We start from the raw sequence: 230686 nt of genomic DNA, 5'->3' as shown, positions 1-230686 counted from the left end.
TATTTACTATTTTCTTTACTGGAAGTTTAATCTATTTTATATGGATAATGCTTTTCTTAAAAAAAAGAAAAGACTTAGATTATAAGCTTTTTTCTCAAATGAGTGGAGAACAAAGTAAAGTAATGGAGCTGATTAATGGAATACAAGAAATAAAATTACACAATGCGGAAAGAGAAAAACGATGGAGCTGGGAATACATTCAGACACGCATATTTAAAATTGAAATTAAGAGTTTAGCACTCGAACAGACTCAAGAGGTAGGTTCTAATTTTATCAATGAAATTAAAAACATTTTAATTACTATTTTTTCAGCAAAATTAGTCATAGATGGCCAATTGACTTTAGGTATGATGTTGTCTATCTCTTACATTATTGGCCAATTAAATAACCCAATTATGCAATTAATAGGGTTTGTGCACTCCGCCCAAGATGCTAAAATAGCACTAGAAAGATTGGCAGAAATACACAATAAAGAAGATGAAGAAAGTTTTGAAGAAGAAAAAAATTATGATGTTCCCTTAAATGCAGACTTTAACCTTAAAGATATTCGATTTCGTTATACTGGTAATATAGATGAGGTAATTAAAGGATTAGATTTAACAATACCCGTAAATAAAGTAACAGCCATAGTTGGAGCAAGTGGAAGTGGTAAAACAACCTTAATAAAATTATTACTAAAATTTTATGAGCCTACTGGAGGAGATATTTATTTAGGAAATCAAAATATGATAGCCATATCACATCGTGCTTGGCGAGAACAGTTAGGAGTAGTGATGCAAGACGGTTATATTTTTAATGATACCATTGCTAATAACATTGCCATAGGAGTAACTACAATTGATAAAGAAAGATTAAGAAAATCAGTTGAGATTGCCAATATCAAAGAATACATAGAAGATTTGCCTTTAGGGTATAATACAAAAATAGGAATGGAAGGAGTTGGTATGAGTGGTGGTCAAAAGCAACGCTTATTTATAGCAAGAGCAGTATATAAAAATCCAAAATTTATTTTCTTCGATGAGGCAACAAGTGCTTTAGATGCCAACAATGAAAAAATTATAATGGAAAATTTAAATCAATTTTTTAAAGAACGCACAGCAGTTGTAATCGCTCACCGATTAAGTACAGTTAAAAATGCCGATCAAATAGTTGTTTTAGATAAAGGAGTTATTATAGAAAAAGGAAATCACGAAGAATTAGTTAAAGCAGAAGGTCACTATTATAATTTAGTGAAAAATCAATTAGAATTAGAAAGATTAAATAATAAGTAATTAAATTTTAAAAGTGCCAGAAAATAAAAAAATAGAAATACGGAGTGATGAAGTCCAAGAAATGCTTTCTCATGTTCCTAATTGGATGATTCGATGGGGGATTTCTCTAATTTTTGGTTTAATTTTTATGCTTGTTTTTATAGCTTGGTTTATTAAGTATCCTGATGTTATAACAGGAGAAATAACACTTACAACAGAGCAGCCACCAATAAAATTAATTAATAAAACAGATGGATACATAGAACAGCTTTACATTGCAGATAACGTTAGTATAAAAAAGGGAACAACGATTGCGGAGCTAACGAACCCTATAAAAAAAGAAACAGTAGATCATTTAAACCGCCTTATTAATGAATTTCAATTTAAAGAAGTAGGCAAAACATTACTGTCAATGCAACAACTTGGTACATTGGGAGAAATACAAACCGAATATAATAATTTCAATAATGCTTTAAAGGAGTATCATGCACTCATCAATAACGATTATTCTCTTAAAACATTAAAAAATATTAACTTACAGATAAAATATAATGATCGATTAGCAAGTATAACTAAAGGAGAACTAGAATTATTGATACAAGAGCTAAAAAATGCAAAAGAGAAATTTAGAGCAGATAGTTTATTATTTCAAAAAGGGATAATCGCAAAAAATGAATTTTTTAAGAATAAAACTGAATATATTGGGAAAAAGCAGCAACTCATTAATGTAAAAAAGAACTATGTTCAGAATAAGATTACCGTAGCAAACTACTTAACACAAAAGAATGAATTAAAAAAGAATGATGATAGCAAGAGAATGGCGCTAGAAACAAGCATTAATGCATCTATTAACTCTATAAAAAACTACATTCAGACATGGCAACAAAACTACGCTGTAATCGCGCCAATAGACGGTAAGTTATCTTATTTAAATAAAATAACAACCAATCAATACATTTCCGCACAAACTCCTTTATTTGCTATTATTCCCAACAATCAAGAATACATTGGCTATATTCAAATTCCTTCCCAAGGGTATGGTAAAATTCAAAAAGACCAAAAAGTAAAAATTAAATTAGATAATTTTCCTTATCAAGAATATGGGCAATTGATTGGCCAAGTTGAAGAAATTTCTTTGCTACCTTACGAAGTAAAGACTCCCGAATCAATGCAAAATATGTACTTAATAACAGTTTCCCTTAAAGACGGATTAAAAACCACCTATAAAAAAGAGCTTAAGTACACACCAAACATGTTTGGATCTGCAGAAATTATTACCGAAGACCTCAGGCTCTTAGAAAGAGTTTTTAATCAGTTTAAAAAGCTCTGAGACAAGTAAAAAATTCTTCAAAAAGGGCTAAATAAAATAGTATAATAGAGGGGCCAATTTTCTGTACACTAATTTTTAGTATTTACTGGTTTTGTTATTTGTGTTAAGCATTGTTTTTCAAACAGTTAACCTCTTTTTTTGATCTTTTATAAAGCGCCAGATACTTTACTTGTTTTGGCTCATAATGATGTAGATATTTAGTTAAATAAATTAAAAAATATAATTATGGAAATTTTTAAATTAAAAGACACAATGGTAGTTAATCAAAAAAGTATTAACGAGTTAGGATTTACAAAATTAGATGACAATGCCTCTTCTGAGTTAAAGGGTGGGAATTGCCAAAAAAAATCGAAGAAATGTAGACCAAGAAAAAGACCAAGACGAAGACGAAGACCATGAAGATAGCTTTAGAAACTCTAATAAAAAAGTAAACAACAGTATACTTTTTATACAATCCATTAATTTTAAAGAAACCCTTGCAGTGTAACTGCAGGGGTTTCTTTAATAAAGAGATTTAAATAGAAAGCGGAGATGAGTTAAACACCTATTTTTAAAATTTAATAAATAAGTTGAATGATGGGCTTTTTTAAAGGTTAACCTCTTTTGGAATTCTCTAATCAAACAGGTTAGGGTCTACAGAAATTATTACTGAAGCCAGGCGCTTAGAAAGAGTTTTTAATCAGTTTAAAGAGCTCTCAGACAAGTAAAAATTCTTCAAAAAGGGCTAAATAAAATAGTATAATAGAGGGGCCAATTTTCTGTACACTAATTTTTAGTATTTACTGATTTTGTTATTTGTGTTAAGCTTTGTTTTCCAAACAGTTAACCTCTTTTTTTGATCTTTTATAAAGCGCCATATACTTTACTTGTTTTGGCTCATAATGATGTAGATATTTAGTTAAATAAATTAAAAAATATAATTATGGAAATTTTTAAATTAAAAGACACAATGGTAGTTAATCAAAAAAGCATTAACGAGCTAGGATTTACAAAATTAGATGACAATGCCTCTTCTGAGTTAAAGGGTGGGAAGTGCCATCAGAGGCCTGGGACATGTAAGAAGAGACCTAAAAATAAAAGACCAAGAAGACCAAGAAGAAGAAGAGGATAAAATTATTGTCAAAAAAAAGTAAACAACAGTATACTTTTTATACAATCCATTAATTTTAAAGAAACCCTTGCAGTGTAACTGCAGGGGTTTTTTAATGAAGAGATTTAAATAGAAAGAGGAGATAAGTTAAACACTTATTTTTAAATTTAATAAATAAGCTGAATGATGGACTTTTTTAAAGGTTAACCTCTTTTGATCTGCAGAAATTATTACTGAAGCCAGGTGCTTAGAAAGAGTTTTTAATCAGTTTAAAGAGCTCTCAGACAAGTAAAAAATTCTTTAAAAGGGCTTAATAAAATAGTATAATAGAGGGCCAATTTTCTGTACATTAATTTTTAGTATTTATTGGTTTTGTTATTTGTGTTAAGCATTGTTCTTCAAACAGTTAACCTCTTTTTTTGATCTTTTATAAAGCGCCAGATACTTTACTTGTTTTGGCTCATAATGATGTAGATATTTGGTTAAATAAATTAAAAAATATAATTATGGAAATTTTTAAATTAAAAGACACAATGGTAGTTAATCAAAAAAGCATTAACGAGCTAGGATTTACAAAATTAGATGACAATGCCTCTTCTGAGTTAAAGGGAGGGAAGTGCCAAAATCGGATTGCGAGGTGTACAAACAAAAGCTGGTGGTCCTAATAAAAAGTAAACAACAGTATACTTTTTATACAATCCATTAATTTTAAAGAAACCCTTGCAGTGTAACTGCAGGGGTTTTTTAATGAAGAGATTTAAATAGAAAGCGGAGATGAGTTAAACACCTATTTTTAAAATTTAATAAATAAGCTGAGTGATGGGCTTTTTTAAAGGTTAACCTCTTTTGGAATTCTCTAATCAAACAGGTTAGGGTCTACAGAAATTATTACTGAAGCCAGGCGCTTAGAAAGAGTTTTTAATCAGTTTAAAGAGCTCTGAGACGAGTAAAAAATTCTTCAAAAAGAGCTAAATAAAATAGTATAATAGAGGGCCAATTTTCTGTACACTAATTTTTAGTATTTACTGGTTTTGTTATTTGTATTAAGCTTTGTTTTTCAAACAGTTAACTTCTTTTTTTGACCTTTTATAAAGCGCCATATACTTTACTTGTTTTGGCTCATAATGATGTAGATATTTGGTTAAATAAATTAAAAAATATAATTATGGAAATTTTTAAATTAAAAGACACAATGGTAGTTAATCAAAAAAGCATTAACGAGCTAGGATTTACAAAATTAGATGACAATGCCTCTTCTGAGTTAAAGGGAGGGTGTCGCTTTGAAAATAGGAGATGTAGAATACGTAGGAGAAGAAGAGGTAGAGGATAGAATTATTGTCAAAAAAAGAGTAAACAATAGGATACTTTTTTTACAATCCATTAATTTTAAAGAAACCCTTGCAGCGTAACTGTAGGGGTTTTTTAATGAAGAGATTTAAATAGAAAAAGGAGATGAGTTAAACACCTATTTTTAAAATTTAATAAATAAGTTGAATGATGGGCTTTTTTAAAGGTTAACCTCTTTTGGAATTCTCTAATCAAACAGGTTAGGATCTGCAGAAATTATTACCGAAGACCTCAGGCTCTTAGAAAGAGTTTTTAATCAGTTTAAAGAGCTCTCAGACAAGTAAAAAATTCTTCAAAAAGGGCTAAATAAAATAGTATAATAGAGGGCCAATTTTCTGTACACTAATTTTTAGTATTTACTGATTTTGTTATTTGTGTTAAGCTTTGTTTTCCAAACAGTTAACCTCTTTTTTTGATCTTTTATAAAGCGCCATATACTTTACTTGTTTTGGCTCATAATGATGTAGATATTTAGTTAAATAAATTAAAAAATATAATTATGGAAATTTTTAAATTAAAAGACACAATGGTAGTTAATCAAAAAAGCATTAATGAGCTAGGATTTACAAAATTAGATGACAATGCCTCTTCTGAGTTAAAGGGAGGGGATTGTAGATTTAATGTTCGCAAACCAACATGTAGGAGAAGACGAAGACCATGAAGATAGCTTAAGAAACTCTAATAAAAAGTAAACAATAGTATACTTTTTATACAATCCATTAATTTTAAAGAAACCCTTGCAGTGTAACTGCAGGGTTTTTTTAATGAAGAGATTTAAATAGAAAGCGGTGATGAGTTAAACACCTATTTTTAAATTTAATAAATAAGTTGAATGATGGGCTTTTTTAAAGGTTAACCTCTTTTGATCTGCAGAAATTATTATTGAAGCCAGGCGCTTAGAAAGAGTTTTTAATCAGTTTAAAAAGCTCTGAGACAAGTAAAAAATTCTTCAAAAAGGGCTTAATAAAATAGTATAATTGAGGACCAATTTTCTGTACACTAATTTTTAGTATTTACTGGTTTTGTTATTTGTATTAAGCATTGTTTTTCAAACAGTTAACTTTTTTTTGACCTTTTATAAAGCGCCATATACTTTACTTGTTTTGGCTCATAATGATGTAGATATTTAGTTAAATAAATTAAAAAATATAATTATGGAAATTTTTAAATTAAAAGACACAATGGTAGTTAATCAAAAAAGTATTAACGAGTTAGGATTTACAAAATTAGATAACAATGCCTCTTCTGAGTTAAAGGGAGGATTTTGTAACCCACAGACGGGGAAATGTAAGAAGAGAAGAAGACGAAGAAGATAGGTTAAGAAACTCTAATAAAAAGTAAACAACAGTATACTTTTTATACAATCCATTAATTTTAAAGAAACCCTTGCAGTGTAACTGCAGGGGTTTTTTAATGAAGAGATTTAAATAGAAAGAGGAGATAAGTTAAACACTTATTTTTAAATTTAATAAATAAGCTGAATGATGGACTTTTTTAAAGGTTAACCTCTTTTGATCTGCAGAAATTATTACTGAAGCCAGGCGCTTAGAAAGAGTTTTTAATCAGTTTAAAGAGCTCTCAGACAAGTAAAAATTCTTCAAAAAGGGCTAAATAAAATAGTATAATAGAGGGCCAATTTTCTGTACACTAATTTTTAGTATTTACTGGTTTTGTTATTTGTGTTAAGCTTTGTTTTTCAAATAGTTAACTTCTTTTTTTGACCTTTTATAAAGCGCCATATACTTTACTTGTTTTGGCTCATAATGATGTAGATATTTAGTTAAATAAATTAAAAAATATAATTATGGAAATTTTTAAATTAAAAGACACAATGGTAGTTAATCAAAAAAGTATTAACGAGTTAGGATTTACAAAATTAGATAACAATGCCTCTTCTGAGTTAAAGGGTGGGAATTGCCAAAAAAAATCGAAGAAATGTAGACCAAGAAAAAGACCAAGACGAAGACGAAGACCATGAAGATAGCTTTAGAAACTCTAATAAAAAAGTAAACAACAGTATACTTTTTATACAATCCATTAATTTTAAAGAAACCCTTGCAGTGTAACTGCAGGGGTTTTTTAATGAAGAGATTTAAATAGAAAGCGGAGATGAGTTAAACACCTATTTTTAAAATTTAATAAATAAGCTGAGTGATGGGCTTTTTTAAAGGTTAACCTCTTTTGGAATTCTCTAATCAAACAGGTTAGGGTCTACAGAAATTATTACTGAAGCCAGGCGCTTAGAAAGAGTTTTTAATCAGTTTAAAGAGCTCTGAGACGAGTAAAAAATTCTTCAAAAAGAGCTAAATAAAATAGTATAATAGAGGGCCAATTTTCTGTACACTAATTTTTAGTATTTACTGGTTTTGTTATTTGTATTAAGCATTGTTTTTCAAACAGTTAACTTCTTTTTTTGACCTTTTATAAAGCGCCATATACTTTACTTGTTTTGGCTCATAATGATGTAGATATTTGGTTAAATAAATTAAAAAATATAATTATGGAAATTTTTAAATTAAAAGACACAATGGTAGTTAATCAAAAAAGTATTAACGAGCTAGGATTTACAAAATTAGATGACAATGCCTCTTCTGAGTTAAAGGGAGGAGATTGCGACTGGGTGCATGGGTGTAGAAGAAGAAGATGGTGGTAGCTTAAGAAACCCTAATAAAAAGTAAACAATAGTATACTTTTTATACAATCCATTAATTTTAAAGAAACCCTTGCAGTGTAACTGCAGGGGTTTTTTAATGAAGAGATTTAAATAGAAAGCGGAGATGAGTTAAACAGATATTTTTAAAATTTAATAAATAAGTTGAGTGATGGACTTTTTTAAAGGTTAACATTTTTTGATCTGCAGAAATTATTACCGAAGCCCTCAGGCGCTTAGAAAGAGTTTTTAATCAGTTTAAAGAGCTCTCAGACAAGTAAAAATTCTTCAAAAAGGGCTAAATAAAATAGTATAATAGAGGGCCAATTTTCTGTACACTAATTTTTAGTATTTACTGGTTTTGTTATTTGTATTAAGCTTTGTTTTTCAAACAGTTAACCTCTTTTTTTGATCTTTTATAAAGCGCCATATACTTTACTTGTTTTGGCTCATAATGATGTAGATATTTGGTTAAATAAATTAAAAAATATAATTATGGAAATTTTTAAATTAAAAGACACAATGGTAGTTAATCAAAAAAGTATTAACGAGCTAGGATTTACAAAATTAGATGACAATGCTTCTTCTGAGTTAAAGGGAGGGGATTGCAAATTTCATGTTCGCAAACGAAGATGCACGAGAAAACCAAGAGGATAGCTTAAGAAACTCTAATAAAAAGTAAACAACAGTATACTTTTTATACAATCCATTAATTTTAAAGAAACCCTTGCAGTGTAACTGCAGGGTTTTTTTAATGAAGAGATTTAAATAGAAAGCGGAGATGAGTTAAACACCTATTTTTAAAATTTAATAAATAAGTTGAATGATGGACTTTTTTAAGGGTTAATATCTTTTGATCTGCTGAAGCCCTCAGGTTCTTAGAAAGAGCTTTTAATCAGTTTAAAGAGCTCTGAGACAAGTAAAAAATTCTTCAAAAAGGGCTAAATAAAATAGTATAATAGAGGGCCAATTTTCTGTACACTAATTTTTAGTATTTACTGGTTTTGTTATTTGTATTAAGCTTTGTTTTTCAAACAGTTAACCTCTTTTTTTGATCTTTTATAAAGCGCCATATACTTTACTTGTTTTGGTTTATAATGATGTAGATATTTGGTTAAATAAATTAAAAAATATAATTATGGAAATTTTTAAATTAAAAGACACAATGGTAGTTAATCAAAAAAGCATTAACGAGTTAGGATTTACAAAATTAGATAACAATGCCTCTTCTGAGTTAAAGGGAGGATTTTGTAACCCACAGACGGGGAAATGTAAGAAGAGAAGAAGACGAAGACCATGAAGATAGGTTAAGAAACTCTAATAAAAAGTAAACAACAGTATACTTTTTATACAATCCATTAATTTTAAAGAAACCCTTGCAGTGTAACTGCAGGGGTTTTTTTAATGAAGAGATTTAAATAGAAAGCGGAGATGAGTTAAACACCTATTTTTAAAATTTAATAAATAAGTTGAATGATGGACTTTTTTAAGGGTTAATATCTTTTGATCTGCTGAAGCCCTCAGGTTCTTAGAAAGAGCTTTTAATCAGTTTAAAGAGCTCTGAGACAAGTAAAAAATTCTTTAAAATAGGGCTAAATAAAATAGTATAATAGAGGGCCAATTTTCTGTACACTAATTTTTAGTATTTACTGGTCTTGTTATTTGTGTTAAGATTTGTTTTTCAAACAGTTAACTTCTTTTTTTGACCTTTTATAAAGCGCCAGATACTTTACTTGTTTTGGCTCATAATGATGTAGATATTTGGTTAAATAAATTAAAAAATATAATTATGGAAATTTTTAAATTAAAAGACACAATGGTAGTTAATCAAAAAAGTATTAACGAGCTAGGATTTACAAAATTAGATGACAACGCTTCTTCTGAGTTAAAGGGAGGGAAGAGGTGCCAAAAAAAATCGGGAAAATGTAGTGTAAGACCTAGAAAAAAAAGACGAAGACCAAGAGGATAGCTTAAGAAACTCTAATAAAAAAGTAAACAATAGTATACTTTTTATACAATCCATTAATTTTAAAGAAACCCTTGCAGTTACACTGCAGGGTTTTTTTTAATGAAGAGATTTAAATAGAAAGCGGAGATGAGTTTCAATTAGATTTCTACTACAAGGTATATTTGGCAGAAAGCGCTATATCTGTAGCCATATAGAATGGGCAACAATAGATACGCTTTTCCATAGGGTAAAATGTGGAGTACTTAAGGCTTTTTTCAGTTGTTTTGATATGGCAAAAAAAATAAAAGTCTATCCGCCTATATGCTGTTACCATAAGCAATTACTAAGGCCACTGCTCAGCTTTTCATGCACAAAATAATGAAGCTTTTTAATGCATAATTTAGGTTGAAAAATAACAAGTGTGACTATAAATATAGTTTTATGACTATTTTTATAGTTATATAATAAAAATAGTATATATTTGGCCTATGAAAGAGCTCACAAAAGCAGAAGAACAGGTTATGAAATATATCTGGAATTTAGAAAAAGCATTTCTAAAAGATATTGTAGAGCAGTTTCCTGAGCCCAAACCAGCATACACCACCATATCTACCGTAATACGGGTATTAACTAGGAAAAAATTCATCCATTATACCACCTATGGTAAGGTTCATGAATATTACCCATTGGTTTCTAAAGAGCATTATTTTAAAGACCACTTTAAAGCAGTTATTGGTAATTTTTTTAGCGGTTCTGTCAGTAATTTTGCCACTTTTTTTACGGATAGCGAAGCGGTAAACCTTACGGAATTAGAGAAAATGAAATTAATGATTGATGAAAAAATTGAATTTCTAAAAAAGAAGAATGAGTAGTTTATTGATATACCTTTTACAAGCAAGTATTGTGTTTACAATTGCATATGCTCTCTATTCGGTATGCTTAAGAAAGTTGACTTTTCATCGTCTTAATAGAATTGTATTATTGCTTATTATGGGCTTGTCTTTAAGTGCTCCTATTGTGCATAAATATATACCAACAATAGCAACAACAGCCATAGAAATTCCTGTTTTTAACGAAACGCTTTTTCCGCAGATCCAAGCACCAGTTTTAGTACAAGAATTAGATTTAAAAACAACAAATAGTCTTTCTTTTTATATGGTTATTTTATATGCAGCAGGGCTCACAATTGGCATAGTAAGATTGCTCTTAAGCATTGTAAAAGTTTTTAATTTGAAAAGAAAATCAGTAGCATTTTCACAAAACGGATATGTATATGTGCTTTTGGACAGTACCGCTATTTTTTCTTGTTTTCATTGGATTTTTATTCCTAAAATCTCTGTAAATACGCTTGGAACGGGTTCACAAGGTATTTCCTTGAAAACAAATCCTTTTCTTCATCAAAACCCTATACTAGAGCACGAAAAAGTTCATGTACAAAAGCGTCATACTATAGACTTAATTTTAATAGAAATATACATTGCCTTATTTTGGTTTAACCCTTTTGTATATTTTTTTAGAAAATCTATGAAGGCCGTACATGAGTTTCAGGCAGATCACAGTGTATTAAAAAATAAGATCAAAAAATCTACCTATTTAGCACTTTTATTAGAAAATCTAAGTAGTGATACAACAACTAAATTATACAGTTATTTTAATTATCAAATCATCAAAAAACGAATAGACATGATCACTAAAAGTAAATCACAAAGCAGAACATTAATTAGGTATGTATTTTTAATCCCCATAATGGGACTCTTGCTTATGGCTTTTAAAACAAATCACGCAACAGTTTTTCCTATTGTAAAAAACCATTTTATTGAAAATGATTCCCCACCATCAATACCACCAATTGCAGCAGTAAAAAGCGAAAATATTACAGCACATTTTGGGATGATGTATAACCCCATTCATAAGAAAAAAATGATGCATAATGGGGTTGATATTAGAGCAAAAATAGGAACGCCAGTAGTTGCTACTGCAGACGGAATTATTATTTTCGCGAAGCGAAAAGGAGATTGGGGTAATCTAATTATTATTTCTCATGCAGATGGCTACGAGACCTATTATTCGCATTTAAGTACATTTGAGGTCAAAGAAAATCAGAAAGTTAAAAAAGGAGAACTTATTGGAAACACAGGGAATACAGGTAAATCTACAGGGCCACATTTGCATTATGAAGTGCATCATAATGGAGAAAAACAAAATCCAGAAAATTTCTTTGGAGTATAATTATAGAGCCAGTTATATTTTATGAAAAAAATAGTTTTTAGCTGCTGTTTGCTACTTATAAGTTATAGTGGGTATAGTCAACACATCAACCTATCTAAATTGGAGTTTCTTGCAAAAGATATTATTTCATTGCAAAGTGAAATTAAAACGAATACTGAAACCGTAACATTTCAAGAAAATTACTTTGAAGCCTATTGGGATACACTATTATTTAACCCATATCAGCATCAAACTAAAAAAGCGCTGTTTCAGATAACATTTAAAGACAGTACTTATGCATCACCCATACAACGTAAAAAAGTAATTACATCTCGTTATGGCTGGCGTTGGGGCAGATCACATCAAGGAATTGATATTGACCTGATTACAGGAGATACTGTAGCTACTATTTTAGGGGGTAGGGTGCGTTATGTAAATTACCATGCTAAACACGGAAAAACAGTTATAGTACGCCATAATAATGGTTTAGAAACAACCTACGCCCATTTGTCTAAACAATTGGTAAACGTAAATGACACAGTAGTAAAAGGCCAAGCAATCGGCTTAGGAGGTGTAACAGGTAATTCTAGAGGCAGTCATTTGCATTTAGAAGTAAGCTATAATGGAGTGCGCATTCATCCAGAATACCTTTTTGATTTTGGAGAAGCTAATACAATAAGAAGTAAAGATATTTGGGTACCAATTAGGTGGATAACACCAGAAATACATAGTTCTAGAAGGCAAAGTAAAATAACTGTTTGTACAAGCTTAGAAGCGGCAGAAAAAGACCAGCAAGAACAAAAAAAACTATACATCATTAAAAAAGGAGATACCCTTTCTAAAATTGCGAATAAGTATCATATTCCAGTTTCTAGAATTTGTAAAACAAACGCTATTAAAAAAACTAGCAAACTTAGAATAGGGCAAAAATTACTTATCGGTTTTTAAGGTATAGTTTGAGTTTAAAAAGGATTATAGGTTTTAGGTTTTAAAATAGAATCCGTAAGATTTATATAATGGTAGTGTACCTTATCTATTTTTGTAAAGGTTCCATTATTATCTACATCTTCTGTAGTTCTGTAATATAACCTATTAATAGCATGTATTATTTTATAATCTAATAGGGTTTGATGGTCTGGCGTTAGTTTTATAAAGCTACTACCATCTAAACGGCTTAGGTATAAGCTTTGTACATCCTTATAGTCTAACACACCATCTGCATTAGTATCTGCATCTATAATATGATAAAAAAGAAGTTGTGTACCCGTATTTCTATAAATTTCATTTAAAAATTGTACTGAAGTAATCCTTAGATTTTTATCAGTTAAAGGTTTTAATGCATCGGAATTGATCTGCTGAAATTTTAAATTATGCATCTGTCCAGAAAATGAAAAATTTTGATAATTTGAAACATAAAAGCTCCCAACGGATTCCTCTTTGTAACTACTCCAACTAAGCATTTTTCTTCCGCCTCTATAAAATTGTAACTCGCCAATAGGGTGTATAAGAGTCTCGGTACTATCCATTAAAATAGGCATATCGGCTAATATAATTAAAGTAGTATCTTTTTGCTGCGCTTCTGTGCTAGTATTACTACGATTTGTAGATGAGGATTTAGGATTTGTGCAAGCCAGCAGTATTACAATACCTAGTAGGCTATATAGTCTTTTTTTCATCTGCTGAAGTTAAAAAATTAATATGATAACAAATATGCAGCTTGTTTTATATTTTATATACCCAGTTTACAGTGAAAAGTAAGCTTACCTGTTTTGTATTTTGAACAAAAACTTGTCAGTTCGAGTGATTTTTAGAAATGAAATGAAGAAAAATTGTATCGAGAATCAGGGTTTTAGTTCCAAAACAGTTCTCGATACACTTTTTCGTACCTCAAAAGTACTCGAACAGACATTTTAGAACTATTAATATCCCTAAATGCACAGCAGGTAAGCTTATATTTTAGTTCTGAAAAGTACTGAGGTTGATACTTTTTTATTATTGAATATTTCCCCCAACGGGAAGTCCGCTTGGAACAGCGAGCGGAATTTCTTTATCAAAATGATCATCGTTCAAAGTGTTTAAAAACGATATAATTTGGGACATTTCTTTAACACTAAGCTGTAGTTGTGGTATAAAAGGATCAAACTTATCTTTAGGCACTAAATGGTTTTTAACATTACCAAAGGCAATGTCTTCGTAAAATTCTAAAACTTCTAAGAGTGTATTAAAGCTTCCGTTGTGCATATAGGGCGCGGTAAAACGCAGGTTTCGTAAAGAGGGCGTTCTAAAGGCAAACGTATCCTTTATTCCCCTGTCTGGACTAGTTAGTTTTTTATTTTCTGGTACTCCTAAAACATGTGCTTTAAAATCGGAAAACATAGGCCCTTTGTGGCAATTGGCACACCCTACTTTTTTAAATTGTTCAAAACCTTCTTTTTCTGCAATAGAAATAGCATTTGTATCCCCACGCATGTACAAGTCAAAACGAGCATTATTGCTTAGTAAAGTACGCTCAAAAGCTGCGATAGCTTTAGCAATATTTGTTATGCTAATTTCTTCATTAAAAGCCGCTTTAAATAAAGTTTGGTATTCAGGAATTTCTTGTAGCCGCTTTAATACCTCATCTAATATACTTTCTTCTGTATAGGTAGAACCCCGCATTTCTTCAAAGGTTTTTATGGGGAGTATGGCTTGGGCTTCTAAACTCTCCGCTCTTAGGTCCCAGAACATTGGTGCATTTTCTGGGCGGTACTTACCTTCGGTATCAATACCATTAAAAGCGGCATTTAAAACACTATGCGCATTTCTTTTTAGCCTGGGAATGGTATTTGGAGATCTAAAATGCCTTTCATTGCTTAATCCTACACCGTTTACGCCTATAGACAAGTCTAAAAGTTCTGCATATCCATTTGCTGGGTGATGGCATGTAGCACAAGAAACATCTTTATTTCCAGAGAGAATAGGATCGTAAAAAAGTAATTTTCCTAAGGCTATTTTTTCTTGTGTCGTTGGATTATCTAGCGGAGCTTTAACTGTTTTTGGTAATGCAGAGAAATCAGTGGAAGCAAGCTTTTTTAAGGAAGCATCTGTTTTTTGTTCTTTGCAATTAAGGCACAAGAAAAAGAATATTAGTAGTGATGAACATACAGCGCTGTTTCTCATACCATAAGATTACTACATCATTTAAAAATGGAGTATAATGAAAACTATTTTTTTAGGTACAAAAGCGACATTCTCGATAATGGAGCTTTAAGTGCTTCAAGTCTTACCCAGAAATGCTTATTTAAAATTCGTCAATTCGAGTATTTCGACCGAAGGAAGAAATGTATCGAGAATAGGATTTTGGATCTAAAACAGTTCTCGATATAAATTTTCTTCATTTCATTCCAAAAATTCACTCGAACAGACGTTTTATTCAATTATTTACTTGATAAGCGGGCTATAAAGGCTTCAAGTCTTACCCAGAAATGCTTATTTAAAATTCGTCAATTCGAGTATTTCAACCAGAGGGAGAAATGTATCGAGAATAGGGTTTTGGATCTAAAACAGTTCTCGATATAAATTTTCTTCATTTCATTCCAAAAATTCACTCGAACAGACGCTTTATTCAATTATTTACTTGATAAGCGAGCTATAAAGGCTTTAAGTCTTACCCAGAAATGCTTATTTAAAATTCGTCAATTCGAGTATTTTGACCGAAGGAAGAAATGTATCGAGAATAGGATTTTGGATCTAAAACAGTTCTCGATATAAATTTTCTTCATTTCATTCCAAAAATTCACTCGAACAGACGCTTTATTTTAAAATACTCGTATATTTTGCTTGGTCTTGTAATAACGCCGTGGCTGTTAAAATCGCTTCATCATTTTTAAGATAATAGTCATACAAACCATCTTTATAGAAATAACGGGTAACAATTTCGTCTTCTATTTCTTTGATGATTTCTTTTTTAGAACGATCTAAACCAGCAATTTTATTCGCATTTATTTCAGACAATAAGCTTTTGTATTTCTCTTGAACACTATCATCAAAAAATTCGGAGTCTTTAGCCGTCATTGCTTTTTGTAAAGCTTTTTCTGTTTCTGTTTCAAAAGAAAATCCGCTTGTTTTTATTTTAGTTTTAAAATCTTCGAAATCAGCATCTGTAAAATTAAAATCAGAAATATTGGTGAGCGAATGCTTATAGTAATAATCCGTTGCAAAGTCAAAAATAGCGTTTTCACTAATCAGAGCTTTGGTAAGGCTATTGTTTTTTAAGGCCATTATTTCTACATCTGGTAAAACCCCACCGCCATCTTGCACTTTTCTTCCATTACGGGTTTTAAAGTCATTAAATTCTTTAGTTCTCACAGCATTGCCTTGTTTATCTCTATTCCAATAATCAAGAGATTGGATGCATCGTCCAGAAGGGGTATAATATCTAGAGATGGTTACTTTTAATTGTGTACCATAGGTGAGTCTTAATGGACGTTGTACCAAACCTTTTCCAAAACTACGGGCACCTACTACTACTGCTCTGTCTAAATCTTGCAGCCCTCCAGAAACAATCTCACTGGCCGAAGCACTACGTCCGTTGACTAAAACCACCAATGGAATTTCAGTATCAACTGGTTTGTTTTTAGTCTTATATTCCGAATTAAACTTTTTTACTTTAGATTTTGTAGTAACGATAAGTTCTCCTTTATCTACAAACAGATTACAAACATTAATTGCCTCGGTTAATAAACCACCAGGATTGCCTCTAAGGTCTAAAATAATTTTTTCGGCGCCTTTACCTTTTAAATCCAATAAAGCACTTTTGGTTTGTTCAGATGCTTTTCTGTTGAATTTTGCTAGAACAATATAGCCTGTTTTGTCGTCTACCATATTAAAATAGGGCACTGCATCTACTTCTATTGCCTCTCTAGTAATGGTAGTTGTTTTGGTTTCTCCTTGTCTGTTAAACGTAACGGTAACACTTGCTCCATTTGCTCCTTTTAAAAGCTCATTGGCATTATCTTCATAATCTTTTACTACAATATCACCTATTTTTACAATTTCATCACCCGCTTTTAAACCTGCTTTATCTGCTGGGTAATCTTTATAAGGTTCTATAATCACCAGTTTCTCTTTGTACGAACGCACTACAGCACCAATACCAGAATATTCTCCTGCATTGTTAATTTTATAGGCTTCAACATCTTGTTCGTTTAAAAAACGAGTGTAGGGATCCAAATCGTCTAGCATATTTTTAATGGCGGTATCCATCAATTCTGCCGGATTGGTATCATCCACATAATTCATATTCAACTCCTTAAAAAGCGTGGTAAAAATTTCGATTTGCTTTGCAATTTCAAAAAAATCGGATTTAAAACTACTCCCTACAATTAAAAATGTAAGGGCTATAACTGGGATGATGACTTTCTTTTGAAGTACTTTTTTCATTTTGGATCTTTTTAAAGATAAAATTGAAGTTATCTTTTATTTTTTTGAATAAACTTTTCTAGAACATGCACCATGCTTTTTTCAATGATATGCAACTGTGGCAGTTCTTTTCCAAGGTATAAAAATAACAACGAAAAATTGCTGATACTATTGTTAAAAAGCAGGTTTTTATGCAATCGATAACTTTCTCGTAAAAGCCTTTTGATTCTATTTCTATCTACAGCACTTTTAAAATTGCGTTTGGAAACGCTTACACCTGTTTGTATTGGTACACCTGCTGGCATTTCTGTTTCCACATACATAAGCCGTATGGGATAATTACTAAGGCTTTTTCCTTCGGAAAAGAGTTTTTCAAAGCTTTTTTTACGCTTTAATTTTTCTTTTTTAGGGAATGTATAATTGGGCTTTTTTTCTTCAGTCATTCAAGCTTTTTGCTATAGTAGAACTATTGTTGTGTGTAAAGATACAATTTAGGTCTTTTTTCTTCAATTTAAAAGGAGTGCTATATATGTAAAGATCAAACTTTAACCCATATGAATGTATATTTTAGGGCTTATTGGGCTTGCTTTTCTTGAGCATTATGGATAAGTTAAACGCTGCTTTTACATGCCCTCTATCAATTGCCATACGGTATAATCTTATAGCTTCATCTGGTTGCTTCTCCTCTAATAGTATGGCTAAGTTATTCATAGCATTTACATGCCCCTTATCAATTGCCATATAGAATAATTTTATTGCTTCCTCTGGTTGCTTTTCCTGTAGCATTATGGCTAAGTTAAAAGTAGCACTTATATCTCCTCTATCAATTGCCGTACGGAATAATTTTATAGCTTCCTCTGGTTGCTTGTCTTTTAGCATTAGGGCTAAGTTGTATCCAGCATATAGATGTCCCATATCAATTGCCATACGGTATAACTTTATAGCTTCCTCTGGTTGCTTTTCCTGTAACATAATGGCTAAGTTGTTCATGCTATTTACATGCCCTTTATCAACTGCCATACGGAATAATTTTATGGTTTCTTCTGGTTGCTTGTCTTTGAGCATTATAGCTAAGTTGATAATAGCATTTACATGTCCCTTATCAATTGCCATACGGTATAATTTTATGGCTTCTTCTGGTTGCTTTTTTTTAATAAAATTGGCCAAGTTAAACATCGCAGCTACATGCCCCTTATTAATTGCCATATGGTATAATTTTATGGCTTCTTCTGGTTGCTTTTCTTTGAGCATTACGGCTAAGTTAAACATCGCACCTACATATCCTTTATCAATTGCCATACGGTACAATTTTATAGCTTCTTCTGGTTCCTTTTCTTTGAGCATTATGGCTAAGTTGTACATGGCAGCAACATGCCCTTTTTTAATTGCCATACGGTACAATTTTATGGCTTCTTCAGGTTCCTTTTCTTTGAGCAGATTAGCTAAGTTATACATCGCATCTATATGCCCCTTATTAATTGCCATACGGTATAATTTTATGGCTTCTTCTGGTTCCTTTTCTTTAAGCAATATGGCTAAGTTGAACATCGCATCTACATGTTCTTTATCAATTGCCATACGGTATAATCTTATAGCTTCTTCTGGTTCTTTTTCTTTAATCATTTCGGCTAAGTTAAACATCGCAGGTACTTCTCCTTTACGTATTGAAAGTTCATACCGTTCCTGAGCTATTTCAGGATTACTTTCATGAAGCGAAGCACCTAGATTAATCGTTGATTTTGATAGCTCTTTATTCTTTTTTTTCGCCATATTTTTCTCTAACCTATATTTAAAAATGTTCTTTTTTTTCACAGTGGTATGATATTTCTTTAAAGTTAAAAAAAGCAACTCACCTCACTAAGCGACTTCAAAACATACTTGCCGATAACTATTTACCAATATACACCTCTGTTTATTATAGTGTAAAATACTTTAAAAAACAAAACCCACCTAGAATATATCCAAATGGGTTTTATCAAAATAAATATTTTAAAACTTAATTTGTTGCTAACCAAGTATTATTTTCTGGTTGTACATCTGCCATCAACTGAGAAGGGTCTATCATAATTCCTTTTATTTCACTCATCGGTTTAGATAGCGTAAAGTTAAAAGTTGGAAAAGCCCAAGGCCAATCTTCTAATACCGTTCTCTTAAGTTGTGGATACGGATTTTCTTTTTCACCACGCATCATTCTAAGTGGCGCATAGAAGGTTTCTTGTGTACCATCATTATAAACTACTAAAATATCTACAGGCATGGGCATAAGACCAATACGCTCTAGGGTAACTTTAGTTCCACTACCATCTGCGGTAACTTCTTTTATGCCATAATCTATAGTATTAGTGGTTTGTGTCCAATCTGTTAAATACCAATCTAATTCTAAACCAGAAATTTTCTCTGCCGTTCTTTTAATATCGTTAGGAATTGGGTGTTTAAATTTAAAATCTTCATAATATTTACGAAGGCTTTCCATTAGTTTATCTTGCCCTATTACATAACCTAATTGAGAAAGGAAAACAGCGCCTTTACTGTAGGCAGCTATACCATAAGGCCTATTGGTATCATAACGATCTGCATGGGTAGTTTGCGGTTGTTCTTTTCCAGATTTTACCAAAGAATAATACCCATTATAACTTCCTGTAAAAGGGTTTTCTTTTTTCTGGTCCATAATTGCATTCATACATAGCGAAGAAATAAAAGTGGTAAAACCTTCATCCATCCATTCGTGCTTGGCTTCGTTTGTTGCAAGGATATGCTGAAACCAGGAGTGTGCTAACTCATGCGCCATAACCCCTACAAGGCTACCAAATTTACGTTCGCCCGTTATTAAGGTGCTCATAGCATATTCCATACCACCGTCTCCACCTTGGATCACAGAATACTGATCATAAGGATATTTCCCTACATTCTCACTAAAAAACTGCATGGCTGCTGCCGTTTTAGGCTGTAAATTTTTCCAGTTTTCTATAATATTTTTATCATTCTGATAAAAGAAATGTAATAAAGGACCATTCTCTACTTGTAAGGTATCATGGATATAATCTGGATCTGCTGCCCAAGTAAAATCGTGCACGTTAGGGGCTTTAAAATGCCATGTTAGTGTTTTTCCTTTGTGTTTTTTTACTTTAGTTCCAGGCGTTTCATAGCCATAACCAATCTCATTAGGGTTTTGGAGGTAACCGCTACCACCCACAATGTATTTTTTATCAAGTGTTAATTTCACATCAAAATCGCCCCAAACACCATGAAATTCACGTGCTATATAAGGGTCTGCATGCCAACCTTCAAAATCGTACTCTGCCAATTTAGGATACCATTGCGACATGGAAAGGGAGATCCCTTCTTTATTATCACGGCCAGAACGGCGAATTTGTAGCGGCACTTGCCCTTTAAAAACCATATCAAAAGTAGCTTTTCCACCAGCGGGGATTGCCTCATTTAACTTCACCACTAAAATAGTTCCTTCTACGGTATACGAAACGTCGTTTCCATTATGTTGTAAAGAGGAAATTTTTAAATAACCGATTTCTTCAGGCGATAAGGCTGCTATTCTACTCTTATTATTCGCCATCATTCTACCATCTGGGTCTTCTATATTTTGTAATCTAATATCCATTTCACTCCCTGGCTGAAATGCATTAAAGTATAAATGATAGTATACTTTGTTTAATGCATCAGGAGAATTATTGGTATATATTAATTTTTGAGTTCCTGTATATTGGAAGTTTTCTACATCCATTTCTACATCCATCGTATAGTCTACATGCTGTTGCCAATACGAAGTATTTTGAGCAATAGCTACAGTACCAGATAGTACTAATACGAAAGCAATTAATTTTTTCATTTTTAAGAGTTGTTTATAGTTTTACGTTACCTGAGGCAACTTTAGAAGCTAAAATAAGTGCATTGTATGCATTTACTATTTTTCCAGATTTTGATAAGGTATTAAATTTTGTAGAACCACTATTTCCGGGCTTTACAACACTTGTAGCAGGAGAAAGTCCAGATTGTAAAATAATCTTCTTTACCTGCGATGCGCTTAATTTTGGATATTGAGAACGGATTAATGCAGCTACTCCAGCAACACCTGGAGCTGCCATAGAAGTTCCACTATTAAAATCGTACTTATTACCTGGTACAGTAGAATATACCTCACTTCCTGGAGCAAATACATCTACATTTATATTACCATAATTAGAGAAAGAAGAAACCATCTCTGAACCATATGTATTGGTTAATGCACCAACAGTTATTACATTATCTGCTATTTCTGCGCCATTTGCTATTTGGTCGTTAGGGAAATTAGCATTTGCAACATCATCTAAAAAAGCCCCATCATTACCAGCTGCATGCACAAATAATACATCTTTAGAAGCCGCATATTTAATAGCATCATAAACCCATTCTGCTTTTGGAGAGAAAGATTTACCAAAACTTCCATTAATTATTTTAGCACCATTATCTACAGCATAACGAATACCTAAGGCAATATCTTTATCATATTCATCGCCATTTGGGACGGCTCTAATACTCATTAAAGCGACATTGTTGGCAACGCCATCTACTCCTTTTCCATTACCGCGTTCTGCGGCTATAATACCAGCAACATGTGTTCCATGGCTTTCATCATCGTATCTATTTTGTGGGTTGCCATCACCATAATTGGTATCTGTAATATCATATGGGTCATCACCAACTACTTTACGACCATTAAAATCTTTATTTAAGTTATAGTTCAACTGTTCGGCATAGTAATTAACTCCTTCTTGTAGACCCTCTAATACTTCTGCAACACTTTCTCCAAAAGAAAATACTTGCATCATAATCCCTACATTTTGTTGCATAGCTTGGTCTGTAGGTTTTAGCGCTGCAACTTCTTCTTTAGTATAGATTTTTTTTCCTAAAGCCTGTTGCACTCCTTTGTCTGCATTAGTAACAAATTGTAAATTTTGTTCTATTTGTTGCTTCCCTTTTAAAGCCTCATTATATTTTTTTTCAAATTTTGTATTCGCTTCATACTGGGTAGTAGCATCTCCTAAACCTAAACGTACAATCCGAGCCATTTCTAACTGCTCATTATACGAGTCGCCTAAAAAATTATATCCATGAATATCATCTACATACCCATTTTTATCATCATCTTTATTATTTCCTGAAATTTCTTTTTTATTGGTCCAAAGCACATTTTTTAAATCTTCGTGCTCTAAATCCATTCCAGAATCGATAACGGCTACAATAACTTTTTTCCCTTTCTTATCCTTAATAATTTCTGAATAGGCCGTTTGTACAGACATTCCCGGAACGGTATCTTTAGTAAGGTCTAAATGCCCCCAATTTTGCTTTTGCGTATCAGATAAGGCTGTTACTTTTAAAGGAACAGTATCTATATTTTCTACTGGAGTAGAAATTAAAGCACTAGTAGCTCCGCAACCTGCTAATAGTAATGAACTAAAGGTTAAACCTAAAACTGGTTTTATCATATTAAATGTCATAGTAATTATTATTTAAATAATGCTAAACGCATAAAAGTACAAATTTCTATATGGATTAGTTAAAAATCTCATCAAAAGTATAGGTGGCTTTTAAACGAACTCCTTTCTCTGTTTCTTGGAGGGTGCAAATTTCATTGTGGGCATCATGTTCTAGAAATAAATAATAATTGTTTTGCGCTGCTTTTATTAAAAACTGCTCTTTTTCTGCTAGGGTAAGCAAGGGTCTTGTATCATAACCCATTACATAGGGTAATGGAATATGACCAACGGTGGGTAATAAATCTGCCATAAAAACAAGTGTTTTCTCTTGGTATTGTATGTGCGGAATCATCTGTTTGTCTGTATGCCCATCTGCAAATAAAATATTAAAGTTCAGTGCTGAATTTTCCAAAAAATGAGAGCCTTCGGCTCTTGTTATAAATTTTAGTTGTCCGCTTGCCTCCATAGGCAATAAATTTTCTTTTAAGAAAGATGCTTTTTCTCTCTTATTGGGCTTAATTGCCCATTGCCAATGTTCTTTATTGGTCCAAAAATGTGCATTTTTAAAAGCAGGCTCATAACCCGTTCGGTTTTTATTCCATTGTATGCTTCCTCCACAATGATCAAAATGCAAATGCGTCATAAAAACATCTGTAATATCATCCTTATGAAAACCATATTTTGCTAAGGATTTTTCTATAGAATGATCTCCCCACATATCATAATATCCAAAAAACTTATCAGACTGTTTGTTACCCATACCCGTATCTATAAGTATTAGCTTGTTGCCATCTTCTATTAGAAGACTCCGAGCTGCCAAATCTATTCTATTTTGTGCATCTGCAGGGTTGGTTTTATGCCAAAGTGCTTTGGGGACTACCCCAAACATAGCACCACCATCTAGTTTAAAATTACCAGTTTCAATGGGGTATAATTTCATTATAAATTCTACTTTAAGTGCAATGTAAGAAATATGAGATAGATTTATTACAGTTGAAATGAAATTTAAAGAGTAATTTAACGCAAGATTTATTCAATCATTGAAATATAAATATGCTAAAGTAGTTTATAGGATATAAATTAATTTTTAAATGCTATGTTAAAAAAGAAGCTTCGATTTTTTGTAATGAGTTACTTGTTATTTTTAGGAATAAGTATTTTCTCATGTGCAAATGAATGTGACGGTTTTCATGGAAACGGTAGTGTTCCTATTGTAAGTAATGTGACTGCTGATACTTTTAACTATAGCATTCCTACAGAAGATTTTGTTGCTATTGAATTAGATGAAATTTTAGCGGATACCACAACATATGATCGTTTTGCAATACAAATTGAAACCACATTTGAAAGTTTTGAACTAGCGCACCAACATTATTTCTCAGGATTTTTACAAGGGGCTTATGCATGTGACCTTCCTATTCCAGCTGAAACTAGAGATAGAATTACTAGTTTGGAAATTAAAAGTGATATTCCTTTTACAGAAAATGTAGCTATAGATGCTAATTTAGCTTCATTTTTTGACGTTATTGCGTATACCGATTTTACTTCGAGAAGATACATACGGGAGGACTTACAATCATTTTTAGAAAGTAAACCAAGGGTTCCTTATCGTATGATTTTGGTTTTAAAAGATGCACAAGAAAGTTCAAAAGAGGTTTCTTTTGATATAAAAATAAACTTTGATTCTCCTGATATCAAGGAAGTTGAATTTATGACCAATAGTGTTGAATTAACCAGAGCTTAATTTCAACTAAGAAAATGAATATTACAGGCTTTTGTATCCTTGGTTAAGTAAAGTTTTTATCTTGTTCTGATTCCAATTCCTGCCCACTTTTCAATATTGTTTTTGGCTTTTTCAAAGTAATTTTTAAAATCATTTTCAAATTTCGATTGGGTTAACTCACCAAGTTTATTGGCATATTTTAAACAATCTTGAAATAGTTTTAATTCCTCTTTAAGTGCTGGCTCAAAATTATTCCATTCTTGATATTGTTTGTCAAATTGTGCATCCCAAGCCCTAAAGATTAGGTTATATTGATGATTTTCATCATCCTCATCATAGTTCTCTTCATGATCTATATCCAAGGGTTTTCTCCCTCCAAAAGTTGGAATAGGTGAGCGAAGTGCTGTACAATTTATGGTCTCTTTTTCACTCAGTTCCAAAATAATTAGCCCAGGTTCCCATTCAATAACCCAATACAACTTCTTATTAAATAAGATATAGCTCCATTTTGCGAGGGTATGCAATATAGCTGAGAAACCTTCTATATATTCTATTTTAGTTATGGGTTTTAAGTTGGGTAAAATATAGTCTTTAAAATATTTGCTATCCAACTTAGAAACTTGAGCTGTTAATGGATTCTTACCTTCATCCCAAATAATATATTTCATTTCTATTTGCTCTTTTTAATATTGTCTAATGCGCTGGGTGTATGTTCTGTAAGACACAGCTTGCCAAGCATAGGGTTGATGCAACTTATTAATTGGGCCACTTAGTAAACCTTATATTTTCCCGTTCAATGATTTTAATCTATCTAATGAGTCAAATTCTGCAACAATGATTTTGTCATTTTTTAATCCTTCAATTTTACTTTTTGAAATGGACAAATTAAACTCTCTATCGATCAAATAATTTTTAAAAGCGTTCTTATGATTAAGTTCAATACCACTAATTAATTGAGGGAAACAGCTCATTATTTTTTCAAACTTGCTTTTATCTATTTCAGGAATCTTATCATCCTGAATTGTTACAACAAGTGTTCCTTGTCCATAATTAGCACAATAGTAACTATTTGAATTAAATAAACCACAAGCCATCATTCCAATTTTATGTTCAAATCCATTATCAACATTGAAATGCCCTTCGATTAATTCTTTTATATTTTTCTTTTCTCCAATTTCTTTAAGCTGTTTTGATTGTATTAATAAGTTTTCAGGTATTCCACTTTGTGTATTTGCCCAACCCCACATCCATGAATTAGTGTTAAAAGCAAGTGAGCCAATTATTTGTATTGGAAATTCTAGCGTTCCAAACATAATTTTCCCTTTTTGCATATCAAGTTCCCAAGCATTTGAGCCAATAACATCTCCAAAAATCATTTGTTTCTCAAAAGAAAGTCCAGCATTTTGCTCAATTAATTCTTGAAGAGTATTATAATTTTGCTTTTCTGTTTTGATAAATTTTGAGTTATCAACTTTAGTTTTTGACGCTGTTTTTCCTATACCAAAGATGTTCTTAAATATTCCCATTGTTTTTTTAATATTTGCTTAGGTTCTGGGTATGTCTTCTACAAGGCATCCTACTGATTAATAGTATGGACAACTTCTAGAATATATTCCCTATTTGTAGTTATCTAATGTATTGACAAAAGCTAACAAGTACAAAAATACTTATAGTAAAGTTGTGGAATACCCAACCCGCCTAGAGAGAATGCGTATTGCAGAAATCTCCAAAAAGCGGCTTTTTAGGCACTTCATTTTTTTTTGCCACGGAGCAATGGCCTTTAGGTCATTACCCTCAACCATAGTCTGTCTCAAAGCTAAATCCATACCATTGCGACTTTATAAATATAAACAAGCCGTTAGATTTAACTGTGGCCTTTTTGAATAATGTTTCAAATTTAATGAAGAAAAAGGTTGTTTTTACCTCAGTTCTTTGTTGCCGGTAGTCTTTTATTCTGCTATATATATTTCAAATTCCGATTTTTCTACTTTCTCAATTATAGTTGGTTTTTCCGCTTTTAATTTTCCACTTTCAGTTACGGAAACATTTTTAGTATTCTTTTTTTCAATAAAATATTCAAAAGTATTAGTTCTGTAGTTGTATTTGGACCAAGCAAATGTTCCTTTTCTATTTTCTTTTTGATAATAATCTGTTTCAGATTTTGCACTTAAAAGTCCATATTTGATTACTTTTTTAAAATGCCCATTTCTTGGTTCAGGTTTCCACCAATACGTAGTATATTTTTCAGATTGTGTTTTGTCTTTTTTCCAATCAGTTTCTAATTTTGGTATTCCAAGTTTTTCGCGTTCAATATTAAATTCAAATCCATGATTCGTATTTAAAGGGATAAAAAATTCTGAAATTATAATCCCTAAAAAAATACCAAAATAAACTTTATTCTTTTTCCAAATTTTTTTGGATAACTCACTTATTGTAGCCTGTCGATTTTTATTCCAGTTCCAAATTAAGAAAATTGGCATTGAAATTAGAAAAATAATTAATATTCCAAAAAAAAAGTAATGTCCGCTCATTTTTTAATTATTCATAACCATTTTTAGTAGCTATATTATTTTCTTTTTAAATCAGTTATCAATAATGGATTTTCTTTTTTTAATCTGTTCAACAAAACCCTAGTTTCGGATGTCTTAGGGTTCTGTTTCAATTGATTGTATTCTTCCGTTGTAATTCCTACCATCTGTAAAAACTGAACATTCCCATTGGGTGTCTTAATTGTTCCCAATTCAGGGTCTTTAATAAAAGTGATTGCAGTAATATCAGTTTTTGTGTTTAATCTAATAGGCCCGTTTGCAGGAATAAAATGGTATTCTTCAAACCATTTTTTGCTATTGAAAACATATTTAGCAAGATTTTGCATTAAAGAAATCACCCATTTAGGTTCTTTAGTATCTTCCTCAAATGGGATTAGTCTAAATGTAAATTCAAATCCCCATCCACTATACTCTTCTTCACAGTTTTCCAAATCATAATATAAGTTAGACATACCATAAGATAAAAAATGATAATGGTCATTCTGGTTTTTACTTTCATAAATACTAACTCCATCTAAAGGGTCTTCGCCACCGAGCATATATTTTATAGCAGTTCCATAATGTTTAGGTTCTTGGTTTGGATACAATTTCTCAGTCAATTTATCCATACTTAACCAACCAACAGCCTCGTCTTCTTTAAATTTACTTTTATATTCTTTTTTAGTCATTTTTTTATTATAACTGCCAACACATATATAGTTAATGTATTTGATCTCTAAATTACACAATTTCAGAAAAACAAAACAAAGACAGCGGTTACTGATAGCTATCGTATTGTACATTTTTTATATCACAACTATTTTTTGAGTAATAGTATTCTAAAAGATAGGAAATCTTAGGGCAAAATCTGCACCCGATATAAGGAATCAAACCACAGGTAGAGGTTATTAACTATTCAATAAAAGCCAAAGCATCAGGTACTTTGCCAGTACCAATAGTACTTACAATTTTAAAAGTTTTCATATCTATAACTTCAATTTTACGGGCATTGGAATTGGCAATAAAAGCATATAAACCGTTAGGATGCATCAGTATATTTACAGGGCGTGGGGTGTGGTACAAAACTCTTTCTAGCCATTTATTTCTACCAGGAATGTGTATCGTCTTTATTTGCTCTTTAGCATAGCGGTCATACACAGAAATACTGCCATCGCTAGCATTGGATACCAAACCATAATGCCCATCTATAGAAAACTTTATTTTTAAAGGTTCGTTCCCCGTAGGTAAAGTATCTAAAACTTCGTTTGTTACGGTATTGATAACAGTAATTGTATTTCCTTTTTTATTGGTTGCCCAAACTTCTGAACCGTCTGGTGTAATAGCAATACTCTCCGTTGTTAAGCCACAGGGAATAATTTTTATGACTTTATTGGTTGTAAGGTTAATAACACTGACTGAGTTAGATTGCATATTGGTTACATAGGCTTTTGGCTTATTAGGATGTAGCACCACCAAATGACTTTTCTGCTGTTGGGTATGCACTTGCTTTTCAATACAATCTGTTTCTATATTAAATATGGATAAATTATTACTCACATAATCTACTAGTCCAATTTTATGAGGTTCAACCAAAGTAACCAAACCATTTACATGTATACCTCCTTTGATTTCTACTGTTTTTGATATTTTATTGGTTTTTGTATTGATGACTTTAATAATATTTCCCTTATTATTTGTATTCCCAAAATTGGTAATTATAATACTATTGGCATCCTTTGTAGCAATAACTTCATGCGATTGCATGTCTGTAGAAATCTCTGCTATTTCTTTTCCACTGTATAAATCAATAACTTGTATATCTCTACTTAGCTTGTTCACAATATACAGCGTTCCTGTGGTATGTATGGTGTAAGAAGGTAATCTAACAATACATATGGTTATGAGAAACACTATAAATAGTGGTGCTACTATTAACAAAGCATATTTTATTTGTTTTTTAAGCATGTTGTAAACCATTACTGAAAGAAGATTAAGCCGTATTAGCCGTTAAATATGGCTTGTTTTATGCTGTAAATTCCAAAAAATAGCTTTCCAAAAAGCCGCTAGGTGTTTAAATTGTCTTTTAAAGAGAAATGTTATGGTATTCTTAGGAATCGTTATCAATACTTGAAAAAAGAGGCTCACTAATAAGTGTACATGATTAAAATTTCTTCTCGCAAAAACGATTCTATTACGAGCAATATAATAGGTTTTTAAAGGGCTAAATTTTCCTGTAGAAAGAGATTCTTTGTGCAGAATATAGGATTTAGGTTGGTAATAAATTTTAAAGCCAGCCCGTTTTATCATCTCAGCCCAATCGTGCTCTTCGTAGTATAAAAAGTAAATCTCTGTCATCATTCCTACTTTTTCTACTATAGCTTTAGGAATCATCATAGCGGCACCATGTATGGATGCGGTTTCTCCTTCTTGATCAAAGCTTCCATCATCTTTTTGATGGTAACCAATACTATTGTTTCGTATCGTCCAATGGTTCATTGGTGTATAGCCAGCATATTGAATTAATGTAGCATCCCAATGAAATTTTATTTTAGGACTCACCATCCCTATGGAAGCATCGTTTTCTAAGGTTTTAACTAATGGCTCCATAAAACCAGAAGGCACAATAGTATCGTTATTTATAAAAAGCAAATAATCTCCTTTAGCCACTTTAACGCCTAGATTATTACCCCCAGCAAAGCCCAAATTTTTATCACTTTTTATTAATGTAATAGTTGGATATGTTTCTTTAATGATATCTGGTTTATTTGTAGGAGAGGCATTATCTACTATAATAACTTCATAATTGGTATAGCTTAGATTTTGGAGTGATTGTAACATATCCATTGTTACGCTTGCATCGTTATAATTTATTGAAATAATAGAAACTAGGGGTTGAATAGCACTCATGGTTATAGCTTAAGATTGATTTTGTTCTATTTCTTTTTTTCTTTTTTCCATAATTTGTTGGTCCATTTTAGGGGCTAAAAACATAAAAACCATTCCTGTATACATCAAAATACAAGTAGGGAATTGCCCAAACACTCCATTACCATAGGATGCTGCCATAATACCAAACATTCCGCAGACCAAGGCTGCAATCTGGCCTTTAAGCCAATCGTCTTTTAATTTAAACATTACATTATATGCGCCCGTAATCAAAATAAAAAAGAGAATAAACAGATGCAGGTAAAGCCCAACAACACCGGTATCTGCCCAAATAGCTACAAACCAGCTATCTGTAGCGGTATTGGCTAAAAAAGTATCTGGTGTAAAGCGTTGCCCCCAATTTCCGGTAGAACCTATTCCCCCACCAAAGGGGCGCGAATCTAAATAGTTTGATAGTTTTCTTTGATTGGCTAAACGAACTTGTAATGAAGGATCGTTAGGATCAAAAGCGGTTCGCATTCGTCTTATTTGGGCATTATTGTTTAAAATTGTGGTATGCGCAAAAAATACATATACCCCAATACCCATAACAGCGCCCAAGATTAAAATAGGAATATTTTTACGTAGTATAAGGAACATAATTCCTCCTGCTGCTGGCACAGCAATTGCACCTCTGGTTCCAGAGATTAACATTCCATACAGCCCGCTTATTGCAACAATAATGCAGAAAATTCTAAATTTTTTACTCTTTGCAAACAAAGCCAATACTCCAAATACAACACCCGCATGTCCTTGAGAAGCACCAAACTGCCCTGCATCCGAATAAAATGAAAATATACGCAGTTTTCCAAAAAGTACATGTGTTATTGCACCGCCGTTATCTAGCCATTTTTGCTCAAAAGGATCTACTCCAAAAAATAATTGTTGACAGCCTTTTAGGGTACCCAAAAAAGATAAAACGCCCCAAATAATTAAGAAAAATTTTAAATCTTTTTGTTTATTGAATAATATAAAAAGTAAGGGTACAATGAGCCATTGATAAAGAGCAATACCGCGCATGGCATAAAACCAGGCTTCAAAACTAACTGCTTCTGGGTTTACAGATTGGAACAAAGCATAACCAAACCAAATGGTAGCTATAAGGGTGAGCTGCGATTTTGCTCTATTCCAAGGGATCTTTATTTTAAATGCTTTAAAAAATAGTGCTAAGTACATTAAAAACAGTATCCCATCTATTAACAACCCCCAAGGGGCAGACACATATCTGCCAAGACCTAAAATAGTAAAGTTTAATACTAATATGGTAAAGATTCCTAGTTTTGGTTTTGCCATTAGTATGCCTATGTATAAAAAGGCAATCGGTAAAACTATAATTGCAATTCCTGCAATTAAGCCCATGGTTGCAGTTAAATGCCCACAAGCGAAAAGAACAGAAAATAAAAGCAATAAAGGCAATGGCCTTTTTAGTATTTCTGTTCCATATACCTTATCAAACGTATTAATCATTTTAGATAGGTATTTAAATTCCTAAAAAAATAAAGCCCTTCGGGAAGTATATACTTTCCTTGTATTTGTATTTCTTTTTTTAAAAAATAAAAGCCCAAGAAAATACCTAATAGGGTAAATAAAACAGTACCTACAGCTACAAGTACTAAGCTCTGAAATACTAAAACTGCAATTAGATCTATGACGATATTTGCCGTAGTCATAAAGAGTACTTTGTATAGATTAAGATGAGGTTTATTAATACTATCTAACAAAACACCCGTAAACCTATCTAAGGGAAGCAATAGGCTGTATACTGTAAATACTCTAAATACTAGGGTTAACAAGCTCATTGAATCTTGATATACCGCTCCTCCTAAAAAAAGAATCAGCTGTTCTGCAAAAATAAAACAGCATAATGCAATAGGAACAAACAACAAGGTAATGGCACCAGTATAACTATAAAAAACTTTTCTTAATCCGCTAAAGTCTCCATTTTTACATAATGCAGACATTCTTGGGTAAGCCGTCATGGTAAAACTCCGTAGTGGAATACCTAATAAATCGGTTAGTTTTAAGGGAATGGCATACATGGCTATTCCTGCAGAACCTAAAACAGGACTCAGCCCAATAATTAGGGTATCTGCACTTTTTAAAAGGCTAGAACCTATTAAGGTCCCCATAGAAAACTTACCAAAATGGATCAGTTCTTTTTCTGTACTTCTATCTGCAAATTTTACATATCCCAGACCGTCCCAATTCTTAAAGGTACACCAGCAGCTAGAAATTAGATTCACTGCTAAAAAAACCCAAAGAATTGGGATTAATCCTAATTTTAAATACCACCAGTTTACAAATAAGAAAAGGACAAAAATGCCTATATTAGAAAGTTTTACATACATCAATCGCATAAAATTTTGCTCTGCCTGAAAAAGAGCCGAAGCATTGTTCCATCCTAAATTAAAAACAGCCAAAACCGGATACCAAGTAACAAATAACAGATACCCATTAGGGAGTTTTATTTCTAATACGCTTACAATCCATAAAATAAAATAGCAAACCAGTATTATAGGCAGTAGTAGCCTTAGATTAATTAGATAACTAGAGCCAAGTAATCTTTTGTATTCTTCTTTTTTTACGCCAGCCAAAAGCCTAACGACAGAGGTTCTGGTTAGTCCAAACCGTAATAAATCTAAAAAAGTAGCTAGTGTTACAAATAAAACCCAATCCCCAAACAATTCTTTTGGTAGCTGCCTCGTCAGTAACATAAAACTTACTAGACCCAAAAAAGCAGTAATTATATTGGTTGCCAATGAAGACACATTTTTTTCGCGCGCTATATTTTGGATTTTTTTTAGCATTAAGAGATCCTTTTTGTATTGAACAATTTAAACTGAACAAGCTGTTTTATCCATCTTCTTATTTTACTTCTTTTCTTAGGAAGGTCCCCAATTACAGTCTCCATTTCTTGGACTTTTACCCCATTAAGAATAATTGTTGGTTCTGGGCCTGTTGTTGCCTCATTAAATAGTTTCAATGCATTTTGATCGGCATCACTCCAAGTTCTATTGGAACGGGTAATTAAAAAGGTATAATCCATATTTGCTGCAAGTTTTACAGGAAATGGATTTTTTATAATTCCAGGAATCTCTAACACCACAAAGTCAAACTTAGAGAAATCCTTTACATGATTATCTACATCAAACTCCTGTATTGTAGCTACTTTGTAGAGTTGGTCACTTAACGGATAATGTAGTTTTTGATAACATCGTGTCTCTAATCCTAAATCTGCTGCATCATAGGTTATGTGCAAGGTTTTATATCCTAGCTCACATAATTTAGATAATAAATATTGGCAAATAAATGTTTTTCCTTCCCCTTCTTGTGTAGAGAAAAACATATTGACTATAGGTTCTTTGCTATCTGATTTTTTAAACTGATTTAAAAGAATATTTCTAGAAATAGCATTAACGGCTTTATTTCTTAAATAATTATAATCTATTTGCCCAGAATTTTCACTAATTACTGGGAATATAGAAGATACTTTAAGGTCTATTTTAGCAGATGCTCTATCAGCAGTTTTTATATTTCCATCTAAAAATTCTAAAATTAAAATTGTAAAAACAACAATTAAAAACCCCATTAAGCCTGCTACAATTATTAAAAGCATTCGTTTGCTTGGGTTTGCATTTATGGGATAAAAAGGACTTTCTATAAGTTTTAAATTAGATTTAAGTTCCATGTTTTGTTGTTTAAGCTTCGCTAAACCTAAACTATGAAGTAAACTTAGGTACTCCCGCTCGGCAATATCTATTTTACGTTCTAACCTTTTCATTGTTGCTCCTAATGGAGAAAACACGCGATATAATTTTTCGAACTCCAGCCTTTTTTGATCCATAACTTTTAACTGTGCCTTGGTCCCTTCATACAATATGGTATTTTCTAACCAATCTGCGAGAATACTTGTGGTACCTAAAGATTTTTCATCATAGTCTGATATATACAACTGATCTACCTTATCCTTAAGCTTTACCTTAAGTATTTCAGTTTGTTTTGCTAGGTTAACTGATTCTTTTGCATTTTGAACTCTTTTTACGGAATCGGCTTCTATGCCTAAGCTTTTCATGGAAATTTCAAAATTTATCCGTGCTAATTCGTTTCTAAGTTCCATAATACCCTCACTAGACAAACGTTTTAACTCGTGTGTCTCTAACTTAGTGACTAAAGTTTCTAAGACTGCCTTTGCAGCAAAATGCTTTATATGTACTTTTTGGTACTCTAGCTCAAAATGTTCTTTTTCTGAGGCAAGGTGTTTTGTTTGCTCATAGTAATTAATAATGTTATGCGTTTTATTAAAATTTAGAAGCTCTTCTTCTGCAGATCTAAGTTGCACTATAGCTGCTTTTAATTGCTTTTGAAAATAGCTAACTACTGCATCAGACTGGTTTGCTTTTATATCTGCGTTTAGCTTTACAAAAACATCTGTTAAAATGAGTAGTGTACTTTGAGATATTCCGGGATCTTCGGACTCAAATTCGATATCAATAAAATCACTACTTAGTACTCTTTTTACATTTATCTTCTTAATTATTTCCTCTATACTATAGTCTGGGTGTTTAAAATTTAGAAGTTCGTAGGCAAAATTACTATGATTGGATTCTTTTAACTTTAATAAGTTATTGTACGTTTCTTCCGTATTTCCTTTTACTACTATTTTCTTAACTGCATCAGGAACTATTTCTAAGAGTTTGGTATACTTCTCTTTAGATATTATTTTAAGATCTAGGCTATCCATTGCTACATGCTGCGCAAAGAGTTTTAGCCCTACAATTTCTACAGTACTTCTTGCTCTTATAAGGTTTAAAAGATTATCATAAGCGGTATTAGTAGCTCTATAGTCTATTTTGGTATTGTCTAGTTCTATGGTAGAGCCAGACGCTATACCTGTATATAGTCTAGCCTTTGAAACATAAACTTTTGGCTGATCTTGTGTTAAGAAAAAAACTAAAGAAGCTAAAATAATAGGTGCTGCAATAAGCAAAATAAGATGCTTTAACAGTAAGCGGACAAAAAAAAGGAGATTAAACTTCATAATTAAAATTTAATTTTTATGCCAACCGTTCCTTCTAAAGACTTTAGGGCAATTAAAAATTCTGATCGTTGTGATTCATAAGCACTAATAGCTTTGTTTAGCATTTGCTGTAATCTTGTATATTCGGTAACATCTATAATACCATTTGTAAAATCTTTTTCTGCTCTAACAGATTGTACTTTATAGGTCTCTAAAATAGAATTGGAAATAAAAAGCAATCGGTGTGCTTTAATTAGTTCGTTATACTGCCTTACAATAAGTTGTTCTAGTTCCCAAATGGCATACTCTTTTTGATATTTAGATTTGTCTGCTTCTGCACGTGCGTTTTTAATTTTTCTATTTCTATTAAAAATCCTATCTAGAGGAATTTTTATGGAAGCTCCAATAGTATAGAGACTTTGCTCGGTACTAAATAAGACTTGCCCAGCAGTTAAATCACCTGCCAATTGCTGGTTCCTTAAATTATCATAAATACCGTATCCATATCTTGCCTCCAAATTAATATGATTAAGCCACTCTCTTTTTTCTAATTCTACATTACCATCCCAATATTCATAATCGGCATCAAAGAATTTTAACCGTGGAGAGTTTAATTTTGCTTTTTCTATTAAACTATCTAAAGGTGGGAGTAGTTTAGAAATATCATTCTCTTCCAGACCCTTGTTTACAAAATCGTTTATAGATTGTGAGGTTCCTGTTTTAAAGGAAATGAGAAGAATAAAAAGTAGTAAAAGCTTATTTTTCATAACTATACATTCTCCTTTTGAAAAACGGCTTTAAATGTTCGTATAATAATCCACATATCTAACCAAAAAGCATACTTACTATTTGCCATTTCCACATACTTATTATCTAGCTCCTTACGCTCTTGGGTAGACATTTTAGCGCTTCTGCCTCTAGCTTCTACTTGCCAAAGACCTGTTATACCAGCTGGGCCATTAAAACGTGTAGTCCACTCATCTGTAGTTAATAATTCTGCTTCATATACTGGTAATGGCCGGTTGCCTACAATAGACATATCGCCTTTTAATACATTAATAAGCTGTGGTAGTTCATCTATACTTAGTTTTCTTATAATATGCCCTACTTTTGTAATTCTTGGATCGTTATCAAATTTTATAAAAGTGCTTTCAGAATCATCTTTCTTAACTTTATTAAATTCCGATTCATTAATTTTTCCATCATCACCTATAAGATATGCTTCCGAAGAAGGTTTTGGAGTGATTATTTCTGTAGTTTTACTCGTAGATCCTGCTATATCGTCAGATCCAGTATATTGATTTAAGTGTTCAAATTCCTTCATACGCTTATCCGCATCTGGATACATAGATCTGAGTTTAAAAAAATTAAAAATGCGGTATCCAGTACCTACTCGTTTAGAAATATAATACACTTTGCCCTTAGACTCTAAACGAATGGCTATCATAAACAAAATCAAAAATGGAGCTGCACATAGGAGTGCAACACTAGCTACTACAATATCAAATACTCGTTTTAAAAAGCCAATTTTATATGGTTTTACAGTATCTTCTACTGTGGTTATATTATGTTTATTTAAGTTATCTTTAAGCGACTTGAGAAAAATAATCCGTTCATATAGGCCTTGAAATGATATGGGTTTCACATAAAAATCATCAATACCAAGTTTTAATGCTACCTTACGCAATTCACTATCCTTTTCATGATGTATAAGGATAAAAGGTATTTTACGTTTTGCTACACGTTTTGCTAAGGTTTCAAAGAAGGCAATACCATTTTGTCTAGGAAGTTTATACTCGCAAACAATAGCATCAATTGTACTATCACTATCTATAAGCGTTGTAGCTTCTAGCGAATTTCCGCACAATTTAATACGACTGTTGGGATGCTGTACTGCAAACTCGTTTATGTAATCGGAATCGTCACCAACATAAACAACAAGTAGCGCATCATTACAAATTTCTAACATAGTAGGTATTTATTTTAGTATTTGGTTTATAATGCAAATAAGTAGTCCTATTTACATTATAAATGTAAGTATTAAGCTACTTTTAAAGAATTTGTTGTTGCGTACGCCTTTAAATATGTTGTGAAACATATCTTGTGTACATTAAAGAAAAACAGATCTAGCACATAAAAGGTATTCAACTCAAGGACAGAGGATATCAAACAAAGATCCCGCTAAAAAAGTAGTATGAATTTAAACTTACAATTTTGAGGAGTTTGTAAGACCTACTCAAAATTTAATTTCTCTAAAAGGTATTTAACCTCAGGGCAAGCCTTAGACCCGATAAAAGGAATCAACCCAAGGGTCAAGGATATGTAACAAAGATCCCATTGAAAAGGCGGGATTAGTTCAACTATCTATTTTATATGCGTCTTACAGACTTTACAAAATAGTGTTTCACTAATAAAAGACCTATAGTTATTGAGGTACAACTATAGGTCTTAAGATTTGCTGTCTAGTTTGCTGTACTCTCTAGAATATTATCTATTCGGATAGAAAGCTCCTCTGGATTAAAGGGTTTTACCATAAAATCGTTAGCACCAAGTTTTAAACATTTTATTCTATCGGCGCTACTATCACGGCAACTAAGCACAATAATAGGAATGTCCGAAAAGTAACCACTAGAACGTATTTTAGTTATTAATTGATATCCATCTAACTCTGGCATTTCCAAATCGGAAATAATTAAATCAGGAATATCTCCTTCTTGGAGCCATTGTAATGCTTCAAGGCCATTTTTTTTGGTATTAACGTGGTGTTTTTGTCCTAGAAATTGAGCTAATAAATCACTCAAATTCTGCTTGTCATCTACTACTAAAATTTTCATGTTTGTTATTTGTAGGTTAATTAAATGAATAAGATTGGGGTATGTATTTAGTTTTTACGAACGGAATGGTTTATTCCAATTTTTTAAAATCTATTGTATTAATTATTTTGAATGGTATTCAGATATAGCTTTTCAATAGTTTCTGAAGCTATTTCATCCATAAAAAGAGTACTTTCTAAACAAAACCCTTTTTTCATTAAAGGTTGATGAATATGGGTATTCATTAATAGTGTCGTTTCAAAATTTAATAACTCAAGTATTTTTAAAATTCTTTGTGTTTCCTTAATTTGTATTGCCATAATTGTAACTTCAGATAGGTTTATACTTTAAAAACATCTATACATACATAACGTTTTTTACTTATTTTATTGTAGTATTTTTCTTAATTAATGAAATTTATATTGTTTATATGTATTCCTTACTGCTCTTTTTTATTTTATTAGGTTGATTAAATTCCTATCTAGAACTGGCAAAAAATAAGATAAATTGCTTGTAAGCTATTGCTGTCTACACGCGTAGAATACGTATAAGATACTGTGATCAAATAAAAAATAATTTATTAAAAAATCTTTTTAATAAATGTAATAATATTCTTACACATAAGTTATATATATAACTATTTTTTAAAAAAAATGAGAATTAAAGAATTAGACGGATTGAGAGGTATTTTTTCTTTCATGATTATCATCTATCACCTTCCAGACACATTTAATCTAAACTTCGATGATAATATGCTATTGCATAACTCGTATATTTTTGTTGATTTTTTTTTCTGTTTAAGTGGTTTTATTATTACCATGACCTATTCAGACAACATAAAAAGTACAGGTGATTTAAAAACATTTTACTTAAAAAGGCTCATCAGAATATATCCACTTCATTTTTTTGTTTTACTCCTTTATTTTATTGGATTTTTAATAGTAGGTTATGATAAAGGCAACTTTTTTTTAAAATTGATAAACAGTTTATTTCTAACAAATTCAACTCCTATCATAACGCCTACTGATGGAATTAATACGGTTTCATGGTCTGTATCGAGCGAAGTTTTTTCCTATATCATAATTGGCTTCGTTTTTTTAGTCTCGAAACAATCTAAAGTTATTTCTAGCTATTTATTATTATTCCTAATTCTAATTTCAACAATAGTACTAGTAAAATATGAAATACCCTTTTTTTCAACTAGTAATTTTGGATTTTTAAGAGGTTTAATTGGGTTTGGGTTTGGTGCATTTACCTACTATTTATATGATACGTTAAACTTAAAGTGTTATAAAAATATTGATTTGCTAGTCCCTATATTATGCACTTTTTTATTTGTAATAATAGATATGTATACAGGACGCTATCCTAATAATGTATACTACAACCTAATAAATATTTTTCTAACTCCAATAATAATGTCTTCAACAATTTTATTGATTTTAATTTCAAAAAAAGGAATTATTTCTAGAATTTTAAATACCAAAATAATACAAGAGCTAGGTTTAATTTCTTATTCTATTTACCTTACCCACCCTTTTGTATTTAATATTTTTGAATTACCCATGATTCATAAATTTTCTTCGAATTATTTATTTTATTTGGTGCTTATTTTAGCTGTTTTAATTTTTTCAAAAATCGCATATGAACTAATTGAATTTAAATTAAGCAAATATTTAAGAGCAAAATTGAATAAAGAGTATTTTTCATTTAAAAAGTTGATACGCTGATTACTTTTTAAGTATATATCAGTATTAAATAAAAAACCCCAACGTAAATCGGGGTTTTAACAGAAGAAAGGTTTAATAAATGCTTGATGTTTATTTGCTGACTAATTCATACATCCAAAAAATCTGAAGCTTCTTTTCTATCATCTCTTGTAGGTTTTGTATTACCATCTAGAATACCCATTTTTGCGTAAAAGCCTTCTATTATTTCAGCACTATATTTCCCTCCAGATTTTGCTAATGCTTCTCCTAAGGTATTTCTGCTCATAACATTTCTTGCTGCATAGATAACCGATTGCGATTCTTTAAATACATCTTTATTGATATCATCAGAAATAAAAATTTGGAAGGGTTGCGGCGTTAAATTCTCAGCATTATCTGCTATATATTTTTTAACTTTTTCTGCAGCTTCCAATATCTTAGTATAGTTTTCAAAACTAAATTCACCTGGCCCTGGGAGTACTTTTAAAATATTAGGAGAACTTATTCCTATTCCATTTATTTCGTATTCTACTTTTGCAAGTCCTAACTCTGCTGCCGCTGCTATTGCTCCAAAATTAAAGCTAGCGTTTGCTTTAATATCACTAACTTTTAAAATAACCCGTAGCCCAGCTCCCCAACGTGTTCCATAAATTTTACCCCCAATAGGATTTGTTACAATTTTCTCTGTAAATAACATTGCTTCATAACTTAAAACAAAAGACTTAAAACTCCCAGTAACAGAACCAATACCTACACCAAGATCTGATGCTGTTTGGATATTTAATGAATTCTGAATTATTTTAAACTGTGCAAATGGATTTTCTGCAGCATCTAAAGGGACAGGTTTTAATGCCTCAGCATTATCCATTAAAGATAAGGAGTAAAAAGAGCCATCTTCTTTTCGTAAAGGGTTAATTGGAAACCAGTTTAAATTTGCCATAATTTATTTGCTTAATACTTTATTAAAATAATGTTGTCTTTACTTGTAGTATTGCATCTATATGATATTTTATAATCTTTTCCCTTCCTTGTTTCGTCATCAATATGGTTTTACATTCTTCTTCATTATCCATAAAAAAGTTTTCTGTAAGAAGGGCAGGCATTCTTGTTTTGGTTAATACATAAAAACGTTGTTCTTTATCCAAATCTCCATCTGTAAAATCTGTTCTTAATATTCTATTTGGAAACTCTTTTTTGTAGGTGTTGCCAAAAATAGTGGCTATTTTATCACTTTTAGTATCTCCTGGCGCTGTAAAAAATTCTGAGCCTTTACCGCCACCCGCATTAGCATGCACACTTAAATAAAAACAATTTTTTGAACCATAGACATTAGCTCTCTTAATTCTTGTTTCCAAGCGCACATCTCTATATTCTGGCACTATATTTACATATGGAATCTTTAGCCTTGTTAATGCTTCTATAATACCATTTACTATGGCTCTATTAAATTCACCTTCAAATAGTTGAGAACCATCACTCCAAATAGGACTTCTTTTCCCATAAGTTTGGTATTTACCGTTTATGAGACCTCCATGTCCATTATCTAAAAGTACAATCATTTTGCTATTTCTTTAAACAATTATTGCAAAAATCGTACCTTTTATAAATAAAAAACTCACAAACAACTATAAATTAGTTTATTATGAGTTTTATTATAATTTTGTACAGGCTTTCTTCAACTCCGTTCAAGATACACTATCGATTGTTTGAATTGATAAACTCTTGAAACAGATTCAAAATTTAATTTCTTCATCTCCTTCAAACTGTTTATGAAGATTGTAAATAACTTGTTTATAGGTATACCAAACAGCTGTTCCGAAAGATTCTATTATAATAAGAGGTACAACCAAGAGAGAGAAACTAATTACACTCCTCTTTGCAAGGAAAGAAGTAGCGCAAATAAATAGTTTAATTGGCGGACAAGTATATACTGATCTAGAAGCTTCTGAGGCAAATTTCAAGAAAGTAGTTCAAAATACCCGTATGGTTCATGTAGCTGCCCAAGCTGTTGCAGAAAGTGAAGATCCATTATTTTCAAAAATATTTTTCACCAACCTAGAAAACGAAAAAGAGGATGGAGAAACTTATGTTTATGAAATTTATAATATGGATATAAATGCTGATTTGATAGTATTGAGCGCATGTAATACCGGAATAAGTTCTTACAAAAAAGGAGAGGGAATCATTAGTTTGGGAAATAGTTTTATGTATGCTGGAGCTAAAAATTTAGTAACCAGTCTTTGGTCTGTACCAGATCAGTCAACTGCAGAAATTATGCTTTCTTTTTATAAATATCTAGATAAAGGTCTCTCTAAAAAAGCATCCCTTAGAAAAGCAAAACTAGACTATCTAGATCAAGCAGATGAAAATACCGCTAATCCATATTATTGGGCTGGTTTTGTTTTAGTTGGTGAAGGGGAACTAAACGATCATTCTGGATCCATACATAGACTAATTGCAATGATCGCAGTAGCTATAATTATTGTATTGATAGGATATTTAGGTTGGTTTAACGTGAATAAAAAAGGTAAAAAAACTGCCGTTCTTTAAATATTTTTAATTAAGACAAAAAAGCATCTACAAATTTATGTAGATGCTTTTTATAAGTGGTCCCACATGTACTTAGTTAATGTTTCATTCTGAAACTTATTTAATGATAAATGCTAATAACTGTTACTGTCAGTAATAAATTGACTGTCTGTCATTAAATAAATTTTAAAATAATTCAGAATTATTCAATCCAAAAACACCCTTTCAAGCACACCTTTTTGGTATATAATTCGCTTTATGTTAAGAGTAAAACATTAATAGAGAAGTATGAGTTTAGCAGTAAAAAGTACACACGGAGTTATTAGATTTAGTTTAAAAGAATCTGTTAAGAGTTTAGAATTAACCCCTAAAAAAGAAATTATTAATTTTCTAAACCCCAAATTTAATAGAATAAGTAAGCACAAAGAATTTCTTATTGAAAAAAGATTTTTTAGCAACTCAATGGTATGATTATGATGATAAAGAAAAAGCTATATCTAAAATAAATGGTAATTAATTTAAATACGCTATTGTTTTTAAAAGGTATAGCGCTAAATAACCCTTCAAGAACTAATTATCTTATGAATCAATTTCTATTCTTTGGATCTGAGTGTTTTCTAGAACAATTAAATGATAAAGTTGACCTCGCAAAAAGATAGGATAAAGAACTGGTAAGATTTGGGATGCGTGCTAAGCTATGTACCTACAAAAAAAACAGCTTTTTTAACAAAATTGGTTAATAGATGACTATCTTATTTTTGCCCAAATAAATATAAGCAGTCCAAATCTATATCTGATAATTCAAAGTAAACATAATAATCCTTGGAAGAATAAAAGTACTTTGATCAGAAATCAAAAAATCTGAGAAAGAACTACGTCTTTTGAATTGAGTGTTTAATAAATTGGTAGCATTTACTTTAAAGCTCCAAGGGCTATCCTCTTTTTGATATGATAAAGAGGCATTAGCTAAGTCAAAAATATCTTGACTGTTGTTTTGATTATTTCGAAAGTCTATGCGTGAATAATCTGCCTTTAATTGTAAATTCTTTAGAAATAGGTAATCAAGATTTATAGAGGGTTCAATATTTTGAAACGTATTCGTTTCTGCGGCTGTTTGGAAAACAGAAGGATTATATTTAAACTTTAATTCAAGATTCGGCCATTTATCAAAAGTCGTCTCCATTGTTCCAGTTGCAACAAAATTTTTAGATATATTGAGTGCAATATTATTATTAACTAATTGAAAAAATTCATTGTAACCAGCCTGACCTTGTAAGTTAAATTTTAAATTATAAATTTTTTTTCCACACAGAAAATTTAGGTTAACACTGTTTTCTGGTCTATTGAAAAACGTATAAGTTGTGAATTGTTCAATACCCTCAAGGGCTGTTGTCCTTTTAACACTTTGCGTTTTTTTATTGTAATTAATACTAAAAAACAAATGTGCGTTTCGAAATAAGTCGAATTTAGAATAATTTAAAGAATACTCATTAAAACGCTCATTTGACAAATTGGGATTACCACGTTCTACCGTATTGAAAGAATTTAGTAAAAAATTACTAAAAACTCTGTTAGAGCCAGGCAAACTTACATTAGCCTGATATTGCAGACGTAAATTTTCGCTACTATTAAACTCCAACACTGCACTAATCTTAGGTAATAATACATCCGTCTTATTTATTGTTGAATTACCTAATTGCTGATTCTCCCAAGAATAACGATGATAGAATAAGCTAGATTTTGCGGTTAATATACCTTTAAGGAATTTGTATTCTAAACCACTGAAATAATTGTTTATATTATAGTCTAAATCGTTTCCAAAACCATTAGATGAAAAATTATTTATATCTCCATTACCTAGCAGTTGGTTTTCAGAAGAAGTGAAGCTTTCACTTTTAAGGTCAACACCAAATGTTGTATAGATATGATTGTAATTATTTAATACCCAATAATCTTTAACTATAAAATCTAAGTTAAAACGTTGATTTTCTTTATTCTGGATTATATTAAAAGACTCTTCTTCTTGTAATGGTAGTATATCTTCCAGAAATATGCTATCACTAATCCATTGATTTAACACATCACTTTTTGATAGGTTAATGGCTCCTTCTGCACTCAACGTCTGAGCTTTTGAGAATCTTTTATTGTAGCTGCCATTTTGTTTGAAAGTTACACTTTCCAATACATTAGATGTGTTAAAAACATTATCCAGTAATATAGTATTACTTGTTAGCGTTCCATTTTTAGTATTATTAGTAACTTTTATAAAGGAATTAAATGAAAGTTTAGCAGATGTTGCGAGTTTACTATCCAAACTTAGTTTTCCTATCAAAAATGAGTTACTAAGGAGGTTATTATTTCTTCTTGTCTCCTCAAAGTTTCTATCATTATTAATGAATGTATTAAGATTAAGCTGTTCGATTTCTGAATCTTCATTACTCCAAATTACATAGGTAGCTAAGCTCGTTTTTTTTGAAAATGACTTTCGAAAATTTAGCGCTCCAAACTGACTTTGATTTTCTCTATAATCTTGATTCACTAAAAATTGAGCAAGCTCATCACTAATTAAAGCTTTATAACCTTTAATATCTCCAATTAATTTTCCGAAACCACCTTCAAACTCCACATAATCTTTCAACGTAAATGATTTTACTCCTGTATTGTTAATGTCCCCAATAAGACTAAGATCCATTTTAGGGCTATAATAAAACAAGGAAGGATGAAGCAAATACCGATTTTGAATACCTCCTCCTGTATTCACATCTCCAAAGATGAATTTCTTTTTATTTTCTTTCAATAAAATATTTAAAGCAATATCATCGCTTTCCTGTAATCCTTTTAAAAAACTAACTTCGTTATAATCTTCTAATATTTCAATTTGATTAACTGCATCAGCAGGTATATTGTTTACTGCAAGTTTAGTATTACCAGTAAAAAACACTCTACCATCAACAAGCACCTGAGTTACCTTCTTTCCTTTAGATGTTACGTTTCCTTCGCGATCAACTTCAATACCTGGTAATTTTTTAAGCACTTCTCGTAGTTTTCGTTCTTTACCATTTACGAAGGCATCTATATCATAAATCGTTGTATCCTTTTTTATTTTAATAGGTGGTGTGTATTCTATAATCACTTCATCGAGTCTTTCTAAGAGTGGTTTAAGGATAATGTCTAGTTTTAGATTTTGCGACGTAAAAATTTCAAACTTTTCTACTTTAAATCCTAAATGACTTATAATGACCTGATATTTTTTATCTATAGGTAAAAGAGTGCGAAAAATACCTAAAGAATCTGTTAATTGATGGGTAATAAAAGCATTTTCTGCTTCTGGGATTATAGTAATATTGGCGTTTATAATAGCATTTGAAAGTGAATCTACAATTCGCCCTTCTATTTTTACTTGTTGCGAATTAGAAAAAAAAAATGATAAAAAAAACAGTACAAATAGCAGAAAAATTCTTTTACTCTCCATTTAAAAAGACTTATACAAAGTATTTAATTTTTCTTGTTAGTTTCAACACGTTTTTTTATCATATCATCGAATTCCTGTTTAGTTATTACTTTACTATCTTTTGGGTTATCTATTACTACTTCCTTCTTGAAGTCAATTTTGTTTACTACTAAGCTTTGTCCTATTAAATCAAATTGTAACACTAACCCTGGTAAACCAACTGCCTCAAAAGGGCCTAGATTTATTGGTATTTCAGGACTATACCAAGCATATACATTATATTTTTTTGTTTTAAAGTTTCTGTCTCTTGAGTATCGAAAACCAATAGCCTTAAAACAAGTGTAACCTGAAATGGTTTTAGATTCTTTAGTAAGAATCCATTTCATATCATCAAACTTTGTCTTGACATTAAAACTTCTCCCTAAAAATTCTTTTTCTTCAATTAGGAATTTGTCATTCAAACTCGTAAAAAATCGACTGCTTCGACCGTAAAGTCGAACTGCCATTTTAACCTTAAAATCACTATCGTTTAAAAACAAATTTTTAATCAAATTGAATTGAGATTCCGTATTATTAAAACTTAATTTAAAACGAAAATCTTTTGCAATTTCATCAAGTTCCTCTTTAAAGGTCTTCACTCCTAGTTTATCAAGTAAACTATCATTTTCAGAATTAAATTTGATACTATAAATCACTTCTCCCGACTGTCCTTGTATGCTTGAATGGGCTAAAAATAAAAATATAATTACAACAATGCTTTTCATAGAGATAATTCGCTATTAATTAATAATATTTAAAACATATTCTAGTAAAAATTAATCTAAACTTCATAAGTAACAATTTTCTCGATAAAACAAATCCACTTAAATAATACTGAATTTAAAGAAAGTTTAAAGTGGACTTTTAAATTTTATAGGCCAAAAGTCCACTATACTGTCATTTAGAAATCTATACCAGTACAAATTCCATAGGCCCAGAACCATTCTGTCCAATAATCATAACCAGCAGCCTCAAGAACGGCTGCTGCAAATCCCGCCTGATCTCCACAAGATGTGTACTCTTCAAAGTTTAATTCGTAAGATGCATGTTCAAAAGTAGAGTATTCTTCTGCCGATATTAATATTTGATTAAAATCTGCTTTTTGACTATCAACAACAAAATTTTTAAAGATTAATTCTTTTTCAGGAGACTTCAAAATTTCAGGAGCATCTAGCTCTTTTTCACTAGCGATAGCGAAATTACATAAAAACACAACTACTAAGCTTAAAATTAATTTTTTCATTTTTTAAAAGGTTTTAGATTATTAATTTAAAGAATCATTTGCGCAACGACTTCTTAACACAAGTTCTATAATTTAATTAAAATTTTGTGGTAATAAAATGTACAAAATATACAGTATTTTTCATTTAAATAAAACCCAGTTTTTTAGCCTTAAAAACAAGAGCCAAAACACTTTTCTCTTCCACTTCTAATTTTTCACGAAGAAGCTTTTTTTTCTTTTCGATCTTTGATATTGACCAAGGTAAGATTTGAGAAATCCTTTTTGAACAATATCCTTTTGATAATAACTTCAAGAACTTTTGTTCTATAGGATAAAGTATAACACCTGAAACCTGTCTATTTTTTAGTAGCTTTAATATATCTGGCGAATAAAAAAGCTCGTTTTCTATAGAGCGATTAACAGCATCAACTATTCTTGATTCATTTATTTCATGCTTGTTCAAGAAGCCTATTGGATTTAAATTCTTTATTATGCCCAATAAACGTTGATTATCTGATAGAGAAGTAATTACTATAATTTTCAAACTTGGATTAATCTTCTTCAGTACAATTCCTAAGTCTTCCCCATTGTATAAATCTTTACAATTGCCTTGTGGAAGCCTAATATCTAAGAAAATTAGATCGTAAATTTTATCGTCTCCACTTCTTTCATTAAAAATATCAAGAACACTTTCTATAGAATGTACGTAATCAATTTTACTTTTTGGTAGAGTACCATCTTTTGAAGCATTTTCTAAAATTAATTTGCAACCTAGACATGTTAGTTTATGATCATCAACAATTAAAATTTTTAGCTCCTTAGATACTTGATTATCTCTTTCAATTAAAACATCCTTTTTTTGAAGCATTATTTAAAATTTATTTTGATGATTTAATGCAATTTAATGAATAATAACACATAAGGTTTTTCTTTCAAAGCAGGTAGATAAAAGATAGTAAGCTCAATTTTTTTATTTCCTTTACTGAAAACAATAAAAAGCATTGCGTTTACATCATTATATAGGCTAATGCACAACTTATTTATTAACTACCTTAATTAAACTCTAAAAGCATTTCTTTATCAAAGTGAATTAAACATAATTAACGTGAGTTCGATATAACTATATGGTTAAATAGAGCTGTTTAGTGTTCACGAATTTGTTTTTAAGAGAAGGTTTTTTGTCTTTGAAATTATAGGCGATTAAAGCTGTAAATATATTATTGAAATAATTGGCTTGACTTCTATGTCTTGAATGTTCTACTTGGCAGAAGTTCTTAAGTTGGTCGAATATAGTTTCTATGATGGCACATTTCCTCAAATGATAAGCATCTGCTATAGGGATAAGGAGTTTAGTTTTCATATTCTTTCTCAACTTGGTTACCAAATGAACACCGTTTGTGAAGAGTTGGGAGAAAAGTTCTTTTGAGATATATCCTTTATCCCCAAAGAGTTTTCCATATAGTTTTTTGATAAAGGCTTTAAAACGTAATGGACTCCGATCGTCCACATTACCCTTAGTGAGCATAAAGTCAATGATACCGCCTCTATCATTAGTAACAATATGTAACTTGAAACCATAGAACCAACCTAAAAACATTGCCCCCTTTGCGCAAGACCTTTGAAGGTTCTGTGTTGGTTTATTCTTCTCTTATCGCATACTCGAAGTGGTGTTGAATCTATAAAACTAATACCTGTACATTGGGACAGACCAAAAGTTTTCAAATAAATCGCTAAAGGCATAAAATTTTCTCTTTTAAGTTCTACCATACGATTATAGGATACTAGATTCGGAAATTCGTCCTGTAAATGTTTACATACATACCCCCTATAGAATTCTTTAAATGTTCTATAGCCTGATAGATGGAATAACACCTGAATGGTCATCACCTCGGAAAGTGACATCTTAGATTTTCTTAAGCGTTTTTTACCATCAGAGATTAAGCTTTTTTGCCAAAAGGGAACAAAATCTTTACAAAAATCATCAATGGAACAGAAAATTTCAGTAATTTTATCGATAGATATCTTAAGCAGAAAATTTTATAATAAATTGAAATTCAACACTTTAATTTACTAAATATTCTGCTTTTTTCTATGTAAAACACAAACTTTTTACGTCGAACTCACGTTATTTAATAATATACACCTATAAATAGAACGCCCCTGTTAATTAACCCCTATCTAATTAGTCATTAGGTGTATCCCCCCTGTTTAAAAATATATGTAAATTATTTAAAAATTTGACTGTACTCAGATTTTAATATTTTATTTGTCTTCTTTAGTCCATTTCTTGTAGACTCAAGTCTAAGATTTATTTCAGTTTTTTGAATAATCAACGTATTATTTTGCTGTTTTATAAGTGTTGGACTCACCGTTTTGTTATCATAAAAATCAGAAATAGTATTCCCTGCCGAAATAAATAATTCCAGAGTCGCCAACAAAGAGTTATTTGCTTGTATTTTTTTTCCAATTGCTATGGCTTCTCTTGCAAGATTTTCAGATTTATTTTGAAGTATTTCAAATTTTTGATTAAGTTCCTGGATTCTTTCAGTTTTATTTTTCTTGTCTATTTCTTGTTTAAAAGTTAAATACCTTTCATGCCAATATTGTGACTTCTTGATTTCTGTTGGGACTATTTCATCAGCAGTTTCTAAAGGATAATATCTTTTATCATAAAAACTGTCCATTTCAACTTTTTGTCTTGCCAAGATATTCCCCTTGCGATACAAATCAGTTTTCAACTCCTTGGGGATAACACCACCTTTCAAGTTGTCATCTTCTTTGTAAAGCCAAATAAAATAACTTTCATCAATAAACTGTGCAGGACTTAAAGGTGGCGTACTTATAGCAGGTGTATTAAGATTTTCTGCCATAGCATCAATAGGGTTTATCCCTGTTTGCATAGGTATTAGAACATTATTCTTGGTTTTAATATTTCCTAATCCATCGGAATAAATCTCTACTCTAGCAAGCATTCCAATATTGTTAGGCAGCTCCTCGTTTAGTTTGTATTGTAATTTATAAAGCTCTTGAGCATACTTATATTCCACAGATACTTCATTAAGCTTTTGAATTACCATTAATACAAAGTTTGCCCTTATTTCGCTTGCTCTAGCCTGAATTGGTAATTTGCTTAAGTCTATTTCTAATAATGGGTTACTGACATCAAAAAAAGCAGGTATTTCTACTTTTTGATTCGTTTGGCAAAAGCAGCCCAATAAAAACATCAGTTGTACAATAAGAAATAGTAGTGTCCTTCTCATAGCTTTGAATTTCGGATAAAAATTAAAGCATGGTTCGCCGTATCCAATAGCGAAGAATAATAATAAAGTCTTTCAGTAACTTCTGAAAGTGATTTTGCCTTATTCTCAAAATCCTGATGTAAAGTATTGAACTTTTTCAGCTTTCCTTTCCAAATTTGAACAACATGCATAAAAGTAGCTTGCAAGTTTACTTCTCCCAAATTAATACGCTGTATAATATTCTTAATATTGCTCTCATCATTCATATATGAAAGCTGATTAAATTCGTAAAAGTTGTCTTCTTTCTCGATTAAGCCCTTGTAATACAGTTCATCTAGTTCACTACTTTCAATTATTATTTTTTCATAACTATACCCAAATTTAAAATATGTAACCTTTCCCTTGGTATGGCTATCGGAATAGGATAGATTTAAGTCATTTGTTAATGACCTTTTTTCCTCAAATGTTCGATTGTATTCATCGTTTAATCCTTCTTTTTCTCTATAAAGTACCTTCTCAAAATATTTTTCAAACGAATCTAACTCGACATTTATCTCATCTGGTCCAAGTTTCAGCAAGTTCATTATTCCCCACTCAAGATTCAGAGATATGGAAATGGGAATTATATTAAAGAAAGTATTATACGTCATTAAAATTTGACGGTGTTTACGCAAATCCTCTAATGAATTTGACAAGCTATTAATTGTAATTGTTGAATAGAATTCATTCAACTTGTCTCCCTTCTTTTTAAGCGTATATAGGTTTAATTTTGTTTGATAATCAATAACCTTACTATAAATTAATCTTTCACTTATCTTGTTAACAACTGCGTTAGGGAGTTTTTCAATTTTCTCATTTATATCTTGCAATAAATCAATAACTATATCCAGTTTTTGCTCAATTATATTTAATTGCTTTGAAATATTTTCCAACAATTGAATTGTATATCCTGTCATATTTCCACCACCTCCAAACATTGTCCCACCTACTTTTAAAGCCAAATTAGCTACTGCCAAAGTAGTTGCTATTTCATAATAAGGACTATTGCTAGTCTTTTTAAGAAGCATAAAATTGGGAGGTAGTAATGGTAATAAGCCTATTACACTGGCAGATTTAACAAACTTTCTTCTTTCCAAAAATTTTCTTTTGTCTTTTGATTAAGCAGTTATTTTTTAGGCCAACTAATATTTAGTGAAACCCTAAGTTTGCATAGTATTGATAGTTTTCAGATTGGAATCGGATTTCCTTAACCAAAAAGTCATCGTACAATCCTGGAGCAACAGTTGTATCTACTTCAATTTTAATACTTAAAAATATCTTATCTCCAGCTATACTAGTTTTAACTATCTTATCAGAATTGCTATCCATAATATAGTCCTCAAATAAGACAATTTCTTTGTAATCGTATAGATTAGAACTAGAATTGTCAAGAGCAAATTGAGTTATTGTCACCAAATGACCCTTATATCCTGCAAAAACTTTGATAAGTTCTGTATTTATAATAATTGAAACCTCTTGTGAAGTATTAGATTGGCTTTTTATTGTTAGAGGTAATTCAAATGATAACCCACTGTAATGTGCATTTGAAAAGATGCCTAGTTCATCCCCATATGGACTTTTCCAGACCAGATTAATTCGGAATTTTTAGATTTCATAATTTAAATACTTATCATTTAAGTTAAAGCTAAAAAAATGTATGAACTTTCCTATAAAAAATATTTTTATATTTTAGGCTTTATAAGTAGCAAAACCAAGGTCGGTCAATCTATAAAACACCCTTGCAAACACCCTATTTAAATAAAAAATCCATAACTCACTAATTAATAGTTTGTTATGGATTTATAATGTGGTCCCACATGGGCTCGAACCATGGACCCCCTGATTATGAGTCAGGTGCTCTAACCAACTGAGCTATAGGACCCGCAAATTGCGACCGCAAAACTACTATTTATTTTGATACGTTGCAAACATTACATACAACAAAAGCAGGTTTTTATTCTGCTAGTATTTCCTGGCATAATTCTACCAATACGCCACTTGTACTTTTAGGATGTACAAAAGCTACTAATTTATGATCTGCTCCTTTTTTAGGCACTTCATTAAGAATTGTAAAGCCCTCTTTTTTTAAACGAGCTAACTCTGCATAAATATCGGCTACCTCAAAAGCAATATGATGTACTCCTTCTCCTTTTTTTTCTAAAAACTTTGTAATAGGACTATCTAAAGCGGTGCCTTCTAACAATTCTATCTTATTAGGGCCAGCTTTAAAAAAGGATGTTTTTACTTTCTCAGACGGTACCTCTTCTTCTTTATAAGGCGCTACTCCCAGCAGTTTTTCATAGAGCTTATTTGCTTTTTCTAAATCTTTAACTGCTATACCGATATGTTCTATTTTTTTCATTTGTACAAACTTATATATGATATCTAATGATGTAAATATGTATAGTGAATAACCTCGGAGCAAACCCTCGAAGCATTAAAAGGAAAATTCACATTGATTTCGACGCAAGCGTCGGAGCCATTTTAAATCCCGATTATCGAGTAAAAATACAACTTTGGAACAACTAAGACCGCATGAACCAAATACCTTAGCAATGGTATATATTATGTACTTTTGTAGCATGGAAACACAGAGACAAAAAAAGATAGGTGGTGTAATACAAAAAGATATTGCTGATGTGCTGCAAAGAGCTGCTACAGATGGCGGACTAAAAGGTACTTTAATTTCTGTTTCTAAAGTAAGTGTTACTACAGACCTTTCTATTGCTAAGGTATATGTAAGTATTTTTCCTAATGCTAAAGCACAAGAATTGTTAGACGGTATAAAATCTAACCAGCCTTTAATAAAACATGAATTGGCGCAACGGACAAAAAACCAACTAAGACGAATGCCAGAGTTACTGTTTTTTTTAGACGACTCTTTAGAATATATTGATGGGATAGAAAAATCACTAAAAGGAAATGATAACCCTATTGAAAATCCTGATCTGTTAGAGAAAAGAAAAAAATCTTAAGTATTTTGAACTTCCCTTTTTACATTGCTAAACGTTATATGCGTTCTAAAAGTAAGCAGAACGCTGTTAATATTATTAATGCGGTTACTTTTTTAGTAGTAGTTATTGGGGCAGCTGCATTGTTTATTGTACTTTCTGCTTTTGCGGGTTTAAAAACCTTTAGTTTACAATACACCAATAGTTTTGATCCAGATTTAAAGGCTTTGCCGCTTACAGGAAAAAACTTTATCATCTCTGAAGCGCAGGAGCAAAAATTAACCCAAATAGAAGGGCTTGTTGCCTATGCAAAAGAAATAGAAGACCGCGTATATCTTACTCATAAACAAAAAAGCCGTTTAGCAATACTAAAAGGAGTAGATAAAAATTATACCAATGTTATTGGTATGGATAGCACCTTATATCTAGGCAATTGGTTTAATGAGCAACAGACAGTAGCCGGATTAGGTATCGCTAATATGTTGGGATTGCCCATTAATAATTACCTAAACCCTATGCAAGTGATGGTAATGAAACCGGGAGCTGGCGCTTTATCCCAAAAAGATCTTAGAGCAGATGCTTTGGTACTCAGTGGAATTTATAGTGTTGAAGCAGAATTAGATGATAAATATATTTTTGCTGATTTAGACTTTACGCAAAATTTATTTGGTAAAAAACCAAATGAAATTTCTGGTATAAATTTTAAACTTGCTGACACTGCTGATCCGGAAAAAGTACGTGCTGCTATTCTTATGCTATTTGAAAATACTATTATTCTAAGAAATAGAAAAGAGTTGAATAGTACCTTATACAGAATGTTGAATACGGAAAATATTGCTACTTACCTTATTTTTACTTTAGTCCTTATTATTGCTTTATTTAATGTAGTTGGTGCATTTATTATGATGATTTTAGATCAGCAAGGAAATTCTAAAACCTTATATAGCTTAGGAACTACTATTAAAAAATTAAGGCAAATCTATTTTGTACAAGGGGTACTTGTTACGTTTATAGGTGGCGTATTTGGTGTTTTTCTTGGCTCATTATTGATCTGGTCTCAACTCATTTTTGGTTGGTTAACAATAGATTATAATATGGCCTATCCTGTTGCTTATGAATGGATAAATATTGTTATTGTATTAGGAACCATAACTGTTTTAGGAGTTATTGCTGCTAAAATAGCAAGTAGTAGAATTACCAAAAAACTAATTCGTTAGGCTTCCTTAAGTTTAAAGAAGAATTGTTATTCGAATATCTTTCTATTTTCAACAAATATGAAGTATCGGAAATCACTTTACGATGTTACATTTTTTAACATTTTGTAATAACACCCCTAAAGTCCCCTCAAGGGGACAATTCATAAATTATTTGATTCTAAGGAGTTACAAATAAATAACTGTTATTTCTATCTTTCTGCGTTTTTAACAAATATGCAGCATCAAATATAATTTTATGATGTTTCTTTGCTTTCATTATTTTGAAATAATACTCCTGAAAATCTCCTCAAAGGGGATAATTGTTTAGTTGTTCAATGCTAAGGAGTCACAAATTCATAATCCCCAAATTTTTGCAATACCTCATCAAACGCTGCAAAAACATCTACAGCATCATCACTAGTCACCATTTTCATGCGGTATGTTTTAAAATTAGGAATTCCTTTAAAGTAATTGGTATAATGCCTTCGCGTTTCAAAAACCCCTAATTTCTCCCCTTTCCAATCTATCGCCATTTGCAAATGCCTACGGGCAACTTCTACACGTTCCGCTAGGCTAGGTGGGGTTAAATGGGTACCTGTTTTAAAAAAATGCTTTACTTCTTTAAAAAACCAAGGATAACCAATACTAGCCCTTCCAATCATAGCACCATCTAAGCCATATTCGTCTCGCATTTCTACCGCTCTTTCTGGAGTATTTACATCACCATTTCCAAAAACAGGAATATGCATCCTTGGGTTATTTTTTACTGCTGCAATTGGTTTCCAATCCGCATCTCCTTTATACATCTGTGCCCGTGTTCTACCATGTATGGAAATCGCTTTACAACCAACATCTTGCAAGCGTTCTGCTACCTCAACAATTTTTATAGAGCTTTCATCCCAACCCAGCCTTGTTTTTACGGTAACAGGTAATTTCGTATGTTCTACCATTGCCTTGGTTAAGGAAACCATCAAATCAATATCTTTTAAAATACCTGCGCCAGCACCTTTACTCACTACTTTTTTTACTGGACAGCCAAAATTAATATCAATAATATCTGGCCCCGATTTTTCTACGATCTCCACAGATTTTAACATCGAATCTAAATTGGCACCAAAAATCTGAATCCCTACCGGGCGTTCTTTTTCATAAATATCTAATTTCATAACGCTTTTGGCAGCGTCACGGATCAATCCTTCCGAAGAAATAAACTCCGTATACACCAAATCTGCACCTTGTTCTTTGCATAAAGCACGGAAAGGTGGGTCGCTTACATCTTCCATAGGTGCAAGCAATAAAGGAAAATCTGGTAATTCTATATCTCCAATTTTAGGCATAGCGCAAATTTACAATTTCTAAAGAAGTTGCTAAAACTTCAAATGATCTTATATTGTACCCTAATTATGAGTTTTACCATTCCTTTTGAGCCTCTAGTATTCGGTATAAAATTAAATATGCATTTAATTTTAGAATACCTCGCTTTTTTTATTGCGTTTCGGTATTATGTTTTTTTACGAAAAAAGATCAAGGATAGCATCTCTTCTAACAATAGACTCTCCATTATTATTGGCGCTATTGTTGGTGCTTTAATATGCTCTCGGTTCATTGCTTTTTTAGAAAACCCTATGTTTCATTCTCAAGAATATTGGTTTGCTATACTAAACAACAAAACCATTATGGGCGGACTTTTTGGTGGACTACTAGGCGTAGAACTGTCCAAAAAAATAATAGGAGAAAAAAAATCTTCTGGTGATTTATTTGTGCTCCCTATTATTTTAGGAATTAGTATTGGTCGAATCGGTTGTTTTTTAGCAGGCATTACAGAGTTTACTTATGGTATTGAAACGGCATCTGTTTTTGGTATTGATTTGGGTGATGGTGTACCAAGACACCCTATTGCTTTATATGAAGTTGTGTTTTTGAGTATTCTTTTTATCGCTCTAAAAAAAGGGATGAAAAAACCTTCAAAGTTTGAAAATGGCGCCTATTTTAAATTCTTTATGGTTTGCTATTTTGGACTCCGATTTCTTATTGAATTTATAAAACCGAATACATTTTTTGTGCTTAGCCTCAGTAGTATTCAATATTTATCCCTAATTTGTTTCTTGTATTACCATAAATTCATCCGAAAAGGAATTGTATATGCCTACCAGAAACTACACCTATTATGATTTTACTTTAAGTCTATGCCCTGATTGTTTACGAAGGGTAGATGCCAAAATTATTTTTGAGAATGATAAGGTTTATATGCTTAAAAACTGCAAAGAGCATGGTAAAAGCAAAGTATTAATTGCTGATGATATTGAATATTACAAGAACATCAGAAATTATAACAAAGCATCTGAATACCCTAAAACCTTTAATACCAAAACGCATTATGGTTGCCCGTATGACTGTGGTCTTTGCCCAGACCATGAGCAGCATTCTTGCTTAACCGTAGTTGAGGTTACAGACCGTTGTAATTTAACCTGCCCTACGTGTTATGCGGGCTCCTCGCCAACTTATGGCAGGCACCGTACTTTGGAAGAGATTAAAAAAATGCTAGATGTTATTGTTAAAAATGAAGGGGAACCAGATGTGGTACAAATTAGTGGTGGCGAACCCACCATTCACCCGCAGTTTTTTGAAATTCTAGACTATGCCAAAACACTACCCATTCGGCATTTAATGGTAAATACCAATGGAATAAAAATTGCTAAAGATTATGCTTTCGCTGAAAGACTAGCTACTTATGCGCCAGATTTTGAAATCTATTTGCAATTTGATTCTTTAGACAATACTGTTTTACAAACTTTACGTGGAGCAGATTTAGCTGAAACAAGGCTAAAAGCTATCGAAAATCTTAATAAACTTAACTTATCTACAACACTCGTAGTTACTTTACAAAAAGGCTTAAACGATCATGAAATGGGTGAAACTATTACATTTGCTACCAAACAAAAATGCGTTCGTGGAGTTACTTTTCAACCCACCCAAATAGCAGGAAGGTTGGAAAATTTTGAAGTAGATGAAAATAGAATTACCCTAACAGAAGTACGAAGAAATATTCTAGAGCAATCGCCTATTTTTGAACCCGACGATCTAATTCCGGTTCCTTGTAATCCTGATGCTTTAGTAATGGGTTATGCTTTAAAATTAGGAGATGAAATTACCCCGTTAACACGTTATATTAACCCCGATGATTTGTTGAATGAAGGGAAAAATACTATTATTTACGAACAGGATGAAGAACTTCATGGTAAAATGATTGAACTGTTTAGCACGGGAAATTCTGTAGAAAAAGCATCTGAAAATTTAAAGAGTATTATGTGCTGTTTACCAGAAATTGATGCGCCAGATATGGGCTATGACAATCTGTTCCGAATCATAATTATGCAATTTATTGATGCTCATAATTTTGATGTACGGGCCATTAAAAAGTCATGCGTACATATTGTAAACAAAGACTATAAAATTATTCCTTTTGAAACCATGAACTTATTTTATAGAGACGATAAAATTGCTCGATTAGAAGAGTTAAAAGCAGAATATGAATAACTTATACCTAATAAAATGAATATAATTTTTCCTTTAGAAGTAGGCAATTTAGACGGTTTAGTCTTCTTTTTTGCCGCTATTATGTTTGGGCCAGCAATAGTATTAGCTATTATTGGCGGATTGCTTATGGCAAAAAATAAAAAGAAAGCTGGGAAAATATTTTTTATCCTCTCTGGAGTGTATTTATTAATAAGCCTTGGAACCTGTGGAGCTCTTATGACAATGAATTAAATAACATTTATGAAAAAGCCATATTTAATGGCTTATAAATAAAGTATATTTGTAATAGTTTTTACCCTTTTTAGTGTAGAGAAATAGAAATTAGAATTGAATGAAGAAGATTAGAAACTTTTGTATCATAGCCCATATAGACCATGGAAAAAGTACACTTGCAGATCGCCTATTAGATTTTACAGGTTCCGTAACTGATAGAGAAAAACAAGATCAGCTTTTGGACAATATGGATTTGGAGCGTGAGCGTGGCATTACCATTAAAAGTCATGCCATACAAATGGAATATACCTATAAAGGAGAAGAATATGTTTTAAATCTTATTGACACACCTGGCCATGTAGATTTTTCGTATGAGGTTTCTAGATCTATTGCTGCTTGCGAAGGGGCTCTTTTAGTAGTTGATGCAGCACAAAGTATCCAAGCCCAAACGATAAGTAATTTGTATTTGGCCTTAGAAAACGATTTAGAAATTATTCCTGTTTTAAATAAAGTAGATTTACCTAGTGCAAACCCAGAAGAGGTGACAGACGATATTGTAGATCTTTTAGGTTGTGATGCAGAAGAAGTAATCCCTGCCAGTGCTAAAACAGGCATAGGAATAGAGGCTATTTTAAACGCTATTATAGAACGTGTTCCTGCTCCAAAAGGCAACCCAGACGAATCCTTACAAGCTTTGGTTTTCGATTCTGTATACAACCCTTTTCGCGGAGTAGAAACCTACTTTAGAGTGATTAATGGCGAAATAAAAAAAGGTCAAAAAATAAAATTTGTTGCCACCGATAAAGATTATTTTGCTGATGAAATTGGTACTCTAAAACTTACGCAAGAGCCCAAAAAGATTATTAAGGCTGGTGATGTAGGTTACCTTATAACAGGTATAAAAGATGCCCGTGAAGTAAAGGTAGGAGATACCATCACAGATGCTGCCAAACCTACCGAAAATGCTATTGATGGTTTTGAAGATGTAAAACCTATGGTTTTTGCTGGCATTTATCCTGTAGATACTGAAGATTTTGAGGAACTCCGTGCATCAATGGAAAAATTGCAACTCAACGATGCTTCGCTCGTTTTTTCTCCAGAAAGTAGTGCCGCATTAGGTTTCGGTTTCCGCTGTGGTTTCTTAGGAATGTTACACATGGAAATTATTCAGGAACGTTTAGAGCGCGAGTTTAATATGACGGTGATTACTACGGTACCAAATGTTAGCTACTATGCCTACACTCGTAAAAACCCTGATGAAGCTATTATCGTAAATAACCCTACAGACTTGCCAGACCCATCTAGTATAGATCGTGTAGAAGAACCTTATATAAAAGCAACAATCATTACAAAATCTGACTTTGTAGGGAATGTAATGAGTCTTTGTATTGAAAAAAGAGGGCAAATTACCAACCAGACCTATTTAACCACAGAACGTGTAGAGCTTAATTTTGATATGCCCCTAGCGGAAATTGTATTTGATTTTTATGATCGTTTAAAAACAGTTTCTAAAGGCTATGCTTCTTTTGATTATGCGCCAATTGGTATGAAAACCTCTAAATTAGTACGTGTAGATATTTTATTGAATGCACAACCTGTAGATGCGCTCTCTGCATTAATCCATGCAGATAATGCGGTGACTATTGGTAAAAAGATGTGTGAGAAGTTAAAAGAACTCATCCCAAGGCAACAGTTTGATATTCCGATACAGGCTGCTATTGGTGCCAAAATTATTTCTAGAGAAACTACAAAAGCTTTACGTAAAGATGTAACTGCCAAATGTTATGGGGGTGATATTTCTCGTAAGCGTAAACTATTAGAAAAGCAGAAAAAAGGTAAAAAACGAATGCGCCAAGTAGGTAATGTAGAAGTACCACAAGAAGCTTTTATGGCAGTGTTAAAGTTGAATGATTAGTAAATACTACACTAGTATTGTTTTCTATACTTAAGAGCTTAATCAGGAAAGGTTATTTTATTACATGATTTTTGATGAAGTCTAGTGCATAAAGTTTATAGGTGCTGAGCAAATAAATCACTAACTAAAATTAGTGAGCTGCATCAAACATTTTACCTAAATACACAAGCTTGTATCCTTCTGTGATTCCTGTAAACTCTTTACTAAAAGAGCATATAATTTTTAAATCGCCATCCGGAGCTTTTAAAAATATCGGTATAATCTTATCGTCAGTTTTCGAAATTTCAATTAAATCATGATACTCTTTTTGTGATTTTAATGCTATTTCATGTATTGTAGGAAACTCCCGAACTGTTTCTGTGATTTTAATAAAATCGTCTGTATGCGAAAACAGCCCTTCTTTAGGATTGTTTTCTGGGTCACTTTTTTCATCTCCGTTCACTAAACGAAAAGCACCATTCTCACCAAATTGATTTTTAAATTTATTAATGGCAAAGGTATTAATGTCGGCATTGCCCGTCAACGCCATTAAATAACCAATATCACTTAATTCTATATTATCTGTAACGGCATCAGAATAGATATTTGCAACGATCGCTTCTAGTCCAATTTTTTTTGCTTTTTCTATATTATTACGATTGTTATCAATAATCACTACATGCCTATTGTTCTTTTTTAAATAATCTCCTATGAGTCTTGAAACTTTAGATCCACCAATAATCAGAATTCCTTCAGAATTCTTTAAAAAGACTCCTATTGCTTTTGCAAAAAGCCTTGCCGTAGTTGCATTTAACAGTACTGTTCCTAATACAATCATAAATACTAAAGGGGTAATGTATTCTGCCCCCATTTCTCCTTTTGCCAATAGTTTAGAGCCAAAGAGCGATGCAATACCCGCAGCAACAATTCCACGTGGTCCTACCCAACTGATAAATAACTTTTCATTAAATTTTAAAGCAGAACCTTTTGTACTTAAAAAAACACCTAGGGGCCTAATTACAAATACAATTGCAGCAAATAACAAGGCCGTTTTCCAATTATATATTAATGCTAAGTCGCTAATATTAATATTAGCGGCTAACAGAATAAAAAGAATAGATATTAATAATACACTTAAAGACTCCTTAAAATACAAGAGTTCTTTTATATTAGGTAAATTAATATTTCCTAGAACCATACCCATTACAACAACCGCTAGAAGACCCGATTCGTGTGCAAAATTATCTGACATTACAAAAACAAGTAATACAACGGAAAGCGAAACAACATTCATTAAATAATGAGGAATTAGCTTCTTTTTTATCACAAATGTTAAGGCGTGCGCAAAAGTAAAACCAAAAGTAGTTCCAAATAATACAATTTTCCCAAACTCTATAAGTGCTGTAATAGTATACGCTCCACCACCGCCAACGCTAATAAATTCAAATACTAAAACGGCAGCTAAAGCCCCTATTGGGTCTATTAAAATACCTTCCCATTTTAAAACAGTAGAAACATCTTTTTTTAAAGGAATATTTCTTAAGATCGGGGTAATTACAGTAGGTCCGGTTACAATAATAAGTGCAGAAAATAAAAAGGATACTTCCCAATTTAAATCAAAAATATAATGTGCTGCTAATCCTGCGCCAAAAAAAGTAACAACACTTCCCAGTGTAATTAGTTTTGTTATTACAGGTCCTACAGTTTTAATTTCTGATCGTTTAAGCGTCAATCCTCCTTCAAAAAGGATAATACTAATTGCCAAAGAAACAAAGTAGTACAAACTTTCTCCTGGAAAAAGTCCTTTTTCGCCATTCCATATAGGTTCAATTAATTTACCGCCATCATCCGTATACCATGTTGCTATTGGGCCTACCAGTAAACCAATTAAGATTAAAGGTAAAATAGCAGGAAGTTTTAAGCGCCAGGCCACCCATTGCGCTATAATCCCTAATATAATAATTCCAGCAAGTTCTATCATGCTACTATTTTTTAATATTATTTACGCTTTTAACCTCAAATTATGGAACGCTAAGAACGTAGTGCTTTTTAGCATCCCTATTCGTCTTATTCCAATTCTCTTTTTTAAAATACCCACAAGATAATTTTTATCTTTTTAAAAGCATTTATATCAATTTGCATTTTCTCCCAAGCTAAACATAAATATAATTGAAACGAATAGAATTGCTTATTTTTTTAATGCAAAATTAATAGTATACATATTGAAGAAATGGAAACTGAAAATTAGTTTACTCGATCATAGAGATGTAAATGTTCCAAGGGTTTATTCTAACCACTATAAATCAAGTAACTGTTATGCTATTTATAGCACTCCACTAAGCAAACAGGTATCATTCTAATAATACTTTTTTACATTTTTTATGGTTTTGAAAATGAATCTTTTTTATTATAGAAATAACCAAAAAAATAGCTGCAATTTATATTCATCATTTTATATATCATTTTTGTAAAAATGCAATTTTGATATATTAAATGCCCTATATAAAATAGTTTTATAGCTACCGTCTTTGCTTAGGTTATACAAAATACGTACTTTGTAAATAAACTAAAATTAACTGCACATATATATGTGTTGAGGGTAATGACCTAAAGGCCGTATTGCTTCGCTGCAAAAAAACAAGAAGCTCCTAAATAGTTGTTTTTTCACGACTCCCGCAATACGCATTCACCCTCAACGCTCTGGGTATGCCACGACTTTACCATAAGTATTTTTGTACTTGTTGACTTTTCTAACTACTTTAGATAACTACACACAACAAGGCATATATTCAAGAAGTCGCAGCAATCTTCCTACTCGGTAGGCTGCGCCTCCCGGAAGATATACCCAGAGCGTTGTGCATAATTAGAAGAAATGAAAAAAGAGGAAGTTCAAAAACACTATAAAGAAAATAAAAGTTTGTATTCTCGTTTAGCTGAAAACACAAAACAAGCTTTATTAACTTTTCTTCAAGACGAAGGAATTTCTTATCATTCTATTTCTTCCAGAATTAAAGAATTTGACTCTTATTTTGAAAAAATCGAAAGAAAAGGATACTCGAAGCCTCTTGAGCAAATTGAAGATTTTTGTGGTATAAGAATAATTTGTTTCTATCCTGCCGATTTAGAAAAAATCACAAAAATTATCTCGAAAGAATTTGATGTAATAGAATCAATTGATAAATCTGCAAATTTAGAACCTGACAGATTTGGATACAGGTCAAATCATTTTATTGTGAAAATTAAAAAAGAATGGCTTAATGCACCTAATTATCGCGGATTAGAAGATTTAAAATCAGAAATTCAAGTTAGAACTATATTAATGCACTCTTGGGCAGACATTGAACATAAACTTGCGTACAAAAAGAACGAAGATGTACCAATAGAATTCAGAAGAAAATTGTATCAATTAAGTGCATTGTTAGAAATAGCAGATTCGCAATTTCAAGATTTAAAAAACGAAAAAGAATCGTTAAAAAAGTCATTAATTATAACTAAAAAGGGCGTATCACATTTTGATGTTAATCACAATACAAATCTTGATTCTCTACAATCTTATTTAGACTTCACTTTCCCGAATAGATTCAAAGGTGATACTGAAACAAGTGATTTGTTACAAGAACTTACAGATTTAAACATAACTATTTCCGATATCGAATTATATAGAAAAGAATTAGAAAATATTTTGCCTGATATTGAAAATGAAATGAATAAAAATAAATGGGCACAAGTAGGTATCGTAAGGGCTATATTAGATTTGAAATCCGATAAATATTGGAATAACCGTGACAAAGAATGGAAAGATGGGAAATGGGGGAAAAGTATTGTGAAATGGAGAAGTAAATTAAAAAAATAACTATGCACAACAATGGTTATAAGTAATTGCTTGTTCTCGCCTACTTCTGAAAATCCTAGCGAATTTTCAGTTTGGTGTGTACTTGCAAAGTTTCGTGCCAGCCCACGCAACTACTCATAGCCGAGACGTTGAGGGTAATGACCTAAAGGCCGTATTGCTTCGCTGCAAAAAAACAAGAAGCTCCTAAATAGTTGTTTTTTCACGACTCCCGCAATACGCATTCACCCTCAACGCTCTGGGTATGCCACGACTTTACCATAAGTATTTTTGTACTTGTTGACTTTTCTAACTACTTTAGATAACTACACACAACAAGGCATCCTATGAAAAGCCTTAGTCCAGTTCTCTAAAGATAAATAATATTTTCTTTTTTGCTTTAAACCACCTTTTTTTCTTTTAATATAACTTGCTCCGCATCCCTTCGGCTAGCTCAGGACATCGCCTATTTGTGATCGATTCTTTTTTACGAAACGTCACCAGCATCTGTATGATTATTAAGTTATAATAAACTCGGTCACTTGCTATAAAAATGTGATTCTAATACCTTAGATCACCCACGTTGTTTTGTGATACGAGCTTTATCTATGAGCTTTGTTATGGTTACTTTTTATCAGGATATCACTCCTATCGTATAAGGAGTCTCTGTTTTTATAACTGCTAATGTTCTACTTAGTAACTTTCTTGCTACTTTGATAATAATACTCTTTACGTTCTTACCCATATGCTTACGGTAATATGCCTGCATCACAGGATCTGTACGTATCGCTTGCCACGAGGCTTCAACAAAATAACTTCGTATCAGTCGATGTGCACGTGGTGTAATACCCATGATCTTATAGTTAGCACCACTTTGATGAACCCCTGGGGCTAAACCCACATAACCTGCTAAATGCTTTACACTATTGAATCTGCGTAAATCGCCTAATTCACACAAAATACCACAAGCAACTATCCCGCCAATACCAGGGATGCTTCTCAGTAACATATAGTCCTTCTTATAATGCGTCTTGCAGTATCTTCTCAATTGTGTTGATACACCTCGTAACTCTTGATCTATAAATCGGAAGGAACGCATGCGACTCTCCAAAGTAGCTTTTGCCGTTGGATGTTTAAAAACTATAGCATCTAACCAATTACGATACTTATGACTCCAATGGTCATTATCAAATTCCTCTGGTTCTTTAATGCCAAAATACAATAACTGCATCTTGATGTAACTCTTAATCCTTCTAAAATCTTTAACCAAATCATTTCGCCTTCTAAACAAACTACGAAGTTCTTCTCGCTTGATATCTCGTATTATGATACTTTCTAAACGACCATCTTTAAGCTCTCTAGCTATCAACTGTGCGTCTATATTATCTGTCTTGGTATGTTTCTCCTTACCTTTTCTATAAATATCAGCAGGATTGACTACCAAGCTGCGCCAACTATAACTCTCAAAACAACGGTGGGCATAATAACCACAACAACCAGCCTCATAAGCTACACTTACTTGATGAGCAGAAAAATGTTTTAAAACATATCTATACAATTGTTCCGGATCAGGAGACATACTAAATGATTTACCCGAAAATAAATCCGTAGCACAATGAACCTTCCAACTTCTCTTGTGTATGTCAATGCCAATATATAACTTAGGGCATGCAGTAATTTGAGTTTCCATATCTTTAATTTTTAGTTCACTTTAAAGATACTCGACTTACTGCTTTTTCATCGATGCTATATTCAAGAAGTCGCAGCAATCTTCCTACTCGGTAGGCTGCGCCTCCCGGAAGATATACCCAGAGCGTTGCCAACAATATTACTATATGAAAAAACAAATAATTTACATAGCACTTTTGGTAACTAGTATTTCTTATGGTCAGATAGAAATAGACTCTTCAAAAATAAAAGCTATGAAAAAAAGCTGGGCAGAAAAAAAATTTACAGAAATGTACCCGAATTATAAAGCTAAATATAATTACATTATTGAAGATAAAGTATTAGAAATGTCGTTTAAGGTGGATTCAACCGAAACAATTGTTACGGCAATAAACAAACTTGGAAAGGTAATTTGGAAAACTGACCCTTGGAAAGATAATGAATTGACAATATATAGACACAATAGACCTGCAATAGTACATTTTAAATTGATTAAAATTCCAATAGATTTTAAAATCAAAAACTGGAATTCTGAACAAGAAGTAATTGAATTAGGATATTCGAATTCTCAATATGGGTACTTGAATAAACAAACTGGAGATTTTTTGTTTTTGGGACAAGATTAACCGAAAAATGAATTACAAAAAATACTGTAGGCAACAATGGCTATAATTAATACGGGTTTTGGTGTTTAATCCAAAAGTTAGTGTATTTTTATAGAGTCCGCCAAATCTTTTTGATTTGGCTTTAAAAATGAAAAAGTTAAAACAAAATAAAGAGCTTTGGCTAAGTGCTTAATCGGAAATTAATCGCTTATTTATTCCCGTACTAATCATAGCCGAAGCCGTTGTACTGCATTTTGGAACCCTAATTGAGATTGACCATAATATTAGAATTAAAGAGAAATTTTATGAATAAACTACAAATACTATTGCTTCTGATTCTTATTCCAGCCATAACAATTGGGCAAAGGAAAAAAAATCAAAATCTGGCGGAAATGGCATACAGTACGATTCAGAAGAAATTAGATGCTTCAACAAGTGATAAACGAGATGCAACAGTTAAAACACTAAATGGAATTGTGGAAATGTCAAAAAAAGAGGAATTTATTGACAAAGTAAGCAATCATAAAAAATATCTTGAAAGCTTAGAATATTTTGAGATTCCAACAGCCAACATTTTTATCATTAATGATAGTTTGGTTGCCTCAAAAGGTTTGGTGTTTGAAAAGAGTGAGAATAAATATTATATCGAACCAAATAAGGCATTTAAAGAAGTAATAGAAAAGAATAAAACGGGAATCTATCTTTATCTGTACATTAATGAAAACAACAAAATGTATTTGGAGTTTGTTAATTATACAAACGGAAAGAAATTGCTCTTAATTGAGAAAGCTAAATTAAAATTTGATGACAATGAATTTGAATACTATTTAAATTGGGTTAAATCAAGAGAAAATGGTTTTGAGTTTTGTACAATAGAAACCAACACTAAAAATTTTATTGACTTATTTAATGCAATATCCAGTCATAAAGGTGAAATGACAATTGAATTCACTGGAAAAAATGGAAATAGAACAGAAACAATACCTAACGAAATGATTGAACAAATGAGTAATGTTTTTGACTTATATTCTGAATTAAAAGTGAAAGAATAAAAACGCAGTACAACAATGTATAACCGCAATTACGGCGGATTCGACTACGTCCGAATCCACTAGGAATTGCTAAAGCCAGTTCTAAAACGAAAATTACCCCCTATTAACCCGTAACTGACGGTTATACGAGACCGTTGAGGGTAATGACCTAAAGGCCGTATTGCTTCGCTGCAAAAAAACAAGAAGCTCCTAAATAGTTGTTTTTTCACGACTCCCGCAATACTCATTACCCTCAACGCTCTGGGTATGCCACGACTTTACCATAAGTATTTTTGTACTTGTTGACTTTTCTAACTACTTTAGATAACTACACACAACAAGGCATATATTCAAGAAGTCGCAGCAATCTTCCTACTCGGTAGGCTGCGCCTCCCGGAAGATATACCCAGAGCGTTAGCCATAATTTCCCATAAATGTTAGAATACAATAATTACGCAAATAAGCAACTCGAAAAATTATCTAAATCTCAAGATAAATTCAATGCGAAGTTTGATACTAAATCATATTCAAATTGGTTCTATGACCAAGAGAGCGAATTACTTCGTCTTTACAATGAAGATGTAGATGAAATATTTTTTAAATATATCCCAGTTGGAACCTATTCGCCAATATCAAATACATGGATGTGGAGTTGGCATAATGAAAGTTCTATTGAAGAACATAAAAACGAGACACTTAAAATTAAGGAATTTGGTAAGAAGCATGGATTTGAATTTTTAACAAATGGTTTAATAGAATGCGAAAAATCTGAATGTTGGAAATTGACGGCAATTAGCAAAAATCTGATTGGTGGAATTGGAGTTTATTCTACTGATTCAAAAGATTTACAAAAATATTTTATTCTTGTTAAGGTTTATAAAGACATTAACTCTAAGGAAGTTCAGAGAATGAAACAAAAAAAAGTAGATTGTGGAATTCATGGATTTCGACGAATAGCCTTTGTTTGTCAGCATTTAAATCTTGAAAATCCAAAAGGATTTGAAGAAGCTTTCGAAGCGGTTAAAGGAATGGATTTAGAGGAGAATGAAGATTTTGCAGCTTGGTGTAACAAATGTGAAGAGTACAGGTTAGCGCAAGATGGGTGGAATGAAGAATCTGAAAAATTTGCTGATATCAAATTGGTTTGCGAGGAATGTTATTTTGAATTGAAGGAATTTAATGGAAAATAAAACTATGGCTAACAATGGCTATAGCAAATAGGGCATAAAGTGCTATATTTAAAGGCTTGGGCGTGTTTGTTAAGTCCGCCAAATCTTTTGGATTTGGCAATTAAATAAACAAAATAATTACAAAACAAAAAGCTCTGGCTAGCAGACCAGACGGAAACGAAAAGTTTCCTTGCCTGCCCTACTTGCCATAGCCGAACCGTTGAGGGTAATGACCTAAAGGCCGTATTGCTTCGCTGCAAAAAAACAAGAAGCTCCTAAATAGTTGTTTTTTCACGACTCCCGCAATACTCATTACCCTCAACGCTCTGGGTATGCCACGACTTTACCATAAGTATTTTTGTACTTGTTGACTTTTCTAACTACTTTAGATAACTACACACAACAAGGCATATATTCAAGAAGTCGCAGCAATCTTCCTACTCGGTAGGCTGCGCCTCCCGGAAGATATACCCAGAGCGTTAGCCATAATTTCCCATAAATGTTAGAATACAATAATTACGCAAATAAGCAACTCGAAAAATTATCTAAATCTCAAGATAAATTCAATGCGAAGTTTGATACTAAATCATATTCAAATTGGTTCTATGACCAAGAGAGCGAATTACTTCGTCTTTACAATGAAGATGTAGATGAAATATTTTTTAAATATATCCCAGTTGGAACCTATTCGCCAATATCAAATACATGGATGTGGAGTTGGCATAATGAAAGTTCTATTGAAGAACATAAAAACGAGACACTTAAAATTAAGGAATTTGGTAAGAAGCATGGATTTGAATTTTTAACAAATGGTTTAATAGAATGCGAAAAATCTGAATGTTGGAAATTGACGGCAATTAGCAAAAATCTGATTGGTGGAATTGGAGTTTATTCTACTGATTCAAAAGATTTACAAAAATATTTTATTCTTGTTAAGGTTTATAAAGACATTAACTCTAAGGAAGTTCAGAGAATGAAACAAAAAAAAGTAGATTGTGGAATTCATGGATTTCGACGAATAGCCTTTGTTTGTCAGCATTTAAATCTTGAAAATCCAAAAGGATTTGAAGAAGCTTTCGAAGCGGTTAAAGGAATGGATTTAGAGGAGAATGAAGATTTTGCAGCTTGGTGTAACAAATGTGAAGAGTACAGGTTAGCGCAAGATGGGTGGAATGAAGAATCTGAAAAATTTGCTGATATCAAATTGGTTTGCGAGGAATGTTATTTTGAATTGAAGGAATTTAATGGAAAATAAAACTATGGCTAACAATGGCTATAGCAAATAGGGCATAAAGTGCTATATTTAAAGGCTTGGGCGTGTTTGTTAAGTCCGCCAAATCTTTTGGATTTGGCAATTAAATAAACAAAATAATTACAAAACAAAAAGCTCTGGCTAGCAGACCAGACGGAAACGAAAAGTTTCCTTGCCTGCCCTACTTGCCATAGCCGAACCGTTGAGGGTAATGACCTAAAGGCCGTATTGCTTCGCTGCAAAAAAACAAGAAGCTCCTAAATAGTTGTTTTTTCACGACTCCCGCAATACTCATTACCCTCAACGCTCTGGGTATGCCACGACTTTACCATAAGTATTTTTGTACTTGTTGACTTTTCTAACTACTTTAGATAACTACACACAACAAGGCATATATTCAAGAAGTCGCAGCAATCTTCCTACTCGGTAGGCTGCGCCTCCCGGAAGATATACCCAGAGCGTTAGCCATAATTTCCCATAAATGTTAGAATACAATAATTACGCAAATAAGCAACTCGAAAAATTATCTAAATCTCAAGATAAATTCAATGCGAAGTTTGATACTAAATCATATTCAAATTGGTTCTATGACCAAGAGAGCGAATTACTTCGTCTTTACAATGAAGATGTAGATGAAATATTTTTTAAATATATCCCAGTTGGAACCTATTCGCCAATATCAAATACATGGATGTGGAGTTGGCATAATGAAAGTTCTATTGAAGAACATAAAAACGAGACACTTAAAATTAAGGAATTTGGTAAGAAGCATGGATTTGAATTTTTAACAAATGGTTTAATAGAATGCGAAAAATCTGAATGTTGGAAATTGACGGCAATTAGCAAAAATCTGATTGGTGGAATTGGAGTTTATTCTACTGATTCAAAAGATTTACAAAAATATTTTATTCTTGTTAAGGTTTATAAAGACATTAACTCTAAGGAAGTTCAGAGAATGAAACAAAAAAAAGTAGATTGTGGAATTCATGGATTTCGACGAATAGCCTTTGTTTGTCAGCATTTAAATCTTGAAAATCCAAAAGGATTTGAAGAAGCTTTCGAAGCGGTTAAAGGAATGGATTTAGAGGAGAATGAAGATTTTGCAGCTTGGTGTAACAAATGTGAAGAGTACAGGTTAGCGCAAGATGGGTGGAATGAAGAATCTGAAAAATTTGCTGATATCAAATTGGTTTGCGAGGAATGTTATTTTGAATTGAAGGAATTTAATGGAAAATAAAACTATGGCTAACAATGGCTATAGCAAATAGGGCATAAAGTGCTATATTTAAAGGCTTGGGCGTGTTTGTTAAGTCCGCCAAATCTTTTGGATTTGGCAATTAAATAAACAAAATAATTACAAAACAAAAAGCTCTGGCTAGCAGACCAGACGGAAACGAAAAGTTTCCTTGCCTGCCCTACTTGCCATAGCCGAACCGTTGAGGGTAATGACCTAAAGGCCGTATTGCTTCGCTGCAAAAAAACAAGAAGCTCCTAAATAGTTGTTTTTTCACGACTCCCGCAATACTCATTACCCTCAACGCTCTGGGTATGCCACGACTTTACCATAAGTATTTTTGTACTTGTTGACTTTTCTAACTACTTTAGATAACTACACACAACAAGGCATATATTCAAGAAGTCGCAGCAATCTTCCTACTCGGTAGGCTGCGCCTCCCGGAAGATATACCCAGAGCGTTAGCCATAATTTCCCATAAATGTTAGAATACAATAATTACGCAAATAAGCAACTCGAAAAATTATCTAAATCTCAAGATAAATTCAATGCGAAGTTTGATACTAAATCATATTCAAATTGGTTCTATGACCAAGAGAGCGAATTACTTCGTCTTTACAATGAAGATGTAGATGAAATATTTTTTAAATATATCCCAGTTGGAACCTATTCGCCAATATCAAATACATGGATGTGGAGTTGGCATAATGAAAGTTCTATTGAAGAACATAAAAACGAGACACTTAAAATTAAGGAATTTGGTAAGAAGCATGGATTTGAATTTTTAACAAATGGTTTAATAGAATGCGAAAAATCTGAATGTTGGAAATTGACGGCAATTAGCAAAAATCTGATTGGTGGAATTGGAGTTTATTCTACTGATTCAAAAGATTTACAAAAATATTTTATTCTTGTTAAGGTTTATAAAGACATTAACTCTAAGGAAGTTCAGAGAATGAAACAAAAAAAAGTAGATTGTGGAATTCATGGATTTCGACGAATAGCCTTTGTTTGTCAGCATTTAAATCTTGAAAATCCAAAAGGATTTGAAGAAGCTTTCGAAGCGGTTAAAGGAATGGATTTAGAGGAGAATGAAGATTTTGCAGCTTGGTGTAACAAATGTGAAGAGTACAGGTTAGCGCAAGATGGGTGGAATGAAGAATCTGAAAAATTTGCTGATATCAAATTGGTTTGCGAGGAATGTTATTTTGAATTGAAGGAATTTAATGGAAAATAAAACTATGGCTAACAATGGCTATAGCAAATAGGGCATAAAGTGCTATATTTAAAGGCTTGGGCGTGTTTGTTAAGTCCGCCAAATCTTTTGGATTTGGCAATTAAATAAACAAAATAATTACAAAACAAAAAGCTCTGGCTAGCAGACCAGACGGAAACGAAAAGTTTCCTTGCCTGCCCTACTTGCCATAGCCGAACCGTTGAGGGTAATGACCTAAAGGCCGTATTGCTTCGCTGCAAAAAAACAAGAAGCTCCTAAATAGTTGTTTTTTCACGACTCCCGCAATACTCATTACCCTCAACGCTCTGGGTATGCCACGACTTTACCATAAGTATTTTTGTACTTGTTGACTTTTCTAACTACTTTAGATAACTACACACAACAAGGCATATATTCAAGAAGTCGCAGCAATCTTCCTACTCGGTAGGCTGCGCCTCCCGGAAGATATACCCAGAGCGTTGTGCTGCATTTAAAATGAAACGAATACTAACATATTTAACTTGTTTTTTGATTCTGTCTTGTCAATCCAATAAGGACAACTCAGAAAAAGGAGTATTGAATATTTCCGATTCAACAAAGACAGACACTCAACAAAAGGAAAATCAACCTGACACTTTACTGAATACTGACGGCTATTTGATACTTGGAGACAAGCTAGCGAAGGTTAAAGTTGTGAATGAAAATGAAGTTGACAACTTCCCGACATTTGAAATTTTAATCGGATATCGTAATGATGTGATTATCGGAGAAAATATCGACTACGATAATGTAAAGATCTATAAAAAATACCAACCCAAAACCGCATTCAAGGATTATCCAGCTGACATTTATAACGGAAAATTAGCTGACCCTGATTTTTCGACAGACCCAGATGCAAAACGATTCATAACCCAAATTAAAAATGAATGTGCCAATGGAATAAACTTCGCAGGACAATATACATTGGTGACTTGGGGTTGTGGTTCGCCTTGTCAAAGTGGAGTTGTTGTTGACAGAAAAACAGGTGAAATATTTGGTGGATATGGAACTTCACTCGGTTCAGAATATAGAAAGGACAGCAAAATGATAATTAGAAATGTTGGAGCAATTGACACTATAGCAAATTTAATTGAAGTATGTGCTTACTGTGAAGTCAATCACGAAATTTGGACAGGAACAGAATTTACAGAAGTTGAATAAAAAAGAAATAACGCAGCACAACAACACCTATACGCAATGCCCTTCGGGACACTGCGTATAGCCAAACCGTTGAGGGTAATGACCTAAAGGCCGTATTGCTTCGCTGCAAAAAAACAAGAAGCTCCTAAATAGTTGTTTTTTCACGACTCCCGCAATACGCATTCACCCTCAACGCTCTGGGTATGCCACGACTTTACCATAAGTATTTTTGTACTTGTTGACTTTTCTAACTACTTTAGATAACTACACACAACAAGGCATCCTATGAAAAGCCTTAGTCCAGTTCTCTAAAGATAAATAATATTTTCTTTTTTGCTTTAAACCACCTTTTTTTCTTTTAATATAACTTGCTCCGCATCCCTTCGGCTAGCTCAGGACATCGCCTATTTGTGATCGATTCTTTTTTACGAAACGTCACCAGCATCTGTATGATTATTAAGTTATAATAAACTCGGTCACTTGCTATAAAAATGTGATTCTAATACCTTAGATCACCCACGTTGTTTTGTGATACGAGCTTTATCTATGAGCTTTGTTATGGTTACTTTTTATCAGGATATCACTCCTATCGTATAAGGAGTCTCTGTTTTTATAACTGCTAATGTTCTACTTAGTAACTTTCTTGCTACTTTGATAATAATACTCTTTACGTTCTTACCCATATGCTTACGGTAATATGCCTGCATCACAGGATCTGTACGTATCGCTTGCCACGAGGCTTCAACAAAATAACTTCGTATCAGTCGATGTGCACGTGGTGTAATACCCATGATCTTATAGTTAGCACCACTTTGATGAACCCCTGGGGCTAAACCCACATAACCTGCTAAATGCTTTACACTATTGAATCTGCGTAAATCGCCTAATTCACACAAAATACCACAAGCAACTATCCCGCCAATACCAGGGATGCTTCTCAGTAACATATAGTCCTTCTTATAATGCGTCTTGCAGTATCTTCTCAATTGTGTTGATACACCTCGTAACTCTTGATCTATAAATCGGAAGGAACGCATGCGACTCTCCAAAGTAGCTTTTGCCGTTGGATGTTTAAAAACTATAGCATCTAACCAATTACGATACTTATGACTCCAATGGTCATTATCAAATTCCTCTGGTTCTTTAATGCCAAAATACAATAACTGCATCTTGATGTAACTCTTAATCCTTCTAAAATCTTTAACCAAATCATTTCGCCTTCTAAACAAACTACGAAGTTCTTCTCGCTTGATATCTCGTATTATGATACTTTCTAAACGACCATCTTTAAGCTCTCTAGCTATCAACTGTGCGTCTATATTATCTGTCTTGGTATGTTTCTCCTTACCTTTTCTATAAATATCAGCAGGATTGACTACCAAGCTGCGCCAACTATAACTCTCAAAACAACGGTGGGCATAATAACCACAACAACCAGCCTCATAAGCTACACTTACTTGATGAGCAGAAAAATGTTTTAAAACATATCTATACAATTGTTCCGGATCAGGAGACATACTAAATGATTTACCCGAAAATAAATCCGTAGCACAATGAACCTTCCAACTTCTCTTGTGTATGTCAATGCCAATATATAACTTAGGGCATGCAGTAATTTGAGTTTCCATATCTTTAATTTTTAGTTCACTTTAAAGATACTCGACTTACTGCTTTTTCATCGATGCTATATTCAAGAAGTCGCAGCAATCTTCCTACTCGGTAGGCTGCGCCTCCCGGAAGATATACCCAGAGCGTTGTGGTTAATTTAAAACAAACTTTGTGAAGAAAATATTACTACTCTTTCTAACAATAATTTTAGTTAGCTGTAAAAAAGAAAAAGTGGACGGAATTATAATTGGAGACACTTTGTTTGTTCATCAATCTTTGACTGAAAATCGGAAAATGGAAAATCTGATTTACAAAGCTCTGAAAAAAGAAAAAAAAGCTATTGTCGAATTAAAAAACTTCCCGAATGGCGGAGCAGCAAGCTCTTATGATTTGGGATATGTTTTGACTCAAATAATTTACCGAATAGGAGAAACAAATTTTGCAGATATTTTAAGAGAAATACCAAAATCGGAACGAAATGGATTTGATGGACTCATAGCAGTCGGACTTGAATACGGAGACAATGACTACGATGGAAAAATGGACAACAGAAGAATGGAAACGGAATTTCCAAAACTGACTGAAATACTAAATGAATAAAAAACTAACCACAACAATGTATAACCGCAATTACGGCGGATTCGACTACGTCCGAATCCACTCGGAATTGCGAGCGTCAGTGCTTAATCGAAAATAGTAACTTAAAACCCGTAACTGACGGTTATACGAGACCGTTGTACACAATTTAGACAATCGAATTTTTGAAAGAAAAAATAGTAAAATATAAACTGTTCGAAACTGCAAACAAACTGAATGAAATTGTTTCTTCAGAAATAAAGAAAAATGTGTTCAAGAAACGACATAATCTGTCTGGGGAAATATCACACGATGGTGGAATTGAAATTTACAATTCAGTCTCATTGATTATGTTTAAGCCTAATTTAGGACCATTGGTTAGTCTGAATATGAACTGTGTGAATTCTAATGCGGACGGAACTGAAAGTAATCTAAAATTGGAACGCACAAACGGACTTACTTTTCTTACGCAATATTGGTTTTCACTAATTTTTGCGGTTGCGACTTTTGGAATTGGAATTTATCAAATGTTCGCAAATGGATTTGAAAAAATTGAATTTCTCTTTTTACCGATTTTTGGAATCGGCTATCACTATCTGATTCGTCTAATTGCGAATGGAACAACTGAAAGTTTAATTTCAAAGGTTGAAAAAATGCTGAATAAGGAAAAAATAAAATATAAAAAACTGTAGCTAACATTGGCTATAATTCATAGCTGCATTCTACTAGCTTAAAAATAATTACTTTTAATACGGCTGGATTTCAGTCCGACAATTCCCGTTGGGAATTGCCGCTACGAAATCATAGCCGAGACCGTTGAGGGTAATGACCTAAAGGCCGTATTGCTTCGCTGCAAAAAAACAAGAAGCTCCTAAATAGTTGTTTTTTCACGACTCCCGCAATACGCATTCACCCTCAACGCTCTGGGTATGCCACGACTTTACCATAAGTATTTTTGTACTTGTTGACTTTTCTAACTACTTTAGATAACTACACACAACAAGGCATATATTCAAGAAGTCGCAGCAATCTTCCTACTCGGTAGGCTGCGCCTCCCGGAAGATATACCCAGAGCGTTGTGAGCAAGCTAAACATGAAAAGAGTTTTAATAATATCGATTTGTTCAATAGTATGGCTTTGTTCCTGCGAACAAAAAAGTAAATCAAGACCAGGAAAAGTAGCCATTGAATCGGATATAAAAAACACCGCCCATAGTAATAAGAGACAACCATCACAGACGCATGATTTAGAAAAATATATCTACACAGATACTACATACACCCTTGCTAAAGGAAAAAAAATTACCATACAAAACAGCTTTCCTAAGGGAGGAATGATTAAACCGGATGGAACACAATATTCCGACTTAACTGGGAAATTACATGGGTTTGCATCCTTTTGGACGCGAATAATAAATGAAACTGATAGTCCTTTAGAGCTAAACATAAATGTTCCCGCTGATTCATTTCCAATTTTCGCTCCACCTGACTCCTACTTGAAGTTATTTTTGCATCAAGAAAAATTTTCGGTTAATAAACTTTCAAAATTCAACTATGGCTTAACTGAAATAAAGTCTTACTTAGACGCAAATTTTGATAATGCCAGTACATTACAAAAAACCATTAATCCTAATGAAGAGCACATTTTTTATGTAATAGCATTATCTTATGAAGCAGCTGGAACCCCAAGGGCTGGACTTATTTTGAAAGAACAAGACCTATATTATAAAATGAGAATAGCACCTAATGGTTCTGGAATCGTTCCATTTGGTACGATTACTTTAAAAAAATGAAAAGCCAGCTCACAACAATGGCTAAACGTAATGCGGACTTTTGGGCAAAACGAAAGGTCTGCGTACATTTATAAAGTCGCCAAATCTTTTGGATTTCGCTTTGAAAATGAAAAATTAAAACAAAAAGATTTCGCTATGTGAGTGGCGGAAAGTAAACGCTAGTTTGCTTCCGTACTGTTCATAGCTTAACTGTTGAGGGTAATGACCTAAAGGCCGTATTGCTACGCTGCAAAAAAACAGGAGTACCTAAATAGCTTTTTTTACGACTCCTTCAATACACATTACCGTCAATGCTTTGGGCATGCTGCGACTTTACCAGAAGTATTTTTGTGCTTGTTAACTTTTCTAACTACTTTAGATAACTACACACAACTAGGCATATATTCAAGAATTCACAGCTATCTTCCTACGCGGTAGGCTGCGCCTTCCGGAAGATATATCCTGAGCGTTGTGCGTCATATTGACGAATGAAAAATACTGATGATAAAGATTAAATTATTTACTACTATAGCTTTGTTGCTTATTTTAAATTCTTGCAATGGACAAAAAAGCAAGAAGAAGATAAAACAATCTATAAACTCAGAAAAGAAATTAGAAGATAGTAAACCAAATACATACAATACTGAACACTCTTTGTTTTACTCGGATATTAATAATCAAATTAGTCAAGTTGTAAGAACAATTTTTCAAGATAGCAAAGGTGATATTTGGTTTGGAGGAGAAGGTGGTGCTTTTAGATTTTCTAATAACTCGCTTACTCATATTGATAGTATAAGAAGTAAATCAGGAAAAAAAGTTACAGTAAAAGATATTACGGAAGATAATGATGGGAAAATTTGGATTGGACATACGGATGGGGTTAGTAGTATTGACGGAGAAAAAGTAACAAATTATTACGAATCTGACGGATTAATAAGTGATGATGTATGGTCTATTGCTACTGATAAAAATGGCAGAATTTGGATTGGAACTATAGATGGTGTGTGTTTTTTTAACGGTCGAGACTTTACAAAATTTGTACTTCCCGAAGGTAAAGTAGATTCTACTTTAGGTATTTCAAGTACAACTATGGTGCATAGTATATTTGAAGATAGTAACGGCATACTATGGTTTAGTTCAAATGCCGGTCTGTTTTCATACTCAAATAATTCTCTTATAAATGTTTCTAAAAAAGCAGGAATCGAAACGAATTTTGTCAATGAAATTTTCGAAGATAAAAATGGTAAATTATGGGTTTCAACAAAAAATGGCCTCTATAATTTAATAGATAATAAGGGAACAAATATTACAAAAGGGAAAATTGAAACAGGAAAAGGAATAGGAAGTATTGCAGAAGATAAAAATGGTAATCTATGGTTTGTTTCTAACCAACATCATTTATATTCTTATGATAGAAATGAACTCACAGAATTTCAAAAATCAGACGACAATAAAGGCCCTGTGGTTTTTCAAATATTTAAAGACCAATCTAATAGACTTTGGTTTGTTGGGTTTGGTGGTGCTTTTAGATTAGAAAACGGTATATTTATTAATGTAACACAGAATGGACCTTGGTAAAATAAAATACGAATGCACAACAAGGCATATATTCAAGAAGTCGCAGTAATCTTCCTACTCGGTAGGCTGCGCCTCCTCCTGGAAGATATACCCAGAGCGTTGTGCTCCATTATAACCAACCATTACCAATGATAAAATTCTTTAAAAAAATTAGAAAAAATTTACTTTTAGAAGATAAAACGGGAAAGTACTTTAAGTATGCTCTAGGAGAGATTGTACTAGTAGTTATTGGGATTTTGATTGCTCTCGGCATTAATAACTTAAATGAAAACCGCAAAGCCAAAAACAATGAAAAAGCCTTAATTCAAAAATTACTAGACGAAAATAATATTAATTTACGAACGCTTGTTAAGGACAATGAATACAGAAAAGGATTAACTCAAGAATTAGAGAATTTTAATGACTTTCTCGCCGAAAAAAACATTGAAGACCATAAGCAAGAATTGACCATTTATATTTTTACAATATTACGATCTACTAGCTATACTTTTTCTGACACCAATTTAGCCAACTATCTTAATACATATAACGAAGAAGATTCTTATTTAAATCAAGAACTAATTACATTATCATCTTATATAAATGATTTAGAATTTATATCTACCAAAGCCACAAACTATAAAATTGATCATATTTTTACACTATTGGAAGATGATATTGATTTTGATTATGGTAAAATTTACAATTTTGAAAACCTCAAGTCATTAAAATTCAGAAACCGAATCTTACTAATGTCTAATATTGAACAGGAAGTAAATAAAACATTCTACCTTTCTTTAGAGCAAACCAAGAAAGTTGATTCGCTCTTCAAAAAATATTTAAACCAATAATGATTCCGGAATTACTAGTATTCAATTCATCGAATTGTTAAAGAATAATTTAATTAAACGATTATTTAGCATCTCTAAATAACTAGCCCATTTGGTTAGTAAAACATACAAAATAAAGATTATTCATATCTTACGGGTAATAATAAAATAAATACACTGGTGCGTTTATTTTATTGTTTCCAGTAATATAAAATGACCGAAGAACTAAAAAAATACGAATCGATAATTAAGAAAAAACACAGTTTCAATTGGACACCAAAATTCGAGGAAGAATTTAGAACTGATTTAAACAAAACTGTTTTCGTTCCAATTGTTATAAAAACATTTGAAAAATTAGAATGGGATTTGGTTTTTCAAGACGAACTCTCGGCAGAAGCAAAAAGAAAAGGAGATTGGAATAGTTGGACTGAAAAAATCTCTGTGACTTATGAATTTGGTAAAGTAAAAGTCAAAAGTGTATCGCTTGGAAATGAAATGTGGGATAATGGAAGAAATTCAAAAAGAGTTCGCCTATTTAAATACGCATTTCAGCAAACTGAAAAAGACTTTGACAAAAAAGCTTTAGTAGAATTAGAAAGTGAAGTGGAAAAAGCAAACAATTGGGATGATTACGAAATCCCAAAAAGTTTACCACAACCAAAAAAACAAAAAAAACCTCAATTATGGATTTCCATTGTTGGTGGAATAATAACAGCTCTCTTTCTTGGATTTGTTGTCGCTTTTCTATCAGTAAAAGGGATTTATATAATTGGTCTTTTTGAAGTTGGCGTGGCTATAGTTATGGGATTTGCTTTAAAACAGCTTATAAAAGTAAGTAATTACACTTTTTATGATCATTTACATTATCTACTGATTGGAATGATTTTAATAACATATATATCAAACCAATATTTCCAATATCAAATAATCTTAAACGAAAACAACTTTAGACCATTTAGTTTTTGGGAGTTTATGCAAGCAAGGTTTGAAGCTGGATTAACAATAAAATCTCTGAATACAGGTTGGATAGGTTTATTAGTAAATTGGGGTTTACAATTAGTAATCACTTATTTTGTTGGAATTTTAAGGCTTTCTTCGGCTCTAATATCTTATTCAATAGATAAAATACCAATGGAAGTTGTTGATTTTGCATATTATCATTTTGTAAAGGAAAAAACGGAGGACCAAGTAAGAGCTGAATTAGCAAAAATGGGTTGGAATAAATTGCAAGACCAAGATGAAGTATTTGAATCAATTGGAGCCTTACAAGGAGCAACTGAATTCAGACGAATGGAATAAAAACGTTGACAAAAATCTAAAAGATGGATAAAAAAGAACTTGAATTGTTATTTGGAACAATCTGTTTTGCCCTAGCTTTAATATTAGGATTCAGGGAATTAAAAATTTGGAATGTTCTAAAAAATGACGATTATATCAGAAAGTCTTTTAGTATTCAAAAAATTGGCGGTATTATGGGACTTTTTCTTGTCAGTATAGTAATCTTCTATCAGTATTTTTCATAATTATAATGAGTAAAAAATCAGCACAATCAATCGAACAACTAAAAATGATGTTTGGGATGAACCAACTGAATTTACAACTGATTTGATAAGAAAGTGTTATCAGTATAGAAAAATCAATTAATCCTTAATGAACTATCAAACATTCCAACCACATCCAAATTTAAAAGCTCTGGTAAGTTGTTATTGGACTTTGGAAGTTCCTGCCGAAAATAATTCGGAAAGACAGCGGATTATACCTGATGGTTGTATAGAAATGGCATTTATCCTTGGAGATGACATAAAGCGTTATACCTCGCAAGATGAATTTATACTGCAACCTCGTGCAATGGTCCTTGGACAAACAATTGAACCATTTTTTATTGAGCCGACAGGCTACGTAAATACTTTTGCAATTAGATTTTACCCTTATGGCTTTGCTAATTTTGTAACTACGCCCCTTAAAAATTTAGCAAATAAAGAAACACCAATAGCATTATTGTTCGGAGAGCATATTGCAAAAGAATTAGAACAAAAAATAATTCACGCCAGAGACAACACACAACGAATTGAAATCATAGAAAACTTTCTTTTAGAAAAATTGAATGATAAAACAACTATTGATCATATCGTAAAACAGACTGTTGATGTACTTTTATCATCAAATGGAACAGAATCCATAACTACAATTCTTAAAGAAAACGTGTCTAAAAGAAGGCAACTAGAAAGAAACTTTAAAAAGCAAATTGGGGTTAGCCCAAAACAATTAGGCAAAGTAATCCGACTTCAAACAGCATTAAAAATGTTACTTAACAAAAAGGCAGATAACCTGACCAACATTGCATACAAAAGTGAGTATTTTGACCAGGCCCATTTCATCAAAGACTTTAAGGAATTTACTGGAATCAACCCAAAAGAGTTTTTAGGTAATGAAAATATGGCTCTTTCTAGGCTTTTTTATAAATAACTAAAGTGTCGCATTTTTACAATTTTAGACTTAGTAAATAGTTCATATTTGTGCTTTGAATTTAAACAGTAAATATGAAAAAGACAATACTATTAAGTGCGGTTATACTTTCCTTTTGCATTTTAGCGTGTAAAGACCAGGACAAAGAGAAACCACAGCTTAATTCTAACAAAATGAAAAGTTTTATTTCAATTTTTGAAATTCCTGCAACAGATATTTCAAGAGCAGTCGATTTTTATCAGGAAATTTTAGACATTACCATTGAAAAAATAGAATTTCCAGAAATGCAAATGGGCATATTCCCATATAAAGGACAGATGGTTACAGGAGTTATTATGAAAGCAGAAGGGTACAAGCCCTCTACAAATGGAGTGACCATATATTTAAATGGTGGAGATGATCTTCAAATAATTCTTGATAAGGTTCAGAAAAAGGGAGGAAAAATAATTGTCCCTAAATCGTTTCACGCAGACGAAAGCGGATATTATGCAATATTCATTGACTCGGAAGGGAATAAAATTGGTCTACATTCCCCAAACTAAACGCCGTATTGCTACGCTATAACAAAAAGAAGCACCTGTACTATTTTTTTATAGTTCCCGCAATAGGCATGACCATCAATACGCTGAGTATAACAAGATTTTACTAAGGGTATTTTTGTACTTGTTATCTTTTGTCACTACATTAGATAGCTACTCGGAGTGTTATCTGAAATTATGAAAAACATAATAAAGTTATTTCTAGTTCTAAGCATTGGACAATTATTTGCGCAATCAAATGAAAAAATGGAATTTAAGCTAACTGATAGCTATAAGAAAGACTCAATACAACTTAAGAATATTATAGCGTTTTACAAATACGTTGATAAGCATACAGATTCGATTGATGCAGTTAGATTTAAAATAAAAATTACAAATTTGGGCAATCAACCTATCCCTAATTTTGATAATGTAATGGGGAGATCTAAATTTTTGGAGCTATTTATTAATGATAAAAATTCCTATGATATGAATATTCAAAATGGGCTGGGACCAAATAAGATGCAATATATTGGGAAGGGCGAATCTGATGTTTTTGAAACGGGTTGGATTTTAAGTGAAAATTCAGGTATTTATACATATAAAAAACCTATTAAATTGATGTGGAGCTATTTAGGAATTAATTCCCCAATAGTGATCGTAGATATTGAGAATAAGAAAATACTAGAAAATTAAAACAAATTTGAAATTAGATATAAGCAACAAGAAAATAGTGATCGTATTTATTTCGTTACTATTTAATATTTCTTGTGATAACATAAAATCTTCTGTGAAAGAGAAATATAACTGGAATTTAGAGGTAGTAAAACCTATTGACTATAATATTGAAATTAAGAAAATTGCGTACGTAGCCAGTGGAAAAGAAATTTACCGGCATACAACTTTAAATTCTTTTAGTGGCTGGTCTGGTGCATCATCAGGGAATGTTCTTCATTCTAAATCGCATAATGTATTGCCCGAAATAATACAGGTTTCATGGCACGAAGTTGAAACCAAAAATGATTTTGCAATTGAACTCGATTTCCCTAAAAAGAAAATCCTAGAGTATTGGAATGAGAATCATGAATTACTTAAGCAAAAATGGGGAAAAGAATACCCTAAAGGTCAATTATCGCTAAGTTTAGGAATTTCTCCTAAAGGTTTTGTTGTTTTATGGCTTTCTGGTTTGGATATAAATACAGCAACATTTGCCATAGAAATTGAAAAATATAATGTACTTGCCCAAGGAGTAGTTATAGATGAAAATGATACATTAACAAATCAGGATATAACTAGCCAACTGCGTTTCGGTTTACCTAAATATAATACGTTTGATGAAGCTAATATTGTAGCAATTAATATTTTATTTTATAATGGAGAATCAATTAGCTTAAATCAAAAACTTAAAAATAATAGTATTTTGGAAAAGGTCAATAATCATCGTGGGTGGGGTTTGGCAAAACAGATTAATGTGCATTGGTTTGATAAAAATGGTGTTGGATATGTTTCAAAATATGTTATTGATAAAAGCCATGCTTCAACAATAAAGAAATTAGAAAACTCCGATAAGTGTACTATTATTTATCTGCTTGATAAACAAAATAGTCCTGATGAGATATGGAATACAATTGAAAATAAATATATTATTCAATTAGTTGAAACTGAAAGAAAAGTGACAACTAAAAATTAGAATTTTTATAATTGACAAATAATATTTAGTTGATTTTAAGATACAAAGTGTTATCCAAATTTAGCCTAGTTACGTTTTTTTATTATTGTGATTTTTGAATCAGATTAAGAAGGTTGTTTTCTAATTTTTGGAAAATTTTGCTAGGAGTTTATTCTCTTCATTATTTTAATTCCTTGGAAGAAAAATTCTTAATAAGAAGTGTAAAAAGTAATAACGTAAATTCTGCTAAAGCAAAAGATAGTAATAGCTATAAAACTGCCCTATACTACATACGAGACAATACAACTATAACACCAGTATTTTTGTACGTGTTACATTTTGTTATTACATTAGGTAATTATAACAATAGGGTATATATTCAAGAAGTCACACCAATCTTCTACTAGGCAGGCTTCGCTTTCTGGAAGATATATATAACCAAAGCGTTATGCGTTATTACAATTATTAACACGAAAATTATAAAACAATGAAAATTTTAGTTCTAATTTCTCTAATACTAACTTTTGGATTAGGCAAGAATACATTAAATGATAATATGACAGATAATTGGAATACTTATAAAAAATATTTAGAAGATAAATTGCCCATTTATTATGAAAGATTAAATATACCTGCAACAGAAGCAGATATTACTGAACTCGAATCTATTATAAAATCGAAATTACCAAATGATTTTAAGACACTTTATAAATTAAATAATGGCGAAGATAAATCATGGTTTCATGGCGGTGTTTTATGTGGTATGCGGATGTTAACAATTTCTCAAATTAAAGATGAATTAAAAAATTTAAAGGAAATAGAAGATAAATATAAATTTAACTCAAGTTGGAATGGTAAAATTAGCCCAGAAGGAACTATAAAAGCTGGAGCTTATTATGAGAATTGGATTCCTATTTTTAGTGATAATAATGGTAATTTTATTGGTATGGATTTGACTCCAGAATCAAAAGGCGTTAATGGTCAAATAATAAATTTTGGATCTGACGAGGATAATCACTTTGTAATTTCAAATTCATTAACGGAATTCATTGGGTTAATAAATAAGCAATTTGAAAATGGAAATGCAGATAAAGCAATATTTGAAAATGATAATGGTGATAATATTATGTTTGGTTTAGTTCAACAAAGTAGTTTGATATATGATTTAAGAAAATTAAGAACAGCATACAATAAAAAATAAATGGCATAAAAACGTTACTTGTAAGCTAAAAAAACATCAATTAAGAACTTGGAAGAAGTTAGAAAATTTATTGAAAAGTATGAAAAAATTCCAGATGAGATACAATTTACAGGCTTTTTAAAATGATTATTGGGGCTTATGTTTGGTATTGGTTTTAAATCCGTATTGCCTGTGGTGATGCAGAATTTTAAAAAACTTATAGAAACGGAATAAATGGAATAAAATGATTGGACTAAGAATTATCTACATATTAAACATTATCGTAGCAGGGCAAATAGCAATTTCTGCACTTTATAACCCAAAAAATTCTGCTCTTACTACCTTTGGAAACGCTTATCCACCAACAGAGGTTATACGACTTGTTGGCTGTTTATGGTTAGCTATAGCGATTTTATCTGTTTTTGGACTTTGGAAACCAATTACATTTTCGCCTGTACTTTTGCTACAATTACTATACAAAGGAACTTGGTTATTTGTAGTTGCAATTCCAGCATTTTACAATAATATTCCTTTCCCAAAAGCTATGGCACTGTTTTTTGTTGTTTGGGTTTTAGTATTGCCTTTTCTCATTCCTTGGAAAACGTGGTTCAGTTAAACCTAAGAAAGATCAGATCAATGCATCCCAACTTTACTATAAGTATTTTTGTACTTGTTAGCTTTTGTGACTATTTTAGATAACTACACTCAACATGGTATATATTCAAGAAGTTGTAGCAATCTTTCTACTTGGCAGGTTGTGCCTCTAAGAAGGTATGTAGAGAGAGTTGTGCATAATCTTGAGAAACATTCGAACCAATGATAAAAATAGCAAACCTGACTGTTACAATTATTCTTGTATTATTAACGTACAATGGAATTGCCCAATCCCAAAGTGAAAACGTTGGGCAAAAAATCGATAGCTTATTTTCAGAATATCATTCTGAAACAGCAGGAGTTGCTATAGCTGTGGTAAGAGATGGAACAATTGTATTTGAAAAAGGTTACGGAATGGCCAATCTTGAATACGATATTCCGATAACACCGAAAACAGTTTTTCACATTGCATCGGTTTCCAAACAGTTTACCGCTTTTTCAATTTACCTTTTGGAAAAAGAAGGCAAGATTTCATTTGAAGACGATATTAGAAAATACATCCCGGAAGTTCCAAACTTCGGGAAACCAATAACTATAAAACATTTACTATATCATACAAGCGGACTAAAAGACCAATGGGCCTTATTGACTTTAGCTGGTTGGAGAATGGATGATGTAATCACAACCGAACAAATTTTAAAACTTATTAGTCAACAAAAAGAACTAAATTTTACAACCGGAACTAAATTTAAATATAGTAACACAGGTTATACTCTTTTGGCTGAAATAGTAAAAAAGGTTTCTGGACAGTCTTTTACTGAATTTACCGAAGCAAATATATTCCAACCACTTGGAATGACAAACACGCAATTTTATGACGACCACGAGAAAATAGTAAAGAATAGAGCCTATTCTTATGCTAAAGACAATGGAATTTTAAAGAAAAGAACTTTGAGTTATTCAAATGTTGGTGCAACAAGCCTATTTTCTACTGTAGAGGATTTAGCCAAATGGGCAATAAACTTTGAAAAACTGATTGTTGGAGATTCTAAACTAATTGGAAAATTTAATGAACTTGCAAAATTGGATGATGGAAAACCTGCAATTTTAACAGTTCTTAATGGAGAAACGATTTATCATGCAAAAGGACAATTTTTTAGAAATTACCGCGGTCTAGCTCTTTTCAACCACACTGGAGGAGACGCAGGGTACAGAACATATTTAGTTCGATTTCCCGAAAAGAGATTTTCCGTTATTACTTTGAGCAATGATGAATCTTTTAATGCATTGAAAGCTGGACTGGATATCTCCGAGTTTTATTTAAAAGACGATTTAAAACAGAAAAACAAAGTAAAACAACAAAATATCGAGGACAATCCGATTAAACTTTTCGACTCTAATTTAACCGATTTTGAGGGAGAATATTACAATGCTGAATTAAGAACAACATATCGGATAAAAATTAAAGATAATAAACTCAATATGTCTCATCGTAGATTAAGCGATATTGAATTAACACAAATTGAAAAAAACAAATTTTCAGGAACCAATACTTTCGGATTTGAAATGGAGTTTTTACGAAAAAGTCAAGATGTTATTGGATTTAAAGTCTCTAATTTTGGAGCTAAAAATGTTAAGTTTGGAAAGAAATACCGATGTATAATGAGATGTAAAAGCATATGGGTTCATACTAAATCGAAAGATCTGTGAATATTTATTTTAGCCAAGTACTAAACTAAAATAATAGTGCTTATTACTTGCTCTACGTTTATTATATTGAACTTTGTACCACATTAATAGGAGTAAATGAAAATAGGACATGTAAAGTTTATACGACCAAGAAATTCAAAACTAAATTCTTTAATAAAGGGTTATTATGTTCATTCTTCTTCAGATCCTAACTTTTATTCAAAAATTACCTTCTACCAAAATATTACTACTACGATAAGTATCTATAAAAACTCCATAACAAGTTCGCAAGAGAGACTTAGAATGCAAAATTATAGTAATAATAATAAATTTACTTCTTTATTGGTAGGTCTAGTTGATAAATATCAAGAAGTAGAATTTCATGGACCGTTAGATCGGTTAGCAATTGTATTTTATCCTGGAGGAATTAATCATTTTATAAAGATTCCGCTCTCTAAACTTCTAAAAAAACACTATTCAAATTTTAATTATTTTGATAATGCATTTGAAACATTTTTACCTAAAGTATATGATGAACCTGTATTAGAAAACAAACGTGATTTATTAGATTCATTTTTTTTGAACCATTTTTTTTTATTTAATGAACCTAAACTTTTAGAAGCTATTCACATATTGACTACCACAAATGAATTAATTAAAGTAGAAGAGTTAGCAAAAACAATTAAATTGAGTCGAAGAACATTACTCAGAAAATTCAAAAATCACTTAGGTTATACTATCGAAGAATATATGTCTGTAATAAAATTCAGAAAAGCGTTATTTAATTTTCAGGAAAAAAAATCTTCAAAAGAACTTATTAAAATTGCACTTGAAAGTAATTATTATGATCAAGCAGATTTCAATCATCATCTAAAAAATAGAAGTGGTTTAACGCCTAAAGAATTATTTAATCAATTAAATATTGTAGACGATACTCTTTTCTGGAAATTATAGAACATTTAATTTGTGTCTCAATAATACAATTTTAAAAGCTGATGGTTCTGTAGTTTTGAATTATGAAAAAAATTATACTGCCTCTGGTTTTATTGCTAGTTTTATCTTGTAATAAAAGATCTAAAACTTCTAATCGTGATACCTCTATTTTATCGCAACCTATTCTTATCGAAGATGATGATTGGAAATTTGAAGGTACTGAAAATTTAATTCTAGTTCCAGAAAACAGAAATAACCCAAAAAGCAGAGAAATAGCGATCCATTTTTTCAGATTCCCTGCAAAAGAAAAAAGTAAGCTACCTCCAGTTGTTTTTTTAGGAGCTGGCCCTGGAGAACCTTATTCAACCGATGTTTTTTTTAAAGGTAAGAGAGCGAAAGCATGGCGATTTGAGTTAAATTTTGTCAATCAGAAAAGGGATGTTATTTTAATTAATCAAAGAGGTAATCCTAAATCTCCGGGACTTTCTATTTCAAACTTCAGATATAAATGGAGTAATGGCGGTACACTAGATCAACCTTTTGATTTGGGATTAATGAACAGAAATAGAAAAGAAGCTTATGCAGCATATTTAGCAATGTTCCAATCAAAAGGTATCGACCCAAAAGGGTATGATGTTATTCATTTCGTAGATGATATTGAAGCTATTAGACAGAAATTGAATTATGAAAAAATAGCCTTAATAGGTAATAGTTTTGCAACACAATGGGCTCTTGGATATATACAACGATACCCAGACAATGTGGATAGAGCTCTTTTTTCTGGTATAGAACCACTTGACAATAATTATGATGACCCCGAAGGTATATGGAAAGTTTTAGAAAAAATTGATGCATATGCACAAACCGATGCAACTATTTCACAAGATTTACCTGAAGGAGGCCTATTAAAAGCTTTTAAAAAAATTATAACTAGACTTGAAAAACATCCAGAAAAAGTATCTTTAAAAAATAAAGAAAATAGCGAAGAAGACATAATAGTTGTGGGTGCGGATGATCTTAGGTATGCTATTATGAATCCATATTCAGGAAGTTATCGTGGTGATATTGAATCTTGGCCTAAATATATTACCGAAATGTATCGTGGAGATTTTAGATTCTTGGCAATGCTTTCTAAAGGAAGGATTTATAACTCCTCTTCCATTATGATAAATCCATTATTTAATAATAGTATAGGTATTTCTAAGGAAAGGGAGCAGATTATTAATAGTAGACCCGCTAAAAAATGGCTAGGAGATATTAATGCACATTATACATCTACTAGAGACATTTGTCCAGCTCCAAAAGTGAACGGTGAATTTCGTCAGCATGTAAAACATGATATCCCAATTTTATTAATTCAAGGCGACATGGATTTGCAAACTCCACATGAAAATGCTGAGTTTCTAATGAATTATTTAAAGAATGGACATTTAATTTCTGTAAAAAGAGGGTTTCACAATGCCAAAAGAGCACTTATTTTTCAAGACTCAATACTAATAAACAAAGTGTATAATTTTATGAATATTGATTTTGATCAAATTGATTTTTCTTTATTTAAGAAAACACTCCCTTCAACTTACGAATTACCAAAGTTTAATTTTTGGTCAATTGAGGGAGAATCTTTGTTCGAGAAATATAATAAATAAAATTACTGCTACATTATATAAAAAAATCACAATGCATTTTACAACATACTTTGTACACAAGCTGAAAAATTAATATGCTAGAAAGTTTATTATTCATATCTCTAATTTTGTTGGAGGAATATTCTTGCTGATTTCTCTGATTGTTATATTAATCGGACTTGAAAAAACGGGAGCTTGGAAAAAAAGTGGAATAGATGGAATGTTCGAATTTGATGTTAAACATGGAAGCGAATGGACAATCCCTTCTGATAGTGGAAATAAAACCGCTTTATCATTTGATTATCAAATTGATAAAGATAATTGGTAAAACACGAAACGAATAGTATTTGTAAAGGAGTAGGTTAGCAAAAGTCTGCGCAAAACAAAAGTAACCATTGCAAAACCTTAAGTTTTCGATAGGATATATTTCTTTACCTTCCATTCGGTAGCAACTAAAATACATTGATTTCTATCAATTGTTAACCACTGAAAATACACAAAGAATGCCAACGTACAATTTTGAGTACATCATACTGACTTCTCCAATAGCGTTTCACCAATAAAACACTAAAAAACAACGCTTTCCCTTTTTTACAACTTAAAAGGCGTATTTCACAACAATAATTAAGCGTAATTAAAATGTAAGAATATATTTACAATGATATAAGAAAAAATAATATAATTTGTAAATATGAAAATTACAGTAATAGGGTCTGGTTATGTTGGATTGGTTTCAGGAACGTGTTTTGCAGAAACCGGCATAGATGTAACATGTGTAGACATCGATAGAAAAAAAGTGAATATGCTGCTTAGAGGTGAAGTTCCTATTTACGAACCAGGACTTGATACAATTTTAGCTAGAAATTTAGAGAAAGGTAGAATTACCTTTACAACCAATCTCGCAAAAGGAATAGAAGGTAGCGATGTTATTTTTATTGCAGTTGGCACACCACCAGATGAGGACGGAAGTGCAGATTTAAAATACGTACTTGGTGTTGCTCGAGAAATTGGTCAATATTTAGAGAATTATAAAGTAATCGTTACAAAAAGTACAGTACCAGTAGGAACATCTTATAAAGTTAAGGCTATGATAGCCGAAAAACTAGCCAAACGTAACGTAAATATTCCTTTTGATGTAGCTTCTAACCCAGAATTTTTAAAAGAAGGGAGTGCCATAGAAGACTTTTTAAAACCAGACCGAATAGTTATCGGAACGGAATCTAAAAGAGCAGAGAATACATTAAAGAAACTTTATAAGCCATTTTTGATGAACGGACATCCCATATTATTTATGGATATTTTTTCTTCGGAAATGACAAAGTATGCTGCAAACTCCATGCTGGCTACAAAAATTAGTTTTATGAACGATATCGCCAACCTTTGTGAATTGGTTGGGGCAAATGTAGATCTCGTAAGAAAAGGAATTGGTTCTGATACAAGAATTGGGGATAAATTTATTAATCCTGGCACGGGGTACGGAGGAAGTTGTTTTCCAAAAGATGTGCAAGCACTAGTGCGTACCGCAGATGAATATGGGCACTCTTTAGAGGTACTAAAAGCAGTAGAAAGCGTTAATTACAAACAAAAATCAAAACTAATAGAAAAAGTAACTGCTCATTTTGGTAAGAACCTAAAAGGGAAACAATTTGGTATTTGGGGACTTTCTTTTAAACCCAAAACAGATGATATGCGAGAGGCACCTTCTTTAGTCATCATAGAACAATTGTTAGCAATGGGCGCCGAGGTTCGTGTTTATGATCCAGTGGCAATGAAAGAGGCAAAGCATACCTTAAAAAACTCTGTAATATATGCCAAAGACGAGTATGATGCTTGTATTGAAGTAGATGCGCTTTTATTGATAACGGAGTGGTCAGAATTTAGAATGCCAGACTTCAGGATTTTGGAAAAAATAATGAACCATAAACTAATTTTTGATGGCAGAAATATGTATGATCCTGAAGAAATGAAAGATATGGGATATACCTATTACAGCATTGGAAGAAAAACCATAAATGCTCCTAAAACAGAAAAAAATAAAAAAATAATTGTGTAAGACAAGCACGTAAAATAATAATTAAATGAAACGAATATTAGTGACTGGTGGAGCAGGATTTGTTGGATCGCATTTATGCGAACGATTATTAAATGAAGGGAACGAAGTTATCTGTTTAGATAACTATTTTACAGGAAGAAAAAGTAAAATAGTACACTTAATGGGCAATCCCTATTTTGAAGTTGTACGTCACGATGTCACTATTCCATATTTTATAGAGGTTGACGAAATTTATAATTTGGCATGTCCCGCATCACCCGTACATTACCAACATAACCCTATAAAGACCATTAAAACATCCGTAATGGGCGCTATAAATATGTTGGGATTAGCAAAAAGAATAGACGCCAAAATTTTACAAGCATCTACCAGTGAAGTATACGGTGACCCAGAATTACATCCACAGCCAGAACACTATTGGGGACATGTAAACCCTATTGGTGTTCGTTCCTGTTATGATGAAGGGAAACGTTGTGCAGAATCCTTATTTGTAAACTATCACGAATCTAACCAAGTACAGGTAAAAATTATTAGAATATTTAATACCTACGGACCAAAAATGGAGCCAGACGATGGTCGTGTTGTTTCTAACTTTATCAACCAGGCATTGCAAGGTAAAGATATTACCATTTTTGGAGATGGAACCCAAACCAGAAGTTTTCAATATGTAAGCGATTTAGTAGAAGGAATGATCCGTATGATGGCTACAGGAGACGATTTTATTGGTCCTGTAAATATTGGTAATCCAGTAGAATTTACCATGCTAGAACTAGCGCAAAATGTAATTGAGCTTACAGAGAGTTCTTCTAAAATTATTCATATGCCTTTACCATCTGATGATCCAACACAACGGCAACCAGACATCCGTTTAGCAAAAGAAAAATTAAACGGTTGGGAGCCTAAGATAGACCTTAGAACTGGTTTAATAGATACCATCTCTTATTTTGATGAGCTACTAAAAACAGCATCGATCCAAAAACTGATGAATGTTTAGAGAATAACGTTTTTAAAACCCAACTATGCAACTTCTAAAATTTAGCCTTACTGTTCTAGAACTCTTGCTATTTGCCTATTTGTCTTTTAGCGTTTTATACCTTTTTATATTTTCTATAGCAGGGCTTTTTAAACCACAACTAAAAAGCAAATCTATTTCTAAAGTAGAGCGGAAGTTTGCGGTGCTGATCCCCGGATATAAAGAAGATGCAGTAATTATAGAAGTCGCTAAAAAAGCGCTGGAACAAAGTTATGATAAGGCCAAGTTTGATGTTGTGGTAATTGCCGATTCTTTTGAGCAAGAAACCCTAAAAACATTAGAGACCTTACCCATCACTTTGATCAAAGTTTCGTTTGAAACAAGTACCAAATCCAAAGCATTAAATGCTGCGATGGCACAAATAGGTGATAGCTATGATGTGGCTTTAATATTAGATGCTGATAATATTATGGAATATGATTTCATCTATAAAATGAACCTTGCTTTTAACCATGGATTTAAAGTAGTACAAGGACACCGCGTAGCTAAAAACACCAATACCTCTTTTGCTATTTTAGATGCAATAAGCGAAGAGGTTAATAATCATATTTTTAGAAAAGGACATCGCGTTTTAGGCTTTTCTTCTGCACTTATAGGCTCAGGAATGGCTTTCGACTATCAATTTTTTAAGTCCACTATGGCCAATATAAAGGCAATAGGCGGCTTTGACAAAGAATTGGAATTAACCTTGTTGCGAGACGGGGAAACTATTGAATATCTACATGATGCCCTAGTATTAGATGAGAAAGTTCAAAAGGCAGCTGTTTTTGCGAACCAACGAAAAAGATGGCTTTCTGCACAATTTGTCTATTTTAAACGATTTTTTTGGTCAGGTATAAAAGCACTTTTTCTAAAAGGTAATTTAGATTTTTTTGATAAGGTATACCAGATGATTGCACCTCCCAGAGTTTTATTAGCAGGTTTAGTTACTATACTAACGCTAATTTCTGTAGTAGTTCAGTTATTTTTTCCAGAATTAAGCACCTTATTTGCAATACCCTCATTGGTATGGCAAGCTACTTTTGGTATAGTAGTAATAGCTTTTTTAGGTGCCATTCCACGTGCATTCTATACCCGTAAAACTTTAATGGCATTACTGACTTTACCAAAAGCTTTTGCTCTTATGTTTCTATCGCTTTTTAAACTTAAAGGAGCAAATAAAAAATTTATACATACACAACACGGTACCCTAAACAGTTAAATCTTCCAGACATGAAAATAGGAATAGAAGGTCAGCGGCTTTATCGGAAAAAGAAACACGGTATGGATATGGTAGCTTTAGAGCTCATTAAAAACCTCCAGCAAATAGATACTGTAAACGAATACGTCATCTTTGTAAAACCAGATGAAGACAATACGTGTATTCCCGTTTCAGAGAATTTTAAAATTATAGAACTAAGCGCTCCTTTTGGGTATCCAGGATGGGAACAAATAGCACTGCCTAGAGCAGCTTATAAAGAAGGCTGTGATGTACTACATTGTACCAGTAATACAGGACCTCTCTTTTCTAAAGTTCCTTTGATCACCACCTTGCATGATATTATTTATTTAGAGCGTATCAGTATTTTAAGTAAAGAAGGCACTTGGTATCAAAAACTAGGAAATATGTACCGCAGATGGTTTGTTCCATCAGTCATTAAAAAAAGTAAAAGGGTCATTACCGTATCCAATTACGAAAAGGATCGGATCAATACGTATTTTGGTTTTACCGATAATCGGTTAAGTGCCGTTTACAATGGAGTAGGAACTCATTTTAGACAGGTAACCAATGCTGGTGTTTTAAACTCAATTAAGGAGAAATATCAATTACCAGATCATTTTTTCTTTTTCTTAGGCAATACCGATCCTAAAAAAAATACCAAAGGCGTATTGGAGGCTTATGGCAATTTTAACCAGATGTCACCAGATGCATACCAATTAGTACTATTAGATTATGATGAAGCAGCACTTCAAAAACTTCTTTATTCCATTAATAGACCAGAGCTAAGAAAAAATATTCATTTATTGGGCTATGTGCCCAACATGGAACTCCCTGCAATCATTAGTCAATGCACAATTTTCCTTTATCCTTCATTACGAGAAAGTTTTGGCATTCCTATTTTAGAAGGTATGGCTTGTGGTGTTCCTGTAATTACATCCAATACCTCCTCTATGCCAGAAGTAGCTGGCGATGATGCTGCATTAATTATAGATCCCTTTAGCCCCGACCAGATTACAGCAGCAATGCAAGTACTAGTAAATGATAAAGCTTTGGCAAACGTACTCTCAGAACGAGGAATTTTAAGGGCAAAAGAATTTTCTTGGGCAATAATGTCCCAAAATATTTTGGCCTTGTATCAAGAGGTATATCACGAATTAAAATTGGATTTAGATGATTAAAGACAAACACATACTCATTATTAGTATTCAAGACTGGGATATTGAAATAGGCAGTAATTGTAAAAATATAGCTACAGAATTCGCTAAGCACAACAAAGTTCTTTATGTAAACCCGCCAATGGATCGCATTTCTTCTAAGCGAGAAAAAAACACTAAAAAAATAAAAAAACGTATAAGAATTAAAAATGGGTTAGAAGAAAACTTAGTACAAATACATAAAAACCTTTGGAATTTATATCCCAAAACTATGATAGAGTCTATTAACTGGCTTCCTATACATTCTCTTTTTAAGGTGCTGAACAGAAGAAACTCCAATCTTTTTGCTAAAGAAATCCGCAAAGCTATGGACTTTTTAAATTTTCAGGATGTTATTCTGTTCAATGATAGTTCTATGTTTTTGGGCTATCACTTAAAAGAAATACTGAAGGTGAAGTTATATGCCTATTATATGAGAGATTATTTAATAAAAGTTCCGTATTGGAAAAGGCATGGGCAAATTATAGAACCAAAATTAATTGAGAAAGCAGATCTTGTATTGAACAATTCTGCGCTATATGCAGAATACGGAGCTAAGTACAACCCTAAAAGTTTTATGGTAGGACAAGGATGCGATATTTCATTATTTAATGATGAAGATGGTTCTATTTCAATTGCTAAAGACCTAAATCATATTCCAAAACCGATTATAGGTTATGTAGGATTTATTACAGCAATGCGTTTAGATATTGCTCTTTTAAAATATATCGCAAAAAACAGAGAAGACTGGAGCATTGTGCTTGTAGGACCTGAAGATTATGAGTTTAGCAATTCTGAATTACATGAAATAGACAATGTCTACTTTTTGGGAAGTAAGGAAGTGGCAACACTACCTTGCTATGTAAAAGGCTTTGATGTGGCCATTAATCCGCAATTGGTGAATGATTATACCATAGGGAATTATCCTAGAAAAATTGATGAATATTTGGCCATGGGTAAACCTGTAGTAGCTACGGCAACCAAAGCTATGGAAATGTTTGCGGAGCAGGTGTATTTGGCATCTTCAAAAGAAGGATATATAGAGTCCATTAGTAGAGCACTTTCAGAAGATTCTCAAAAACGTAAAGAAAGTCGCATTGCATATGCAAAGGGACATACTTGGGAAAATAATGTTAAGACCATATATAATATCATAGAAAAAACGGTACAATGAGCATCAAAGAAAAAATAAAAAATAATGATAAGTTAAAACGATTTGTGCATTTTATGATGGTTCCTAAAGGACAGGCACGTCCTAGAGCTTGGGTAAAATGGTTTGTAAACCCTTTCTATCATAAAAAAGGAAAAGGAAGTAGTATCTGCAGAAGAACACGGATGGATATAATGCCTTGGAATAGATTTGAATTGGGCGATTATGCCACGGTAGAAGACTTTTCTACCATAAATAATGGTGTTGGAGATGTTATTATTGGTAAGAGAGGGCGCATAGGTTTAGGGAATACTGTGATTGGTCCGGTAGTTTTAGAAGATGATGCCCGTACTGGGCAAAACGTGGTACTTTCTGGATTAAATCACCTCTATGAAGATATAGCAGTTCCTTTTCATGAACAAGGAGTAATAATGAAACCCATAATTATAGAAGAAAGTGCGTGGATAGGAGCTAATTCTACTATTGTAGCTGGTGTTACTGTGGGGAAACACTGTGTAATAGGGGCTGGGAGTGTTGTCACTAAAGATATTCCTCCCTATTCAGTTGCAGTAGGTAATCCAGCACGAGTTGTAAAACAATATAATCACCATACTGGAGAATGGGAAGCTGTACAGAAAAAACAAATTCTTACGGCCTAAAAAAAATAGAGCGTTATGGAGGTATTAAAAATCATATTTTGGGTAGCATTGTTCATTATCTTTTATTCTTATTTAGGATATGGTATCTTACTTTTTATCATTATAAAAATCAGAAGAGTATTTGGCTTAGGAAAAGCCTTTGAAGGAAATGAAGCTTATGAGCCGGAAGTAACTTTATTTGTTGCGGCCTATAACGAGAAAGATTATTTAGAGGCAAAAGTATCTAATTCGCAAAGTTTAAATTATCCGCAGCATAAGGTTACGCAATTATGGGTAACAGATGGTTCTGATGATGGTACTCCAGAACTACTAAAAAAATATAAAGATGTTCGCGTTTTGCACGAGCCTGCTCGTAATGGAAAAATAGCTGCAATGAATCGAGGCATGAAACAGGTAACTACGCCTATTGTTATTTTTTCTGATGGGAATACCAATTTAGGTACTAATGCTATTAAAGAAATTGTTCGGTTGTTTAGAGACCCCAAAGTAGGTTGTGTATCTGGTGAAAAAAGAATTTATGCTAAAGAAGCAGATACAGCAGCAGGTGCAGGAGAAGGCATGTATTGGAAATACGAATCGCAGCTTAAAAAATGGGATGCAGAGCTATATTCGGTAGTAGGGGCCGCAGGAGAACTTTTTGCCATCCGTACAGAACTTTGGCAAGAGGTAGAAAAAGATACCCTTCTAGATGATTTTATGATTTCGTTGCGTGTTGCTATGAAAGGACATACTATACAATACAACCCTGAGGCTTATGCCATAGAAAATGCATCAGCAAATGTAAAAGAAGAACTAAAGCGAAAAATAAGAATAGCAGCGGGAGGAATACAATCTGTAGTTCGTTTACGTGCTTTACTAAACATCTTTAAATACGGTACCTTATCATTCCAATATATTTCACATCGCGTATTACGATGGACCTTAACGCCACTTTTACTTTTAGTATTAATCCCTGTCAATCTCATATTAGCAAAAGAAGAAGGCTTTTTTTCCTTGTCTATTTTTAGTGTATTATTTTGGTGTCAAGCTGCATTTTATACGGCTGCATTATTAGGATGGTTTTTAGAAAATAGAAAGGTTAGATTAAAAATACTTTTTATACCCTATTACTTTTTTATTATGAACTTATCTGTATTCTTAGGATTTGCTAGGTATTTAAAAGGCAATCAATCTGTAAATTGGGAACGCGCCAAAAGAGGATCAAGCGAACAAATGGTAGCTTAGTTTTTTGCTAGTGGAACAGAAAAGCTAAAGCTGCTGCCAACACCCAGCGTACTCTCTACCCAAAGTGTGCCCTTGTTTTTCAAAATAAAATCTTGACAGAGAATTAAACCAAGTCCGGTACCAGCCTCTTGCGCCGTACCTTCTTTAGAGAAATGTTGTTTTGTATTTAAAACCTTCGGCAGGTCTTCTTTAGAAATCCCTACACCACTATCAGAAATAGCTATATTCCAGAACTCCTTTTCTAACTGAGCAGAAATAGAAATAGTGCCATCAACAGGGGTAAATTTTATAGCATTAGAGAGTAAATTTCTTAGCACTGTCTTAATCATATTCATATCAGCATAAACAGTAGCTTCTTTTGGAATAACAATTTGTAGTTTTATATGCTTGGTTTCCAATGCCAGTTTTTGAATCCGTACACATTGTTCAACTAGCGTGAGAAGACTTAGCTCTTCTTTTATAATACTAAGGGAACCACTTTCGGACTTTGCCCATCCCAAAAGATTGTCTAAAAGATTAAATGCTTCGTTTGTAGTTGCGTTTAAATCATAAACAGTTTTGTTTATAAAGTTATCATCTTTTGGGTCTATAATTCCTCTAAGAATAAAATCTAATTGCATTTTTATAGCACTCAAAGGAGATCTAAGATCATGTCCGATGATAGAGAATAAACGACTTTTTAATGCATTTTCTTTTTTAAGGTCAGCTGCTTGTTTCGCTAATTTCTTTTTAGCTTCGCTATGGCTCAGATGGGTTTTTATTCTGGCTTGGAGTTCAGGCTTGTTAAAAGGTTTGGTTACATAGTCCACACCGCCAAGTTCAAAACCTTTTACCTTATTTTCTGTTTTCCCCATTCCAGTGATAAAAATAATAGGAATGTTTTTTAAGGTAGACTCCGCTTTAATAAGTGTACAAAGTTCAAATCCATCCATATAGGGCATTCTAACATCTAAAAGAATTACATCCGGAATGTTTTTCTGCAAAAGAGCTAAGGCCTCTTTGCTATGTTGAATCGCCAAAACATCACAATCAATTTCTGTAATCGAAAATTTTAGAAGTTCTAGATTCATTGCCTCATCATCAACACAAGCAATTAAAGGTTTTTTGGCAGAGACCTTGTTCATTAAGATACGTTTATATAAGTGTATAACCTCGGGGCAAGTCCACGAAGCATTAAAAGTAATAATTCACATTGATTTCGACATAAGCGTCGGGGCATTTTAAATCTCGATTATCGAGTAAAAGTAGGAAATTATTTCAATATGTATAAACGTAGTACTTTTTTCTGTAAATGGGAATTGAAGTTGTTTCCATACTTTATAGTTATAAATTGATATTTAAGTGACGCCTACCACACGAAAAGACTATTTCACAACAATGTTTTAAAATTTATTAAATGTAAGATTATATTTACAATTAAAGAATTCAGATAATTTTATTTAGAATAGTATGGACTGTATTTTAGTTACTGGAGGCGCCGGTTTTATAGGTGCTAATTTTATTCCTTTTTATTTGGAACACAACCCAAATGTACACCTTGTAAATCTGGATATTCTCAGCTATGCAGGTGATGAGGCGAACTTAAAGGAAGTAGCTAATCATCCACGATATAGCTTTGAAAAAGGAGATATATGCGATAGGAACCTTATAGAAGCATTATTTAAAAAGTACGATTTTAAAGGAATAATCCATTTTGCGGCAGAGTCTCATGTAGATAATTCTATTACAAATCCTGATGCATTTATACAGACTAATATTTTAGGAACATTTAACCTCATAGATACTGCAAAAAAACACTGGATGGTAGCGCCTGGCGTGTACCATACCGATTATAGTAGTTGTCGTTTTCATCATGTTTCTACAGATGAGGTATATGGTACTTTAGGAGAAACGGGGTTATTTTTAGAAACAACGCCATATGCGCCTAATAGCCCATATAGTGCCTCTAAGGCATCGTCAGATTTTATTGTAAGAAGCTATTTTCACACATTTGGGATGGATGTGGTCACTACCAATTGCTCTAATAACTATGGTCCAAAACAACATAATGAAAAGCTAATACCAACGATCATTAGAAAAGCCTTAACGGGTGAAGATATTCCTATTTATGGTGATGGTTCTAATATTAGAGATTGGTTGTATGTACTAGATCATTGTACTGGTATAGCATTAGCTTATGAAAAAGGTAAATCTGGAGAAACCTATAATATTGGTGGTAGAAATGAACGAACCAATCTTTATATAGCAAATAAAATATGTGAACTTTTAGATGAAATTTCACCTAAAAATAGCAGCGCCAGTTATAAGGAACAAATTACGTACGTTAAAGATAGAGCAGGACATGACTTTAGGTATGCTATAGACGCTAGCAAGTTAGAAAATGAATTGGGCTGGAAAGCCAATGAGAATTTTGAGACTGGGATACTAAAAACGATCACTTGGTATTTAAATAAGTTTAAAAATTTAAAAAAAGAACAGCTAGCATAAGCAATTAATAACCATAATAACCAAAGACGATGAAAGGAATAATACTAGCAGGTGGTTCCGGAACAAGATTACACCCTTGTACGCTAGCCGTAAGTAAACAGTTAATGCCTATATATGATAAACCTATGATTTATTATCCGCTTTCTACTTTAATGGAAGCTGGTATCTGGGAAATACTCATTATCTCTACCCCACATGATTTACCAATATTTGAAAAACTTTTAGGAGATGGTAGAAAATACGGATGTATCTTTAAGTATGCCATACAAGAGGAACCTAAGGGTTTAGCAGAAGCTTTTATTATTGGCGAAGAATTTATTGGTAAAGATAAAGTAGCACTTATTTTAGGTGATAATATCTTTTATGGTACAGGATTGGAGAAATTACTTCAAGCTAACAATGATCCAGACGGTGCTATTATATACGCATACCATGTAACAGATCCTGAACGGTATGGCGTGGTAGATTTTGATGATGATTATAAGGTGATTTCTATAGAAGAAAAGCCAGCAAATCCAAAATCAAATTATGCAGTTCCAGGGATTTATTTTTATGATAATGATGTAGTAGAAATTGCAAAGAATACCAAACCAAGTGCAAGAGGCGAGCTAGAAATTACAGATATAAATAAGACCTATTTAGAGCGTGGAAAACTAAATGTTAGTATCTTAGACCCAGGTACAGCATGGTTAGATACAGGAACCTTTAATTCTTTAATGCAAGCCTCGCAATTTGTGCAGGTTATAGAAGAAAGGCAAGGTTTAAAAATTGGCGCTATTGAGTCTGCTGCCTATAAAATGGGTTACATTACTAAAAATCAGTTTAAAAAACTCACTGCACCATTTGTTAAGAGTGGTTACAGTGCTAAATTATTAGCCTTAGGTTAGGATATGAAAGTAGAAACTACAACTATTAAAGGTTGCTATTTATTAGCTCCTACTATTTTTAAGGATAAGCGAGGTTATTTTTTTGAGAGCTTCAACCAACAACAATTTGAAGAAGTTATTGGCACTGCAATCTCTTTTGTACAAGACAATCAGTCCAAATCATCTAGAGGTGTTTTAAGAGGGCTCCATTATCAAAAAGGGAAGTATGCGCAGGCAAAACTGGTGCGCGTTTTAGCCGGTAAGGTTTTGGATGTAGCGGTAGATTTGAGAAAAGATTCGCCCACATATAAAAATGTTTTTACCACCATACTTTCCTTAGAAAACAACAAACAATTATTTGTGCCCAAAGGCTGTGCCCATGGTTTTTTAACTTTAAGTGAAACGGCGACGTTTTTCTATAAGTGTGATAATTTTTATAATAAGGAATCGGAAGCTGGATTACGTTATGATGATCCAACATTTGCGATTGACTGGCCCATGAAAACTAAGGATTTAATTATATCAGAGAAAGACAAAATACTTCCATTTTTGAAGTATTCTGAAACAACAATACAATAACAAGTTAGCAGATGACAAAAGTATTAGTAACTGGAGCAAACGGACAACTTGGTTCAGCTTTAAAAGCTATAGCAAAAGCCTATAAGGGAGTTGCTTTTACGTATTGTACTTCTGGAACATTAAATATTACCAATGTATATTCAATAATGAAAGTGATTAGCTCAAATTCATTTGATTATTGTATTAATTGTGCTGCATATACCAATGTAGATAAAGCAGAAGATAATGTTGAGGAAGCCTTTGCTATAAATGCACTGGGTGTTGAAAACTTAGCTATTGCCTGCAATAATGCCAATATTACATTAATACATATTTCTACAGATTTTGTGTTTTCAGGAAAACAAAGCTATCCTTACGGAGAAATGGAGCAAACAGAACCTTTAAATATCTACGGGAAATCTAAACTAAAAGGAGAAAAGAATATAGAAAGGCATCTAAGTGAATACTATACGCTAAGAACCTCTTGGCTCTATTCTGAATTTGGCACTAATTTTATGAAATCTATGCTTAAACTTGGTAGCGAGCGAGAAAAACTTTCAGTGGTTTCTGACCAAGTTGGTTCTCCAACCTATGCTGTAGATTTAGCTAAATTTATCATACATCTTATACAAAATGATACTACCGAATATGGAATATATCATTACAGTAATGAAGGTGAGGCCAGCTGGTACGATTTTGCCAGAGCAATATTCCAAAAAGCGGATCTTAAAGTAGCGCTAAAGCCCATACAATCTTCCGAATATCCTTTACGGGCTAAAAGACCTGTTTATAGTGTTTTAGACAAAACAAAGTTGAAAAAGAGTTTTAATATCGCTATTCCTCATTGGAAGGATAGTTTGGATATTGCTTTGAAGAAAAATTTGCTATAAAATTATACAGATGTTTGAAAGGACCTTAGACTGAGAATAAAAAATCAGGAACTCTTAAAGCGTTACTTCATTATACTTCTTCCTCATACAATTTAACCCCGTTTTTTAATTTCTGTCGTATCCTTTTTCGGAGCAATTGTGGTTTTAAAACTTCAATAGCATCGCCAAAACCTAGAATCATGCGTTCTAACTCAAAATTGAGTTGCACAAAAATTTCAAATACAACGCCATCGTCTGTTTTTCTAAGGGTTTTTTGAGATTTGTGAAAGGGTTTTGTAATAACATATGGGGCATTTTTATGATCTATCCTAAATTCTATACGCTGCGCACGCATATTAGAAACGGTAACACCAATAACATCTTTATAATACATTTCTCCATTAAAATTTTCTTCTAAATAAGGAATAGCCGTATCATAATCAATAGCAATGATCCGATCTAAAGCAAAGTTTAAAACAGGTTTTGTGGGAGCAGTTTTGCCAACTACAAACCAACGGTTGTTATATTCCTTTAAGATAAAAGGGTGAAAAACAACCTCCGAAGCTTTTCGCGCCTTAAAAGATTTATACGTGATTTTTAATACCATCTTTTTTACAATAGCCTGATATAAAATATCTAAGTGCTCTAAGCCTTTTAAACTTTCATTTTTATCTAAATGAATAATAGGAGACTGCTGTGTTTTCTCGGTATATACCTTATCTTCTAGCCGTTGTATAATGCCTCCTAATTCTGAAAACAAAGAAAAATCTTTAAACTGTTTTAGCATTTCAACAGTTTCAGAAAGTACATTCATATCATTTTCATTCAACGGAATATCGGTTATGGAATAGGCTTCATCTTCATATTTATAGTATTTTTTATCATATACGACTATAGGGGCATTATACCCCAATTTATCACTACGCATTAATTGTATATCTAATTGTACAGTTCTTTTACTTACATTTATTGCTCTCCCTTCATATTCATATAGCGTATCCGAACAAGCAGCAATTAAATCGTCTAACGTCCATTTCCGATAGGAGTTTTGTAAGCATTTATCAATGGTTTTATATCGGATTAATGCGTTTTTATTGAGGGCCATAGGTATAAAATTTTCAGAAATATAATAATTATCAATATCTACGCAAAATAATTGCGTAGCTCTGTATCATTTTTGTATCAGAATTAAAACAAACCCTCTTTAGCTTAAAAGGAAGAGCTGTGGAAAAAGAAATTATCGTAGCCATGGAGTGATTGGATAATGTTGTTAGCAGTACACTTGTTAATGAAATAGATTTTGCAGAAGCACCGAAATAGACAAGATCTAAAGTAGGGAAGCGCATTTGGAGCCAATCTGTTTACTTAAAAAGTAAAAGTCTCAGTTCGAATCTGGGAAGAGGGACAAATACATTTTGACAAAGAATATTTACCTACGCAAAATAATTGCGTAGTACTAAATCATATTTGTATCAGAATCATAAAGAAGTCTTTATAGAAAGACAGTAGTAGTACTCCGCTCAACAAGGAGTGGGCGGAGTTTAAAGTAGAAGAATAATGGATTTACAAAAGAATTTTTTAGCAGATATTTATTTAGAAAAGAATAGAGCGTTTTGGCAAGATTTAGAAAAATTTTGTGTTGCCGAATGTTGTGGAATTGATGCTTTTGATTTTTCAAAAGAAGCAATAGAGAAGACCATACCATTTTACGATAAAGAAGCAATTATCAAAAATTTGAATTTGCTTTTAAATGAAATTGAAGTAGCTGATTTAAAATACGTTTCAAGTAGCATATTCAATGAATATTCAAAAAAAATAGCATTTGTAGCACTTATTAAAGAGATTAAAAAAAATATTATATAATGGAAAACAAAACACAAGTTACAGGACACGATTTAATTAAATTAGGATTCAGACAAGGAAAATGGATGCAAGAGGCATTATTATATATTAATGCGCATCAATTAGAAGGAGATGAATTAATAACATATTTAGAGCAATTTAAAGTGCCAGATCCAATAGGTTTACATAAAGATGCAGTTCCTTTTTCAATTAATATTAAAGCAGAAAATGAATTAGAAGAGGATAATGTTGAAAAAGTAATTACTTCTATGGAGGTATTGCTAAAAACGCCAACATTAGTAGGAGGTGCATTAATGCCAGATGCTTGCCCAACAGGACCGGCTGGTATTATTCCTGTTGGAGGTGTTGTGGTAGCAAAAAATGCCATCCACCCAGGGATGCATAGTGCCGATATTTGCTGCTCTGTAATGTTAACCGATTTTGGAAAAGTAGCCCCCAAAGCAGTATTAGATGCTGCGCATAGTATTACACATTTTGGCCCAGGCGGGCGCGATAGAAATACACAGTTTAGATTCCCAGCAGATTTATTAGCGGAAATAGAAGCAAACTATTTTTTAAATGATCAAAAATGTATTTCAGCAGCAAGAAGTCATTTAGGAACGCAAGGCGATGGTAACCATTTTTTATTTGTAGGAACGTCTAAAAAAACAGGAAATACGATGTTAGTTACCCATCACGGGAGTAGAGGTTTTGGTGCTAATTTATATTCTAAAGGGATGAAAGTAGCTGAGCGCTTTAGAAAAGAGCTATCTCCGGATACTTTAAAACAAAATGCTTGGATTCCTTTTGATACAGAAGAGGGTGCTGCCTATTGGGACGCTTTACAAATTGTAAGAAAATGGACGAAAAAGAACCATGAGGTATTGCATGATGCAACCTTAGAGAAATTAGGAATAGAAAAAGAAAACCGATTCTGGAACGAGCATAATTTTGTTTTTAAAGAAGGCGATTTGTTTTACCATGCTAAGGGAGCAACACCTTTAGATAAAAAGTTTATGCCCGATATTACTGGGCCTAGATTAATTCCTTTAAACATGAGCGAACCTGTTTTGATTGTAGAAGGGGAAACTACGCAAAGCAACTTGGGTTTTGCGCCACATGGTGCGGGTAGAAATGTGAGTAGAACCCAACATAGAAAAAGCAAAATAGGAACGATACAGGAGATTTTTAATGAAGAAACAGCAGGATTAGATATTCGGTTTTTCTCAGAAGAAATTGATATTACAGAGTTGCCTAGTGCTTATAAAAATGCTGCAACGGTTAGAAAGCAAATGGAGGAGTATAATTTAGGAAAAGTAATTGATGAGGTGATGCCTTATGGTTGTATTATGGCTGGCGACTGGCAGAAGAATGCACCGTGGAAGAAAAGAAGAGAGAAAAGGAGAAATAAGAGAGGATAGCCTTTGGTATGCTCTCTTTTAAAAAAATAAAAAAATGGAAGTTTTAAAAAGTAAAATATTTCAAAAACTCTTAGATGCAATAGCAGAAAAAGGAGGGCTTGCCATGTTGATAGGCGGAGCGGTTATAGATAGTATAAACAGGCTTCCATTAAAAGATATCGATATTGAAGTTTACAAACTATCATATGCGCAATTAGTTCTTTTAGTTGAAGAATTGGGACTGCCTTGTAATATATTAGGAAAATCTTTTGGAGTTATTAAAACAGTAATAGCGAATACAGAAATTGATATCTCTATTCCAAGACGAGAGAATAAAATAGGCGTTGGACACAAAGGTTTTAAGGTTGAATTAGATGAGAAAATGACACCAGCTGAAGCAGGGAAACGAAGAGATCTTACAATAAATAGTATGTATAAAAACTTGCATACTGGAAATCTTGTAGATCCTTTTAATGGTCTTGAAGATTTAGAAAAAGGAATCATAAGAGCTACAGATGAAAATACATTTATAGAAGATCCCTTACGGGTATTACGTATTATGCAATTACTACCAAGAAAAGGAAAAGAGGTTGCTATAGATACAATGAGATTGTGCCGGTCCATGGTACATACTTTTTCTGAGTTACCTAAAGAACGTGTTTTTGTGGAATGGGAAAAGTTATTATTAAAGGCAGATAAACCATCTATGGGATTAGATTTTTTAAAAGCATCAGGTTGGATAATACATTTTCCGGAACTAAAGAATCTTATTGGATGCCTTCAAAACCCTATTTGGCATCCTGAAGGAGATGTTTGGATTCATACTAATATGGTTTTAGATAATGCTGCTAAATTAAGACACTTAATACCAGAAGAATGGAAATTGGCGTATATGTTTGGTGCATTGTTGCATGATGTAGGTAAACCAAAAACAACTACACCAGATTTGAAGTCTTATGGGCATGATATTGCTGGAATTAAAATTTCAGAAATTTTTATGAAACGAATCACAAATGACAAAGATTTAATCAAAAAAGTAACTACTATAGTAGGTTTACATATGCGCCCTGGACAGTTATATCGTTCTGAAGCAAAGCTAGGAGCTTGGAAAAGATTACATAATAAATGTAGATTAGATATCTTAGGATGGCAAAGTAAGGCAGATTCTGCCGGAAGAACAGGGAGAAATGTTATTACAGATCCTCATGAGGTGTCCGAGAAATGCTTTAAGCTATTCAAAGAATTTGGAAAAACTGAAATTCAGCCTTTAGTAAAAGGAAGAGATTTAATAGCCTTGGGATTAAAGCCATCTCAAAATTTTAAACACATTTTAAATACCTGCTATGAAAAGCAATTGGATGGCTTTAGTAAAGAAGATATCATCCAGAGTATTAAAATAAATAGAAAAAATGAAAACTAAAATACTGGAAAAACTTTCTGAAATAGAGAAAGAAAAAGAGATAGAAATATTATTTGCAGTAGAATCTGGAAGCAGGGCTTGGGGCTTTGCTTCTCCAGATTCTGACTATGATATTCGGTTTGTGTACAGGCATAAAAAAGAATGGTACTTAAATCTTTGGGAGCAAAAAGATAGCATCCAATTTATGACAGCAGATGATTTGGATGGTTCGGGTTGGGATATCCGAAAGGCGTTAAAGCTATTAGCCAAATCTAACGCGTCATTCTTAGGATGGTTATTTTCTCCTATTGTATATCGTACAAAAGGTACTTTTTTGGAAGAAATACGAGTATTAGCAGAAAATAACTTTAATCCAGTATCTGGGTTCTTTCATTACCATAGCATGAATAAAGGTTTTGAAGAAACACTTGGTACAGAAAGCATGACTTTAAAAAGTTATTTTTATGCCATCCGTACAGCATTATGTGCAAAATGGGTGTTAGAAAAGGAGACAATCCCGCCTGTAGCATTCAAAGATTTGTATGTGTTACTAGAACCTGAAAATCATAAAATGATGGATGAGTTGATTTTGCTAAAAAGTAAGCATATTGAAAAAAGTAATGAACCAGTCGATACACTTTTGTTAAAATTAGTAACAAGAATAGCTACTGAAAATGAATTGCATAAAAACAATATCATACACAGAAAACCGAATCCAGAAGAATTCAATACATTCTTCTTAAAATCAATATAAAAATGACACTAGAAGAATTAAAAAATTCTGGACATATAATTTTTGAATGTATTAGTGGCAGTAGAGCTTATGGCTTAGATACTGCCACTTCTGATACAGATATAAGAGGTGTTTTTATTTTACCAAAAGAGCAGTTTTATGCATTAGACTATATAGAACAGATAAATAATGAAACAAATGATATTGTTTATTATGAACTGCGGAAGTTTATAGCGCTTTGTTCAAAAAACAACCCTAATATTTTAGAACTATTAAATGTTCCAGACAAATGTGTGTTGTACAAGCATCCCATATTCGATCAAATAAAAATGGATTCTTTTTTATCCAAACAATGCGAAAAATCATTTGCTAATTATGCTTTTACACAAATTAAAAAAGCTAGAAGTCTAGAAAAGAAAATTGTAAACCCAGTAGAAAAGGAACGAAAATCGGTTTTAGACTTTTGCTTTGTATATAATAACAATAGCTCGATACCCTTAAAAGAATTTTTAACGGATAGGAATTTAAAACAAGAAAACTGTGGAATAACAAATATTCCTCACTTAAAAGATTGTCACAATCTATATCATAGTTTAGCGATTTCTTATAAAGGAATTATGAAAAGTAACAAAGCAAATGAAGTAGCCTTAAGTGCTATTCCAAAAGGGGAAGAAGCAATTGCACTTCTTTTCTTTAATAAAGATGGCTATTCTAGTTACTGCAAGAAATACAAGGAATATTGGGATTGGGTAAAAAAAAGAAATGAAGAGCGGTATAAGACTACTGTTTCGCATGGGAAAAACTATGACTCAAAAAATATGATGCATACGTTTAGATTGCTACATATGGCTAAAGAAATTGCAAAAGAAGGACGTGTAAATGTGCTCAGAGCAGACCGAGAATATCTGTTAAGAATTAAAAACGGAGATTTTGAATATGATGCTCTTGTTCGTGAATCAGAAAAGATAAAAACCGAATTAGAAGAATTTTATCACAATTCAAATTTACCAGAAAGACCAGATTTAGGAAAGATAAATAACCTGTTAGTTAAAATTAGAAATCAATACTATAAAAATTAAAGTTATAAATATGAATTTTAGTAAATCACATATAAAAAAGGATGCTGAAAAGCTATTTCTCCTTGTTGAGAAATAGATAAAACTTTAAAAAAAGATATAATCACAAAAGCGTCCACCAAAAATGTACGCTTTTTTTATGTTTTTTTCGGAAGAATAGCCATTGATACAAAAAATGATATTTGAAAGCTAAAAGTAAGTTTAACAAGTAGTTATCCAATTCTACTATTCTCTACATCAAGCGGATAAGAATTCTATTATCTAAAATCAACTAAATAGTGTATTTTTGTGTATAAAATACGCATATGAGCAAGCAATCTATTAAACTTTCAGTTGATGCAGTTGTATTTGGTTACGAAGAAGGGAATATTTCGGTATTACTTATAAAACGTAAGTATGAACCCTTTAAGGAGCAATGGGCAATACCTGGAGGTTTTGTTTTAAACGGCGAATCTTTAGAAACAGCTGTAGAAAGAGAATTACAAGAAGAAACAGGTGTTAAAATTAAATATTTAGAGCAATTATATACTTTTGGTGAACCAACTAGAGATCCAAGAGGAAGAGTTGTTTCCGTAGCCTATTTTGGTTTAGTAAAGCCTAATGCCTTTAAAATATTTGCTTCAACAGATGCATCAGCAGTACAATGGTTCAACATAAAAAACTTGCCAAAACTCTCATTTGACCATAAGGAAATTCTTAAAATGGCAATCGAAAGATTACAAGCTAAAATTACGTATCAGCCAATTGGCTTTGAGCTTTTAGATAATAAATTCCCATTTTCTGATTTAGAAAAACTCTATACTACACTTTTAGGGCGAGCTATTGATCGACGTAATTTTCGAAAAAAAATTATAGGCTTAAATATCCTTGATGAATTAAAGGAGAAAGTGTCAAAAGGCTCAGGAAGACCTGCTAATTTATTCCAATTTAATCAAAAACGATATTTCCAACTAAAAGAAGAAGGAATAATTTTCGAAATATAAATAATTGAAGTTTAAAAAGTTAATATATTTTGTGTAAAAAAAACACAAAATATATTTGGGAGGCGAATTATTCCTATATATATATTTGTGTTTTTTTTACACAAAAAATAATTTAAAACTTTGAATTATGTTAGGAATAAATTATAGCAAATTTGATTTTATAGATGCTTTGATAAAGTAATAAATTAAAAAGGATAAGTAATGATGCCATATACTAGAGAAAACCTTATCGCAGATTTTGAACAAAAAAAGAGAATTAAATACCTTTTCTTTTGGGGACATACACCTAATAAAGATGGTAGTGTTGGTAAGAGTTGCTTTAGCCAATGGTGGGTTGCACCTTTTACTGTTGATGGTGTGGTGTATAGAACTGCTGAACATTGGATGATGGCAGAAAAGGCTAGATTATTTGATAATGAAGATATAGTAACAGAAATTATAAAATGTAAATCACCGGCTGAAGCAAAAAAATGGGGTAGAAAAGTTGTTGGCTTTACTCCTGGAAAATGGGATGAGTTTAAGTATAAAATTGTAAAGCAGGGAAATATTCATAAATTCTCACAGCATCCAGAATTAAAAGAATTTTTACTCAATACAAAAAATCGAGTTCTAGTTGAAGCTAGTCCGAGAGACCGTATATGGGGTATTGGTATGGGTGCCTCTAATGAGAAAGCAGAGAATCCACTTTTATGGAGAGGTAAAAACCTTTTAGGTTTTGCCTTAATGGAAGTAAGAGATGAATTAAAAACAAAATGAAAAAAATATTATATAGACCTATTGGCGAGAAAGAGTTGATTCTAATCGCCGAAAGCGATTTTAAAAAATTCCCACCAAGATTAGAGTGGCAGCCTATTTTTTATCCAGTTTTAAATGAAAAATATGCTTGTGAGATTGCTTCAAAATGGAATACTACCGATGCGTTTGGTAATTATTTAGGATTTGTTGCGGTATTTGAAGTTTCTAATGATGAGTTTTCTAAATATAAAATTGAAAATGTAGGAGGTTTTCATCTTAATGAATTATGGGTGCCATCTGAGAATTTAGAAGATTTCAATGATGCCATTATTGGAAAAATATGCATTACAAAAGTTTTTATAGGTGATAAGTATACTGAAGCAACACACCCAATTTCACAAGAAATTATAGATACACTAAGAGATAATGAAGATTAAATGTACAAAAGGCGATATTACAAAGCTAGAAGTGGATATTATTGTTAATGCTGCTAACACTTCATTATTAGGTGGCGGTGGTGTTGATGGTGCAATTCACAAGGCAGGTGGTAATGCTATTTTAGAAGAATGTATAAAAATTAGAAATAGACAAGGTGGTTGTAAAACAGGTGAAGCTGTTATTACTACAGGAGGTTTATTACCTGCTAAATATGTAATTCATACAGTTGGGTCAGTATGGAATGGAGGTCATAAAAATGAAGAAGAGTTGCTAGAAAACTGCTATAAAAATAGTTTAGCTTTAGCAAAAATATATAACGCTAATAGTATCGCTTTTCCAAATATTAGTACTGGAATTTATAAGTTTCCGAAAGAGAAAGCTGTACAAATAGCTATAAATACAGTAAAAGAAAACCCTATAATTGATGAGGTGATTTTTGTGTGTTATGATGATGAAAATTATGAGATTTATAAAAAATTATTAGTAAAATGAAAAGAATAGAATTACATCCCGAGATATTTCTTATTGAAAATTTCTTGTCAAAACAAGAATGTAATCACTTTATAGAAAAAGGAGAACAAGTTTCTTTTGAAGAAGCCAAGGTTAATATTAATGGCAAACAGGTAAAAGTAAAAGGAATCCGAAACAATCAACGTGTTCTTTTTAAAGACGAAATATTAGCGGCATCTATTTGGACTAAAATAGCTCCTTTTGTACCAAAAACATTTGGTATTTATAAAGCAGTAGGGTTAAATGAACTCTTTAGAATTTATAAGTACACAGAAGGGCAACGCTTTAAAATGCATAGAGATGGAAGTTATGAACGTAATGATAAGGAGTGTAGCTTTTTTTCGTTTTTAATTTATTTAAATGAAGGCTATGATGGTGGAGAAACTTATTTTGAAGAAGGAATCACCATCACTCCCAAATTAGGAGATGCCTTAGTGTTTCACCACCCATTAAGACATGAAGGTAAATCTTTAATTTCGGGAACAAAATATGTATTGAGAACAGATATAATGTACCAAATGAAATGAAAATTAAGCTTGTTTATAAAGAACTAGAATTAGGAAAAGCATGGCAGAAAGATTTTGCTTTATGTGAAGATGTAGAAGTTGTTCATGATGATATTCTAAAAGTTGATTGTGATGCTATCGTAAGCCCTGCAAACTCTTTTGGGTTTATGGATGGAGGATTAGATTTATATCTTTCTGAAACACTTGGTTGGCATATTCAAGAAGAATTACAGTTTAGAATATCCCAACTAGAAGAAAAAGAATTACTTATAGGTAAATCAATGATTATACCTACAAAAGACAAAAATATTCCTTTTTTAATTTCTGCTCCAACAATGAGAGTTCCTATGAGCTTTAATATAGCTACATCAGTAAATGCATATTTAGCGATGAAAGCAATTTAATTGCAGGTAAAAGTCATGATGCAATACATACTATTGCAATACCAGGCTTATGTACTGGATGTGGGCGTATGCCTTTTTACATAGCTTCTAACCAAATGTTCTTAGCTTATGAAGAAATAATTTTAGGTAATGATAAGGATTATACATCTTTTGGAGATACTCAGAAGTTTCAATGTAAATTAAATGAAAAAGGTTTTATTTGGGATTTTTAAAAGAATATTAGTAACGAAAAAATGAGTTTATTAGAAAAAATAAAAGGAGGTATTATTGGAGTAGCAGTCGGTGATGCATTAGGAGTTCCTTTTGAGTTTCTTTCTCGTTCAGAAATGAAGCAGAAACCAGCAAAAACTATGGTTGGTTATGGTAGCCATCAACAACCTATTGGAACTTGGTCTGATGATAGTTCACTTACATTCTGCCTAATGGAAGGCCTGTTAAATGCTTACAACACAAAAAATATTGCAGATAAATTTATTGCATGGTATGATGATTCTTATTGGACACCGCATGGAGATGTCTTTGATGTTGGTGTAACAACCAGACAATCTATTTTCTATATGAAAAAAGGGCATACACCAGAAATCTGTGGAGGGATGGACGAATATTCCAATGGAAATGGTTCTTTAATGCGAATCTTACCACTTGTATTTTTTCTTGAAAGTGTTAGCAATATAGAAGAGCGTTATCAAATAATTAAAGATGTTTCATCTTTAACTCATGCACATTTACGTTCTATAATAGCATGCTTTATTTATGTTGAATATGGTATAGAATTGTTAAATACAAAAGATAAAATTGAAGCGTATCATATAGTCAAGGAAAGAGTAAAAAGTTTTTTAGCAACTAAAGATTTAAACCCAAAAGAACTTGGTTTTTATTTTGACGTACTTGAAGAAGATGTTTATAAAATTAATGAAAATCGTATTTCTGGAAGTGGTTATGTAGTGAACTCTTTAAAAGCGTCTATGTGGTGTTTTATCAATACAGATTCATATGAAGAAGCTGTACTTAGGGCAGTAAACCTTGGAGAAGATACAGACACCACAGCAGCTATAACGGGAGGGCTTGCAGGTATTTATTATGGGATTGATGCTATTCCTAAAGAGTGGAGGAAGCAATTAGTAAAATATGAAGATATTATAGATTTAACGATAAAGTTTTATGCTTCAATACAAAATGAAATTTAAAAATAAAAGAATTTAAATTTCTAATCACAAAGTGTCAGAGAAAGTTTTTACACCAAAAATTTGGATGCAATTACTTAATTACCGCATCTTTGCAGCAGTTCATTGAAACTATTCTTTTGAAATTTTATGGGATATGTACTTCAATAATGAGGTATATAACGTATAAAATAAATATATGAATTGGAAAATTCAGAAACTAAGTAATGGAGAGACCATTATTTCAAAAGAACCTGGTAATTCTATGCTACCACTATTAAAATCTAAACAAGCAGTTCGGTTAGCGCCTATAGCTTGGGAAGATTGCAAAGTGGGAGATATCGTTTATTGTAAAGTTCGTGGAAACTGCTTTACACATCTGGTAAAAGGAAAAAACGATAAACGTGGCCTTTTAATTGGTAATAATCATGGTAGAATTAACGGATGGACAAAAAATGTATATGGTAAAGTAATAGAAATATTGTAATGTCATAGACATCTTAAATAAGATATAAATTAAAGTTATAAATATGAATTTTAGTAAATCACATATAAAAAAGGATGCTGAAAAGCTATTTCTCCTCGTTGAGAAATAGATAAAACTTTAAAAAAAGATATAATTACAAAAGCGTCCACTAAAAATGGACGCTTTTTTTATGTTTTTTTTCGGAAGAATAGCCATTGATACAAAAAATGATATTTGAAAGCTAAAAGTAAGCCCTACAAGTAGTTACCTTTTTCCACTACTATCTGCATCAAGCGGACAGGAATTCTATATGCTAAAATCAATATAACTACTTGATTATCAACAAAATAAATTTAAATTTTTCTTGTGTAATTCAAAAAAGCATTCGATCTTTGCATCGCAATACAGCAATAATAATTTTTAAAACGAAGTATATATGTTATCATTCAATAGCACCAACAACATGCATAAAGAACTAGGTTCTGTTGTGCATACGCTTCGAGACATTTTCTACTATAAGTAACAACATTTACGATACATGAAGAAAAGTCCAAAGCCCAAAAAGTTTCGGACTTTTTTTATGGTCATATTTTATGAGGTTTAGCTCATAAAATTTTTTCTTAAAATTTTCCGAGACACACTTAAAATAAGTTGGCAATAAGCAACACAAGTATCGTGAAGCGTATGCTATTGCCATATTTTTAAAATAATCATGGGAAATAAATTAAGGGGGAAAGACCTAATTAAATTAGGCTTCCCAAAAAATAATAGTATCAATATCGCCTTAGGGCAGATCAATAGATACCGAAAAAGAGAAAAGAAAGAGCGCATATTAGAAGAAGCAAAAGAAGTGTTACTGCATCCAGAAAAGTTTCAAGGGAATGCCATTTGGGGAAAAGTAGCAGAAGGTTTGGTAAAGCCTGTGGAAGTAAAATTCCATCAGTTAAAAAATACCAGAGCCCCTTTTTCTATCTATGGCGAAAATGAAATAGAGGAACAGGCCAAGTATCAATTGTACGATGCTTTAAAATTGCCTGTTGCTGTAGCAGGAGCTTTAATGCCAGATGCACATTCAGGGTATGGGTTACCAATTGGCGGTGTATTAGCCACAGAAAATGCCGTAATACCGTATGGCGTGGGTGTAGATATTGGGTGTAGAATGTGTTTAAGCATCTACCCCATAAAAGCATCGTATTTAAAAGGGAAACAGCATCAATTGGAGAATATTTTAAAAGAGCATACCAAATTTGGAATGTACGAAACACATGATAAAAAACAAGATCATGAGATTTTTGAGCGTAGTGCCTTTACAGCTATTCCACTGCTAAAAAGGCTGAAAATAAAAGCTTTTAAACAGTTGGGAACCTCTGGTGGTGGAAATCATTTTGTGGAATTTGGTGTAGTATCTATTACAGATGAGAAAAACGAATGGAGCTTGCCTATTGGAGAATACATAGGGTTATTGTCGCATAGCGGTTCTCGCGGATTGGGGGCTAATATTGCAAAGCATTATACCTATCTCGCTACCAAGCAATGTCCGTTGCCTAAAAATGTGCAGCATTTAGCTTGGTTAGATATGAACACACACGATGGGCAAGAATATTGGTTGGCCATGAATTTAGCGGGTGATTATGCCAAAGCATGTCATGATAATATTCATTATAGAATTGCAAAATTATTAGGGGCTAAACCAGTAGCGAAAATTGAAAATCATCACAATTTTGCTTGGAAAGAAATGGTAAACGGAAAGGAGTGTATTGTACATCGTAAAGGCGCAACACCAGCCGCAAAAGGGGCATTGGGGATTATCCCAGGATCTATGACAGCACCAGGGTATATTGTTCGCGGATTAGGAAACAAAGAGAGTTTACAATCTGCTTCACACGGAGCAGGGCGTTTGTACTCTAGGCGAAAATGCAAAGAAAAATTTACCAAAAGTGCTATAAAGCAAGAATTAAAAAGTAAAGAAGTAAGCTTTATTGGTGGCGGTGTAGATGAAGCACCAATGGCCTATAAGGATATTAAAAAAGTAATGAATAATCAACAAGAATTGGTGGAGGTTATTGGCACATTTACACCAAAGATTGTAAGGATGGATAAGTAGTTTTTGGGCGTTTCTCCCATTTCTGCAGAAATAACAGAAATGGGAGTCGGGCTCTCGGTTATATCTTTTTTATGTCGCCTTGAGCGCAGTCAAAAGGTTTTTGATAAAAAAAGGATGCCACCTCCATCCCTAACGCAAATAAAAAATAGAATGGGAGCAAATCATAATATAAAAAGATACGGAGAAGTATGGCCTGAACATCGAATAGAAATGGGCCTAGAAATATTAGAAAAATTAAAGCAATGGATTATCATTTCAGGAGGCTGGGCTTGGCATTTTATGTCACCACCTAACCATATTGAATATAAGCACGCACATGACCATAAGGACATTGATATTTTTGTACACCCTAAAAATGTAGCACAAGTAATGGCTATTCTTTTTGAGCAAGATTTTCGAAAAGTGTGGACACGATATGATCATATGCCAAGTCAAGAAAATTTTAGACGATATGAAAAAATTAACTGGCTACAGCATGGAAAACAAGTACGAGTTACAATTGATTTTTTTGAATCAAAAAGTGTTAAAACGATTAATGTAAACGGTTGGACCCTAGTCGAGCCAAGGACATTATTGAGTTATTATTCAAACATTCATTCTAGTGATAAATGTTGGGCGGTAAAAGCAGCAATACAACTTTTAGAACAAAGAAAAAATCTGGTAGGAAACCCATTGCTATCTAAAAACCCATTAAAATGAAAACAAAAACAATACAAATAACAGCTGGTAAAGGCCCAGCAGAATGTTGCTGGGTTGCTGCCAAAGTGTTGAAATATTTTCTGAAAGAAACAGCACAACACGGCATAAGTCATAGCATACTGCATCAAGAAGCAGGAATGGAAAATGGTACCGTACAATCGGTCACTTTGCAGCTAAAAGGAAAGCAATTAGAAGCCTTTTTATCAAATTGGTTGGGAACCATACAATGGATAGGAACCTCAACTTTTAGAAAATACCATAAACGTAAAAACTGGTTTATTGGCTGTTTTGAAATACAAGGAGCGCAAAGCATATCATTAGATGAACGTGATATTACTTTTAAAGCCATGAGAAGTTCCGGGCCAGGAGGGCAGCATGTAAATAAAGTAAGTTCTGCCATACGTGCCACGCATAAAAAAACAGGATTGCAAGTGCAGGTTATGGATAGCAGATCGCAGCATCAAAATAAAAAAATTGCGATACAACGTTTACAAGAAAAAGTAACCGAATACAATGTAAAACAGTTACAAGATACCGTTGCAGGCCAATGGAAAAACCATCTGGATTTAGAAAGAGGCAATCCTATAAAAGTATTTAAAGGAACCGATTTTAAAAAAGAGAAAAAAGAAAAGCCTTATAAGGCACAACGAAAAGAAGCAAAAAATAAGTTAAAAAAGCAACCATGGGATTAACATTAGCAGACACCTATTATTTAAGAGCAAAAACTGCTGGACACTATTGTGATTGGGAAGAAGCTTGCGAAACGCTAAACTATGCTTTGTCTTATGACGAAAAGCATTGTGCATCTCTTTGCCTATTAGGAGAAATTTACGCAAAACACTTCTCTATGTACCCAGCAGCATTTGAGTGTTTTGATAAAGTAATAGCACTAGACAATACCTATTTAGAAGTATACCCGCTTTATGCAAAATATTTAATTTGGGCAGATAAAATAGGAAGAGCACAAAAATTAATACACTATGCATTTACCATAAAAGGAATTAGTAAAGCAGAATTATATTGGCTTGTTGCATATTCTTTAGAAGTAAAGAAGAATTATAAGATAGCTTTAAAAATGTTGCATAAAGCACGTTTAGAAACCTATAATGAAGATTATATGTATTTCTTAGAGGAACAAAAAAACCGTATGAAAAAGAAGATAAAACTAAACGACAAGCTTAAGTATTCTAAAAAGATAAAAAAAGACAAAAAATAACAGTAATTTTATATTTTTTTAACAATTATATGGCGATATGTAAAAATCAAACTGCTTATTTTATGATTTTATTAACTTATAAAGTTAATATTCATTATAAATCAATATTTTTTTGGTTTTATTTAACTTATAGGGTTGTTTTTCATCGAAAAATTAGCATTTTTTTTGGTTTTCTTTAACATTACATGTTTTTTTTCACTAATTTGTGGGAGTTGTAGGTAATACCTTATTAATAATTGAAAAAACAACAAACACATGAAAAAATTTAAATTACCCTTAAGTCTTTGTTTATCCTTACTTATTTTGGCTGCATGTCAAAAAGAGAATCTTGAAATTCAGGAAGAAACTGCTGTTACAGAAGAAGTGGTCTTAGATGCATCACTTGAATTAACAGATGATGTGTTGTCATCTTTGAAAAAAAATTACTATAATACCAATGATATTAGCGTAATAGATTTTCATTTACCAGATGGTACAATTCAAAAAAGATACCGTTTAGAAGGCGATGTTTCTTTAACAAGTGAACAAATGAAAGCAATTGCAGATTTTGATCCATCAACATCTAAAAATTATCATACCTTTAATTTAGTGAACCCTAGAACCTTAACTATCATTGGTTTTACAGGTAGAAATTTTGCACTTTCTACAAAAGAAAGACAAGCATTACAGTGGGCTGTTAATAATTACAACCGTTTAAATTTAGGAATTAGATTTAACTTAACTTTTGGAACCAATTTTCAGGATAAAGATTTGGTCGTTTATAATAACGATATAAACACACCTGCAAGTCAGCAAGGTGGAGAAGCTGGTTTCCCTAGTAATGGTAACCCTAATAAATTTATCCAGATTTACAACTTATCTAGCTTTTCTACAAATGTTAATGAACATGTAATTACACATGAAATAGGTCACTCAGTTGGGTTTAGACATTCTGATTGGAATACGAGAAGAAGTTGTGGACAGAGTGGAGAGCCAGTAAATCCTTTTGGAGCTATACCAATTCCTGGTACACCTGAAGGTTATGATCCTACATCTTTAATGCTAGCTTGTTTTAGCGCTTCAACAGATGGAGAGTTTAATAGCAATGACATTACTGCATTAAACTATTTATACTAATAAATTTATTTAAGTTTTTACGGTATTATTTACAATCTAAAGTGCTCTTGTAAAAGAGCACTTTTTTATACTAATTATATAGTAGCGATTTTTATTTCTTCCTTATTGTTTTAATTTCTCACACATCAGATTGGAGAAAAACCAGTCTAGCCTTCTTGAATAGGGGCAGAGCGTTGGTCTACGTTTGCTAAAGTAAAACTAAACTAATCTGTTTTTGATTTCCAAATAAGTAAAAGATAAGGCCAATTACATAGCGTAGGTTTTCATTAAATAAAGAAACGGATCCTCCTAAAACCAAACCAACTCTAAAATTACATGAGATTTTGAATGTAAAATGTCCTAATATCCCTATGGATATATCTACATTATCTTGTACAACATTATTTATATTTTCATATTATAATTACTTTTTTTAAAAGGTTTAGACACTTTATATCTTTTAGTTTATTTTTAATTTATGGAAAAACATATTCTTGAATATCAGATTGCTGACGAAGAACGTTCAGCTTTCAGTCCACCTACGTTTTTTCTTCCTAAAAAAAGCAAGCTTCGCATCAATTGGCAGCCAAATGGTGTTTTAAAAAAACCAAACAATCTATTTTGTATTTCTTCTAAGAATTCAAAAGATAAAATTTTATTTAACCTTCAAGATAAAACAACGGTAGTATTTAATAGTATGGTATCTGATGTTTACGTATTTACACCAGAAAATAAGCCTGAATTGTGGGAAAGTTTTGGGGTGTTACATTTTTATTTAGACACTAGTAATGTAACAGAATTCTTTACGAGTTACCTACCAGAAAAAAGTACAAATGCATATGCGAATGGCCCATCAGATTTATCTGTATATAGAAACGATTTGGGTAAGTGTGTTTTTGTTGTGGATGATGAATTGCCAAAGCATATGACGCTCTTTTTTGATGGGTCTAAAAATAATTTTTTAAAAGAGGAGGAGTATACTGATTTTATTTATGTACAATCAAAAAGAGTTTATTTTAAAGCAGAAAAAGGTGATAAAATATACATAAAACACCCAAAAACACTCTTAAAGAAATATAGCTATTCCTATTCCCTTACTAAACTTAGTAGTGGTTTAGTAGATGGTATTTATGATTCTGGCTTTTTTATAGCGAATGAAGAAGGGCTTTATTTTATTGAATTAGTAATTAAAAAACTTCATAAAATAAAGGAAGAATTCCCCGATAAGCCCAATAGCATCAAATTGTATTGTAACAAAGATGCTAAGGTTAGAATTGTAGCATTGTAAAGCTGATTGTTTTCCAGTAAACAATCAGCTTTTAAAATTTTACTCCTTTAAGCACAATAGTATATTCTTTTTAAAGGAGTAGATGAGGTGACTAGCTCAAACTTTATAAAATTTTATCTCGTTTCTCATTTTTATCTCTCTTTTTCCGCTGTATACTTTTGTTTTTTCCACTCCCAAAACGATACGCTAAACCTAAAAACACTGTACGGGAATCTGTTTTAAATTGCCCTTCTTGTATAATGGTTCTAAAGGTCTCAAAAGCAAAGCGCTGTGTTCTAAAAATATCATTAAAGTTTAGACTTAATGTGCCTTTTCCTTTTGCAAAATTATAGCGTGCACCAGCATTCATAAAAAAGTTATCCTTTATATCGTATTGTAAGACACTCTGCCTCCCACTGTAAAAAGTAAATAGTTGAAAAGTTAGCTTCTTATTGGCTTTAAAACTATTATTTAGCTTTACATTCATTAAAGTGTTGTTCACTGCTACAGCTTCATTTTCTATAAAACCTTTTTGAGTTCTGGAATACACATCAAAACTTCCATTAAGGCTCCACCAGTTTGTAGGGCGGTAACTAGCAGATAACTCTAGCCCATATGCATCATTACGATCAAAGTTATCATAGTCAATAATTAAAACTGTTGGATTGTCTTCATCAAAAAAGCCTCTTCTGTTTATTTCGTCATTTATCCTTCTATAAAATCCGCCAAAAGTAAAATTGCCTTTACCTAATTTTCTAGTATAATTAAGCTCTATGGAGTTTGTAAATTGAGGGACTAAACTAGGGTTTCCTGTAATGATTACTTGTGGCGTGCTTAACTGCCTTATCGGATTAATTTGATTTAAAGAAGGGCGATCTATTCTTCTGCTAAAACTTAATTGATATGAATTTTTACTTTCTTCACTAGGGCTGTATTTTAAAAATCCAGATGGGTAAATATTAAAAAGCTTATCTGTAAAATTAAATGCTGCTTCAGAAACTTCGTTAAATTGTGTATCCACATTATAGTCCTCTAATCGCAATCCAATAGTATATTGCCATTTGCCTAAACCTTGGCTAAAAGTGGTATAAAAGGAGTGGATATCCCGGTCATATCTAAAATCTGAGTTATTAAAATCTAATCGGTCAGTACTATACGTGTTTTTAGTGCGTCGTAAGCGAGTTTCTAAACCAATTTCTAAACTTGCATGATCAGAAATTGGATATACATAATCTAAATTTATGGTGGTGTTAGTTCTGGTGTCATCAATAAACTCATCATAGTTAGCCAGCGGTGTATTCCCATTAAAATCAAAATCATTAGTAGTATCACTTTTCAAGGTATTATAATCTGCTTCAAGTTCAATATAATGCCCTTCCTTAGAAAAATGATGCTTAAAATCTACGTTGTAGGAAGCATTTGTGTTATTCCTATTAGTTAAATCAAACTGATTAAAATTAGCATTAGGAGTATCTAAAAATGTAATATTCCGTTCCGCATCTAAAGCAGCATCAAAAAAATTCTGATTGGTGTATACAGAAAATGTGTTTTTGTCATTAATATAATAGTCTATTCCAAATTTAAAAATGTGTGAGGTACGATCAGCAATGCTTAAAATATCTTGACCAGTCCGTTCTATGGTTCTATTGATGAATCCGTTTGTAACTCCTTCTCCTAATCTGTTTCCATAGCTGCCATAGAAATTAGCTTTTCCGTTTCTATAATTTAGACTAAGAGAATTATTATAACGAGCACGTTCTCCATAGGTAAACCCAGTATTTACAGAACCATTGAATCCTAAATTGGTATTCTTTTTTAAGGTAATATTGATGATGCCGCTCATTCCCTCAGGATTATACTTGGCAGAGGGGTTCGTAATCAGTTCGATGGTTTTTATTGAGGTAGAAGGTATTTGTTGTAAAAGCTCGCGAGTACTTATATTAGTAGGTTTGCCGTCTACGAGCACACGTACATTTTCATTACCCCGTAAAGACAAATCACCATCTTGGGTTATACTTACAGAGGGGATATTACCCATAATATCGCTAGCAGAAGCTCCAACGGTAGTGAGGTCTTTACCTACATTAATGACTTTCCGATCAATCTTTTGCTCTATGGTAGAGCGTTCTGCAGTTACTTCAACGGCATCTAGTGCTACAGCATCTTCTTCAATAGAGATAGTTCCTAAATCAATTTTTCTGTTATCCTTATGAAGTAGTATTGTTTTTTGTATTGGCTTATAGCCAATATACTGAACTTCAAACAGGTATTCTCCAAAAGGTATTTTTGATATGGAAAAGGTTCCAATAGCATCGGTAACCCCTCCTGTAACGATACTATCGCCAGACTTTAATATAATATTGGCGTAGGAAATAGGTTCTTTAGTCTTTTTGTCCAGTACTTTTCCGCTAATACTTCCTTGCCCATAACAAGAAATGGAAATAAAGAAACCGCAGAGTATAAATAGTAGTTGCTTCATGTCTATTTTTCTTTTATTAAATGAATTTCTGCGGTAAGGTTAACCTCATTGCCTAATGCAAATTTTGCAGGTGCGTAATTGGTGCCAACCTTAAAATCTTCACGATTTATACTACCAGTTATTGTTACGAACCTATTCGTTGTTTTAAAACGTGGATGCACAAAACTGCCCTTATCTACTGCGCTAAGAACAATAGATTTTGTAATACCCGTCATTGTAAAATTACCTGTTACTTCATATTCATTAGCGCTTATTTTAGTAATAGCAGTGCTAGTAAAACTTATTTCAGGATACGCTTCGGCACTAAAAAAGTCAGTAGTTTTTAAATGCTTGTCTCTATCTTCTTGATTGGTATTTACAGAGGCTGTTTTTATAGTAATAGCTATTGCAGATAAGGTATCTTTTTCTTGAGTAAATGAACCAGAATAGCTGTCAAAAACACCTTTTATAGTACCTACTTTAAAGTAGGAAATACCAAAATTAATAGTAGAATGGTTGGGGTCAATAGTCCAAGTAGACTCTTGCGCTTTTACAGAAAATGATGCGGCAAAGAGTGCAATACATACAATTAGAATTTTGCTCATGGCTTTGTTTGTTTTTTGAATAAATTTCATGCGAATAAATTTTGTTTTGACCCTAAAGTAATTGTAGATTCTATGTGCTCTACATGAGCAACCATAAGAGTTTTGAACGATGCTAAATAGCAATTAAATAACGACCAATAGTTTTATGAGCAGAAAGGGAACGTTTGTCATCGGTTATGCCTATTTGGTAGCTTTATTAGAAAATGAGAGGGCAATATTTGTATCTTTAATTTTCGATAAAAGTGTATGCTACAACAAATTCATAACTATCTGGAAGTATCAAAATTTAAGTACCTGATTTTTGGGATACTAATTTTTGCCTTTTCAGCATCTACTTCTAGTTGGTACTATACTACTAAAAGCGAATTGTTTATCACTTTTGGTATCCGCGTGGTATTGCAAATTTTGTTGGCTTATATCATTATAGAGTTTCTAATTAAGTATCTTTTAAATAAAGAAAAGACGATAGCCTTTACCTTAGCAATAACAGCAACTTTACTTGCATTTTATGTTGTTTGCAACCTTATCTTTATATATTATTTGGAACCTACTTTTCCGGCAACCTATGTAAATTATATAAAACGATTTACAGATGCTTCGTTTTTGGGTAGACTTACGAATATAAGTGAATTTATATCAAAATCGTTATACCTATTATACCCTACCTTATTACTATTAGTCTTAAAATTATATACGGAAAAGCAACGTTTGTTAAAACTGAATGAACAGAAGAAAACGGCAGAATTAGTAGCATTAAAAAATCAATTAAACCCTCACTTTTTATTCAACACCCTAAATAATTTATATGCGTTAGCCTTAAAAAAATCGGATGATACTACAAAGGTGATTCAGAAGCTTTCTAATATTTTAGATTATATTTTATATCGCTGTAATGAAGAATATGTATCCTTAGATAAAGAGATAGCCTTAATTGAAAACTATTTATCCCTAGAGAAAATACGATATGCAGAAAGGGTAAAAATTTCTTTCAGTAAAAATGTTACGGGTCAGGAAAAAGTTGCTCCTTTGTTATTACTCACATTTGTTGAGAATGCTTTTAAACATGGCGTAGCAAATGAGATTAAACAAGCGAATATTAATATCAATATTTCAAAGAAAGGAGAGCAATTAATTTTTAAGGTAGAAAATAGCAAGCCAAATATTGTAGAAGATTCTAATAACAGAGAATCTATAGGGCTTACAAATATTAAAAAACAATTAGAGCTATTGTATCCTAAAGCTTATAATTTAGTGATTGAAAACAAATCTAACACCTTTTTGGCTCAACTTAAATTAGACATAATATGAGTTTTAAGTGCCTCATTGTAGATGATGAACCTTTAGCAAGGGAACTTCTTGAAACCTATCTGCAAAAAATACCAGATTTTGAACTAGTCGCATCATGCTCAAGTGCTATAGAGGCAAGTACGCTATTAGCTATACAACAGATTGACCTTTTGTTTTTAGATATTGAGATGCCCGTTTTAAAAGGGACAGATTTTTTTAAAAACCTAGTGCACAAACCCGAAGTAATTTTTACAACAGCATATAGAGATTACGCTATTGATGGTTTTGAATTAAATGCCTTAGATTATTTGTTAAAACCCATTTTTTTTGACCGCTTTTTCTTAGCCATTCAAAAATTTTTAAAGCAAAGGAAAGTAGCTAATCACCAACCATTAAAAGAAAGTGCTAAAGCAAAGGAAAGCTATGTTTTTGTAAATAAAGCCAAGAAACAAATTAAGGTAGTTTTTGATGAGGTTTTGTATATAGAAAGTCTAAAAGATTATATTAAAATACACCTGCAAGAAGGAGAAGCACTAATGATAAAGGAAAGTATTTCTGTTTTTGAACAACGTATTGATGAACGTTTTATTCGTGTGCACCGATCTTATATCGTGAATAGCGAAAAAATTACAGCTTATACTAAAAATGATGTTGAGATTGGGCGACTAGAAATTCCGATAGGAAATAATTACAAAGATAACATGCTTCCCTTTTTAAAGTCTATTTAACCTTTTATAATTTTTGAGATAAAACACGTCAATTCGATTGCTTCAATTGAAGAGAGATGTGTATCAAAAAAGGCTTATTCTCAATAGAATTTTTCTTCTTTTCATTGCAAAAATCACTTAAACATATGTTTTTACCCTACATCCTAAAAACACCAGTAAAATAAGAACGTATACTGTAAGCGTACCCATCTCAGGTCATTTTCTTTTGTAAGCTTGTAGTGCCATTTTACATTAGCAGCATGAATTTAAAATTTAAAAATTTTTAGTATGAAACAAACAAAATTAGTTCTAGTAGTTACTGCTATTTTTTTTGGCGGATTATTGGTAAACGCACAATCAAAAACCAAAAAATGGGATTTTAAAAAAGGGGAAGTTTTGGATATTCTTTTATTTAAAGGAAAACCCGAATTACCACAGCTTTTCCCGAAATATAAAGAAACTGCTTTTGCTTTTGCCCTTGAAAAAGGATATCAGCCGCAGCCATTTCTTGCAGTTACAGAAACTACGCAAGGTGGTTATCAACCAGATACTTTTATAATTTCAAAATGGACAGATTTAGCTAGTAGAAAGGCATTTATTAATGAAATTTTAGATAAAGTACCAGATTTTCATCAGCAAAGAAGAGCTATGTGGTCTTCTTTTTATTTGGCTTATTATGAAGTAACGAAAGATATTTCTTTTGAGGCTAATCCTGATAAAATATTGGTTGCTACGTCTTACTGGAAAGATAGTACTAACGCATTCAATACCTTTAAAAAAGAATGGTTAAAAAAAGCGAAAAGTAATGGTGGTGAGGTTTTACTTGAACTAACAGATGCAATGTCAACCGTAGGTTATATGTATAAACCAGATTATGTAGTTTTAACGCAGTGGAATGATAGAGCTTCTTTTGATGCTTTCACCAAAGAAAATATGAAAATGAGTGAAAAAGGAGTTCAGAACGTGAATCAATTTATAATTAAATAAATATGAAGAGAGGTTGTCTGAAAAATATACATTGCTGCCAGTTAAAGCGCAGTAGAAATGTTTTGTAAATCTTAACTTTTTAGACAGCCTCATATTTAAACTATGCAAACATTCGTAAATCAATTGGTCTATTTTGGCTTTTTTCAAAGTCTATTTTTACTATGTATCTATTTGTTTTCTGCTAAAAACAGAAAAAACATAAATGGCTACCTAGCTTTTTTGGTGTTTGTTTTGTTTATAGGACTTAGTGGTCGTATCTTATATATTTCTGAAGTCTTTGGAGCTAATTTTAGATTTATTTCTTTTTCAGAATTTGCAATATTTTTATTTGGAGTTACAGTGTATTTATTCACAAAATCATCGCTCAACCCAGAAAACTCTTCTAAAAAAGATTTGTGGCATTATCTACCAGGCATTGTGTACATACTGTTTGTAATATTTTATTTTATGATTTCTACAGATGCCGTAATTGTAACCAGAATAGAAAGAGGAGAGTTATACTATGTGGTTAGTATTGTTGTTGGTATTGGACTATTATTTAATAGTGCCTATTGGGTTTTAAGCCTAAGACATTTTTTAGAATTTAAAAAACAGCTTAAAAATGAGGTGAGTTATACTATTAAAACACAATTTTTTCTCAATTTTCTAATAGCAATAGGAGTATGCCTTCTTGTCTGGAGTATAGTATATAGTATAAGTCTTTCTCAATTAGAAACGATTGAACGTGAAGCACGCCAATTTATATGGCTTTCCATAGCTTTAGTAATTTTGTTTATTGCGTATTATGGAATAATTTCTCCAGATTTATTCCAAATAAAATCCTTGAAACTTCATTTAAAATACAGTCAGTCTAAACTAAGTAATACGGACTTAGACACACTAAAAGTAGCATTAGAAAAAATGATGGAAGCCAAGAAACCCTTTTTAAATGCTAAATTAATGAAAGCGGAATTGGCAGAAATGTTAGGTGTAAGCAACCCAGAGTTGGCGCGTTTATTAAATGAAAAGATAGGGATGAATTTCTTTGAGTTTGTTAACTACTACCGTATAAGAGAGTTTATTGCATTGGCAAAGACAAAAAAAGCTAAAAACCTTACATTTTTTGGACTGGCACAAGAGGCAGGTTTCAATTCAAAAACTACCTTTAACAAATCGTTTAAAAATTTAATGGGAACTTCACCTTCCGCTTATTTTAATGAAAAGTTATAATTGAAAGTAGTTGTGGTGTATAGATTATACATGCTGATCTATAAGAATAGTATTCCCATCTGGGTCTACTACCATAAAACTTGCTGGGCCAGAGGTATTTTCATCTACTTCATTTAAAATAGGAATGCCTTTTTCTTTAAATGTATTTTGAATTTCTCTAATATCTTTAAAATCATCTAGTTTTGTTGCGTTTGTATCCCAACCTGGATTAAAAGTTAAAATGTTATTTTGGAACATCCCTTGGAATAAACCAATTAAAGTATCCTCATTTCTCATGATGAAGTAGTTTTTTTCTATCTCTCCTGCAAAGACTGTAAAACCAAGGTTTTCGTAGAATAGTTTTGAAGCAGTGATGTCTTTTACGGCTAAGCTTACTGAAAATGCTCCTAATTTCATATGATTTTGTTTTTAGATACGCTCTAAAATACAAAAAATATGGATTATTCTTTTTCTTGAATCACAATAGAATTTACTACAAAATCGTGCAATGCTTTTTTCTTTTCATTTGAAGTTACGGTTAATAAAGACCACCAGCCCATTAATGCTTTAATCAGAAATCGAACAATGGCAATTGGGAAAGTAATGTTTTTTGTTGGGTCTGCTTCTTTTTTCACAACAATTTTACTGAAAGAATGGCCAAAAGTGCCCCATAAAGACTTGTCAGAATAGGATCATACAACATAAAAATAGCAATAAACGCTATTATTCTAACAAAATTAGGAACGGTATTGAATAAAGCAAAAAGTTCTGAAATGCCATACATCATGGTTACTAGTATAACACTATCTATTACAACTGCTTTAACTCTACTAGGTAGCATAGCGTATTTTATATCCATCCAATAAAAATATTAAAAGTAGTTTTAAGCCTAATTGTTTTTAACAAATCCAAAATCGTCTGGCAGCTCTTTTTGTTTAGAAGCAGCTACAGCAAGCGCATCGCAACGTTCGTTTTGTGGATGGTTGTTATGCCCTTTTATCCATTTAAATAAAACATGATGTTTACGGTATTCTACTAAAAAGAGTTTCCATAAATCTGGATTTTTTTTATCCTTAAAGTTCTTTTTTTCCCAACCAAATACCCATTTCTTTTCTACAGCGTCTACTACATATTTAGAATCCGTAAATACCATAACAGAAACACCTTCTTTTTTTAGTTTTTTTAATGCTTCTATTACAGCAAGCAATTCCATTCTATTATTAGTGGTATACTTAAAGCCAGCAGAAAATTCTTTTTTATAGGGTTTTCCAACCCATTCCATTACAATTCCATAGCCACCAGGACCAGGATTTCCCCTTGCAGCCCCATCCGTATAAATATGTACTTGCGCTTTACTCATGTAATAATTGATCTATAACTTTAGGAAAATGCGCATATTCTAATTCATGTACTTTAGCCGCAATTTGTTCTGGGGTATCTTCGGGTAATACATCCACACTTATTTGCTTAATAATAGCACCTTCATCATAATTTTCGTTCACAAAATGTATTGTAATTCCCGTTTTTTGCTCATTATTTGCTTTTACAGCATTATGTACATGCATTCCATACATTCCTTTCCCTCCATAATTTGGTAGTAGTGCTGGATGAATATTTACAATTTTATTGGGGTACGCTTTAATGAAATTTTCTGGAATTTTTAAAAGAAATCCAGCTAGTATAATAAGATCAGGTTTGCAACTTTTAACAATTTCTAAAACGCAATCTGATTTAAAAAAAGCGTTCCTGTTAAAATATAAACCATTGATATTTAAATTGTTACATCTGTCTAAAACTTTGGCATCCCTTTTGTTAGTAAGTACAGCGGCTATAGTAATATTAGAATTGTGTTGAAAATACTGTACTATGTTTTCAACATTAGAACCAGAACCAGAAGCAAAAAGAACAATACGTTTCATGCACAATTTTATGTTATTTACGAAGAAATATTTTACGCTAAATTAATACACAGATATTTAAATTGATTAAAAAGTCATACATTTTAACGTCATATAGTGTAATTAATCTAAAGTTTTTTATTTTTGCCAACAATTAAATATTTAAAACTATAATTATTATGTCAGATATTGCATCAAGAGTAAAAGCTATCATCGTTGATAAATTAGGTGTTGACGAGAATGAGGTGGTAACCGAAGCAAGCTTTACTAACGACTTAGGAGCAGATTCATTGGATACTGTTGAATTAATAATGGAATTCGAAAAAGAATTTGATATCCAAATTCCAGATGATCAAGCAGAAAATATAGCGACAGTTGGTCAGGCTATAAGTTATATAGAAGAAGCAAAATAATTTGAAGTTCTTTTGCTAAAGACTAAATTTATCCATGCGGTAGTACTACTGCATGGATTTTTTTGTTAATTTACATTACTTATACAAAATAAAATAAATTTTAATGCAATTAAAGCGAGTTGTAGTTACTGGAATTGGTGCTTTAACACCAATTGGTAATACTGTTGAAGAATATTGGGACGGTTTAGTAAATGGTAAAAGTGGTAGTGCTCCAATTACCTATTACGATAGCGAAAAATTTAAAACTAAATTTGCTTGTGAACTTAAGAATTTTAATGCACTAGATTTTTTTGATAGAAAAGAAGCTAGAAAGTTAGATAAATTTGCTCAGTATGCTTTAGTATCTTCTGATGAAGCTATAAAAGATTCAGGTATTGATTTTGATACTGTTGATAAGTTTAGAGTTGGTGTGATATGGGGTGCCGGTATTGGTGGTTTAGAAACTTTTCAGAACGAAGTGCTAAACTTTGCTGCTGGAGATGGTACACCTAAATTTAATCCATTTTTTATCCCTAAAATGATAGCAGATATTGCGCCAGGTAATATTTCTATCAAACATGGTTTTATGGGTCCAAACTATACTACAGTATCAGCATGTGCTTCTTCTGCAAATGCTATTTTTGATGCACTAAACTCTATACGTTTAGGGCACTGTGATGTTATTGTTACGGGTGGTAGTGAAGCTGCGGTAACAATTGCTGGTATGGGAGGTTTTGGAGCAATGCATGCTTTATCTAAAAGAAATGAAAGTCCAGAAACAGCTTCTAGACCTTTTGATGCTACAAGAGATGGTTTTGTATTAGGAGAGGGAGCAGGAGCATTAATCTTAGAAGAATACGAACATGCTAAAGCAAGAGGTGCAAAAATATATGCCGAAGTTGCTGGTGGAGGTTTATCTAGTGATGCGCATCATATGACAGCGCCACATCCAGATGGAATAGGTGTTATACGTGTAATGGAAAATTGCCTAAGAGATGCTGGTTTAAAACCAGAAGATGTAGACGCAATTAATACACACGGTACCTCTACCCCATTAGGAGATGTTGCCGAACTTAAAGCAATATCAAAAGTATTTGGAGATCATGCACCAAATATTAATATAAATTCTACAAAATCTATGACAGGGCATTTGTTAGGTGCTGCAGGAGCTATAGAGGCAATAGCATCTATATTATCAATGGAGCACGGTATTGTTCCACCGACTATAAACCATACTACTGTAGACGAAAATATTGATCCAAAATTGAACCTTACCTTAAATAAGGCTCAAAAAAGAGAAGTAAACGTAGCACTAAGCAATACTTTTGGTTTTGGTGGGCACAATGCATGTATTATTTTTAAAAAAATAAGCTAATTTGCCCATGAACTTTCCCTCAAATATATTTAATTCCCATTCTAAAGAGGATGGGGATTTTTTTTTAGGGGTAACACGCATTTTAGGTTTTAAACCTAAGAATTTAGCAATTTATAAAAAAGCTTTTTTACACCGTTCTGCTAATAAAAAAGATAGTAATGGAAATCCTATGAATTATGAGCGCCTTGAATTTTTAGGAGATTCTATGTTAGGCACCATTATTTCTAAATACTTATACAAAGAATCTCCAAAAGGAGATGAAGGTTATCTTACCAAAATGCGCTCTAAAATAGTAAGTAGAGAGCATCTAAATGAATTAGGTAAAGATTTAAAACTTATTGATTATGTGGAAAGTAGAATTCCAAAATCTCATTTTGGAGCTAATATCCATGGAAATGTTTTTGAAGCTTTAGTTGGAGCAATTTATTTAGATAGGGGCTATAAATACTGCGAAAAATTTATACATAATAGCATTATAGAACCTTATGTAGATATTACACAATTAGAAGGTAAAGTAATTAGTTATAAGAGTCTGGTCATAGAGTGGTGCCAAAAAAAGAAAAAATCTTTTAAGTTCGATATCTATGAGGATTCTGGTAATGACCCTACAAAACATTTTGGGGTAAAATTGTATATCAATGATACAGTAGTTTCTAAAGCTAGAGCAACTTCAAAAAAGAAAGCAGAAGAAACCGCTTCGAAAAGGGCTTATTATGCATTTCAAAATCAAATTGATAATGGATCATAAGTTAAAATAGTGCTATAACGTTTTAGTAACTATTTCTATACTCAAAAAACATATTCTTTTAGGCTTATAGGCGTTTTAGTGTTATATTTACGGCTTGATTTTTTGTTAAGTGATATGGTAGCGATGCACAAAATGTCTTTAGATAGCTATGAAGATACATATGCTTTAATAGCCTTGCATTCTAGTTTAGAAGATTTTTCGTTAGTCTATACCATTAACAAGTATCTTAAGTGTAGTTTTAAAAGAAGGCCTAAAAACCTTTATTTTTCGAGTACAGTTTCCTTTCCTATTTTTGAGTGGAAAGATATCGTTAATGATACGTATTGGACTTTAGTTGCCAATACAGGTCATACCAAAGAAGATTCTAATAGTACAGGTTTTTTTAAAAATGAACCTAGCTTTTCAAAAAAACATTTAATTCCAGAATATAAAAATGTAGATTATTTTATAAAGTTGGAACAAGAAGATTTAGAGGCAGACCAGACTATTCTGAAATCTATTTTATCGATTCCAAAAATAATAACAGCATATATTATAGATACAGATAAATTAAAGTCTAAAAACAACTTAATTTTTTAAATAATGTCAAGTAATAAAAAGACAAAGGTTGTTGCAACATTAGGTCCTGCAACAAGTAAGAAAGAAGTGCTCAGGGATATGATTAGAGCAGGAGTAGATGTCTTTAGAATTAACTTCTCTCATGCAGATTATACAGATGTTACAGCGCGTATAAAAATGATAAGAGAACTAAATGAAGAATTAGGCGTAAACATATCTATATTAGGAGATTTACAAGGGCCCAAATTAAGAGTTGGTGTGATGTCTGGAGAAGTTGTTGTAACGCCCGGAGATGAAATAACATTTGTAACTGGAGAACCTTTTGAAGGAAATGCAGAACGTGTATATATGAATTATGCTAGTTTTCCTAAAGATGTAAAACCAGGTGAAAATATTCTTTTGGATGATGGTAAACTCATGTTTAAAGTCATTAGCACAAATAAAGAAGATGAAGTTAAGGCAAAAGTTATTCAGGGAGGTCCTTTAAAATCTAAAAAAGGAGTAAACCTACCAAATACAAAAATATCTTTACCTGCATTAACAGAAAAAGATATAAATGATGCCATTTTCGCAATTTCTCAAAAAGTAGATTGGATTGCATTATCTTTTGTTCGTTTTAGTCAGGACTTAATAGATTTGCAAAATTTAATTAAAGAACATTCAGATTATAAAATTCCAATTATTGCCAAAATAGAGAAACCTGAAGCAATAGAAAACATAGATAAGATTATTGCTTATTGTGACGGGCTTATGGTTGCACGTGGAGATTTAGGAGTAGAAATTCCTGCGCAAGAAGTACCATTAATACAAAAACAACTGGTTTTAAAAGCAAAGAAAGCAAGAATACCAGTAATTATTGCCACTCAAATGATGGAGACAATGATTACTAGCTTAACACCTACAAGAGCGGAGGTAAATGACGTTGCCAATTCTGTTATGGATGGTGCTGATGCTGTAATGTTATCTGGAGAAACATCAGTTGGAAATTATCCAGTACAGGTTATAGAAAAAATGGCAAGTATTTTAAGTACTGTAGAGAATTCTAGTTTAATACATGTACCACAGGACCCACCTCATATTAAAACAAAAAGATATATTACAAAGTCTGTTTGTCATCATGCGGCTTTAATGGCTAATGATATTCAAGCAAAAGCAATATCAACATTAACAAATAGTGGGTATACTGCTTTTCAAATATCTGCATGGAGACCAAGTTCACATATTTTAGTATTTACATCTAATAAAAGAATATTAACGCAATTAAATCTTTTATGGGGTGTTAAAGCATTTTTCTATGATAAATATGTCTCAACGGATGAAACTATAGAAGATGTTAATCGCATGGCTTGTGAAAAAGGTTTTTTAGAAGTAGGAGATATGTTGATAAGTTTAGCTGCAATGCCTATTAAAGATAAAGGAATGGTAAATACACTGCGAGTTACGCAAATAGAAACATGCCATTTATAATACTTAAAAAAACAAAAAACTCCAATTAAAATCGTAATTGGAGTTTTTTGTTTTTATATATTAGTATGGGGGAACTAATTATTATGCAACTTCTCTTTCGTAAGCAATAAAATTAACTACTTTACCAGATGTGTTGTATATTGGTTCTGCCTTAATCCAACATTTGTAAGCTGAACCATCTTTTCTATAATTTAAAATAACTGTTTCAAAAGCTTCTAGATTTCTCACTGCATCACCAATTCTTTGCGAAGTTTCTTTACAGGTGTCAACGCCTTGAAACATTTTAGGTTTTTTTCCAATTAATTCATTAGAGTTATACCCGTTCATGGTAACTATATTAGTTGTGGCATGAACTATATTTATTTTTTCATCAGTAACTACAATAACTAAATCTTTATTTATTAACTGATCATTAATCGTATTTGTAATATATTCCCATTTATTCGAGAGCGCTAATTTTTCTAAAATAGATATATCACTTAAATGCCCACAAAGTTTACTAAAGTATAATCCAAAAAAGTCCCATGAAATAATTGGAAGAGCTGCGAGGTCTTGGCAATTATAAAATTTATTTGCAGCGATATCGTAATTTTTAAATTCTTTCATAACTTTGATATGATGATGGTTTTTTTTCCTTGTAAAAGGGTAGATAATTTACTGCTCAATAATAATTATACCAACAATGTTAATAAAAGAATCTTAGTCTAAAAAATTTATGAGGAATTATATTACTTTTGTTTAAACATTAGTATTCTAAGTGATTAAAACGATATGTAATCATAAACAAAAATAAACCCTAAATGCCTATAAATGAGGCTAAAAATAAATTTTTCAATAAAAATTTGTAGAATATTTTATGTTAATAAAAGGTCTTTATGAGTACAGGAAATATGTTTTTCTTAACCTTGAAAACAAGAAAATAATTATAAAAACAGACCCTAATATATCCTTCAAATAAATTATTTATTAACAACGTAACTTTACAATATATTTATTCTAAAAATAGAATATTAACATTACCATCTACATTTTCTATAGTTTTTGCCTTCTCTATTATTAACATAAAACTGATAGCTTATCATCATTAAATTGACTTGGTTGATTGATAAAAGGAAATTTGTATAAGTAAGCGGGAAAAAGCAACTACTATAATGCTGTTTTCTTATTGCAACTTTGTATTATAATTATAAAAGCAAGTTAAAAATGAAAATAGAAAGCAACAGCCTTGTTAGTTTAACAGATGTCTTCCGTCAAACTAAAAGAAAAATTAAAGAATCGGTTTCACTAGATGTGTATTGTAATAGAGAGTCTATTCATGATTTCTATTGCAACATAGAAAACCGTTAAAATTAACTTTATAAGCAAAAATTTAAAACAACAAAAATCTCATTTTCTGAGAAAATTAAAGAAGTAAATTATGAAAAAATTAGTAGCAGTAGTAGCATTAGTATTTGGAGTAGCATTTTCAGCAAGTGCACAAGATAAAATGATGAAAAAAGATATGGTTAAAACAATATCTTTAGAACAAACAACAGGAGAATTTACACAAAAGCAAATTACAGTTTCAGAAGGAACATACATTTTTGAAATTTCTAATAATGCGGTAGGTCATAATGTTGGATTTGTTTTAGTTAAAAAGGGACAGGATATCTCTAATCCTAAAAATCATATCCAAACTGCTTATGTTACTGAGCAAGTGATGACAGGAAAAAAACAAACTTCTAAGGCTACAAAATTAGAAAAAGGTGAGTATGTATATTTTTGCCCACTTAATCCAACAGCTACAGATAATACATTAACAGTAAAATAATTACTTTTAATACATTGAATTTAAAATAAATAGGCACGTAAAAACGTGCCTATTTATTTTTTATGTCATATATGATATAAAAAATTGAAGTTGAAGTAAACTTACTTATGAACTTTACATCCAATTTAATTTTTTGATTAATACAGATTTTTCTTACCCTTATGAATAATGATTTTTTATTACTTAACTACTTGTATTTCAATATATAAACATAAGTATTACGATATACGAATCAATTGTTTATTAAAGAAAGTAAAGAATCTTTATAATAAATAAAAAATTAATAAGTTTTTATAGTACTAAAAATCAATGATTTATTAAAATTTGAAAAAACTTTTACTTTTTTACTATTTCATTCTACATGCTTTTCTGCTATTAGGTCAGCAAAAATCGGACGTAATAAATTTTAAAAGAATTAATGAAGATTATGGCCTTTCTAACAATTGGGTTCGTAGTATTTTTCAGGATAGTGATGGTTTTATTTGGTTTGGAACTGCTGAAGGTTTAAATAGATTTGATGGATATGAATGTAAAAAATATATACCATTAGATGAAAATGGAAATATTATTGGTGATATTTTTATCAATAGTATTTCTCAGAAAAGTGAAAATGCATTATGGGTAAGTACAAGTAATGGAGCTTTTATTTATGAAAATAAAAAGTTAGTTCCTTTCAATTCTGTACCTATAATAGGATATAATTCTATTTTTCAATTATCAGAAAAAGTAACCTTGTTTGCGAGTAGTACTGGACTCATAAAATATGATAATGAGTCTAAAAAAACTGAAAACCTATCTGAGAAAATAGATAGTATATTTTATGGTAAAGAAGTAGTAAAAATATACAGAGACACTAAAGAAAATTTATGGTTTACTACTACTACTGGTAATGTATTTTTGCAAAATCATACTACTAAAGAATTTATAGATTATTCTAATTTTGAAGACTTAGATAAAACGTCTAAAAATAATATTATAGCCATAACAGAAGATAAAAGTGGTACGATATGGGTTGGTTTTAGTCATAATGGTATTTTTAATCTAAACCCAAGTAATTCAAAAACATTTAAAAGATTTGATGAAGGTTTTATTTTTGACTTACATGTAGATACAGATAATCAACTTTGGGTAGGGAGAGGATCTAATGTAGGATTATCAAAAATAGACCTTAATAACAATAATAAGGTTACACTATACAGAAATGATACAGGTAACATTAAAAGTATTGGTGACAATGCTGTATCAAATATTTTTGAAGATAAGACAGGAGATATTTGGTTAGGTACTTTTGGTGCAGGTGCAAACTATTTAAGCAAGAGAGAAAAATATATCTACTCTATAAATAAAAATACAATTGATAATTTACAAAATAGTGTTGTAAGTGAAATCACTGAAGATGAGCAATATATATGGATAGGTACTGAAGGGGGTTTGCATCGGTTATCAAAAACAGAAAAAATAATTAAATATTATGGCTACAGTCCACACGACGAGAATAGTTTACGTAGAACACCTGTTCATAGTTTGCTTATCGATAGTAAAAAAAACTTGTGGGTTGGTATTTGGGGAGGTGGTTTAAATAGGTATCAACCCAAAACAGATAATTTTAAACGGTATCCCATATCTAATAAAGACGGAGATATTCATAATGAGAACATAGTTAGCATTTTTGAAGATAAAAAAGAGCAGTTATGGATTGGTACTGCTGGTGGGGGAATCTATTTATATAATGAAGAGACAGATAACTTCAAAGTATTTCAAAATGATCCTAAAGATCTAAATAGCATCCCAAGTGATTATATTACTGGCATTAAACAGCTAAATGATTCAGAGTTATTACTTTCTACATATCATACCTTAATTACTTTTAACCCTGAAAAAGAAATATTTAAGGAGCATTTTTTCCCTAATAATAATAAAGTACTTAGTTATTTTATAGATAGTAAAAAAAATATATGGGTAGGTACAAGTGTTGGCTTATATACCTTAGATATTCATAAAAATGAGTTCATACCTGTTCCATTTGATGGTGGTTTTAATAATATTTCCATACAATCTATCATTGAAGATAACGAAGGACTTTTATGGCTAGGAACAAATAATGGAATTATTCAAATAAAGGAGGATGGTACCATAAAGAAGTATAATAAAGAAGATGGTTTAGCTGCCAATCAATTTAAAAAAGAATCGGTATATAAAAATAAAGAAGGTGTTTTATTTTTTGGAAGCTCTAACGGATTAAACTATTTTAACCCAAAAGAATTAACTAATAATGACAATATCCCTTCATTAGAAATTACCTCTTTTTCAGTATTAAAGTCAAAACCTAATGAAAGTAAAAGTTTTGAGTCTATTTTAGATGATGCTAATTTTTCTGATAAAATACATTTAGAGCATGACCAATCTAGCTTTGTTATATCTTTTACAGGTCTTAATTATTTACATCCAGAAGAAAATGTATATCATTACAAATTAGAAGGTTATGATAAACAATGGGTAGATTCTGAAAAAAATAGAACAGCAACATACACTAATGTAGCACCAGGAAATTATATTTTTAGAATTAAAGGAGCTAATAATGACGGTGTATGGTCTACGGCTTCAAAAGACATACAAATTACGATAGATGCGCCATGGTACAATACAAATCTATTTAAAATAATACTTGGCTTTCTGTTTTTAGTTTTATGTTTTGGGTTGTATTATAACAGAGTGGCAACCTATAGAAAACAAGAACGTAAACTTAAAATAGAGGTAGCTAACAGAACCAAAGAGCTAACAGATGCAAATATTTTGCTTAAAGAAAATGGAGCAAAAATTGAGCAACAAAATAAAGAACTCTCTTTACATAGAAATCATCTTGAAGAACGTGTAAAAGAGCGTACCATTGAGCTTCAAAAAGCAAGAGTTAAAGCAGAAGAGTCAGACAGATTAAAATCTGCTTTTATGGCCAATATGAGCCATGAAATACGTACCCCTATGAATTCTATTCATGGATTTTCTAGCTTATTAAATGAAGATTCTTTAACTGTTGAAGAAAGAGCAGAGTATATAGAAATTATAAATAGTAGTTGTAATACTTTATTAGTGTTAATAGACGATATTTTAGATATTTCTATTTTAGATGCTCAAGGTATAAAATTAAAGATAGAAAGCCTTAATGTTTATAAATTTTTAATAGAAATTGAAAAAATCTATCAATATAAACAAGGAGAAGATTTAAAAATTAAATTCAATAAAAAAAGCGACCAAGAAAATTTTGTAATACAGACAGATATTGTAAGGTTAAAGCAAGTAATTACAAATCTTATTAATAATGCTGTAAAATTTACAAGTAAAGGTTCTGTAGAATTTGGATTTTGTAATACAGATAAGATCATAAAATTTTATGTGAAGGATACAGGTATTGGAATTGCTAAAAATGATTTAGATGCTATTTTTAATCCTTTTTTAAAGGCAGGTAATAATGATACTAAACTTTATAGAGGTACCGGAATAGGACTTTCCATTTCAGAAAAAATAGTTGCAAAATATCAAGGAAAAATATGGGTAGAATCAGAACTAGGAGAAGGTTCAACTTTTTATGTAGAAATACCAATAGATGCTTCTAGCATTAGTTAAGGTAATCTCATTATTTAAAAAAAATTGCGTTTAGAAGTATAATTTAGAAAAAATGACAAAACAAGTTTCTATATTAGTTTGTGAAGATGAAAAATTTAATTTTATATTATTAAAAAAACTCCTTGAAATAATTATTGGCCCTTCACTTACAATACATCATGCTACCACAGGAGAAGAAGCAATAGCAATTTGTAATGCAACTATTGATTTGATCCTTATGGATGTAGAAATGCCAGTTATGAATGGGTTTGAGGCATCAAAAATTTTAAAAGTACAATACCCAGATACTCCTATTGTTTTACAAACAGCGCATTGTAATCAAGAATATAAAAATAAGGCAGCTGCTATAGGTTGTGATGATTTTTTAGCAAAGCCAATTGTACGTAAAGACTTTGAAACAATTTTAGAGCAGTATCTAAAAATCAAAGCGTAGTTGTATAGAAATAGGCTCTTCTTTAGGGGTAACTTTCTTTTTATCTGTATTAAGGTTACTCAAAGAAATTCCTAACAAACGAACAGAATTTTCCATTTTTTCTTGATATAAGAGCGCAGTTGCGGTTTCTAGAATTAAAGCTGCATCTGCTATAAAATACAGTAATGTTTTGCTTCTGGTTTGTAAAGTAAAATCACTATATTTTATTTTTAGTGTAATAGTTTTCCCTGCAACACCAGATTTTTTCAATCGCTTTTCTAATTCATTGGCAATATGTTTTAAACGTTCTAGCATAAAAATTTCACTACTTAAATTTTCATTAAAAGTACGTTCAGCTCCAACAGACTTAGGTATTCTATGAGGTTTAACAGGGCTTTTATGGATGCCGCGTACCACATTATAATAGTAAGGGCCATTTTTTCCAAAGTTATGTTCCAAAAATGCTAAGGGTTTTGATTTTAAATCTAAGCCAGTGAAAATGCCCAACCGATACATTTTTTCTGCAGTTACTTTACCAACACCATGAAATTTTCTGATTTCTAAATGCTCTAGAAAATGATGAACCTCTTCCGGATTTACCGTTTTTTGTCCATTAGGCTTATTATAATCACTAGCTATTTTAGCAATAAACTTATTTATAGATATTCCAGCAGAAGCGGCTAAACCAAGTTCGTTATAAATACGTTCTCTTATTTCTTTCGCAATAAGCGTTGCAGATGGATTTCCTTTTTTGTTAACAGTAACATCTAAATATGCTTCATCTAAAGATAAAGGTTCTACCAGATCGGTATACTCATAAAAGATTTGGCGAATTTTTTTAGAAATTTCTTTATATCGATCAAATCTTGGTTTTACAAAAATGAGATCAGGACAGTTTCGTTTTGCAATAACACTACTCATAGCACTACGAACACCATATTTACGAGCTTCATAGCTGGCAGCAGCAACAACACCTCTTTTTTCACTACCACCAACTGCAAGAGGCTTTCCTATTAAATTAGAATTATCTAATTGTTCTACAGAAGCATAAAAAGCATCCATATCTACATGAATAATTTTACGTAATGGTAATGTATTAGACATGCACAAATTTAGCACATAACAATTACATAAATTAGAAATAATGTTTAATGCGTATTAACCTACAAAAATGGAAGAAAATAATCTTATATTGTAAAATAAAATAGTCTTTTATCCTATATGTTTACTAGAAATATGAGTTTACAACAATTTATATTAAAAATACATGTTAACACTTATTTTTGATATAAATATATAAATTAATCTTACTATGTTTTAATAGTAAATTAAGCGTTAAGATGAAACATATTTTCTTATTTTTTTTAATGCTTTTAACATCAAACGCTATTTTAGCTCAGGATAGCGATAATGATTCTGTGCCTGATAGTGTAGACATTGATGATGATAATGATGGTATTCTTGATGTTTATGAAAATTTTATATGCACTTCAATTTTAAATTATGAATTTTATGATCTATCTCCTTCAGGAAATTCTGTAGACAACATTCCTACAACTGGAGCATTAGCTACTGGTACTATAGAAAATTTTGATGTAGATGCATTACAAGCTTTAGTAGATCCTGGAGATAGTAATACATTTTCTATTCGTTATACAGCTCGTATTTATATAAGTATCGCAGATACCTATACTTTTTTTACATCTTCTGATGATGGAAGTAAGTTGTTTATTGATGGTGTTGAAATAGTTGATAATGATGGTGCGCATGGTGTAAGAGAAAGAAATGGAACTGTTCTATTAACCCAGGGTTTTTATGATATTACTGTATTGTTTTTTGAAAATGGTGGAGGCGAATTTTTATCAGTGCAATACCAAAGTGCATCTATAGCTAAAACAGCACTAACAGATATTATATACCCCGCTACTGTTTGTGATTTTGATGGAGATGGTTTAAGTAATGATTTAGATTTAGATAGTGATAATGATGGTATTCCAGATAATGTTGAAGGGCAACCGACCAATACATACATTCCACCTTCCAATATAGATTCTGATTTAAATGGCTTAGATGATGCATACGAAACTACTCCGGGAAGTGGAGAAGGTATTTTTCCCACAAATACAATAGTACTGACATTACCAGATTTTGGAAACTTAGATACCGATTCTGATGGTGTTACAGATGAAGCAGAATCTGGAATTACATTGCTAAATTTAGATTCTGATGGTGATGGCTTAGATGATGCAGTAGATACTACAAATGCTCCTTTAGTAGGTGGAGCGCCAAATTATAATGATGCCAATGGAATTGTTAATACCCCTTCTAATCTAAAAAATACGCAGAACACTTCTAATGTAGAAGTGGATTATAGAGATAATACATTGGACAGTGATGGTGATGGTATTTTTGATCGTGTTGATGTAGATGATGATAACGATGGTATTCTTGATATTGAAGAGGCCTTAAGTTGTACAGGAGCTATTAATTATGAATTTTACGATTTATCTCCTTCAGGTAATACAGTAGATAATATCCCTACAATGGGAGCATTAGCAACAGGTACAATAGATAGTTTTGATGTAGATATATTGCAAAATTTAGTAGATCCGGGAGATAGAAATGATTTTTCTATCCGTTATACTGGTATTATTTATATAAGTACAGCAAATAACTATACATTTTATACTGCTTCAGACGATGGTAGTAAATTATTTATAGATGGTGTAGAAATAGTAAATAATGATGGATTGCATGGGGTGGTAGAACGTAGTGGCAGCTTGTTTTTAAATGCAGGTTTTTATAACCTTACTGTTTTATTTTTTGAACGTGGAGGGGGCGAATCCTTAGCTGTTCGTTATGAAAGCCCCTTTATAGCAAAAACAGATGTGCCATTTAGTATTTTATATCCAGGAGTTTGTGATACAGATGGCGATGGTATTGAAAATAGATTAGATACCGATAGTGATAATGACGGTTGCAATGATTCTAATGAAGCTTATGCTAGTATAAGTGTAGACAATGATGGTGACGGAATTTATGGAACAGGAGTACCTACTGTAAATGAAGATGGGAGGGTGGTAGGAGCAACCTACACTACCCCTGTAGATACTGATAATAATGGTATTTTAGATTTTGTAGAAAATATGGGAATTATTGTGTTAATTACTACAGACCCTACAGATGTAAATACATGCTTAGGTTGCTCTACTTCATTTACAGTAGTTTCTAATGGAGATACTTTTCAATGGCAATTTTTTAACGGTACTGATTGGGTAAACTTAACTAATTCAGGTATATATAGTGGCGTAAATACAGCAACACTAACACTTACAAGACCAACAAATATAGAAAACGGGCGTCAATTTAGAGTTATTGTATCAGTTTCTGGTACATTTTGCCTCTTGTCATCAGATGAGTCAGTATTAACTCTTACAGTAAGTAAGGTTATCTCAAATCGTAGAATAACATATCGGATTGATAGAAACTAAAGCTTATCTTCGTTTTGATATAGTTTGAATTGTGATTGAAATAGAACGAAAATTTTTAGTGAAGTCTGATGCTTTTAAAGAAGAAGCAAACGTTAGTGTACGAATAGTTCAAGGTTTCTTAAATACACATCCCGAACGTACGGTACGCGTAAGAATTAAAGGAAATAAAGGTTTTATGACGGTTAAAGGGAAGTCTAGTAATAATGGATTATCTCGTTTTGAATGGGAAAAAGAAATTACACTTACAGAAGCTGAAAATTTATTGCAACTATGTGAGAAAGGTGTTATCGAAAAAACCCGATTTTTAGTGCCTGTAGCAGATCATATTTTTGAAATAGATGAGTTTTACGGCGATAACCAAGGCCTTGTTCTTGCTGAAGTAGAGTTACAATCTGAAACAGAATCTTATGTGCAACCAGATTGGTTAGGAAAAGAGGTAACAGGAGAGATAAAATATTACAATTCGCAACTGAGTAAATATCCTTTTATAAATTGGTAAAAACATTTTAAAGCATTAATTTTTAGGGCTTTACTACCGTTATTTTTCTAGATGAAACTTCTATTGGAACAGTATTGTATAGCGCAGAATTTATCTGAAAGAAAGGTCCGCAACATTCACTATTTCCGCTACTTAGGTTAAGTACTAAAAAGCCTGTTTCAGATTCGTTTAGCTTAATTTCATATGTATTATCTCCTTCCTGACCCAATGGCGAAAAGAAAACTGATGTATTTGGACCAAGAGTGTCAATGTTAAGTTCTGTACCATCCTTAGTTATGATGATATCTTCAAAAAGATAGGTTTTGTTTTCAATTAGATTATTTCCATCTGGATCAACAAATTCTATTTCAAATTCTTGAATTACACATTCTACCTCTACCCCATCACAAATAGATTGTTTACAGGAAATAAGGCTAATACATAAGAAAATAGCAAAAGTTAATTTTAATTTCATAAGATAAAGATGTCATAAATAGTATTTAGTTGCGTACAATCTTATAAATTAAAATACATTCATAACTAATAAGTAGAACATCAAATCTTATAAAAATTTCTCTTTAATTTTAAAATATCATAAAAGATAGAATTGAAGGATGAAATTATAGTTAGAGAAATTATTATGTAGCTAAAACACCATCTTTTTCAATTAAAGGAATGTTTACCAAACTATTTTGATTTACGCTATTCTTTTCAAATACAAAGCGTTTTTCATATAATTTATCATCTGCATAATAAGTAACAAAAAACTCATTGTTAAGTTGTAAAACCTCTTCTAATAGCATTTCAATTTTTTCGAAACTTTTTGCAGCTACAACACCAATTCCATGCCGCATGGTAGATGTTTTTCGGTCGCCATCAAAACCTTTGGTAGCTACTAATACCATTTCTATGGGCGTAGTTCTGTTATTAATAATATAAGAATTCCAATCTTTAGCTAAAAATTCATCGTTCCACTCATGAACAATGGCTACAAAAACATCTTTAGCAATCGGTATTTCAATATCTTTTTTCACTTATGTGTATCACTTGTTTTTTATGGAATGTTTGGTTTCTATTTTAAACCTTATAATGCAGACTTAAATTGTTCTAAGAATCGAATATCGTTTTCACTTAATAAACGAATATCTCCTATTTGATGTAATAACATAGTAATACGATCTATACCCATACCAAAGGCAAAACCAGAATATTCTTTGGAGTCTATTCCACAGTTTTCAAGAACATTTGGGTCTACCATACCACAACCCATAATTTCTAACCAGCCAGTTCCTTTTGTAATTTTGTAATCAATTTCGGATTCTAAGCCCCAATATACATCTACTTCTGCACTTGGCTCTGTAAAAGGAAAGTAAGATGGGCGTAGTCGTATTTTAGATTTTCCAAAAAGCTCGGTTGTAAAAAATTGCAGTGTTTGCTTTAAATCTGCAAAAGAAACATCTTTATCTATATAAAGCCCTTCTACTTGGTGGAAAAAACAGTGCGAACGGGCTGAAATAGCCTCGTTACGGTATACTCTACCTGGAGAGATCGTACGGATAGGAGGCTGATTGTTTTCCATATAACGTACCTGAACAGATGAGGTATGGGTACGCAATAAAATATCTGGATTGGTTTGGATAAAAAAAGTATCCTGCATATCTCTAGCGGGGTGATATTCTGGAAGGTTTAATGCTGTAAAGTTGTGCCAATCATCTTCTATTTCAGGACCTTCAGAAACATTAAAACCTATTCTAGAAAAGATCTCTATAATTCTATTTTTAACTATAGAAATAGGGTGTCTTGCTCCTAATTCAATTGGTTCTCCCGGACGTGTTAAATCATTAGAAAAGTTCGTTTCTTTAGTTTCTGCTTCTAAAGTTTCTTTAATGGCATTGATCTTTTCTTTGGCAATATTTTTTAGTTTATTAACCGTTTGTCCAAACTCTTTTTTTTGCTCGCTTGGGACATTTTTTAATTCTGAAAGAAAATCATTTAAGAGTCCTTTTTTTCCTAAATATTTAATTCTAAAATTTTCTACAGCCTCTTTAGAGTCAGTAGAAAATTTTTCAACTTCTGCAATGTGCTCCTTTATTTTATCGATCATATCATAAAACTAAAGTCGCAAATTTAAAACTTTTAAGCCAGTATAGCAGGTATTAAAAGGGTATTTTTAAGAATAAACAAATGCTAAAATACTTCTGATTAAGAAACAGTATCTTTTACGTTTTCATTAACCCAAGCTAAGCATGTTTCAAAATTTTTAAAAATATGCGCTTCAGGAATTAAGTCTGGAATAATATCTACACGTTCCATCATGTGCCTTGGTTGCTTAGGAACATCAACTAAAAGAACATTTATATTAGACTTTTCCAGGTTAATTAAAATATCTTCTAAAGCATATACACCAGACTGATCTAAATAATGCATAAGACCCATTCTAATAATGATAGTAGATGCGGTATTTGGTATTTGACTGGACATTGCCTGAAAATCACTTGTAGATCCAAAGAATAAAGGCCCTTTTAAGTGTTTTATAAAAACTTTTTCTTCTAAGCGTTTAGGAAAATCAGCCTCATCTGGCCATGCTTCTTCTTTTTCTAGACTTTTAATATTAGAACGTTCAGCAGTAAGGTCTCCCATTTTTTTCATAAATAATAAAGAAGCAATTACAAGTCCAATTCCTACCGCATAAATAAGATCCCAAAAGGTAGAAAGCAACATTACAATTAGCATAATTAAAACTTCTGAACTAAGCTTTATTGGTCCTAAATTAATGTCTTTAGGTAAGCTAGAGATCGCTTTTAAGCCCTTGTAATCCATTACACCAATACCAACTGTAATTAAAATACCTGCTAATACTGCGGCAGGTATTTGCGATGCTATTGGAGCTAGTACTAGTAAAACAACTAATAAGAGTAAACCAGCTACCATCCCAGAAAGTTTTGTTTTTCCACCAGAATTTATATTTACTACAGTACGTATAGTAGCGCCAGCACCAGGAATACCTCCAAAAATAGCTGCAATGCTATTACCTATTCCTTGTCCTATCAATTCTTTGTTAGGCTTGTGTTTTGTCTTTGTCATATTATCTGCAATCACAGAAGTAAGCAAAGAATCTATAGTTCCTAAAAGTGCTAATGTTAGTGCGGTAACGATATATGGAGTTATTGCACTAAATTGAAAAGAAGTAAATATCTCTAACTTGGGAATAGGTAAACTTTGAGGAATTTCTTCAATTGGCCTGTAATTTAAACCAAAACCATAAGCAACGCCAGATACTACAAGTAAAGCAACTAAAGTGCTAGGGATTACAGTTGTTATTTTCTTGAACCCAAAGACAATTAATATGGTTGCTATAGCTAAACCAAGTTCTAACCAATTGATGTGTTGTATAGCTCTAGGGAGTATATTTAGTGCCCCTAATACACCAGATGTTTTTGTTTTTGCAATTGTTTTAGATTCTTTTAGAATTAATGCGTCGGTAATTTTAGAAGATTTATCAATTGCCTCTTTAAAATTTTCTACCCTTAAAATATTTTCTCCTTGCGCTTCTTTTAAATTGTTGTTAAGAATAATTTCTTTTGCTTGCGGCTTAAATTGATTTACAAAGTCTACATCTTCTTTAGGGTAATATCCTATAGCAGGTAGTATTTGTGTAATGAGAATAATAAGACCAATAGCAGTCATAAAACCAGAAACTACTGGATACGGAATATAGCGGATATATTTACCTAGTCCTAACAATCCTAAACCTATTTGCATTAAACCTGCGAGCAAAAATACAGTTAGTATAGCTGGTAAAGCTTTTTCTACACTACCATCATTAGTTGCAATTATACCTGCTATAACAATCATACTTACTGCTGTCATAGGAGCTGTTGGGCCAGAGATCTGTGTGTTAGTTCCTCCAAATAAGGCCGCAAAAAAACCAATGAATATGGCTCCATAGAGTCCCGCGCTAGGTCCCAAACCAGAGCTTACACCAAAGGCTAGTGCTAAGGGTAAGGCTACTATACCTGAGGTTGCTCCTCCAAAAAGATCGCCTTTAAAGTTTGAGAAAAGATTTTTCATATCACAGAGTGTTATTTTTTTAATTATAGTTAAAAATAAGAAAAGCCAATAAAACTTTATTGGCTTTTCTGAAATAAGGATTTTACTTTCTAATAGAATTTTACCGCTCCTGTAGCTACATCATACATAGCACCTACAATCATAATTTCTTCTTGCTGTTCCATTTCAGCAAGGATAGGACTATTTTTACGAATATTTTCTTTGGTAAGTTCTACATTTTTAGCAGCAACTTCATTTACAAAATCTATATTTTTAGAATTTCTTAATTTTTCGTCTATGGGCTCTTTAACAGCTTCTACTGCAGGTTCTATTTTATGAATCAATGCAGTTAAATTCCCTAACCTAGCATGGTCACATGCTCCTTTTACGGCACCGCAACTAGTATGGCCTAGAACCACTATTAATTTAGTTCCTGCAAGTTTACTTGCAAACTCCATACTCCCTAAAATATCTTCATTTACAAAATTCCCAGCAATTCTAATGCTAAAGATATCACCTATGCCTTGGTCAAAAAGTAATTCTGCAGAAACCCTAGAGTCAATACAATGTAATACTGTGGCAAAAGGGAATTGCCCTGTACTAGTATCTTCTACTTGCTCTAATAAATTTCTGTTTACTAGCGTATTTGTTATAAATCTTTTATTTCCTTCTTTTAAAGCTTGTAAAGAGGTTTCAGGGGTCATTAATGCTTGTGATCCTTTGGTATGTGCTTTCATATTTTTTATTTTAAGAACACTTTGGATATGGTGTTTTAGTTTATTTATTCGTTTTTTGGTCTAAGTTTAAAGAATTCTATATAACTATCTGGGTTTTCTATTTCTCCGTTTTCAGAAATTAACTTAATATCAATATTTTTGGTTTTAGCTTTCCCAGAAAAATCTTCAAGAATTTCTATAATATCATGATCTAAGTATCTTGTTTTTCTAACATCTAACTCTAAAAAAGAATTCTCAGGTAAATTATCTAATTCCTTTAAAATAGCTCCTTTATTAAAAAAAGTTACTTCTTCTGCCAGTGTCATTTTTATTTTTCCATCATCTACATCCTCTCCTTCTTTGTGTAAAAAGTGTGAGTTTTGAAAACTTTTAATAAGAATAACAACAATACCTACCGCTAAACCAAGGCCTATACCCAACAATAAATCGCCCGTTATTGCCATTGGTAAAACAGTAGTTATAAAAGGTAGCCATTGTTTCCAACCCAACTTAAACATACTCTTAAAAGTTGAAGGTTTAGCCAATTTAAAACCTACTACAAATAATACTGCCGCTAATACCGATAGTGGAATTTTATTTAATAAAACTGGAATAAGGATAACAGAAATTAATAATAAAAAACCATGTATTATGGCAGACATCTTTGATCTACCGCCAGATTGGATATTTGCAGAACTCCGAACAATTACTTGTGTAATAGGTAAACCTCCAATTAACCCAGATATTATATTTCCTGTTCCTTGTGCTATTAACTCTCGATTTGTGGGAGTTACATTTTTATGGGGATCTAATTTATCAGTAGCTTCCACACATAGTAAAGTTTCTAAACTTGCAACAATTGCAATAGTAAAAGCAATAACCCATACATTTTTATCAGTAATTGCAGAAAAATTAGGGAAACTAAATTGCCCTTTAAAACTATCAAAACTATCTGGAACTGGTACAGACACAAGTTGGTTATTTGTTAAACCTAGCGCTTCACCCTTTGTTATTATATAAAAGATAATTCCAATCACCACAGCTACCAATGGCCCTTGAATCAACTGGAATATCTTTCCTTTTTTAGAAAGTACATTTGACCATAAAAGTAAAATGCCTAAGGCTAGTATGCCAATTAATGTTGCTCCTAAACTTATGTTGCCACTTATAAGCGCATTTATGGAGTTTAGAAGTCCTGATATTAAATTATCCCACTCTACCTGTAAAAAGTCAAAATTACCTTTTGGATTTTTATCCATTCCAAAGAAATAAGGGATTTGTTTTAAGATAATGATAATCCCAATACCTGTTAGCATTCCTTTAATAACTGATGATGGAAAGAAATAAGCTATAACTCCCGCTCTAGCTATTCCTAAAAGTATTTGCATAATACCTCCTAAAACAACTGCCACTAAAAACTTTTCAAAGCCGCCGTTTTCTAAACCCCCAAGGGTAACTATAGCAGCCAAAACTATGGCGGCTAAACCTGCAGCAGGACCACTAACTCCAATAGCGGAACCACTTAAGCTACCTACAACAATTCCGCCAATAATACCGGCTATTAAGCCAGAAAATAACGGTGCACCACTAGCTAAAGCAATACCAAGGCATAATGGTAAGGCTACAAAAAATACAACAACACTTGCTGGAAGGTCGTTTTTTAATGTTTTAAACATATTTTAAAAATTTTATTCATCCAAAAAAATGATATGGATGGCATGTTGATATTTTAATAAATTAAAAATGTAAAGCTAAACTAGATAAAATGTTTAGGAGGAGGGAGAATTATTTTGGGTGTATGAAAGGTATTTTGTGAAAAATAATGTTTTAATACAATTGTTTTTTGCCTAAAGTTAGTTAGCATATAATTTGTATTGCTATCAGGTAAAAACTTTTGACTTTCAATATCACTCTCACCTTCCTGACTTCCATTTTTTTCTTCCTCATCACTCATACATGAGCTAATAAATGACATGTCATGATCCAATAAAGCTATGGTAGGCTGCCCCACAGTAGTAAAGAACCAAAGGATTAGTAATATAAAATGTAATGTTCGGTTTACCATTCTCAGATAAAAATAAAAATAATAGTAATACTATTGTAAAATAAATTTAGAAATCCTTTAATAATTTTATGCTTTCAGCACTTAGCCAACCTGTTTTTCCATCAGCAATGCTAATTTTTTTCCAATCATTTAGCTCTTCTAGTACATTTACTTTAGTTCCTTCATGAAGTTTAAAAACTTCGGGCCCATTGGCATTTGGTTCAGCTTTTACTTCTACTTCTTCTTTAAATACTATTGCTGGTTGGTCTATATTAAAATTATTATACTCTGTAATAGCAATACCTATGGCAATAAATGATACTAATAAGAGCGTTACACTAATAATAAATGAAATTCTTTTGTATAATGCATATTTAAAAAAGTAGTAGCATAAATAGAATGCTACAAATAAGAACATTAAAATTACTGCTAAATAGGCCCATCCTTCAAAAGATAATAACTTGGTAATATTTTTAATGATTTTTGAAAAACCGGTTTCTGGTAATATCTCTATTGCATCTATAGTAGTATTCTGCGCAAAAAAGAGATTGTTTTTTATTTCTGCATTATTTGGGTCAAGCAATAATGCTTTTTCATAATAATAAATGCTAGGCGCTATTTTATTTTGCTTGTAATATACATTCCCTAAGTTAAAATAAAGTGATGCAGAATGAGCACCGTTTTCTATAATTTTCAGGTAATTTGTTTCTGCTTCTTCATAATTAGCAGCATTGTAAGCATCATTTGCTTTTTTAAATAATACGGTGTTTTGAGCATTACTTCCTAAAAAGGATACAAATAAAAGTAGTGTTATTATTTTTCTCATCACTTATAGTTGTTTATCCATAACAGAAATTACTTCGCTAGCATTAGTATAATCTTGTTGCATTTGTACATCAGAAAAAGGACTGTATCTTGCCATTTCGCAATTTTTAAGGAGGGCAATAAAACGTTCAGATGTTTCTGTTTTTATATTTTTATCATTTAGTAATTCTTCAATTTTATCTTTGCTAAATTCTGATGTTTCTATCTTTAATTTTGCTTTTAAATAATTATGTAATGCTCTTTCTAAAGCGATATAAAATGCTTCTTTATTACCTAAAGTTTTCTTAGCTTCAGAAAGATATTTTTTTGCTAATTTATTGGCTTTCCTTAATTTATTCCCTACAACATCACCTTGTCTAGCATCTTTTTTCTTGCCAATAAGAATTACTATTGGGATCAATAATAATGGTAAAAATAACGAAAGATAAAAACGGGTAGAACCAAAAAAGTAGTCTGTCTTTATTTTTGTTAAATTAGGTTTTAGATTAATAAAATGAAATTGATTTCCTGTAGCAACTATAGCTTGCCTATTTGTATTTGTTGTGGTATTAGCAACTGTATTTTGATTGGTTGGCCCATTAATAACGTTTATAAAGAGTTCTTCAGAATTTATAGTAACGTATTCCTGTGTTTTAGGATTAAAATAGGAGAAAGGAATACTTTGCACAGGGTATTTTCCTTTGTATGAAGGGACTATCGTATACGTATTTTTTTTATATCCAGACATTCCTGTTGATGTAGTTCTTACTTTTTCATCAAATTCTGGATCGTAAACATCTAAAGAGCTAGGTAAGGTAAGTTCTGGGAGTTGAAACAATTTTAAGTTTCCTTTACCTTCTACTTTTACAATTGCTTGGAGAGATTCTGAGGCATCTAAGGATGATTTACTTGTGCTAACAGAAAAATCAAAATTACCTACAGCACCAGTAAAACTTTCGGGCTTTCCTTTAGTGGGTAATGCTTTTACATTTATAGTACGTCTACCTGCTGATACGTTATTTATCACTTTGGAATAAATAGGCCTACCCGTAAAACTCCTTCTGCCTGTAAAAACTTCTGCTTGTACCCGCCAAGTGGAGGGTTCTATGTTTAGTTTTCCAGATTTTTGTGGATATACAACTACCTTTTTTACTGTACAGTACTTGTAGGGTTTTCCATCGTATTTTCCATCTTTTATGGTATACCTTGAGATGGGAATTTCTTCGCTCCAAAAATTGGTGTATTTTGGTGCATCTACTTCATCAAAATTAATGTTTTGTATTTCTCCCCCTATATATAGATTGTAATTAATAGTAATAGGCTCGTTTAAATACGGACTTCCTTTAGATACTTCTGCCACTAAATGAATATTTTCATCTGCAACATCTTGTAATGTTTTTGGAGCATTAGGGTCTTTAATGGCAGAGGTGATTGTTACTTTCTTTGCTAGAGATTTATAAACCTTACCATCTATTTCTACAGTTGCTTGTCCTATTTTATAAGAACCTGTGGATTTTGGTTGTAAGATATAAGCGTAAGATTTAGAATATGTTTTCTTTTTACCATTCAAAGTAATAATATCTAGTGCATTAATACTTTGAAATGGTCCTCCAAGAACATCAAAGTTGTTAAAAGTTGGAGGAGTAAAATTATCTCCGTTTTTATTCATTTCAAAAGTAACTCGTAACTTTTCATTAATGCCAAGCTTTTGTTTGCTTAATTTTAACTCAAAAGTTACCTCATCTTGCGCATTTACATTAATTGCGAAGAAAAATATACTTATTAATATGGTATAACTTTTAGCTGTAAAATGCATTACCAATCTTTTTCATTTCTTGTTTTAACACCCTTTGCTTTTTTAGCATTTATTTTTTTCTGCACCTTATCTTCTTGATTTTGCATTGCTTTTAGCAAATTTTGTAATTGCTGAGGTGATAATTGACTTTTTCTTGGCTTTTTTTCTCCTTTTTCGTCAGATGGTTTATCTCCTTTATTGGGTTTCTTTTTCTGATCTTCTTTATCTCCGTCCCCTTCTTTTTTATCTTCTTTTTTTTCGTCTCCTTTATCTCCTTCTTTTTCTTTTCCGTTTTCGTCTTCTTTTTTGTCTCCTTCTTTTTTATCTTTTTCTTTATCCTCGCCGTCCTTTTTTTGATCGTCTTCGCCGTCTTTGTTATTTTTCTGATCTTCTTCTTGCTTTTTTAGTAATTTTTGAGCTAAAGCTAAATTATAACGTGTTTCTTCATCTGTAGGATTATTTCTTAGTGCATTTTTATAGGCTTCTACAGCTTTTTTATACTCTTTACTTTTCATAAACACATTTCCCATATTATGGTAGGCTTTGTGTTTGTCGGTTTTGGTATCAGCTAATTCAACAGCTTGTTTGTAACGGGAAAATGCTTCTCCATAGGTTTCTTCTGTATAATAAGCATTTCCTAAATTATAGGGTGCAGCTGCATTTTCATTACTCTTAGAGATTGCTTCTCTATAATTTACCTCAGCGGTAATAAAATCTTCTTCGGACAGCTTTTTATTTGCCTCCCAAGTAAGGTTTTTTGATGCGTTTAATTTTTTAACGAGTTCTTCTTTTTTATCTTCCTGAGCATTTGCAAAACTTACAACAACAAGAAATATACATAGTAACTTTTTCATAATACTTGGTTTTCTTTTTCATTAAATAAATTAAGTTTTCTAAGCCATTTGGTTTTTCTATCTAATAAAAATAAGTCTAAAAATAAGAAGAAGAATCCAATAGCAAGAAACCATTGGTACCGATCTTCATAATCTGAAAACTGTTTGGATTCAAATTCTGTTTTTTCTAGTTTGTTGAGTTCTTCTTTTATAAAGGATAAGGTTTCTTTAGTAAATTCTCCACTAACGTATTTTCCATTTCCTTCATCTGCAATTTCTTTTAATATTGCTTCGTTTAGTCTTGTAATTACCGTCTCGCCCTGCAAGTCTTTTTTAAAACTTTCTACAATGCCATTTCTTTTTAAAGGTATTGGACCGCCCTTCGCTTTCCCCAATCCAATGGTAAACATTCTAATACCTTTTTCAGTGGCATACTCAACAAAATCAGAGATATCTACATCCGAATGGTCTTCCCCATCAGAAATAATAAATAAAACCTTACTGGTATTACTTTCTTCATCAAAATAGTCGTCTGCAGCTAATTTTATAGCTTGCCCTATGGCTGTTCCTTGTGAAGATAACATATCTGTATTTACACCTTCTAAAAACATTTTTGCTGCGCTATAATCTGTTGTTATAGGTAGTTGCGGATAAGCCTGCCCAGCATAAGCAATAATACCAACTCTATCACTAGCAGTCTGATTTATAATTTCGGAAATTAAACGTTTTCCTTTTTCTATTCTATTTGGAGCAATATCTTCCGCCAGCATACTTTTAGAAACATCTAAAGCAAAAACGATATCAATACCTTCTCTTTTAAAGGTTTCTAATTTTGAACCCACTTTTGGGTTTACTAAACCAAGAATAAGAAAAAATAAACCAGTAATAATCACCAAAAACTTTAAGTTAGATTTAAAGATAGATCTATCTGGAGTTAATCGTTTTAACAAATCTGAATCTGCAAACTTCTTTTGCGTTTTTCGTTTCCAAAATTGAAGTAACACGAAAACCACCACCATTATTGGGATGATGAGTAATAAATAAAAATATATTTTCTCCTCTAATCGAATCATTTCTTTTTAAATAAAACTTTTAAATAATGTGTTCCTTAAAAGCCACTCAAGTATTAATAAAGCAAAGGCAATAAGCAGCCAAGGTCTGTATTTTTCTTCGAATTTAGAATATTTAAATTCTTCTATTTCTGTTTTTTCTAGTTTATTGATTTCCTCATAAATACGCTGTAAACTTTCATTATTTGTAGCTCTAAAGTAAGATCCTCCTGTAGCAGCGGCAATTTCTTTTAATAATTTCTCATCTATTTCTACTGGGCGCATACCATATCTAAAGGTACCATTGGCATTATAAGCCACAGGAGATAGTGCGTTTCCATTAGTTCCTAAACCTATGGTGTAAGTTTTAATATTATACTCTATTGCTAATTCGGCTGCTGTTTGTGGTTCAATAACACCAGTGTTATTAACACCATCTGTCATCAGAATAATAATTCTACTCTTAGCCTTACTATCTTTTAAACGATTTACAGCTGTTGCTAAACCCATTCCTATGGCTGTACCCCCTTCTAAATCTCCAAAGTCTATTTCTTTTAAAGAATTTAAAATGATAGATTTATCACTAGTAACAGGCATTTTAGTATAGCTTTCACCAGAATAAACTACAAGCCCTATCCGATCATTGGGACGTTTATTTATAAAATCTGCAGCTACTTTTTTTAATGCTTTTAAACGATTTGGTTTTAAATCTTTTGCTAGCATACTAGAAGATACATCTACTGCAATTACAATATCAATCCCTTTTGTTATTTTGGTTTTTGTAGAGACATCTTCGGTTTGTGGTCTTGCCAGTGCTGTAATGATAGCTGCTAAAGCCAAAAGACGTAATGTAAATAGGATTGGTTTTAATTTTGGTAAAATGCTATTTGTAGTAAAACCTTTTGTAGTGGCTATTTTTACAGATGCTATAGTTTCTTTTTGCTTAAAAAAATACCAAAGTATGGCTAATGGCAATGTAATAAATAGCCAAAAAAACTGTGGATTAGCAAATTCTATATTCTCTAACATTATTTAGTTGTTTCTAAACTTAATGAACTTTGCATACGCTCTATAATAGGCGCTGCATACTTATCTTGTTTTTGATATGTATAGGCAATAATATGGCAGGTAGTATCTTTTACAATTAAATACATCTCATATTCATATTTTTCTTTCTCTTTTGTAAGAGGGTTTTTGGCTACATAACGGCCATGAATTTTTTTCCCTTCATAATCTTTAAATTTATAAGAGTCGTCTTTAACAATTAAATTTAAAGCCCCATTCTCTTCAAAAGTTTTTATCATCTCTTCTGAAAGAACCGATAACATAATTTTCTGCATTTCTTCTTCACTCACATCAGCACTTAATTTGCCAGATGCAGCAAGTTGTTTTCCAAAATCTTGAATAGGAATAGACCGTACTAATACATAAAAGCGGTCTAGCACGCTACCGTAATAAAAAGCATCGAAAGGCTGTGGTTTTTGGCTAGGCTCATCTGTAACAGAGTCTCTTTTTGTTTCTACAAGCCTTTTTAAAATTTTAGGTGAGGATATGTGTATAGGCGGGAAACCATATGAACTAGAAACCCAATCGCCTTCTAAAAGGTCTTTAGTAGGATGTCCAATAATATTGTCTTTTACGTTATCATATCCAAAATAAACAATAGTAGAAACAGTTCCAATGATTAAGATTGCAGCTGCAGAAATAACGGTAATTAAGATTTGTTTGCGCTTCTTTTTACGCGCTAATTCCTCTAAATATTCTTCTTGCTGTAATAATTCTTCTTCTGTAGGTTCTGGAATAGCTTCATGTGTTTTTTCTACAATCTGCTCTATCGCTTTTCTGTCTTGTTCTGCAACTGATACTTCTGGTTTAGATTTTGCAAACTTTACAAGATCTGATGTTTGTAAAATATTTTTAAACTGATTTATAGTAGAAAGGTCTAAATCTAAGCTGCCCGAATCTTTAAGCATTTCTAATTTAGCAATTAACTCATCTGTAGTACTTTCTAATGCGGAAATTTGTACATCTTCTTCTAGATAAGAACGTACAATATCTGTTAATTCTGAATAGTATTGTTTGTATTCATCTTGAATTAAATATTTAGAGTTTTCTAATTTTTTTAATTCAATCATAGCTCTATCATATGGCGGTAATAGGGCTACTTTTTCTTCTTCTGTTAATGGTTTTTTACGCCATATAAACCAGTACAATAAGGCTCCTACAAATGTTAAGAAGCCAAGGATGGCTATAACCCAAACCCAAGGAAAACTACTGCTTTTAGAGACATTAATAAGTGGTTTTATATCATACAATTGTTGCGTAACAGTATCTACTTCAACGGTATTTACTGTTATTTGTAAAGAATCTGTTAGCAGTTGTAAAGAATCTGGTAATGCTTTTTTTAAGATGATAATTTTCTGTTGTGGAAGGGTGTAAGCACCAGAATCAAATTGCGTAAGCGCATAAATTCTTTGCAATACAACCCGTTTGTCTTTAGAAATGGTATCGATTGAAGAAAAATCTACCATTTCTAAAGGTGCAAAAGTTTGTTTTTCAGGAAATTTTACAAAGTCGGTTGAATCTGCTTCTACCGTAACTTTAAATTGTATTTGCTCTCCAATTTTAATCGCAGTCTTATCTGCACTAGAACTTACTTTAGGAGTACTTTGAGAAAAACCTTGAAAAGCTAAGAAAAATAGCCATAAGACTATATAGCGCTTTAATAGCGATAATGATTTTTCTATGTTCAATTTTCTATTTTTCATTTATCCTCTTCGCTTAAAATAGCCTAATAATTTTTTAACATAACTTTCATCAACTCTGCAATCTAAAATACCACAGCCAGATTTTTTAAAAGTATCCTCAAAATAATGAACTCTCTCGTTATAAAAAGCACTATAATTTTGACGTACTTTTTTAGATTGTGTATTAATTAATTGCAATTCTCCGGTTTCTGCATCTTCTACCTGTACCATTCCTAAATTTGGAATACTTTCCTCTCGTTCATCATAAATTCTAATTCCTGTAAGGTCATGTTTTTTTCCAGTAATTCGTAAGGTTTGTAGATAATCATCAGTAATAAAATCTGATAATACAAAAACAATCGCTTTCTTTTTAATTACACTAGAGAGAAACTTTAAAGCCAACGAAAGATCTGTTTTTTTACTTTTAGGTGTAAATTCTAATAACTCTCTAATAATTCGTAAAACATGACTTTTTCCTTTTTTAGGAGGAATAAAAAGTTCAATTTCATCTGAAAATAAAAGAAGCCCTATTTTATCATTATTCTGTAAAGCAGAGAAGGCTAAAGTAGCTGCAATTTCTGTAATAATTTCGTTTTTAAATTGGTTGGTAGTACCAAACAATTCGGAACCACTTACATCTACCATCAGCATCATGGTAAGTTCTCGTTCTTCTTCAAAAACTTTAATATAGGGCTCGTTATAACGGGCCGTTACATTCCAATCTATAGCTCTAACATCATCTCCAAATTGGTACTGACGCACTTCGCTAAAAGTCATCCCTCTTCCTTTAAAAGTAGAGTGGTATTCCCCACCAAAGATATGGTCGGAAAGACGACGGGTCTTTATCTCAATTTTACGAACTTTCTTAAGTAATTCTTTAGTATCCATTTATTCCTCTCTCCCAACCCTCTCTCCAATGGAGAAAGAGCTTTTAATATTATTAACCTCTTTTTTAAAGTCCTTCCCAAAGGGAAGGATTTAGGATGGGATTTTTAAGGCACCTCAATTTGGTTTACAATCTTATTGATGATTTCTTCTGAGGTAATATTTTCTGCTTCCGCTTCATATGTAATTCCAATTCTATGACGTAGAATATCGTGTACTACTGCACGGACATCCTCGGGAACAACATAGCCTCTTCTTTTTATAAAAGCATAGCATTTAGCAGCAGTGGCAAGGTTAATGCTACCTCTAGGCGAAGCTCCAAAACTTATTAATGGTTTTAAACTTTCTAAGTTATACTTTTCTGGATAACGAGTAGCAAAAATAAGATCTAGAATATATTTTTCTATCTTTTCGTCCATGTATACTTCTTTCACTGCTTTTTGTGCACTTAGAATTTGTTTTATAGAAACTACAGCTTTTACTTCCTCATAATTTCCTAAAATATTCTGACGCATAATTAATTGCTCCTCATTTATTTTAGGATAATCAATTACGGTTTTTAGCATAAAACGGTCTACTTGTGCCTCTGGTAATGGGTATGTACCTTCTTGTTCTACTGGGTTTTGTGTGGCCATTACTAAAAATGGTTTGTCTAAGACAAAAGTTTCATCACCAATAGTAACTTGTTTCTCTTGCATTGCCTCTAAAAGAGCAGATTGTACTTTTGCTGGAGCACGGTTAATTTCATCAGCAAGGACAAAATTAGCAAAAATGGGTCCTTTTTTAATAGAAAAATCGTTTTCCTTCATGTTATAGATCATGGTACCAACAACATCCGCAGGTAATAAATCTGGTGTAAATTGTATACGGCTAAAACTACCTTTAACAGCCTTAGCAAGTGTATTTATGGCTAAAGTTTTTGCTAATCCTGGAACACCTTCTAAGAGAATATGGCCTTGCCCAAGCAAACCAATTAAAAGTCGTTCTACCATGTGTTTTTGGCCAACAATAACTTTGTTCATCTCTAAAGTAAGCAAATCTATAAAAGCGCTCTCCTGTGCAATTTTCTCGTTTACAGCGCTAATATCAATTGTAGTGTTTTCTTCCATATGTTTTATTTAATTTCACAAGCTAATAAAATGCTATGCAAAATGAAAAATTATTTAATTATCCACTGTTAACAATAGGTTAAAAAATTGATAAACCCTTAACTTTTGTGAAGAGTTTAAGGTAATATTTTTATAATTTCACAATCTTGGTAAAATTATAAGAAAATAGGTACAATAATTATTTGTGTAGCTACAAACAATATTATTAAAATAGAGGATGAATAAAAACAGTATAGCACTTGTTACTGGTGCAACAAGTGGAATAGGAAAAGCAACAGCAGAACTTTTTGCAGATAACGGAATTCATTTAATTTTATGTGGGAGAAGGCAAGAACGTTTAGACCAGTTAAAAGAAGAATTAGGAAAAAAAACAGCTGTACATACTTTAAATTTTGATGTAAGAGATAAAGAATTAACTTTTAAAGCAATACACTCTTTACCGGAAGCTTTTTCAGCTATAGATATTTTAATTAATAATGCAGGAAATGCACACGGGTTAGATACTATTGATGAAGGAAATACTGATGATTGGGATGCGATGTTAGATATTAATGTAAAAGGCTTATTGTATATTTCTAAAGCAATAATTCCTGCAATGCGATCTAGAAAATCTGGCCACATCATTAATATTGGATCTACTGCTGGGAAAGAAGTATATCCTAAAGGCAATGTGTATTGTGCTAGTAAGCATGCCGTAGACGCTATTACTCAAGGCATGCGAATGGATTTAAATCCTTATGGTGTTAGAGTTGGTGCAATAAACCCAGGCGCTGTAGAAACAGAATTTAGCCAAGTACGTTTTAAAGGAGATATTGAAAAAGCAGATGGAGTTTATAAAGGTTTTGACCCTCTTAGGGCTAAAGATATAGCAGATATTATTTATTTTGTGGTAACAAGACCTTATTATGTAAATATTGCAGATTTAGTAGTTATGCCAACAGCTCAAGCATCTGCAACGATTATTCACAAAGAACTTTAAAAGTTAGAATACTGTGGTTATAAAATTAACTATTTGTATTCTTAACTAAATTTCTTTTTAAAGACGATCCTTCAGTATAATGATTAATAAACGCCTTCTAGTAAAAAACCTCCTCGCACATAATGATGAGAATAGCTTTTACGATAAAAAGCGATTTATTGCCATTGGAGAAAAAGAAGGAAAAGCTAAATTTTTAAAACATGTTTGCGCCTTAGCAAATAGCAATCCCAATAATAATTCTTTTATTGTTGTAGGGGTGGAAGATGAGGATAATAAGATTATAGGCGTAGATTTTTTTGATGATAGTAGAATTCAAAATTTAGTAAACGCTTATTTAGTAAATGCACCTTTTATTTCATATGAAAATATTCCTTTTCCCCAATTGCCAGAAGGTAAGGTAGTTGGTCTTGTGAGCATAAAATCTATTGGAAAAGTTTGTTCATTAAAGAAAAATATTTGGAAGTATTATGGAGGATCTGTATTCTTTAGAGAAGGGAGTATAAGCATGCCCAAAGCATACGATATAGAATTAAAAGATATTAATTCTAAAGCGGTTTCTACCATAGAATTACATGCCAGAAATAATATAGAATTAACACTAGATGCAGTAATAGATTTTATAAATAATAGGCATAAAGATTTAACTAGTAATTATAAAGTTTTTAAAGAACAATTTATAGTCTGTTGGGCAGGAAATCAGAAAAAAATTAAAGACGAAATTTATTATTCTCGTGTAGATATAGAACTTATAAATGAGCAGATAAAATTATTTTATTCTGCTTTAGACGATGTTCGTATTTATTATGATGAACACTCTTTTACTATAGTAGAGTATGTAAAATTAGGACTAGGTTCGCAACAAAAATATTATCCATTAGAAAAAGTACGTATTACTTTTGAGGCTAATGGAACACACCAAATACAAACAGAGTTATTATTTGAAGCCCCAGAATATGATAAAAAAACATTACATCATATTTTTAATACAAATAATGTTTTAGTAGATAAAATAAAAAAAAGAATACCATTAACAGCATCAGAAAATAAAGACTTAAAACAATTACCTGCTACATACCTAATTAGTTATTTAAATGGATTTGAAGAGGCAAAAGAGCAATTAGAATTTGCACGGTCGCTACTTAAACAATACGACAAAAAGATATACCAATCTGTAAAAGAGAGTCTGCGTATTTTAAGAAAGGTAAAGTATAATTAATTAAAAACTTCTGAATAGTTGGGAAGCGAAGGGATAGCACCATAATTAACAGTAGTAATTGCCCCCGCTTTGTTTGCATATTTAACCATCTTAATAAGAAGATCGGTAGAATTAAAAATCATTTCTACAGTGTCTAATTTTGCAATTTGAAATAACAGACAGCCAATAAAGGCATCTCCAGCACCTGTAGTATCTATAGCTTCAACTTGGATACTAGGAATTATTTGTTTAAAACTTGTGGTGCTAATTAAAGTACCATGACTCCCCAAGGTAACCATAATTATTTTGGCTCCTATTTGATGTAATGCGTTACAAGCAGCATCCATATCTTTTTCTTCGGAAAGTAGTAAAAGCTCTTCTTTACTAAATTTACATAAGTCTGCTTTTTCAATAAAAGGCATGCACTTTTTAATAAAAAGCGCTTCATTTTCTTTCCATAAATCACCACGAAAATTAGGATCAAAACTTATAAAAGCATTATGTGTTAGTGCATCAAAGAAATAATGGCCATAGGCTTTTTCTAAATTACCCCCCAATAAAGCAGTTGCAGCTCCCAGATGTAAAATATTATTTTTAAAAGTGTTTTTTAAAGCAGAATCGTATGTTAATTTCTCATCGGCACCACGGCTAAAAACAAAATCGCGCTCTCCGTTTTCGGTTAATGAAACAAATGCTAGAGATGTAAAAGTAGTACAACGTTGTGCAAGAGAGGTGTCTACTTTATTCTGTTCTAGAGTTTCTATTAGAAAATTTCCAAAAGGATCTTTCCCTACAGCTCCTATAAAAAAGCTTTCACCACCTAATTTTGCAACTGCACAAGCTGTATTTGCAGGTGCTCCACCTGCTTTTTTTGTAAATTCCTTTGTTTTAGAAAGGTCACTTCCTTGTTTTTCAGCAACAAAATCAATTAAAAGCTCACCTACACAGAATACTTTTTTCATTTATCTAAGGCTATTGTAAAATGAGTTATATTGGTATTCTGAAATGGTATATTTAGATATAGCATAGTATTTATTAGACATATTACTACAAAATGTTTCTATGGCTTTAACTGCAACAATCATACTTTCAGAGTATATGTTTAGGTTTAACAATAAAACGCATTAATTTTTTAGGCAAATTTACGAAGCCAGTACTGTTTTTATGTGTTTTTTTAACTAAAAAATAAATTCGTTATATCTCAAATTTACTGACTTTCTAAGTAAATTTCAAGAACTCTTGCCCTATTTTACTAAACCTTAATAGTATTATCTATTGCAGGTACCTTTAAAACAGTAGTATTAGTTATCATACATAAATTAAAAATAATAAGTAAGCGCCTCATAATTTTATAGATCTAATGAAAATAGACCTTTAACTTAAATAAACAGCGATATAAATTTTAGCAATGAAAAGTGTTAAATTTTTGAGAATTTGGTATCTTGATCAAAATTTAAAAAACAAAAACCATTATGGGATTATTTGACGAAATAAAAAAGAAGCTTAGTCATGAGTTTATTGATATTATAGAGTGGCTAGATAATACTAATGATACAATAGTGCATCGTTTTGAGCGCTACCAGAATGAAATTAAGAATAATGCAAAGCTTATTGTTAGAGAAGGGCAAACGGCTGTTTTTATTAATGAAGGGCAGTTAGCAGATGTTTTTACACCAGGCACCTATACTTTAAATACACAGAATTTACCCATATTAACTACATTAAAAGGATGGAAATATGGTTTTGATAGTCCGTTTAAAGCCGAAGTATATTTTGTAAATACCCGTTTATTTACAGATGAAAAATGGGGAACAAAAAACGCAGTGATTTTAAATGATGAACGTTTTGGACTTACCGAGATTAGAGCTTTTGGAACCTATAGTTTTAAAATACAAGATGCCGGTAAATTCGTAGTAGATGTTGTGGGTACAGATGGTAATTTTACAAATTATGAAGTAAATGAGCATCTAAAAAGTTTAATTGTAACCCGTTTTACAGACACGGTAGGTGAGGCTAATCTTCCTATAGAATTGTATGCTGCAAATACCTCTGAATTATCGGAGACTTGCCAAGAAGTAATGCAGCCAGAGTTTAATAGAGTTGGGATACAATTAGAGCGTTTTTATATTGAAAACGTATCGATGCCTGAAGAACTCAAGAAAGAAATTTTTGAGTACAGCAGACTAGATAAATTAGACATGGGCAAATTAACCCAATTTAAAACCGCTAAGGCAATTGAAGCAGCAGCACAAAATGAAGGCGGTACTGCAGGAGCAGGCATGGGCATGGGTATGGGCTTTGTGTTAGCGCAACAAATGGGAGGTATGATGAGTCCACAAATGGGTGGGCAAGCTTCAATACCACATCAAATGCCTGGTAATGCAACCCCACCTCCAATGCCTGTACAAGTGATGTACCATTATGCAGTAGGAGGAAACCAAATGGGACCAGTAAATTTTGAGAAACTTAAAGAACTTTTTGCCAATAGAACTATTAATAAGGACTCTTTAGTATGGAAACAAGGCATGAGTAATTGGGCAGCTGTAAAAGATGTAGAAGAATTAAAAGCATTTTTAGGTGGTAGTACGCCACCACCTTTACCTGCCTCATAATAAATCTAAAAGAATTTAGGATAGCTTTAAGCAGATTAGATTAGTTCAATGGCTAATCTGCTTAAAGTACTATAGTTCTAAATTAATAACTCTTTACTTTTAAGAAATAGTATTTTTCTAGTATAAAATGGAAGAAACCCAAAACTCGGAACATAAAAAACCTTGCGCTAATTGTGGAGCAGAACTTAAATACAAACCAGGTTCACAGCAATTAAAATGTGAGTACTGTGGCTACGAAGAATTTATAGAACAAGCAAAAAGTAGTTTTGAAGAATTAGAATTAGAACATTATTTAAAAGTCGTAGGTGATAATGCGTATACCGATACTATAGACATTTTAAATTGTAAAAATTGTGGTGCTAATCAGCATGTAGAAGAAAATTACAAATCGTTAGGTTGTGTATACTGTGGAGAACCACTGATAAGAGAAGATATAGAAAAAGAAGGCTGGATATTACCAGGTGCTATACTTCCTTTTCAGTTAGATGATAAAAAAGCGCATCAGATTTTTAAAACTTGGGCAAATAGTTTATGGTTTGCCCCTAATAAACTAAAAAGAGCAGCGTTAGACCCGGATGCCATACATGGTTTGTATGTGCCCCATTGGACTTTTGATGCTAATTTGTTTGCCAATTACCAAGGACAAAGAGGCGACTATTATTATGAAACGCAACGTTACAGAACTAAGAATGGCACACAAACCAGGCAAGTGCGAAAAACACGTTGGTCTTATGCTTCAGGAAGTGTTAGTGGTTTTATAGATGATATTCTAATTAATGCCTCAGAGAAAAAACGAAGAGATATTCCTGCAAAAATTTCGCATTGGAACCTAAAAGAGTTAGTGGTATTTAATTCCAAATATCTTTCAGGTTTTATAACAGAAAAATATACAATTTCATTAAAAGAAGGGCATCATCAATCTTTTCAGGAGGCAAAAAACATTGCATATAATTGGATAAGAAGAGATATAGGAGGTGATACGCAACGGATATCTGATGCCAATATTAAATTATCAGAAGAAACCTTTAAGCATATTTTATTACCAGTTTATATTAGTTCATACCTGTATAATGGAAAAGAATATAGTTTTTATATTAATGGGCAAACAGGTAATATTAGTGGTAAAAGACCTTATTCTTTTTGGAAAATCTTTTTTTTAGTCATTTTTATTATTGCTGTTATAGCTACAATAGCGATTTTTGCAGAACAATGAGAACATTAGTTATTGGAGATATCCATTCTGGCTTAAAAGCCTTACAGCAAATTTTAAAAGATGCAAATGTAACTACTAAAGATCACCTTATCTTTTTAGGAGATTATATAGATGGTTGGAGTGAGGCATTAGAAACCGTAAATTTTTTAATCGATTTAAATAAAACGCACCATTGTACTTTTCTTAGAGGAAACCATGATGAGTTGTGTTGTGCATGGCTAGATGAGGGCAAAGATAACCCTACTTGGTTTCAACATGGAGGTGAAGCAACAATGACTTCATATGCTAAAGCAACTGATGAAATAAAAAAATTACATATCAATTTTTATAAAAATTTAGTTAATTATTATTTGGATGATAAAAATCGTTTATTTCTTCATGCTGGGTTTACCAATTTAAAAGGAGTAGAACACGAGTATTTTTCTAAAACTTTTTATTGGGATAGAACCCTATGGGAATTAGCATTAGCTTCAAATCCAGAATTAAAAGAGAGTAATAAAATATTCCCACAGAGATTAAAATTATATAACGAAGTCTATATAGGCCATACTCCGGTTACCCGTATAGGAGAAACTACACCGCAAAATGCAGCTAATGTTTGGAATATAGATACTGGAGCGGCTTTTAAAGGCCCTTTAACTATAGTAGATGTAGATACAAAAGAAATGTGGCAGAGTGATCCTGTGCATACTTTATATCCGGGAGAAAAAGGTAGAAATTAAAAAGACCCTCCAAATAGCTTGTTTTTAAGGCGATTATACCGAACTTTGAAAAAAAAAATATGTCAGCAAAAAATATAAGATTAGAAGTGATGCAGGCTATTGAGCCACAGGTGGAAGATTTTATGGATAACTTTCTAATAAAACCTGAAGACATATGGCAACCAACAGATTTTTTACCAGATTCTCAAAGTGATGATTTTTTAGAAAATGTTGAGCAGTTAAGAGAGGAATCTAAAGAATTAGGATACGATTTTTGGGTAACTATGGTTGCTGATACCATTACAGAAGAAGCCTTACCTACCTATGAATCTTGGTTAATGGATGTAGTGGGTATAGACCAACATGGTGAAAATAAAACTAATGGATGGGCAAAATGGGTACGTGCCTGGACAGCCGAAGAAAATAGACATGGTGATGTGCTAAATAAGTATTTATACCTCTCAGGTCGCGTAAACATGAGAGAAATAGAAATTACTACTCAACACCTTATTTCCGATGGTTTTGATATTGGTACTGATCAAGACCCGTATAAAAACTTTGTGTATACCAGTTTCCAAGAATTGGCTACCAATATCTCTCATAAAAGAGTGGGGCAAATGGCTAAGAAAAAAGGGAATGGCTTATTAGGTAAAATGTGTACGATCATTGCGGGTGATGAAATGCGCCATCATTTAGCGTACCGAGAATTTGTAAAAACGATCTTAGGTCAAGACCCTAACGGAATGATGCTTGCTTTTGCTGATATGATGAAGCAGAAAATAGTAATGCCAGCACATTTTTTAAGAGAATCTGGAGGAACCATTGGTACCGCTTTTGAAAACTTTTCGAATTGTGCGCAAAGATTAGGCGTTTATACCGCACAAGATTATATAGATATTTTAGGCAAACTAAATGCTTTTTGGGAAATAGATGCGATAAGAGGACTTAACGATGAAGCACAAAAAGCAAGAGACTACTTAATGAAATTGCCTAGCCGATTAGAGCGTATTGCCGAAAGAATGAAATTCCCAGAAGATCAATACCAATTTAAATGGGTTGAAGCGAATGGGAGATTATGATAAGTTTTTTAGTAAAGTCTAAGCTGTGTTAAACTCATAAGTTGCTGTATTGATGGGTTGAGCACAGCTTTAATGAAAATACAATTTTTCAATTACTCTTTAAAATGTATTTTAATATTACGGATCTATTATTTTTATCTTAATTTATTAAATCCATAATTTTTATTAATTATGTTCTGTCTACACATATTCATTTTCAGCTGATGTTATATTAGTTTTTAATTTTAACAAAAACCTCAAGACATCTACTTTATCCGCCTATGAGATGGAATTTGTTTTAAAACTCATTCAACATTAAAAAGTTTTTGGTTACACACAACAATTACTATGGAGTCTCGTTAAATAAACTTAACCCAAATATTTTTATGATGAAAAAATTAGTATTACCGCTTATTGTTTTATGTATTGGATTCACTTCATGTTCTAAAGATGATGAACCAGGAATAGAAATAGAAATTACACCGGAAGAATCTATTGCTACTTTTGATAATGTTGAACTAAAGTTATCAGATTCCAATACAATGGGTTTTGGAATTGCTTTTTCTACAACAACAGGAAGAACATACCAAGAATCAGAAGTTACAGCAGATAATATTGCTGAAATAGATTTAGTTTCTGCTACCAATCAAGCATTCATTGCATTTAATAGTCCAAGTGAAAATGATGTGTTTGCTCAGATATCAGGTGTAAAAACGACTAAAATACAAGCTGCTGGAGATGCATTAACAATTGAAGAATTTGATGCGCTTGCAGATGATTCTCAACTTAAAGATTTAGTAATTGCTAACGATGGAGAAGCACAACCAGTAACTTACCGAGGCGTTTTTCTTTTTGAAACAGCTACAGGTAAAAAAGGTGCTTTTAAAATTAATGCAGTGAATGCCGATAGAGTTTTATTTGATGTTGTTGTAATGAACTAATATGTAGAAATCTAATCATTATCGTAATGATAGTAAAGGTCGGAAGATGTATCTTCCGGCCTTTTTTGTTCTTAAGAGTCTCATCCAGATTTTTATACAAGCTATACAGTTTTAACTACCATTAATATAAAATAGATAGGTTTTTTCTAGCTTTTTAAAGAAATTTACAATGGTATAAAAAAAACCTATTTCTCCCGACGAGGCTCCGGCATTGAAATAGGTTTAAATCTAAAATATTTTAATAATTTAGGTGGTTAGTTAAAACCGTATAAATAAGTTTTCTTATTTATACGGTTTTTTTATAAATTAAATTTTATGCCTTGTGCTAAAGGTAATTCTGTAGTGTAGTTTATGGTATTTGTTTGTCGCCTCATGTATACTTTCCAAGCATCAGAACCAGACTCACGCCCACCACCAGTTTCTTTTTCACCGCCAAATGCACCGCCAATCTCTGCACCAGAAGTTCCTATATTTACATTAGCAATTCCGCAGTCAGACCCAGCTACCGATAAAAAGGCTTCAGCTTCACGCAAATTATTTGTCATAATTGCAGAAGATAAACCTTGAGCTACACCATTTTGTATTTCTAAAGCGTTTTCAACACCACCAGAATATTTTAATAGGTATAATACTGGGGCAAATGTTTCGTGTTGTACAATTTCAAAAGTGTTTTTAGCTTCTGCAATGGCGGGTTTTACATAACAACCAGATTCATATCCTTCTCCAGAAAGGACTTCTCCTTCCACAATAATATTCCCTCCTTCGGCTACTACTTTTTCTAAGGCAGCTTCATACATTTTAACAGCATCTAGATCTATAAGAGGCCCCACATGATTGTTTTCATCTAAAGGATTTCCAATGCGCAATTGTTTATATGCACTAACTAAAGCATCTTTTACTTTATCGTATACACTTTCGTGTATAATTAAACGTCTTGTTGAGGTACAACGTTGCCCAGCAGTACCTACAGCGCCAAATACAGCACCAATAACAGTCATTTTAATATCTGCATCTGGTGTTATAATAATAGCATTGTTACCGCCTAATTCTAATAAAGATTTCCCTAAACGTCCAGCAACTTCTTTCGCAACAATTTTACCCATTCTTGTAGATCCTGTTGCAGATACTAAAGGTATTCGGGTATCTTTCGTCATCATTTCTCCAACCTTATAATCGCCATTAATAAGGTTACAGATGCCTTCTGGTAAACCATTAGCAGCAAAAACTTCAGCAGCTATATTTTGACAAGCAATTCCGCAAATAGGTGTTTTTTCAGAAGGTTTCCAAACACATACATCACCACAAATCCATGCTAAAGCAGTATTCCATGCCCAAACCGCAACAGGAAAATTAAATGCAGAAATAATACCAACAATTCCTAACGGATGGTATTGCTCGTACATTCTGTGTCCTGGTCTTTCTGAGTGCATTGTTAAACCATGCAATTGGCGCGATAAACCTACAGCAAAATCACAGATATCTATCATTTCTTGAACCTCACCTAAGCCTTCTTGGTAACTTTTTCCCATTTCATAGGATACTAGCTTACCTAAAGCTTCTTTTTTCTCTCTTAGCTTTTCACCAAACTGTCGTACTATTTCACCTCGTAAAGGAGCAGGCTTTGTTCTCCATTCCTTAAAAGCTATTGCGGCAGTTTCCATTACTTTATCGTAATCTGCTTGTGTGGTTGTTTTTACTTTTCCAATGAGTTTCCCATCTACAGGAGAATATGAAGCGATAAGCTCACCATTAGAAAAATAAGTAGAACCTGTTGAAGTTCCCTCATTTATATCCTTAACACCTAATGTTATAAGTGCCTCTTTTATTCCAAAATCGATACTTTTTTCTGACATTTGTAACATTTTATAGAGGTTTTGTTATATTTTTTACAAATATACTTTTTTTGTATTAAAAAATAGGCCTTAGCAAATAAATTACTCCTTAGCTACAAATCGTTCATCTACGGGCATTACAGTTTGGCAATTTGTACAGGTACGCAATGCTTTGTTTCCATAAAAATGTTTAAAATGACCTAAGAAATCTTTTTCAATATCATTTAAAGTAAAATAAGCTTCGTAGAGTTTATGGTTACAATTATCACAAAACCATAATAGTCCGTCATCAATTTTCATATGAGCTCTTTTACGTTCTATAACTAAACCTATAGAACCTTTATGACGTACGGGAGAATGTGGAACTTTAGCAGGGTGTAAGTACATATCCCCAGGCCCTAATTGCATTGTTTTTTTAACGCCATCTTCTTGTATATGTACTTCTATGGTACCTTCTAGTTGATAGAAAAGCTCTTCGGTTTCGTTATAGTGATAATCTTTACGGGCATTAGGGCCAGCAACAATCATTACAATATAGTCTCCTGCTTCCTTATATAAGTTTTTATTCCCTACAGGAGGCTTTAACGTATCTCTATTTTCTGCAATCCATTTGGTTAAATTAAAAGGTGCTGCTATTGGCATATCATAATGTTTTTAGATAAAAAAATAAAAACTCCATACTAAATAAATAGTATGGAGTATAAAAATAATGTACTAAATCTAAAAAACTTAATATTAATTACTTTCTTTTATAGTTTTATCTAAAAAAGATATGAGTAAAATAATAATTTCCATCCGCGTCTTTTTTTGCACTTATTGCTGCGTGTGTAAAATTTCCTTCTAGCGTTTCTCTATGAGAATCACTTTCTAACCAATCGTTTACAAGCTCTTCAGCAGTTGCAAAATTTCTAGCTATATTTTCTTCAATCTGTTTTATGTTTATTTTGTTAGCAATCTTATTAGCTCTATCCTTAAAATTTCCATGATCTAATACTTTATTAGAAATCATATACTCATTATGGCTTTCTGCATATTTATATACAATACCATTAAATTTAAGTTTTTTTAAGCCCATTGCCTGTCTGTGCTCGTCAATTATCTTTTTAATTTCTTTTTCCATTTCAGAGGTATCTGCCTCATCAATTTCATTTGTTGGAACCGATGCAATCTCATTAGCTATTAAAAGTTCTTCATCAGTTGCTATAGCAGTTTTGCTACAAGATTGGATGAGTAGTGAAATGGTTAGTAAAAAAAGTAATCTTGTTTTCATAATTGAGATAATAACTATTAGTAATCAATACAAATGTATTTAAGAGATCTTTTTTGAAATGTAGAATTATAGAATTTCTTAGGTTTTTTAGACATGATGTAAAATAATGTAGATGAGTTACTTAGAAGTCTATTTTTTATTATTTTACATCGAAAAAAAAAGCATTTTATACGTTTTTAAGTATTTTATCGGTGCTTAAATGTGGTTTATCTAAATAAAAAAATGATGGTTTAGAAGAACAGTAATTTTTTGCCGATAACTGGTTTTTAACCCACTAGATTTTAATTTTTTTATTAGTTCCTTATTTGTAAAATCAAAGTTTATAATTTTTTAAAGTGCATTAAAACTTTAAAATACTACTGTTTATGTTGAATAGTAAAATGCAAATTAATTGTTGTGTTCTTTTTTCAAAATAAGATTTAAGTATGATCAGCATATGATTTCATTTTAATTTTTTATAAAATTATATAGTAGTTATTACTTTATATTCACTGTTTTCAGGTAATTTAATTTTAAAACAACCGTTTACTTTTACACCAACAAACTTTTCAGGATGAAATACAACATTATTTTTCTAAGCTTCTTTTTATTGATTTTGACTTCTTGTGGAGATAAAAAACAAAATGTAGCAGAGCAATTAGACAACCTTAATAGATATCAAGATGTTGTTACACAAGTTACCCATGGTGTTATTTCTACAAAAAGTGACTTAAGGGTAGTTCTTAATACACCAATTCTAAATTGGAATGCTGGTGATGAATTAGAAAGAGATTTATTTAAAGTTTCTCCTTCTGTAAAAGGAAAAGTAGTTGCACTAGATAGTAGAACAATAGCGTTTATACCAGAAGAAGGGTTTAAACAAGATACCGAATATACCGCTAAAGTAGATTTGGCTGCTTTTGTTGCAGATTTCCCTAAAAATTTGGAAACACTTTCTTTTACGGTACAAACCTTAAAACAGCAGTTTAATATTTATACCAATGACTTACAATCTTCTACTAAAGACAAACAATATATTGAGGGACAATTAAGAAGTGCAGATATCCTTTCATTAGAAACTGCAAAACAACTTATAAAAGCAAGTCAAAAAGGCAATGCATTAAAAATTACTTTTGATGATGCCATACAAGAAGGCACCCAGTTTCAGTTTAAAATTGAAAACATTCAGCGTTATGATGAAGATACTGATGTAGAAATTTCTTGGGATGGGGCTGATTTTAATATTGAAAGTTCTGGTAAAAACGCAATTTTAATAGCGGGTAAAAACAATTTTACGATCCTAAATATTACTACAGGTAAAGGAGCTAAACAACAATTGAATATTAACTTTTCCGATCCTTTAAAAAAAGGACAGAATTTTAAAGGTTTGGTTGTACTAGAAGGTGATGCAGCTTTAAAATATAGTGTAAAAGGAAATACATTAAGAGTATACCCTTCTAAAACCATAAATGGTACAGCACAATTAGAAGTTTTTGATGGAATACAGAGTATAGAGGGTAAAAAACTAAAAGCTAAGTATACAGAACGTGTCGCTTTTGAGCAAATTAAGCCAGCCGTTCGCATGCTTTCTAATGGAACAATATTACCGTCATCAAGTAATTTAAAAATTAATTTTGAAGCAGTAAACCTTAAATATGTAGATGTAGCTGTATTGCGGATTTACGAAAATAATGTATTACAGTTTTTGCAAAGCAATAATTTAAACGGAAGTGCTAACCTAAGAAGTGTAGCCAGACCAATTGCTACTAAAAAATTAGAATTGCAGAACAGCCTATCTGCTAACAATGGCAAATGGGCTGCTCATGCTTTAGATTTAAAATCGATTATTACACCAGAAAAAGGAGCTATTTACAGGGTAGAATTTAGTTACAAGCCACAGTATAGTTTATATGATTGTGATGAAACTAATATTGAAACTTCTAATGATGAGGAAGATAATTATGATGAAGAGGAGGAAGATAGTTCTTGGGACGGCGTTGAGCAATATTATAATGAATACGGTTACTATAATTATGATTGGAATGAGCGAGAAAATCCATGCCATACCTCATACTACTATGATAAAAAAGTAAGTATAAATGTATTAGCATCAGACATTGGTGTAAGTATAAAAAAAGGAGTTAATAAAAGTTATTTTATAGCTGTTAATGATATTATTAGTACAAAGCCTATTGCAGGAGTAAAAGTTACGTTTTATAATTTTCAGCAACAAGCTATAGGAAATGTTACAACAGATGCAGATGGGACTTCTTTTTACGATGCAGAAAACAATCAAGCATTTTTTGCAATTGCTGAACATAATGGACAAAAAACATATGTAAAATTAAATGATGGTAATGCGCTATCTGTAAGTAAGTTTGATGTTGCAGGAGTAAAAGTACAGAAAGGGATTAAAGGTTTTATTTTTGGAGAACGTGGTGTTTGGAGACCTGGAGACGCTATTTATTTATCTTTTATGTTAAATGATAATGCTAATAAATTACCAAAAAACCATCCAGTAAAGTTAGAGTTTTTAAACCCGTACAATACAGTAGTCCATAAAGAAGTAAAAACCTATGGATTAGATAATTTTTATCATTTTAAAATTAAAACAGATGAGAATGACCCTACGGGTAACTGGTTAGCAAAAATTTCTGTTGGTGGTGCTTCTTTTACAAAGACGATAAAAATAGAAACAATTAAACCAAATCGTTTAAAAATTAAAACAGCTTTTGATTCAGAAATTTTAAGTGATACCGAAAGTATAAATGGCACTATGGAAGTAAAATGGCTTCATGGCGCTATTGCAAAAAATTTAAAAGCAGATATTACAGGAAAATTCAGTGCTAAAACAACTACCTTTAAAACCTTTCCAGGCTATATTTTTGATGATCCAACGAGACGTTTTACACCAGAAGATCAGTTGGTTTTTGATGGTAAAATAGATGATGAAGGGAAAGCAAAAATTAATATAAATCCGAAATTGTCTGGTACAGCACCAGGCATGTTAAATGCTTCTTTTGTCACTAAGGTGTACGAAAATGGAGGTGATTTTAGCACGGATGTCTTTTCTAAACCATTTTCTCCTTATAGTACTTATGTTGGTTTAAATGCTCCAAAGGGAGATAAGACCAGAGGAATGTTGCTTACTGATATAAAACACAAATTTGAAGTAGTTACTGTAGATGAAAATGGAAAGGCAAAAGCAGTAAGAAACCTAAATGTTACAATTCATAAAATTAGCTGGAGATGGTGGTGGGATACTTCGTCAGATAATGTTTCTTCTTATAGCAGTAGCGAGTATCGAGAAAAGATTTTAGACGAAACCATTAGTACCAATTCAAAAGGAAAAGGTTCTTTTAATTTTGAGCTAAAATATCCAGATTGGGGAAGGTATTTGGTTCGTGTAGAAGACCCAAATGGCGATCATGCCACAGGAAAAATTATATATGTAGATTGGCCAGGTTGGGCAGGAAAATCTCGTAAGAGTGATCCTTCTGCAGCATCTATGTTATTGTTTTCAACAGATAAAGAAAAGTATAATGTAGGGGAGAAAGCTACAGTAACCTTTCCAAGTTCTGAAGGTGGCAGGGCTCTAGTAACTATAGAAAACGGAGTAGAAGTAGTAGAATCTCTTTGGGTAGAAACTACTAAAGGCGAAACTAAATTTCAGTTGCCTATAAAAGAAACTTTTACCCCAAATGTGTTTATAAATATCTCATTATTACAACCACATGCATCTACCTTAAACGATTCTCCTATTCGTATGTATGGCGTTGTGGGGATTGGTGTAGAAAATCCTGAAACAAAATTAGCGCCTCAGATTAAAATGCCAGATGTGCTTAGGCCAGAAGAGAGTATTACCGTTAAAGTAAATGAAAAGCAGGGCAAAGAAATGACCTATAGTATTGCAATTGTTGATGAAGGCTTATTAGATCTCACAAGGTTTAAAACCCCAAATCCTTGGGCAAGTTTTTATGCCAAACAAGCATTAGGTGTAAAAACTTGGGATATTTATGATGATATCATAGGTGCTTATGGCGGTCGTATAGATCAGATATTTTCAATTGGTGGTGATGGTGAATTAGCAGGCGCTAAAAATAAAAAAGCAAATCGTTTTGAGCCTATGGTGGTTCATTTAGGTCCTTTTACACTGAAAAAAGGAGAAACCAAGTCTCATACCATAAAAATACCTAAATATGTAGGCTCAGTACGGACCATGGTAGTTGCAGGAAGTCCTAAAAACGAAGCCTATGGTATGGCAGAAAAAACCACACCAGTACGGAAACCTTTAATGATTTTAGCTTCTTTACCGCGTAAAATAACACCTGGCGAAAAAGTTACTTTGCCTGTTACTGTTTTTGCAATGGAAAAGAAAGTAAAAAATGTAACCATTAAAATAAAGAAAGACAAAGCCTTTACAATAGAGGGTAATGCTACACAGCATTTAACATTTGCGCAACCAGATGAAAAGATGGCTTATTTTACTTTAAATGTGGCTGACTTTAAAGGAATAGGAAAAGTAATTGTTGAAGCATCAGGAGGAGGAGAAAAAGCATCTTTTGAAATTCCTATAGATGTGGTCAATCCTAATCCAGTTTCTTTAGATGTGCAAGATTTGATTATAGAACCAAATGCAAGTAAAACTACAGATTTAGCCACCTTTGGTATTGCAGGAAGTAATGCGGCTCAGGTTGAATTCTCTACACTGCCTCCAATGCGTTTTAACGGTAGAATGCAATATTTAATTAGATACCCTCATGGATGTGTAGAACAAACTACTTCAGCAGCTTTCCCTCAGTTATATTTAGATGCTATTTTTGATTTAACAACAGCTAAAAAAGCTAACATTCAGAAAAATATAGAAAATGCTATTAAACGTTTAGGAAGTTTCCAAAGACCTAATGGAGGATTCTCTTACTGGCCAGGACAGCGTAATACAAATGATTGGGGAACTACCTATGCAGGTCATCTTTTATTAGCTGCTGAGAAAAAAGGGTATGTATTACCAATAGGGTTTAAAGCTAGTTGGGTAAAATATCAAAAAGATATTGCTAAAAAATGGAGGTCAGGAAATAATAATTCAGATTTAGCACAGGCATATCGTCTATATACTTTAGCTCTTTCTGGTAATGCAGATGTAGCTTCTATGAACCGTTTAAGAGAAACTAAAGGGAATTCTAATGAGGCTAAATTTAGATTAGCTGCTGCATATGCTTTAATAGGACAAGCTAATGTGGCTAAGGATATTCTAGCCACAGCCAAAATAGATTTTGAGAATTATAAGTATAATTACTACACCTATGGTTCTTCAGATAGAAATAGAGCAATGGCTTTAGAGACTTATATTTTGTTAAAAGATAAAGTGAAAGCGCAAAATTTAGCAAAAGAAGTAGCATCTCGTTTACAAGAAAAACAATGGATGAGTACGCAAAGCACAGCCTATAGTTTAATGGCAATGGCAAAATTTGCAGAAATGATTGGCGGTAAAGGTATCAATGCTACTGTTACAGTAAACGGAACAACAGAAACTGTAAAGACTTCTAAAACACTAGCAAATAGAGATCTAAAAATCAAAAAAGGCGAAAATACTATTGTACTTAAAAATCAAGAAAACAACACGTTATACGTAAGTGTACTAAATAATGGAATTCTGCCTGTAGGAGAAGAAAAAGCCATTGCACGTAATCTGGTTGTACAAACTAGTTTTAAGAGTAGAAATGGATCAAAAATAGATCCTTCTAAAATAACACAAGGAACAGATTTTGTTGCAGAGGTTAGCGTAACCAATACTACAGGCAAAAAACTTAAGGATATGGCTTTGGCTGAAATTTTTCCAAGTGGTTGGGAAATTGTAAATACCCGTTTTACAGATTTTGGTTCTTTTGCTGAAAATAATGTTACTTATACAGATTTAAGAGATGATAGAGCCAATTTTTATTTTGATATGAATAAAAATGAGACAAAGACATTTAGAATTTTAATCAATGCATCTTATTTAGGAAAGTATTATTTACCAGGCGTACAAGTTGAAGCAATGTATGATAACGATTATGTAGCGAGGACTGTAGGCCAATGGGTTGAAGTAACGCAATAGAAAGATCTTAAAAATGATGGTAAAAGTTTAAAGTCTTCTCATTTTTATAATAGTATGCAGTTCTTCATAAGAAGTGCTGTTATAAACTTCAGCATGTTTGGCAAAAACGCTTAAACATGCTGAATATATTTTTTCCTTTATTTTACTTTTATGCCATTTTCCCAAACACCTTCTACTACAGTACCATCAGTTTTCCAGATTTTGCCTTTACCATTAGGTTTGTCTTTTTTCCATTTTCCACTATACTTTCCCCCATTTGCATAGTACATAGTTCCTTTACCATGTCTTTGGTTGTTTTTAAAAGACCCTTCGTATTTTGCTTTATTAGCCCAAGTATAGGTTCCTTTTCCGCTAATTTCACTGTTATACAAGTTGCCAGAATAGGTATCTTGATTAAACCATATGATGTTACCATTGGTGATAGTACCAGCTGTCACTTCCACATCTAAAGTAGCACCTTCAGCAGTAAATTTATGCCAGCCGTCTGGTAAAGATCTTGCAAACTGGCTAGGCACTGTGTTGATCTCTTGAGCGTTTAGATTTGCATAAACGCTTAATAATAACGTAATCAATATTATTTTTTTCATCTGTTACAGTTTTTCAGATGTAGTCGGAATTGACTTAAGGTTGCTTACAAATTTTAGTTAAGCTAAAACTACTTTATAACTATTATATAAATTTTGCTATAGTAGAGAAGGATAGCTTTATTTTGTAGTTGATATTTAAATATTCTGAGGGAAGTCTTAAATTATTTTTTATAGAATACCTTTAAGTATAGCAAAAGCTAGTTTTATAATTTAGTAGAATAGGTATTAGGCAGATTCTTTTCTGAAAATTAATTCTAGACCATTTATATCCATTGGTTTTATTAAATAATCACTTACACCAGTAAATTTTTTTGCTCGCTCAATATCTATTGGGTTTATAGAAGAACTAACAATATATAAGGTAATTACTTTATTAAACTTATTTTTAATTTTAGAGAAACGCTCTAAAAATTCCCATCCATCCATTATAGGCATATTTAAGTCTAAAAAAATAATATCGGGCAACTGATCTTTACTTGTATTCTGTAAAATAGCCTCAAAATAGTCAATGCCTAGCTTACCATTTTTTAGCACAATAAGATTATCACATAGTTTTTTAGTTTCAATTATTTTTTTAACTAAGTTCACATAAATATTGTCATCATCTATAATACAGGCAAGTGCCACTGGGGGAGATGTATTCATTAATTTGTATTAAAAAGTTATTTTAAATGTTGTTCCTATTCCTACTTCACTTTCAACAGAAATTTCTCCATTTAAAGCTTCTATTTGATTTTTTGTAATAAAAAGACCTATTCCTACTGCATCCTCATTGTAATGGAAGGTCTTATACATTCCAAATATTTTATTTCCAAATTTCTCCATATCAATTCCTCTTCCATTATCTGATATCTCTAATATGGTCTTATTTTTTTCACTATACGTCTTCAAAGAAATAATAGCATCTCTATCTTCATGTTTATATTTAATGGCATTGGTCACTAAATTTAACAGAATACTTTCCATGTACGCAGGGATGTAATCAATATTTTCTACTTCATTAAAGTTTTCGTGTATCGTTACATTATCTTTCATTACATTATTAAAAACAGATTTTTTCACGTTTTTTAAAACCTCTGAAAAATTTACGTTTACTTTATTTTGATCTGTTCTGGTTTGTATGGTAACAATATCATTTAAATGTTCTATAGTAGCGTTCAAGCTTTCAGAAACATCTTTTATATTATCTAATAATGCTAATTTCTCTTGATCATCATCTATTTCATCTATTAATTGGGTAATTAGAGATAAATTACTAGTATGCGATCTTAAATTATGGGAAACAATATGAGCAAAATTAAAAAGCCTTGCATTTTGAGAACTAATAATATCAGCTGTCTTCTGTAAACTTAATGCATTTATTTTTTCTTCATCTATATCCTGAAAAACACCTCTTATACCAATAATCTCTTTATCATCATTATAAACAGGTTTTCCTGTAGCTCTAACCCAAATTTTACGCTCTTTAGAAGTAAGCATTTTTATCTCTACGCTAAACGATTTGCCCAGAGAACAATCCATAAAAGTTTTTGCAGCCAGCCCTGTATGTTCTGGGGCATAATAATTAGACGAATCTGCTAAAGATGGTTTGTAATCTTGTGGGTATCCTAGAATCTTTTTAGTTTCATCATCCCAATAACTTTTTTGTTTTATAAAATCAACATACCAACTTCCCGTTTTGGTCATTTGAGCAGTTTCATGATAATAAAAGTTATTACGTCTTACCGTTTGGTGTGTTTCTAGTTCTCTTTCAACAAAAAACAAATGACTATCACTGGATGCTACATTAAAAGGTAAATTATTATTACTTGTACAAGTATATTCTTTGTATTTACCATCGTTATTTAATATTCTAATTCTTTGGCTAAAATCTATACCATTATCTAGTAAAGCATAAAAATTACTCCTAAAAGTGTCTTTATACTTATCTTCTAAAAGAACATCAATAAAATAATTAGTACTTACCTCTATTTTATTTTCATCGTACCCTAGGGCATTTATGAAACCAGTAGACCAGTAAATAGTGTCTGCATCTAATTTCCAAAAACTAGTATCGGAATTATTAATGACTTTATCTAAAAGATTTGTCTTCATTACGTGAGTAAATTGAGTCTTTTGTACTGTAAAAACGCTAGTTTTATCAATACTTAAGGCGGAAATTTAGAACGTTATTTCTTAACGTATTATTATATAGTCTTCTCTTATTGTATATGAAACACCATAAATGTGTTGTGTAAACGTAAAAACATGATAAATAGTCATTGTTTTTATTCTTGTTTAATACTATAAAAGTTACCCTTATATTTGCATCAAATTTTTTAGATTAATGGGTAAATTATTAATAATTGGAACAGTTGCTTTTGACGAAATTGAAACTCCATTCGGCAAAACTGATAAAATTTTAGGCGGAGCCGCAACGTTTATAGGGATAGCAGCATCACAATTTAAAGTAAACGCTGCTATTGTTTCTGTTGTTGGAGAAGATATGCCAAAAGCATACTTAGAATTATTAAAGAGTAAGGGTATAGATCTTAGTGGTTTAGAAATTGTAAAAGGGGGTAAAACTTTTTTTTGGAAGGGAAAATATCATAACGATTTAAATATGCGTGATACTTTGGCTACTGAGCTAAACGTGTTAGCAGATTTTAATCCAATAGTACCGGATAATTATAAAGATGCAGATGTAGTGATGTTAGGTAATTTACATCCTAGCATACAAATGAGTGTAATTAACCAAATGGAAAACCGACCAAAATTAATAGTTTTAGACACTATGAATTTTTGGATGGATAATAGTTTAGAGGAACTATTAGAGGTTATTAAATATATAGATGTTCTTACTATTAATGATGAAGAAGCGAGACAGTTAACGGGGGAATATTCTTTGGTAAAAGCTGCTGCTAAAATAGAAGAAATGGGACCAAAGTATGTAGTGATTAAGAAAGGAGAACACGGAGCACTTTTATTTCATAAAAAACAAGTGTTTTTTGCTCCGGCACTACCTCTAGAAGAAGTTTTTGATCCTACGGGAGCTGGAGATACATTTGCTGGTGGATTTGCAGGGTATCTTGCAGCAACAGATAATATTTCTTTTGATAATTTAAAGAACGCAGTTATACACGGATCTAACTTAGCATCTTTTACAGTAGAAAAATTTGGAACAGATCGTATAAAGGATGTTACAGAAGAGGAAATGAATGCTAGATTACATCAATTTAAAGAATTGAGTCAGTTTGATATTAAACTAAAATAAAAAAATACGCCCTGAATTTTCAGGGCTTTTTTAATCTAAAATAGTACGATACAGAAATGAGTGATGCCATTAAACACGAATGTGGAATTTCTTTAATCCGTTTATTAAAACCATTAGATTACTATAAAAAAAAGTATGGTACTGCTTTTTATGGTGTAAATAAAATGTATCTAATGATGGAGAAGCAGCATAATAGAGGACAAGATGGAGCTGGTTTTGCAAGCATAAAATTAGATATGAATCCAGGAGAGCGTTATATGAGCAGAGTACGTTCTAGCGCACAACAACCTATACAAGATATTTTTGCTCAGATTAATGATAGGATAAGTACAGCACTTAAAGAAAACCCAGAGTTTAAAGATGACGTAGCTTTACAAAAGAAGCATATACCCTATGTTGGCGAAGTACTTTTGGGGCATGTACGTTATGGTACTTTTGGCAAAAATAGTATAGAAAGTGTTCATCCCTTTCTACGCCAAAATAACTGGATGCATCGTAATTTAATTGTTGCGGGTAATTTTAACATGACCAATGTTCATGAGTTATTTGATAATCTTGTACAATTAGGGCAACACCCTAAAGAAATGGCAGATACGGTAACGGTAATGGAAAAAATAGGTCATTTTTTAGATGATGCAGTAGCAAAATTATACAAACAGATTAAGAAAGAAGGTTACACCAAACAAGAGGCATCTCCATTAATAGCAGAAAGATTAAACGTTGCCAAAATATTAAGAAGAGCCGCTAAAAATTGGGATGGTGGTTATGCTATGACAGGTTTATTAGGGCATGGCGATGCTTTTGTAATGAGAGACCCTGCCGGAATTAGACCTACTTATTATTACCAAGATGATGAAGTAGTTGCCGTTGCTTCAGAAAGACCTGCATTACAAACTGTGTTTAATGTAAAGTATAATAAAATTAAAGAGTTAACGCCTGGCCATGCGATAATTATAAAGAAAAATGGAACCCATGCTATTAAACAAATATTAGAACCAACAGAGCGTAAAGCTTGTTCATTTGAACGTATTTACTTTTCTAGAGGAAGTGATAAAGAAATATATCAAGAACGTAAAGACTTAGGAAAATTTATTTTCCCAAAAATCTTAGATGCTATAGATCATGATATAAAAAATACAGTATTCTCTTTTATCCCTAATACAGCAGAAACTTCTTTTTTAGGGATGGTAAAAGAAGCTCAAAATTATTTAAATAAAAAGAAAGAAGAGCAGATACTATCTAAAGGCTCGGAGATCACCAAAGAAGATTTACATGACATTTTAGATGTACGCCCTAGAATAGAAAAGGTAGCGATTAAAGATGCAAAATTAAGGACTTTTATTACCCAAGATGATGGTAGAGATGATTTAGTAGCTCATGTCTATGATATTTCGTACGGTTCTGTAAAAAAAGATGATAACCTTGTTATTATTGATGATAGTATTGTTAGGGGAACCACACTTAAAAAGAGTATTCTTAAAATGTTAGATAGATTGCAGCCAAAAAAGATAGTAGTTGTTTCTTCTGCTCCACAAATACGCTATCCAGACTGTTATGGAATTGATATGGCAAAACTAGAAGATTTTATAGCTTTTAGGGCTGCCTTAGAATTGCATAAAGAAAGAGGCACTTTAAATATTGTAGAAGATATTTATAAGAAATGTTTAAAACAGATTCATACAAAAGATAAAGAAGTAATAAATTATGTAACTGAATTTTATGCTCCATTTACTGCTGATGAAATTTCAATTAAAATAGGAGAACTATTAAGCCCGCCAGACATGTATGCTGAGGTTCAGATTATTTATCAAACCATTTCTAATTTGCATAAGGCCTGCCCTCAGAATTTAGGAGATTGGTATTTTACAGGAAATTACCCTACTCCTGGCGGTAATAGAGTTGTAAATAGAGCATTTATCAACTTCTATGAAGGGAAAAATCAAAGAGCATATTAAAGTTTTTTATTACAAAAACAAAAAGAATAGTGCATTTCACCGATAATGTGAGCCGTTCAGCGGTATTTTAACCATATTAGTGCAATGCACAAGTAATTTTATAAATGCCATAGCATAAGTAGGTTAAGTTCATGGTAAGATTTGGGGAAAAAGGTAGCGTCTAACGCTACCTTTTTTATTTTTCATTATTTTTTCAGTTAAATCTCAGTAAAACAATAAGAAATATTAAATATAGAGCAGTTTAACTCTTATTCATGATCTTCATCTAAAACATTTTATAAATGTGTAAAAGCATATTACTTTTGAAGAACCATAGCATAAGTAGGTTAAGTTCATGGTAAGATTTGGGGAAAAAGGTAGCGTTTAACGCTACCTTTTTTATTTTATAGTATTTATAAAAAAGAATTAATTTCTTCATTTAAATTAATAAAAAATACATTTTAACTTAATAAAATGATCTTTATCCAAAATATTTTATAATTTCTTAAGAACACATTACTTTTGGAGAACCATAGCATAAGTAGGTTAAGTTCATGGTAAGATTTGGGGGAAAAAGGCAGCATTATGTGCTGCCTTTTTCATTTCTGATAATCAGGCAATTAGCTCACCATAATGATATTTATTGAATTAAAATGTTAATAAATTAATAAAAAAACAGTCTTATTTTTTGATATTTCTCACAATACCAGTAACTTAGCAGTGCCATAGCATAAGTAGGTTAAGTTTATGGTAAGATTTGGGACGAAAAGGGTGGAGTTTTCTCTGCCCTTTTCTATTTTTAGATCATTAAAAAAGCCATCTGTAATTTACAGATGGCTTTTTTACTAAATGTTGTTTTTTACTTATTTATTAGCAGCATATAATTCTGAAACTTTTTCCCAGTTAACAACATTAAAAAATGCACTAATATAATCAGGTCTTCTATTCTGATAATTTAGATAATATGCATGCTCCCATACATCCAATCCAAGTATAGGGTAACCACCACAACCAACACCTGGCATTAGTGAGTTGTCTTGATTTGGTGTAGAACAAACTTCTACCTTACCTCCTTTATGTACACAAAGCCATGCCCAACCAGAACCAAAACGCGTTCCAGCAGCTTTTGTAAAAGCTTCTTTAAAAGCTTCAAAAGAGCCAAAAGCAGCATCAATGGCATCCGCTAATTCCCCAGATGGCGTTCCTCCTCCATTGGGAGACATTACTGACCAAAATAAAGAATGGTTAAAAAAACCACCACCATTATTTCTAACAGCTCCATTAGATAAATCTAAATTTGTTAAAATATCCGTTATGGATTTATTTTCCAAATCTGTGCCAGCAATAGCGGCATTTAATTTTGTAGTATATCCATTGTGATGTTTAGTATGGTGAATTTCCATTGTTCTAGCATCAATATGTGGTTCTAGTGCATCGTATGCATAGGGTAATTTTGGTAACTCAAAAGCCATAATATATTTTGTTTAAATGATTAAAAATTTTGTAATCCAAAGTTACGGTTTTAAGTAATAAATTTGACTATTATTTTGTTAAGAACTGTTTAAGATTGCTTAATTTGCAATAAAAAATAAGTGCAAAACGCTACATACCAAATATATAATGCCTCTGCAGGTTCTGGTAAGACGTATACTTTAGCGAAAGCATATTTAAAAATAATTTTGTCCAAACGTTCTTATGCTAATTATAGACAAATCCTTGCAATTACATTTACAAATAAGGCTGTAAATGAAATGAAAGAACGTATACTAGGAAATTTATATAAATTTAGTAGTATATCAGATTTTGAGGAGGTATTGCCTATGTTTATAGAAATAGCTGAGGAACTTAATATAGATAAGTCTGAGCTACAAGAAAGAGCAGCCCGTACCTTAAAAGAAATACTTCATAATTATGCTTTTTTCGATATTTCTACGATCGATAAATTTACACATAGACTTATTAGAACTTTTGCAAAAGATTTAAAACTTCCACAGAATTTTGATGTTATTTTAGATACAGATTTACTTTTAACAGAAGCTGTAGCAAGAGTTATTAATAAAGTAGGAACAGATGCAGCATTAACTAAAGTTTTAATTGCTTTTGCTATAGAAAAAGCAGATGATGATAAGAGTTGGGATGTTTCTTTAGACCTTTTTAACACAGCCAAAGAACTCCTGTTTAAAGAACAACATCAACAAGCACTTAAAAGTATAGCAAATAAAGAGATTAATGATTTTTCTGTATTAAGGCAAAAACTTGTAAAAATAATTAATACGGTAGAAGAATATTTAGTTACGCTAGCTGAAAAAGTATTAACTATAATTGCTGAGAATGGCTTAGAAGCTACCGACTTTACACGTAGCGCTTTTCCAGCGTTTATGCTACTTGTTGCAAAAATAGACCCTAAAATAAATTTTAATGCAGCTTGGAAAGAAAATTTTGAAACGGCAACACTTTACAATAAAACAACTCCAGAAGCTAAAAAGCAGTTAATAGATAGCTTACATCCAATATTTATTGAATTGTTTAAAGATATTAAAGCTAATTTTTATAAAAGATCATTCTTAAAAAACGTATATCAAAATATTGTTCCCTTAACAGTCTTAAATGTACTACAACAAGAAATAAAGGCTATAGAATTAGAAAAAGATGAAATCCCATTAGCTACTTTTAATTCAATTATATCAAAAGAAATAAAAAACCAGCCTGTGCCATTTATCTATGAGCGTTTAGGAGAGAAATTCCGACATTATTTTATAGATGAATTTCAAGATACATCAGAATTACAATGGAATAATTTAATTCCTCTTATTGGAAATGCACTAGAAGGAGAAGATGAACAAGGAAATAAGGGATCATTATTATTAGTTGGAGATGCAAAGCAAGCTATTTACAGGTGGAGGGGCGGAAAGGCAGAACAGTTTTTAAATTTAGTACACCAGAAACAGAACCCTTTTGTTTTTAAACCTCATGTGGAGAATTTACCTTCAAACTACAGAAGTCATGAAGAAGTAATTAATTTTAACAACACCTTTTTTTCATTTACAAGCTCTTATCTAAATAATGAGATGTACCGAAATTTGTTTGAAGATGGGAATCAACAAAAATCGAATAATAAAAAAGGCGGTTTAGTACAGTTTCAGTTTATTGAAGAAGAAAATAAAAACGAAGATGAATTATATTGTAATGAAGTATTAAAAACCATACAGCTTGTTATTTCTAAAAATTACAAATTAGAAGATATTTGTATTCTTACCAGAGATAAAAAACATGGTGTTCTTTTAGCCGATTTCTTAAGCAGAAATCATATTCCAATTATTTCATCAGAGTCTTTATTATTAAGGAATAGCCCTGAAGTTAATTTTATAATTAATATGTATAAATATGCTACTAATCCGGAAGATTTAGAAGCTAGTTATGCAATCTTATATTTTTTAGGGAAAGAGAAAGTAGAATTACATCAGTTTATTCAAGAAAATTTAAAATCTTTAGAAAGCTTTTTTGAGAAACATTATAATTTCAACTTACGTATTTTACCAATATCTTCTGTTTTTGATGGAATAGAATTGATCAATAAATCTTTTAATTTAATTGCTTCCTCTAATGCATATGTAACAAGCTTATTAGACGAAGTTATAGAAGTAGAACAAAAATTAGGTGTAACAATACCATCGTTTTTAAGCTATTGGGAGAATAAGAAAGATAAATTAAGTATCTCAGCTCCAAATGCTATAAACGCAGTACAAATAATGACGATTCATAAATCTAAAGGTTTGGAATTTCCGATTGTTATTTTTCCATTTGCAAACTCGCATATATATAAGGAAATAAAACCCAAGATATGGCTACCCGTTTTAAAAGAAGCTTTTAATGGTTTTGAGCAAGTTTTAATTAATAAAAAACAAGAAATTGCGCATTATAATACAGATGCAGCATATCTATATAAGGAAGAAAAATCTAAATTAGAATTAGATGCATTTAATGTTTTATATGTGGCCTTAACTAGAGCAATTAAAAATCTCTTTATTATTTCTAAAAAAGATGTTGCACAAAAATCTAAAGCTGCTAAAACGGATTATTATTCTGGTTTATTTATAGAATATCTAAAAAGTATAGGAGTCTGGAATGAAAAGGAGAACACCTATACATTCGGAAAATTAGAAACGATACACAAACAAGATATAGAAACAACTATTCACGAAAAAATTCAATATCAGTATACCTATAAAGAACGTTCCAGTTTTAATATTTTAACAACTTCTGGAATGTTATGGGGTACAAACCAAGAAGAAGCGCTGTATAAAGGAAATATGGTGCATGCCATATTAGGAAATATACGTACAGAAGAAGATATTAATGAATGTTTTGATCAGCTTTATAAAGAAGGATCATTGACGGCTACTGAAAGTTTAGAAGTAAAGGCAAAAATTTTACAAATTCTACAGCATCCAGAATTAAAAAAATACTACCAAAAAGGATTAGGGATTAAGAATGAATTAGATATTATTACAAAACATGGTATGATTTTACGGCCAGATAGAGTTGTAATAGAAGATAATTTTGCAACAATCATAGATTACAAGACAGGAAAAAGAAATGTTTCATATCATGATCAATTACAGCTTTATGCTTCTGCTCTTGAAGAAATGGGGTATATAATTAAGGACAAAATTATTATTTATATAGGACAAAATATTGTGACAGAGTTCATTTAAAAGCGTATTTTTTTGTTAAATAAATAATTAAACTATGTTAAACAAAAACATAAGATTTAGTTTTAAAAGATGCATTTTTAGGATGTTAGGCACTAGAATGTCGATTAAATACAATAATTTTCCTAAATAAGAGCATAAAAAATGGGAATTTGATTTTGTTAATAGTTTTTAACAACTTACATTTGCTGTTAATAAACCCTTAAACTTAAATTTTAAAACATGAAACATCTTAGCAAATTATTAGTTGTTGCTCTTATTTTTATAGGATTCAACAACGTACAAGCTCAAGACGAAAATAACCCATGGCAAGTAGGTTTTGGTATCAACGCTATAGACGTATACCCAACTGGTGATGTAAGTTCTTTTGGAAATGAGTTTTTTAATGCAAATGATCACTGGAACATTTTGCCATCCATCTCTTACGTATCTGTATCTAAATATATAGGCGATGGTTTTTCTGTTGGAGTTAGAGGTTCTTTAAACAGAATTAGCAAATTTGGTGATTTAAGTGTTGATGATCTTTCTCATTATGCATTAGATGGTACCATAAAATATGCTTTCTTAAAAAATACTACAATTGATCCTTTTGTTGAAATAGGTGGTGGTTATACATGGGTAAATGAAATAGGAGCAGGAACAGTAAATGGAGGTGTTGGTGCTAACATTTGGCTTTCTGATAATATTGCTTTTACATTACAAACGAGCTATAAACATGCTTTTGAAGATTTTGGAGTTAAACATTTTCAACATCTAGCAGGTATTAACATTAAATTTGGTGGTACGGATACAGATGGTGATAAAATATATGATAAAGATGATGCTTGTCCTGAAGTTGCTGGTTTAGCTGCATTCAATGGTTGCCCAGATTCTGATGGTGATGGTATTGAAGATAGTAAAGATGCTTGTCCTAATGCTGCAGGTAGCAAAGAAATGAATGGTTGTCCTGATCAAGATGGTGATGGCATTGCCGATAAAGATGATGCTTGTCCTTCAGAGGCTGGTTCTGCAGCTTTAAATGGTTGTCCAGATGCTGATGGCGATGGCATTGCTGATAAAGATGATTCTTGCCCTTCAGAGTCAGGTCCTGCTGCTAATGGTGGTTGCCCTTGGCCAGATAAAGATAGTGATGGAGTATTAGACAAAGACGATGCTTGTCCAGATGTTGCAGGAACTGTTGCAAACAATGGTTGTCCTGAAGTAACTGAAGAGGTTCAAAAGAAACTAAATGATTATGCAAGAACTATCTTATTTGATACAGGTAAAGCTTCTATAAAAGCTGCATCTACATCAGTAATGGTAGATATTATCCAAATATTAGGAGAGTATCCAAATGCTAAGTTTACTATAGAAGGACATACCGATAGTGTAGGTTCTGCTAAATTAAACCAAAAATTATCTGATTCAAGAGCAAACTCAGTAAGAGATTTCTTAATTGAAAAAGGTATTGCTGCTGATAGATTAACTGCTATTGGATATGGTGAAGAAAAGCCTATAGCTACAAACAAAACTAGAACAGGTAGAAAGGAAAATAGAAGAGTTGAAATTAACTTAGTAAAATAATTTATCTAGTTATTAACTTTCAATTATAGATAAAAGCTCTGCATTTGCGGAGCTTTTTTTATTTTTATAAAATGCGTAATTTTTTAGAAGAAGTAGTTACAGAAATTTTAGATTCTACTGCTAATATTGCTGATTTGATTTTTATATTGCCAAGCAAAAGAGCGGGAACCTTTCTGAAAAACTGTATTTCTAAAACAGTAAAGAAAACTGTTTTTGCGCCAGAAATTTATAGTATTGAGACTTTTGTAGAGCTAATTTCTGGTTTAACATATGCATCTAATACTGAACAACTCTTTACACTATATACATCTTATTTAAGCACTACTAAGGAGACTGATAAAGACAACTTTTTTACTTTTTCTAAATGGGGGCAAACAATACTTCAAGATTTCAATGAAATAGATCGGTATTTAATAGATACAAACAGTATATTTTCTTATTTGTCTGCTTATCAAGAATTGAACTCTTATTTAAAAGAAGAGAAAACTAAAATGGTTGATGACTATCTTAAGTTTTGGAATAACTTAGATGAATTTTACCATCACTTTAACGCTTCCTTATTAGAAAAAAATTTAGGACATCAAGGTCTAGTGTACCGCCAAGCATGTCATCTACTAGGTCATTATTTACAAGAAAAAAAGGAGAAGAAACATATCTTTATTGGTTTTAATGCATTAAATAAAGCAGAAGAATTTCTTATTCAAGAAATTTTAGCGAAGTCAGATTCAGATATTTTTTGGGATACAGATTCTTATTTTTTAAATGATAAAATACATGATGCAAGCTATTTTATACGACAACATCAAAATAACTGGACTTATTTTAAATCTAATCCACTAAAAGGAGTAGGAAGCGAATACCTTACCGAAAAAGAAATAAAGATTATAGGGGTACCTAAAAATGTTTCTCAAGCAAAATATGTAGGCCATATATTAAAAAAAATAAATAAGAATAACCCAATACAGCTTAAAAATACAGCTGTAGTATTAGGAGATGAAAACTTGCTTAATCCTATTATAAATTCCATACCAAATGAAATAGAGCGGATTAACATTACAATGGGATATCCTATTTTTAAAACCCCTTTAGCAAGTTTATTCGACTTATTTTTTGAACTGCATAAACAAAGGCAGAAAGAAGGTTGGTTCTATCAAAATATTTTAAACTTATTAGCTCACCCATATATCCAAATAGTACTTTCGGAAAAAAATATAAATACAGCAACACTAATTAGTAATAAAATAAAGGCTAAGAATTGGGCCTATGTGACTAAGGAGAAAATTGAACATATAGCACCTAGATACAGCAATTTTTTTTCGTTATTATTTTTTGACAAAGAATTGAGTCCAGCTTTGTTTATAGAAAATTGCTTGGCTATAATACAGATCCTAAAAGAAAAATTTCAAACCTTAGAACAACATTTAGATTTAGAATATACATACCGGTTTTATACTCTTTTTAATCAGATAGAACAATTAATTAAAGAGCATACTTTTATAGCAGACCTACGATCTTTACAAAGCTTATATAAAGAACTCCTAAGTTCTGAAACATTAGACTTTCAGGGAGAACCTTTACAAGGCGTGCAGGTTATGGGGATGTTAGAGAGTAGAAATTTAGATTTTGAAACGGTAATTTTAACTTCTGTAAATGAAGGGATTCTTCCTTCCGGAAAATCTAATAATTCATTTATTCCGTTTGATGCAAAACGTAATTTTGGACTGCCAACCTACAAAGAGAAAGATGCAGTATATACCTATCATTTTTATCGTCTACTGCAACGAGCAAAAAATATTTTTATCATTTATAATACAGAACCAGATGTATTAGAGGGTAATGAAAAAAGTAGATTAATAACACAATTGCTTACAGATAAAAATAGACAAGATATTACGGCAATTATTGCTTCAGCAGAAATTACACCAACCCGTAAAGAAGTACAAAATATAACAAAAGACCATACATTAATTGACCTCATAAAACAATTAGCAAAGAGGGGTTTTTCGCCTACATCCTTAACAAATTACATTCGGAACCCTATAGGTTTTTACAAAAAAAACCTTTTAAAAATAAATGATACAAATGAAGTAGAAGAGAGTGTTGCGGCAAATACGTTTGGTACTATAGTACACGATACTTTAGAAGAATTGTACACCCCCTTAATAGGTAAAATTTTATCGGAAGAAAGCTTAAAAAAAATGCTTCCCAAAGTAAAAGATATTGTAAAACAAAACTTTATTAAAACCTATGCAGATGGCGATATTACAAAGGGTAAAAATTTAATTGCCTATCAAGTAATATTGCGTTATGTAGAGAATTTTATTCATTTGGAGTTGGAGGAGGTGAAAAAACATCAAATTAAAATTTTGGCATTAGAAGCAGCTATGGAAGTAGCATTAGATTACCCAGAACTTAATTTTCCAGTTAAACTGAGAGGTAAATTAGATCGTATAGATGAGATTGATGGAGTCACTAGAATTATAGATTATAAAACAGGAAAAGTATTACCTAGAGATGTTAAAATTACTAATTGGGAAGAATTATTAGAAAGCTATGGTAAAAGCAAGGCATTTCAATTATTATGCTATACCCTACTTTTTAATGCTAAAACACCAATTAATGAAGTGTATGCTGGTATTATTTCATTTAAAAATCTAAAATCTAAAATTTTAAAATTTCAACAAAAAACCACAACAAGAATAGATCAAGATATGCTATCAAAATTTAAAGAAATACTAAAAACACTTATCCTTGAAATCAGTAACCCAGACATACCTTTTATAGAAAAAGAAGTGTAACTTATTTTAAATCAGGTCTTGTAGGTCTTACTTCTATTTTACTTGGTAATGTTCTTGGATTCATTTGCAATAAGTCTACTACTAAATCTCCAATATCTTTGGGTTGTATTTTCCAGGCATCTTTATCAGAAGGCTCATTATTATTAAAATGAGTAGCTACAGAACCAGGCATAATTGTAGAAACTTTAATGCCATATTTTCTAAGATCTAACATCACCGCTTGTGTAAAACCTACCACTGCAAATTTTGTGGCATTATAACCCGCACCAGAAGCAAAAAAATTAGCTCCAGCTAAACTAGCTATAGTCATATAATAACCTTGAGCTTTTTTTAGTGCAGCAACAGATGCCTTTAAGGTATTAAAAACACCAGTAATATTCGTATCAATCATTTGGTGCCAATGCGCTTCAGATAACTCATCTACAGGGGCAAAATGTCCTACACCAGCATTAGCGATAACAATATCTAATTGTCCCCATTTCTGTAAGATGTCTTGAATAGCTTTTTCTTCATCTTCAAGTTTTGTAACATCAGATGCTAATGCTAAAACAGTTGTATCATCACCTAAATAAACAGCTGCCTGTGCAACAGTTTTTAAAACTCTGCCACTAATGGCAACTTTTATTCCTTGAGCAATAAGCTTTTGAGCTACACTAAATCCAATTCCTTTAGAGCCGCCAGTAATGTAGGCTACTTTTCCTTTTAAATTCATCATTTAAATTTTTAAACAAGTTGTTGTAAAAATAAAACAATCTCTATTTTACTTTTATAATATGAGCAAGTATTTTTTAGAATGAGATAATTTACGTTTTTATAATAGTATAAGATATAATTTTAGAAATTGAATCATATACAAAGGGATTTGAATAAAATGTAGACATAAAATTTAATGATATCAAATGTTGATTAGTATGTAGCATATGTTCTAATTCAGTTATTTTTTAATTTTAAATCATAATAATTTATATATTTCATTAACAAAACAACAGAACACATGAAACACATATGGATTGCTTTTCTATTTGTACTAACTACAGTACAGTTAGCGGCTCAACAGAATGATTGGGAAAACCCAATGGTTAATCAAATTAATAAGCTACCAGCTAGAGCTACTTTTTATTCGTATGAAAATGCTACAGATGCCATTGTTAATAAAAGAGAGCAATCAAAATATTTTAAATCTTTAAATGGAGACTGGAAGTTTAATTGGGTAGCTACGCCAGAAGAATCATCCAAAATTTTTCATGAAAAAGGTTTTGATGCATCAAATTGGAAAACAATAGATGTACCTTCTAATTGGGAGATGAGAGGCTATGGTATACCTATTTATACCAACGCTGTATATCCTTTTTTTAGTGATTTTCCGAATATCAACCATTCAGATAATCCTGTAGGGCATTATATAAAAACGATAGATATAGATGAATCTTGGACAGAAAGAGATATTATTTTACATTTTGGAGGCGTCTCCTCTGCATATTATGTTTGGATTAATGGCAAGTTTGTAGGTTATAGTGAGGATACTAGACTACCATCAGAGTTTGATGTAACAAAACACATACAAAAAGGGAAAAATACCATTGCTGTAAAAGTATATCGTTGGTCAGATGGGAGCTATTTAGAAGCACAAGATCATTGGAGAATGAGTGGTATAGAGCGAGAAGTTTATATGACTGCTTTGCCAAAAGTAAGGCTGTCCGATTTTTTTGTGAGAACAGATTTAGATGATAACTATGAAGATGCTTTATTGCAAATTCGGCCAGAGTTTGTGACTAATATTAAAAATAAATACTTAAAAAAAGTAGGTCATTTTGGATCAGCTCCTTTAAAAACAATTGTAGATGATTGGGTACTTTCTTCTGAACTTTTAGATGCACAAGGCAATCGTGTAGGCGAAGTACAAGAGATGAAATTAGGAGACTATTATGGCGAGTTTTACCCGCAAAGAGATAATGTTTCTTTTGGTGCGTTACTAGAAAGAGAGATTAAAAATCCAGAAAAATGGTCTTCTGACCATCCTTATTTGTATAATTTACTATTAACATTAAAAGATGCAAAAGGTGAAGCAGTACAATACACCGCCACTAAAGTAGGCTTTAGAGAAGTTAAAATTGATGATCGCGGTAGATTTTTAGTGAATGGAAACCCAGTAAAGATGATAGGCGTTAACCGCCATGACCATAGTGCAGTAAATGGTAAAGTTGTTACCAGAGCAGAAATGGAAGAAGATGTAAAGTTGATAAAGAAGTTTAATTTTAATTCAGTTCGAACCTCGCATTATCCTAACGATCCTTATTTTTATGAATTATGTGATCTGTATGGGATTTATGTTATGGATGAGGCTAATTTAGAAACCCATGGAGTAAGGGGGCAACTATCTAATGTTTCTAATTGGGGAAGTGCCTATTTAGAAAGAGCCATACGTATGGTTGAGCGAGATAAAAACCACCCAAGTGTAGTGATATGGTCTTTAGGAAATGAATCTGGAACAGGACCAAACCATGCAGGAATGGCAGGGTGGATTAAAGATTTTGACCCAACACGTTATATCCATTATGAAGGGGCGCAAGGAGACATTAGCTTCAAAAATGCAAATCCAAAATACAGAGATAAAAAATATGACTATCCAACGGACCGTGACTATGTAGATATGCTCAGTAGAATGTATCCAAGAGCAGAAGAATTACAAGAACTAATAGACCAGACAAGTTATGACAAACGCCCTGTTTTAATGTGCGAGTATGCTCATGTTATGGGGAATTCTTTGGGAAATATGAAAACCTATTGGGATGTTATCTATAAAAACGATAGAGCATTAGGAGGTTATATCTGGGATTGGATAGATCAAGGACTAATTAAAAAAGATGCTAACGGAAAAGAATTTTTTGCCTATGGCGGAGATTATGGAGATCAACCCAATTCTAGCAATTTTTGTTTAAATGGCCTTATTGCAGCAGATAGAACCCCTAAACCAGAAACCTATGAATGTAAAAAAGTAAATCAACCTGTGGTAATTACGGCAGTAGATGCGTTAAAAGGGCAGTTTAGTATTACCAATAGACACCATGTAACCCATTTAGATGTTTATACCATCTCTTGGCAATTATTGGAAAATGGTAAAGTAATTAAAAAAGGAGAAGACTTTTCTGTTGCAACAAAACCCTATGCTACAGAAAACTTTACTATAGATGTGAAGATGCCTAGATTAAAAGAAAATAGTCAATATCATATTAGATTTCAGGGTAAGTTAAAAACAAATACCCTTTGGGCAAATAAAGGCTATACTGTTTTTGAATCGCAATTTGTAATGCCCTATAAAACCAGAGTAAGTATTCCTAAAATGAAGCTTATTGATGTAGACGTAAATGAATCTGATCTTAATATTATGGTGAAAAATAAAAGTTTTTCAGTACAAATAAATAAGACCACTGGCTATATTACACAATATGAGGCTAAAGGCGTTTCTATATTAAAAGCCCCATTAAAATTAAATTTCTGGAGACCAGAAACTGATAATGATGCAGCATACAGAAAAGCAAAAAAACAACAAAAAGAAAGAGATTGGAAAACAGCAGCCGATAGTTTTTCCGTTTCTAATACTACAATAGACACATCTGAAAAAGGAAAAGCTATTATAATAGTAAAAGGAGTAGTTGCAAATCCAAAAACAGAAGTTAATTTAGCCTATACAGTTTTAGGAAACGGGCAAGTAAAAGTAAATTATGCAGTTGCAATAGATTCAAATGCACCTAATGTTCCAAAAATAGGAATGCAATTTAAAACTTCAAAAGAATATACCAATATCAATTATTTTGGTAAAGGCCCGCATGCTAATTATCAAGATAGAAATTATGGATCAGATTTAGGTTTGTATACTACTAAGGTAAATACAATGAATTACAGCTATGCAAAGCCACAAGAATATGGTAACCGTACAGGTACGTATTGGTTTAGCATTAAAAATCCAAAAGGTAAAGGGCTTTTAATAAAAGGAGAAGAACCTATAAATTTTAGTGTTTTAGAGTACACAACAGAAAATATAGATCAAGCAGCACATATCAACGAGCTTAAAAAAGCAGATATGTTAACAGTTAATGTAGATTTAAAACAAATGGGAATAGGAGGAGACGATACTTGGAGTCCTAGAGCAGAAGCCTATCCAGAATTTTTAATACAACCAGATGTATACAGTTATTCTTTTTATATGATTCCTTTTTCACAAGAAGTAAAGAACCCCTTATCGATACAGTGGTAAAGGTTAGCTAAAATTTTTTAAAGTTAAAAGGTGTTTTCAATATATTGAAAACACCTTTTTTAATATCAAACAAAAATCAAATCCAAATTTTAACATCTTAAGCGAGTTTAGCCAAAGCAATATAATTTTTATATAGTTCTTAAAATTTTTAAATTCTCATTTTTTTTTAGGATTAAAAATATCATATTCTTAGTATAAAGAAACTATTTGGAATAATTAAAATAACAATTATTTCTACACGGATTTAATCTACACTTTTTAACTCAAATAAAAGTTGTAAAATACTACAAAAAGTCCTACTTTAATCCTCCGAAAAAATCGGAATAGACTAATTTAAACTAATGATTATGAAAAAAAACTACTTTGTGGGTGGTTTGCGAGAGCAATTTCGTAAATCCCTACACACATTACTATTTTCGCTCGTCTTTATTTTGGGAGCTGCACATGTGCAAGCTCAAAACAAAATGGAGCAAAGAGACGTAGAGCCTATCGTCTGTCCGGCAACTTTTGAAGATGCCAACTCTAGGATGGCGATGAAACAGTTAGCCACCAACAAATCGTTAACTACCGCCAAAAATCTTAGGAATAATACTGCTGAGATTTTAATCACTTTTGGTCCTGGTGCACAAGGAAATCAAGAAGTGCAAGACGCATTTCAATTTGCTATTGATATTTGGGCGCAAGAAATTGTTTCTAGTGTGCCAATTCGTATTTCGGCAGATTTTCAGAACCTTGGGCCAACGGCATTGGCTTCAGCTGGACCCACTAGATTACTTAGTAATTTTGAAGGAGCACCACAGGCAGATGTTTTTTACCCAATAGCACTGGCTAATTCATTAGCAGGTACAGATCTTGCTCCAGATTTAGAATTTGATTTGGTTGTAAATATTGGAACCGCTATCCCTTGGTATTTTGGGACTGATGGGAATACACCAGCAGGACAATTTGACTTTGTTACCGTTGCTTTACACGAAATGGGGCATGGATTAGGTTTTATTGATGGAGGTACAGTAAATAATGCCACTGGTGTTGGTACTATTAACAATGGAGGAAATCCTTTTATTTTCGATACTTTTGTTGTTGATCCAGATGGAAACTCAGTTTTGGATATAGAAAACCCTTCCGTTGCATTGGGTGCATTTTATACAAGTGGAGATGTTTTTATCAATGCTCCTACAGCTGTAGCAGCATTAGGAGGAACCTTACCAGAGCTTTTTGCTCCCAATCCTTTTCAAGGAGGTTCTAGTATTGCGCATTGGGATGAAGCGGTATTCCCTAGAGGAGATCCAAACTCATTAATGACACCTTCTGCTGCATCTGCAGAATCTAATTTTGATATTGGAGATATTACTCGTGGGTTTTTTAGTGATATGGGATGGGTACTTTCTGGACAAGCGCCAATAGCTGTTAGTCCAAATTCCATAACAGCTGAACTTTTTGTTGGCGAAACACTTTCTCAAAATATTACAATAACTAATATTTCTGAAGCAGCAGTAGTGGTTACTGCCAGTACTAGTGCAGGAGCACAGACTATTGCTTCTTTAACACCAGAAGTATTGAATCTTGCAATCTCAGAAAATGATATATTAACTGTAGCAATTGATACAGCAGACTTGCCAGGAGGTTTCTATGATGAAACCGTAATTCTTACGGTAGAAGGTGTAGAAACACCAATAGAGATTCCAGTATCCATAAGAGTATTAGATGGTACAGAAGTACCTATTATTGGGGTAGATCCAGCCACTTTTAACGAAACAATACAACAATTACAGGTTGTGACTAGAGATTTACAGATTTCTAATACGGGTAATGCCGATCTTGATTTTAGTATAACTGTTAACGGCGAGGCACAAGAGACTTTTGCTAGTCGTGCAGCCAAATCTGCTGCAAATATAACTTCCCAAGGGTTTACCCAAAAACGTTACACTACTGCAAATAATGGATTAAGCAGCCTAATACGCACAGACGTTGGAACATTTAATCAAACAGAAATGGCAATTTTTGCTGAAGGGTTTGAAGCATTCCAATTAGGGGAATTAAGAGATCAATCAGGTTGGCTTACAGCACCTCTTGGAAGTTTTAATGTAGCAACAGAAGCAGCTTTTGAAGGAAATCAAGGGGTACGTGTAACACCTACTGGAACAGGAGCACAGACTATTGCTATCTCCCCAGTGATAACTCCCGGAGACCAATCTTTTATGACAGCTTCTGCAGTAATGCGCATTGAAGGAAATGATTCTGATTTTGAATTTATTCCGCAATCGCCAACCGCAGGTAGTGTAAATACTAGAGTGCGCTTTAATGCAGATGGTTCAATAGAAGTTCTAGACGCTACAGCTGGTGCATTTGTTCAAATAGAAGCAACAAGACCTGAAGGCTTTTTTACGCTACGTGTTAGTGTAGATAGAGATAATAGTGCGTTACAAGTATTTATTAATAATGAATTAATTCATAGTGGTACAGGATTTTCTCCTTTGATAGAACAGATCATATTCCTTTCCAATAATGCTGGAGCCAACTCAAGTCTTGACTTTGATAATCTAGAAATTACTGATGGGGATGATAATAGCTTCTTTGTAACCGTAAACCCACTTTCAGGAACAGTTCCTTTTGGAGAGTCATTAACTGCGGGTGTTCGTTTTGATGCTAGAGATTTAGAGCCAGGTGAATATGCTGCAACTATTAATATTGCCAGTAATGATCCTAATAATCCAAATGTAGATGTTCCAGTAACATTAACAGTAGTATCACCACCAACCATTTCAGTAAATCCTGATAGTTTAAATGAAGCTGTAAATGTCCAAGTAGATACCCCACCAACAAGAACAGCTACTTTTACAATTAGTAATAATGGTCAAAGTAATTTAGATTTTACTACAGATCTTGGAGGAACAATTTTTGAATCACTTACTGAAGGTGCTAATTTACGTGCATCTAGAACAGCTATAGATATGAAAAACTATGGTTTAGGTAATTCGGAAATTAGTTCTTGGCAATCTAAAAAAAGAGTTTCTTCTATAAAATCCTTTACTAATACTCGGTCAGAAACGCAGTTTAATAATACAGGCGTTTTCAACGATTCTATTTTTTATGATTCTGGACTCAATTTCCCAGATAGCTTTGGAGGACTTCAAAACGGCAATCCATTTCTTATAGCTGTGCGTTTCGATGCTGAAACGGATTTCACTCTTACCGCAGTAAGAAATGCATATCGGACCGAAACTTTAACGGAAGCCAATATTCTCTTACAAATATATCGAGGAGGAGATACACCAGCTGAGGGAGAACTGTTATTGGAGCAGAATACCACAACCCTTGCTGCTGATGGTATCTTTTTGTTGGAAGAACTCATGACGCCATTAAACTTTTCAGCAGGTGAAAATTTTTGGGTAGTACATGGCTATCCTGCGGGACTTAATACTCCACAAGGACAGGATGCCACCATTACCAATACGCGTCCTAATACCTATTTCTTTAGTGCAGACGGAGGAACAACATATACAAATATACCCAACTTCACTATGTTGACGCGTGCATTAAGCGGAAATGCTGGTCAAGAACCATATATCACATTAAGCCCTTCTTCTGGAATTGTACCACCTGGAGGTTCCACAGATGTAGAAGTTACTTTTAATGGCGCTGATTTAGTCAATGGGGTGTACAATACTGATATATTAGTGAACAGCAATGATCCTGTAACACCTACAGCTACAGTTGCAACAACTTTTGAAGTTTCTGGGCAGGCTCCAGAAATTGAAGTAGCTGAAGAAATATTACTCTTTAACAATGTATTTTTAGGTGCTTCTAATCAAAGAACTTTTACTATTAACAATAATGGTTTAGCCATATTAAATGTTTCTGAGATAGCATCAGATAATCCTGATTTTACTGTAGAACCTGCTTCCGCTCTTATCCAAGTTGGAGAAGAATTAGAAGTTACGGTTACTTTTGCACCTTCCAGTTTAGGAAGTATTAATGGAACATTATCCATTACTAGTGATGCAGTTAATGATAATACTATCTCGCTTATTTTAAATGGTGTAGGAGTAGATCCTCCAATGGTAGCATTTGATCCTGCAGAAGTTTCTGCTACTACAGAAGCAGGAACCACCGTAGATGTACAGGTTTCACTACGTAATGATGGTAATTCTCCTTTATCTTTCTCATTTCCTGAATTTGCTGCAGCTAATGCATTGGCTAACCCAAATGCACAATTAAACAGTAAAGAAATCCTTACTTTTAATAATTTTGTAACAGGAGATAAGAATACGAAAGATACACGTGTAGGTACTCCGGTACGTTCTGCATTTGGATCTGATGATGCTTTTGGCTACACTTGGATTGATAGTGACGAAGAAGGAGGACCAGTATACGCTTTTCAAGATATTACTGGAATAGGTGTAGATATTACAGGTGCACTTGGTCAGGATGGAACTGTTTCTGGACCAATTTCCTTCCCTTTTGAATTTTATGGAGTAGCTTATGAATCTATTTTTATAAATGCTAATGGATTCCTATCTTTTGCACAGCCTACTGGCTTTACTTTTATTAATAATCAGCTTCCAGTAGATGACAATGTTAATAATGTTATAGCTGTTTTTTGGGATGATATAGAGCCTCAAAATCAAGGTACAGTTCATGTTGCTGATTTTGGCGATCGTTTTGTAGTACAGTGGACTGGTGTTAATGTTTTCGTTGGAGCACCAGCTGAAAGTGCTACTTTCCAAGCTGTACTGTATTCTGATGGTAATATTGATATCTTTTATGAAGATGTTAATACAGCAAGTTTCCGTGATAATGCTACTGTAGGTATAGAGAATGCTGATGGTACAGACGGAGCGCAGGTAGTCTTTAATGCAGATTACATTAAAGATGGTCTAGCCTTACGTTTCAACAGACCTGCAATTCCACTTACAAATTTAATTACGGCTGTTAGTGATCTCTCTGGTTTTGTTGCTGCTGGAGGTTCTAGAGAACTAACCGTAACTTTAGATGCTACAGAATTAAATGCAGGGGTATTCTTTGATGAATTAATGGTTTCATCTAATGCACCAGATAAAAGTACTAGTACGGCATTATTTGAATTGACTGTAGATGGTGATCCACAACTAATTGTTTCTGATGAAATATTAGTTTTTGAACCTCTTTTTGTTGGACTAAACACTACGGCAATGGTAGGTATTGAAAATACAGGAACAGCAGTTCTTGAAATTAGTGAACTATCTAATGTAAATACTGACTTCGAGTTAGATTTGACAGCACCTATTTCATTGAACCCAGGGGAAGCTACTGCTGTAAATATTACATTTACACCAACATCGATTGGCGAAATAACAGATGAAATCTCAATTATTAGTAATGATGGATTTGGTAATGAATTGTTTACTATTAGTTTAAGTGGTATAGGTGTAGATCCTCCAGTTCTTAATATCGATCCTGTTTCACTTTCTGCTCGTTTAACTGAAGGAGAAACTACTACAGAGAATATTACATTGAGTAATTCAGGTGGAAGTCCGTTAATGTATTCGGTAACACCTCCTGCCCCTTTTACTGCTGATGGAACGGCTGCTGTAACTTTCTCATCCTATGAGCAGTTAGATTTTGAACCATTGAGAAGTAAAATGGATGATGATAATAGAATTGGACAAACCTTCCGTAATGCCAGTGGCGGACCAGATAGTTTTGGCTATACTTTTGTAGATAGCAATAGTGGTGGACCTGCTTTTGATTTTATTGATATCAGTGGAACAGGTACACAAGCCATTGTAGCTAATGATGGTAACGAAACAGTTCCTTTACCTTTTGATTTCACTTTCTATGGAGAAATTCAAAATGAAGTGACGATTTCTGCAAATGGTTATGTTACTTTTTCTCCTATTGTAGGAAATGATTTCGGTAATGACCAAATACCTGATACAGGAAGTCCAAATAATTACATTGCAGGAATGTGGGATGACATAGAGCCTCTCAATGGAACTGGAGTTTTCTATGAAGGTAACGCGGAGCGTTTTATTATACAATATGAGGCAACGCCACGTTTCTTAGCAAACGATGCTCCGGTAACTTTCCAAATTATTTTATTCCCTGACGGGTCCTTTAAAATGCAGTATGCCGATCTTACTACGGCACTGTTGACGTCTAGTACTGTTGGTATAGAAGGACCAGATGGCACATTTGGATTACAAGTTGTATTTAACAATACTTATTTAGAGAACAATCTAGCACTTACTTTTACACCACCGATTATTGGTACTTTAGCACCAGGAGAATCAGTTGATGTGCCTGTTGAAATTAGTGCTGTTGGTCTTGATGGAGGAATCACGTATACATCTTCTAGTATTGTAAGTAGTAATGATCCTCTTAATCCTGTTACTCAGGTTGACATTACATTGGAAGTATTAGAGGGTCCAGAAGTAGCAAGTTTAACTTTAGTAGATGCCGAGGCAGATGTAGCGTTAGGTGCTTTAAATGATGGCGATGTTATTGATTTAAGTACTTTAAACACTACACGTTTTAGTGTTATCGCTAATATTGGTGATGTTCCTATTAGGAGTGTTGTCTTTGGTTTAAATGGCAGAGATGCTTTCCATACGGAGAATGTAGCGCCTTATACCTTAGCAGGTGATTTTGGAGGTACCTTTATCGGTGTTAACTTCCCACTAGGGACAAATACCATAACGGCAACACCGTATACTGGTCCAAATGGTAGCGGAGCTGCTGGAGCGCCAATTACGGTTACTTTTGAGGTAATAGATGGTGTTAATATGGCAGGATTAACCTTAGTAGATGCAGAAGCAAATACAGAAATAGGTGCTTTAAATGATGGTGATATTATCGATTTAAGTACCTTAAATACGACACGTTTTAGTGTTATTGCCAATGCAGGAAATGTAGCTGTTAGGAGTGTTATTTTTGATTTAAATGGTAGAGCCTCTTTCCATACAGAGAACGTAGCACCATTTACTTTAGCAGGTGATTTTGGAGGTACCTTTATTGGAGTTAGATTCCCACTAGGGACAAATACGATAACGGCAAGGCCATATTCAGGGCCAAATGGAAGTGGTACAGCAGGAGAACCTATTACAGTTACTTTTGAGGTTATAGATGGAGTTGTCACCGAAGAAGGTGGCGGAGAAGTAGCTCTAAGTATAGGAGTTATATCACCCAATCCGGTAGCCGATATTGCACAATTCTCTATGAAAGGAATGGGAGAGCAGATTTTAACAGGAATCATGGTTAATTTAACTGGTCAGGTGGTCATGTCACCATTTGATGTAGAGATTAATAATGGAACAGGTGAGATAGATGCTTCAACTCTTACACAAGGGATTTATATTTTACGATTGGTAGATGCTAATGGACAGACAGTATCTAACATGAAGTTGATTAAGAAATAGGGATGTAATATAATCTCATCCATATTTTAGGATCATAATACAAGTAAATGGCGCCAAGATATCTTGGCGCCATTTTTATGTTTTTTTATAATGTTGTAAAATAAAACGTAGAGAGTTTTTTTAATATCATAGGATACCTTAGTTCAAAATTTATGATCTGTAAAACACCTGTAAATTATTTTTTCATCCTTAAAAACTGTTAATATTTAGACTTAAATAAGTCAATTATGTCATAAAATACCTTAATAATTTTGTGTTTAAAACAAAATATTGTTAAATAAAATCCTATAATTAACACTATTTTCTAAAAAAACTGCTTAAATTTCTTCTTCATTTTCTTACAAAAACGCTAGTATACATAACTAGTCCAATAGCCTTATTTTATTGCCTTTAAGCCTAATAACGTTACTATAAAATAATAGGCTACTACTATGCACACCATTTTATTTTAATATTTTTTAACATAATAATAGTTAGTAAATGTGTATTCGTCGCTACAGTATCAGCACTAATATATATATACATACACAATACTAATTAAAAACAGAACATTATGAGAAAAAATTATCTCGTGAGTAGTTTACGAAAATATTTTCGTAAACTAACTCACATAAAATTGCTTCCCTTTATATTCTTTTTAGGATTTATGCAAGTCATGGAAGCCCAAAAAATGGAACGAAAATCCATAGACCCTATTGTTTGTCCTGCCAAATTTGAGGATGCCAATTCTAAAATGGCCATGAAACAATTGAAATCTAAAAAAATGCAGCGTATTGGTAAATCACGCGCTAATTCTACTACGGAAATTATTATTACTTATGGTCCAGGTGCGCAAGGAAATTTAGATGTTCAGGCTGCCTTTCAATTTGCTATAGATATTTGGGCCCAAGAACTTATTTCAAGTGTACCTATTCGAATTTTTGCCGATTTTCAAGATCTTGGAGTAGATGTATTAGCTTCAGCTGGTCCTACTACCCTGATCAGAAATTTTGAAGGAGCTCCAGTACCAGATGTATTTTATCCTATTGCCTTGGCTAATTCCCTTGCGAGAACGGATTTGGCAACAGATTTGGAGTTTGATTTGATTGTTAATATTGGTAGCAGTATACCTTGGTATTTTGGTACGGATGGAAATACACCTGCTGGACAGTTTGATTTTGTTACTGTAGCCCTACACGAAATGGGCCATGGACTAGGTTTTATTGGCAGTGGAATTGAAGATGGCGGGATTGGAAGCTTTGATCAAGGAGAGAGTAGTTTTATATATGACGGATTTCTTGTGGATAGCGATGGAAATTTGGGAATAGATTTGCGAAATCCCTCCGAAGAACTTGGAAGGTTTTTAACTAGTGGTGATGTATTTTGTAATAGCCCTTTGGCTGTTAGTGCCCTAGGGGGTATTCTTCCTAAAGTTTTTGCGCCAAGTCCTTACATACGTGGCTCAAGTATTTCGCATTGGGATGAAGCAACATTCCCTACTGGGGATCCAAACTCTCTTATGACGCCTGTAGCTGCTAGTGCTGAGTCTAATTTCGACATCGGTGATATTACTAGGGGATTCTTTAGTGATATGGGATGGCGTATTGAGGGCTTTGATAATGAATCTATCATTTTTGGACCAAGTGACATCAATGAAGAGCTTTTTGTAGGAGAAACTTTGTCTCAGAATATCAGCGTTACTAATGTATCTGAAAGCGATGTGGTGGTTACCATAAGCACCAGTGAAGGCGCACAGACCATTAGTTCCCTCGTTCCAGAAGTACTAAATATTGCTCCTCAAGAAAGTGCAGTATTCATTCTTAATATTGATACGGCTAATCTTCCACGTGGTCTCTATAACGAAACAGTAATTTTAACTGTAGAAGGCGATGAAACCTTATATGAGATTCCTATTAACCTTCGCCTTTCAGATGGTACGGAAGCTCCAGTTATAGGTATTTCTTCCTCAGCTTTTGAGGAAACATTAGCGCAATTTTTAGTGCTAGATAGAGATCTTGTCATTTCAAATGAAGGAGAAGCTGATCTAGACTTTAATATCACCATTAATAGAGAAGTACAAGAAACTTTTGCTAGCCGTGCTGCAAAATTTGCAGCGACCTTAGCAAAAAAAGGAACAAAGCCTATACAAGTAGCACAATCAAAAAAAGCAATATATAGCGATATGAACAGTAGAACTCTACAACAAGTAGAAACTGAAGCATATGCAGAAGGCTTTGAAAATTTTGAATTAGGGACTACTCTTGATGAGGAAAATGGGTGGTCTGTCACAGGTCTTTCTAATTATACCATTACAGCAGAGGCCGCTTTTGAAGGAGAACGAGGTTTAAGTATGACGACTAGTGGGGGTAGACGAGGAAGTTTTATAGAATCTCCTAGTATTACTCCAGGGAACAGGAGTATTATGAAGGCATCAGCTCAAGTAAGGATAGATGGTAATGATGCCCTTTTTAGGTTTTCTGCACAGTCGCTATTAGGAGGAGTTAGAAATGGTGGTGTAGTGGTACAGTTTAATGCAGATGGTACTGTAGATGTATTAGATCATCTTGATTTTAACTTTGTGCGTACTCAAGCAACACGCCCTGAGGGTTGGTTTAATATTAGCTTAACTACTGATCAAAGAGATGCTACACAGAAAGTGTTTATTAATGATGAATTAATCTATGTAGGTCCTGGTAATCCAGAGAGTAACTTTTTTGAAAATGTAGCCTTCTTAACTGATGACGGTGGTAATGCACGTTTTTCTATTGATAATATTGTGATTACAGATGGAGATAACAATGCATTTTTCTTAACTGCCAGTCCTATATTTGGTACTGTACCTTTTGGGGAATCTTTAGAAGCAAAAGTACGTTTTGATACACGAGATTTAGATGCAGGAGAGTATACTGCTACCATTAATATTAATAGTAACGATACTACAAATCCTACTATAGACATTCCAGTAAACCTTAGTGTTAGGGTACCACCTAGCATAGCTTTGAGTGTAGATAATATAAGTGCTGTTATTGATGTGCAAACAAATACATCTGCAAAGACTACAGAAAACATAACGATAAGTAATACGGGAGATACAGACCTTACTTTTGTAAGCGGCTCTGGAGTTACCCGTTTTTCTCCAGAAAACGCTACGGTTATTGCAGATTTAGATATGCGTAACTATGGAGTAGGAACTACGATTACTGATATTCCAGAATTAAAGAAGATAAAAGCGCCTGCAAATGCAGCTAAAAGGGCAGCGAGTTTAGGCGATAGTGGTATTGTTTTTAGAGATTCTATTTTTTACGATACAGGAGACCTCACAGATATTAGTTTTGGTGGTTTTGATGGTCAGTTTTCAGCAACAACAGCAGTACAATATGTTCCAGAATCAGACTTCACTCTAACCCATGTTCGAAATTATTATAGAACAGAAAACTTAGAAGAAGTAAATATTATTTTAGAAGTATATCGTGGTGGTTCCAATCCTTCGCGTGGAGAACTCCTATCACAACAAATAATTACCACCATAAGTCAAGAGGGTATCTTTTTGCTTGAAGAATTAGTGCAGCCTATCAATTTTAAAACAGGAGAAAATTTTTGGGTAGTACATCATTATCCTCAAGAAATTAGGTTTCCGTTTGGTTCAGACAATTCTGTATCATTTATTCCACTAAATACCTTTGGAATAAGTGCTGATGGTGGGTTTACCTACGCAACGGATGGGTTTAACATTTTACAACGCGCCTTAAGTGGAGGCGTACAAGAAGAGGACTATATTAGCCTAAGTCCAAGCTCAAGTACCATTCCACCAGGAGAATCTATAACTGTAGAAGTCACTTTTGATGCTTCTAGTTTAGCTAATGGTTTGTACAATTCTGATATTTTAATAAATAGTAACGATCCTATAAATCCTAATGTTAGTATCGCTACAACTTTTGAGGTATCCGGACAAGTTTCAGGTATTGCCACTTCAGAAGAATTACTGTCCTTTAATAATGTATTTATAGGAGGCACTAGTGAAAAAGTAGTAACGATAAGTAATAGTGGTTTTTCTCCTTTAACAATTTCGGAAATTAGTACTAGTGATACTGATTTTACGGTTTCTCCGAATACAGAAACTACATTAGATCCGGGGGAAAAAGTAGCCTTAACGGTAACGTATACGCCTTCCAGATCAGGTAGTACTACTGCATTTTTAAGCCTTGTGAGTAATGCAGAAAATACAGATACACTAGAGATTATTTTAAATGGAATAGGCGTAGACCCTCCAATACTTACAATAGATCCTGCAGAAGTTTTTGCAACTACAGATCCAGGAATTACAGTAGATGCGCAGTTTACCCTTCGTAATGATGGTGTTTTTCCTTTAACCTTTGCCTTCCCCGAATTAGCTGCTGCTAACCTACTGGCCGATCCAAATGTACAATTAAATAGTAAGGAGATTCTGGATTTTAGTAATTTTAAGAGAAGCGATAAAAATAGCAAGGATACACGTGTAGGTACGCCGCTCCGTTCTGCAGTAGGGACCGATAATGAATTTGGCTATACTTGGATTTCTAGTAATGAGCCTGGTGGACCAGTATATGACTTTATGGATATTTCGCTGACTGGTAAGAATATAACAAATTTGGTTAGAGATGATAATAGCACTTTAGAACCAATTTCTTTCCCTTTTAATTTCTATGAAGGCGTCTATGATTCAGTTTATATTAACGAAAATGGACTTTTATCTTTTTCGGAACTTACAGGAGATACTACTTTTAATGAACAAATTCCATTTGATGAAGGAGTCAATAATATCATCGCTCCTTTTTGGATTGACTTTTTTACAGGTTTTTCCTCATCAATACATGTTGCTGATTTAGGAGATCGTTTTATTGTACAATGGACTGAAGCTGGTGATCCGTTTAGCGAAGTTGGTGATCAAGCTACCTTTCAGGTAGTGCTTTATCCTTCTGGTAATATTGATATTTTTTATGAGAGTGTAAATTTTTTCAATTCACGTAATTTAGCTACTGTGGGTATTGAGAATGCAGATGCCAGTGATGGAGTACAAGTAGCATTTAATACCGATTTTATAACCAACAGACTAGCTTTGCGTTTTAATAGACCTTCTATACCTAGAGTTGGGTTAGAGCGTTTAATAAACAGTATTAGTGCTACCTCTGGTGCCATTGCACCAGGAGGTTCTAGAGACATTACTGTAAGTTTAGATCCTGGTGAACTTTCTGGAATATTTCGTGATATATTAGAGGTTTCTTCCAATGCACCAGATAAGAGCAATAGTGTGGTACAATTTGAGTTGAATATTTTAGGGGAACCAGCAATAGCGGTATCCGAAGAAATACTAGCATTTGATCCTGTTTTTGTGGGTCAGAATAGTGAGATTGTATTAAGTATCCAAAATACGCAAACAGGGGCTTTAGTTATTGATGAAATTACCAATGCTAATCCTGATTTTCAATTAGATATTGAGGCACCGTTTTTTATTAATGCTGGGGAAACAAAAGATATTACGGTAAGCTTTGCACCAACTGTAGAAGGAGACATAACAGGTGAAATTACAATTCGAAGCAATGACCAGTCTGGCAACGAAAACCTTACGATAAGCCTTAGTGGTAATGGTGTAGCTGCACCTGTTATTGATGTTAGTCCTACTTCCTTATTTGTAGCATTAAACGAAGGCGAAGCTACTACAGAGCGTATCACTTTAAGCAATAATGGGGATGGGCAATTAATATATGCTATAGCGCCTCCTGCCACTTTTGCATTAGAAGGAGAAGAGTTTTTTGATGAAGAGGATGACTTTTTCGATGAAGAAGAAGTTGAAACTACCATAGGCGTCGATGGAAATGTAGATAACTTTAGCTATATCTCTGTAGCCAGTAATGAAGGCGGACCTGCCTTTGATTTTATAGATATTAGTAGCACGGGTACTGCGGTAAATTTTGGATCGGAACGCAACGAGACGATTCCTTTATCTTTTGATTTTACATTCTATGGAGAAATGCAAAATGAAATTACAATAACAGAATTTGGCTATCTAACCTTTGATCCTTTTGTACCAGATAGTGATTTTCCAAGATTTATACCAGATGCAGATGGAATTGATAATATTATTGCTCCTTATTGGGAGGAAACTCTAGATCCAAGTAATGGTACAGGGGTATTTTATCAGGGCACATCAGAGTATTTTATTATACAATACGAAGAAACCCCTTTTATCAGCGTGAATGAATTTGATCAGTTTGATCCAGTAACTTTTCAGGTAATTTTATTCCCTAATGGTACTATTAAAATGCAGTATAAAAGCTTATCGCTTATTGATAATACAATCGGTATTGAAGGCCCTGGAGGAGTTGATGGGATTTTGGTAGTGGGCGATTTCTTTTCAAGTCCAAATATAGCCTTAACTTTTATGCCTTTTGTCACTGGAACTTTAGCACCGGGAGCATCGGTTGATATCCCTATTGAAATTAGCGCTTTAGGATTTGAAGATGGAAGCACTTATACATCAACAGCTGTTGTACATAGTAATGACCCTATTAATCCTACAATACCGGTTGACATTACATTAGCAGTATTAGAGGGTCCAGAAGTAGCAGGTTTAACCTTAGTAGATGCCGAAGCAGATGTAGCGTTAGGTGCTTTAAATGATGGCGATGTTATTGATTTAAGTACTTTAAACACTACACGTTTTAGTGTTATCGCTAATATTGGTGATGTTCCTATTAGGAGTGTTGTTTTTGGTTTAAATGGCAGAGATGCTTTCCATACGGAGAATGTAGCGCCCTATACCTTAGCAGGTGATTTTGGAGGTACCTTTATCGGTGTTAACTTCCCACTAGGGACAAATACAATAACGGCAACACCATATACTGGTCCAAATGGTAGCGGAGCTGCTGGAGCACCAATTACGGTTACTTTTGAGGTAATAGATGGTGTTAATATGGCAGGATTAACCTTAGTAGATGCAGAAGCAAATACAGAAATAGGTGCTTTAAATGATGGTGATATTATCGATTTAAGTACCTTAAATACGACACGTTTTAGTGTTATTGCCAATGCAGGAAATGTAGCTGTTAGGAGTGTTATTTTTGATTTAAATGGTAGAGCCTCTTTCCATACAGAGAATGTAGCACCATTTACTTTAGCAGGTGATTTTGGAGGTACCTTTATTGGAGTTAGATTCCCACTAGGGACAAATACGATAACGGCAAGGCCATATTCAGGGCCAAATGGAAGTGGTACAGCAGGAGAACCTATTACAGTTACTTTTGAGGTTATAGATGGAGTTGTCACCGAAGAAGGTGGCGGAGAAGTAGCTCTAAGTATAGGAGTTATATCACCTAATCCGGTAGCCGATATTGCACAATTCTCTATGAAAGGAATGGGAGAGCAGATTTTAACAGGAATCATGGTTAATTTAACTGGTCAGGTGGTCATGTCACCATTTGATGTAGAGATTAATAATGGAACAGGAGAGATAGATGCTTCAACTCTTACACAAGGGATTTATATTTTACGATTGGTAGATGCTAATGGACAGACAGTATCTAACATGAAGTTGATTAAGAAATAGGGATGTAATATAATTTTATCCATATTTTAGGATCATAATACAAGTAAATGGCGCCAAGATATCTTGGCGCCATTTTTATGTTTAAAAATTACTTTAACCAAGTACGTTTTTAATAGATAGTTTTTCTAGAATTGCACACTATTTTAAGAAATATTCATTTTTAAATCTATTAAATTAGTTTTTGTAAATTTTTATTAATAAATATTACGAAATATGTATTTTTACTTTTCTAATCAGTATATTTTTTAAACCTTTCTTATTAAATTTTTCTTAAAACAATTTGATTGTAAGGCATTTAGGCGCTTCAATAGATTTTATATATCAAATTATAAGAAAATTCCATTGCTATTCTACAGCATATTTTATCATTTCGCCGATTTTTATCCAGAATCTTTAAAAAAATGCTATGAAAAAGAATTATTTTTTAAGGGATTCTCGAAAACATTTTCGAGAATCTTTATCCCTTTCATTAATTTTTGTGTTATCCGTTTTGGATGCCCTAAAATCTCTTAAAGCTCATAAAAATGAGATGAAAATTGAAAAAGCAAATTGTTTTTTCTAACATTTTTTGAGAAGCCTAATTCCAAAAATGGCTTTTTAAAAAAATGTAATTTTCTTACGAGAGTAAGAGCATTATACCTCCCTATTAAAAGTTAATTATTTTTTTTTAACATAAATAGTGTTAGGAAATGTTTAACAACTTACACAATACACACACAACACTAAATTAAAAACAGAACATTATGAGAAAAAATTATCTCTTGATTGGTTTATCAAATTATTTTCGTAAGCTAACTCAAATTAAATTTATTTTTATTGTCTTTATTATTTTAGGCGGGCTGCAATCGATGCAAGCCCAAAAAATGAAAAGAAAATCCGTAGAGCCTATTGTTTGTCCCGCCAAATTTGAGGATGCTAATTCTAAAATGGCGATGAAACAATTGCGATCTGAAAAGATGCAACGCATAGGTAAATCATTGGCCAATTCAACGGCAGAAATTCTTATTACATATGGACCAGGTGCACAAAATAATCCTGATGTTCAGGCTGCTTTTCAGTTCGCCATAGATATTTGGGCGCAAGAACTTATTTCTACAGTACCTATCCGAATTTCTGCTGATTTTCAGGATCTAGGAGATCCAGGAATATTAGCCTCAGCTGGTCCTACTACTTTAATTAGTAACTTTGAAGGAGCCCCACTACCAAATGTATTTTATCCCATTGCACTAGCCAACTCCCTGGCAGGAACCGATTTGGCACCTGATCTAGAATTTGATTTGGTGGTCAACATCGGTAACGGTATACCATGGTATTTTGGTACGGATGGGAATACTCCTTCTGGACAGTTTGATTTTGTAACTGTAGCCTTACACGAAATGGGTCATGGGCTTGGTTTTATTGATGGTGGAAGAGTAAATGGCAATAGAGTTGGAAGTTTCAATAATGGTGAAGACCCTTTTGTTTTTGATCTTTTTTTAGTAGATGCTGATGGAAATAGAGCCTTAGACTTACCAAATCCTTCTACAGAACTAGGAGATTTCTTAACTAGTGGAAATGTATTTTCTAATAGCCCTTTGGCTGTTAGTGCTTTAGGAGGTAATCTTCCTGAACTTTTTGCACCCAATCCTTTTCAAGGGGGGTCTAGTATTGCGCATTGGGATGAAGTAGCATTCCCGTCAGGAGATCCAAACTCTTTAATGACACCGAGAGCCGCTAGTGCCGAGTCTAATTTTGATATCGGAGATATTACAAGAGGGTTTTTTAGTGATATGGGATGGCGTGTTGCTGGTCTTGTTAACCAGACCATCTTTTTTGCACCACTTTCTATAAATGAAGAGCTTTTTGTTGGAGAAACCTTGTCTCAAGATATTAGAATTACCAATATAGCACCAAGAGATGTGGTACTTACTGCAAGTATAAATGAGGGGGCACAGACTATTGCCTCTTTAACACCAGAGGTGTTGAACATTGCTCTTGGCGAAAATGGTACTTTAACAGTGAATATTGATACTTCGGATCTGCCCAGAGGGCTTTATAACGAAATCATTACACTAACAGTAGAAGGAGATGAAACGCTTTATGAAATTCCCGTATCTATACAAGTATTTGATGGTACAGAAGCGCCTACTATAGGGGTTTCACCTGCAGCTTTTAATGAAACACTTACACAACTCCAATTAGTTAATAAAGATCTTCTGATTTCAAATGTTGGAACAGCGGAGCTTAATTACAACCTTAGCATCAATGGAGCGGCTCAGGAAACTTTTGCTAGCCGTGCTGCAAAATTTGCAGCAGTCTTGGCAGAAAAGGGGACTCGTCCTGTAGATATTAAAAAGCCAGAAAAAAAATTACTATCTGAGATGCAAGAAGGTACAGTACGCCGACAACAGGTAGAAACAACATTGTTTGCCGAAGGTTTTGAAGATTTTGAAGTAGGTGTACCGCTTAACAGGCAATTTGGCTGGATTTCTACTCCTAGTGGAGAGACTAGTATTGCAGTTGCCGAAGAAGCTGCTTTTGAAGGAAGACTGGGCTTGAGAATGGCCCCAAGTGGAAGCCAAGGGCCTTTCTCGGCATCTTCTCCTATCATTGAAATTGGAAACCAGTCTTCTACTACCGCTTCTGCTCAATTACGGCTAGAGGGTAACGATGCTAGTTTTGTGTTTTCGGCAGCAGCAACTCGTGCTCCAGGTTTAGTAGGAGTAGCCGTACGTTTCAATGCTGATGGAACCATAGATTTGTCAGACCCTGACTCTCCTGTTGGTTTTGTCCGCGCACAGATTACACGTCCAGAAGGTTGGTTTAATATTCGTTTGACTACCGATCGCGACGATGCTACCCAACAAATATTCATTAATGGTGAGCTCATCCATAGTGCTACAGGTATTGTGGGTACCAATTTCTTTGATTCAATTGATCTGTTGTCTAACAATATTGGAGGTAATTCTGAATTCTTTATTGATAATTTAGTGATTACCGATGGGGATAATAATGCCTTCTTTTTAACCGCAAGACCTTTATTCGGTACCATCCCAATAGGAGAATCGCTGAATGCTAATGTACGTTTTGATACTCGCGACTTAGATCCTGGGGAGTATAATGCTACTATAAATATTAATAGTGATGATCCTAACAATCCTTCTGTAGACATTCCCGTGTCACTTACTGTAGTAGTACCGCCTACTATTACTGTAAATCCAGATAGTTTAAACGAAGCCATAGATTCACGAGTAGATAATCCACCCATTAGAACCAATACCATTACGATTAGCAATACAGGCGAGAGTGATCTTGATTTTATTACAGGTCAAGGTGTGGTGAGCTTTACACCAGAGGGCGGAATGCCGCTCTCTAATATTGACATGGCACAGTATGGAGCAGGAAATACGGAAATACGGGAGTTGATAGTTAAAGAAGTGAAGAGCCCTAGCCGTAAAGAGCTTGGGCGTAATGCCATTGCCGATGGAATTGTTTTTAGAGATTCACTCTCTTATTCTGATGCTAATTTTCCCAATAATATGTTAGGTATTAATGGATTCCCTATTGCTTTTGCTGTACAATATTTCCCAGAGGACAACTTTAATCTTACACATGTTCGTAATGCTTATTTTACAGACAATCTGGAAGAAGTGAATATCTTGCTAGAAGTATACCGAGGGGGTACCACTCCTGCAGATGCCGAGTTGTTGTTGCAACAGAATGTAACTACATTAGCTCCAGAGGGTGCTTTTTTGTTAGAAGAATTAGCGATGCCATTAAGCTTTGCAGCAGGAGAAAATTTCTGGGTTGTATACAATTATCCAGCAGGAATAAACTTACCTCAAGGAGTGGATCCTTTTGCAGGATTTTCACCGTCTAATAGATTTTTCTCGAGTCAGGATGGAGGTGCTAATTATACCGATATTAATCGTACACCCTTACAACGTGCCCTAAGTGGTGGTGTGCAAGAAGGAGACTATATTAGTCTAAGTCCTTCTTCTGGTACTTTAGCTCCCGGAACTTCTACAGAAGTAACAGTTAGCTTCAATGCTACTAACCTAGCCAATGGTATTTATAATTCTGATATCTTAATAGATAGTAATGATCCCGTAACCCGTACGGCATCTGTAGCTACAACTTTGGAGGTTAGCGGGCAAGTTTCAGAAATTACCGCCTCAGAAGAATTGCTGCTTTTTGATAATATATTTTTGGGTAATACTGGCCAAAGCACCTTAACAATCAGTAACACAGGTCTTGCACCCTTAAACATTTTTGAGTTGATCTCAGACAATGCAGATTTTACAGTAACACCCAATACAGCTACTTCTTTAAATCCTGGAGAAGAGTTAGAGCTAACGGTAACCTTTACCCCGTCAATATCTGGCAGTATCAACGGTATTTTAAGCATTGTAAGTGATGCCACAAATACGCAAGAACTTGAAGTTATTTTAAACGGATTAGGCGTAGACCCTCCAATGGCTGCCTTTAACCCTACTCAGGTATCTGCATCTGTAGAGGCTGGTAACATGGTAGAGGCGCAAATTAGCCTTGTAAACGAAGGAAACTCTCCACTAAGTTTTTCTTTTCCGCAATTGGCAGCAGCTAGCGCATTGGCGGTGCCTGATGTGCAGTTGAATAGTAAAGAAATATTAACCTTTAGTAATTTTGTAGCTGGGGATAAGACGATCAGAGATAATCGTGTAGGTACTCCAGTACGTGCAACAGTTGGTGCAGATAATGGTTTTGGTTATACCTGGATTGATAGTGACGAGCCAGGAGGACCCGTTTTTAACTTTATGGATATTAGAGAAGAAGGTACTGATATTTCATTAGAATTGGGTGGTGATGATACCATTTCAGAACCTCTTTCCTTTCCTTTTGAGTTTTATGGAATAACCTATACTTCGGTTTTCATTAATGCCAATGGTTTACTGTCCTTTTCTGAGCCAGACGATGCTACTTTTGACAATATGCAGATTCCTCTTGATGATGGCATCAATAATATTATTGCTCCTTTCTGGTCCGATTTTGAGCCTCTGGATGGAGATAACTCATCTGTACATTTTGTAGATCTTGGCGATCGTTTTATAGTACAATGGACCGATGTACCTCACTTTAATAGTGCAGCTGATTTTATTGGAACCACTTTCCAGGTAGTGCTCTATCCTGATGGTAATATTGATGTTTTTTACGATACTGTTGCAGATCCAGCAGCTCTGCGATTTGTTACAGTGGGTATTGAAAATATAGATGCTAGTGATGGTGCACAGGTGGTCTTTAATGCAGATTACCTTCGTAGCGGTCTTGCTTTGCGCTTTAACAGACCCACAGTAGCTATTACCCCTTTTATCAGTGCTGTGAGTGATTTATCTGGTTTTGTAGCCGCTGGAGGTTCTAGAGAACTAACCGTTACTTTAGATGCCACGGAATTAAATGCAGGCGTACTCCTTGATCAGTTAATGGTATCGTCCAATGCGCCAGATAAGAGTACCAGTACAGCGTTATTTGAATTAACGGTCTCTGGTGAACCACAGATTATTGTATCTGAGGAAACGCTAACTTTTGAGCCTATTTTTATTGGCTTAAGTAGTGAGGCCTTTGTTCGTGTTGAGAATACAGGAAGAGATGTCTTGGAGATCACTGAGATTGCCAGTAGCAATCCTGATTTTCAATTGAGCCTTTCTGCTCCACTATTACTGAATCCTGGAGAAGATGCTGTGCTTACAGTAACTTTTGTACCGAGCACTGTTGGAGAGATTACAGGTCAGATTACCATAAACAGTAATGATCCTTTTGGTAACGAATCGGTTACCATTAGTTTAAGTGGTGTAGGAATAGATCCTCCAGTTCTTGATATTGACCCAGCTTCGCTTTCTGTACGTTTAAATGAAGGGGCTACTACCACAGAGAATATTACTTTGACGAATAATGGTGGAAGTCCTCTAGTATATTCAGTTTTCCCTCCATTAGAATTTGTACCAGAGGGTACCGCCTTAGCTACTGTAGCTCCTTACGAGTTATTAGATTTTGAGCCAGTACTTGATAAGAATACTCCAGATACTCGCGTAGGGCAAAGTTTTAGAAATACTAGTGGAAGCCCAACTAGTTTTGGATATACTTTTGTAGATAGTAATAATGGCGGCCCTGCCTTTGATTTTATTGATATTAGTAGTACAGGCACCGCTATAAATCTTGGTGGTGATGGGAACGACTTTTTTCCTTTGCCTTTTGAATTCCCTTTCTTTGGTGAGTCTAATGATGAAATTATTATTTCTGCTAATGGTTTCTTAACTTTTGACTCATTTTCCCAGTTGCTGTTCAGAAATGAGCAAATACCATCGATCGGTTCTCCAAATACTTTTATTGCTCCTTTTTGGGACGATTTAGAACCTCAAGATGGTGGAGGTATATTTATTGAGAGTACTCGTGATTATTTTATAGTACAGTATGAAGCTGTTCCTTCTTTCGATTTTAGTGATACAGTAACCTTTCAGGTAATTTTATTCCCTGATGGTACTATTAAGATGCAGTATGCTGATCTTACTGAAGCACCTTTAGACTCAGCCACTGTAGGTGTAGAAGGCCCAGATGGCGCTTCTGGCTTACAGGTGGTCTTTAATGCTCCATATTTGGAGGAAAACTTGGCCGTAACCATTATACCACCCAATTTTGGAACTTTAGCACCTGGAGCATCAGTTGATATCCCTATTGAAATTAGTGCAGATGGTCTAGAGGCAGGAACTACTTATACCGCTGCTGCTATTGTGAGCAGCAATGATCCGGTTGCCTCTTTTGTACCAGTTGACATTACATTGGAAGTATTAGAGGGTCCAGAAGTAGCAAGTTTAACTTTAGTAGATGCCGAGGCAGATGTAGCGTTAGGTGCTTTAAATGATGGCGATGTTATTGATTTAAGTACTTTAAACACTACACGTTTTAGTGTTATCGCTAATATTGGTGATGTTCCTATTAGGAGTGTTGTCTTTGGTTTAAATGGCAGAGATGCTTTCCATACGGAGAATGTAGCGCCTTATACCTTAGCAGGTGATTTTGGAGGTACCTTTATCGGTGTTAACTTCCCACTAGGGACAAATACCATAACGGCAACACCGTATACTGGTCCAAATGGTAGCGGAGCTGCTGGAGCGCCAATTACGGTTACTTTTGAGGTAATAGATGGTGTTAATATGGCAGGATTAACCTTAGTAGATGCAGAAGCAAATACAGAAATAGGTGCTTTAAATGATGGTGATATTATCGATTTAAGTACCTTAAATACGACACGTTTTAGTGTTATTGCCAATGCAGGAAATGTAGCTGTTAGGAGTGTTATTTTTGATTTAAATGGTAGAGCCTCTTTCCATACAGAGAACGTAGCACCATTTACTTTAGCAGGTGATTTTGGAGGTACCTTTATTGGAGTTAGATTCCCACTAGGGACAAATACGATAACGGCAAGGCCATATTCAGGGCCAAATGGAAGTGGTACAGCAGGAGAACCTATTACAGTTACTTTTGAGGTTATAGATGGAGTTGTCACCGAAGAAGGTGGCGGAGAAGTAGCTCTAAGTATAGGAGTTATATCACCCAATCCGGTAGCCGATATTGCACAATTCTCTATGAAAGGAATGGGAGAGCAGATTTTAACAGGAATCATGGTTAATTTAACTGGTCAGGTGGTCATGTCACCATTTGATGTAGAGATTAATAATGGAACAGGTGAGATAGATGCTTCAACTCTTACACAAGGGATTTATATTTTACGATTGGTAGATGCTAATGGACAGACAGTATCTAACATGAAGTTGATTAAGAAATAGGGATGTAATATAATCTCATCCATATTTTAGGATCATAATAAATTTAAATGGCGCCAAGATATCTTGGCGCCATTTTTATGTTTTATGAAAGGTTTTATATCTATGTAGCTATGAGCTTATATTTGAACTTGCTTTAATTCCATCTTTTAGGTAAACCGAAAAGTTGATCTTACTATTCTGGTTCAATTATTTGAAGTTTAAAAGAACGTAACTAATTTTATAGAATTTTTTAAATAATTAATGTTAGTGGGTATTCTTATTACATTAAGAGATCGCTATTTTTATTTAAAGCATTGTTTCCAAAATATAACTTAAGCGTTTTATTTTAATATACTATATCCATTTTTAAGATAAACTACAGCAAAAAAACATACTAGAGTTTCAAGTAAATTATTGAAGATAGCAAGACAGCGTAGACCTAAATATTAGTATGAATAGCATAAAAAGTTATTGTAAAAACCAATACAAAAAGAAGATAGTGATAGTGCTTTTTTATTAAAATCGATATAAAAAATACGCTATTAAGAAAATAATAAATTAACAGGGCTATAAATACTTATGAAATATTAGGAGCAAAAATAATAACACGCCTGACCTTAAAACAGACAAAACTCTAAACAGCAATGTATATTTGAAAGAGCTTTTAATTTACTAAAAATCATATGTTAATATAAGCTGATTCCGTCTTCAAAAATAGGAAGTTCTAAATTTTCATCAGTACCATATGTTTTATTTAAGGCATATAGAAATTTGGAAAGAAACGACTCATGTTTTGTGCTCACCGCTGTACTTGGTACTAAGCCTTCCGTAAAGTTAAATGCTTTAAAACAATCTAAAAAGTCTTTATTTTTTGAAATGATATGAATAGGTGTAGCCCTATCGATATTTACAGGTGTTATAAATGGTGGTTGATGATCGCCTATTAAAATAACAATAGTATTTTCAGGATTTTGATTTATTAGAAATTTATCTAAATAATCAAAATGATAATTTATTGCAGTAAAATAATTCTTAAGGCTGTTTTTTTTAAGTCCATCTGTAAAAGGGTAGTCTTCTGTATTATAATCTTCCCAATGGTCAAGCGCTTTAATGGGCGAATAAAATTTAAAATGCGAATTTGTAGTACTAAAACATAAGAAAAAAGGAGAATCGTCTGCAATAGAATTATATGAATAATTAAGGGTGTATTCATCAGGTACCGTATACGTACTACCCCATAAGTAATACTTTTTACCAGTATAATTAAATTTATCTATCAGCATTAAATCTTCAAATGGATAGGAGTTTTTTAATTTACTCCAGTTTACTTCATTCTTTCCATGAGACAATGTTGAAGCCAATTTTGTTTTATAGCCTTGAGCACTAAGAAGTTTAGGTAAAGACGTAAGTTTAGATGGATAGGTTGTAGAGCCAAAAATTAAATCGTGTGCAGCAATGTCTTTCACTTTAGCTCCAAAAAATATACTTGAGTGGCTAAGCCACGACCCCCCAGAAACAATTGGAGATTCACTTAAACAACTCACTGATGACCAATTATTTTTAATGATTGATTGGTTTAGCTTTTCAATTCTTTTTTTTAGGGTATCTCCGTACTCTCCATTAGAAAAAGAAAAACTTCCATAGGATTCTAAAAATGCTAAAATTATATTTGGTTTTTCTTTTAGGGTTATTTTGCTTGAATAAGCATACGGAAAATCAGTTCTAAGATTTTTTAAAGACTTCTTTAATTCAACACATTTATTAAAATTACGAATGGAATGCCAAACCAAAGAAAAACTAACAGAATTATGATATATTCGGTAAGCATTTTTTTTTATCGAAGCAACAGACAAAAAAGAACTAAGGCCTAAGCCTAAAATAAGTGGCCATTTTTGAACTATTTTACTTGATGATTCAAATAAGAGATCTATTAAATAATCACTAACAAAAGTAAAGCCAGAAAGTACTATGATAAATGCTAATGCTATAAAAGGAATTTTTTTCTTGTAGAGTATAAGCCCGGTCTTTGCAAATTCAAGATCATTAATTAGAATAGGGAGTCTTTTAAAAACTTTAGCAATAATAGCAATATAAGTAACATATACTATTGATAGGGCAAAAATTACAAGGAGAATATATTTTAAAAAAGATATTTCCCAATTATTAAATACTAGTACTATTAATAAAACGACTTGAATTTCGAATATTAATCTAAAGAAATCATCAGTGAATCTTATGTAAAATATTTTTTTTAGAATAGAATATAGCGTGTCTTTAAAAAAAGGCTTTTTAGAATTCTCAATTTTAGAAAACATACCTATAAGTGCACTTGGTATAAAAACCAAGAAATTTAACCCTAGAAAGCTTAGTGCGAATATTAAAATATCTTTCATTTACTTTTTAAATGCGAAATATTAGGAACTAAAGAAGGTTTTACTTCGGTTTTCGTAATGGTATGCCATAATGAATAAATCATGCTAAACTTGCTGTTATCATAAATGAGTCACCTATTGGTGTAACACACATGTTCTTAAGCTGGTGTGTTTCATTTACCAAATTTACTTCAGGTAATTTTACTGCTTTTATTCCGCTACCGAATAATAATGGCGATAGGTGAAATTGAATGTTATTTGCCAATTTTGTTTCAATAAACGCACTAAGTGTAGTACCTCCACCTTCTATAAGAATAGATTTTATATTTTCTTTTTTACATTTTTGAAGCAAATCTAACATTTTATCATGCTTAGAAGTTCCCTTATAAAAAAGGATTTTATCAAAATGTTTAGCCTTATCTGTATGGTTGTATTCGGAATCTCTAAGTAAAAAAGTTACGGCGTTGGAAATCTTTTTGAGTGAAGAAAAATCTTCACATTTGTTAGAGAGTATTAATCGTTTTGGATTATCTCCTAAAACATGTCTAACATTCAATGAGGGTTTGTCATTTAAAACTGTATTACTACCTACTAAAACGGCATCAAAAAGTGCGCGAAGTCTGTGTGCGTGTATTAAGTTTTCATCATTGCCAATCCATCTAGAATGGCCTGTAATAGTAGCTAAATAACCATCTAAAGATGTTGCTGAATGAATAAATACATGAGGGAGATCACTATCAAGATGAGCTAATACACTTAAAGGCCAATAATTTTGCAAAATATTTAATTCATTACCTGTAATGGTTTGAGTCACTGAAAATAAGAGTCCATCAAAAGGTATTATAATGTTGTTGTATTGCGGTAAAGATTTTAGATTAACTCCTTGTTCAGATTTCAATAATAGGGCTTTAGCCTTAGTACTAATGGCACTAATGCTCATCACTTCGGAAAAGATGACTCCATCATAAGCCCATCCCAGGCAGTTTTTATTTCTTTCTTTCCCTCTTAATTCTAATAACCCTTTCCAAATAGCATCATCTATTGTCATGTTCATATTTTCGTTAAGAAATGTCCAAAATGCTCTTTTTTAGTTTTTAGATAATTGTAGTTATTTTCATTTGGATTAAACTCAATAGGTATTCTTTCGATTACATTAATGTTTTTACCATTAAAAAAGTTAACCTTATCAGGGTTATTGGTTAACAACTGTATTTGATCAATGTTAAAATATTCTAATATTTTAATAGCATCATCATAATTTCTCTGGTCTTCCCCAAAGCCAAGCATTTTATTTGCCTCAGCCGTGTCATACCCTTTATCCTGTAAACAATATGCTTTTAGTTTGTTTATAATACCAATACCTCTACCTTCTTGTCTCAAATAGATCAGGATTCCCCCATGCTTTTTAATATAGTTTAAGGAAAATTTTAGTTGATCTCCACATTCACAGCGCATTGAACCAAATAGATCACCCGTCATACATTCTGAATGGATTCTGACTGGCACTTTTTCACTCCATTTTTCTTTGTTCGTAAACAAAGCAATATGAGGCATTAAATCTTCAGTTGAACTTGTAAAAGTCGCTATATCAAAATTGCCATAAACGGTTTCGATATTTACTTGGCTTTGTAGTTTTAAGGTTTTTTTTTCCATTTTTTTATTGGGGAACTATACTGTATACAGTCGTATCGTTTAAAAATAACTAACAAATAGATGAAAGCAATTCTACTTTATTTAAGTAATGAATTTCAAATCAAAAAAAATAATCTCAAGCTAATCAAGGTTACAATTTATTTGAACGTTATACTTTTGACACTATATTAGACACTAGAGTTATACTTCTCAAAAGGGTTCATGTTATTTTGTTGTCATCTTTTAGCATTTTCAATGCTACTATTTGTAATTTTTTAATAAAAAACGCTACAAAAATACAATACTTCCTTCTTTTTTCAATAAAATGCTTAATTTATCTTAAGAGGTCATAGTCAAATAGTACTTTTTTTGAAGTTATGACATACTTTTAATTTCTTAGTAAATTAGAATTATAAAGGAAAATAGTATGGTTAATATCCTTTATAAGTATTTAATTTTGATTTATTTTAGATAAAATTTCAAAGTCTGAATCTCTTAATTTGTCTTTTCGGATACACAAATAATTTATCCCTATTACAAACACATGATATTCTATTTGCAATTGCTTTCTTGCCTGTTTTTTTTCTTCTTCAGCAAGGTTTACTCCTTCAAATGCAATTATTATAGGTTTGTACTCATGTAATTTTAATTGCGATAATATTTTCCAATCATAGCCTTCAGCATCAATTTGGAGTAATTCTATTGTCTTTATGTTATGCTTTTTTAACAATTCATTTAATCTAAGACACTCCACTTCTACTGCTACAATATATTGCTCTAGCGCTGTTGTTGCTAATTTTTGTACATGTGCTCTTGAAAATGATCCTATTTGTTGATAGTCATTTGATAGTTTTGGATTTGCCTGATAAGCCTCATCTCCAATCATATAAAACATTTGATTACTGCCTGAATCATTTATTCCAGAATTTTCAAAAATAAATCTGGGTGATGATCCATAATTTTTCTTCAATAAGTCAAACATTTGTGGAACGGGTTCAACAAATAATACATTCCATAATTTATTTTTTTTCACTAAACTATGCAGTGGGTCTCCGCTAACACCATCATTGGCCCCTATTTGAATTACTTGTATAGGCTCATTAGGAATATATTTATTTATCCAATAGCTTGGGTTTTGCTTGTTTTCGGGTCTTATTTTTCGATATATTAATCTTAATAATTTGTTTAAAATTGGTATTTGATTAATAATTTTTTTTAATAATTTCATTGTAATATCCTCTTTCAATATAAATTCACTTAGAACAATTGAATCTTATTTTTAATACTCTAAAAATACGGTTAAAGTTCGATATTAAATGCAGGTATATATGTTTTCATAAAAACGAACTGAACATAGAACCAAGTTAAGTGATGTTTTATTTGTTTTGGATTCGTATTGATAACGTATTTGTTATTTTAAATAAGGTCCAAACCATAAAAGAAATTTTTACATTCCTTAAGTTTCATCCTAAGAGTTTATAAAATTTAAATTCTATTATTAAATGAAATTGGTTAGGATTTAGGTTATACAGAAATATTTTAGAGTTTTTTAGTTGAAATTTATGAAATAGTCAATATTAGAATATTGATAAGGTATTGTGAGTTTGGATTACATATGTAACAATACCCTACCCTAGCGTGTTATGTGCTTGGTAGTAGTTGGTTAAGAATATCCAAGTAACTTGTAAACTATTACCTGATCGGTTTTTTATCTACAACTCTCTCTAAACCTAAGTCTATCTCTGCCAATACCCAGTTTAATTTTCTTTCTACCGTTACCATTACCATTCCTGTTGCCATTTCTTATTTTCTTAATAGTCCAATCACCATTAAAATCTGGTAAATCAGGAATATTTATGGTTACAGTAATATTATTACCAATTCCATTAGCGATCCATGTTCCTTTCAAATTCTCCATTTTAGAAACAGCAGTTATAACTCCATCATCTTGAAAATTAAATAAGAAATCTTTATATAAATTCTTAAGTTTTGTCTTGTTTCGCTTTAATTTGGTGACCTGCCATTCAGAACAATCAGCCCAAATATTCATAAAGTCAGTTATGGTACAATCAGCACAATCATCTTCAAAATCGTTATTGTCATTTTCATCACAATCATCTTTAAAGGTTTCAATACTATTTTCTAATTGTTCTAGATCATTAACCACCACTTCATTGCCATTACTTAAAACTAATGTAACGGGAAAATTAATCGTAATCACATCATTCTCACCTACACTTTTTACAAAGTTTAATAAGCTTTTGTCATTTTCTACAGAAGTATTGCTTATTACTTCAGTTACAGTGTTAAAGGAAGAAATAACAAGAGGGTATTTAATGTCTACGCACTCTATATCATCATCATTTTGATTCTCACCGCCGCAACGATCAACAAAAACCTGTAAATCTTCAGCATTTAGAACTTCAACTTCAGTAAAGTCAGATAAGATAATGGTAACCGGAAATATGATTTCTAAAATGTCATCATCATCATCATTTTCTTCAAAAATATCTTCAATGACATCATAATCATCAGGACTAATCACTTCAACTAAGGTATCATTTGCATGCACATTTACAGGGAGTTGAACAGAAATACAACTGGCATTGTCTATAATATTATCATCAGAACCATCATTCATTGTAGTTCGTACTAAAAGATTAGCTACATTAGAACCAAGTTGTAGTCTTTCTTCAGGTGTTGTTCCAATAAATAAAGACTCTTCTTTTCTACAAGAAGTATTAAGTGCAATTAATATAAGTAATATAAATCCTAATAAAGCGTTAATATTTCGCATGCCTCAATTATTTAATGAGTGTATATAGTAATAAAACAACTGAACGATAAAAACTCCTGAAAATTTTAAATAAAGTTGCTTTTATGAGTTTTTAACCTATAAAATAGCCCATTTTGAAAAAAGACCTATATCAAAACATTTGTGATGAAACACTGTATGCTAACATCTATAATAAGTATGCTAAAAGTCTTCATGATTTTTTGTACTATAAATATGGCGAAAAGCTAAACCCTAGTGATAAAGCACAAGATGCTTTTATAAAGTTATGGGAAAGTTGTAAAAAAGTACCTTTAGATAAGGTAAAATCTTTTTTATACACTGTTGCCAATAATCTAATGTTAAACGAGGTAAAACACCAAAAAGTAGTTTTAAAGCATCAAAGTTTAGCACCTAAAGAATTTACAAATGAGACGCCAGAGTTTATTCTAGAAAAAGAAGAGTACTATAAAAAGTATCAAAATACACTTGCTAAATTATCAGAAGAACAACGTGTTGCTTTTATGCTAAACAAGGTAGAAGGCAAAAAACATGCAGAAATTGCACAACTTTTAGGGGTTACTAGAAAAGTGGTAGAATACCGTATTTACTCGGCTTTTGATCAATTAAAAAAAGAATTGGAAAATTTTAAGATAAAATAATCAGGAGAAATAAGATCTTAGTTGTTTTATATAAAAGAGTTATACTCATGGATAAAAATCGCTTAGTTGAAAAATGGTTGTCAGATGATCTGAATGAAGAAGAAAGCAATGCTTTTGAAGCCTTGGAAGATGCCCATTTTTATAACAGTATTATAGAAGATGCAGCCCAATTTAAAGCATCTCATTTTTCTAAGATGCCAGATTTTGAGACATTTAAAGAACATATTGTAGAGGATAAGACACCTGTTAGAACTTTACAATGGATAAAACCAATGTTACGTATAGCAAGTGTGCTAATAGTAGGATTTGGTATTTATTTTATGTTTTTCTTTAATACTGTAATTGAGGTACAGACTGCAGCTGTTGAGAAAACCACTATAGCATTGCCTGACGCATCACAAGTAGTATTAAACTCGCTTTCTGAAGTTCGTTATAACGAAAAAGAATGGAGTACTAATAGGGAGATAGCATTAAAAGGAGAGGCCTTTTTTGATGTTGCTAAAGGAGCAAAATTTGACGTAGTTACCACAACAGGAACAGTAAGTGTTTTAGGAACAGAATTTAACGTAAAGCAAAGAGGTGCTATTTTTGAAGTTACTTGTTTTGAAGGTACCGTTAAAGTAGTTTCTGGAGGAAATACCCAAATATTAGAAGTTGGAGACCATTTTAAATCTATAAATGGTACAGTAGTAATTGGGAAACATATACATACAACTCCAAAATGGATGAATAAGTTGAGTGATTTTCAACGTATACCACTCGCTGAAGTATTTGCAGAATTGGAAAGACAATATGGAGTAACCATCATAGAAACCGAAGAAATAAATTTAGAACAGCTATTTACAGGTGCCTTTGCTCATGATAATCTTGAAAATGCACTTATTGCCATTACAGCGCCTCTTGGTCTTACGTATCAAATAATAAAGCCAAACAAAGTACGTTTAAGTATGAGTGAATAGAAACCTACTTATTCTTTTATACGTTGTACTATTCTTCAGTAGTTCTTATACCATTGCTCAACAAAAAGAGTCTACTAAAACGCTTATTGGTGTTTTAACGAAATTGGAAGAAGACTTTGGAGTACAATTCAATTATGCCTCAACCTTAGTAGATGGTATTTATGTAACTTCTCTTGATACCTCACTACCCCTAAAAACAGCGATCAATATTTTAAGTGAACAAAGCAAATTAGAGTTTGTTTTTGTATCAGAAAAAATAATTTCTATTAGGAAAAAGAAAAAGAAACTTTGTGCTTATCTAAAAGATAAACATACAGAAGAGCCATTGCCTTATGTTACCATACAAAATGGAACTATAGGAACCTTAACTAATGAGGATGGTTTTTTTGAAATAGAACTTAGAAAATCTACTGATACCATACAAATAAGACATATTGGTTATAAACCAATACTAACAGGAGCAACCAACTTTAAGAATACAACTCCATGTACTATTATATATCTAGACCCAAATGAAGAGCAATTAGCAGAGGTAGTACTTTACGATTATTTGATACGAGGAGTTGATCAACAAGATAACGGTGCTATACGAATAGATTTTGATAAATTTACGATACTACCAGGGCTCATAGAGGAAGATGTATTACAATCAGTACAAGCTTTACCAGGAATATTAAGTGTAGATGAAACGGTTTCAAATATTAATATTAGAGGAGGTAGTAACGATCAAAACTTAATTTCTTGGGATGGCATTAAAATGTATCAATCTGGTCATTTTTTTGGTTTAATCTCTATGTACAACCCCAATATAACCCAAAAGGTAGCATTGCGTAAAAATGGCAGTAGTGCATCAGAAACAGATGGTGTTTCTGGTACCATAGCAATGCAAACCGAAAAGTATATCAACCCAAATTTAAAAGGGAATATAGGCGTTAATCTTTTAGATGCTAATGGTTATGTAGATGCGCCAATAGGTAAAAAAGCATCATTACAAGTTGCTGCTCGTAATTCTATTAGCAATTTTGTAGAAACCCCAACCTACTCTGAGTATTTTGAGCGAATTTCTCAGGAAACAGAAATAGAACGCAACTCGTCTGTTATTAGAAATTCTAATATAGGATTTGATTTTTATGATGCCTCTTTTCGGTTTTTGTTTAAACCTTCTGACAAGGATCGTCTTCAGCTTAATTTTATTCATACTGCTAATGCGCTAAGCTTTAATGAAAATGCAACTTTAGGCGGAGTAGAAGAAATTCGTGAAAGTAATTTGGGTCAGACGAGTATCGCTGGCGGAATACAATACCAAAGAAATTGGACAGAAAAATTTAATACCAAAATAGCAATCTATGAAACAGATTATCAATTAAAAGGTACAAATGTCAATATTCTTGAAAACCAACGCTTTTTTCAAAAGAATGAAGTGTCCGAAACGGGATTAAAACTTAAAACTCAACTAGAACTTAGGCCTCAAATACAACTCAATAATGGGTATCATTTTGTAGAAACTAAAATTTCTAATTTAGATGATGTAGATGATCCAAGATTTCTTCTTTTGGAAGCAGAAGTACTACGTACACATGGAATTTTTAGTGAAATGCGCTTTTCTTCAGAGGATAGCGCCACAAATTTAAATTTAGGAGTGCGGTTTAATTATTTAGATAAATTTAAAAAACAGATATGGGAACCACGCCTTAGTTTTAACCATAGTTTTTGGAAGCATTTTAATGTAGAAGTTCTTGGAGAATTTAAACACCAAAATACCTCTCAGATTATTAATTTTCAAAACGATTTTTTAGGGATTGAAAAAAGGCG

190 protein-coding genes, 1 tRNA gene and 1 pseudogene (2 of these 192 only partly in view) are annotated in these 230686 nt (G+C 32.4%); 115 read left to right on the top strand and 77 right to left on the bottom strand.

The window, feature by feature from the left end:
- The 15 genes from ACZ451_RS05375 to ACZ451_RS05305 all read left to right on the top strand — a co-directional run.
- On the top strand, positions 1–1271 hold the 3' portion of the coding sequence (locus tag ACZ451_RS05375; protein ID WP_464216899.1) for a peptidase domain-containing ABC transporter. 937 nt of this gene lie to the left of the window's left edge; only the last 1271 of its 2208 coding nucleotides appear in the window; the start codon falls outside the window, past its left edge; the stop codon is at positions 1269–1271.
- 13 nt (positions 1272–1284) lie between these two features.
- Entirely contained in the window at positions 1285–2580 is a 1296-nt protein-coding gene (locus ACZ451_RS05370) for an HlyD family secretion protein (protein WP_464216072.1), read from the top strand.
- A gap of 328 nt (positions 2581–2908) precedes the next feature.
- Entirely contained in the window at positions 2909–3067 is a 159-nt protein-coding gene (locus ACZ451_RS05365; protein ID WP_464216067.1) for a hypothetical protein, read from the top strand.
- Between the two features lie 435 nt (positions 3068–3502).
- Positions 3503–3691: a hypothetical protein gene (locus tag ACZ451_RS05360; protein WP_464216071.1), complete on the top strand. Its 189-nt coding sequence runs from the start codon at positions 3503–3505 to the stop codon at positions 3689–3691.
- Positions 3692–4089: 398 nt separating this feature from the next.
- Positions 4090–4335 (top strand): hypothetical protein, encoded by a 246-nt coding sequence (locus tag ACZ451_RS05355; protein ID WP_464216070.1) that lies wholly within the window; start codon positions 4090–4092, stop codon positions 4333–4335.
- A 500-nt stretch (positions 4336–4835) separates the two neighbouring features.
- A complete protein-coding gene (locus tag ACZ451_RS05350) occupies positions 4836–5000 on the top strand; it encodes a hypothetical protein (protein WP_464216069.1) in 165 nt (54 codons plus the stop codon).
- 1171 nt (positions 5001–6171) lie between these two features.
- Entirely contained in the window at positions 6172–6333 is a 162-nt protein-coding gene (locus ACZ451_RS05345) for a hypothetical protein (RefSeq protein ID WP_464216068.1), read from the top strand.
- A gap of 591 nt (positions 6334–6924) precedes the next feature.
- On the top strand, positions 6925–7083 hold the full coding sequence (locus tag ACZ451_RS05340; RefSeq protein WP_464216067.1) for a hypothetical protein: 159 nt from the start codon (positions 6925–6927) through the stop codon (positions 7081–7083).
- A gap of 434 nt (positions 7084–7517) precedes the next feature.
- Complete coding sequence (locus ACZ451_RS05335) at positions 7518–7670, top strand: hypothetical protein (RefSeq protein WP_464216066.1); 153 nt, start codon at positions 7518–7520, stop codon at positions 7668–7670.
- Positions 7671–8075: 405 nt separating this feature from the next.
- Positions 8076–8324, top strand: coding sequence for a hypothetical protein (locus ACZ451_RS05330; RefSeq protein WP_464216065.1), 249 nt, complete (start codon positions 8076–8078; stop codon positions 8322–8324).
- Positions 8325–8718: 394 nt separating this feature from the next.
- Complete coding sequence (locus tag ACZ451_RS05325) at positions 8719–8967, top strand: hypothetical protein (protein ID WP_464216064.1); 249 nt, start codon at positions 8719–8721, stop codon at positions 8965–8967.
- 402 nt (positions 8968–9369) lie between these two features.
- Positions 9370–9636, top strand: a complete 267-nt coding sequence (locus ACZ451_RS05320) for a hypothetical protein (protein WP_464216063.1) — start codon at positions 9370–9372, stop codon at positions 9634–9636.
- Between the two features lie 467 nt (positions 9637–10103).
- Positions 10104–10487 (top strand): BlaI/MecI/CopY family transcriptional regulator, encoded by a 384-nt coding sequence (locus ACZ451_RS05315; RefSeq protein ID WP_464216062.1) that lies wholly within the window; start codon positions 10104–10106, stop codon positions 10485–10487.
- Positions 10480–11844 carry a peptidoglycan DD-metalloendopeptidase family protein gene (locus tag ACZ451_RS05310; RefSeq protein ID WP_464216061.1) on the top strand — a complete coding sequence of 455 codons (1365 nt, stop codon included), beginning with the start codon at positions 10480–10482 and terminating at the stop codon, positions 11842–11844. The genes ACZ451_RS05315 and ACZ451_RS05310 overlap by 8 nt, the downstream gene beginning before the upstream one ends.
- A 21-nt stretch (positions 11845–11865) precedes the next feature.
- A complete protein-coding gene (locus tag ACZ451_RS05305; protein ID WP_464216060.1) occupies positions 11866–12771 on the top strand; it encodes a peptidoglycan DD-metalloendopeptidase family protein in 906 nt (301 codons plus the stop codon).
- 14 nt (positions 12772–12785) lie between these two features.
- On the opposite strand, the gene ACZ451_RS05300 is transcribed toward ACZ451_RS05305, so the two are convergent.
- From ACZ451_RS05300 to ACZ451_RS05265, 8 genes are all read right to left on the bottom strand, one after another.
- Positions 12786–13499, bottom strand: coding sequence for a hypothetical protein (locus tag ACZ451_RS05300; RefSeq protein WP_464216059.1), 714 nt, complete (start codon positions 13497–13499; stop codon positions 12786–12788).
- 316 nt (positions 13500–13815) lie between these two features.
- Positions 13816–14937 (bottom strand): cytochrome-c peroxidase, encoded by a 1122-nt coding sequence (locus tag ACZ451_RS05295; RefSeq protein WP_464216058.1) that lies wholly within the window; start codon positions 14935–14937, stop codon positions 13816–13818.
- A gap of 678 nt (positions 14938–15615) precedes the next feature.
- A complete protein-coding gene (locus ACZ451_RS05290) occupies positions 15616–17244 on the bottom strand; it encodes a S41 family peptidase (protein WP_464216057.1) in 1629 nt (542 codons plus the stop codon).
- A gap of 29 nt (positions 17245–17273) precedes the next feature.
- Positions 17274–17666: a ribonuclease P protein component gene (gene rnpA, locus ACZ451_RS05285; RefSeq protein WP_464216056.1), complete on the bottom strand. Its 393-nt coding sequence runs from the start codon at positions 17664–17666 to the stop codon at positions 17274–17276.
- A 124-nt stretch (positions 17667–17790) separates the two neighbouring features.
- Complete coding sequence (locus ACZ451_RS05280; protein ID WP_464216055.1) at positions 17791–18993, bottom strand: tetratricopeptide repeat protein; 1203 nt, start codon at positions 18991–18993, stop codon at positions 17791–17793.
- A gap of 226 nt (positions 18994–19219) precedes the next feature.
- Positions 19220–21067, bottom strand: coding sequence for a M1 family metallopeptidase (locus ACZ451_RS05275; RefSeq protein WP_464216054.1), 1848 nt, complete (start codon positions 21065–21067; stop codon positions 19220–19222).
- Between the two features lie 13 nt (positions 21068–21080).
- Positions 21081–22715 carry a S8 family peptidase gene (locus ACZ451_RS05270; protein ID WP_464216053.1) on the bottom strand — a complete coding sequence of 545 codons (1635 nt, stop codon included), beginning with the start codon at positions 22713–22715 and terminating at the stop codon, positions 21081–21083.
- A gap of 55 nt (positions 22716–22770) precedes the next feature.
- Positions 22771–23634 carry an MBL fold metallo-hydrolase gene (locus ACZ451_RS05265; protein WP_464216052.1) on the bottom strand — a complete coding sequence of 288 codons (864 nt, stop codon included), beginning with the start codon at positions 23632–23634 and terminating at the stop codon, positions 22771–22773.
- A 156-nt stretch (positions 23635–23790) separates the two neighbouring features.
- Here ACZ451_RS05265 and ACZ451_RS05260 point away from each other — a divergent pair, with 156 nt between their 5' ends.
- Positions 23791–24438: a hypothetical protein gene (locus ACZ451_RS05260; RefSeq protein WP_464216051.1), complete on the top strand. Its 648-nt coding sequence runs from the start codon at positions 23791–23793 to the stop codon at positions 24436–24438.
- A gap of 56 nt (positions 24439–24494) precedes the next feature.
- On the opposite strand, the gene ACZ451_RS05255 is transcribed toward ACZ451_RS05260, so the two are convergent.
- From ACZ451_RS05255 to ACZ451_RS05195, 13 genes are all read right to left on the bottom strand, one after another.
- A complete protein-coding gene (locus ACZ451_RS05255) occupies positions 24495–25085 on the bottom strand; it encodes a hypothetical protein (protein ID WP_464216050.1) in 591 nt (196 codons plus the stop codon).
- A 111-nt stretch (positions 25086–25196) separates the two neighbouring features.
- Positions 25197–25943, bottom strand: coding sequence for a DUF6882 domain-containing protein (locus ACZ451_RS05250; RefSeq protein WP_464216049.1), 747 nt, complete (start codon positions 25941–25943; stop codon positions 25197–25199).
- Positions 25944–26366: 423 nt separating this feature from the next.
- The gene (locus ACZ451_RS05245) at positions 26367–26948 is read right to left on the bottom strand and encodes a hypothetical protein (protein WP_464216047.1); all 582 of its coding nucleotides are present in this window, start codon (positions 26946–26948) and stop codon (positions 26367–26369) included.
- 35 nt (positions 26949–26983) lie between these two features.
- Positions 26984–27634: a suppressor of fused domain protein gene (locus ACZ451_RS05240; RefSeq protein WP_464216046.1), complete on the bottom strand. Its 651-nt coding sequence runs from the start codon at positions 27632–27634 to the stop codon at positions 26984–26986.
- 223 nt (positions 27635–27857) lie between these two features.
- Positions 27858–28910, bottom strand: a complete 1053-nt coding sequence (locus ACZ451_RS05235) for a YncE family protein (protein WP_464216045.1) — start codon at positions 28908–28910, stop codon at positions 27858–27860.
- Positions 28911–28952: 42 nt separating this feature from the next.
- Positions 28953–29852, bottom strand: a complete 900-nt coding sequence (locus ACZ451_RS05230) for a glycosyltransferase family 2 protein (protein WP_464216044.1) — start codon at positions 29850–29852, stop codon at positions 28953–28955.
- A 9-nt stretch (positions 29853–29861) separates the two neighbouring features.
- Positions 29862–31337 (bottom strand): O-antigen ligase family protein, encoded by a 1476-nt coding sequence (locus ACZ451_RS05225; RefSeq protein WP_464216043.1) that lies wholly within the window; start codon positions 31335–31337, stop codon positions 29862–29864.
- Positions 31334–32677 carry an oligosaccharide flippase family protein gene (locus ACZ451_RS05220; protein ID WP_464216042.1) on the bottom strand — a complete coding sequence of 448 codons (1344 nt, stop codon included), beginning with the start codon at positions 32675–32677 and terminating at the stop codon, positions 31334–31336. Before ACZ451_RS05220 ends, ACZ451_RS05225 begins: the two co-directional genes overlap by 4 nt.
- A complete protein-coding gene (locus tag ACZ451_RS05215; protein WP_464216041.1) occupies positions 32677–34908 on the bottom strand; it encodes a GumC family protein in 2232 nt (743 codons plus the stop codon). Before ACZ451_RS05215 ends, ACZ451_RS05220 begins: the two co-directional genes overlap by 1 nt.
- Positions 34909–34910: 2 nt before the next feature.
- Positions 34911–35654 carry a TolC family protein gene (locus tag ACZ451_RS05210; protein WP_464216040.1) on the bottom strand — a complete coding sequence of 248 codons (744 nt, stop codon included), beginning with the start codon at positions 35652–35654 and terminating at the stop codon, positions 34911–34913.
- Positions 35655–35656: 2 nt separating this feature from the next.
- On the bottom strand, positions 35657–36856 hold the full coding sequence (locus tag ACZ451_RS05205; RefSeq protein WP_464216039.1) for a sugar transferase: 1200 nt from the start codon (positions 36854–36856) through the stop codon (positions 35657–35659).
- Between the two features lie 493 nt (positions 36857–37349).
- Positions 37350–37721 carry a response regulator transcription factor gene (locus ACZ451_RS05200; protein ID WP_464216038.1) on the bottom strand — a complete coding sequence of 124 codons (372 nt, stop codon included), beginning with the start codon at positions 37719–37721 and terminating at the stop codon, positions 37350–37352.
- A gap of 98 nt (positions 37722–37819) precedes the next feature.
- Positions 37820–38020, bottom strand: coding sequence for a hypothetical protein (locus ACZ451_RS05195; protein ID WP_464216037.1), 201 nt, complete (start codon positions 38018–38020; stop codon positions 37820–37822).
- Positions 38021–38353: 333 nt separating this feature from the next.
- Between ACZ451_RS05195 and ACZ451_RS05190 the strand changes: the two genes are divergently transcribed.
- Positions 38354–39430, top strand: a complete 1077-nt coding sequence (locus ACZ451_RS05190) for an acyltransferase family protein (RefSeq protein ID WP_464216036.1) — start codon at positions 38354–38356, stop codon at positions 39428–39430.
- A 106-nt stretch (positions 39431–39536) separates the two neighbouring features.
- Here ACZ451_RS05190 and ACZ451_RS05185 read toward each other — a convergent pair whose 3' ends face one another.
- Positions 39537–40349, bottom strand: a complete 813-nt coding sequence (locus tag ACZ451_RS05185) for a hypothetical protein (protein ID WP_464216034.1) — start codon at positions 40347–40349, stop codon at positions 39537–39539.
- Positions 40350–40371: 22 nt separating this feature from the next.
- Positions 40372–40968, bottom strand: coding sequence for an N-acetylmuramoyl-L-alanine amidase (locus ACZ451_RS05180; RefSeq protein WP_464216032.1), 597 nt, complete (start codon positions 40966–40968; stop codon positions 40372–40374).
- A gap of 268 nt (positions 40969–41236) precedes the next feature.
- Here ACZ451_RS05180 and ACZ451_RS05175 point away from each other — a divergent pair, with 268 nt between their 5' ends.
- Positions 41237–41959 carry a CHAT domain-containing protein gene (locus ACZ451_RS05175; RefSeq protein ID WP_464216898.1) on the top strand — a complete coding sequence of 241 codons (723 nt, stop codon included), beginning with the start codon at positions 41237–41239 and terminating at the stop codon, positions 41957–41959.
- 267 nt (positions 41960–42226) lie between these two features.
- The gene (locus ACZ451_RS05170; RefSeq protein ID WP_464216031.1) at positions 42227–42409 is read left to right on the top strand and encodes a hypothetical protein; all 183 of its coding nucleotides are present in this window, start codon (positions 42227–42229) and stop codon (positions 42407–42409) included.
- Between the two features lie 316 nt (positions 42410–42725).
- On the opposite strand, the gene ACZ451_RS05165 is transcribed toward ACZ451_RS05170, so the two are convergent.
- The 10 genes and pseudogenes from ACZ451_RS05165 to mce all read right to left on the bottom strand — a co-directional run bounded on the left by ACZ451_RS05165 (position 42726) and on the right by mce (position 52290).
- The gene (locus ACZ451_RS05165) at positions 42726–45410 is read right to left on the bottom strand and encodes a carboxypeptidase regulatory-like domain-containing protein (RefSeq protein WP_464216030.1); all 2685 of its coding nucleotides are present in this window, start codon (positions 45408–45410) and stop codon (positions 42726–42728) included.
- 23 nt (positions 45411–45433) lie between these two features.
- Entirely contained in the window at positions 45434–46153 is a 720-nt protein-coding gene (locus ACZ451_RS05160; RefSeq protein ID WP_464216029.1) for a GLPGLI family protein, read from the bottom strand.
- A gap of 176 nt (positions 46154–46329) precedes the next feature.
- Positions 46330–46671: a hypothetical protein gene (locus ACZ451_RS05155; RefSeq protein ID WP_464216028.1), complete on the bottom strand. Its 342-nt coding sequence runs from the start codon at positions 46669–46671 to the stop codon at positions 46330–46332.
- Between the two features lie 124 nt (positions 46672–46795).
- A complete protein-coding gene (locus ACZ451_RS05150; protein WP_464216027.1) occupies positions 46796–47518 on the bottom strand; it encodes a response regulator in 723 nt (240 codons plus the stop codon).
- Between the two features lie 252 nt (positions 47519–47770).
- Positions 47771–48390, bottom strand: a pseudogene (locus ACZ451_RS05145) (IS982 family transposase).
- 485 nt (positions 48391–48875) lie between these two features.
- Positions 48876–49874: a hypothetical protein gene (locus tag ACZ451_RS05140; protein ID WP_464216026.1), complete on the bottom strand. Its 999-nt coding sequence runs from the start codon at positions 49872–49874 to the stop codon at positions 48876–48878.
- Between the two features lie 32 nt (positions 49875–49906).
- A complete protein-coding gene (locus tag ACZ451_RS05135; protein ID WP_464216025.1) occupies positions 49907–51025 on the bottom strand; it encodes a hypothetical protein in 1119 nt (372 codons plus the stop codon).
- 52 nt (positions 51026–51077) lie between these two features.
- Entirely contained in the window at positions 51078–51341 is a 264-nt protein-coding gene (locus ACZ451_RS05130; RefSeq protein WP_464216024.1) for a hypothetical protein, read from the bottom strand.
- A 395-nt stretch (positions 51342–51736) separates the two neighbouring features.
- Positions 51737–51810: transfer RNA gene (locus ACZ451_RS05125), tRNA-Ile, on the bottom strand.
- A gap of 72 nt (positions 51811–51882) precedes the next feature.
- The gene (gene mce, locus ACZ451_RS05120; RefSeq protein WP_464216023.1) at positions 51883–52290 is read right to left on the bottom strand and encodes a methylmalonyl-CoA epimerase; all 408 of its coding nucleotides are present in this window, start codon (positions 52288–52290) and stop codon (positions 51883–51885) included.
- A 220-nt stretch (positions 52291–52510) separates the two neighbouring features.
- Here mce and rbfA point away from each other — a divergent pair, with 220 nt between their 5' ends.
- Both rbfA and ACZ451_RS05110 read left to right on the top strand, forming a co-directional pair.
- Complete coding sequence (rbfA, locus tag ACZ451_RS05115) at positions 52511–52903, top strand: 30S ribosome-binding factor RbfA (RefSeq protein WP_464216897.1); 393 nt, start codon at positions 52511–52513, stop codon at positions 52901–52903.
- 38 nt (positions 52904–52941) lie between these two features.
- Positions 52942–54096: an ABC transporter permease gene (locus tag ACZ451_RS05110; RefSeq protein ID WP_464216022.1), complete on the top strand. Its 1155-nt coding sequence runs from the start codon at positions 52942–52944 to the stop codon at positions 54094–54096.
- A gap of 317 nt (positions 54097–54413) precedes the next feature.
- On the opposite strand, the gene dusB is transcribed toward ACZ451_RS05110, so the two are convergent.
- Positions 54414–55412 (bottom strand): tRNA dihydrouridine synthase DusB, encoded by a 999-nt coding sequence (gene dusB / locus ACZ451_RS05105; RefSeq protein ID WP_464216021.1) that lies wholly within the window; start codon positions 55410–55412, stop codon positions 54414–54416.
- Positions 55413–55478: 66 nt separating this feature from the next.
- On the opposite strand from dusB, the gene ACZ451_RS05100 reads away from it, so the two are divergent.
- The 4 genes from ACZ451_RS05100 to lepA all read left to right on the top strand — a co-directional run bounded on the left by ACZ451_RS05100 (position 55479) and on the right by lepA (position 59740).
- Positions 55479–56246, top strand: a complete 768-nt coding sequence (locus tag ACZ451_RS05100; protein WP_464216020.1) for a prolipoprotein diacylglyceryl transferase — start codon at positions 55479–55481, stop codon at positions 56244–56246.
- The gene (locus ACZ451_RS05095; protein WP_464216019.1) at positions 56218–57612 is read left to right on the top strand and encodes a radical SAM protein; all 1395 of its coding nucleotides are present in this window, start codon (positions 56218–56220) and stop codon (positions 57610–57612) included. Before ACZ451_RS05100 ends, ACZ451_RS05095 begins: the two co-directional genes overlap by 29 nt.
- A 15-nt stretch (positions 57613–57627) precedes the next feature.
- Entirely contained in the window at positions 57628–57843 is a 216-nt protein-coding gene (locus ACZ451_RS05090) for a hypothetical protein (protein WP_464216018.1), read from the top strand.
- A gap of 100 nt (positions 57844–57943) precedes the next feature.
- Positions 57944–59740 carry a translation elongation factor 4 gene (gene lepA / locus ACZ451_RS05085; protein WP_464216017.1) on the top strand — a complete coding sequence of 599 codons (1797 nt, stop codon included), beginning with the start codon at positions 57944–57946 and terminating at the stop codon, positions 59738–59740.
- Between the two features lie 130 nt (positions 59741–59870).
- On the opposite strand, the gene ACZ451_RS05080 is transcribed toward lepA, so the two are convergent.
- A complete protein-coding gene (locus ACZ451_RS05080; protein ID WP_464216016.1) occupies positions 59871–61700 on the bottom strand; it encodes a cation:proton antiporter in 1830 nt (609 codons plus the stop codon).
- Positions 61701–62591: 891 nt separating this feature from the next.
- Between ACZ451_RS05080 and ACZ451_RS05075 the strand changes: the two genes are divergently transcribed.
- Positions 62592–63572: a GTP pyrophosphokinase gene (locus tag ACZ451_RS05075; protein WP_464216015.1), complete on the top strand. Its 981-nt coding sequence runs from the start codon at positions 62592–62594 to the stop codon at positions 63570–63572.
- A gap of 610 nt (positions 63573–64182) precedes the next feature.
- Here ACZ451_RS05075 and ACZ451_RS05070 read toward each other — a convergent pair.
- On the bottom strand, positions 64183–65238 hold the full coding sequence (locus ACZ451_RS05070) for an IS110 family RNA-guided transposase (protein ID WP_464214865.1): 1056 nt from the start codon (positions 65236–65238) through the stop codon (positions 64183–64185).
- A 145-nt stretch (positions 65239–65383) separates the two neighbouring features.
- Here ACZ451_RS05070 and ACZ451_RS05065 point away from each other — a divergent pair, with 145 nt between their 5' ends.
- The 7 genes from ACZ451_RS05065 (at position 65384) to ACZ451_RS05035 (ending at position 72923) form a co-directional block, all read left to right on the top strand.
- A complete protein-coding gene (locus ACZ451_RS05065; RefSeq protein ID WP_464216014.1) occupies positions 65384–65842 on the top strand; it encodes a hypothetical protein in 459 nt (152 codons plus the stop codon).
- Positions 65843–66126: 284 nt separating this feature from the next.
- Positions 66127–66873, top strand: coding sequence for a hypothetical protein (locus ACZ451_RS05060; RefSeq protein ID WP_464216013.1), 747 nt, complete (start codon positions 66127–66129; stop codon positions 66871–66873).
- A 413-nt stretch (positions 66874–67286) separates the two neighbouring features.
- Positions 67287–68042 carry a DUF6882 domain-containing protein gene (locus ACZ451_RS05055; protein ID WP_464216012.1) on the top strand — a complete coding sequence of 252 codons (756 nt, stop codon included), beginning with the start codon at positions 67287–67289 and terminating at the stop codon, positions 68040–68042.
- 478 nt (positions 68043–68520) lie between these two features.
- Positions 68521–69276 (top strand): DUF6882 domain-containing protein, encoded by a 756-nt coding sequence (locus tag ACZ451_RS05050; protein WP_464216012.1) that lies wholly within the window; start codon positions 68521–68523, stop codon positions 69274–69276.
- Positions 69277–69754: 478 nt separating this feature from the next.
- Positions 69755–70510, top strand: a complete 756-nt coding sequence (locus ACZ451_RS05045; protein ID WP_464216012.1) for a DUF6882 domain-containing protein — start codon at positions 69755–69757, stop codon at positions 70508–70510.
- Between the two features lie 478 nt (positions 70511–70988).
- Positions 70989–71744, top strand: a complete 756-nt coding sequence (locus ACZ451_RS05040; protein ID WP_464216012.1) for a DUF6882 domain-containing protein — start codon at positions 70989–70991, stop codon at positions 71742–71744.
- Between the two features lie 474 nt (positions 71745–72218).
- Positions 72219–72923, top strand: coding sequence for a hypothetical protein (locus tag ACZ451_RS05035; protein WP_464216011.1), 705 nt, complete (start codon positions 72219–72221; stop codon positions 72921–72923).
- Between the two features lie 551 nt (positions 72924–73474).
- Here ACZ451_RS05035 and ACZ451_RS05030 read toward each other — a convergent pair.
- Positions 73475–74530 (bottom strand): IS110 family RNA-guided transposase, encoded by a 1056-nt coding sequence (locus tag ACZ451_RS05030; RefSeq protein WP_464214865.1) that lies wholly within the window; start codon positions 74528–74530, stop codon positions 73475–73477.
- Positions 74531–74681: 151 nt separating this feature from the next.
- Here ACZ451_RS05030 and ACZ451_RS05025 point away from each other — a divergent pair, with 151 nt between their 5' ends.
- From ACZ451_RS05025 to ACZ451_RS04910, 24 genes are all read left to right on the top strand, one after another.
- Positions 74682–75110, top strand: coding sequence for a hypothetical protein (locus tag ACZ451_RS05025; protein ID WP_464216010.1), 429 nt, complete (start codon positions 74682–74684; stop codon positions 75108–75110).
- Between the two features lie 161 nt (positions 75111–75271).
- Positions 75272–75778 (top strand): hypothetical protein, encoded by a 507-nt coding sequence (locus ACZ451_RS05020; protein WP_464216009.1) that lies wholly within the window; start codon positions 75272–75274, stop codon positions 75776–75778.
- A 401-nt stretch (positions 75779–76179) separates the two neighbouring features.
- On the top strand, positions 76180–76878 hold the full coding sequence (locus tag ACZ451_RS05015) for a hypothetical protein (protein WP_464216008.1): 699 nt from the start codon (positions 76180–76182) through the stop codon (positions 76876–76878).
- 480 nt (positions 76879–77358) lie between these two features.
- On the top strand, positions 77359–78435 hold the full coding sequence (locus ACZ451_RS05010) for a ligand-binding sensor domain-containing protein (protein ID WP_464216007.1): 1077 nt from the start codon (positions 77359–77361) through the stop codon (positions 78433–78435).
- A 128-nt stretch (positions 78436–78563) separates the two neighbouring features.
- Positions 78564–79265, top strand: coding sequence for a hypothetical protein (locus ACZ451_RS05005; protein WP_464216006.1), 702 nt, complete (start codon positions 78564–78566; stop codon positions 79263–79265).
- A 192-nt stretch (positions 79266–79457) separates the two neighbouring features.
- Entirely contained in the window at positions 79458–80543 is a 1086-nt protein-coding gene (locus ACZ451_RS05000; RefSeq protein ID WP_464216005.1) for a hypothetical protein, read from the top strand.
- Between the two features lie 23 nt (positions 80544–80566).
- Positions 80567–80767, top strand: a complete 201-nt coding sequence (locus ACZ451_RS04995; protein ID WP_464216004.1) for a hypothetical protein — start codon at positions 80567–80569, stop codon at positions 80765–80767.
- 127 nt (positions 80768–80894) lie between these two features.
- Positions 80895–81710 carry an AraC family transcriptional regulator gene (locus ACZ451_RS04990; protein WP_464216003.1) on the top strand — a complete coding sequence of 272 codons (816 nt, stop codon included), beginning with the start codon at positions 80895–80897 and terminating at the stop codon, positions 81708–81710.
- A 74-nt stretch (positions 81711–81784) separates the two neighbouring features.
- Entirely contained in the window at positions 81785–82252 is a 468-nt protein-coding gene (locus ACZ451_RS04985; protein WP_464216002.1) for a VOC family protein, read from the top strand.
- A gap of 174 nt (positions 82253–82426) precedes the next feature.
- Positions 82427–82924, top strand: coding sequence for a hypothetical protein (locus ACZ451_RS04980; protein ID WP_464216001.1), 498 nt, complete (start codon positions 82427–82429; stop codon positions 82922–82924).
- Positions 82925–82931: 7 nt separating this feature from the next.
- Complete coding sequence (locus tag ACZ451_RS04975) at positions 82932–83918, top strand: DUF2931 family protein (protein WP_464216000.1); 987 nt, start codon at positions 82932–82934, stop codon at positions 83916–83918.
- A 466-nt stretch (positions 83919–84384) separates the two neighbouring features.
- Entirely contained in the window at positions 84385–85098 is a 714-nt protein-coding gene (locus ACZ451_RS04970) for an SMI1/KNR4 family protein (protein WP_464215999.1), read from the top strand.
- Positions 85099–85321: 223 nt separating this feature from the next.
- Positions 85322–85693 (top strand): hypothetical protein, encoded by a 372-nt coding sequence (locus tag ACZ451_RS04965; RefSeq protein ID WP_464215998.1) that lies wholly within the window; start codon positions 85322–85324, stop codon positions 85691–85693.
- Between the two features lie 200 nt (positions 85694–85893).
- A complete protein-coding gene (locus tag ACZ451_RS04960) occupies positions 85894–87381 on the top strand; it encodes a serine hydrolase domain-containing protein (RefSeq protein ID WP_464215997.1) in 1488 nt (495 codons plus the stop codon).
- A gap of 96 nt (positions 87382–87477) precedes the next feature.
- Complete coding sequence (locus ACZ451_RS04955; protein WP_464215996.1) at positions 87478–88314, top strand: helix-turn-helix domain-containing protein; 837 nt, start codon at positions 87478–87480, stop codon at positions 88312–88314.
- 62 nt (positions 88315–88376) lie between these two features.
- Complete coding sequence (locus ACZ451_RS04950) at positions 88377–89939, top strand: alpha/beta fold hydrolase (RefSeq protein ID WP_464215995.1); 1563 nt, start codon at positions 88377–88379, stop codon at positions 89937–89939.
- Positions 89940–90063: 124 nt separating this feature from the next.
- A complete protein-coding gene (locus ACZ451_RS04945) occupies positions 90064–90246 on the top strand; it encodes a hypothetical protein (protein WP_464215994.1) in 183 nt (60 codons plus the stop codon).
- Between the two features lie 363 nt (positions 90247–90609).
- Complete coding sequence (locus ACZ451_RS04940) at positions 90610–91971, top strand: UDP-glucose dehydrogenase family protein (RefSeq protein WP_464215993.1); 1362 nt, start codon at positions 90610–90612, stop codon at positions 91969–91971.
- 25 nt (positions 91972–91996) lie between these two features.
- On the top strand, positions 91997–92965 hold the full coding sequence (locus ACZ451_RS04935) for a UDP-glucuronic acid decarboxylase family protein (protein WP_464215992.1): 969 nt from the start codon (positions 91997–91999) through the stop codon (positions 92963–92965).
- Between the two features lie 25 nt (positions 92966–92990).
- The gene (locus tag ACZ451_RS04930; RefSeq protein ID WP_464215991.1) at positions 92991–94205 is read left to right on the top strand and encodes a glycosyltransferase family 2 protein; all 1215 of its coding nucleotides are present in this window, start codon (positions 92991–92993) and stop codon (positions 94203–94205) included.
- A gap of 11 nt (positions 94206–94216) precedes the next feature.
- Positions 94217–95383, top strand: a complete 1167-nt coding sequence (locus ACZ451_RS04925; protein WP_464215990.1) for a glycosyltransferase family 4 protein — start codon at positions 94217–94219, stop codon at positions 95381–95383.
- The gene (locus tag ACZ451_RS04920; RefSeq protein ID WP_464215989.1) at positions 95376–96572 is read left to right on the top strand and encodes a glycosyltransferase; all 1197 of its coding nucleotides are present in this window, start codon (positions 95376–95378) and stop codon (positions 96570–96572) included. The genes ACZ451_RS04925 and ACZ451_RS04920 overlap by 8 nt, the downstream gene beginning before the upstream one ends.
- The gene (locus ACZ451_RS04915) at positions 96569–97207 is read left to right on the top strand and encodes an acyltransferase (RefSeq protein WP_464215988.1); all 639 of its coding nucleotides are present in this window, start codon (positions 96569–96571) and stop codon (positions 97205–97207) included. The genes ACZ451_RS04920 and ACZ451_RS04915 overlap by 4 nt, the downstream gene beginning before the upstream one ends.
- A 15-nt stretch (positions 97208–97222) precedes the next feature.
- Positions 97223–98431, top strand: coding sequence for a glycosyltransferase family 2 protein (locus ACZ451_RS04910; protein ID WP_464215987.1), 1209 nt, complete (start codon positions 97223–97225; stop codon positions 98429–98431).
- On the opposite strand, the gene ACZ451_RS04905 is transcribed toward ACZ451_RS04910, so the two are convergent.
- Positions 98428–99555, bottom strand: coding sequence for a hybrid sensor histidine kinase/response regulator (locus ACZ451_RS04905; protein ID WP_464215986.1), 1128 nt, complete (start codon positions 99553–99555; stop codon positions 98428–98430). The two genes, ACZ451_RS04910 and ACZ451_RS04905, sit on opposite strands and share 4 nt — an antisense overlap.
- A 325-nt stretch (positions 99556–99880) precedes the next feature.
- Between ACZ451_RS04905 and rfbB the strand changes: the two genes are divergently transcribed.
- Genes rfbB through rfbD form a run of 4 tightly spaced genes read left to right on the top strand, consistent with a single transcriptional unit; the run spans position 99881 to position 103232 of the window.
- A complete protein-coding gene (gene rfbB / locus ACZ451_RS04900) occupies positions 99881–100918 on the top strand; it encodes a dTDP-glucose 4,6-dehydratase (protein ID WP_464215984.1) in 1038 nt (345 codons plus the stop codon).
- Between the two features lie 29 nt (positions 100919–100947).
- Positions 100948–101805, top strand: a complete 858-nt coding sequence (gene rfbA, locus ACZ451_RS04895; protein ID WP_464215983.1) for a glucose-1-phosphate thymidylyltransferase RfbA — start codon at positions 100948–100950, stop codon at positions 101803–101805.
- A gap of 3 nt (positions 101806–101808) precedes the next feature.
- Complete coding sequence (gene rfbC, locus ACZ451_RS04890) at positions 101809–102363, top strand: dTDP-4-dehydrorhamnose 3,5-epimerase (protein WP_464215982.1); 555 nt, start codon at positions 101809–101811, stop codon at positions 102361–102363.
- Between the two features lie 11 nt (positions 102364–102374).
- On the top strand, positions 102375–103232 hold the full coding sequence (gene rfbD, locus ACZ451_RS04885) for a dTDP-4-dehydrorhamnose reductase (protein WP_464215981.1): 858 nt from the start codon (positions 102375–102377) through the stop codon (positions 103230–103232).
- 70 nt (positions 103233–103302) lie between these two features.
- Here the strand turns inward: rfbD and ACZ451_RS04880 are convergent, their stop codons facing one another.
- A complete protein-coding gene (locus ACZ451_RS04880; protein WP_464215980.1) occupies positions 103303–104316 on the bottom strand; it encodes a helix-turn-helix transcriptional regulator in 1014 nt (337 codons plus the stop codon).
- A gap of 452 nt (positions 104317–104768) precedes the next feature.
- Here ACZ451_RS04880 and ACZ451_RS04875 point away from each other — a divergent pair, with 452 nt between their 5' ends.
- From ACZ451_RS04875 to ACZ451_RS04780, 20 genes are all read left to right on the top strand, one after another.
- Positions 104769–105074 carry a DUF6331 family protein gene (locus ACZ451_RS04875; protein WP_464215979.1) on the top strand — a complete coding sequence of 102 codons (306 nt, stop codon included), beginning with the start codon at positions 104769–104771 and terminating at the stop codon, positions 105072–105074.
- Positions 105074–106474 (top strand): RtcB family protein, encoded by a 1401-nt coding sequence (locus ACZ451_RS04870; RefSeq protein WP_464215978.1) that lies wholly within the window; start codon positions 105074–105076, stop codon positions 106472–106474. Before ACZ451_RS04875 ends, ACZ451_RS04870 begins: the two co-directional genes overlap by 1 nt.
- 34 nt (positions 106475–106508) lie before the next feature.
- The gene (locus tag ACZ451_RS04865; RefSeq protein ID WP_464215977.1) at positions 106509–107873 is read left to right on the top strand and encodes a CCA tRNA nucleotidyltransferase; all 1365 of its coding nucleotides are present in this window, start codon (positions 106509–106511) and stop codon (positions 107871–107873) included.
- Positions 107863–108606, top strand: coding sequence for a nucleotidyltransferase domain-containing protein (locus tag ACZ451_RS04860; protein ID WP_464215976.1), 744 nt, complete (start codon positions 107863–107865; stop codon positions 108604–108606). The genes ACZ451_RS04865 and ACZ451_RS04860 overlap by 11 nt, the downstream gene beginning before the upstream one ends.
- 2 nt (positions 108607–108608) lie before the next feature.
- The gene (locus ACZ451_RS04855) at positions 108609–109664 is read left to right on the top strand and encodes a nucleotidyltransferase domain-containing protein (RefSeq protein WP_464215975.1); all 1056 of its coding nucleotides are present in this window, start codon (positions 108609–108611) and stop codon (positions 109662–109664) included.
- 302 nt (positions 109665–109966) lie between these two features.
- A complete protein-coding gene (locus ACZ451_RS04850; RefSeq protein WP_464215974.1) occupies positions 109967–110644 on the top strand; it encodes an NUDIX hydrolase in 678 nt (225 codons plus the stop codon).
- Positions 110645–110848: 204 nt separating this feature from the next.
- Entirely contained in the window at positions 110849–111400 is a 552-nt protein-coding gene (locus tag ACZ451_RS04845; RefSeq protein WP_464215973.1) for an NADAR family protein, read from the top strand.
- Positions 111397–111816, top strand: a complete 420-nt coding sequence (locus tag ACZ451_RS04840; protein ID WP_464215972.1) for an ADP-ribosylation/crystallin J1 — start codon at positions 111397–111399, stop codon at positions 111814–111816. The genes ACZ451_RS04845 and ACZ451_RS04840 overlap by 4 nt, the downstream gene beginning before the upstream one ends.
- The gene (locus ACZ451_RS04835) at positions 111806–112309 is read left to right on the top strand and encodes an O-acetyl-ADP-ribose deacetylase (RefSeq protein WP_464215971.1); all 504 of its coding nucleotides are present in this window, start codon (positions 111806–111808) and stop codon (positions 112307–112309) included. Before ACZ451_RS04840 ends, ACZ451_RS04835 begins: the two co-directional genes overlap by 11 nt.
- Positions 112306–112854: a 2OG-Fe(II) oxygenase gene (locus ACZ451_RS04830; protein ID WP_464215970.1), complete on the top strand. Its 549-nt coding sequence runs from the start codon at positions 112306–112308 to the stop codon at positions 112852–112854. Before ACZ451_RS04835 ends, ACZ451_RS04830 begins: the two co-directional genes overlap by 4 nt.
- Positions 112851–113237, top strand: coding sequence for a macro domain-containing protein (locus ACZ451_RS04825; RefSeq protein WP_464215969.1), 387 nt, complete (start codon positions 112851–112853; stop codon positions 113235–113237). The genes ACZ451_RS04830 and ACZ451_RS04825 overlap by 4 nt, the downstream gene beginning before the upstream one ends.
- Positions 113238–113305: 68 nt before the next feature.
- Positions 113306–113449, top strand: coding sequence for a hypothetical protein (locus ACZ451_RS04820; RefSeq protein WP_464215968.1), 144 nt, complete (start codon positions 113306–113308; stop codon positions 113447–113449).
- Positions 113450–113470: 21 nt separating this feature from the next.
- Positions 113471–114424, top strand: coding sequence for an ADP-ribosylglycohydrolase family protein (locus ACZ451_RS04815; RefSeq protein ID WP_464215967.1), 954 nt, complete (start codon positions 113471–113473; stop codon positions 114422–114424).
- 175 nt (positions 114425–114599) lie between these two features.
- Positions 114600–114887, top strand: a complete 288-nt coding sequence (locus ACZ451_RS04810; protein ID WP_464215966.1) for a S24 family peptidase — start codon at positions 114600–114602, stop codon at positions 114885–114887.
- 691 nt (positions 114888–115578) lie between these two features.
- The gene (locus tag ACZ451_RS04805) at positions 115579–116970 is read left to right on the top strand and encodes an RtcB family protein (RefSeq protein ID WP_464215965.1); all 1392 of its coding nucleotides are present in this window, start codon (positions 115579–115581) and stop codon (positions 116968–116970) included.
- A 114-nt stretch (positions 116971–117084) separates the two neighbouring features.
- A complete protein-coding gene (locus ACZ451_RS04800; protein WP_464215964.1) occupies positions 117085–117669 on the top strand; it encodes a hypothetical protein in 585 nt (194 codons plus the stop codon).
- A complete protein-coding gene (gene prfH, locus ACZ451_RS04795) occupies positions 117666–118361 on the top strand; it encodes a peptide chain release factor H (protein WP_464215963.1) in 696 nt (231 codons plus the stop codon). The genes ACZ451_RS04800 and prfH overlap by 4 nt, the downstream gene beginning before the upstream one ends.
- Positions 118352–118885: a tetratricopeptide repeat protein gene (locus tag ACZ451_RS04790; RefSeq protein ID WP_464215962.1), complete on the top strand. Its 534-nt coding sequence runs from the start codon at positions 118352–118354 to the stop codon at positions 118883–118885. Before prfH ends, ACZ451_RS04790 begins: the two co-directional genes overlap by 10 nt.
- Before the next feature lie 255 nt (positions 118886–119140).
- On the top strand, positions 119141–120001 hold the full coding sequence (locus ACZ451_RS04785) for a M57 family metalloprotease (RefSeq protein ID WP_464215961.1): 861 nt from the start codon (positions 119141–119143) through the stop codon (positions 119999–120001).
- A gap of 457 nt (positions 120002–120458) precedes the next feature.
- Positions 120459–121268: a hypothetical protein gene (locus ACZ451_RS04780; protein ID WP_464215960.1), complete on the top strand. Its 810-nt coding sequence runs from the start codon at positions 120459–120461 to the stop codon at positions 121266–121268.
- A gap of 103 nt (positions 121269–121371) precedes the next feature.
- Here ACZ451_RS04780 and ACZ451_RS04775 read toward each other — a convergent pair whose 3' ends face one another.
- Together ACZ451_RS04775 and ACZ451_RS04770 are read right to left on the bottom strand one after the other, a co-directional pair.
- A complete protein-coding gene (locus tag ACZ451_RS04775) occupies positions 121372–123726 on the bottom strand; it encodes a TonB-dependent receptor (RefSeq protein WP_464215959.1) in 2355 nt (784 codons plus the stop codon).
- Positions 123727–123728: 2 nt separating this feature from the next.
- Positions 123729–124340, bottom strand: a complete 612-nt coding sequence (locus ACZ451_RS04770) for a YceI family protein (RefSeq protein ID WP_464215958.1) — start codon at positions 124338–124340, stop codon at positions 123729–123731.
- 216 nt (positions 124341–124556) lie between these two features.
- Between ACZ451_RS04770 and ACZ451_RS04765 the strand changes: the two genes are divergently transcribed.
- The 4 genes from ACZ451_RS04765 to ACZ451_RS04750 all read left to right on the top strand — a co-directional run bounded on the left by ACZ451_RS04765 (position 124557) and on the right by ACZ451_RS04750 (position 128500).
- Complete coding sequence (locus tag ACZ451_RS04765; protein WP_464215957.1) at positions 124557–125618, top strand: sensor histidine kinase; 1062 nt, start codon at positions 124557–124559, stop codon at positions 125616–125618.
- Positions 125615–126325 (top strand): LytR/AlgR family response regulator transcription factor, encoded by a 711-nt coding sequence (locus ACZ451_RS04760; RefSeq protein ID WP_464215956.1) that lies wholly within the window; start codon positions 125615–125617, stop codon positions 126323–126325. Before ACZ451_RS04765 ends, ACZ451_RS04760 begins: the two co-directional genes overlap by 4 nt.
- A 267-nt stretch (positions 126326–126592) precedes the next feature.
- On the top strand, positions 126593–127291 hold the full coding sequence (locus ACZ451_RS04755) for a hypothetical protein (RefSeq protein WP_464215955.1): 699 nt from the start codon (positions 126593–126595) through the stop codon (positions 127289–127291).
- Between the two features lie 102 nt (positions 127292–127393).
- Positions 127394–128500 (top strand): AraC family transcriptional regulator, encoded by a 1107-nt coding sequence (locus ACZ451_RS04750; RefSeq protein ID WP_464215954.1) that lies wholly within the window; start codon positions 127394–127396, stop codon positions 128498–128500.
- Positions 128501–128524: 24 nt separating this feature from the next.
- Here the strand turns inward: ACZ451_RS04750 and ACZ451_RS04745 are convergent, their stop codons facing one another.
- Genes ACZ451_RS04745 through purN form a run of 5 tightly spaced genes read right to left on the bottom strand, consistent with a single transcriptional unit; the run spans position 128525 to position 130398 of the window.
- The gene (locus ACZ451_RS04745; protein WP_464215953.1) at positions 128525–128896 is read right to left on the bottom strand and encodes a VOC family protein; all 372 of its coding nucleotides are present in this window, start codon (positions 128894–128896) and stop codon (positions 128525–128527) included.
- Between the two features lie 44 nt (positions 128897–128940).
- Positions 128941–129114 carry a hypothetical protein gene (locus tag ACZ451_RS04740; RefSeq protein ID WP_464215952.1) on the bottom strand — a complete coding sequence of 58 codons (174 nt, stop codon included), beginning with the start codon at positions 129112–129114 and terminating at the stop codon, positions 128941–128943.
- On the bottom strand, positions 129111–129338 hold the full coding sequence (locus ACZ451_RS04735) for a hypothetical protein (RefSeq protein ID WP_464215951.1): 228 nt from the start codon (positions 129336–129338) through the stop codon (positions 129111–129113). Before ACZ451_RS04735 ends, ACZ451_RS04740 begins: the two co-directional genes overlap by 4 nt.
- Before the next feature lie 30 nt (positions 129339–129368).
- Positions 129369–129839 (bottom strand): ribonuclease HI, encoded by a 471-nt coding sequence (rnhA, locus tag ACZ451_RS04730; RefSeq protein ID WP_464215950.1) that lies wholly within the window; start codon positions 129837–129839, stop codon positions 129369–129371.
- The gene (gene purN / locus ACZ451_RS04725) at positions 129832–130398 is read right to left on the bottom strand and encodes a phosphoribosylglycinamide formyltransferase (RefSeq protein WP_464215949.1); all 567 of its coding nucleotides are present in this window, start codon (positions 130396–130398) and stop codon (positions 129832–129834) included. Before purN ends, rnhA begins: the two co-directional genes overlap by 8 nt.
- Before the next feature lie 158 nt (positions 130399–130556).
- Between purN and ACZ451_RS04720 the strand changes: the two genes are divergently transcribed.
- From ACZ451_RS04720 to pyk, 5 genes are all read left to right on the top strand, one after another.
- Positions 130557–130790 carry an acyl carrier protein gene (locus ACZ451_RS04720; RefSeq protein ID WP_008269813.1) on the top strand — a complete coding sequence of 78 codons (234 nt, stop codon included), beginning with the start codon at positions 130557–130559 and terminating at the stop codon, positions 130788–130790.
- 103 nt (positions 130791–130893) lie between these two features.
- On the top strand, positions 130894–132144 hold the full coding sequence (gene fabF, locus ACZ451_RS04715; RefSeq protein WP_464215947.1) for a beta-ketoacyl-ACP synthase II: 1251 nt from the start codon (positions 130894–130896) through the stop codon (positions 132142–132144).
- 7 nt (positions 132145–132151) lie between these two features.
- On the top strand, positions 132152–132892 hold the full coding sequence (gene rnc / locus ACZ451_RS04710) for a ribonuclease III (protein WP_464215946.1): 741 nt from the start codon (positions 132152–132154) through the stop codon (positions 132890–132892).
- Between the two features lie 132 nt (positions 132893–133024).
- Entirely contained in the window at positions 133025–133471 is a 447-nt protein-coding gene (locus tag ACZ451_RS04705) for an IPExxxVDY family protein (protein ID WP_464215945.1), read from the top strand.
- A 3-nt stretch (positions 133472–133474) separates the two neighbouring features.
- Positions 133475–134917, top strand: a complete 1443-nt coding sequence (gene pyk, locus ACZ451_RS04700) for a pyruvate kinase (protein ID WP_464215944.1) — start codon at positions 133475–133477, stop codon at positions 134915–134917.
- 81 nt (positions 134918–134998) lie between these two features.
- Here the strand turns inward: pyk and ACZ451_RS04695 are convergent, their stop codons facing one another.
- Positions 134999–135523: a PAS domain-containing protein gene (locus ACZ451_RS04695; RefSeq protein ID WP_464215943.1), complete on the bottom strand. Its 525-nt coding sequence runs from the start codon at positions 135521–135523 to the stop codon at positions 134999–135001.
- Between the two features lie 811 nt (positions 135524–136334).
- Between ACZ451_RS04695 and ACZ451_RS04690 the strand changes: the two genes are divergently transcribed.
- From ACZ451_RS04690 to ACZ451_RS04680, 3 genes are all read left to right on the top strand, one after another.
- The gene (locus ACZ451_RS04690; protein ID WP_464215942.1) at positions 136335–136727 is read left to right on the top strand and encodes a plastocyanin/azurin family copper-binding protein; all 393 of its coding nucleotides are present in this window, start codon (positions 136335–136337) and stop codon (positions 136725–136727) included.
- A 324-nt stretch (positions 136728–137051) separates the two neighbouring features.
- Complete coding sequence (locus ACZ451_RS04685) at positions 137052–140348, top strand: ligand-binding sensor domain-containing protein (RefSeq protein WP_464215941.1); 3297 nt, start codon at positions 137052–137054, stop codon at positions 140346–140348.
- 52 nt (positions 140349–140400) lie between these two features.
- On the top strand, positions 140401–140781 hold the full coding sequence (locus ACZ451_RS04680) for a response regulator (RefSeq protein ID WP_464215940.1): 381 nt from the start codon (positions 140401–140403) through the stop codon (positions 140779–140781).
- On the opposite strand, the gene dinB is transcribed toward ACZ451_RS04680, so the two are convergent.
- Complete coding sequence (dinB, locus tag ACZ451_RS04675; RefSeq protein WP_464215939.1) at positions 140764–141864, bottom strand: DNA polymerase IV; 1101 nt, start codon at positions 141862–141864, stop codon at positions 140764–140766. The two genes, ACZ451_RS04680 and dinB, sit on opposite strands and share 18 nt — an antisense overlap.
- A gap of 236 nt (positions 141865–142100) precedes the next feature.
- Between dinB and ACZ451_RS04670 the strand changes: the two genes are divergently transcribed.
- Both ACZ451_RS04670 and ACZ451_RS04665 read left to right on the top strand, forming a co-directional pair.
- Entirely contained in the window at positions 142101–144251 is a 2151-nt protein-coding gene (locus ACZ451_RS04670) for a PA14 domain-containing protein (RefSeq protein ID WP_464215938.1), read from the top strand.
- A 31-nt stretch (positions 144252–144282) separates the two neighbouring features.
- Positions 144283–144750 (top strand): CYTH domain-containing protein, encoded by a 468-nt coding sequence (locus ACZ451_RS04665; RefSeq protein WP_464215937.1) that lies wholly within the window; start codon positions 144283–144285, stop codon positions 144748–144750.
- Between the two features lie 22 nt (positions 144751–144772).
- Here ACZ451_RS04665 and ACZ451_RS04660 read toward each other — a convergent pair whose 3' ends face one another.
- The 15 genes from ACZ451_RS04660 to ACZ451_RS04590 all read right to left on the bottom strand — a co-directional run bounded on the left by ACZ451_RS04660 (position 144773) and on the right by ACZ451_RS04590 (position 160761).
- Positions 144773–145204: a hypothetical protein gene (locus tag ACZ451_RS04660; protein WP_464215936.1), complete on the bottom strand. Its 432-nt coding sequence runs from the start codon at positions 145202–145204 to the stop codon at positions 144773–144775.
- Positions 145205–145367: 163 nt separating this feature from the next.
- Complete coding sequence (locus tag ACZ451_RS04655; protein ID WP_464215935.1) at positions 145368–145763, bottom strand: hypothetical protein; 396 nt, start codon at positions 145761–145763, stop codon at positions 145368–145370.
- A gap of 50 nt (positions 145764–145813) precedes the next feature.
- Positions 145814–146833 (bottom strand): phenylalanine--tRNA ligase subunit alpha, encoded by a 1020-nt coding sequence (pheS, locus tag ACZ451_RS04650; RefSeq protein WP_464215934.1) that lies wholly within the window; start codon positions 146831–146833, stop codon positions 145814–145816.
- 98 nt (positions 146834–146931) lie between these two features.
- On the bottom strand, positions 146932–148800 hold the full coding sequence (locus tag ACZ451_RS04645; RefSeq protein WP_464215933.1) for a SulP family inorganic anion transporter: 1869 nt from the start codon (positions 148798–148800) through the stop codon (positions 146932–146934).
- An 89-nt stretch (positions 148801–148889) separates the two neighbouring features.
- A complete protein-coding gene (locus ACZ451_RS04640; RefSeq protein WP_464216896.1) occupies positions 148890–149543 on the bottom strand; it encodes a carbonic anhydrase family protein in 654 nt (217 codons plus the stop codon).
- 17 nt (positions 149544–149560) lie between these two features.
- Positions 149561–151171: a SulP family inorganic anion transporter gene (locus tag ACZ451_RS04635; RefSeq protein ID WP_464215932.1), complete on the bottom strand. Its 1611-nt coding sequence runs from the start codon at positions 151169–151171 to the stop codon at positions 149561–149563.
- A gap of 80 nt (positions 151172–151251) precedes the next feature.
- Positions 151252–151560, bottom strand: coding sequence for a hypothetical protein (locus ACZ451_RS04630; protein ID WP_464215931.1), 309 nt, complete (start codon positions 151558–151560; stop codon positions 151252–151254).
- 46 nt (positions 151561–151606) lie between these two features.
- A complete protein-coding gene (locus tag ACZ451_RS04625) occupies positions 151607–152365 on the bottom strand; it encodes an SH3 domain-containing protein (protein WP_464215930.1) in 759 nt (252 codons plus the stop codon).
- 3 nt (positions 152366–152368) lie between these two features.
- The gene (locus ACZ451_RS04620; RefSeq protein WP_464215929.1) at positions 152369–154159 is read right to left on the bottom strand and encodes a BatD family protein; all 1791 of its coding nucleotides are present in this window, start codon (positions 154157–154159) and stop codon (positions 152369–152371) included.
- Positions 154159–154992 carry a tetratricopeptide repeat protein gene (locus tag ACZ451_RS04615; protein ID WP_464215928.1) on the bottom strand — a complete coding sequence of 278 codons (834 nt, stop codon included), beginning with the start codon at positions 154990–154992 and terminating at the stop codon, positions 154159–154161. The genes ACZ451_RS04620 and ACZ451_RS04615 overlap by 1 nt, the downstream gene beginning before the upstream one ends.
- A complete protein-coding gene (locus tag ACZ451_RS04610; protein WP_464215927.1) occupies positions 154989–156044 on the bottom strand; it encodes a VWA domain-containing protein in 1056 nt (351 codons plus the stop codon). The genes ACZ451_RS04615 and ACZ451_RS04610 overlap by 4 nt, the downstream gene beginning before the upstream one ends.
- A gap of 6 nt (positions 156045–156050) precedes the next feature.
- Entirely contained in the window at positions 156051–157049 is a 999-nt protein-coding gene (locus ACZ451_RS04605) for a vWA domain-containing protein (RefSeq protein ID WP_464215926.1), read from the bottom strand.
- Entirely contained in the window at positions 157049–158788 is a 1740-nt protein-coding gene (locus tag ACZ451_RS04600) for a hypothetical protein (RefSeq protein WP_464215925.1), read from the bottom strand. The genes ACZ451_RS04605 and ACZ451_RS04600 overlap by 1 nt, the downstream gene beginning before the upstream one ends.
- Positions 158789–159655, bottom strand: coding sequence for a DUF58 domain-containing protein (locus ACZ451_RS04595; protein ID WP_464215924.1), 867 nt, complete (start codon positions 159653–159655; stop codon positions 158789–158791).
- 104 nt (positions 159656–159759) lie between these two features.
- Complete coding sequence (locus tag ACZ451_RS04590; protein ID WP_464215923.1) at positions 159760–160761, bottom strand: AAA family ATPase; 1002 nt, start codon at positions 160759–160761, stop codon at positions 159760–159762.
- Positions 160762–160978: 217 nt separating this feature from the next.
- Between ACZ451_RS04590 and ACZ451_RS04585 the strand changes: the two genes are divergently transcribed.
- Both ACZ451_RS04585 and ACZ451_RS04580 read left to right on the top strand, forming a co-directional pair.
- On the top strand, positions 160979–161740 hold the full coding sequence (locus ACZ451_RS04585; protein WP_464215922.1) for an SDR family NAD(P)-dependent oxidoreductase: 762 nt from the start codon (positions 160979–160981) through the stop codon (positions 161738–161740).
- 79 nt (positions 161741–161819) lie between these two features.
- A complete protein-coding gene (locus tag ACZ451_RS04580; RefSeq protein ID WP_464215921.1) occupies positions 161820–162956 on the top strand; it encodes a DUF5929 domain-containing protein in 1137 nt (378 codons plus the stop codon).
- On the opposite strand, the gene ACZ451_RS04575 is transcribed toward ACZ451_RS04580, so the two are convergent.
- Positions 162953–163897: a carbohydrate kinase family protein gene (locus ACZ451_RS04575; protein ID WP_464215920.1), complete on the bottom strand. Its 945-nt coding sequence runs from the start codon at positions 163895–163897 to the stop codon at positions 162953–162955. The two genes, ACZ451_RS04580 and ACZ451_RS04575, sit on opposite strands and share 4 nt — an antisense overlap.
- A 510-nt stretch (positions 163898–164407) precedes the next feature.
- Here ACZ451_RS04575 and ACZ451_RS04570 point away from each other — a divergent pair.
- The 5 genes from ACZ451_RS04570 to ACZ451_RS04550 all read left to right on the top strand — a co-directional run bounded on the left by ACZ451_RS04570 (position 164408) and on the right by ACZ451_RS04550 (position 169460).
- Complete coding sequence (locus ACZ451_RS04570; RefSeq protein ID WP_464215919.1) at positions 164408–165547, top strand: SPFH domain-containing protein; 1140 nt, start codon at positions 164408–164410, stop codon at positions 165545–165547.
- A 127-nt stretch (positions 165548–165674) separates the two neighbouring features.
- Positions 165675–166760, top strand: coding sequence for a TFIIB-type zinc ribbon-containing protein (locus ACZ451_RS04565; protein WP_464215918.1), 1086 nt, complete (start codon positions 165675–165677; stop codon positions 166758–166760).
- Positions 166757–167482, top strand: coding sequence for a metallophosphoesterase (locus tag ACZ451_RS04560; protein ID WP_464215917.1), 726 nt, complete (start codon positions 166757–166759; stop codon positions 167480–167482). The genes ACZ451_RS04565 and ACZ451_RS04560 overlap by 4 nt, the downstream gene beginning before the upstream one ends.
- A 59-nt stretch (positions 167483–167541) precedes the next feature.
- Positions 167542–168540, top strand: a complete 999-nt coding sequence (locus tag ACZ451_RS04555) for an acyl-ACP desaturase (protein ID WP_464215916.1) — start codon at positions 167542–167544, stop codon at positions 168538–168540.
- 368 nt (positions 168541–168908) lie between these two features.
- Complete coding sequence (locus ACZ451_RS04550) at positions 168909–169460, top strand: hypothetical protein (RefSeq protein WP_464215915.1); 552 nt, start codon at positions 168909–168911, stop codon at positions 169458–169460.
- A gap of 299 nt (positions 169461–169759) precedes the next feature.
- Here ACZ451_RS04550 and amaB read toward each other — a convergent pair whose 3' ends face one another.
- From amaB to ACZ451_RS04535, 3 genes are all read right to left on the bottom strand, one after another.
- On the bottom strand, positions 169760–171313 hold the full coding sequence (gene amaB / locus ACZ451_RS04545; RefSeq protein ID WP_464216895.1) for an L-piperidine-6-carboxylate dehydrogenase: 1554 nt from the start codon (positions 171311–171313) through the stop codon (positions 169760–169762).
- Between the two features lie 81 nt (positions 171314–171394).
- Positions 171395–171934 carry a 3-hydroxyanthranilate 3,4-dioxygenase gene (locus tag ACZ451_RS04540; protein ID WP_464215914.1) on the bottom strand — a complete coding sequence of 180 codons (540 nt, stop codon included), beginning with the start codon at positions 171932–171934 and terminating at the stop codon, positions 171395–171397.
- Positions 171935–172049: 115 nt separating this feature from the next.
- Positions 172050–172562, bottom strand: coding sequence for a CAP domain-containing protein (locus ACZ451_RS04535; protein ID WP_464215913.1), 513 nt, complete (start codon positions 172560–172562; stop codon positions 172050–172052).
- Between the two features lie 553 nt (positions 172563–173115).
- On the opposite strand from ACZ451_RS04535, the gene ACZ451_RS04530 reads away from it, so the two are divergent.
- Positions 173116–178638, top strand: a complete 5523-nt coding sequence (locus ACZ451_RS04530) for an alpha-2-macroglobulin family protein (RefSeq protein WP_464215912.1) — start codon at positions 173116–173118, stop codon at positions 178636–178638.
- 137 nt (positions 178639–178775) lie between these two features.
- On the opposite strand, the gene ACZ451_RS04525 is transcribed toward ACZ451_RS04530, so the two are convergent.
- The 3 genes from ACZ451_RS04525 to ACZ451_RS04515 form a co-directional block, all read right to left on the bottom strand.
- The gene (locus tag ACZ451_RS04525) at positions 178776–179225 is read right to left on the bottom strand and encodes an MORN repeat-containing protein (RefSeq protein WP_464215911.1); all 450 of its coding nucleotides are present in this window, start codon (positions 179223–179225) and stop codon (positions 178776–178778) included.
- A 225-nt stretch (positions 179226–179450) separates the two neighbouring features.
- Positions 179451–179870, bottom strand: a complete 420-nt coding sequence (locus ACZ451_RS04520) for a response regulator (RefSeq protein WP_464215910.1) — start codon at positions 179868–179870, stop codon at positions 179451–179453.
- 9 nt (positions 179871–179879) lie between these two features.
- Entirely contained in the window at positions 179880–181319 is a 1440-nt protein-coding gene (locus ACZ451_RS04515; protein ID WP_464215909.1) for a PAS domain-containing protein, read from the bottom strand.
- A gap of 232 nt (positions 181320–181551) precedes the next feature.
- Between ACZ451_RS04515 and ACZ451_RS04510 the strand changes: the two genes are divergently transcribed.
- Together ACZ451_RS04510 and ACZ451_RS04505 are read left to right on the top strand one after the other, a co-directional pair.
- Positions 181552–182478 carry a PfkB family carbohydrate kinase gene (locus tag ACZ451_RS04510; protein WP_464215908.1) on the top strand — a complete coding sequence of 309 codons (927 nt, stop codon included), beginning with the start codon at positions 181552–181554 and terminating at the stop codon, positions 182476–182478.
- 56 nt (positions 182479–182534) lie between these two features.
- Positions 182535–184433 (top strand): amidophosphoribosyltransferase, encoded by a 1899-nt coding sequence (locus ACZ451_RS04505; protein WP_464215907.1) that lies wholly within the window; start codon positions 182535–182537, stop codon positions 184431–184433.
- 842 nt (positions 184434–185275) lie between these two features.
- On the opposite strand, the gene ACZ451_RS04500 is transcribed toward ACZ451_RS04505, so the two are convergent.
- Entirely contained in the window at positions 185276–185884 is a 609-nt protein-coding gene (locus ACZ451_RS04500) for a superoxide dismutase (RefSeq protein ID WP_464215906.1), read from the bottom strand.
- Between the two features lie 120 nt (positions 185885–186004).
- Here ACZ451_RS04500 and ACZ451_RS04495 point away from each other — a divergent pair, with 120 nt between their 5' ends.
- The 3 genes from ACZ451_RS04495 to ACZ451_RS04485 all read left to right on the top strand — a co-directional run bounded on the left by ACZ451_RS04495 (position 186005) and on the right by ACZ451_RS04485 (position 193485).
- Positions 186005–189127 (top strand): UvrD-helicase domain-containing protein, encoded by a 3123-nt coding sequence (locus tag ACZ451_RS04495; RefSeq protein WP_464215905.1) that lies wholly within the window; start codon positions 186005–186007, stop codon positions 189125–189127.
- Positions 189128–189346: 219 nt separating this feature from the next.
- Positions 189347–190687, top strand: coding sequence for an OmpA family protein (locus ACZ451_RS04490; RefSeq protein WP_464215904.1), 1341 nt, complete (start codon positions 189347–189349; stop codon positions 190685–190687).
- Between the two features lie 71 nt (positions 190688–190758).
- Positions 190759–193485, top strand: coding sequence for a PD-(D/E)XK nuclease family protein (locus ACZ451_RS04485; protein WP_464215903.1), 2727 nt, complete (start codon positions 190759–190761; stop codon positions 193483–193485).
- Between the two features lies 1 nt (position 193486).
- Here the strand turns inward: ACZ451_RS04485 and ACZ451_RS04480 are convergent, their stop codons facing one another.
- Entirely contained in the window at positions 193487–194197 is a 711-nt protein-coding gene (locus tag ACZ451_RS04480; RefSeq protein ID WP_464216893.1) for an SDR family oxidoreductase, read from the bottom strand.
- Between the two features lie 282 nt (positions 194198–194479).
- Between ACZ451_RS04480 and lacZ the strand changes: the two genes are divergently transcribed.
- The 4 genes from lacZ (at position 194480) to ACZ451_RS04460 (ending at position 220497) form a co-directional block, all read left to right on the top strand.
- Positions 194480–197740 (top strand): beta-galactosidase, LacZ type, encoded by a 3261-nt coding sequence (gene lacZ, locus ACZ451_RS04475; protein WP_464215902.1) that lies wholly within the window; start codon positions 194480–194482, stop codon positions 197738–197740.
- A 347-nt stretch (positions 197741–198087) separates the two neighbouring features.
- The gene (locus ACZ451_RS04470; RefSeq protein ID WP_464215901.1) at positions 198088–205137 is read left to right on the top strand and encodes an Ig-like domain-containing protein; all 7050 of its coding nucleotides are present in this window, start codon (positions 198088–198090) and stop codon (positions 205135–205137) included.
- 670 nt (positions 205138–205807) lie between these two features.
- The gene (locus ACZ451_RS04465; protein WP_464215900.1) at positions 205808–212698 is read left to right on the top strand and encodes an Ig-like domain-containing protein; all 6891 of its coding nucleotides are present in this window, start codon (positions 205808–205810) and stop codon (positions 212696–212698) included.
- Positions 212699–213561: 863 nt separating this feature from the next.
- Positions 213562–220497, top strand: a complete 6936-nt coding sequence (locus tag ACZ451_RS04460) for an Ig-like domain-containing protein (RefSeq protein ID WP_464215899.1) — start codon at positions 213562–213564, stop codon at positions 220495–220497.
- 665 nt (positions 220498–221162) lie between these two features.
- Here ACZ451_RS04460 and ACZ451_RS04455 read toward each other — a convergent pair.
- The 5 genes from ACZ451_RS04455 to ACZ451_RS04435 form a co-directional block, all read right to left on the bottom strand.
- Complete coding sequence (locus ACZ451_RS04455; RefSeq protein WP_464215898.1) at positions 221163–222869, bottom strand: sulfatase-like hydrolase/transferase; 1707 nt, start codon at positions 222867–222869, stop codon at positions 221163–221165.
- A gap of 79 nt (positions 222870–222948) precedes the next feature.
- Complete coding sequence (locus ACZ451_RS04450; protein ID WP_464215897.1) at positions 222949–223902, bottom strand: RibD family protein; 954 nt, start codon at positions 223900–223902, stop codon at positions 222949–222951.
- Complete coding sequence (gene ribA / locus ACZ451_RS04445) at positions 223899–224501, bottom strand: GTP cyclohydrolase II (RefSeq protein ID WP_464215896.1); 603 nt, start codon at positions 224499–224501, stop codon at positions 223899–223901. Before ribA ends, ACZ451_RS04450 begins: the two co-directional genes overlap by 4 nt.
- 430 nt (positions 224502–224931) lie before the next feature.
- Positions 224932–225708, bottom strand: a complete 777-nt coding sequence (locus tag ACZ451_RS04440; RefSeq protein ID WP_464215895.1) for an FkbM family methyltransferase — start codon at positions 225706–225708, stop codon at positions 224932–224934.
- A gap of 480 nt (positions 225709–226188) precedes the next feature.
- On the bottom strand, positions 226189–227277 hold the full coding sequence (locus ACZ451_RS04435; protein ID WP_464215894.1) for a hypothetical protein: 1089 nt from the start codon (positions 227275–227277) through the stop codon (positions 226189–226191).
- Positions 227278–227390: 113 nt separating this feature from the next.
- Between ACZ451_RS04435 and ACZ451_RS04430 the strand changes: the two genes are divergently transcribed.
- The 3 genes in view from ACZ451_RS04430 to ACZ451_RS04420 are tightly spaced (at most 47 nt apart) and all read left to right on the top strand, a layout consistent with a single transcriptional unit that may run on beyond the window.
- A complete protein-coding gene (locus ACZ451_RS04430) occupies positions 227391–227915 on the top strand; it encodes an RNA polymerase sigma factor (protein ID WP_464215893.1) in 525 nt (174 codons plus the stop codon).
- 47 nt (positions 227916–227962) lie between these two features.
- Complete coding sequence (locus ACZ451_RS04425; RefSeq protein WP_464215892.1) at positions 227963–228874, top strand: FecR family protein; 912 nt, start codon at positions 227963–227965, stop codon at positions 228872–228874.
- Positions 228867–230686, top strand: partial view of a TonB-dependent receptor gene (locus tag ACZ451_RS04420; RefSeq protein WP_464215891.1) — the 5' portion only. Its footprint extends 700 nt past the window's final position; the window shows 1820 of its 2520 coding nt (coding positions 1–1820); its start codon is at positions 228867–228869; its stop codon lies beyond the right edge, outside the window. The genes ACZ451_RS04425 and ACZ451_RS04420 overlap by 8 nt, the downstream gene beginning before the upstream one ends.

The organism is Allocellulophaga tsushimaensis (genome assembly GCF_055383085.1).
The sequence above is the reverse complement of the archived record's forward strand: the minus strand, read 5'-3'. Positions and strand labels throughout refer to the sequence as shown.

Excerpts from the sequence above, each read along its gene's own strand:
- ACZ451_RS05360 (WP_464216071.1), top strand. The coding sequence starts at position 3,503 with ATGGAAATTTTTAAATTAAAAGACACAATGGTAGTTAATCAAAAAAGC.
- ACZ451_RS05350 (WP_464216069.1), top strand. The coding sequence starts at position 4,836 with ATGGAAATTTTTAAATTAAAAGACACAATGGTAGTTAATCAAAAAAGC.
- ACZ451_RS05345 (WP_464216068.1), top strand. The coding sequence starts at position 6,172 with ATGGAAATTTTTAAATTAAAAGACACAATGGTAGTTAATCAAAAAAGT.
- ACZ451_RS05335 (WP_464216066.1), top strand. The coding sequence starts at position 7,518 with ATGGAAATTTTTAAATTAAAAGACACAATGGTAGTTAATCAAAAAAGT.
- ACZ451_RS05315 (WP_464216062.1), top strand. The coding sequence starts at position 10,104 with ATGAAAGAGCTCACAAAAGCAGAAGAACAGGTTATGAAATATATCTGG.
- ACZ451_RS05310 (WP_464216061.1), top strand. The coding sequence starts at position 10,480 with ATGAGTAGTTTATTGATATACCTTTTACAAGCAAGTATTGTGTTTACA.
- ACZ451_RS05305 (WP_464216060.1), top strand. The coding sequence starts at position 11,866 with ATGAAAAAAATAGTTTTTAGCTGCTGTTTGCTACTTATAAGTTATAGT.
- ACZ451_RS05300 (WP_464216059.1), bottom strand. The coding sequence starts at position 13,499 with ATGAAAAAAAGACTATATAGCCTACTAGGTATTGTAATACTGCTGGCT.
- ACZ451_RS05290 (WP_464216057.1), bottom strand. The coding sequence starts at position 17,244 with ATGAAAAAAGTACTTCAAAAGAAAGTCATCATCCCAGTTATAGCCCTT.
- rnpA (WP_464216056.1), bottom strand. The coding sequence starts at position 17,666 with ATGACTGAAGAAAAAAAGCCCAATTATACATTCCCTAAAAAAGAAAAA.
- ACZ451_RS05280 (WP_464216055.1), bottom strand. The coding sequence starts at position 18,993 with ATGGCGAAAAAAAAGAATAAAGAGCTATCAAAATCAACGATTAATCTA.
- ACZ451_RS05275 (WP_464216054.1), bottom strand. The coding sequence starts at position 21,067 with ATGAAAAAATTAATTGCTTTCGTATTAGTACTATCTGGTACTGTAGCT.
- ACZ451_RS05270 (WP_464216053.1), bottom strand. The coding sequence starts at position 22,715 with ATGACATTTAATATGATAAAACCAGTTTTAGGTTTAACCTTTAGTTCA.
- ACZ451_RS05265 (WP_464216052.1), bottom strand. The coding sequence starts at position 23,634 with ATGAAATTATACCCCATTGAAACTGGTAATTTTAAACTAGATGGTGGT.
- ACZ451_RS05260 (WP_464216051.1), top strand. The coding sequence starts at position 23,791 with ATGTTAAAAAAGAAGCTTCGATTTTTTGTAATGAGTTACTTGTTATTT.
- ACZ451_RS05255 (WP_464216050.1), bottom strand. The coding sequence starts at position 25,085 with ATGAAATATATTATTTGGGATGAAGGTAAGAATCCATTAACAGCTCAA.
- ACZ451_RS05250 (WP_464216049.1), bottom strand. The coding sequence starts at position 25,943 with ATGGGAATATTTAAGAACATCTTTGGTATAGGAAAAACAGCGTCAAAA.
- ACZ451_RS05245 (WP_464216047.1), bottom strand. The coding sequence starts at position 26,948 with ATGAGCGGACATTACTTTTTTTTTGGAATATTAATTATTTTTCTAATT.
- ACZ451_RS05240 (WP_464216046.1), bottom strand. The coding sequence starts at position 27,634 with ATGACTAAAAAAGAATATAAAAGTAAATTTAAAGAAGACGAGGCTGTT.
- ACZ451_RS05235 (WP_464216045.1), bottom strand. The coding sequence starts at position 28,910 with ATGCTTAAAAAACAAATAAAATATGCTTTGTTAATAGTAGCACCACTA.
- ACZ451_RS05230 (WP_464216044.1), bottom strand. The coding sequence starts at position 29,852 with ATGAGTGCTATTCAACCCCTAGTTTCTATTATTTCAATAAATTATAAC.
- ACZ451_RS05225 (WP_464216043.1), bottom strand. The coding sequence starts at position 31,337 with ATGATTAATACGTTTGATAAGGTATATGGAACAGAAATACTAAAAAGG.
- ACZ451_RS05220 (WP_464216042.1), bottom strand. The coding sequence starts at position 32,677 with ATGCTAAAAAAAATCCAAAATATAGCGCGCGAAAAAAATGTGTCTTCA.
- ACZ451_RS05215 (WP_464216041.1), bottom strand. The coding sequence starts at position 34,908 with ATGAAGTTTAATCTCCTTTTTTTTGTCCGCTTACTGTTAAAGCATCTT.
- ACZ451_RS05210 (WP_464216040.1), bottom strand. The coding sequence starts at position 35,654 with ATGAAAAATAAGCTTTTACTACTTTTTATTCTTCTCATTTCCTTTAAA.
- ACZ451_RS05205 (WP_464216039.1), bottom strand. The coding sequence starts at position 36,856 with ATGTTAGAAATTTGTAATGATGCGCTACTTGTTGTTTATGTTGGTGAC.
- ACZ451_RS05200 (WP_464216038.1), bottom strand. The coding sequence starts at position 37,721 with ATGAAAATTTTAGTAGTAGATGACAAGCAGAATTTGAGTGATTTATTA.
- ACZ451_RS05195 (WP_464216037.1), bottom strand. The coding sequence starts at position 38,020 with ATGGCAATACAAATTAAGGAAACACAAAGAATTTTAAAAATACTTGAG.
- ACZ451_RS05190 (WP_464216036.1), top strand. The coding sequence starts at position 38,354 with ATGAGAATTAAAGAATTAGACGGATTGAGAGGTATTTTTTCTTTCATG.
- ACZ451_RS05185 (WP_464216034.1), bottom strand. The coding sequence starts at position 40,349 with ATGGCAAATTTAAACTGGTTTCCAATTAACCCTTTACGAAAAGAAGAT.
- ACZ451_RS05180 (WP_464216032.1), bottom strand. The coding sequence starts at position 40,968 with ATGATTGTACTTTTAGATAATGGACATGGAGGTCTCATAAACGGTAAA.
- ACZ451_RS05170 (WP_464216031.1), top strand. The coding sequence starts at position 42,227 with ATGAGTTTAGCAGTAAAAAGTACACACGGAGTTATTAGATTTAGTTTA.
- ACZ451_RS05165 (WP_464216030.1), bottom strand. The coding sequence starts at position 45,410 with ATGGAGAGTAAAAGAATTTTTCTGCTATTTGTACTGTTTTTTTTATCA.
- ACZ451_RS05160 (WP_464216029.1), bottom strand. The coding sequence starts at position 46,153 with ATGAAAAGCATTGTTGTAATTATATTTTTATTTTTAGCCCATTCAAGC.
- ACZ451_RS05155 (WP_464216028.1), bottom strand. The coding sequence starts at position 46,671 with ATGAAAAAATTAATTTTAAGCTTAGTAGTTGTGTTTTTATGTAATTTC.
- ACZ451_RS05150 (WP_464216027.1), bottom strand. The coding sequence starts at position 47,518 with ATGCTTCAAAAAAAGGATGTTTTAATTGAAAGAGATAATCAAGTATCT.
- ACZ451_RS05140 (WP_464216026.1), bottom strand. The coding sequence starts at position 49,874 with ATGTTTTTATTGGGCTGCTTTTGCCAAACGAATCAAAAAGTAGAAATA.
- mce (WP_464216023.1), bottom strand. The coding sequence starts at position 52,290 with ATGAAAAAAATAGAACATATCGGTATAGCAGTTAAAGATTTAGAAAAA.
- rbfA (WP_464216897.1), top strand. The coding sequence starts at position 52,511 with ATGGAAACACAGAGACAAAAAAAGATAGGTGGTGTAATACAAAAAGAT.
- ACZ451_RS05110 (WP_464216022.1), top strand. The coding sequence starts at position 52,942 with ATGCGTTCTAAAAGTAAGCAGAACGCTGTTAATATTATTAATGCGGTT.
- dusB (WP_464216021.1), bottom strand. The coding sequence starts at position 55,412 with ATGCCTAAAATTGGAGATATAGAATTACCAGATTTTCCTTTATTGCTT.
- ACZ451_RS05100 (WP_464216020.1), top strand. The coding sequence starts at position 55,479 with ATGAGTTTTACCATTCCTTTTGAGCCTCTAGTATTCGGTATAAAATTA.
- ACZ451_RS05095 (WP_464216019.1), top strand. The coding sequence starts at position 56,218 with ATGCCTACCAGAAACTACACCTATTATGATTTTACTTTAAGTCTATGC.
- ACZ451_RS05090 (WP_464216018.1), top strand. The coding sequence starts at position 57,628 with ATGAATATAATTTTTCCTTTAGAAGTAGGCAATTTAGACGGTTTAGTC.
- lepA (WP_464216017.1), top strand. The coding sequence starts at position 57,944 with ATGAAGAAGATTAGAAACTTTTGTATCATAGCCCATATAGACCATGGA.
- ACZ451_RS05080 (WP_464216016.1), bottom strand. The coding sequence starts at position 61,700 with ATGATAGAACTTGCTGGAATTATTATATTAGGGATTATAGCGCAATGG.
- ACZ451_RS05075 (WP_464216015.1), top strand. The coding sequence starts at position 62,592 with ATGAAAAAAGAGGAAGTTCAAAAACACTATAAAGAAAATAAAAGTTTG.
- ACZ451_RS05070 (WP_464214865.1), bottom strand. The coding sequence starts at position 65,238 with ATGGAAACTCAAATTACTGCATGCCCTAAGTTATATATTGGCATTGAC.
- ACZ451_RS05065 (WP_464216014.1), top strand. The coding sequence starts at position 65,384 with ATGAAAAAACAAATAATTTACATAGCACTTTTGGTAACTAGTATTTCT.
- ACZ451_RS05060 (WP_464216013.1), top strand. The coding sequence starts at position 66,127 with ATGAATAAACTACAAATACTATTGCTTCTGATTCTTATTCCAGCCATA.
- ACZ451_RS05055 (WP_464216012.1), top strand. The coding sequence starts at position 67,287 with ATGTTAGAATACAATAATTACGCAAATAAGCAACTCGAAAAATTATCT.
- ACZ451_RS05050 (WP_464216012.1), top strand. The coding sequence starts at position 68,521 with ATGTTAGAATACAATAATTACGCAAATAAGCAACTCGAAAAATTATCT.
- ACZ451_RS05045 (WP_464216012.1), top strand. The coding sequence starts at position 69,755 with ATGTTAGAATACAATAATTACGCAAATAAGCAACTCGAAAAATTATCT.
- ACZ451_RS05040 (WP_464216012.1), top strand. The coding sequence starts at position 70,989 with ATGTTAGAATACAATAATTACGCAAATAAGCAACTCGAAAAATTATCT.
- ACZ451_RS05035 (WP_464216011.1), top strand. The coding sequence starts at position 72,219 with ATGAAACGAATACTAACATATTTAACTTGTTTTTTGATTCTGTCTTGT.
- ACZ451_RS05030 (WP_464214865.1), bottom strand. The coding sequence starts at position 74,530 with ATGGAAACTCAAATTACTGCATGCCCTAAGTTATATATTGGCATTGAC.
- ACZ451_RS05015 (WP_464216008.1), top strand. The coding sequence starts at position 76,180 with ATGAAAAGAGTTTTAATAATATCGATTTGTTCAATAGTATGGCTTTGT.
- ACZ451_RS05010 (WP_464216007.1), top strand. The coding sequence starts at position 77,359 with ATGATAAAGATTAAATTATTTACTACTATAGCTTTGTTGCTTATTTTA.
- ACZ451_RS05005 (WP_464216006.1), top strand. The coding sequence starts at position 78,564 with ATGATAAAATTCTTTAAAAAAATTAGAAAAAATTTACTTTTAGAAGAT.
- ACZ451_RS05000 (WP_464216005.1), top strand. The coding sequence starts at position 79,458 with ATGACCGAAGAACTAAAAAAATACGAATCGATAATTAAGAAAAAACAC.
- ACZ451_RS04995 (WP_464216004.1), top strand. The coding sequence starts at position 80,567 with ATGGATAAAAAAGAACTTGAATTGTTATTTGGAACAATCTGTTTTGCC.
- ACZ451_RS04990 (WP_464216003.1), top strand. The coding sequence starts at position 80,895 with ATGAACTATCAAACATTCCAACCACATCCAAATTTAAAAGCTCTGGTA.
- ACZ451_RS04985 (WP_464216002.1), top strand. The coding sequence starts at position 81,785 with ATGAAAAAGACAATACTATTAAGTGCGGTTATACTTTCCTTTTGCATT.
- ACZ451_RS04980 (WP_464216001.1), top strand. The coding sequence starts at position 82,427 with ATGAAAAACATAATAAAGTTATTTCTAGTTCTAAGCATTGGACAATTA.
- ACZ451_RS04970 (WP_464215999.1), top strand. The coding sequence starts at position 84,385 with ATGAAAATTTTAGTTCTAATTTCTCTAATACTAACTTTTGGATTAGGC.
- ACZ451_RS04965 (WP_464215998.1), top strand. The coding sequence starts at position 85,322 with ATGATTGGACTAAGAATTATCTACATATTAAACATTATCGTAGCAGGG.
- ACZ451_RS04960 (WP_464215997.1), top strand. The coding sequence starts at position 85,894 with ATGATAAAAATAGCAAACCTGACTGTTACAATTATTCTTGTATTATTA.
- ACZ451_RS04955 (WP_464215996.1), top strand. The coding sequence starts at position 87,478 with ATGAAAATAGGACATGTAAAGTTTATACGACCAAGAAATTCAAAACTA.
- ACZ451_RS04950 (WP_464215995.1), top strand. The coding sequence starts at position 88,377 with ATGAAAAAAATTATACTGCCTCTGGTTTTATTGCTAGTTTTATCTTGT.
- ACZ451_RS04940 (WP_464215993.1), top strand. The coding sequence starts at position 90,610 with ATGAAAATTACAGTAATAGGGTCTGGTTATGTTGGATTGGTTTCAGGA.
- ACZ451_RS04935 (WP_464215992.1), top strand. The coding sequence starts at position 91,997 with ATGAAACGAATATTAGTGACTGGTGGAGCAGGATTTGTTGGATCGCAT.
- ACZ451_RS04930 (WP_464215991.1), top strand. The coding sequence starts at position 92,991 with ATGCAACTTCTAAAATTTAGCCTTACTGTTCTAGAACTCTTGCTATTT.
- ACZ451_RS04925 (WP_464215990.1), top strand. The coding sequence starts at position 94,217 with ATGAAAATAGGAATAGAAGGTCAGCGGCTTTATCGGAAAAAGAAACAC.
- ACZ451_RS04920 (WP_464215989.1), top strand. The coding sequence starts at position 95,376 with ATGATTAAAGACAAACACATACTCATTATTAGTATTCAAGACTGGGAT.
- ACZ451_RS04915 (WP_464215988.1), top strand. The coding sequence starts at position 96,569 with ATGAGCATCAAAGAAAAAATAAAAAATAATGATAAGTTAAAACGATTT.
- ACZ451_RS04910 (WP_464215987.1), top strand. The coding sequence starts at position 97,223 with ATGGAGGTATTAAAAATCATATTTTGGGTAGCATTGTTCATTATCTTT.
- ACZ451_RS04905 (WP_464215986.1), bottom strand. The coding sequence starts at position 99,555 with ATGAACAAGGTCTCTGCCAAAAAACCTTTAATTGCTTGTGTTGATGAT.
- rfbB (WP_464215984.1), top strand. The coding sequence starts at position 99,881 with ATGGACTGTATTTTAGTTACTGGAGGCGCCGGTTTTATAGGTGCTAAT.
- rfbA (WP_464215983.1), top strand. The coding sequence starts at position 100,948 with ATGAAAGGAATAATACTAGCAGGTGGTTCCGGAACAAGATTACACCCT.
- rfbC (WP_464215982.1), top strand. The coding sequence starts at position 101,809 with ATGAAAGTAGAAACTACAACTATTAAAGGTTGCTATTTATTAGCTCCT.
- rfbD (WP_464215981.1), top strand. The coding sequence starts at position 102,375 with ATGACAAAAGTATTAGTAACTGGAGCAAACGGACAACTTGGTTCAGCT.
- ACZ451_RS04880 (WP_464215980.1), bottom strand. The coding sequence starts at position 104,316 with ATGGCCCTCAATAAAAACGCATTAATCCGATATAAAACCATTGATAAA.
- ACZ451_RS04875 (WP_464215979.1), top strand. The coding sequence starts at position 104,769 with ATGGATTTACAAAAGAATTTTTTAGCAGATATTTATTTAGAAAAGAAT.
- ACZ451_RS04870 (WP_464215978.1), top strand. The coding sequence starts at position 105,074 with ATGGAAAACAAAACACAAGTTACAGGACACGATTTAATTAAATTAGGA.
- ACZ451_RS04865 (WP_464215977.1), top strand. The coding sequence starts at position 106,509 with ATGGAAGTTTTAAAAAGTAAAATATTTCAAAAACTCTTAGATGCAATA.
- ACZ451_RS04860 (WP_464215976.1), top strand. The coding sequence starts at position 107,863 with ATGAAAACTAAAATACTGGAAAAACTTTCTGAAATAGAGAAAGAAAAA.
- ACZ451_RS04855 (WP_464215975.1), top strand. The coding sequence starts at position 108,609 with ATGACACTAGAAGAATTAAAAAATTCTGGACATATAATTTTTGAATGT.
- ACZ451_RS04850 (WP_464215974.1), top strand. The coding sequence starts at position 109,967 with ATGAGCAAGCAATCTATTAAACTTTCAGTTGATGCAGTTGTATTTGGT.
- ACZ451_RS04845 (WP_464215973.1), top strand. The coding sequence starts at position 110,849 with ATGCCATATACTAGAGAAAACCTTATCGCAGATTTTGAACAAAAAAAG.
- ACZ451_RS04840 (WP_464215972.1), top strand. The coding sequence starts at position 111,397 with ATGAAAAAAATATTATATAGACCTATTGGCGAGAAAGAGTTGATTCTA.
- ACZ451_RS04835 (WP_464215971.1), top strand. The coding sequence starts at position 111,806 with ATGAAGATTAAATGTACAAAAGGCGATATTACAAAGCTAGAAGTGGAT.
- ACZ451_RS04830 (WP_464215970.1), top strand. The coding sequence starts at position 112,306 with ATGAAAAGAATAGAATTACATCCCGAGATATTTCTTATTGAAAATTTC.
- ACZ451_RS04825 (WP_464215969.1), top strand. The coding sequence starts at position 112,851 with ATGAAAATTAAGCTTGTTTATAAAGAACTAGAATTAGGAAAAGCATGG.
- ACZ451_RS04820 (WP_464215968.1), top strand. The coding sequence starts at position 113,306 with ATGCCTTTTTACATAGCTTCTAACCAAATGTTCTTAGCTTATGAAGAA.
- ACZ451_RS04815 (WP_464215967.1), top strand. The coding sequence starts at position 113,471 with ATGAGTTTATTAGAAAAAATAAAAGGAGGTATTATTGGAGTAGCAGTC.
- ACZ451_RS04810 (WP_464215966.1), top strand. The coding sequence starts at position 114,600 with ATGAATTGGAAAATTCAGAAACTAAGTAATGGAGAGACCATTATTTCA.
- ACZ451_RS04805 (WP_464215965.1), top strand. The coding sequence starts at position 115,579 with ATGGGAAATAAATTAAGGGGGAAAGACCTAATTAAATTAGGCTTCCCA.
- ACZ451_RS04800 (WP_464215964.1), top strand. The coding sequence starts at position 117,085 with ATGCCACCTCCATCCCTAACGCAAATAAAAAATAGAATGGGAGCAAAT.
- prfH (WP_464215963.1), top strand. The coding sequence starts at position 117,666 with ATGAAAACAAAAACAATACAAATAACAGCTGGTAAAGGCCCAGCAGAA.
- ACZ451_RS04790 (WP_464215962.1), top strand. The coding sequence starts at position 118,352 with ATGGGATTAACATTAGCAGACACCTATTATTTAAGAGCAAAAACTGCT.
- ACZ451_RS04785 (WP_464215961.1), top strand. The coding sequence starts at position 119,141 with ATGAAAAAATTTAAATTACCCTTAAGTCTTTGTTTATCCTTACTTATT.
- ACZ451_RS04780 (WP_464215960.1), top strand. The coding sequence starts at position 120,459 with ATGGAAAAACATATTCTTGAATATCAGATTGCTGACGAAGAACGTTCA.
- ACZ451_RS04775 (WP_464215959.1), bottom strand. The coding sequence starts at position 123,726 with ATGAAGCAACTACTATTTATACTCTGCGGTTTCTTTATTTCCATTTCT.
- ACZ451_RS04770 (WP_464215958.1), bottom strand. The coding sequence starts at position 124,340 with ATGAAATTTATTCAAAAAACAAACAAAGCCATGAGCAAAATTCTAATT.
- ACZ451_RS04765 (WP_464215957.1), top strand. The coding sequence starts at position 124,557 with ATGCTACAACAAATTCATAACTATCTGGAAGTATCAAAATTTAAGTAC.
- ACZ451_RS04760 (WP_464215956.1), top strand. The coding sequence starts at position 125,615 with ATGAGTTTTAAGTGCCTCATTGTAGATGATGAACCTTTAGCAAGGGAA.
- ACZ451_RS04755 (WP_464215955.1), top strand. The coding sequence starts at position 126,593 with ATGAAACAAACAAAATTAGTTCTAGTAGTTACTGCTATTTTTTTTGGC.
- ACZ451_RS04750 (WP_464215954.1), top strand. The coding sequence starts at position 127,394 with ATGCAAACATTCGTAAATCAATTGGTCTATTTTGGCTTTTTTCAAAGT.
- ACZ451_RS04745 (WP_464215953.1), bottom strand. The coding sequence starts at position 128,896 with ATGAAATTAGGAGCATTTTCAGTAAGCTTAGCCGTAAAAGACATCACT.
- ACZ451_RS04735 (WP_464215951.1), bottom strand. The coding sequence starts at position 129,338 with ATGGATATAAAATACGCTATGCTACCTAGTAGAGTTAAAGCAGTTGTA.
- rnhA (WP_464215950.1), bottom strand. The coding sequence starts at position 129,839 with ATGAGTAAAGCGCAAGTACATATTTATACGGATGGGGCTGCAAGGGGA.
- purN (WP_464215949.1), bottom strand. The coding sequence starts at position 130,398 with ATGAAACGTATTGTTCTTTTTGCTTCTGGTTCTGGTTCTAATGTTGAA.
- ACZ451_RS04720 (WP_008269813.1), top strand. The coding sequence starts at position 130,557 with ATGTCAGATATTGCATCAAGAGTAAAAGCTATCATCGTTGATAAATTA.
- fabF (WP_464215947.1), top strand. The coding sequence starts at position 130,894 with ATGCAATTAAAGCGAGTTGTAGTTACTGGAATTGGTGCTTTAACACCA.
- rnc (WP_464215946.1), top strand. The coding sequence starts at position 132,152 with ATGAACTTTCCCTCAAATATATTTAATTCCCATTCTAAAGAGGATGGG.
- ACZ451_RS04705 (WP_464215945.1), top strand. The coding sequence starts at position 133,025 with ATGTCTTTAGATAGCTATGAAGATACATATGCTTTAATAGCCTTGCAT.
- pyk (WP_464215944.1), top strand. The coding sequence starts at position 133,475 with ATGTCAAGTAATAAAAAGACAAAGGTTGTTGCAACATTAGGTCCTGCA.
- ACZ451_RS04695 (WP_464215943.1), bottom strand. The coding sequence starts at position 135,523 with ATGAAAGAATTTAAAAATTACGATATCGCTGCAAATAAATTTTATAAT.
- ACZ451_RS04690 (WP_464215942.1), top strand. The coding sequence starts at position 136,335 with ATGAAAAAATTAGTAGCAGTAGTAGCATTAGTATTTGGAGTAGCATTT.
- ACZ451_RS04680 (WP_464215940.1), top strand. The coding sequence starts at position 140,401 with ATGACAAAACAAGTTTCTATATTAGTTTGTGAAGATGAAAAATTTAAT.
- dinB (WP_464215939.1), bottom strand. The coding sequence starts at position 141,864 with ATGTCTAATACATTACCATTACGTAAAATTATTCATGTAGATATGGAT.
- ACZ451_RS04670 (WP_464215938.1), top strand. The coding sequence starts at position 142,101 with ATGAAACATATTTTCTTATTTTTTTTAATGCTTTTAACATCAAACGCT.
- ACZ451_RS04660 (WP_464215936.1), bottom strand. The coding sequence starts at position 145,204 with ATGAAATTAAAATTAACTTTTGCTATTTTCTTATGTATTAGCCTTATT.
- pheS (WP_464215934.1), bottom strand. The coding sequence starts at position 146,833 with ATGATCGATAAAATAAAGGAGCACATTGCAGAAGTTGAAAAATTTTCT.
- ACZ451_RS04645 (WP_464215933.1), bottom strand. The coding sequence starts at position 148,800 with ATGAAAAATCTTTTCTCAAACTTTAAAGGCGATCTTTTTGGAGGAGCA.
- ACZ451_RS04635 (WP_464215932.1), bottom strand. The coding sequence starts at position 151,171 with ATGTTTAAAACATTAAAAAACGACCTTCCAGCAAGTGTTGTTGTATTT.
- ACZ451_RS04630 (WP_464215931.1), bottom strand. The coding sequence starts at position 151,560 with ATGGTAAACCGAACATTACATTTTATATTACTAATCCTTTGGTTCTTT.
- ACZ451_RS04625 (WP_464215930.1), bottom strand. The coding sequence starts at position 152,365 with ATGAGAAAAATAATAACACTACTTTTATTTGTATCCTTTTTAGGAAGT.
- ACZ451_RS04620 (WP_464215929.1), bottom strand. The coding sequence starts at position 154,159 with ATGCATTTTACAGCTAAAAGTTATACCATATTAATAAGTATATTTTTC.
- ACZ451_RS04615 (WP_464215928.1), bottom strand. The coding sequence starts at position 154,992 with ATGAAAAAGTTACTATGTATATTTCTTGTTGTTGTAAGTTTTGCAAAT.
- ACZ451_RS04610 (WP_464215927.1), bottom strand. The coding sequence starts at position 156,044 with ATGATTCGATTAGAGGAGAAAATATATTTTTATTTATTACTCATCATC.
- ACZ451_RS04605 (WP_464215926.1), bottom strand. The coding sequence starts at position 157,049 with ATGTTAGAGAATATAGAATTTGCTAATCCACAGTTTTTTTGGCTATTT.
- ACZ451_RS04600 (WP_464215925.1), bottom strand. The coding sequence starts at position 158,788 with ATGAAAAATAGAAAATTGAACATAGAAAAATCATTATCGCTATTAAAG.
- ACZ451_RS04595 (WP_464215924.1), bottom strand. The coding sequence starts at position 159,655 with ATGGATACTAAAGAATTACTTAAGAAAGTTCGTAAAATTGAGATAAAG.
- ACZ451_RS04590 (WP_464215923.1), bottom strand. The coding sequence starts at position 160,761 with ATGGAAGAAAACACTACAATTGATATTAGCGCTGTAAACGAGAAAATT.
- ACZ451_RS04585 (WP_464215922.1), top strand. The coding sequence starts at position 160,979 with ATGAATAAAAACAGTATAGCACTTGTTACTGGTGCAACAAGTGGAATA.
- ACZ451_RS04580 (WP_464215921.1), top strand. The coding sequence starts at position 161,820 with ATGATTAATAAACGCCTTCTAGTAAAAAACCTCCTCGCACATAATGAT.
- ACZ451_RS04575 (WP_464215920.1), bottom strand. The coding sequence starts at position 163,897 with ATGAAAAAAGTATTCTGTGTAGGTGAGCTTTTAATTGATTTTGTTGCT.
- ACZ451_RS04570 (WP_464215919.1), top strand. The coding sequence starts at position 164,408 with ATGGGATTATTTGACGAAATAAAAAAGAAGCTTAGTCATGAGTTTATT.
- ACZ451_RS04565 (WP_464215918.1), top strand. The coding sequence starts at position 165,675 with ATGGAAGAAACCCAAAACTCGGAACATAAAAAACCTTGCGCTAATTGT.
- ACZ451_RS04560 (WP_464215917.1), top strand. The coding sequence starts at position 166,757 with ATGAGAACATTAGTTATTGGAGATATCCATTCTGGCTTAAAAGCCTTA.
- ACZ451_RS04555 (WP_464215916.1), top strand. The coding sequence starts at position 167,542 with ATGTCAGCAAAAAATATAAGATTAGAAGTGATGCAGGCTATTGAGCCA.
- ACZ451_RS04550 (WP_464215915.1), top strand. The coding sequence starts at position 168,909 with ATGAAAAAATTAGTATTACCGCTTATTGTTTTATGTATTGGATTCACT.
- amaB (WP_464216895.1), bottom strand. The coding sequence starts at position 171,313 with ATGTCAGAAAAAAGTATCGATTTTGGAATAAAAGAGGCACTTATAACA.
- ACZ451_RS04540 (WP_464215914.1), bottom strand. The coding sequence starts at position 171,934 with ATGCCAATAGCAGCACCTTTTAATTTAACCAAATGGATTGCAGAAAAT.
- ACZ451_RS04535 (WP_464215913.1), bottom strand. The coding sequence starts at position 172,562 with ATGAAAACAAGATTACTTTTTTTACTAACCATTTCACTACTCATCCAA.
- ACZ451_RS04530 (WP_464215912.1), top strand. The coding sequence starts at position 173,116 with ATGAAATACAACATTATTTTTCTAAGCTTCTTTTTATTGATTTTGACT.
- ACZ451_RS04525 (WP_464215911.1), bottom strand. The coding sequence starts at position 179,225 with ATGAAAAAAATAATATTGATTACGTTATTATTAAGCGTTTATGCAAAT.
- ACZ451_RS04520 (WP_464215910.1), bottom strand. The coding sequence starts at position 179,870 with ATGAATACATCTCCCCCAGTGGCACTTGCCTGTATTATAGATGATGAC.
- ACZ451_RS04515 (WP_464215909.1), bottom strand. The coding sequence starts at position 181,319 with ATGAAGACAAATCTTTTAGATAAAGTCATTAATAATTCCGATACTAGT.
- ACZ451_RS04510 (WP_464215908.1), top strand. The coding sequence starts at position 181,552 with ATGGGTAAATTATTAATAATTGGAACAGTTGCTTTTGACGAAATTGAA.
- ACZ451_RS04505 (WP_464215907.1), top strand. The coding sequence starts at position 182,535 with ATGAGTGATGCCATTAAACACGAATGTGGAATTTCTTTAATCCGTTTA.
- ACZ451_RS04500 (WP_464215906.1), bottom strand. The coding sequence starts at position 185,884 with ATGGCTTTTGAGTTACCAAAATTACCCTATGCATACGATGCACTAGAA.
- ACZ451_RS04490 (WP_464215904.1), top strand. The coding sequence starts at position 189,347 with ATGAAACATCTTAGCAAATTATTAGTTGTTGCTCTTATTTTTATAGGA.
- ACZ451_RS04485 (WP_464215903.1), top strand. The coding sequence starts at position 190,759 with ATGCGTAATTTTTTAGAAGAAGTAGTTACAGAAATTTTAGATTCTACT.
- ACZ451_RS04480 (WP_464216893.1), bottom strand. The coding sequence starts at position 194,197 with ATGAATTTAAAAGGAAAAGTAGCCTACATTACTGGCGGCTCTAAAGGA.
- lacZ (WP_464215902.1), top strand. The coding sequence starts at position 194,480 with ATGAAACACATATGGATTGCTTTTCTATTTGTACTAACTACAGTACAG.
- ACZ451_RS04470 (WP_464215901.1), top strand. The coding sequence starts at position 198,088 with ATGAAAAAAAACTACTTTGTGGGTGGTTTGCGAGAGCAATTTCGTAAA.
- ACZ451_RS04465 (WP_464215900.1), top strand. The coding sequence starts at position 205,808 with ATGGAACGAAAATCCATAGACCCTATTGTTTGTCCTGCCAAATTTGAG.
- ACZ451_RS04460 (WP_464215899.1), top strand. The coding sequence starts at position 213,562 with ATGAAAAGAAAATCCGTAGAGCCTATTGTTTGTCCCGCCAAATTTGAG.
- ACZ451_RS04455 (WP_464215898.1), bottom strand. The coding sequence starts at position 222,869 with ATGAAAGATATTTTAATATTCGCACTAAGCTTTCTAGGGTTAAATTTC.
- ACZ451_RS04450 (WP_464215897.1), bottom strand. The coding sequence starts at position 223,902 with ATGAACATGACAATAGATGATGCTATTTGGAAAGGGTTATTAGAATTA.
- ribA (WP_464215896.1), bottom strand. The coding sequence starts at position 224,501 with ATGGAAAAAAAAACCTTAAAACTACAAAGCCAAGTAAATATCGAAACC.
- ACZ451_RS04440 (WP_464215895.1), bottom strand. The coding sequence starts at position 225,708 with ATGAAATTATTAAAAAAAATTATTAATCAAATACCAATTTTAAACAAA.
- ACZ451_RS04435 (WP_464215894.1), bottom strand. The coding sequence starts at position 227,277 with ATGCGAAATATTAACGCTTTATTAGGATTTATATTACTTATATTAATT.
- ACZ451_RS04425 (WP_464215892.1), top strand. The coding sequence starts at position 227,963 with ATGGATAAAAATCGCTTAGTTGAAAAATGGTTGTCAGATGATCTGAAT.